Origin of the sequence: Bacillus sp. UMB0893 (assembly GCF_002858905.1) — a bacterium.
In the GTDB taxonomy this organism is placed as follows: domain Bacteria; phylum Bacillota; class Bacilli; order Bacillales; family Bacillaceae; genus Bacillus_P.
Window position 1 is genome coordinate 115344 of record NZ_PKLB01000004.1, and the last position, 230686, is coordinate 346029.

Below are 230686 nucleotides of genomic sequence, written 5' to 3' on the forward strand. Positions count from 1 at the left end.
TTCGTACGTTGTCAAACAAGTATATGAAAAATCCGGAAGATATTAGAGTACAGGATACACAGGTAACGGTGAAAGACATTAAACAGCTTGTCATTGAAACAAACGATCGTGCGAAGCAGGCAGCACTCTTCCGTTTATTAGATGAGCACCGGCCGTTTCTTGCGATTATTTTCTGCCGTACGAAAAGAAGGGCAAGCAGACTGAATGATGCAATGAAATCACGCAAATATTTGGCAGAAGAGCTGCACGGTGATCTTTCTCAGGCCAAAAGAGAAAAAGTGATGAAAATGTTCCGCGAAGCTAAAATCCAATATTTAATTGCAACAGATGTTGCGGCAAGGGGAATTGATGTTGAAGGTGTTACACATGTATATAACTTCGACATTCCGCTTGACGCTGAAAGTTATATCCATCGAATTGGGAGAACCGGAAGAGCAGGCAGTGATGGTCTGGCGATCACGTTTGCTGCGCCAAAGGACTTGGAGTACTTGCACGAAATTGAAAAAGGGATCTCCATGAGACTCCAAAAAGAAAAGATGGAAATTCCATCATCAGAATATACCTCACAGCCAAAGGACAAGGATGACGAATACCGACCGAAAAAACCAAAAACAGGCAGAAGAGGTTCTCAAAATAGAGAAGGTTCTAATGTGAAAAGTGCAAAACCAAAAGCAAAAACGAATGACCGCAGCTCTTCAAGATCAAAATCACCTAGAAGCAGTAGATAAGGGGTATGGACTATGAATACTCCATGGTCAGCAGAACAAGTTGTTACAGAAACTCTCGCTAAGAAACTGATTGAAGAGGAGTTTCCTGAATTAAAACCTGTTGAGGTAAGCTTGCTTGGAAAAGGCTTCGACAATACCGTGTATGAGGTCAATAAACTTTATGTTTTCAGGTTTCCCCGCAGAGAAATTGCTGTCCGTTTATTAGAAATCGAAAAACAAATTCTGCCAAAACTTGCATCAAAAGTTGAAATGGCAATACCTGTTCCTGTTTTCTTTGGAAATCCAAGCAAGGATTATAAATGGATGTTTCTTGGTTATCACAAAGTGGCTGGAGAAACCCCTTCGGAATTAAGTGAAGTTCAAAGGATAAGCATGGCAGCACCCCTTGCTGAATTTTTGAAAACAGTTCATGATTTTCCAGCAGAAATCGCAAGAAAACATGGAGCAGAGGATGATCATTTCGGCCGCCTTGATTTGAAAAAAAGAATCCCGATGCTTCAGGCAAATATAGATAAACTAAAGCAAATTCATAAAGGTGAAATCAGCGATAAAATGCAACACTATCTCGATTCTTTATCCAAGATGGAATCTGTTTCTGCTGAACATCTAGTCCATGGAGACCTTCATATTCGCAATATTCTGATCGATAAGGACGGAGCTTTGTCAGGGATTATCGATTGGGGAGACACACATATCGGAGATCCTGCTGTAGATTTATCTATCGTTTACAGTTTGCTCCCTCCGGAGGCTAGGGAAACCTTCTTCGGAATATATGGAGAAGTAACTGAAGATACGAAAGAATTAGCCAGGTTTAAAGCGATATACACCCACTCTGTCTTAATGGTTTATGGGTATGATCTTCAAGATTTAGCGTTAGTGCAGTCAGCTGAAACATCCATTCATTTAGCTTTATTTTAAAAGGCATGTTCGTTTTTCCAGGATTAGCCTTTTTTATTCGTATTTTGTGTATCTAATCGTTAAATAACGAAAAACATAGGGTGTCTTTATTAGAAAAGAGCACGAAATCCTAATGATAGACGTGAATAAGTCTAATTTCGGAAAACAACAATCTTTTAAAACACAGCAAAATATAAATACATCCCCGCAGATAAATGGACTGCGGGGATGTTCATTTTGCTTTATTCTTATTTTGCTGCCTGCTCTGCCCATTCCTCAACGTTCCAGACTTTTGTAATCCAGTCTTCGTAAAAATCAGGCTCATGGCAAACAAGAATAACGGTGCCTTTATATGCTTTTAGGGCGCGTTTAAGTTCTTCTTTCGCAACAACATCCAAATGATTTGTCGGCTCATCAAATAGAAGCCAGTTGCTTTCGTACTGAAGCAATTTGCATAAACGTACTTTTGCCTGCTCTCCTCCGCTCAGCTGATTTAACGGGCGGGAAATGTGCTCGTTTTTCAAGCCGACGCGGGCAAGCATTGCGCGGACCTGATGCTGATCCATGCTTGGGAACGCATTCCAAACATCATCAATCGGAGTAATATTATCAGCTTTTACTTCCTGTTCGAAATAAGAAGGGAATAGGAAATCGCCTAATTGAATGGAACCGCCCAAAGGTTTTATTTTTCCTAAAATAGTTTTAAGAAGGGTGGACTTCCCAACGCCATTGCAGCCAGCGATCGCGATTTTTTCTCCGCGTTCAATCGTCATTGTAAGCTTTGGCAGAAGAGGGTGCGTATACCCGATCTCAACATCTTTTCCTTCAAATACAAACCGGCTGCTGCCCCGGGATTCTTTAAATTCAAAGGTTGGCTTCATCGCTGTCTCAGGACGGTCAATCCGCTCCATGCGGTCAAGCTGTTTTTGACGGCTTTTCGCACGGCCTGTTGTGGAATAACGAGCTTTATTTTTTGAGATAAAGTCTTCTTGTTTTTTAATAAATTCCTTCTGCTTTTCATAGGCATGAAGATGCTGATTTTTATTCATTTCTGCGAGCTCCAGGAATTTTTCATAAGTAGCAGTATACCGAGTCAGCTTGGAAAATTCCAAATGGAAAATGACATCAACAACGCCATTCATGAATTCCGTATCATGGGAAATCAGCAAAAATGCGCTTGGATATTCTTTTAGATAATGACTTAGCCATTGAATATGCTCGACATCCAAGTAGTTGGTAGGCTCGTCCAGAAGAAGAACTTCAGGCTGTTCAAGCAGAAGCTTTGCCAGAAGAACCTTTGTGCGCTGGCCGCCGCTCAGTGCCGAAACATCGCGATCCAGTCCGATTGCATCAAGACCAAGCCCGCGTGCAGCTTCCTCTACTTTTATATCTAAAGAGTAAAATCCTCCTGCATCAAGATGATCCTGAATTTCTCCCATTCTCTCGAGAAGCTCTTCCAATTCTTCTGGAGTAGCGGTACCCATTAGTGCGATAACTTCATTTAATTCTTCCTCTTTTTTATATAAAGGCAAGAAAGCGTCTCGTAAAACGTCTCTGATTGTTTTTCCTTTTGATAAAACCGTGTGCTGATCCAGGTAGCCATAATGAACTCCCGGTGTCCACTCCACTTTGCCTGTATCATGGATCAGCTCTTTCGTAATAATGTTCATCATGGTGGATTTTCCTACACCGTTTGCACCGACAAGTCCGACATGCTCTCCAGGTAAAAGTCTGAAGGAAACATCTTTAAATAAAGTCCGGTCTCCAAAGCTATGGCTTAATTTATCAATTGTAAGTAAACTCATGTTCTTTTTAACCCTCCGCTGCATTCTAAAATATTCATTCTTCCATCATACTAAACCGTCTGTTTTTAAGCTATAGCTGAAACTCCGGAAGTTTATGGGGATTTTTATAAAAAAGACAGTGTTTTCATCGATTATGATGTTCTTCATTAGGATTGTGTTTTTTCAATAATATCGCTTTGAAACTTTTCCTGAAATAATGATAGGACATACACATAAGGTGGAAAAGCTGTGTTGTTTTTGAAAGGCCGTTTTCGCAGTAATTTTTTTGAATACAAATTTCACCCGTGGATTTCCGCTGCAGGCACTTGCTTTTCGCTGCAATCAACTCAAGGTTTATAAACATTTTTCTAAAAGCAACAAACTTTACGAAAAGAGCTTTATAAAAAAAGAGATAAAAAAACAGCGATTCCGCTGCTACAGCACATGCTTATTCTTCAAATCTTTAAGCATTTTATCAATGCATCTAAGAATGGTTTGTTTGGATGTATGTGAATTTTCTTTTATTATAATACAAGTTTTACCTGTAATTCTGGTTGATAACTCTTCATGATAGGCCGCCACTATGCTCGGATCCATCACGTAGAACATTAGCCCTTTTTGCCGGCTGGCATAGCCGACCAATGGTTCTCCATCCATATAATAAACGGGAAATCCGTATTCAAATCCTTCCTTTGCTTCAGGCAATGCGGTGAGAATTTTATGCCGGAGCATCTGCATATCCTCTAAATGGATTCCTTTTGTTTTTTGAAAATAAAGCTGTACGTCGGAATGCATCAATGTACCTCACTTTCTTTAGTCAAAACACAATTCTAATCAATATGGTAACATAAAAGTACTTGGTTTAGAGGATACGCTGTGATCAGGGAAACTGACTTGGCAGTGTCTTTTGACTGGTTTACACTTAATGAAAAAAATAAATAAATAAATGATTTTAATGCAATCTTAAATAGATTGCCGGGATAGAATGAAAGCTATCTTTATCTCAAAGAAAGCGGTATCCATTTAGGTTATGGCGAGAAAACGATAAGGTTCATCGGCCCAAAAAAAAGACAAACAAAGACCATAATTGGTTTGATATGCATGAACCTGATTGGCCCTTTAATAAGTATAATTTGTGATACCATATAGTATCGAATGCAAGAGAGGAATGTGACTATGGGAAAGATTGCAGTACTGGCTGAAAAGCCTTCGGTAGGAAGAGATTTGGCGAGAGTTTTACAATGCGGAAAAAAAGGAAATGGCTATTTTGAAGGTGACCGTTATGTGGTTACATGGGCGCTTGGACATCTTGTCACACATGCTGATCCTGAAGCTTACAGTGACTCTTATAAGACGTGGAAAATGGAAGACCTTCCAATGCTTCCGAAAGAATTAAAACTCGTTGTTATAAAAAAAACAAGCAAACAATTTCAAGCTGTTAAAGCCATACTAAATCGCAAAGATGTTTCGGACATTGTCATTGCAACAGATGCAGGCCGAGAGGGTGAACTTGTTGCAAGATGGATTATTGAAAAAGCTCATGTGAACAAGCCGATTAAGCGGCTTTGGATTTCATCTGTGACAGATAAAGCCATTAAAGATGGATTTAAAAAGCTGAAAAACGGAAAGGACTATGAAAATCTATTTCATTCTGCAGTTGCCAGAGCAGAAGCAGACTGGATTGTCGGCATGAATGCTACACGTGCTTTGACGACAAAACACAATGCACAGCTTTCATCAGGCAGAGTCCAAACCCCGACACTGGCCATTATTGCTGAACGGGAAAATGAAATAAAGCAATTTAAGCCAAAAGCTTATTTTGGAATAAAAGCATCTGCAAGCAACGGATTGCAGTTAGTCTGGCAGGATATAAAGACAAAAGATATAAAAACTTTTGATAAAGATAAAATGGATTCATTGGTTAAGCAGGCTGCAAACAAAGACGCGACTGTTGTATCGGCTGATAAAACGTATAAAAAAAGCTTTTCACCTGGTCTTTACGATTTAACAGAGCTGCAGAGGGATGCGAATAAAAGATTTGGTTACTCTGCCAAAGAGACACTGTCTATTATGCAAAAGCTGTACGAACAGCATAAGGTGCTTACCTACCCGAGAACAGATTCGAGATACATTAGCTCAGATATTGTCGAAACACTGAGTGAAAGAGTGAAGGCTTGCGGTGTAAAACCATATGCAAAGGCTGCAATGAAAATCCTCCGAAAACCAATAAAAGGAAATCCTTCATTTGTGGATGACAGCAATGTAAGTGATCACCATGCTATTATTCCGACAGAAGAAACAGTGATTGCAAGTGCATTCAGCGATAAAGAAAGAAAAATTTATGATTTGGTGGTAAAGCGATTCCTTGCTGTCTTATCGCCGCCATTTGAATATGAACAAACAACGCTCACTTGCAAAATTGGTCAAGAGACATTTATTGCAAAAGGGAAAGTCATTCTTTCTCAAGGATGGAAAGAAGTATATGAATATGAAACGGAAGAAGATAAAGACGGTCTTGCTGAGCAAAAGCTGCCTCCTATAAATAAAGGAGACGTTTTGAATATCCAATCGATCACTCTGACAAAAGGGGAAACAAAGCCTCCTGCACGTTTTAACGAGGCAACTCTTCTATCTGCTATGGAAAATCCAGCTAAGTATATGTCGTCTGGAAGTGCTGATTTGAAGAAAGTGATTGGTGAAACTGGCGGACTTGGCACCGTTGCTACCCGTGCAGACATCATCGAAAAACTTTTCAACAGCTTTTTAGTTGAGAAGAAAGGAAAAGAGCTGTTTGTAACTTCAAAAGGAAAGCAGCTTTTGGAGCTGGTCCCAGAGGATTTAAGATCGCCGGCACTGACAGCAGAGTGGGAGCAAAAGCTGACACAGATCTCTAAAGGCAAGCTATCAAAACAAGCTTTCATTCAAGAAATGAAGGGGTATGCAAGAGCAGTTGTACAAGAAGTGAAAAACAGCGAAAAGAAATTCAAGCACGATAATATCACTGGGCGGAAATGTCCGGAATGCGGGAAAAATCTCCTTGAAGTGAATGGCAAAAAAGGCAAGATGTTTGTATGCCAAGACAGGGAGTGCGGGTATCGCAAAGGGGTATCACGAACAACAAATGCAAGATGTCCGGTCTGTCACAAAAAGCTTGAACTCCGGGGAGAAGGGGAAGGCCAGATCTTTGTCTGCGGGTGCGGTCATCGTGAAAAACTTTCTGCTTTTACAGAGAGGAAGAAAAAATCCCAAAACAGCAAAGTCTCCAAACAAGAAGTTTCTAAGTATATGAAAAAGCAAAATGATGAACTTTCAAATCCTGCCTTAGCAGATGCTTTGTCTAAATTAAAGTTTGATTAACATAGGAGGGCAGTCTTGGCTATGAGCTGAGGCTGCTTTTTTTTCAAATTCACAAAATTAGGAACATACAGATTTTAAGATTAATAGAAATGAATGGAAGTTTTTCAAGCCGAGTGTTTGAAAGACTTTTTTGTTTTAGCCAGTGCTGATAAGGGTATAGAAAGGTTTGAATAATTGATTGACTAACTTATCCTTAAAAAGAAAAATTTTCATTAAAGCACTTTCAATCCCAATTAATGAAAGGAATTACATAAATATGACTAAAGTATGATGAAAATGTGACATTTATTTGAACGACTGATGAAATTCTCGTGACATTTAAGAAAATGCATCATATCAGGAAGCTGGCTCTGCTAGCATATAGAAGAAAAGAAAACGAAAACATTCGTTTTTCTAGAATAATTCCTTTGTATGCTAGTTTAGCATACATTTTATCATGAATAAGTTATCAATTAGGAAGGAAGGTGAACCTGGTGTTCAAGCTGTTTAAACCACTTTTAGCGTTAGGTCTATTACTCTCTGTTTTTTTACTTGGCGGATGCAGCGAATTAATCGTTCTAGATCCGAAAGGACCTGTTGCAGCTGCACAGAGTGACCTTATTCTGTTGTCTATAGGTTTTATGCTTTTTATTCTTGCTGTTGTTTTTGTTCTGTTTACTCTCATTGTTGTGAAGTATCGTGAGCGCAAAGATAACATGGAGTATGAACCGCCGGAAATGGAAGGAAGCAAATTCCTTGAAATCGTTTGGACGGTTATTCCGATCCTTATCGTTATTGCACTCTCAATCCCTACAGTGCAAACCATTTATGCACTCGAAGAGCCTCCAGAGTCTTCAAAAGACGAAGCACCTTTAGTGATACATGCTACGTCGGTTGATTGGAAATGGATTTTCTCTTATGAAGAAGAGGGGATTGAAACAGTTAACTACTTAAACATTCCTGAAGATCGTGCAGTTGAATTTAAATTATCATCCGCTGATACGATGACAGCTTTCTGGATTCCTCAATTGGGCGGACAGAAATATGCAATGTCAGGAATGCAGACAAAGCTATTCCTTCAGGCAGATGAGCCTGGAACATATGCAGGCCGCAATGCAAACTTTACAGGTAAAGGCTTTGAAAAACACACCTTTAATGTTGAAGCAATGCCTGAAGATAAATATGAAGACTGGGTAGAGAAAACGAAAGACTCTGCACCAAAATTAACTCAGGATCAATATGATCAGCTAATGCTACCGGGTACAACCGGGAAAATGACTTTCTCTAACACTCATCTTGACTGGGTGGATCACTCGAAAGACTCTGAGTATGCAGTAAGAGTCCGCGAGCAATCTGGCTATGAACTTAACAAGCATGATGAAGTGGAGCATTTAGAAAAACTAGATCCAAATAAAGAAATGAATATCGACCATTCGAAAAAATCAGAAAGTCATTCAGGACATGGCTCAGATGAGCATGGAGAGGGACATTCTGAACAAGAATCAGAAAAACAAACTGAAGATCACTCAGAACATGAGTCAGAAAAACAAACAGAAGATCATTCAGAACACGATTCTCACTGAGAAGGGAGGAAACACCAACTATGAAATGGGATGAATTTATTGTTACTGGCGATCCGTTAATTTTAGGTGCGCAAATTTCTATTTTATTAACTTCGATTGCCATATTATTCGTACTCACATATTTTAAAAAGTGGAAATGGCTTTGGACAGAATGGATCACAACTGTCGACCATAAGAAGCTTGGTATTATGTATATCATTGCTGCAATTTTGATGTTGTTCCGCGGAGGAGTTGACGCGCTGTTAATGCGTGTTCAGCTTACGTTGCCTGGTTCAGAGTTTCTAAATTCACAGCATTATAATGAGATTTTCACAACTCACGGAACAATCATGATCATTTTTATGGCGATGCCATTCCTTATCGGATTAATGAACGTTGTTGTTCCTTTGCAAATTGGAGCCCGTGATGTGGCATTCCCTTATATTAACTCACTAAGTTTTTGGACGTTCTTTATCGGAGCGATGTTATTTAACATTTCCTTCGTAATCGGCGGATCTCCTGATGCTGGGTGGACGAGTTATACGCCTCTCGCAGGTGCAGAAGCAAGTCCCGGACCAGGACAAAACTATTACCTCCTTGGACTGCAAGTTGCCGGGATAGGTACGCTTTTAACGGGTATTAACTTTATGGTCACAATCTTAAAGATGCGTGCGCCAGGTATGACGATTATGCGTATGCCAATGTTCACTTGGACATCTTTAATCACGTCATTAATTATCGTATTTGCATTCCCGGTTCTAACAGTTGCGCTTGCGCTTATGTCGTTTGACCGATTATTTGGAACGGCATTTTTCACCCTTGAAAACGGCGGTATGCCAATGCTATGGGCGAACTTGTTCTGGATTTGGGGACATCCTGAAGTTTACATCGTAATCTTGCCGGCATTTGGTATTTTCTCTGAGATTATTTCAACATTCGCGAGAAAAACACTATTTGGCTACAAAGCGATGGTCTTCTCGATTGTTGCGATTTCCGGTCTTAGCTTTGTCGTTTGGGTTCATCACTTCTTCACGATGGGTTCAGGAGCGCTTGTTAACTCGTTCTTCTCGATTACGACAATGGCCATTGCAATTCCGACTGGAGTTAAAATATTTAACTGGCTCTTTACCTTGTATAAAGGAAGAATCAAGTTTACTGTTCCAATGCTTTGGTCATTGGCCTTCATTCCAAACTTCGTTATCGGCGGGGTAACAGGGGTTATGCTTGCGATGGCAGCAGCAGATTACCAGTATCATAATACGTACTTCCTGATTGCTCACTTCCATTACGTATTAATCGCGGGTACTGTTTTTGCATGTTTTGCAGGTTTGATTTTCTGGTATCCGAAAATGTTTGGACATAAATTGAACGAAAGAATCGGGAAAGTCAGCTTCTGGCTATTCACGATCGGCTTTAATATATGTTTCTTCCCAATGTACTTCCTTGGTTTAGCAGGAATGCCTCGACGTATTTCCCAATACGGTGAAGCAGACGGCTGGACTGGACTGAATATCGTTGCATCTATTGGTGCAATTGGCATGGCATTAGGATTTGTTGTTCTTGTTTATAACATTTACTACAGCTACCGTTACTCACCACGTGAGGAAACAGGAGACGCGTGGGATGGCCGTACACTTGAATGGGCTACGACTACCATGATTCCGCCGCATTACAACTTTGCTGTTGTTCCTGAAGTTAAAGGTCTTGATGCATTCTGGGAAATGAAGATGGAAGAAAAAGAAACAGGCAAGAAAAAAGAAGTCGAATACAAGCCGATTCATATGCCGAGTTATTCAGGCAGACCGTTTATTATGTCGGTATTCTTCTTTATCAGTGGTTTCGCATTAGTATTTGAATGGTGGATTCCAGCCATTGCAGGACTAATTGGAATATTTGCATGTATGATCCTTCGTTCATTCGAGGTAGATAACGGATTCTATGTAAGTGTTGAAGAAATTAAAGAAACAGAACAAAAAATATCTGTATAAAGGAGGCGTGAAATATGGAACATGCACATCATCATGAAGAACATGATCCAAGCATGCCTCTAGAGTATCAATCGGAAATTGGCCGAATGAATATTCTGGGCTTTTGGATCTTCTTAGGTGCTGAAATAGCGCTGTTCGCAACGCTCTTTGCCACCTACTTTGTATTAGCACCGATGACAGCAAATGGACCGCTGCCAACTGATCTTTTTAAGATCGAAGGCGTTTTGATAATGACGTTCTTGCTGTTAACAAGCAGTTTTACATGTGGTCTGGCCATTCACGAATTGCGTCGTCATAACCAAAAAGGCGTAATGTTGTGGACAATTATCACATTGGTATTAGGTTTAGGATTTGTCGGCTATGAAGTTTATGAGTTTGTAGAATATGTACACCATGGCGCTACAATGCAGTCTAGTGCAATGTGGTCTGGATTCTTCATATTGGCAGGAACCCATGGACTTCACGTCACTTTGGGGATATTCTGGATCACCTTCATCTTATTGCAAGTAAAGAAACGCGGCTTAACTCCGCAAACATCAGCGAAGCTCTTTATTTCCAGCCTTTATTGGCATTTCCTTGATGTTATCTGGATTTTCATCTTTACAGGAGTATATCTGCTCCTAATGATGGGAGGATTAAGTCCACATGGCCACTAATCAGCAAAAAACAGTACAGGCAGCAGATCACAATCACTTCCCATGGACTCATGTCATTGGGTTTGTTTCCTCTATTGTCTTAACACTAATTGCACTATGGATCGGATTATATACGAACTTTGCTTTATCTGTGAAAATAGCCGTTGTTTTCACTTTGGCTTTCATACAGGCAGGTATTCAGTTATTTATGTTTATGCATATGACAGAATCAAGCAGCGGACGAGTACAAGTAATCAATACAGTTTTTGCAATATTTGTTGCTGTGGTAACAGTACTTGGATCTGTATGGGTTATGAACGATCATTAATGTTTAAAATGCAAAACACCCTGGCATTATATAGCCAGGGTGTTTTTTCGTCTTTTCTTATTTAATAATATTTAGATTGCTTTTAGGATCAGCTTTTCTTTTAATCACTGGTTTTGCATAAATTAAGTAAGCGGCAACATGTGCAAAAACAAGATTGATAACGAATAGTGAAACGCCAAGTACGTGCATCGCCATCGTTAAATCCATTGTTGCATACATGCCGAAGTAAACCCACAGCAATAAAATAAACGGTATATGAAGAAGTGCCAGGTTTTTTCTCTGATCCCATAAGAATAACGGGGTTGCACTTACAATAAGTAAATATACGAAAAATACATCCATTTTAAAACAACTCCCTTTTTATTATCCGTGTGAACGCTTACAGTTTATTAAATGTGACAAACAAGAAAACAATTTGTGAACGTTTTGTTACAATTAGTATATCACATCAGACTTAAAATTCCAGTACTTCTAACTATTTCTTTTTATTATTTTTAGAAAATACTGATAAATTTGCTGCCTATATTTATTTTTTCTTTTATCCAGGTTCACCTATTTATAAAATCTCCACACTCACATTCCAAAATAACCTTTTATCTTATAAAAAATTGATATTTTAACTTCTTGAATTCATTAATTGACAGATAATTGATCGCTATAGTAGGATTACACTAATTTAATCAATCAAGCCTGAGTGGGGGATCTCAAAATGAGTAAAGTTTACATTTTACATGAAAACAAAGAGTGGACTGATCATCTTACGAAAAGATTGGACGAACTTGATGTGCCATATGAAGAATGGCACTTGGATCAAGGTATGGTAAATATTTCGGAAAAACCGCCAGAAGGGGTTTTTTACAATCGAATGAGTGCCTCCTCTCATACGCGAGGCCACCGATTTGCACCTGAGCTAACAGCCTCTGTGCTTTCCTGGCTGGAAAGACATAATCGGAAGGTCTTTAATGGAAGCCGGGCCATTTCGCTTGAGGTAAGCAAGGTTGCTCAATATATGACATTAAATGAACATGGCATTAAAACGCCAAAAACAATTGCTGCTGTTGGCAAAGAAGCCATTTTGAAAGCTGCAGAAGAGTTTGAAGGTCAGCCGTTTATAACCAAGCATAACCGGGCAGGGAAGGGACTTGGGGTGCAGCTATTCCATTCAATAGAGGCCTTGAAGCAATATGTAGAAGGTCCAAGTTTCGAGGAACCGGTTGACGGTATTACATTAATCCAGCAGTATATTCAAGCTCCAGAGCCTTATATTACACGCTGCGAGTTCGTAAATGGCAAGTTTCTTTACGCCGTGCGTGTCGATACGTCTGAAGGCTTTGAACTTTGTCCTGCGGATGCATGCCAAATTGGAGATTTATTCTGTCCGGTTGGAGAAGAATTACCTGAAAAACCAAAGTTTCAAATTGTAGAAGGGTTCAATGAATCAATTATTTCTCAATACGAAAACATGCTCGAAGCAAACAATATTAAGGTGGCCGGAATTGAATTCATTCGAGATGAAAAAGGAACAATTTATACCTATGATATAAACACAAATACAAACTACAACGGGGATGCTGAAGCAGCAGCAGGAAAATATGGAATGCTCGAAATCGCAAAGCTACTTAAAGCAGAGCTTGAGAAAACGACTGTATTGGTTTAGTATTTATTAAAGATTGAATAACTAAAAGCAGCTAAAAAGGAGCGGAATTTCGCTCCTTTTTTCGTTTGGATTGTTAACGATAACTAAAATCTACTCTAAATCTATTCTAATCTCTGGTCCAGTAGGTTCTCCCATTAAATATTCACTTTCCTCTTTAAAAACTAAGGAAAGACCTGAAGGCTTATCCGGCAAAGGCGGTGACACAATAAATGTGTGGGTGTAATGTCCTCATAATGTTCTCCTATCTGCAAATCCCAAAAATGTCGATTGCGAAAATGCCGACTATGGATCATTTCATCGTCAGTTTCTTCCTCCCAATCAATGTGAAAATGGACAACACTCGCATTTTCGTATTGTCGAATAAAGGTCATGGTATAAATATGGTCATCTAATTCTACTGATTTTAATATTGGCAAATGTTTTCGAAATCCATTTGGCTTACATCTCCTAATCATTCAATTCGATAAGCATCCAAAAATTCTCTTTTATAAAACGAAAAAGAAGACCCATTCCTGAGAAAGGGTCTTCTGTCTTTCTTAAAATAAAAGATGCGCAATCCCAACTATGATTGGAAGGGTAATCAATGTGCGTAGCAAGAAGATAATGACTAAGTCTTTAAAGGAAACTGGGATTTTAGATCCAAGCAGCAGTCCGCCGACTTCAGACATATAAATAAGCTGAGTAACAGATACACAAGCTATGATAAATCTGGTCATTTCACTCGTAATTTCACTTGCTAAAACAGTGGGAAGGAACATATCCGCAAATCCGACGACAAGAGTTTTGGATGCTTCCTTTGCTTCAGGTATTTGCATCAATTCCAGCAAGGGAATAAATGGCATTCCGAGCCAGTCAAAAACGGGGGTGAATTCCGCTGCCATTAAGGCCAGTGTCCCTAAAGCCATTACGATTGGAGCAACGCCCATCCACATATCAAGAATATTTTTGGCACCATCTTTGAAGAAAGAAAGTACACTTTTATTCTTGTCGGCCTGCTTCAGAGCCTGTTTGTATCCCCAGCTAAATGGTGTATATCCTTCAGGGACCGTTTCGGCTATTTTTTCATCTTGGCTATTATAGTAAGTATCATGCTTTGTAGATAATGGGGGAATTCTTGGCAGCACTAAAGCTGCAATAATTCCTGCAAAGGTTACCGTTAAATAAAATGGAACAAACATGTGTCCTAGTTTCACCTGTGAAATGACGACTAGACTGAAGGTAATCGATACAACAGAAAAGCTAGTCCCAATGATCGCAGCTTCGCGTTTTGTATAGAATCCTTCTTCATATTGCTTACTTGTAAGCAATACACCAATCGTTCCATCTCCTAGCCAGGAAGCAACACAATCGATGGAAGACCTGCCAGGCAGTCTGAATACAGGTCTCATAAATTTAGCGAGCAGCGATCCGAAAAGTTCAAGCAATCCGAAATTCAGCAATAACGGCAATAATAATCCTGCAAAAAAGAATACAGAAAATAAAATAGGAAGAAGATCGTTTAATAGAAGTCCTCCTGTATTTTCAGACCAGATCCATTCAGGTCCTATCTTGAATAAGGCAAGTACAGCAAAGATAGCTCCAAGCAGTCTCGCAATGACCCAAATCATAGGGACATCAAACAGCGTTGTAAAGAATGGGCTTCTTTTGACAAAATCAGGTTTTGCTGCCTTTGCTAAAAGAGTACCTGCTAAAGTTAGAATGATAATGACTGTCATTATGGCAGGCAGGAAATCTCCAAGCGCTTTCTGCAGGATACCAGAGAGAATAGCAATCGGGATTGTTACATCACCGTTGTATTTTATTGGCACCATAAATAATAAAATCCCTAATAAGGAAGGGATGATGAATTTTACTGTGTTTTTAGTCTGTGCATTCAATAGAAGTTCTCCTAACATATAATACATATTTATGTAACGTGTGTTATTTTAATGCAATTTGACAAAAATGCCAATGCCTTTTTGAAAATTACCTGTTTTTTCTGGTATACAATACCCATATATAGATGTTCATAATCCTATAATCTGCAATTGCATTAAAAGTTAGGTAAGATGGATAAAACGTTAATAAAGGAGTTTTGATGATGAATAAAGTAATTGATACTATTTTATCCCACCGATCGATTCGAAAGTTCGAAAATAAGACACTGAGTGATGAACAGATTAAAGTTATTGTTGAGTGTGCCCAAGCAGCTTCTACATCCAGCTTTATTCAGGCTTATTCCATCATTGGTGTGAAAAACCAGAACACGAAGCAAAGGCTGGCTGAACTGGCAGGAAATCAGCCTTATGTTGCTGAAAATGGCCACTTCTTTATATTTTGCGCTGATTTGCACCGCCATGAGGTAGTTGCCGAAATGGAGGGAGCGAACATAAACGAGACACTTGAAAGTACTGAAAAATTTATGGTCGCTTCCATAGATGCCGCACTTGCAGCCCAAAATGCTGTGATAGCAGCTGAATCTATGGGTCTTGGGGCTGTTTACATAGGAGGACTGCGTAATAACTTAAATGACGTTTGTGACCTTCTGAAAACTCCTAAGAGAGTCATTCCTCTATTTGGAGTTGCTGTCGGCTATCCTGATCAAAACCCTGATCAAAAACCGAGACTTCAGCCAGACCATATCTATCATGAGGACACATATGAATCTGATCATGATACGTACAAGCAGCAATTAGATGCTTATAATCGCCTCATCTCGTCTTATTATCATGAACGGACTAAAGGGAAAAGAACAGATACCTGGTCAAGCCAAATGGCAGCCATGCTATCTAAACCGACAAGAATGTATATGAAAGAATTTGTTGAATCAAAAGGGTTTAATAAAAGATAAGCCGGGAAAACTTACTGCGAATGGAAATATTTAAAGCGAATTAAAAGGAGCGGTGAAAAAATGGCAGAAAAAATACTCGTTGTCGTTACAACAGCAGATAAAATAACAGATGATCATAAAACTGGACTTTGGCTCTCAGAATTTGCAGAACCATATATGGAGTTCACAAATTACGGATATGAAGTCACAACTGCAAGTCCAAAGGGAGGAAACATTCCTCTTGATCCAAACAGCTTAGAAGGCGGGCAGCCTATGGAATGGTCAGAGGCAATCAGCCAGCTGAAAGAAACTGAAGTATTAGATCAAATCGACGGAGAAGAGTATGCAGCTATCTTTCTTCCTGGGGGACATGGCACCATGTTCGATTTTCCGGCTAATCAAAAATTGCAGGAATTAATCGTTCATTTCGCTGAATCAGACAAAGTAATAGGAGCCGTATGCCATGGACCTGCAGGGTTTGCAGGACCAGTTCTATCAAATGGAAAGCCTTTTGTGGAAGGGAGAAAATTGACTGGCTTCACAAATGAGGAGGAAGCAGATACGGGATTAGATCAATTCATGCCTTTTCTATTGGAGACAAAGCTGACAGAGCTTGGGGCTAAGTTTATTACAACTCCAAAATTCACAGATCATGTCGAAGTGGATGGAAAGCTGGTTACCGGACAAAATCCGCAATCCAGTGTAAATACGGCTAAAGAATTTATCCGTGTCTTAACGCAGATTAACGGAAAGTAAGATTCCAGTTTAAGACGACTAAGACTAAGATATTCTGTGAATAATGTGCTGAAAAAGACCTTAATAGGTCTTTTTTTGTTGCATTATGTTCCACGTGGAACTTTTTTTGAGGAACAATGGAAACCTTTAGTACAGAAACAAATATATTTTGACAAACTTTTCAGAAAAAGTCTAATTTGATTTATAATCATGGTATACAATGATTTCACAAAAAATGGGGTGATACGGATTGAAGATTGATGAAATCGATCGAAAGATAATAAAACTGCTAACAGACAATGGCCGCTTATCATATGTAGAAATCGGAAAAGAATTAGAACTGTCCAGAGTTGCTGTGAGGGAGCGGGTTAATCAATTAATGAATGCCGGTGTTATCGAAAGGTTCACGGTTGTGGTTAATTCTGAAAAAGTTGGAAAAGCTGTGTCAGCTTTTTTTGAGGTAGATTGCGAGCCAGCCTTTTTAATAGAAGTTGCTCAAACACTGGCAGACAATCCAAAGGTTGCAAGCTGTTATCAAAAGACAGGACCAAGCACTCTGCATATGCATGTTCTAGTTGAGGATTTCACCGCTCTTGAAAAATTTATTAATCATGAATTATACGCGTTAGAGGGAATAACGAGAGTAGAAAGCCATATCTTGCTGCGAAGGTTTAAAAGCCGGAATGGTTTAAAATTGTAGATTGCTTCATTAGTATCATTTTTTATTTTATGTAAAAAGATTGAATATTTAACTTATTCAGATATAATCGAAACTAACATGATGTTTTTACAAATGTAAATTGATTTTATCAAAATACTTAACAAAAGGATAGATTTTGGTATATATAAATACATTATGAAGGAGAGAGGTTCCATGCACTTTGATTATCTAAATCACCCATACCCATCGCAAAGACAGACCATATTTGCGAAAAATGGAATGGTTGCTACTTCTCAGCCACTTGCTGCGCAGGCAGGTCTTGATATTTTAAAGAAGGGGGGAAATGCAATTGATGCAGCGATTGCCACAGCTGCTGCGCTTACTGTGCTTGAGCCGACATCTAATGGAATTGGAGGAGATGCATTTGCATTAGTATGGACGAACGGAAGCCTTTACGGTTTGAATGCAAGCGGGCCTGCTCCTGCATCTCTATCAATTGAAGCTATGAAAGCGAAAGGGTACTCTCAGATGCCCGCTCATGGCACTGCTCCAATTACAGTTCCTGGTGCACCTTCGGCATGGACAAAACTATCAAAGCGTTTTGGACGGCTTCCATTTAGAGAGGTTCTTGCTCCAGCTATCGCATTCGCAGAAGAAGGTTATCCTTTAACACCTATTCTCGGAAAATATTGGTCTCTTGCTTATGAAAAATATAAAACAGTCCTAACTGGGGACGAATTCGAGGCATGGTTTAAGACATTTGCTCCAGATAACCGGGCTCCTAAGATTGGAGAAGTTTGGCGTTCCCCGGATCATGCCGCAACTCTTAAGGAAATTGCGGAAACAAACGGAGAAAGCTTTTATCGAGGCAGGTTAGCTGAAGAAATGACTGCTTTTATTCAAAAACATGGAGGTTACTTGTCAAAAGAAGATCTTGCAGCTTATGAGGCAGAATGGGTCGATCCTATTTCAGTGCATTACAAAGGGTATGATATTTGGGAAATCCCCCCTAATGGACAGGGAATTGTAGCTTTGCTTGGATTAAATATTATAAAAAGCATTCCTATTAATGAAAAGGAAAGTGCGGATACCTATCACAAGCAAATTGAAGCGATGAAACTCGCTTTTACAGATGGGAAAGCATATGTAACAGATCCAAAAGCAATGGAGATGACAACAGAAGAGTTATTATCTGAAAGTTATGGAGAAAAAAGGCGGCTCGAAATAGGGGATCATGCGATCGAACCGCAGCCCTATAAGCCCGCAAGAGGCGGCACCGTTTATTTAGCCGCCGCTGATGGGGAAGGAAACATGATATCATTCATTCAAAGCAACTACATGGGATTTGGTTCCGGTATCGTAATTCCTGGGACAGGAATCGCAATGCAGAATCGCGGACATGATTTTTCTCTTGATGAAACACATCCAAACGCCTTGAAGCCTGGTAAGAAAACATATCACACAATCATTCCTGGCTTTATGACAAAGAACAATCAGGCGGTAGGTCCGTTTGGAGTAATGGGAGGATACATGCAGCCGCAAGGGCATATGCAGGTTGTTATGAACACGATCGATTTTCGCCTGCATCCGCAGGCGGCTCTTGATGCACCGCGCTGGCAATGGATAGAAGGGAAAAAGATCCTTGTAGAGCCTCAATTTCCCTCTCATCTTGCTCAAGCATTAGCGAGAAAAGGACATCAAGTTCAAATAACAGTTGATACTGGTCAATTTGGACGGGGCCAGATTATTTGGAGAGACGCCGAAACAGGTGTGCTGACAGGCGGAACTGAGCCGAGGGCAGATGGATCTATTGCAGCTTGGTAACTAGAGTAAATGAGGTGATGCAGCTATGTTACAATGGAATATTTTTGTCGCATTTTTCAGATCTGGCATGCTTGGATTTGGAGGAGGTCCATCAACCATTCCGCTTGTACATAAGGAAGTGGTAGGACGGTTCAAATGGATGAATGATGAAGAATTTTCAGATGTTCTGGCTCTGGGAAATACACTTCCCGGCCCAATTGCAACGAAGATGGCTGGTTACATCGGGTATCGGATCGGAGGCTATCTTGGCATGCTGAATGCTATAATTGCAACTGTACTTCCAACCGTTTTCCTGATGATTTTTCTTCTGACAACACTAAATGCATACAAAGATGAGGCTTGGGTAAGCTGGATGTCTAAAGCTGTATTGCCTGTAGTCGCTGTTATGCTCTTGAGCCTTACATGGGACTTTGCCAAAAAATCAACTCAATCTTACGGCTGGTTTAAAAATATCATCATTATGGCAGCTGCACTTATCTGCATGGAAGTTTTCCATCTGCATCCTGGAATATTAATTGGCATCTTATTGTTATGGGCCATTTTTTATAAACCAAAAGTGCATGAGAAAACAAAGGGGACGTAATCATGATTTACTGGCATATTTTTTTGGCTTTTTTCCTGCCGGGCATCCTTGGCTATGGAGGCGGACCAGCTTCCATTCCGCTTATTGAAAAAGAAGTTGTTGATCGCTATGAATGGCAGACCGTCAGCGAATTCAGTGAGACACTTGCACTTGGGAACGCACTTCCCGGTCCAATTGCAACAAAAATGGCGGGTTTGATAGGCTATCAGCAGGGCGGATGGCTCGGGGCAGCTGTCGGATTATTCGCTACGATTGCTCCATCACTCATCCTTATGCTGATCCTCTTGAGAGTCTTAATGAAATACAAGGAATCTCCACAGGTGAAAAGGCTATCAACGATTGTCAGACCTGTAATAGGGGTCATGCTCGGTGTAATGACCTATCAATTTTTGCAAAATGCGTACATCGGCTTTGGAATTTGGCATACCTTGCTGCTCTTTGTTCTGAGCTTTTTATTGCTTGAAAAAATGAAGGTGCATCCAGCATTCGTCATTGCCGGAGCTCTTGTATATGGAGCGGTTTTTTTATCTTAAGTCCCTATCCACGCTTTAGTAAGAATGAAAATAAGAAATGCGGCCTGTACAAACCATTTCAAAAAACCCCTTGCACTGTTTTACGCAAGGGGTTTTAGGCATGCTATTCAATTGTAATGGGTTCTCCGTTATACAGGTAATCTTCTTTGCCGTTTTTAACCGCATAAGCAAAGAGCTGATACTTTCCTGGAGGGAGATTCAGGTTGTTGATTTTGCCATTCCACTTATACGTTTGGAACCCTTTTGCAACATTGTTATAAACAGCTGCATTTCCATAATAGGTTCCTAAATCTTCACTGTATACCCAGAATTGCAGTTCCTCCGCTCCGCCAGGCAGGTGAACTTCAAACTCAAAGTTATTGCCGCCAAGAGCTGTTGTTCCAAATAGCGCGACGCGAGGGTAGTCAGGCTCTTGAACGAAAAGGATGGTTGGAACTTCAGTTTCTGCTTTGCCATCACTGACTGTAAGTGTTCCTTCGTGATATCCTGGTGGAAGCTTGGAAGCATCGACGATTACGCTGAAGTTAATTTGACGTGAACTGTTAGGTTTGACCTTCAGGTTCCTTTGCGGCAAGACAGTAATGCCGCTGTTGCCATTTTTGAATTGAACGTCAAAGCTGTATGTTTTTGTTTTATTTGATTCGTTTTTAATAGTAAAGAACTCGTTTTCGTGCTGCTTGCCTTTTTCCTTAGCAAAGACACCGAAAGAATGGCTGCCGGGTGTAACAAGTGTTTTAGCATTCAAGGCATCCACAACACGAATGCTTCCGGCACCTTGTGTATTGTGCGGATACAAAATTTTATCGGGATTGTACAAATTTTTAGCTGTATTCATAAGGGCACCTTTTACATCTTCAGGATCCCAGTTCTTATGAGCCTGAAGTAAAAGAGCCGCTGTTCCAGCTACATGCGGTGAAGCCATGCTTGTTCCTTGCAGTGGTGCATATCCATATGGATCTTCTGGATTATGGGTTGGAACAGTACTGACAATATTGACTCCAGGAGCCGATACGTCCGGTTTGATCATCCACGTATCAACAACAGGTCCGCGGGATGAGAAGTCAGCAACGGTTTCATCTACTTTTTTAGCAAAAGTAAACGAGAACGTTGTTTTATTATTGCCGCTATTAAGCTGTTCAACAAGCTTAGCCCCGTCAGCAGCTGTTAATTTAACACTCGGTACGGCTAAGCCAGCTACATCCGGAACTTCACCTGCAACATTATTATAAATAACCGCTCCAATGGCACCAGCAGCTTTAGCAGCTGTAGCTTTATCAACGAATGGGATTCCGCCCCCGCGGGAGATAACAGCAACTTTGCCTTTGAAATCTTTGCCTGCAAAGTCAGCAGGCTGGCCAAGACCTGCAAACATAAGCTCAACTTCTTTTCCGCTTAAAGCAAGCAGCGCTTCATCACTAGGGAAGCCCATCACTTTAGCAGATTCATATCCTGCAAAAACGGCATTGTAAACATTGTAAGGAAGCTGGGTAGCACCTACAGAAATGGCTTCTCTTGAAGTACCTGGAGAACCGACTGTCCAATTATCAGGACCGCTGTTTCCGTTAGAAGTTACTGCAACTACACCTTCAGCCATCGCCCAATCAAGCGCAATGCTTGTAGCCCAGTCTGGGTCATTAACTGAATTGCCTAAAGACAAGTTCATCACATTTGCGCCATCTTCTACAGCTTTCTCAATTCCGGCTACAACATCTTCTGTTGAGCCGGAACCACCAGGACCAAGCACTCGATAGCCCAGCAGCTGAGCGTCCGGAGCCACGCCTTTAATTCCGCCGTCAGCAGCAACAGTTCCAGCTACGTGTGTCCCATGAATGGTTTCTTCTCCGCGAAGATCTCCTTTAGGTGTTTCTTGCGGATCATTGTCATCATCTACAAAGTCATAGCCTTTATATTTTTTGAAGCTTCCTTTAAGATCAGGATGTGTGTAATCCACCCCAGTATCAATAACGGCTACTTTAATTCCTTTCCCTGTAAAACCTGTTTCCCATGCTTCATTTGCACCTATGTAAGGAGCGCTATTTAACATTTGCGGACTGTATGCATCCTTATCAACAAGAGGTCCCGCCTTATCAAGCGTTACTTTGTACTCTACGTTTGGATAAACAGCTTTTACTTCTGGGAGCGCCAGTAGTTTTGGAATTTCATTGGCTGGTAACTCTATAGAAAAACCTGAGAAAACATGATCGTATTCCCGATTGATTTTAGCTGATTTTACTTGTTTTGCTGCTTTAGTCTTAACTCCATCACGCACTCTTTTCAGATTTTCTTTTGTTTGTGCTTTTCCGTCTTGTTTGGCTTCAGCCACAGATTTTTCTTTTAGTTCTACAATGACAGTCGTTTTCTTTGAAGATTGGATATTAAGGTCTCCATAAGTTTTTGCCAACTGAGGCTGTGCAGGTGCTTTTGTTTGAGCTGCTGCGCCGAGTCCGAATGTAGACAGTGACAGAAGAATCGCAGATGAAACAGCAATTGATTTGATGAATCCTTTTTTCATTAAAGTAATCCTCTCCCTTTTTAAAGTGCGAAGCGGCAGTACAATAATTTCCTCCTCTTTATTATTTAGAACATTACAAGTATTCAGTTAATTGTAATGATTTTCCTTGAGTATAATGGATTATTTTAGAAAAAAGAGTGTCCGTACTTTTGGCCTGTTTCACTTATCAACAGCCCTGTGCATAATTATAAAAGCGATATATATATAGTGGCGAACAATTGTACCCACACAAAATGTGGATAGAAATTGTGGATATGTTGATAACTTCTGTTGATAACTGTTGTCGGATTGTGGAATAACGTGTGAATATCTAAAAATTTACCGAATTTTTTTAAAACGTTTACACTATCTTTGTGCTGCGTTTACATGAATTTACATAGATCTTTCTAATTTGTACATTGCCTTCATTTTTGGCATGATGAAAAGATAAGACAATATTCCCAGGAGTGGAAAAACATTTGAAAATTTATAAAATCTTAAACAATAATGCAGCAGTCGTACTCGGGTGGGCAGCTCTTGACACCCTTAAGCAATCATATTCATATTGCGCTGACAGGCCATCTATCATTGGCAATTGAGAGAATTCAGCAGAGCTATCAAATTCAAAATAAGCTGCTGAATGAAATAAAAAGTGCTGTATAAAAAGGAATTTGAGATCGGATTACGGGCATCCCAAAAGGTGAAAGAAAAGCTTGGATAAATAATTGGATTCCTGAGTGCAGTAGCAGGCCCTATATCGCACCTCTTCTTCTTAAATGAAAGGAGGAAGAAACAAAGTAAGACTTGCTATTGAATAGAACTATTAAGTAAGCTATAACTAAAAAATCAGGCAATGTGATGCCTGATTATTCTTTTAGTTTGAGAGGAGAGACGTATATGAAAAAAGGAATTATCAGCTTGGGAGAAGCATTGATTGATTTTATTCCAGTTGATTCAGATAACTTAATCTATCAAAAGAGCCCCGGAGGTGCACCGGCTAACGTTGCAGTTGGCTTAGCCAGATTAGGTGCACAATCAGTCTTTCTTGGAAAAGTCGGCAACGATGTGCTAGGAACATTCTTAAAAGATACATTAGAATCATATCAAGTAAATACAGAACACATGCTGTTAACAGATGAAGCAAGAACAGGCGCTGTTTTTGTGACACTGGCTGAAAATGGGGAGCGCAGTTTTGATTTTTATATCGATCCAAGTGCAGATCGTTTTTTAACAAGTGATGAATTGAACGAATCCCTTTTCGCCAGCAGCAAAATTCTTCATTATGGTTCCATTTCGATGATCAGTGAGCCGTCAAGGAGTGCCACAATCAAAGCAGTTAAGCTTGCAAGAAAAAATAAAATGCTAGTTTCGTACGATCCAAATTTGAGAATGAGCTTATGGGAAAATGAGGAAGTTGCACGTGAAACGATTTTATCCATGTTTGATTCAGCAGATCTGATTAAAATTTCTGAAGAAGAACTTGAATTTTTAACTGGAGAAAAAACAATTGAAAAGGGTGTAGAAAAGCTTTCTGTGTATCAAATCCCATTGCTGTTAGTGACGGTGGGAAGCGAAGGAAGCTATGCTTTTACTAGGAATGCGACTGCGAGAATAAAAGCAATGAAAGTGAATGCAGTCGACACGACTGGAGCCGGAGATGCTTTTGTTTCAGGTATTTTATATCAATTAAGCGAATACGAGGGCGAGCTAGGTGATCTTTCGGAAAAAGATTTAACAGAGATTGGAAGATTCGCAAGCGTTTCAGGAGGTCTTGCTGCATCGAATAAAGGGGCAATGACTGCTCTGCCGGCACTTCAAGAAGTACATGATATTTTAATGAAAGCGTAAAGGCAGTGATGCTGACGGTCTGCCTGAATCAAGGCAATGCAGATTAGCTGAATTAAACTAGCTTCAACTATTTGTAGATACATCTTCAATTGAAGTACTCATAGATGATGGAGAGAGGTTTATACCGTGAGAATGTTCCCGGAAATGGAGGAGAAAGATGTAAGTGTTTTCTTCTAAAAGGGAATCGGTATGTGATTTGAAAATATGGGACCTATTATAAAGGGGAATACTGCCGTTTGGATGGCAGTCTTTTTTGTTTGTGTAAATGAGAGTTTTTCGATTCCCATTAGTGAATTGTGTCTAGCGGATAATAAGGGGAGATATGAGGGAGAGTAGGGTATTTTTCTGATCAAACGGGATGAAAATATGTCGAATTAAATCGAATTTTCTTTATGTAGGAATTTTCGGGCATATAATTCTCTTTTGGGGATGAAATAATTAAAATTTTGGGCATATATCGTCCGATTTTTGGAAAATTACCCTAAGGGGTTCCGAGAGGTGCGAATACTTAATGGAAATCTGAAGAATGAAAACATCAAATAGATGAGTGAAATATGTCATTTCTAAACATGCTGAAATGTGCCAATTTAAATCTGCACTTATAAAAGAAAAAAACCGGCCATCAAAGGCCGGTTATCTTTATTCACTTTCATATAAACGAAGGGCAGCATGGTTTGTCGGTCCAACGTACTCATTAAGAGGGAAGGAATGACGAATTGCCGCTGTGATAAACTCTTTAGCTGTATAAATAGCTTCTTTGACAGATGCGCCTTTTGCAAGTTCAGCAGTGATTGCAGCTGAATAAGTACAGCCTGCACCATGTGTGTAAGGAGTATCAATGCGCTCGCCTTCAAGGATTTGAAATTCGGTTCCGTCATAGAGAACATCGATGGCTTTTTCATGCTGCAGTTTGCCGCCGCCTTTGACAAGCACGTATTTTGCTCCAAGATCAAAGATTTTAACGGCTGCTTCTTTCATTTGATCAACGGTTGTAATGGTTCCGATGCCGCTTAGCTGTCCTGCTTCAAACAAGTTCGGAGTCACAACAGTAGCAAGTGGTGTCAGAATTTCGCGCAAGGCATCCGCAAGGTCAGGGTAAAGTACTTCATCTGCTCCTTTGCAAACCATCACAGGATCGACTACGACATTTTCCAGGTTGTTTTTCTTGATCGTTTCAGCCGCAAGTTTAATAATATCAACAGTTGGAAGCATGCCGGTTTTCATTGCATCTACACCAATGCCTTCTACGATGGTTGCCGACTGAGCTCTAATTGTATCTAATTCCACGGGAAATACTTGATGATGCCACTCATTGTCAGGATCCATTGCTACAACGACCGTCAATGCCGTCATTCCATATACGCCGCGCTCCTGAAATGTCTTTAAATCTGCCTGAATACCGGCACCGCCGCTGCTATCTGATCCAGCAAATGTTAAGGCTTTTTTCATTGTCATATGTGTTAGTACCTCCATCCAGGTGATTGAACAAATCTAATCTATTCCCTCATAGCTATTATATCAATTTCGAAAAAGGTTAGCCATTATGTGATATTCCTGCTTGCAAAATGGATAAGATAACCATATACTATTATTGAACAGTGGTTAATTAAGGTGAGGTGATAAACTTGGCAGCAAGAAGAGCAGTCGACCAAGAACTTACACGGGAATCTATTATGGATGCTGCACATGAATTATTTAATGAAAAAGGCTATCAGAATGTTTCCATGAGACAGATTGCGAATGAACTGAATTACAGCCACGGAGCCATCTATTATCATTTTAAAAACAAAGCAGAGCTCTTTTACGCGCTTGTGAAAGCAGATTTCAGGCTGTTGGATGAAAAGCTTGATGAAGTATTAAATCGTGGGGACATAGATAACAAAGAAAAAACAAAAAAAATACTTGAAGGATATATTGAATTTGGATTAAAAAATCAAAGTCAGTATGAACTTATGTTTTTAACGAAGGATGAAGAGGTAATAAGCTACTTGATCCATGAACCGAATATGAGTTATGAGAAATTCGCACAGGCGATTTATACATTATCTGATCGTAAAGTAAATGTGAATTTAATCTGGTCTGTTTTTTTATCCTTGCATGGGTTTGTGACCCATTACTGTAAAACCAAAATGACATTTGAAGAGATTGAACCATTGATGAAGTCACATGTTTTATTTTTGCTGAGGGGAATCACTTAATTTTTTTACCATTAATTGAACAGTGGTTAATAAAAGGAGGACGTATAATGAAAAATGCAGTTGTATTGGGAGCATCTGGCGGAATGGGCTATGCACTGGTCATGGAGCTTGTAAGCAGAGGATTTTCTGTTACAGCATTTGCGAGAAATGAAAAGAGATTAAAAGAGCTTTTTGGCCATATTAAAGAGGTGATGATTCAGCCAGGCGACGCTTCAATTGAAATGGATGTTAAACAAGTATGCAAAGAGAAGGAGTTTATTTTTCATAGCATAAATATTCCTTATCCAGAATGGACAAATGGTCATCCAATCATTATGAAAAACGTGATAGCAGCTGTCAAAGAAGAGGGCGCTAACCTCATTCTGGCTGACAACATCTATGCATATGGAAAACAGTCAGTACCTGTCACAGAGGAAGCCCTAAAAAATCCGCACACGAAAAAGGGGAAAATCAGACTTCAGCTTGAAAAAATGGTGCAGGAAGCAAATATTCCGTATCTTGTCATCCACTTCCCGGATTATTATGGACCAAACGCTGAAAATACGTATATTCACTTTACCTTAAGCCAAATTCTTCAGAATCGGTCCTCTCAATTTGTTGGTGCTCTAAACCTTGCCAGAGAGTATATCTATACTCCAGATGGTGCAAAGGCAGCGGTAGAGCTGGCACTCACACCTCATGCTTACAGGCAGAATTGGAATATTCCTGGTGCCGGCACGATGACTGGTCATGAATTTATTGGCATTGTTCGGGAGGCAACAGGCTACCGCAAGAAAGTGATGTCAGTCAAGAAAGGTATGATATCCTTCCTGGGCATTTTCGACAAAATGATGAGGGAGTCGGTTGAAATGATGTACTTGACTGAAAAACCTGTTCTTTTATCAGGATCAAAATATGAAAGGGAAATTGGCACACTCCCAAGAACACCATATGAAAAAGGGATAAGAGCTGCAATTTCTGCCATGAAAAAAACCAGCAATTAAACCTCGCTGGTTTTAATCGGACAAGAAACATCCATTTTTAGGTGGATCTCTGGAAAATAGATGCGGCCTTGAATTTTGTTTTTTATACATGCCAAAGGGTCCGGTTTTTCTGGCTTAGCTTCTGGAACTGCCGGTTTTGGCTCTTCTTTTGGTGCAGGGGGAGCTTCTTTTTTCGGTTCTTCTTTAGGAGGAGCTGGTGCTTTTGGTTTTTCTTGAACAGGTTTAGTGTCAGCAGGAACTGTGTGTGGATAGTTGTTAGCTGCGGCAATTGCTTCAAAGGATTGGTTTGAGTGCAGTATGATGACAGAGGTGCCTGTTTTTACTTGATCGAATAAATAGCGGATTTCCTCATTATGCATCCGAACACAGCCAGCGCTTGCATATGTTCCGATGGAATTTGGATTGTTATTTCCATGGATGGCATATGTTGTTCCGTTTGTTCCTAGAGCATTAAGGCCGAGCCAGCGATCTCCAAGCGGATTTCGTTTATCGCCGCCTGGAATGTTGTCCTTATAATAGGGACGATTTTTTATTTTATTAACAATCGGAAATGTCCCTTCCGGAGTAAATGAGTTATCTCTCCCTGTTGCGACATGAAATACTTTGACGAGCTTTCCGCTGTTAAAAAAAGCGAGCTTATTTGTGCTTTTATTAATAATGATCAGCTGTGAGGTGCCTGCAGCTTTTACCGGGAGCACAAATGATGCAAGCAGAATAAGCATCGTGAACATCAAAAACCACTTTTTCATTCTATCTATTCCCCTTTTATCTTTATTTCAAAAGAACATTAACAGACAAAGAATGCAGATCATGCTAAATCTTCCTTTCGAGATAGTAAACTTTCTTTCAATCCATTAAACGTAACGAAAAGTAAAATTGTTCCAAATGTTAATAATAAATTCCCACAATACAAAAAAGGCGGGTCTCATGTGAAATGAGACCCGCCTATACATCTATATTAGTAGGGGGAAATATAGATTGTACTTATTATTGGTGTGCTACGATAACGACTTTGCCTTTATCAAGTTCTTCTTCCATATGCGCTGCTTCGTTCTCGGTTAAGCCAAGGGAAACCATTTTTGAACGCAGTTCATCACCGCGTGAACGGAATACATTTTTCATTGAAGAAAACACGCCTTGTTCTGAAATGCCTACACTTTCCGTATCTGTGCCGGAAGTGAGATGCTTTGAACGGCTCGGGTCATGTGCGAATAAATAGATATCGTCTTTCACAAACCCTTCAACTTCAAGGTGATTGATTTTTTCAGTTGCTTGAATCCCATTTTCAACTACAAATGTTTTCATATTAATCTCTCTCCTTTAATTGTGCTGATAGTAAATAAATACCCAAAGAAATGCAATTAAAAACAAACTCTTTAATAAATGAGTCTAAAGTATGAGCCTAGAGAAATTCTTTCCACTTTGTGCTTTAATAGGCAATAGGAATAATAGAAGAAATGAGGAGATTCAAATGCGTGTTTCTGTTGTTATTGCAACCTATAACCGACTTTTCATTTTGGCCGAACTGGTAGAATCACTCGCACGCCAGACACATCAGCCACATGAAATCATTATTGTAAACGATGGCGGAGAGCCGATTGATGTTCTGAAAGAAGCCTATCCGGAGCTGCCGATTCTGATTGTTGCATTAGAAGAAAATGCAGGCCATGTCCACGCCCGCAATATTGGAATTAAACAGGCAGAGGGCAATGTGATTATGCTTTGTGATGATGATGATTTTTTAACACCAGAACATATAGAAAGAATGGTGCGGGAATTATCAGATGCCCACCTTGTTTATTCAGACGTCGAGATTGTCGACTTTGCTCTTGAAAATAACGTTCGTGTTCCAATAAGCCGAAGATTATTTGCGTATACATTTGATCCTGGGGAGATGAGGCGCTTCTCAACCTATGTCCCGTCAGGAAGCTTGTACTTAAAAGAAATTCATGAAGTAATCGGCTATTTTGATCCTGATGTACATAATTACTGGGACTGGGATTTCTTTTTAAGAGTTTTAGAGAAATTCCAAGTGAAACGTGTCCCAGTGGCAAGCGTCATTTATGCTTTCTCCGAAAAAGGCAATAATCAGTCCTCAGATTTAAATGAAAGAAGACAATCATTTCTTGAAAAGCTTAGTGAGAAGCACAAACTGGGTGAACTTCCTCAAAAAAATTTCTTCGTACTTTTAGAAGAGCCTGAATTAAAAGCGAGAGAAGCACTTAGCTTACTAGTTTGGGACGGGGAGCCAATGGCATCAAGATTAATCTAGCTCCTGCTTTGTCAGGGGTTTTTTAAAGAGATAAGTATAAAATTTTGCGCATTGACAGGCGAGCGGAATCGCCCAACTCCTCGGCCAGAACAAATCCTGAGGAAAAGTCAAACCCGGACTTTTATGCCGGATTTTTTCTGTCATGCCTGAGCTAAACGGGCGCTTGGGCTTTTCATATGTTAAAGCGGAAATAATAAAAATTATTCATTGTTGCATCTACTAAAACCTTTGTGATACTATATGTTTAAACATTTAAACAAACGAACTAATAAAGGAGTTTATTATAGATGAAAACCGTTTTAATTACAGGAGCTTCTGATGGAATTGGGAGAGAACTTGCTTATAAGTATGCAAAAGATGGCTTCCGTTTAGTCTTGGTGGCAAGAAACGAAGAAAAATTAATGAAACTTGCCGGGGAGCTTAAAAATACGACAGCAATCGTCAAGTCCAAGGATTTGAGTGATATGAAACAAGTCAATGAATTATTTCAGGAATTGCAGCAGGAGAAGATTTCTGTCGATGTATTGATTAACAATGCTGGCTTTGGATTATATGGTGATTTTAAAAATACGTCTGCAGAAGAAGAACTAAACATGATTGATTTAAACATTAAATCGATTACTTTATTGACTAAACTATTTTTGCCTGACATGATTATAAAAAAATCAGGCCAGATTTTAAACGTTGCTTCGTCAGCAGCCTTTCAGCCTGGACCATTAATGGCTGTCTATTACGCAACAAAAGCTTATGTGTTATCATTTAGTGAAGCAATCGAAAATGAACTGAAAGGGACAGGCGTATCCGTATACGTTTTATGTCCTGGTCCCACTAAAACAAGTTTCAGCGATCGTGCCAATCTCGAACAATCCAAGCTCTTTCAAAGCGGCGTAATGGATGTCAAAACCGTTGCAGATGCGGCATATACAGGAATGAAAAGAGGACAGACACTGATTATCCCAGGTTTTAAAAATAGAATTCTTGCAGCTGCTGTACGATTTATGCCGCGTAAAACGGTAACAGGAATTGTGCGTAAAACGCAGGGAACGCGCGTAAGAAAGGTGTGAAGCAAAATGGGAGAACAAGCCATTGATACGTTTCGTTCATGCATCCCATTATTCCATGCTCTCGGTGACCCCGCGAGACAGGATATTATTCTTTTGTTAGCCGAAACAGAACGCCTGACGGTCAATGAAATTGCTGATCAGTCCAAGCTTTCAAGACCAGCCATTTCCCATCATCTGAAAATATTGAAGGATCAGGGGCTTGTCTCAATAGAACAGCAAGGCACAAGACGTTTTTATTCATTAGCACTTGAGGACTCTGTTACCCTATTAAAAAAGCTAATTACATTAGTAGAAGATACTTGCATCTAAACGATCAGAAAGGGTGAAATCATATGAAACAGCTGCTTCATGATGGCTGGTGGAAATGGCTTAAGCCCGAATTTGAAAAAACGTATTATCAAAGGCTGAGAGATTTTTTGGAGACTGAGTATGAAACACAAACCATTTATCCAGCAGCAAATGACCTGTTTAATGCTCTTCAATTTACATCTTATGAAGATGTAAAAGTCGTGATTTTAGGTCAAGATCCTTACCATGGACCAAATCAGGCTCATGGATTAAGCTTTTCCGTGCAAGTAGGAATCAAACAGCCTCCATCTCTCCGTAATATATTTCTGGAGCTGCAGCAGGATCTCGGTTATGATCCTCCTAACCATGGATCGCTTGAAAAGTGGGCAAAGCAAGGAGTTCTGTTGCTGAATACCGTTTTAACCGTCCGAAATGGACAGGCTGCATCACATAAAGGGCAAGGCTGGGAAAAGTTCACAGATCGTGTTATTGAACTTCTCAGCGAGCGGGAAAAGCCTGTTGTTTTTATTTTATGGGGAAAACATGCTGGAGAAAAGAAAGCACTTATTAATACAGCTAAACATATCGTCATTGAATCACCGCATCCGAGCCCTTTTTCGGCAAGAAAAGGCTTTTTCGGGAGCAAACCCTTTTCAAAAGCTAATAGGGCATTAAAGGAAATGGGACAAGATGAAATCGATTGGAAAATAGAAAATAGATAAAAAGAGGAGGTGCATTTGCACCTCCTCTTGCTGGTTATACCCAGTTCGTTACACGTTCATGGTCTGTGACAATTAACAGTACTTTTCCTTCATCAAGCTTCCCTTCATATAGTTCTGCCTCTGCAGGACTGAAGCCGACTTCTTCTAATTTCGTGCGCAGTTCATCGCCTTTTTTACTGAAAATATTACCTACCGCGCTTCCAAGACCTAATTCGGAGATGCCAATGATATTTGTATCAGCTTTAGAAGCAACACGATTTGTACGTTCATCATCATGTGACAGGACATAAATATCGTTTTTATCCACGCCTTTGTTTTTTAAGTCAAGCACATCACTTTTTAAAGCTTCATCATTTGTGTATTCTCTTACAACTGGTTTCATTTTCAATCACTCTCCCTATAAGTTTCATAGTGTTTATTTATCACGAATTGGACAGACTTAAACCTCTTTTTTTCACGCGATGTTTGGAACAATTGATATAATAGGTTACAAGTTCAAGAAAAAGGCAGGATAAAAAATGACGAATCAGCCCATAAATTGCATAAAATGTGCCCATTATTATGTCACATGGGACAGAAATTTTCCAAATGGCTGCAAGGCTTATGGATTTAAATCGGCTGCCAGACCTTCAGTTACAGTACAAAAGGCATCTGGAGAAGCCTGCATGAAATACAGTGCTAAAAGGTAATGTTGCATTTTTGGACATGATATAGTAAAAAAGAAAGCAACGAGGAGGAATGATGCGTGATGGATATACATATTTCAAAGCTGCTTGCAAAGATGGAAAAGGAAATTCACCAGGCGATGCACAGCTCAAGTGATTCAGAAGTAAGAGAAAGACTGCTTGTAGTAAAATCCCTTTGTGACCTCGTGCTCGATGAGAAGCCGGGAGAAACCTATGATACAAGACAGCCTTCTTCAAATGATTTTGATTCGCTTCAGCTGCAAAAAATGATGGGATCATCTGCCCTTTCTAAGAAAAAAGAAGAAGATGACGTGAATGGAGATTCTATTTTCGATTTTTGATAGGGAGGCTGTTATGTGAATCCAAGTGATTTGGTGAATCTTGCCGTAATCTCATTTCCTATAGTGATTATCATCCTTGTTTTCATAGGATTATATAAGGTTTTTGTGAAAAAACGCAGTGTAACAACTTATTACACTCCATTTGATGAAATAACAGGTCAAGCGCCAGCTGCCTTTCACGAAGAAAAATACGTGAAAGAGGAAGAAGACGGGCAAGGCGATAACAAAAAAAAGAAATAAAAACATTTGAACATCTTTTGACGAATGGTCAATCTGCCTTTGCTTTAAGAGAACGATAAGGTAAGATGAAAAGCAGAGGCTGACTTCAAAACTGAGGAGAAGATGAACGTGAAATTATTTTTAATACTTGCTGCAGCAAATGCCTTTCTAGCCGTTGCATTAGGCGCATTCGGAGCACATGGACTAGAGGGGAAAGTACCTGAAAAGTACTTGAAAATATGGCAAACAGGTGTCACCTATCAAATGTTTCATGCCGGCGGTTTGTTCGTTATCGCCTTTTTAATCGACAAGCTTCCTCAGACAGGACTGCTGACGTGGGCAGGCTGGCTGATGTTTATCGGGATTCTCTTATTTTCCGGAAGCTTATATGTCTTAACCGTTACACAAATCAGTGTGCTGGGCGCGATTACACCACTCGGAGGCCTTTCCTTTTTAATTGCCTGGGTAATGATGATTATTGCAGTTGTAAAATTCTTATAGAAGTGAGATGAGTCCTTTTGGGCTCTTTTTTCTATTCCTGATATCTTCATAGCTCCTGCTGGTTGATAGGATTAGGCTGATAAAATCAAAATTTAAGTAAATTAGTGTCTGGTGAACTAAAACATGGTAAAATAGGGAAAAAGAAGCAAGGTGGGAGAGGACGTGAAAAAGGTGCTGTGGATCATAGCCAGCATTATGTTTATTGCTGGTATTGGCGGAGGATTAAACAATTTATCTCTTATTTTTAAAGCTATGGAAGAGGAAGCAGATCAAATAGGGTTTCAATCAAGTATGATTCTTTGGCAATACACGCCGTCCTTCTCCATTTATGTGACTCTATTAGTGGGAGGCAGTTTTTTATTGGGACTTGCCGCTCTATTGACACAGCACGAAAAGCGCAATTCACTGATGGAGCAATTAGTCGAAGCGGTAAAAACTAACGAGGTTCAAAAAGCAGAGCCTTTGACAGACTCCCCATCAGATATAGAAACACAAACGCTTGCCCTTTTTCAAACCCGGAATGAACGGGAGATAGAAGAGCCGAATGATGAACAAGGGGAAAATGAACGCTATTATTGGAAGGGTTAATGCGGAGCATTTCAGCACAAAAAGAGCATACATCTTTCATGTATGCCCGGTACGTTTATCTAGGAGGATATGAAGTCATATCATACGGATACTGATAAGCAATTTCTTCATCAAACGTAATATAGTCTAAATAAACCATTAAAAGCAGGTATCTTTTTCCTGTTTTTTGATCGCTTAAAATAATATGATCTCTTCCTGCGGCTTCGATGACACCTTTAAAGATTTTAGAGTTCCACTCTTTGCTGGCTTCAAACGTCATATAGACTGTAGCAACTTTCCCGCGATTTAAACGCAGTATATTCTCAATGTACGATTCCTCTATAGGCAGCATACCGCCTTGAGCCTGAGTTGGCGTCTGCTGCTGCTGCTGTCCGCCTTGCTGTGCGGTCCCGCCATTTTGCTGCTGTGCAGGATATCCCATGCCATAAGGCTGCTGAAACTGCTGCTGCCGATAATCATATCCGGCTCCATATGGGTTGAAGCCCGCTCCAAACTGATTGTTTGATTTCATGATGAACCTCCTTAAGTACAAATGATTTAATAAGGCTCTTTTCTAAAACTTGGCTGCATTTATTCGTTTTGAGGAGCATTTTTAATTAATTTTAGCAGAAAAGAGCACGAAACCTTACGAACAAACTTGAATGAGTCATACTGCGGAAACAACTCTCTTTGTGAGCACAGCCTTTAATAAATATCCGGGCAATTTGCACGGGTAGGCGAGTAGAAACAACGCGCTCCTGAACATTCCTGAATTCGGCTGGTTATATCATGGTCCAGGACAGTCGCCAGATGGTCTAAAAAACCATAGAGATTTCATTGTCAATTTGTCTAGCATCCTGATAAAAATAGCCCTTTTGTGTTGCTTCAAATCCGCCTGGCTTTTAAAACCATTTTGGTGAGTGATGTAATATCCCTGAAATCGGGACATGCTGCACATCCAGTTCCCACCAACATTCCCAACCATCAGCATTCCGAGCTTTCCGTCTCCTTTTGCTTCTTCGCGGAGAAGTCTTGCCAGCAGCTGTACTTCTTTTGATGTATGGAATGGCTCCCATATCACCTGCCTTATGAGAAACATCAGTATGGTGATTGGCTGAAAATCAATCATTCTCACTCATTTATACGTATGTTGAAGAAGAAGAGGTTATGACAGTAATGAGGGATAAAAAAAGCTCTTGCCGGCATTGGCAAGAGCTTTTGAGTCATTCATTTAAATGTGAAAATAACTGTATAATTTATCAGCAGGCAGAATGTTTCCTACAAAGAAAGTGCCGAATTCGCCGTATCTTGCACTCACTTCATCAAAACGCATTTCATAAACAAGCTTTTTGAATTGAAGCACATCATCCGAGAATAACGTGACACCCCATTCAAAATCATCAAAACCGACAGAACCAGTAATGATCTGTTTTACTTTTCCTGCGTATTGGCGTCCAATCATGCCATGGCTGCGCATTAAGCTTTTGCGCTCTTCCATCGGAAGCATATACCAGTTATCCTGGCCATTACGGCGTTTATCCATTGGATAGAAGCAGACATGCTTTGCTTCCGGAAGTGAAGGATAAAGACGAGCCAGTACTTGAGGGTTTTGGTATGGATCTTCCCCTCCAGGCAAATAGTTGCTGAGTTCTACAACCGAAACATAAGAGTATGTAGGAAGGGTATAATCAGCTAGCTTTGATTTATTAAACTCTGTTTCAATGACATTTAACTCTTCCATAGTAGGGCGAAGGATCATGAGCATGAAATCAGCTTTTTGGCCGACTATTGAATACAATGCCTGGCTTCCTTGCTTGTTATCTTCAGCTACTCCCCATTTTTCAAGCAAACCCTGAAACTCATAAATTGCTGCTTGACGCTCGTCACTGCTTACCGTTTTCCAAAGCGCCCAGTTCATTGCGCGGAAGTCATGTAAACAATACCAGCCATCTAACGTTTGTGCAGCTTCACTCATTTAAGTTCACTCCGTTTCATCATTCTTAATTACCTATTTACTATACCACAGTTTGTCCATTCCATAATGGAAACAGACTTCATTGTCAATATTATAGAAGAACAATAGCCAGATAAATATTAGTGAATTTAGAAAATAAAGAATTCAATCTGTAAGCGCTCTATCGGTCTGCGGTTGTTTGATTTTGTCTGTAAGTGGAGTATCCTTAATGTAGAGCAATGGCTTTTAACTAAATAGGAGGTTTTTTAATGTCTGATTTATTTACTCTTTTAAAAGAAAAAGTAACTGGAAAAGAGCTTAAGATTGTTTTTCCTGAGGGGATGGACGAGCGCATTCTGACTGCAGCCAACCGATTGGCTGGAGAGGGAATTCTAAAGCCGATTCTTGTTGGGAGCAATGATGCAATCACTAAAAAAGCTGATGAGCTCAATCTTACATTAGATGGCGTCGAAATCTATGACCCTAAAACATATGAGGGCATGAACGAGCTTGTTCAGGCTTTCGTAGAACGCCGCAAAGGGAAAGCGACAGAAGAACAGGCACAAAAAATTCTGCTTGATGAAAACTACTTCGGAACAATGCTTGTATACACTGGACGAGCTCACGGACTAGTTAGCGGTGCTGCTCATTCAACAGCTGACACCGTTCGTCCAGCCCTGCAAATCATTAAAACAAAAGAAGGCGTTAAGAAAACATCAGGTGTGTTCATCATGGTGCGCGGTGATGAGAAATATGTATTTGCTGACTGTGCAATCAATATTTCGCCTGACAGTCAGGACCTGGCTGAAATCGCAATTGAAAGTGCAAAAACAGCGGATATGTTTGATATCGAACCAAGAGTAGCAATGCTTAGCTTCTCAACGAAAGGATCAGCAAAATCACCTGAAACAGAGCGTGTAGCTGAAGCTGTAAAAGTGGCAAAAGAACTAGCTCCTCATCTTGTTTTAGATGGAGAATTCCAATTTGATGCTGCATTCGTTCCTTCAGTTGCCGCATCAAAAGCACCAGACTCAGTTATTAAAGGCGATGCAAACGTATTTGTTTTCCCGAGCTTAGAAGCTGGAAACATCGGATACAAAATTGCTCAGCGTTTAGGAAACTTTGAAGCTGTCGGACCGATTCTACAGGGCTTAAATGCACCTGTTAACGATCTTTCACGCGGATGTAATGCTGAAGATGTATACAAACTTGCATTGATTACAGCTGGACAAGCAATTTAATGACAGAAGGCAGCCTATAGCGGCTGCCTTTTCTTATTGCTGAATCCCCTGATTCACCATACCTATGTTCTGTCTTTTATGGAAATACAGCATAATAATCGTGAACAGGATGACAATGGTTAAAGCGCCTATTGTTGACAGTCGGGCATCATACTCCAGTTGAACGAAGAGTGATGGAATGCTGCCCACTACAGAGTCCTCAGATGTGATAAAGATACATAAAAACATATTATTTGCAGCGTGGCCTCCTATTGAAATTTCAGCACTGTTTGTTTTGACAGCCAAGAAAGATAATAGGATACCAACTCCGATATAGTCTGCCGCTGCCCAAACAGCACCCTGGTTCATTTCGGGATTTGCAAAATGCAATACACCAAAAAAGATGCCTGACGCTAAAGATAAAAAATACGGATTGTGTGAAATTTTAGCAAATCCCTGCAGTAAAAAACCTCTGAAGAAAATCTCTTCTGTCGTTGTTTGAATCGGAACTAAAAGAATAGCAGCAGCCAAAAGCCATGCAAAAGCTGACCAATCTAGGTTATTAAACACATAATTTTCACTATCAACAGCAAAAACAATGAGCTGTACAAAGAAAAAAATTAAAAAATAAATAGAGAAAGCAGTGAAAATCCGCTTCCAGCTGATCTTCTTATATGGAGTAACAAAGGACCGTAATGAGCGCTTATGAATCAATCGGGCACATATCCATATCCCGAGAAGCCATATCCCATAAATAATATGGGATAAATAGAGATCAATTAAAGGATCAGTAATCAGCAGATTTTCCATATCAACAATTTTTGGGTTATAAGAGTTTGCAATAAATAAAGACATTGCATAACCAAGTGTGCCTAAAATAACCATAAATCCAATAAAAATGATAATTCCAGATAGGAGATATCGTTTTCCGCTGTTTTTTCCTTCTGCAGGATGAATAAATAATTTGTTCATGCAGATGGCTCCTTTTCAATTTGATTTGACATCATCATACATTTACAAAAGCTTCCATGTCTTCTGTTTTTCATACATTTAAGGTAATTTTAATGACTGGATAAAGTTCAAAAGTCACTTGAAGGTTTTCTTTTTTTTTCATGCTATAATAAACATGCTTAAAAACCTGAAGGAGTCCATCAACATGTCTTTTGAAACCTTACTGAAACAAGATGAATGGAAGATTGTCGATCAATCAAGTCTCGGCCCTCATTTTGATGCGAGGCAGTCCTTTGCAATGGATGATACCTTATGTGCAGCAGTAGGGAACGGAACATCTCCTGCGACAGCCCGGACATGGGTTCACCACAAAACCATTGTGCTCGGTATTCAAGATACGAAGCTTCCATATTTACAAGACGGAATTGCATTTTTAAAAGAACAGGGGTATCGTGTGATCGTCAGAAATTCAGGCGGACTCGCTGTTGTTTTAGATGAAGGTGTTCTTAATATATCACTGATTTTTCCTGAAACCGAAAAAGGAATCGATATCAATCGCGGCTACGATACAATGTGGGATTTGATTAAGAGGATGCTTAAGGATTATTATGCAAAAATTGAAGCAAGGGAAATAGTCGGTTCTTATTGTCCTGGCAGCTACGACTTAAGCATCGGCGGAAAAAAATTTGCAGGCATTTCACAGCGGAGACTACGCGGAGGCGTCGCTGTTCAAATCTATCTTTGTGCAAATGGAAGCGGAGCTGAAAGAGCGGAAATGATTCGCAAATTTTATGAACTTGCGAAAAAAGGGGAGTCGACAAAACTCGATTATCCTGAGATTGTCCCTGAAACAATGGCTTCCTTGAGCGAGCTATTAAAGGATGAAATAACCGTTCAAACGCTTATGAATTCTTTTCTGCAAACCTTAAAAGATTTAAGCGGCAGGATGTACGCGGCTTCTTTGTCTGTCGATGAACAAGTCCTTTTTGAAAAAAATCTGCTGCGCATGTATGACAGAAATGAAAAAGTGTTTGGGACTTTTCAATAGAAAAACGCATCAGGGTTAGGCTGATGCGTTTTTTTCTATTCAGCTAATTTCTCAAGGTTCCCGTTGCGATCCATTTTAAATTTAGTAGCTGGACGCTCTTCTTCCTCAAATAAAACTAGCTTTCTTGCTCGGTTCATAATTTTCATTAATGTTTCATAATCTTCCTGAACCATGACAGTATCCTGTTCTAGCTGTGAAACTTTTACAGCTAAGTCTTGATTTCGTCTAGTGAGCTCATAGTTTTCGCGTTTTAATCTCTCATTCTCAAGTTTTACAGCATTGATATGCTCATTGTTTACAGTATAGGATTCTAGGAACGCGATTACTTGGTTCATTGTTAAATCAGGAGAAGTCATTGATGGTCTGTGCGCAGTATAAGGCACTTCATATACTTCTTCTTCTTTGTATGCCGGATGTGTAACGGCAGGCAATTCTACGTTATCAGTCTCAAAAGCTTCCTGTTCGTCAATTTGCGGAGCAGAATTTGTTTCAGGCGGCGAGTAGAGCAGCTGTTTTTTGGCAGGCTGACCTTTTCCGGTTGCTCTCATCTTTTGTTTACGCTGTTTTTTCGCCAGCTGAAGGGCTTTTTCATAAGTATGTCTGACAACTGCATTCCACCGGAAACCGCAGGCTGCCGATGTGCGATTGAGTTTGTCGCCAACTTCCTCGAACGCATTGAGCTGTGTGCTTCCTTCGCGAACGTGTCTGAGCACCGTCTCAGCTAATAATAAATCATCTTCCTCTGACCAGGCATCTTGTCTTTGCTTCATGGTCTCAACTCCCTTTTTTGATTTTAAAATAGTATTAAATTTTGAGCTTTAGTGCTAGCTCCATCGCCAACTCCTCGGCCAGAACAAATCCGCAGGAAAAGTGAAACCCGGACTTTTCTGCCGGATTCTTATCTACCATGCCTGAGCTAAACGGGCGATTCCGCATTTCGTTAGATAGATAGTTGTGTATTTTCCTGTTATCATTCTGACCAGAAAAGCTGGGCTTTATACAAAAACTTTGCAAGGATACTAGATTTTCCTTTCATTTTTAAAATCCGTTATTTTAGAAGTTGTTTCCTTCAGCTTGCAATGAGGTTCAATTAACGGTAAAATACCAAATAGTGTTTGAACGTGATTTAACAGAAGGAAAGGGTTGTAGATAAAGTGGCAAATGAATTCAGAATATGCGACGATTGCCAGGCAACCAACATTAAAACGTTGCTTCCCCGCTTAAAGCAAGTTGACCCAGATGCAACAATTGATATCAAGTGTCAGTCGTATTGCGGTCCAGGAAGAAAAAAATCGTTTGCATTCGTAAATAATCGTCCGCTTTCAGCACCAAACGAGGACGAATTAATCGCTAAAATTGAAACGAAAATCAGTAAATAATATCACCATTTGCGTCCCATGCAGTGGTGATTTTTTTATCAGATATATTTTAAGATAGGCAGTTGTTTATGCTGAAAAAAAATCGATATAATAGAAACAAGTCAAGATGGAAGAGGGAAAGCGATGGCGTATCCAAGCGGGAAATTATCTGAGGAAAAAGTATTTAAAGATCCTGTTCACAGATATATTCATGTACGTGACAAGCTGATCTGGGATTTAATCGGAACAAAAGAATTTCAAAGGCTTCGCAGAATCCGTCAATTAGGAACGACCTACTTAGTATTCCACGGAGCGGAGCACAGCCGTTTCAATCATTCACTAGGGGTCTATGAAATTGTACGGCGAATCGTAGATGACGTTTTTAAAGGACGTCCGGAATGGAATGATGATGATCGTCTGCTCTCCCTTTGTGCTGCATTGCTGCATGATCTCGGCCATGGTCCGTTCTCACATTCCTTCGAAAAAGTATTTCATTTAGATCATGAGACATTTACCCGGGACATTCTTCAAGGAGACACAGAAGTGAATGAAGTACTCCGCCGCATGGGAGACGATTTCCCGAAGAAGGTCGCTGAAGTGATTGCAAAAACATATGAAAATAAACAGGTTGTCAGCCTGATTTCGAGTCAGATTGATGCCGATCGCATGGATTATCTTCAGCGGGATGCCTATTTTACAGGCGTAAGCTATGGACATTTTGATATGGAACGAATTCTTCGTGTAATGCGTCCCAGAGAGGATCAGGTTGTGATTAAACAAAGCGGCATGCATGCCGTAGAGGATTACATCATGAGCCGCTATCAAATGTACTGGCAGGTATATTTTCATCCAGTGACAAGAAGCGCAGAAGTCATCCTGACGAAAATCCTTCATCGTGCAAAACAGCTGCATAAAGAATATTACTCTTTTAAACAGGACCCGATCCATTTTTACTCCATTTTTGAAGATGAAGTCACAACTGAAGATTATTTGAAACTGGATGAATCGGTTGTTCTTTATTATTTTCAGCAGTGGCAGGAAGAAGAAGATCCTATATTGCGCGATCTTTGCACGAGATTTATGAACCGCAACCTGTTTCAATATGCGGAGTTTAATCCTGCAGCAACGATGGAAATGAAAAAGCTGATGGAACTTACTGCTCTCTTCAAAAAAGCAGGCATCAATCCTGATTATTACTTAGTTGTTGATTCTTCCTCAGATCTTCCATATGATTTTTATCGACCTGGTGAAGAGGAGGAGCGCTTGCCGATCCATTTGCAGATGCCAAATGGAGACTTGCGTGAGCTTTCCCGTGAATCAGAAATTGTGGACGCGATATCCGGAAAACGCAGAACAGACCACAAGCTGTATTTTCCATTAGATCTCATACAAGATATGTCTTCAAAACGAGCGGCCAAGAAACGAATTTTGGAATTGTTAAACTTACAAAAATAGAGAGATAGTGTGAAAATACAAGGTTAGGAGTGTTGGGGTTTGCTTACAGAACACGCAAAACTGATGAAGGTGTTCTCTTCATCAGGTGAGATTACCGGTCGGAAAAAGCTTCAGAAAATGATTTATATCGCAAAGAAAATTGATTTTCCTTTTTACGAAAAATACGACTTTCACTTTTTCGGACCATATTCAGAAGAGCTCACAATTCGAATTGAAGAACTTTGCAACTTAGGGTTCCTTAATGAAATGCACGAGAAAAAAGGAGGATATTTCCAATACCGCTACTCACTGACAGAAGCAGGAGAGGAATTTTTATCTCATTATGATCTGGACATGCCTCCGCTTAAAGAGTGTATGGAAGACTTAAACAGTCAATCAGCACGATTTCTTGAGCTCGTTTCAACGGTGTTTTTCTTTGACACACTTGAAAAGGACGAAGTCAAGGAGAAGGTTTTTAAACTGAAGAGCAAACAGAAGTATACCGATGAGGAAATAGAGCAGGCTTACGCGTACATAGAGACGATTCGCAGAAAAGCTGTTCAATAAAATTTTTTAAGTCCCGCAGCTATTTTTAGGCTGCGGGACTTTTGGTCATAGCCAGAAAAATTGAAACAGAAAACAGTTAAACTGATAAAATTTGAATTTTGACCGATAAAACCATGATTTCAACTGATAAAATTCGGAAAATAACTGATAAAACCCAGGAATACACTGATAAAACTCTAAATACACTGATAACCTGGAATTTACATGGCCGGTCACCCAGTTATCAAATTAATCTTCGTCACTCAAACGCTTTCCGTTTACTGCGTAATGGTTCTTGCTCATTTCCTCAATGAAAATTGCAATCTTCTCTGCAGGAGCACCTGTTGTTTCAGATACAGCAGCTGTTACTTTTTCGACTAGAGCCTTTTTTTGTTCCTCTGTGCGGCCCTCGAGCATTTTAACTGTTACGTATGGCATCTTGATCTCTCCTTTTTCTATCGTAGATTGATTCTTCTATAGTATACTTGATGAAGAATAGAATGTTTAGCGAAGCCGCTTGTAAAGGAGAATGATTGGTGGATTTTTTGGCGTTTGATTTAGAACTTATCCCGTATGTAGTGATTGTGCTGGCAATTGCGTTTACGGTTCATGAATTTGCCCATGCCTATGTAGCATATAAATTTGGAGATCCGACTGCGAAAAATCAGGGGAGGCTGACACTTTCGCCGCTTGCGCATCTTGATCCGATTGGAACACTGCTTATCTTCATTGCTGGCTTTGGGTGGGCAAAGCCGGTCCCTGTAAACCGATTTTATTTTAAAAATCCTCGCCTTGCAGGTGTGCTTGTTTCTGTCGCTGGTCCACTAAGCAATTTGGTCATAGCTTTTATTGGGATGTCGCTTTGGTATATACTTTTAAGTGCAGGTGCTTTTTCATCCTTTTCGAAGGGGACAGCGGAAAGCATTCAGCAGTTTTTTAACATTTTAGTTTCATTGAACATTACGCTGTTCATATTTAATCTTTTTCCGTTTCCGCCCCTTGATGGATACCGGATCATTGAAGATTTAGCACCTTCGGGAGTTCGGGCAAAAATGACACAGTTTGAGAACTATGGGATCGTTATTTTTTTAGTTCTGGTTTTAACACCTTTGGACAAATATACAATTCAGCCTGCCTTCTCGTATGGTTCGGATTTTATAATCAAACTCTTTGAATCAATACTTATGCCGTTTATATAGGAGGTCATTTCTTTGGAACAAGGTAAAAAGAAAAAAAGCATTGGGTTTAATATAATCAAAAGTGATCCGACGGACGGTCACGGAGGGTATGGCGTCGGCGCGCTGAGCCTTGATAACATTTCACCTGTTTTCGTAGATGTAACAGAAGGTGAAGCATTCGTTGATATCGGTGCGATGCATGCAAGAAGCGCTGTTGAAAAAGGAATCAAGTTCCTTCCGAATAAAGAGGATGTTCCTAACGGAAAACCATTCTGGCTCGTTTGGGTGACGATCGACCGTAAACCAGAAGGACCTTATTATGCCGGAGTTACGGCTTGTGAAATGACAGTAGACCGGGAAATCAGACGAGGCTATAAATCGCTGCCGGAGCACGTAAATAAAATGGATAAATCTCTGAAACGCCATATCATGGTTGAGGATATGGATGATGCTTCAAAAGGCATTCTAATGACCTTTTTGAAAAATCATAATGCTGACATGTGGAAAAATTCCAATCAGGAATTAAAAGCCGGGCTTGGTGAAACGTGACAAATCTGTGACGTTTTCGTGAACAAATTGTCAAATTCTTGAGCTTTAATTCGCGTATTAGTAAACTGAACTTAGCTTATAAAGCTAGGACACGAAAAACCCCGGACCGTATGAGGTCCGGGGTTTTTCATAGAATTCCGTTAATCCCACCATCTCAGAACTTTCTTATACCATGTTTTCTCTTGTTTCTGCTTTTCTTTAGCAGGCAGCTGTTTTCCATGCTCTAAATGCTCCGTACAGTACTCTGTAGGCTCTGTTCCTCTTATGAAATAAGCAAACCGCTTCACAGGGCAGTCGTCTGACGCAAGTTTTCCTGTTTTTGGATTGATATAAACGCCAATGACACCTTTTGGAGGATTGAAGGCTTTAACGGATTCATCCTGCAGCGCTTCTTCCATAAATCCGGCCCAGATATCCTTGGCGTATGCTCTTTCTGCGACAAGATCAATTGTTTTGTCCTTGTCATACCCCGTCCAGATGCCAGCCACAAGCTGTGGAGCGAAGCCGATCATCCAGCTGTCCGCCTTTGTCGTTCCAGATTTTCCTGCATATTCGCGCGATAGCTTCGGAATGATTGCGTGACCTGTAACAGAGGTATAATCATTCAATTGCTCATCAAACATTCCAGTCATTAAATGCGATGTTACGAAAGCAGCTTCTTTGTTCAAAATCTGCTCTTGCTCTTGTTCCTTTTGATAAATAACGTTGCCTTCTGCATCTTCAACTTTCTTAATATAAGAAGGCTCAATGCTCTTGCCGCCATTTGCGAGCATTCCGTAGCCGTTCACCATTTCACTCAGCCGAACTGGTGAAGTGCCAAGTGCGAGTGATGGAACATGAGCTAATTTACTTGTAACACCAAACCTCTTTGACGTTTCAATCAGCTCTTCCATCCCCAGGAAAAGATGAGTCTTAACCGCGTATATATTATCGGAAAGCGCAATCGCCTGTGCTAAGGAAATCGTATCATTTGCATAATAGCCGTTGTAATTGCTCGGTTTATAGCTTGATTTGCCATCTTCAAACTTAAAAGTATATGGTTCACTTCTGAGTAAAGTGGATGGAGTAAAGCCTTTATTGACAGCAGCATAATACAGAAAAGGCTTCATTGTCGATCCTGGCTGTCTTTTTGCCTGTGTCACACGATTAAAGGTGCTTTCAGCATAATCGCGGCCGCCGATAAGAGCTTTCACATATCCGGTTTTAGGATCCATCGCCATAAATCCAACCTGAATATCAGATGATTCTTCGATCACGTCAGCAACCTTCACTTCAGCCATTTTTTGCAAATCAGGATCTAGAGTCGTGAAAATTCTCAAGCCTCTCGTTTCAATCGTCGTCTGATCAAGGTTCAGCTTTTTGGATAGCTCGTTCATAACTGCGTCCTGAAAATAAGGAGCGATGTCTGCTGTTTGCTCATTTTTTACGGAACGATAAGTAAGCTGTGTTTCATATGCCTGGCCAGCTTCCGTATGAGTAATAACCTTTTGATTGGCCATTGTTTTTAAAATAAGTGCTTGTCTGCTTTTCGCGCGCTCTATATTTTCATGGGGGGAATACAGGCCTGGCGCTTTTGGAATGCCTGCAAGCATGGATGCTTCACTAAGCGACAAATCACTGGCAGATTTCCCAAAATAATAATTGGATGCCGCTTCAATACCGTACGCCCCGTGCCCATAATAAATCGTATTTAAATAGCCTTCTAGAATCTCTTCCTTGCTGTAGTTAAGCTCCAGGCGAATTGTATAAAAGGCTTCCGTCAGCTTCCGTTTCCACGTTTTATCATGAACCAAAAACAAGTTCCTTGCGTATTGCTGGCTAATTGTACTTGCGCCTTGAACCTTTGCCATTGCTTTTAAATCTGCAAGGGCAGCCCCTGCAATACGTTTATAGTCAAATCCGCTGTGCTCATAAAAATGGCGATCTTCTATCGCTACTGTTGCTTCTATCAATGAAGGGGAAATCTCATCTAAATTGACCCAATACCGTTTGCCGTCATGATGTGTTTTTCCCAGCTCCGAGCCATCATTTGCGTACATGATGGATGATTGCTGGACAGTCAAAGATGGTGCACCCTGCCATTTCGCTGCCAGCAGAATCGTAACCAGTACGGCTGATGCTAAAAAAAATAGAATAAGTCCAATAAAAATAGCGGCACGAACAGCTTTTATTGTGATTTTCAAGCGCCGCGGCGTAATGATTTCCAAGTTTCCCACCTCTTTTCTGCAGCAGTTCTGTTTCTTTATAATCATTATGAGAATTTTTAAGTGATTTTAAACGTTATCTATTAAAATTCTTCTTGCAATTTTGCTAGATTCATCTATACTTTTCCTGAGGTTTTGAACTCGAATTTTGGCGAATTGTATTTTTTGATTAGGGTATAATCGTAACTAGGGCTTTTAGAAAAAATTGATATAGAAAGGAAGTTTTATAATGGGAGGACATTGGTTTACAGAAAAGCAAACCGAGAATTTCGGCATTACGATCAAAATTAACCGCACTTTACATACAGAGCAGACTGAATTTCAAAAGTTAGATATGGTAGAAACAGAGGAGTTTGGCAACATGCTGCTTTTAGACGGCATGGTCATGACTTCACAAAGAGACGAATTTGTCTATCATGAAATGGTTGCACACGTTCCTTTATTTACACACCCAAACCCTGAAAACGTACTTGTAGTCGGAGGCGGAGACGGCGGTGTAATCCGTGAGATCATGAAGCATCCAAGCGTGAAAAAAGCGACGCTTGTTGATATTGACGGCAAAGTCATCGAGTATTCTAAAAAGTACTTGCCAGAAATTGCAGGAGAGCTTGAAAACGAACGCGTCGAGGTAAAAGTAGGAGACGGGTTTATGCATATTGCAGAAAGCGATAATGAGTATGATGTGATCATGGTTGACTCAACAGAGCCAGTTGGACCTGCTGTTAATCTTTTCTCAAAAGGCTTCTATGCAGGCATTTCAAAAGCATTAAAAGAAGACGGCATCTTTGTTGCACAATCGGACAACCCTTGGTTCACGCCTGAGCTTATTCAAAACGTTCAGCGTGATGTAAGAGAAATTTTCCCGATCACACGTTTATACACTGCTAACATTCCAACATACCCAAGCGGTCTTTGGACGTTTACAATTGGTTCGAAAAAATATGATCCATTAGAAGTAAGCGAAGAGCGTTTCCATGAAATTGAAACAAAGTACTATACAAAAGAGCTTCATAAAGCAGCGTTTGTCCTGCCTAAATTTGTAGCAGACTTAATCAAATAGTTGGGAGGGAACACAAATGCGATTTGATGAAGCCTATTCAGGCAACGTTTTTATTAAAAGCCATCCAACATTTGAAGACAGTGAAGCCGTGCTTTACGGAATGCCAATGGACTGGACAGTCAGCTACCGTCCAGGTTCAAGATTCGGTCCGGCCCGCATCCGCGAGGTTTCAATCGGTCTTGAAGAGTACAGCGCGTATTTAGACCGTGAGCTAGAAGAAGTAAAGTACTTTGATGCAGGAGATATTCCGCTTCCATTCGGAAATCCGCAGCGAAGCCTTGATATTATTGAAGATTTCGTTGAAAAGGTTTTGGCAGAGGAAAAGTTTCCGCTCGGTATGGGCGGGGAGCACCTTGTATCATGGCCGGTCATCAAGGCAATGTACAAAAAATATCCTGATTTAGCGATCATCCATATGGACGCTCATACAGATTTGCGCGAAGAGTATGAAGGAGAGCCTCTTTCTCACTCAACGCCAATTCGTAAAGCGGCTAACCTGATAGGACCGACTAATGTATATTCATTTGGAATTCGATCTGGAATGAAAGAAGAATTTCAATGGGCAAAGGAAGCCGGTATGCACATTTCGAAATTTGAAGTGCTCGAGCCTTTAAAAGAAGTGCTTCCAAAACTTGCAGGACGCCCTGTATACGTAACAATCGATATTGATGTATTAGATCCGGCTCACGCACCTGGCACAGGTACAGTGGACGCTGGCGGCATTACATCTAGAGAATTGCTGGCCTCGATTCATGCAATTGCAAACTCGGATATCAACGTTGTAGGTGCGGACCTTGTTGAGGTTGCGCCAATCTATGATAACTCTGAGCAGACAGCTAACACGGCAAGCAAACTGATTCGTGAAATGATTTTAGGCTGGGTGCAAAAACGCCCTTAAGTTTAACGGAAGCTCCAGGCAGTACTGGAGCTTTTTTCTTATTGTTTAGGAAAATATAAAAGGTAATAGGTTGTGGATAATGAAATAAAGCTATCTGCGTCCAGCTCACTGTGAAAAAGACAATTGCTCAGGAGAAGGCAAAAAGCGCCTTCTCCGGTTAAATGACACATGATTCTCAGGTGCGTCATTTAACCCAGGTCAGTTCCTATTTTCTTCGCGAGCTGACCAAGGCGATTTCGCTTTAGTTCTTAAAGAACGATATTCCGTGTATAAATAATCCAAGATCGTCAACCATGATTATCACTGGCCATCTATTGAACTTTTTCCTTGAAGTCTTTATACTAGATAAGTTAATAGCGGATACTTTAAAAGGATGTGTGAAAAATGACGGATAGTAAGCCAGTTCAAATTATCGTAAAGACGGAAATTAACCAAGGTACTGAGGAAGAAAACCTGGAGCTGTTTACGAGCGGTGAACACTATGTTAAAGATAACGCTTCCTATTTAAGCTATCACGAGGAACACGAATACGGAAAAGTCAAAACCATTGTAAAGTTTAAAGACGATGAGGTTTTCATTATGAGATCTGGATCTATTTCAATGAAGCAGCGCTTTATTCCAGGCACGGAAACGATCACTAATTATCAAACACAATTTGGAACGCTGCAGCTTGAAACCAATACAACATCGATTTCAGTCCGCACAATGGAAGGAAAGTCGAACGGCATCATCAAGGTCGATTATGAATTGCAGATTGGCGAAGAAGATTCGCATTTACATACTTTACATATCATGTTTAGGGAGGAAAAAGGATGAACATCGTTGAGCAGGTAAAAGAACGGCTGAAAGATGAAATTAAAGCGGCAGTACTGAAGGCTGGTTTAGCTGAAGAAAGCCAGATTCCAGATGCAATTCTTGAGCTGCCTAAAGAAAAGGCGCACGGAGACTATTCGACAAATATGGCGATGCAGCTTGCAAGAGTTGCGAAAAAAGCACCCCGTGCAATTGCTGAGAACATTGTCGCTTCATTTGATAAAGGAAAAGCATCCATTGAAAAAATTGAAATTGCAGGTCCGGGATTTATCAATTTTTATATGAACAATTCTTATTTAACAGACCTTATTCCGTCTATTCTTCAAGCTGGGGATTCATATGGAGAAGTGAACATTGGAAATAAAGAAAAGCTTCAGGTCGAGTTTGTATCGGCTAATCCTACAGGAACGCTTCATTTAGGACATGCGCGGGGAGCAGCAGTTGGTGACTCTCTTTGCAACATTCTTGAAAAAGCAGGTTATGATGTTTCGCGTGAATACTATATCAATGATGCAGGAAATCAGATTAATAATCTTGCACTGTCTGTAGAAGCCCGCTATTTACAGGCGCTTGGACAAGATGCATCAATGCCTGAGGATGGCTACCATGGCAAGGATATTATCGAAATCGGCAAGAAGCTTGCAGATGAATTCGGCGATCGCTTTGCAAATGAGAGCAAAGAAGAACGTCTTGGGTTTTTCCGTGAATATGGCTTAAAATTTGAAATGGACAAACTGAAAAAAGATTTGGAAGAATTCCGTGTGCCGTTTGATGTTTGGTATTCAGAGACATCCCTTTACCAAAACGGAAAAATTGATCAGGCTCTTGAAGTTCTCCGTGAAAAAGGTCATATCTTTGAAGAAGAGGGTGCCACTTGGTTCCGTTCAACTGTGTTCGGAGATGACAAAGACCGTGTCCTGATTAAGAACGACGGTTCTTACACATATTTAACGCCGGATATCGCTTATCACAAAGACAAGCTTGACCGCGGATTTACTAAGCTGATTAATATTTGGGGCGCAGATCATCACGGCTACATCCCGCGTATGAAGGCTGCTATTGAGGCACTTGGCTATGAAAAGGATACACTTGAGGTTGAAATTATTCAGCTTGTTCACCTTTATAAGAACGGTGAAAAGATGAAAATGAGCAAACGTACAGGCAAAGCTGTAACGATGCGCGACTTGATGGAAGAAGTAGGTCTTGACGCTGTACGCTATTTCTTCGCAATGAGAAGTGCAGATACACATATGGATTTTGACATGGACTTGGCAGCTTCACAATCAAATGAAAATCCTGTTTTTTATGCCCAATATGCACATGCGCGCATCGAGAGCATGCTCCGTCAAGGCGCAGAACAAGGCGTATCCTATGAAGGTGTTAAAAGTTTTACTGACATTTCATCTGAAAAGGAAATTGAACTCCTGAAAAAGCTCGGTGAATTCCCGCAAGCAGTCGGCGAAGCAGCTACGAAACGCATTCCTCACCGGATTACGAACTATGTCTTTGATTTAGCATCTGCACTGCACAGCTTCTACAATGCAGAAAAAGTGCTTGATCCAGAGAATGAAGAGAAAAGTAAAGCGCGTTTGGCATTAATGAGAGCAACACAAATTACGCTGAAAAACTCGCTGACACTAATTGGTGTTTCTGCACCGGAAAAGATGTAAATTTTATTAGGGAACGGCCAAGGGCCGTTCTTTTTTTGTTTTTAGAGCAAAGGTGGTGCGTAAAATACCATATCGGCTTGTTGAAACACGCAATCGGCGCGTTGGATCTGAGTTTCGGCTCATAGAATCAATAATCCGGTGAGTTGGCGGCGTTGTACCTCAGATGGAGCTCAATTTCACTGCATTTTCCGGTTAATTAAGCAGTGTACAAAGAAAAAATGGTCATATACGGTTAGAAAAAGGCATTTTTCTGTTCAAAAAACAGGGTGGCGGATAAAATGCCAAAATCGGCTCGTTAATAAACGAAATCGGCGAGTTGGATCTGAGTTGCGGCTCATAGAATCTCTATTCCGGCGAGTTGGACACCTGGTACCATGGATTGAGCTCAATTTTTTCCGGGGTTTAGAGTTAGATATTCTTTTTGCAGCCTAGATCCTGGCTAGGGGCCTTTACAAGGTCCATTTCATAAGTGAAAAAAAGAAAATCACAGGGCATATCCCCGTGATTTCAACTACCAATTAATCGACCCGCCGCTCATCCGCTTTACTCCTCGCACAGCAGAAATTTCCTCAATAAGTTTCAAAACAGCCCGGTCTTTTTGCTTGGCTTCAATCATAAAGTCACAATCCATCTCAAGTTCCTTTAATTTTTTCAGCAAAGGCATGATAAAGGAGAAGTCGACATAATCGGCATGACTTCTGAATTCTTTTTCGGATTTTGGTGAAGAAATATGAATTTTAGGTTTGGCGTGTGTTCCTTCCCATGTTTTTGAAAAGCGTATCAATAATTCCTCCAGATCATCGTCATCCGTTTGATTTGCGCAATAGTGATGATAATCAAACATGAGAGGGATGCCCTCGTTCTCACAAATTGTCAGCGTTTCAGCTGTTGTATAGGTTTTATCATCATTTTCGAGAGTCATCCTCTGTTTAATTTCGTCAGGGAGGTACTGGATATTTTTGTAGAACCTTTCAGTCGCTGTCATCTTATTTCCATAAGCTCCACCGACATGGATGTTAATAAATCCTTCTTTTTCAAGGCCCATTCCTTTTAATAAATCATAGTGATAGTGCATATCGATGACTGCATTCTCTGTGATATGAGCCTTATCGCTTGTGAACAAAGTAAATTGATTAGGATGGAAGCTAATCCGCAGCTTATTTTCACGTACAAGCTCCCCAATTTCTTTTAAAATACCCTGAAAAGGGGTCAGGAAATCCCATCTTACCTCAGGATGTGTCGCGAGTGGAACAAGAGATGATGAAAACCGGTATAGTTCAATTTGGTGCGCTATATTGTAATGAATCATTCGCCGTGTATGCTCCAGATTCTGTTTGGTAACGGAATGAAGCGCCTCTTTTTTAGCCTCTCTATCCAACTTGGAATAACGGGCATACGTCAGCGTTTTTGCAGGAGAGCAGTCCCACAGGTTTAATGCACTTGAAACGTATCCAAAGCGAATGAACATGTTTCTCTCCTTTTCCTCTTAAAAAAATCCTACAAAAAATGAGATATCATTGTTGCAACTGCTTCTAAGCCTCTTTGCGGGATTGATCTTTTAGTAAACAGGTCATAAGTCAGCTTGACCGAACTACTCATGTCTTCATTCACGGTTTGTTTCACATTTTTAATAAAAGCTGCATCATATATGAGGCAGTTTAATTCATCGTTTAAATAAAGGCTTCGCTTATCAAAATTAGCAGTTCCGATATCGCATAGGCGTTCATCGACTACAATGACCTTTGCATGGTAAAACCCGTAATAATATTGATAAATCTCACAGCCTGATAGAATTAAGGGACCAAAGTATGGAAAAGCAGCTTCCTTTACAAACGGATGATCCGCTTTCATTGGAACCATGATTTTAATGTCTACTCCCCGTCTCCTTGCTTTTAAAAGCTCATCCTGAATCTGTTTGCCGGGTATAAAATAGGGGGTGCAAATCATGAGCTCTTTTTGTGCAAGCCTAATAAAAGAAAGATAATACGATTCTAGACTTTGTCCGTACGTTGAGACAAAACGCTGCTCAAGCTTGCCTTGCGTATGAGACGGGAAGTAAACTTTTTCTTCGATAAGATTTTCATTTGTTGCCTCATGCCAGTCATGCAAAAACTGAGATTGAAGATCCTGAACACCTTCTCCGTGCAGGCGAAGATGATAATCTCTCCAAAAGCCAAGATGCGGATCTTTACCTAGATACTCTTTTCCGATATTAAAGCCCCCGGTATAGCCGATTTTTCCGTCAATAACAGTGATTTTCCGGTGATTGCGTGCCTGCAGGGTGAAAAAAATATAAGGCAGTGCTGGTTTATGAGAATAGGAAAAAGCAACCCCACGCTTTTTTAAAGCTGTTATTTTTTCTTTCTTAAGCGATTTGCTGCCCACATAATCAAGAAGCAGCCTGACTTTGATTCCCTGTTCTGCCTTTATTCCAAGAAGATTAAGAAACTCTTCACTGTCAGAGTCATTTTTTACAATATAAAATAACACATGAATCGACTGTGTGCTATTTTTAATGTCCTCAAACAATCTTTCATAAAATCGCTCGCCTACAATTAATAGTTCGATATCGCTTTTTCTTGCCGGATACTCAATCTCACTTATTCCCCGAAGATGTTTTTTTCGTCCGAAATAATAATCAAGCCTCAGCCAAACAACAAAAATCAGTATGATCAATCCAATTAGTAAGATGCTGTTCAACGTAAGCCCTCCTTGGCGCTGCAAATCATATTCCTCTTATCTTTTACGTAGCGCAGAAAAATTATCAGCAGAAGAAATAGTGAAAACCATTGACTGAATGCTCATTCATTATTATCATGTAAATATAGGGTAAGATTCAGAAAATTAGATTTGTTGCAATTTTTTTTGAATGATATGGGAAATGGGAGAAATCATCACAGAAACGGGGGAGGCAAACATGGAAGCACTGTTATGGATCAATTTTGCTGCATTCATACTTGTAACCGCTTACGGAGCGAGTTTATTTATATACTTGATCCGTTCAAGAATGGCATACATCAAGCTCGGACGGAAAACGGAGTTTGATCAGAGATTAAATGAAAGACTGAAAAACATTATGGTCAATGTTTTCGGTCAAAAGAAGCTCCTTAAGGATAAAAAGAGCGGCATCATGCATGTGATGTTCTTTTATGGATTTATTCTTGTGCAATTTGGAGCTATTGATTTTATTATAAAAGGCTTGCTGCCAGACAAGCATTTGCCGCTTGGACCGCTATATCCCGGTTTTACATTCTTTCAGGAACTCGTCACATTGATGATCCTGGTTGCGGTTGTATGGGCTTTTTACCGCAGGTACATTGAGAAGCTTGTGCGCTTGAAGAAAAATTTTAAAGCTGGTCTTGTTTTAATTTTTATTGGCGGCTTAATGCTGTCTGTGCTGCTCGGAAATGGAATGAATCTGATTTGGCATAATCATGAATTAACATGGACAGAACCAATTGCTTCGAGCTTGGCCTTTTTGCTGAGTTTTGTAGGCGAGACGGGTGCAACAGTTATTTTTTATATTTCTTGGTGGATACACTTGCTTATTCTTCTTACATTCTTAGTGTACGTGCCGCAATCAAAGCATGCTCACTTGCTGGCAGGGCCGGCAAATGTTTATTTTGGCCGTCTTTCAAACCCTGGAAAGCTTGAGAAGATTGATTTTGAAGATGAAACCCAAGAGTCTTTCGGTGTGGGGAAAATTGAAGATTTCAAGCAAACACAGTTAATTGATTTATATGCTTGTGTAGAATGCGGTCGCTGTACAAATATGTGTCCTGCATCCGGTACAGGCAAAATGCTGTCTCCTATGGATTTAATCTTACGATTGCGTGATCATTTAACAGAAAAAGGTGCAGCGGTAACGTCTATGTCGCCATGGGTTCCAACCTATGCATTCGCAGGCACCAAGGGCAATCAGCTTGCAGCGATGGCAGCAGGGCAGGGTTCTCAGGAAGCAGCTGCTTCACTTGCTTACAATCCAAGTCTGATCGGTGAAATCATCACAGAGGAAGAAATTTGGGCTTGTACGACATGCCGAAATTGCGAAGATCAATGCCCTGTCATGAATGAACACGTAGATAAAATTATCGATATGCGCCGTTATCTAGTGTTAACTGAAGGGAAAATGGATCCGGATGCACAGCGTGCGATGACAAATATTGAACGTCAGGGCAACCCATGGGGTCTGAACCGGAAAGAGCGGGAGGACTGGCGTGAGGCGCGCGACGACGTGCACGTACCGACGGTAAAAGAAATGAGCAAAGCAGGCGAGGAGTTTGAGTACCTGTTCTGGGTTGGCTCTATGGGTTCTTATGACAACCGCAGCCAAAAAATCGCTTTATCTTTTGCGAAGCTCATGAATGAAGCAGGCGTAAAATTTGCAATTCTTGGAAACAAAGAAAAGAACTCGGGAGACACGCCTCGCCGTCTTGGAAATGAATTTTTGTTCCAGGAGCTTGCGACGAAGAATATTGATGAGTTCCAGAAGAATGAAATCAAAAAAATTATCACAATTGATCCGCATGCGTACAATATTTTCAAAAATGAGTATCCTGATTTTGGACTTGAAGCAGAGGTATTCCATCACACAGAGCTTCTTGCAAAGCTTGTGGAAGATGGAAGGCTTGTTCCTAAATTTGAAGTGAACGAGACAATTACTTTCCATGATTCTTGTTATTTAGGAAGATATAACGAAGTGTATGAGCCGCCTCGTGAAATTTTAAAATCCATTCCGGGTGTGAAGCTGGTTGAAATGACCCGAAACCGTGATACAGGAATGTGCTGCGGAGCAGGAGGAGGGCTGATGTGGATGGAAGAGGATGCTGGTTCACGTGTAAACGTAGCAAGAACGAATCAGGCGCTTGAGGTCAATCCAACAGTCATCAGCTCGGGCTGCCCTTACTGCTTAACAATGCTCAGTGATGGCACAAAGGCAAAAGAAGTAGAAGAAACAGTAAGCACATATGATGTTGCCGAACTTCTTGAAAAAGCGGTCATTGGTGAGAAAAAAGAGAGTGTAGCTTAAAAGGAATTTCAGCATAAATGCAGAATGATACAGATAGATATATAGGAAGGTGGAGCGATTTCCGTTTCACCTTCTTCCCTGGCACAAAATTGAGCGAGCGTTCAATCGGAATTTTGTAAACGTTTTCTTTTAAAGTGACTGTTTTCGAAAAGATCATTGTTTTTCGTATAAAGACTTATTTGTATTTAAGAAGGGATTCGGGCTCTCTTCTAACTCTTGACTCTTTATTTTGAATCTCAAACAGCAATGTCTTAGAAACGAGCCTTAAATAAACAATTAGAGGGGATGACAAAAATGAATCGAACGGTCATATTAAGCGGCGTAAGAACACCATTTGGAAAATTTGGAGGAGCATTAAGTTCTCTGACGGCATCAGAGCTTGGAGGATTGGCTATAAAAGAAGCAATAAATCGTGCAGACGTGAACTCTGAGGAAATTGGTGAAGTCATTTTGGGGTCTGTTCTTCAAGGAGGACAGGGTCAAATTCCTTCCCGCCAGGCAGCAAGACACGCAGAACTTCCATGGAACGTAAAAACGGAAACAATCAATAAAGTCTGTGCATCAGGAATGAGAAGTGTAACGCTTGCTGATCAGATTATCCGTGCTGGAGATGAAGAGGTCATAGTGGCAGGCGGAATGGAATCCATGAGCAATGCTCCATATATCATGCCTAAAGCAAGATGGGGTCTGCGTATGGGAGATGCAAAGGTACAGGATTTAATGGTGCATGATGGTCTTACGTGCAGCTTTACAGGTGTTCATATGGGCACGTACGGAAATGATACAGCAGCAGATTTGGAAATTTCAAGAGAGGCTCAGGACGAGTGGGCATTTAGAAGTCATCAGCGCACAGTTGCAGCAATCGAATCCGGCAAGCTAAGCGAAGAAATCGTAAGTGTGGAAATCCCGCAGCGAAAAGGCGATCCAATCAAAGTGGAGCATGATGAAGCGCCAAGAAAAGACACTTCGATTGAAAGATTATCTAAATTAAAGCCAGTTTTTAATCAAGCTGGCACTATTACTGCAGGAAATGCACCTGGAGTCAATGATGGGGCAGGAGCTCTTGTGCTCATGAGTGAAGAGCGTGCAAAAAAAGAAGGAAAGCAGCCGCTTGCGGCCATCATTGGCCATACATCCATCGCACTTGAAGCGAAGGATTTTCCGAAAACGCCTGGATTAGTCATTTTAGAGCTTCTGAAAAAAACAGGTAAGACGGTCGAAGAAATTGATTTATTTGAAATCAATGAGGCATTTTCTGCAGTAGCCTTAGCAAGCAATCAGCTGGCAGGACTTGATCCTGAAAAAGTAAACGTGAACGGCGGGGCAGTTGCTCTAGGCCATCCGATTGGAGCAAGCGGCGCACGAATTATTATCACACTGATTCACGAGCTGAGACGACGGGGCGGAGGAATTGGGATAGCATCAATCTGCAGCGGCGGCGGTCAAGGCGACGCTATTATGATTGAAGTATAAGCGATAACCAAACAAGGGGGATCTACATGGGTATTCAAAACGTAATGGTAATCGGAGCAGGACAAATGGGATCAGGCATTGCTCAAGTTTGTGCAATGGCAGGCTACAAGGTTTACTTGAATGATTTAAAAGAAGAATTCGTTCAAAAAGGCTTTGCAACTATCGATAAAAACCTTCAAAGACAAGTAGATAAAGAAAAAATGACAGCTGAGCAAAAGCAAGAAGTCTTAAGCAGGCTGAAAGCTTCAACGGATCTCCTGGATGCAGCCCAGACGGATATAGTGATTGAGGCAGCTGTTGAAAATATGAAAATCAAAACGGATATTTTTTCGAAGCTTGATCAAATCACTCCAGAGCATACGATTCTTGCGACCAATACTTCTTCCCTGCCAATTACTGAGATTGCAGCAGCAACAAAGCGTCCTGAAAAAGTAATCGGCATGCATTTTATGAACCCGGTGCCTGTAATGAAGCTGGTTGAAATTATCCGCGGTCTCGCAACAAGTGAAGAAGTCTATCAGGCGATTGAAGATATGACGAAAACATTAAAAAAGGTTCCGGTTGAAGTCAATGATTTTCCGGGCTTCGTCTCCAACAGAATTCTCATGCCGATGATCAATGAAGCCATCTACACTCTGTACGAAGGGGTAGCAGAGAAAGAAGCAATTGATGAAGTAATGAAGCTCGGTATGAATCATCCGATGGGACCGCTCTCGCTTGCTGACTTTATCGGTCTTGATACGTGCCTTTATATTATGGAAACGCTTCACGATGGCTTTGGCGATGATAAGTACCGCCCGTGTCCGCTTCTAAGAAAGTATGTGAAAGCAGGCTGGCTTGGCCGCAAAACAGGCAGAGGTTTTTATTCATACGAATCATAGGATCAGACATCATAGGGGGACGGGACATGAATATTCGCTTCACAGAAGAACAGGATATGATGCGGAAGATGGTACGGGATTTTGCTCAATCTGAAATTGAGCCATTTGTTGAAAAAATGGAGCAAGGAGAATTTCCAAAAGAGATTCTTCGAAAAATGGGTTCGCTCGGATTAATGGGAATTCCGATTCCTGAGCAATATGGAGGAGCGGGTATGGATTTTACCTCTTATATTATCGCCATTAACGAGCTTTCAAAGGTAAGCGCCACAATCGGGGTGATTTTAAGCGTTCACACCTCTGTCGGAACAAATCCCATTCTTTATTTTGGGACAGAAGAACAGAAGCAAAAATATATCCCTAAACTTGCAAGCGGCGAATATTTAGGAGCTTTCTGTTTAACAGAACCAGGCTCAGGATCAGATGCCGGAAGCTTAAAAACAAAAGCAGTCAAAAAAGAGGGGAATTACATTCTTAATGGTTCGAAGGTGTTTATTACAAATGGCGGAGAAGCAGATACGTATATCGTTTTTGCTTCAACAAATCCTGAAGCGGGAAGAAAAGGCATATCTGCATTTGTGGTTGAAAAAGATACACCTGGCTTTGTCGTAGGAAAAGACGAACATAAGATGGGGCTCTATGGGTCTAGAACGGTTCAGATTTCATTCGAGGATGCTGTGGTTCCTGCCCAAAATCTTTTAGGGGAAGAAGGAGACGGCTTTAAAATAGCAATGGCCAATTTAGATGTCGGCAGAATCGGGATTGCAGCACAATCACTTGGAATTGCACAGGCTGCATTAGAAAGTTCAATTAAATATGCAAAAGAACGTGTTCAATTCGGAAAACCAATCTCTGTCCAACAAGGAATCGGCTTTAAACTAGCGGATATGGCAACAACTGTTGAAGCTTCTGAACTGCTTACGTACCGGGCAGCCTTTTTAAGACAAAATGGGCTTTCATGCGGGAAAGAAGCATCCATGGCTAAGCTGTTTGCTTCAAAAACAGCGATGGAGGCTGCTACAGAAGCGATTCAGGTGTATGGGGGATATGGATATACGAAAGATTATCCGGTTGAACGCTATTTCAGAGATGCAAAGATATGTGAGATTTACGAAGGCACAAGTGAGATCCAGAGAATTGTCATCAGTAAACATGTCTTAAATTAATATTATATTTAAAAATTCAAATAGAAATTTAGTCTAAACAATCAGGGGGATGGAAACGATGTTTTTTAAACTATCAGATGAGCATGAAATGATTCGAAAAATGGTAAGAGATTTTGCTAAAAATGAAGTAGAGCCGACAGCGGCAGAACGCGATGAAGAAGAACGCTTTGACCGTGAGCTATTCGATAAAATGGCGGAGCTTGGATTAACAGGCATTCCATGGCCGGAAGAATACGGCGGAATCGGCAGCGACTATTTAGCATACGTCATTGCGATTGAAGAGCTTTCAAGGGTATGTGCATCAGTTGGGGTTACATTATCTGCCCATACATCACTAGCAGGGTGGCCGGTTTACAAATTCGGCACAGAAGAGCAAAAGCAAAAATATTTAAAACCGATGGCACAGGGCGAGAAAATTGGCGCATACGGTTTGACTGAGCCTGGTTCAGGATCAGATGCCGGCGGAATGAGAACGACAGCTAAGTTAAATGGAGATCACTATGTGCTGAATGGATCAAAGATTTTCATTACAAACGGCGGAATTGCTGACACTTATATCGTGTTTGCTGTAACTGATCCAGAAAGCAAGCATAAAGGAACAAGTGCATTTATTGTTGAAAAAGACTTCAAAGGATTCTCTGTCGGCAAAAAAGAAAGCAAGCTTGGCATTCGTTCTTCACCAACAACAGAAATCATCTTTGAAGATTGCATCGTGCCGAAAGAAAATCTTCTTGGCCAAGAAGGAGAAGGCTTTAAAATTGCGATGATGACGCTCGACGGCGGCCGAAACGGCATTGCAGCACAGGCTGTAGGAATCGCACAAGGCGCTCTGGATGCTTCTGTTGCTTATGCGAAAGAACGCCAGCAGTTCGGTAAGCCAATCGCCATGCAGCAAGGAATCGGGTTTAAATTGGCTGATATGGCGACTACCGTTGAGGCATCCCGTCTTCTAACCTATCAGGCAGCATGGCTTGAATCAGAAGGACTTCCATACGGAAAAGAATCGGCCATGTCCAAGCTTTTTGCAGGAGATACAGCGATGAAGGTGACAACAGAAGCAGTTCAAGTATTCGGCGGCTATGGCTATACAAAAGATTATCCTGTAGAACGATACATGAGGGATGCAAAAATCACTCAAATCTATGAGGGCACTCAAGAAATTCAAAGACTGGTTATCTCACGAATGATAACAAAATAAGGGATTTATAAAAAAGCTCGCTAAAAAAGAGGGATTTAATAAGTAATTGCCTTATGTCTTTTTCACAGCGGGCTTGTCGCTTGAGCTGTATGAGTGAAAAAATGTTTTGATATTTTAAAAATAGGGAGGCGGTGGAAGATGACGAAACGTGAAGTGCATGCTTCTGTCAAAGACGAGCGGCTTGTTCAAAAGCGTCGCGACCAAATGATTAAAGGTGCGGTGCACCTCTTTAAACAAAAAGGATTCCACCGTACAACCACAAGGGAAATTGCAAAGTCGGCAGGATTCAGCATCGGGACACTATATGAATATATCAGACAGAAAGAAGATGTCCTTTATCTAGTCTGTGATACAATCTATGATCAGGTTCGTGACCGCCTGGAGAAAGACATTGACTTAAAACAAGGAACAATTGAGAGTTTAAAGGTCGCCATTGCCAACTACTTCAGAGTCGTTGATGAGATGCAGGATGAAGTGCTTGTCATGTATCAGGAGGCAAAGTCCCTGTCACGTGATGCCCTCCCATATGTCCTGCAAAAAGAAATTGAAATGGTCGGGATGTTTGAAAAAGTAATTGAAGGCTGTGTGGAAAAAGGAGAAATCTCGCTTTCAGCCAGAGAACGTGAATTGCTGGCGCACAATATTTTCGTTCAAGGTCAAATGTGGGGCTTCAGAAGATGGGCGCTGCAAAGAAACTATACACTCGATGAATATATTGAAGTACAGACGAACTTGATTCTTAAAGGGGTAGGGAAAGTAGGGAATCGTTCGAATTAACGACAATAAAGGGGATGTGGGACTATGCATACACATGTAACATATAAACCGAAACACGCGGTTCGTTTTGTAACAGCTTCAAGCTTGTTTGATGGACATGACGCATCAATTAATATCATGCGAAGAATATTACAGGCGAGCGGAGCCGAGGTCATTCACTTAGGTCATAATCGTTCGGTTGAAGAAATCGTAAATGCCGCAATTCAGGAGGATGCGCAGGGAATCGCGATTTCTTCCTATCAGGGAGGACATGTCGAGTTTTTTAAATACATGTATGACCTTTTGAAAGAAAGAGGGGCAACTCATATTCGCTTATACGGCGGAGGGGGCGGTGTCATCATTCCCCGTGAAATAAAAGAATTGCATGAATACGGAATTGCCCGGATCTTTTCCCCTGAGGATGGCAGAGAGCTTGGTCTTCAAGGGATGATAGACCTCATGATAAAAGAGTGCGATTTTCTAACCGCATCAAAGGTGGAAGATGAAATCGAAAAGCTGAAGACAGGTGACGCAGGTGCCATCGCTAAGCTGATCACTGTAGCCGAGTCACAATTAGGAAGCGGGAACGAAGCGGCAGCAACGGCAGAAAAGATCATCTCTGAAGTAAAACAGCTTTCTTCAGATGCTCCGGTTATTGGTATCACCGGAACGGGCGGAGCAGGAAAAAGCTCCCTGACAGATGAGCTGATCCGCAGATTTTTAAATGAAGTGCCGGACATTAAAATAGCTGTGATATCAATTGACCCAACGAAGCAAAAAACAGGCGGAGCCCTGCTCGGAGACCGCATCCGCATGAATGCCATCTTCTCGCCGCGCGTTTATATGAGAAGCTTGGCGACAAGACAATCAAGATCTGAGTTATCTCTTGCGATTCATGATGCGATTGCAGTTGTCAAAGCTGCAGGATACGACCTGGTGATCGTTGAAACGAGCGGAATCGGGCAAGGGGATGCTGCGATTACAGAGATTTGTGATCTATCTTTATATGTGATGACAAGCGAGTTCGGAGCTCCCACGCAGCTTGAGAAAATTGATATGATTGATTATGCGGATTTAATCGTCATTAATAAATTTGAAAGAAAAGGATCTCAAGATGCCAAGCGACAAGTTCAAAAACAATATCAGCGCAGTCATATGCTGTTTGAAAGTCCGTTTGAAGACTTGCCGGTCTATGGTACGATTGCAAGTCAATTCAATGATCCCGGAACAAACACATTATTCGTTGCCCTTTTAGAACTGATCAATAAAAAGAGCAATAAAACTTGGTCATCCACTCTCCCAATTGTAAAAGATGTTGAAAAACAAAATGTGATCATCCCGACAGATCGCCGTTACTATTTAAGAGAGATCAGTGAGTCTGTTCGTACTTATCATCAAAAAGCCGAATATCAGGCCGATGTTGCCAGAAGATTGTTCCAGCTTCAAGGTGCGCTCGAAAGCGTGAAAGAAAGAGATGGATCTCCTGAAGTAATAGAGTCATTGGAGGCAATAAAAAAGAGTATAGAAGAAGAGCTTTCTCCAGATTCCAAACGAATATTAGATTCATGGGATGAATTGAGGGAGAAATATTCAGCAGATCAATTTATTACAAAAATCAGAGACAAGGAAATAGTGACGGAATTAGTGACAACTTCTTTATCCGGACTCTCTATTCCTAAAATATCTCTTCCAAAATACAAAGATTACGGTGAAATCCTCAAGTGGGTATACAAAGAAAATGTTCCGGGCTCATTTCCTTATACTGCAGGAGTTTTCCCATTTAAACGAGCTGAGGAAGATCCAAAACGCCAATTTGCAGGTGAAGGAACACCGGAAAGAACAAACAAGCGCTTCCATTATCTATCGAAAGACGATACGGCAAAGCGCTTAAGCACAGCATTCGACTCTGTTACGCTATACGGTGAAGACCCAGCTTACCGTCCCGATATTTATGGGAAAATCGGCGAAAGCGGAGTGAGCATCTGTACATTGGATGATATGAAAAAGCTGTATGCTGGATTTGACCTATGTGCACCTTCCACGTCTGTATCGATGACAATCAATGGACCTGCACCGATTATTCTGGCGATGTTCATGAATACAGCGATTGAACAGCAAGTAGAAAAGCAAGAAGCAGAGTTAGGACGCATTCTTACTGTTGAAGAATTCACGCAGGTGAAGGCGAAAACGCTGCAAACCGTCAGAGGAACAGTTCAGGCAGATATTCTAAAAGAAGACCAAGGTCAAAACACGTGTATTTTCTCAACAGAATTCGCTTTGAAAATGATGGGGGATATCCAAGAGTACTTTATCAACGAAAAAGTGCGAAACTATTATTCTGTATCGATCTCTGGCTATCATATTGCAGAAGCTGGTGCTAACCCTATTTCCCAGCTGGCCTTTACATTGGCTAACGGTTTCACGTATGTAGAATACTATTTGAGCCGCGGAATGAAAATCGATGATTTCGCACCGAATCTCTCTTTCTTCTTCAGCAATGGATTAGATCCTGAATATACCGTAATTGGCCGTGTCGCTCGCCGTATCTGGTCAACGGTAATGAGAGAAAAATACGGCGCGAATGAACGCAGCCAAAAGCTTAAATATCATGTCCAGACATCTGGCCGTTCTCTGCACGCTCAGGAAATCGACTTTAATGATATCCGCACAACGCTGCAGGCATTAATGGCCTTGCAGGATAACTGTAATTCCCTTCATACAAATGCCTACGATGAAGCGATTACGACACCGACTGAAGAATCTGTCAGAAGAGCGATGGCCATTCAGCTGATCATTACAAAAGAACACGGATTAACAAAAAACGAAAATCCTCTTCAAGGCTCATTTATCATCGAAGAGCTTACAGATCTAGTTGAAGAAGCTGTTTTGAAAGAGTTTGATTCCATTAACGAGCGCGGCGGTGTGCTTGGAGCGATGGAAACGCAATATCAGCGCGGGAAAATCCAGGATGAATCGATGCATTATGAAATGCAGAAGCATTCGGGCCAGCTGCCGATCATTGGTGTGAACACTTATATTAATCCAAACCCGCCGTCTGAGGAATCGGTCGATAACATGGAAATTGCACGTGCCTCTCAGGATGAAAAAGAAACACAGATTCAAAATTTAAAAGCGTTCCAGGAACGAAATGAAGTCCATTCAGCTGCAGCAATTGACCGTCTGAAACAAGCTGCCATCCATAATCAAAATATTTTTGAGGAATTAATGGAGACTGTTAAATATGCAAGCTTAGGTCAAATTACGCACGCTTTATACGAAGTTGGCGGACAATACCGCCGGAATATGTAATAGCAGAAATCCTCCCCTTAAAAATCCGGGGAGGTTTTTTTTGAGTAAGAAAAAATATTATCCAGCATCAATTCGGCCAATATCCGCCATTTATCGGCCAAACGGCACCTCTCGGCAAATTATACTCCCATCCCGCACCACTCTAAGTAAAATTACCATTTTGTTCATCCCTTCTTTAGTATAAAATAGAAGGACATAGAAAACTTCGGCATTGGCCGAAGAGAGGGGTTTTTCAAATAGATGAGTACATATAAAATTTGGTTTAATCGCTGGTTTTCTGTTGCGTATCATTATATCGATATGATTCGCACAAACGAAGACGGTATACAGTTCGAAGTGTACGGCACACATCCGGATCCTGATCACGTCATGCTTGCCAACTGCGATTATTCTGAGATAGAACCCAAACTGGAAACAGACGATGAGTATGTCCAGTATTGTCTGAATTTTTGTGAAAAACATAGCATCGACTTGTTTGTTCCAAGGTATAAAGCGCTCCCGATCGCGAAAGCACTAAAAAAGTTTGAAGAGATAGGAACGAAGGTATTAGTAAACCGTGATGCCAATCTATTAGAAACGATAGAAAATAAAGATGAGTTTTATGACACATGCAAAGAAAAAGGCATTTTTGAGATTCCCTCTTTTTATACGGCTAGATCTGCTGAAGAATTTAAGGAAACATATGAAAAGCTGATGAACGAAGGACTGCAGGTGTGCTATAAACCTGTCGTAGGAGAAGGAGGCTATGGCTTTAGGATTATTGATAATGAGCTCGATCCTTTAAAAGAAGTGATGGCGCCGAGCTATAGAATTCCTTTTCATAGAGTATATGCTGGACTTGAAGCTGCAGGTGAATTTCCTGAACTGATGGTGATGGAGTTTTTGGAAGGGGAAGAGTACAGTATTGACTGCCTGGCTTTTGATGGTGAATTGCTGGCTGCTGTTCCGCGTAAAAAAGGCGGAGGCAGAATCCGGATTCTGGAGGATAACCAAGAGCTGATCAGGCTGGCCGAACAATTCACGAAGGAATTCAAATTAGATTATATCTTTAATATTCAAGTCAAATTCAATCAAGGCTTGCCTAAATTGCTTGAAATTAATCCAAGAATGTCAGGCGGTCTCTATTTCAGCTGTTTATCAGGAGTCAACTTCCCGTACCTGGCTGTGAAATTGCTGCTTGGGGCAAAGGTAGAAAGACAAGATGTGAAGCTGGATATAAAAGCTACTTTTTTAGAAAAAGATATCATTCTTTCAAATGGAGAATGAAACTTTTTTCTTTGTAATTCGTATGAATGAATGACACCTAGGAAAAGGTTTTTAGTTGAATTTTGTAAAAATATTGGTAGTATTAAACTTGTGGTCACGTTATCGTGATGGTAGACCAAAAGTTTCATTTTTTTCCATTCGGAAGATTCCTTTGGTCATATTTTAAGACTTGCAAGTTTCCACAATACCCAAAAGGGAGAGTGAAGAAATGGCAATTACGTTACAAAAGGGTCAAAAGATTGATCTGACAAAAGGCAATGCAGGCCTGAAATCTTTAATGGTAGGCCTTGGATGGGACCCTGTGCAGCAAAAAAGCGGCGGTCTGCTTGGCGGCTTATTCGGAGGCGGGGGCGGAAGCAATGTCGATTGTGATGCTTCTGTGTTAATGCTTGATGAAAATGACCGTCTCCTGGACAAAAAAAGTGTGATTTATTTCGGAAATCTTACCAGCAAATGCGGTTCTGTCAAACATACAGGCGACAACTTGACAGGACAAGGCGATGGAGACGATGAGCAAGTTTTAATCGACTTGAGCAAGGTGCCATCAAATATTCATAAACTAGTGTTTGTAGTAAACATTTATCAGGCTGTCCAAAGAAAGCAGCATTTTGGCATGATCCAAAACGCATTTATCCGTGTTGTGGATTCAGCAAGCAAGACTGAGCTTGTTCACTATAACCTGTCTGATGACTATTCAGGCTTAACGTCACTTATTCCCGGCGAAATATACCGTCATGGAGCAGAGTGGAAATTCGCAGCGGTTGGGCAAGGAACAAAAGATGCAACCATTACTGAGATCGCAAATCGTCACGCCTAATTTTTTTAAGCAATAAAAAATAAATGATACATAAAAGGAGTCGAAATAAAATGGCAATCAGCTTATCAAAAGGTCAAAAGATTGATTTAACGAAAACGAATCCTGGTTTATCTAAAGTATTAGTAGGTCTTGGATGGGACACAAACAAATACGATGGCGGAAATGATTTTGACTTAGACACATCTATATTCTTATTAGATGCTAACGGAAAAGCTGCAAGCGAAGCAGATTTCATTTTCTACAACAATCTTGTAGGCGGTAATGGTTCTGTTGAACATACTGGCGACAACCGCACGGGTGAAGGCAGCGGAGATGACGAAGTAATCAAGGTAAACCTTTCTCAAGTGCCTGCTTCGATTGATAAAATTGCATTCACAATCACAATTCATGATGCAGAATCACGCAGCCAAAACTTTGGACAAGTTTCAAATGCATATGTTCGCATTTTAAACGAAGACAGCAATCAAGAATTGATTCGCTATGATTTAGGAGAAGATTTCTCTATCGAAACAGCTGTAGTTGTAGGCGAATTATACCGTCACGGCGCTGAATGGAAATTCAACGCAATCGGAAGCGGCTACCAAGGCGGCTTAGGATCTCTTGTTAAAGATTATGGGTTAGATGTTTAATAAATTGCCCTGAAAAGAAGGAATAGAGGTGCGTTGTTTTTTATAAACAACGCACCTTTTCAAAAGTGAAGCTCTTTTCCAAAACATGATTGCTTTTCAATACAGTTCTGAGAAAATCATAATCTTTTGCGAAAACAGCCAAAAGTTAAGGTATTTACCAATTAGTACATGAGTAGAGGGTCTGAATGGAGGAACAAGCTTGAAGCATTTTCAATACTTACCTAAAGAGAAACGAAATGAAATATTCTTATACGAACCAATCCATTTTTCAAAAGAAACTGAACGGGAAACATTAGCCTATACATTAGGTGCCACTCTCTACATGCCTGGTAATCGAACAGCGATCTCAAGCGATGTACTATCTGGTAAATTTCTTAATGGAAAACATGAAGGTCTGACCTCAATGGTCATTTGTCTGGAGGATTCGATTGGCGACACAGAAGTAGAAGCTGCTGAAGACAATACAGTAAAACAAATTGAAACGTTGTCAAACAGTATTTTAAAAGGCCAGTTTGATCAGAGGAACTTGCCGCTTATATTCGTGCGAATCCGAAATGAAGAGCAAATGAAACGGCTCGCTTTAAAGCTTGAGCATCACCTTCAGCTTTTAAGCGGGTTTGTTTTTCCGAAATTCACATCAGAAAATGGAAGAGGTTTTTACACGGTTCTTCAGGAAATCGCAAATCTTTACTCTGTGACATTGTATGGCATGCCGATTTTAGAAACGAAAGAGATTATTTATAAAGAATCACGCATGAATGAACTGCTTGGCATTAAAGCCATTCTTGATGACTATTATGAACTCGTTTTAAATGTGAGACTTGGAGGAACGGATTTATCAGGCCTGTTCGGGATCAGAAGAAGCCGGGATACAACGATTTATGATATTTCCGTCATTCGAGACTGCATCACCGATATTATCAATGTGTTTGGCAGATGTGAAAAAGAATACATCATCTCTGGCCCGGTATGGGAGTATTTTGGCGGAGGACAGCGGATTTTAAAGCCTCAAATCAGACAAACTCCTTTTCAGCAGGCATATGGAAGCGAAGGACTTGAGTTTAGGGCAAACCTTATTGACCGTTATGACGATGGCTTAATTCACGAAATTGTGCTTGATAATACGAATGGTCTTGTCGGCAAAACAATTATTCATCCGCTGCATATTAAAATCGTTAATGCACTAAATGCAGTGACAAAAGAAGAATATTTAGATGCATCAGCGATCCTTGATCAGGCAATATCTTATAATGGTGTGATCCGAAGCGAATATTCAAACAAAATGAACGAAATTAAACCCCATTACAATTGGGCGCGGAAAATCATCTTGAAATCAAAAATATACGGGGTGTTCCATGAGCAGCAATCATTTATTGACCTTATCAACGAAACAGCAAACGAACAAATATACATTTGATTTATTAGGAAAGCTTTCGGTTGGAATTGAACTGACAAGCAACCCTTATCTTCTTCCGTTGGAAAACTTATTTTCAATGGCAGCCAGAATTAATAAAAAAAGAGGTTTTTTGTTCGTCAGCAAAGTTCTTGGAAAACACATTCCTGTTGACCCTGCGGTTGCATTATTGACTGGGAGTGCACTTGCAGCAAGATATATGGAAGTTGTTCACGGTGAAACACATCCAGAAAGAGATCAGATTCTCTCAGGCATAAACGGTGAAGCTGCCCAAAAGAGCGAGTATCGCCACACCTTGCCTGAACAAACGTTATTCATTGGATTTGCAGAAACAGCGACTGCTTTGGGGCATGCCGTATTTGAAAACTTCAAAAACGCATCTTTTTTTCATACAACAAGGGAAATGGTTTCTGGAATGGATTCCATAATTAATTTTGAAGAAGAGCATTCGCATGCGACATCCCATCGCTGTTATGTGAATGAGAGTTTATTTGATCATGACCAGCCGATTGTTTTAGTGGATGATGAAGTAACGACAGGGAAAACAGCCTTGAACATTATTGAATCCATTCAAGGAAAATATCCACGCAGTGAATACACAGTGGTGTCTATTTTAGATTGGCGATCAGAAGAAGATCTTAGACGCTTTAAAGAAACAGAAGATAGACTTGGGGTCAAAATCCATACTGTTGCTTTAATAACTGGATACATTTCCACAACTGGAGAGCCGATTGCAGAGCATCAAATGGAAACAGATGCAGATTCTGTGTTTGATTCTAAGGTAAACGAACTCTATTTAACAGGAGAAGATGTTCAACTGACTTCTTATTCTTCGGAACTCTTATCTGCCCGATATCTTCATCACACTGGCCGTTTTGGTCTTTCAGATTCTGAACAGATCAGCGTACAGGCTTTTTGTGAAATGGCAGCTTCTGAGATTATGCAGAAGCGTAAGGGAAATAAGACATTATGTCTTGGTACGGGAGAATTTATGTATTTGCCGATGAAGATAGCTTCTTATATGGGTGACGGGATTTTCTATCAATCCACAACTAGAAGTCCGATCCATCCAGTTGAACGCAAAGACTACGCTGTAAAAAACAGCTATCCTTTCACTAACCCAGAAGACGGGGAAACAGTGAACTACTTTTATAATACAGAGCGGAATCAATACGACGAAGTATTTGTCTTTTTTGAACGGACTGTTTTAGAAAATCATATGCAATCCATGCTTCTTCAGCTAAAAAAGGTCTTTCCGGTTATTAATCTCGTATTTTTTAGTACACACAAAAAGGATGTGCAATAGATGAATAAGTTGACGCAGCAATTGCCAAAGCCAGCAGCAATGGGCAGTTATTCTGAACAGGATGTCATCTTCCTGCTGAAGGATTTGAGTCAGGTCCAGCTAGAAAAATCAACATTGGAGAGAGAGCAGGCTGTTCAAAGCGGTACCCATTATTCAGAAATGCTTCCGATTGAATATAAACCGTCTGATGAATATTTACAGCTTTTTCATCATTCTTTAGATATGTACAAACAAAAACTGGCAATTGCAGTAGGAACAGTTGCAGAGCGCATTTTGAAAGTGAAAGGGCGCAGCATCGTGCTTGTGTCACTTGCAAGAGCGGGCACGCCAATTGGAATATTAATGAAACGATACTTACTTCAAACCTACAACCTGAACGTCCCTCATTACAGTGTTTCAATTATAAGAGGCCGCGGTATAGATGAAAATGCGATGAGATATATTGCACAGAATCACCCGGAAGATCACGTTCAATTTGTGGATGGCTGGACTGGAAAAGGTGCTATTACAAAAGAGCTGAACGAGGCGATGCTGGACTTTAACAGCAAATATGGAATGCAGATTGACGATTCACTTGCAGTCTTGGCTGATCCTGGATATTGTACGGATATTTACGGAACAAGAGAAGATTTTCTTATTCCGAGTGCCTGCTTAAACTCTACTGTTTCAGGTCTGGTGAGCAGAACGGTATTAAATGATCTTTTAATTGGAATAGATGATTTTCATGGGGCAAAGTATTATTCAGAACTGCTTTCTGAAGATGTTTCCAATCATTTTATTGACGTTGTCGTTTCTGAATTTGAACATGTTTCAGATGAGATTAATAAACAAGTTTTGAAGCTTGAAACAGAAGATACGCGGCCTGCATGGAAGGGTATCCAGGATATTAAACAGATCCAGGAAGATTTCAGCATCGAAAATATTCATCATGTAAAGCCAGGAGTCGGAGAAACAACACGTGTTCTTTTACGAAGAATTCCTTGGAAAATACTTGTGAAAGATTTGAATAACACAGACCTTGAACACATTTTCCTGCTTGCCAAGGAACGGAATGTACCTGTAATCGAATATAAGAACATGTCATATTCATGCTGCGGCATTATCAAGCCCCTAAACTAGGAGGAACTATCTGTGATTTTTGCAAGTGATCTAGATCAAACGCTCATTTATTCAAGAAGATCCTTCCGCGTGCCGGTGATCGAGTCGGATATCCGCTTAATTGAAATCCTTGAGGATAAGGAAATTTCATTTATGACGAATAAAGCAATTTCCATGCTGAAGGAAATTGCATCGCAAATGACTTTTGTGCCAGTGACAACAAGAACACCCTCTCAATTCGAACGCATTTCTGTTTTTCAGGAAGAAATCCTTCCGAGCTATGCAATTACTAGCAATGGGGGACATGTGTTTAAAGATGGGAAGCTGGATTCCGAATGGAAAATCCATTTAGAAACAAAAATGAAAAATGAGTGCACAAGTTTAAAAGAGGTTTCCCTTAAGTTTCAGGATATTGCTGCGGACGAGTGGGTTCTAAAACAGAAAAATGCTGAAAACCTTTTTCTATATAATATTATCGATCGCGACCATATTCCCTTAACACACCTGCAGGAATTTATACTCTGGCTCGATGAACATGGATGGAAGCACTCATTGCAAGGCAGAAAGCTCTACTTTGTTCCAAAGCCGATCAATAAATGGGATGCCGTTGCTTATGTAAAAGATGCGGTGGGAGCTAAAACAGTTATCACTGCAGGAGATTCACTCTTGGATTTATGCATGCTAGAAGGAGCAGATCATGCTTTTTCTCCGCTGCACGGCGAACTTGGTGAATCAAATACACGTTTAGTTGAATCGATTAAAAGAACAATCAAGAACGGAATTTTTGCATCTGAAGAGATTCTTGAGAACGTTGCGGCTCTTTCTAAAAAGAATCTCTTGATCTAGAAATATTTACCTTATGTGATAAAATGGTACAATAAATAAATGGTGTTTCCAAAGGTGAATGGCTATATGAATGATTTTCTTTAGATATTATTGGAGTGAACGTATTGGTTATATTAGAAAAGAACCATACAAATTTACTGGATAAAAATATAATGAGTTCTGCCCAAGCCTGTCAGGAATGGGGAATTGACAATTCAACTCTGCGGAAGCGGATTGATCAATTCCCAAAAGGCACCATTCGTAAATTTGGAAAAACATGGGTTGTAACGAGTGAAGGAATGTACCGTGTATTCGGCGAAAAGAGAAAAGATAACTTAAAATGATCGATGTATGACTTTTGGGGGGAGGGGGATTTGGGATGATTCGAACATATCAGCCAGTAGCGGCAATCGGCGTAGAAACAGAATGGAAAGCGCTTCTTTATCAGTCTTTGTCCGAGCGCTCAGGGTTTATGAAGACTCCCTTTGAAATGAAAATCCCTCAAATAGCCATTAGATTGCTTGGCACACCTTTAGTAGAAGATGAATATTTTCAAATGCTTTATGATCTTGTTCACGATAAAGATCTTGATCTTCATTTTATAAGCGAAAATCTTGATAAAACGATTCCGCAGGAAAAATTTCAGGCTGTGCAAAATTTATTGCTTCAACACGGAAAAGAAAAGCTCTCAGTTAATCGATTTGTGGCGTTTATGGATCGTGACCAGCTGCTTCCAATACTGAAAAATCCAGAATTGAACCGTCATCTTAGAGCATGCATGATCCAAGTCCTCTCTCATTTTTTTGCCCAAGGCAAAGATGATGGAGGGGATTTCAGAAGAGTCATCGTGGATCTTGTGAAATGGACATGGAATCATTTATATAAGGAACTCGAAAAAGCTGCAGAGCAAGAAGAAAAAACGCCAAAGTTTTTCTGGTATGGCGATGCCTCAAAAAGCGAGCAATATTTCCTCATGTTCCTTATCCTTTTCGGCTGCGATGTCATCATCGTGCATCCAGAGGGAAAGGATGTTTTAGATGAAACGGACCCTGAGGAAAAGTGCAGCAAAATCATTCGCCACCCGGGAACCCATGAGCTAGAGCCGTTTCCTAAAACAAGACCGGAACGAACTTCAACCATTGCCTACAAAGCATCGAAAGAAATTGACATGGTTCTTCATTCAGAAGATTCCATGCTGTATAAGCCTTGGCAATTCCGCAGCTATATTCCTAATGCAATTACATTAAAAACAACGTATGACGAACTTTTCATTCTTATAAAGGAAAGAGCTTTTATCAGGCCTAATTTTGAGGTGAGAAACAATACGGTCAATATTCCAACTATTTTTTCGAAGGTATTTGGAATGACGAAAAACCGCCGCACGTACTGGAGTAAAATTCAGGATTTAGCGGATTACGAATATGCAACAGTTGTTAAGCAATTCCCGTTTACTTGGGAGGCGAAAGGCAACCCGCATTTTCATTACCAAAATGCTCTCAATGAAAAACAGGAATTACAAGCTGAAAAAATGATGAACAGCAACTGGTGGAGATATGCGAACCTGCCAAAAGGGCTGCAGAAGGGGATAGCTGAAGCCATTTCAAGATATTGCGCCCACCCAAAACTGAAAAAACTGGATCAGGAAAGCTTGTATGATCTGCAATTATATTTGTTCAGCCAGTCGATGAATATTCCGCATGAAATGATAAAGCTGATGCAGAACTTTGATTACTCGCAATATGTGCCAAGGGTTATTCTTTATAATAATGAAAAAAATGGATATTTAACCCGTTCAGATGCAGCAATTTTACTTTTGCTGAATGAATTTGGTCTGGATATTGTCATATATAACCCGCCGGGGCATAACGATATCGAAAACTTTGTTGATGAAAGATACTATGACAGTCATTGGCTTGATGAAATGAGCTTTGGAGAAGAATTCCAGGAACCTTCACGGCTGAAAAAATTCATCCGCAAGATGTTCTAAATTATAGGGAGGTAAGGATTATGTCTCAAGTACCGGGACTCAGTAAAGTTGATCAAATGGAAGAGGTCTTGCAGCAAGGACCTAATAATATGAAGCTCCAGCTTCAAAAGGAGCCAGAAGTTCAAAAGCTTGCTGAAATGATTGATTACCGCAACCAAGTGGGCATGCTTGAATATGGAAAAGCACCTGCGAATGAAATTTCTTCGTTTTCAGGAAAAATACTAAATACGATGCAGTCGGGCAGCATGGAAGAATCAAGCGCGCTCCTTAAGCATCTGGGCAAAATTATGGACCGATTTGACCCTAAGGATTTTGCAGAAGAAAAAGGCTTCATGAAAAAAATCTTTAACCGCGGTCAAAAGATGGTTGAGAAAATCATGTCGAAGTACCAGACTATGGGCGGGGAAATTGATAAAGTTTACACGGAAATCGTAAAATACGAAGATGAAATGAAACGAACAACAAATACGCTTGAACAGTTATATGAACAAAACTTCCAGTATTACATGGAACTCGAAAAATATATCGTAGCCGGCGACATGAAAGCTGCTGAGCTAAAGCAGCAGCTGCCGGCATTAGAAAGCAAAGCCGCATCTGGTGATCAGCTTGCACAAATGGAGCTTGATACGATGCGCAATGCAGTAGAAGTGCTTGAACAAAGAGTGTATGATTTGGAGCTTGCGAAGCAAGTAGCCTATCAGTCAGCACCGCAAATTCGCCTGCTTCAAAGAGGAAACACGAAGCTGATCGGGAAAATCAATTCTGCCTTTGTCACAACCATTCCAATCTTTAAAACAGGCTTAATCAACGCGATTGCTGCCAAAAGACAAAAACTTGTGGCAGATTCGATGAATGAGCTTGAAAAACGGACAAATGAAATGCTCATCAAAAATGCTCAGAACATTTCAAAACAAAGTGTAGATATTGCAAGACTCTCAGGCAGTCCGAGTATTAAAATCGAAACGATTGAGGAAACATGGAGCATTATTTTAAAAGGGATGCAGGAAACAAAAGCAATTGAAGACGAGAATAAACAGCTTCGCGAACAAGGCCGTGTACGTCTTGAAGAGCTGCAAAATAACTTTAAACTAATCAAAAACAGCCGCTAAAACTCGGATAAACTCCGGGTTTTTCTATGAAAATTGTTTAGACTAATATCTAGCTCATTTTATCATTTTTGCCGATTTATTAGAAAAAGAGCATGAAACCTCACTGCAGCGTAAAATAAACCTTAACGAGAATAGCCTTTTAATAGAAAATTTGAAAAATATACTGATTTATTAGAAGGATAAAGATTAAGGTAGCATAAAGTGTTAGAATTTGTTTATAATGAATGGTATGACTCGAATTACATAAGGTTCGGAAGCTTGCAATTATTATCCGAAATTCTTAATCTAAAATAGATGAACGACTAGAAAGGGAGTGCCTCCAATTGAGTATTGCAGAATATTCTAAGGAACAGCTTAAAGAAATGTCGATGATTGAAGTTGCATACGACATTATGGCAGAAAAAAGAACGCCATATCTTTTTAAAGATTTGGTAAAAGAAATCAGTGATATCATTGGTCTGTCTAAAAGTCAGGTTGAAGATAAAATTTCTCAATTTTACACAGATTTAAATATTGATGGACGTTATATTTGTGTTGGGGAAAATACATGGGGTCTGCGCAGCTGGTACCCATATGAACAAATCGAAGAAGAGGTTGTTCCAGTCGCAAAACCTAAGAAGAAAAAAGCGAAAAAAGCGGTTGATGAGGATCTTGATGTTGACGATTTTGATGAAGTGGATGAAGAGGAATTAGAGTACGATGATGTCGAAGAGTATGAAGATGATGCAGATGATGCAGATGATGATCTTGATGACGACGATGATGATCTGGATGATGATATCGAAGAAGTCATTGAAGATGATGACTTTGAGATTGATGAAGATGATGAAGACTTGGATGAGGATGCACTGGATGAAGATGATGAGGAAGAGGATAAATCACCTTGACTTTCTAGTTTCAACTAGGTAGAATCTTATTTGGGCTCTTTAAAAGCTATACCATTGGTTTATATATACCATGCTCCCTTTCGCAACGCGCAAGGGAGCTTTCTTATTTTATATGCGCAGTTCAGCCGGAGCTTAAGGCGGCTTATGCGCTTTTCCTATTTTCAGGAGATGGAAAGACCCCCTGACAAAACATATAAAAGATATATTGTTCCCATTCGATTGGGAATGTTTTCTTTTGTGCACATTAATCTTATACATCATTTGAAGGGAGAAGAAGAACATATGACAAAGTATATTTTTGTTACAGGAGGCGTTGTGTCCTCACTTGGAAAAGGGATCACAGCAGCTTCTCTTGGACGCTTGCTTAAAAACAGAGGATTAAAGGTGACAATCCAAAAGTTTGATCCATACATCAACGTGGACCCGGGAACGATGAGTCCCTATCAGCACGGTGAGGTTTTCGTAACAGACGACGGCGCTGAAACAGACCTTGACCTTGGACACTATGAGCGTTTCATCGACATTAATTTAAATAAATACAGCAACGTAACAACTGGTAAAATTTATTCTTCTGTCCTTAAGAAAGAACGCCGCGGCGACTACCTTGGGGGAACGGTTCAGGTTATCCCTCACATCACTAATGAAATCAAAGACCGTGTATTCCGTGCAGGAAAAGAAACAAACGCAGACGTCGTCATTACAGAAATCGGCGGAACAGTAGGGGATATTGAATCACTTCCATTCCTCGAAGCAATCCGTCAAATGAAGAGTGACATTGGCCGTGACAATGTTATGTACATTCACTGTACACTTGTTCCTTACATCAAAGCTGCCGGTGAAATGAAAACAAAGCCGACACAGCACAGTGTTAAAGAACTAAGAAGCTTAGGCATTCAGCCAAACGTGATCGTTCTTCGTACAGAAATGCCAATTTCTCAAGACATGAAGGACAAGATTGCATTATTCTGTGATATTGATACAAATGCTGTTATTGAATGCCGTGATGCGGATACTCTTTATTCAATTCCTTTGGCTCTTCAAGAACAGCACCTTGATCAAATCACATGCGATCATTTGAAGCTTGAATCACGCGAACCGGAAATGTCAGAGTGGATCGAGCTTGTTCAAAAAGTTACGAACCTGTCAAAAACAGTTCGCATTGCAATTGTCGGAAAATACGTAGAGCTTCAAGATGCTTATATCTCAGTTGTTGAAGCGCTGCGTCATGCAGGCTATGCATTCGATGCAGACATCAACATCAAATGGATAAATGCAGAAGAAGTAACAGCGTTAAACAAAGATGAGCTTCTTTCTGATGTAGATGGAATCCTTGTACCAGGCGGCTTCGGCGATCGCGGCGTAGAAGGCAAAATCCTTGCAACTCAATATGCGCGTGAAAACAAAGTTCCATTCTTCGGAATCTGTCTTGGCATGCAAGTAGCTTCAATTGAATATGCACGCAATGTTCTTGGACTGCAGGGTGCACATTCATCTGAGCTTGATCTTGCAACACCATACCCGATTATCGACTTGCTTCCAGAGCAAAAAGATATCGAGGACCTTGGCGGCACACTTCGTCTTGGACTTTACCCGGCTAAGCTTGATCCTTCATCACGTGCATTTGAAGCATATCAGGATGAAGTAATCTATGAGCGCCACCGTCATCGCTATGAGTTCAACAATGAATACCGTCAAGCAATGGAAGACGCAGGATTCATCTTCTCAGGTACAAGCCCTGACGGCAGACTTGTAGAAATTATCGAATTAAAAGATCACCCCTGGTTCGTGGCTTCCCAGTTCCATCCGGAATTCACATCAAGACCAACTAGACCGCAGCCATTATTCCGTGAATTTGTGAATGCATCATTAATGGCTTCTGAAAAATAATGAATGGCAAAAAACCTGACAGGAATCTGTCAGGTTTTTTTGTCCCGCTATGGAGAGCTAATACAAATACAAAATGTGAAACATCTATGTCAGAAATCGTTACTAGATTCCTTTAGTCAGTTACTATCCTCACACATGTAAAAACGCTCATTTTTAAGCTTTGGAAGCACCAAGGAATACTAAATTTTCAGGCTTCCTATCCGAGATGTTCCTTTTACTATCCGCTCAGGGCCAGTATATTTTCCCAGAAACCAGGTTTTACTGTCCGAAATAGGAGTGTAATTATCCGAATGGTAATCTGCGCATTTTTACTTACGCATAATTCAACAGTTTACCATTTACTCTTCCTCATATTCACTCAATATTTCCTTTAGCGTAAAGCTCAGCGCATAATAGACAAAAAGGGATGTCATTAAAGCTGGGTAACCGTAGCGGCTTCCATCTTCATCAGGAATCAGCCCTTTTTTAAGCTTTGAATCAATATGTACATCTACGAGCTCATCTAGCCGGTTCTTTTCGTCCTTCAAAAAGCACGATACGCCAACAGTGCCAATCCCTAATTCGCGAAGCTTTTCAGCAAGCTCTATTGCCTCTTGGTCATTTGATCGATGAGTGATCAGTAAGACACGGTCTGCATCTGTCAGCTTGTTTATCGTGCCGTCTTCTGAAAATAATGGCTTTGCAGAGGAAAGCGGTTCAGAGCTAAGAATCGCTTCATCGACAATCCCGTGAAGCTCGCCATAGCCATGTATATAGATTGTGCCGCTTCCGACTGCAGCTTGGGCGAGCAGTCTTGCTCCGTCTTCTATCGCAAGCTCTTCTTGCTCTTGAATCCGGTTAAAGTGGCCATTTAATTGAGTCATAAATATTTTCATCATATCAAAAAAACACTCCTTTACATCCATAATTATAACGAATTGAAAGGAGATCTCCTAACATCTGCGTTCAGAATTTGTCGATAAAGATCTTTCAAAACCAGCAGGAATAAGAATGCGAAGAGCCGAATAACTATCGTATGATTTAGCGAACTGCCTTATACTAGGGTAGGAAGCACTAGACTGTTTCCATCGAAATAGAAGTTAAACGGTAGTTTTGCTATATAATCCTAAAATGAAGAGGTGCAGGAACATGAATGAGAAAATATTAATCGTGGACGATCAGTACGGAATCCGAATATTGTTAAATGAAGTTTTCCAAAAAGCGGGGTATCAGACATTTCAAGCAGCAAATGGCTTTCAGGCGCTTGAGATTGTAGATAAGCAATCTCCAGATTTAGTTCTTCTTGATATGAAAATTCCTGGAATGGATGGGATTGAAATCCTAAAAAGAATGAGAGTAGTTGAGCCTGATATCCGCGTTATCATTATGACTGCCTATGGGGAGCTTGATATGATTCAAGAAGCGAAAGACCTTGGCGCGCTTACACATTTCGCCAAACCATTTGATATAGATGAGATTCGTGATGCTGTTAGAAAGTACCTTCCGATCCGATCAAACTAAATTATATTAGAATATTCAGATTAATGTCGAAAAGTTGCCGTTTTTCTCATAAGTTGGTATGCTAGTGATTGAGAAAAGCTTGTTTATCATTTCATCAGATTACATATAATGCAATCGTTCTGGTCATGCTAGATGTTACGTAAGCTTTTCGGTTTAGCAAATTAGCTGCATAGGGAGGATATTTCGACATGCCTTTAGTATCAATGACAGAAATGTTGAATAAAGCAAAAAGCGAGGGTTACGCTGTAGGTCAATTTAACCTGAACAACCTTGAGTTCACTCAAGCGATTCTTCAAGCTGCTGAAGAAGAAAAGTCACCAGTTATCCTAGGTGTTTCTGAAGGTGCTGCACGTTACATGAGCGGCTTCAAAACTGTGGTTAAAATGGTAGAAGGACTAATGGAAGACTTGAACGTAACTGTACCGGTTGCGATTCATCTTGATCATGGTTCAAGCTTTGACAAATGTAAAGAAGCAATCGATGCTGGTTTTACATCTGTAATGATTGACGCTTCTCACCACCCATTTGAAGAGAACATTGAAACAACTGCTAAAGTTGTGGACTATGCTCATTCAAAAGGTGTTTCTGTTGAAGCTGAGCTTGGAACAGTTGGCGGACAGGAAGACGACGTAATTGCTGAAGGCGTTATTTACGCTGATCCTAAAGAGTGCGAAGAAATGGTAAAACGCACTGGTATTGACTGCATAGCACCTGCATTAGGTTCTGTACACGGTCCTTACAAAGGCGAGCCTAACTTAGGCTTCAAAGAGATGGAAGAAATCGGAAATGCTACTGGCATGCCGTTAGTACTTCATGGCGGAACTGGTATCCCAACACACGATATCAAAAAAGCCATCTCATTTGGTACAGCTAAAATCAACGTTAACACTGAAAACCAAATTGCTTCTGCTAAAGCTGTTCGCGAAACATTAGCAGCTAAGCCTAATGAATATGATCCACGTAAATATTTAGGCCCAGCCCGCGATGCTATTAAAGCAACAGTTGCAGGCAAAATGAAAGAATTCGGTTCTGCAGGCAGAGCTTAATTTTTCAAAAAAATAAAACCGCCTTTGATACAAATATGAAACGACAAGGCGGTTTCTCTTTCAAACGGAAGTAAGCGTAAACAAGTTAAATTTTTCTGATATCTTAGGAGGATGGCAGAATGTTATTTTTCATCGATACTGCAAATGTCGAAGAAATTAAAGAAGCACAATCTCTTGGGATTTTATCCGGTGTAACAACGAACCCAAGTTTAGTTGCGAAAGAAAACGTATCCTTTCATGATCGCTTAAAAGAAATAACGGATATTGTTTCTGGATCAGTCAGTGCAGAGGTTATTTCCTTAAAGGCAGAGGAAATGATTGAAGAAGGCAAGGAATTAGCTGAGATTGCATCAAATATTACAGTTAAAGTGCCAATGACTCCGGATGGTTTAAAGGCTGTTAAAGCATTAACCGACCTTGGAATTAAAACCAATGTTACGTTAATATTTAATGCTAATCAGGCATTGCTTGCAGCTAGAGCAGGCGCAACTTATGTATCACCGTTTGTGGGGCGTCTTGATGATATCGGACAAAATGGCATGGAACTGATCTCGACGATTTCGGAAATGTTTGATATTCATGGAATTGAGTCTCAAATCATTGCAGCATCCATCAGACATCCAATGCACGTGACAGAAGCAGCTCTTCACGGTGCACACATTGCGACCATCCCATTCAATGTCATTAATCAGCTATGCAAGCATCCGCTGACAGATAAAGGAATTGAAAAGTTTTTAGCAGACTGGAACAATCGCAAACAATAGATTGCAATGACTATAGAATAAAAGAATGGCAAGCATAGTGCTTGCCATTTGTCTCTTAAATTAAGAACCTTCCAAGCGCTTATCATTTCCCCTGCAAAAACGGCCTCTTAATATAAAACGGGTAAACAAAAAAAATTCATATGTCTTAATAGACAAAAGAAAAAAAACTTGAACTTGTATTCTTTGTCTCATTAATGGAAAATATTTGTTTGAAAGGGATCTTTTTTTGAATCTCTTTACATTCACAGTTCCAATACGTTATAGCTTTTTTATAGATCCACCATTTTAATCTCATAACACGATGGCTTTTTACAAGAAAAGCGCAAGCGCCCGATTAGCACAGGCGACCCGAGCTGGACATCAATGCGCTAAATGTTATACTTTCATAACTCTTGAAAAAGTCAACTTCCCTGAGAAAGGAGACTATCATGGAAAAATTGAAAATTGCAGGCGGATATCCGTTAAAAGGTACGGTTAATATAAGCGGCGCTAAGAATAGTGCGGTAGCATTAATCCCTGCCACCATTTTGGCTCAAACACCTGTAACCATTGAAGGCTTGCCTGACATTTCAGATGTACATATTCTTAAAGGGCTGCTTGAAGAAATCGGAGGGACAGCTGAATTTAAGAACAACGAAATGTATGTGAATCCTGCTGACATGATTTCTATGCCTCTGCCAAGCGGAAAAGTGAAGAAATTGCGTGCTTCGTATTACTTGATGGGAGCCATGCTCGGCCGGTTTAAAAAAGCAGTCATTGGCTTGCCGGGCGGATGTCACCTTGGGCCGCGCCCAATCGATCAGCATATTAAAGGTTTCGAGGCACTTGGGGCAAAGGTAACAAATGAACAGGGTGCCATTTATTTGCGTGCAGAGGAATTAAGAGGTGCCCGCATATATTTAGACGTTGTAAGCGTCGGGGCAACTATTAACATTATGCTTGCAGCTGTTCTTGCCAAAGGCCAGACAATTATTGAAAATGCGGCAAAAGAGCCGGAAATAATTGATGTTGCTACCCTTCTCTCAAGCATGGGGGCAAAGATCAAAGGTGCCGGAACAGACGTAATCCGTATTGATGGCGTTGAAAATCTGCATGGCTGCAGACATTCTATTATTCCGGACAGGATTGAAGCTGGAACGTATATGATTATTGGTGCTGCCATGGGACAGGAAGTGCTGATTGATAACGTCATTCCACTTCATCTTGAATCTCTCATTGCAAAATTCAGAGAGATGGGTATACATGTTGAAACAAATAATGATCAGATTTGGATAGTAGGCGGCCAGAAGGAACTAAAATCTGTTGATATCAAAACACTTGTTTATCCAGGATTTCCGACAGATCTGCAGCAGCCATTTACATCTCTGCTGACAAAATCTACTGGGACAAGCGTTGTCACAGATACAATCTATTCTGCCCGATTTAAGCATATTGATGAACTGCGCCGTATGGGGGCAAAGATAAAAGTCGAAGGCAGATCAGCCATCATCACAGGTCCGACAAAGCTCCAAGGTGCGAAAGTGAAGGCAAGCGATCTGCGTGCTGGAGCAGCACTGGTTGCAGCGGGACTAATTGCAGAAGGTGTCACAGAAGTAACAGGTCTGGAACATATAGACCGGGGATACAGTCAGCTGGAAGAAAAATTAACCAGCCTTGGCGCTACGATTTGGCGTGAAAAATTAACAGAGCAGGAAATCGAACAATTACAAAATTCATAAAATAAAAATTCACAACTGGGGATCTATGGGGAGGAACTATCATTGGAAAGAAGTTTATCAATGGAGCTAGTTCGTGTAACGGAGGCTGCAGCACTTGCTTCTGCACGCTGGATGGGGAGAGGCAAAAAAGACGAAGCCGACGACGCTGCAACATCAGCGATGAGAGACGTATTTGATACAATTCCTATGAAGGGAACGGTTGTGATAGGCGAAGGCGAAATGGACGAAGCGCCAATGCTTTATATCGGAGAAAAGCTTGGGACAGGCTATGGGCCTCGTGTTGACGTAGCTGTTGACCCGCTCGAGGGTACAAACATCGTTGCTTCAGGAGGCTGGAATGCTTTGGCTGTTATAGCTATTGCCGACCATGGTAATCTTCTTAATGCGCCTGACATGTACATGGACAAGATTGCTGTAGGGCCTGAAGCAGTAGGCTGCATTGATATAGATGCTCCGATCATCGATAACTTAAAAGCAGTTGCGAAAGCAAAAAACAAAAACATTGAAGATGTTGTGGCAACGATCTTAAATCGCGAACGTCACGAGCATATCATTAAGGAGCTTCGTGAGGCAGGAGCACGCATTAAACTAATCAATGACGGTGATGTTGCCGGGGCTATTAATACAGCATTTGACCATACAGGTGTTGATATTCTATTTGGTTCTGGAGGAGCGCCTGAAGGAGTTCTTGCTGCTGTTGCACTTAAGTGTCTTGGAGGAGAAATTCAAGGCAAGCTGCTCCCGCAAAATGATGAAGAACGTGAAAGATGCGAAAAAATGGGTCTTGATGTAAACAAAGTGCTTCGTATGGAAGATCTCGTCAAAGGAGAAGACGCTATTTTTGCAGCAACAGGCGTTACAGACGGAGAACTGCTGAAAGGTGTCCAGTTCAAGGCTTCAATCGGAACAACACAATCACTTGTTATGCGTGCAAAATCAGGCACGGTCCGTTTTATTGACGGAACGCACAGCTTAAGCAAAAAGCCAAATCTTGTAATGAAATGATAGAAGAAAATAAGCCGTTCACACAGCGTGTTTGCTTATTTAGTAATTCAAAGAACCTTGATCTATATTAATTCAGGTCATTTATAGAAAAAAGCAGAGCGGCTTCGGCTGCTCGCTTCTTTTTTAAGTTGATTTTATAGGGGAAATCATATATTTCAAAATCATTTCATTGCATGAAATATATTGATTAAATTCATCAAATAAGGTAAAACTAAAGAGTGCTGCGTAAATGAAAGATTTTCTTTCACACTGCTTTTCCTACTTCAAGCTTATCTTCTTTTTCTTCTCTATATCTGATCCTTTAGCTTGTTTTTTTCACAAATATAGATGGAAGAACAACGTTTTTTATTATGTATAAAGTGTGGTGTTGACATGAGCGAGGTTTCAATTTCCAATCTCGAACATATGAAATTAAAAGAATTATATGAACTTGCGCGTCATTATAAAATTTCATATTACAGTAAACTGACAAAAAAAGAATTGATCTTTGCCATTTTAAAAGCGAACGCTGAACAAGAGGACTTATTGTTCATGGAAGGCGTTCTTGAAATTATTCAATCTGAAGGATTTGGATTCTTAAGACCAATCAATTATTCTCCAAGCTCTGAAGACATTTATATCTCAGCTTCACAAATCCGCCGTTTTGATCTGAGAAATGGGGACAAGGTGTCTGGTAAAGTTCGTCCTCCAAAAGAAAACGAACGCTATTATGGATTGCTGCATGTAGAAGCAGTGAACGGGGATGACCCTGAATCTGCGAAAGAGCGAGTCCATTTCCCAGCCTTAACACCACTGTATCCGAATAGACAAATCATCCTTGAAACAAAACCTAATGATCTTTCAACACGTATCATGGATGTGATTGCACCTGTTGGATTTGGACAGCGCGGATTGATTGTAGCACCGCCTAAAGCTGGTAAAACCATGCTTTTAAAAGAAATCGCCAACAGTGTGACAACGAATCACCCTGAAGCCGAATTAATCGTCCTTCTGATTGACGAGCGTCCAGAGGAAGTAACGGATATTGAACGTTCAGTAGCAGGAGATGTTGTCAGCTCAACATTCGATGAAGTTCCAGAAAATCACATAAAAGTGGCTGAGCTCGTACTTGAACGTGCCATGCGCCTTGTTGAGCATAAGAAAGACGTTATCATCTTGATGGACAGCATTACGCGTCTTGCGCGTGCTTATAACCTAGTTATTCCGCCAAGCGGCCGAACGCTATCAGGAGGGATCGATCCTGCAGCGTTTCACCGTCCGAAACGATTCTTCGGTGCAGCAAGAAACATTGAAGAAGGCGGCAGCTTGACGATTCTTGCAACAGCTTTAGTAGATACAGGTTCACGTATGGACGATGTAATCTACGAAGAATTTAAAGGAACAGGCAACATGGAGCTTCATCTTGACCGTTCTCTTGCTGAAAAACGCATTTTCCCAGCGATTGATATTCGCCGTTCTGGCACACGTAAGGAAGAATTGCTGATTCCTAGAGATCACCTTGAGAAGCTTTGGGCGATTCGCAAGTCGATGTCTGATACACCTGACTTTGCTGAAAAGTTCCTTAAAAAATTACGGAATTCAAAATCCAATGAAGAATTCTTCAGCATTCTTGATGCCGAATGGAAGGCAGCGGGAGTTTCTGGAAAACGATTATAAATTCCTGAACTAGATGTTGCAAAAAAAATGGAAGCTTGTTATAATTTTTTTATGTGCTTTTCCGGAAGTCAATCTTCTGGAATTGATAACTCTGTTTCGACAAACGATTCAGGGCGGAAGGAGATGAAACGGAATGAAAGCAGCTATACATCCTAACTACAAAAAAGTTATGGTTAAATGTGCTTGTGGAAATGAATTTGAAACTGGTTCTGTAAAAGACGAGGTGCGCATCGAGGTTTGTTCTGAGTGCCATCCATTCTACACAGGACGTCAAAAATTCGCTTCTGCTGACGGTCGTGTTGATCGCTTCAACAAAAAATACGGTCTTAAATAATTATAGATTCAAGGAAACAGGCAAGATATCTGTCTTGCCTGTTTTTTTACGCCAATTCGCGCTAAATAATGGAAAATACAGCCATAATAAGAGTGGAACGAACACTTTTACATATGGAATGACACGATACTGCATAAACTAGTACGGTTTATTTTACGACGTCAAAAAGGGCGCTCAACCATAGAAATAATCTAGACATTGAAGGGAGAGGCCGTTTTCATGTATGTAATGAAACAGAGCGGGTGGCTTGAAGTCATCTGCGGAAGCATGTTCTCTGGCAAATCAGAAGAGTTAATCAGACGAGTGCGCCGTGCACAATTTGCTAAACAAGAAGTCAAGGTGTTTAAGCCTGCCATTGATAATCGGTACAGCGATGAAGAGGTTGTTTCACATAATGGAACTGCGATGATCAGTCACGCCGTTGCCTCTTCAAGTGATCTTTTTAAATACATTACACCAGAAACTGACGTCATCGCAGTTGATGAGGTTCAATTTTTTGATGAAGATATAGTGGACGTCATAACAACACTTGCAAATCAAGGCTACCGCGTTATTGCTGCAGGTCTTGATCAAGATTTCAGAGGGGAACCATTCAGCACTGTGCCGGCATTAATGGCTGTTGCTGAGCTAGTGACGAAACTTCAGGCTGTCTGCTCTGTATGCGGATCACCTGCAAGCCGGACACAAAGGCTGATTAATGGCAAACCAGCATCCTATAATGACCCGATCATTCTGGTCGGAGCATCTGAGTCATACGAGCCTAGATGCCGCCATCATCATGAGGTCCCGGAAAAGCCTGCAAAAACAGTACTGAATGAGCAGGAAACACCTAACATATAAGTGATACAAGAGCTGCCGGCAATCTTTCGGACAGCTTTTTTTATATTTCATGCTAAAAAGGGCACCTTATAAGTGGAGGTGTTCATAATGAAAGCAGGATGGATCATCGTTTTTATTCTTCTATTGGGAGGCTGTGCCAACCCAAGCAAGCAGTCTGAAATTCAGCCTGAGTCTCATAAAGGCAGTGAGCTGAAACAAACAGGAGAAGGTGTATCAAATGAACGCGGAACAACGGAGCAGAACCCCAATTTTTTAAATCTGTCAAAAAACCGTGAGCAAAACGAAGATGAAATGGATAAGCTTCAAGAAGCGATCCGGAATGATAAGTCACTTAAAATCGACAACGTCACGATGAATGGAAATACAATTAGGGTGGATGTAGCATCTGATAAAGAACTCACACAGGATGAAAAACAAAAGAAGCAGGCAGAGCTTCAAACAAAAATGCAGAATATCATTCCGCGCTATGATATTAAAGTGAATCTTGATTCAAAATAAAAAACTCGTTTCTGAGTAAACGAGTTTTTGCTTCGGCTAAAAGCTGAAAATGGAGCTGATCAGATTTCTGCGTTTTTGCTTTTTAGGAATGGAGCTATGGTCAAAAACAAGCGCCTGCTCTTTTGGATGCTTTTCTTTTTGCTTCTCTAAACTTTCAATTTTAGATTCTAGTTCAGCAATGCGGCCGTTTAGTTCCTCAATCTCTCTGCGATGCTGCAGAAGCTGGTAAGAAACAACCCCATCCGCTTTGCTGTTCACCTTTTGATCAAGCTCCGCTAGTTTTTGCAGAATCTCTTGAAATGCTGGAATTTTTTCTTGAGCATCCGCTTTAACCAGTCCTTTTCTTGCTGGCTTCTTTTCAGCGACCTTCACTTCCTGAAACAAAATGCCTTGATTTAATTGTTCTTTTATATCTCTGAGGGTGCTGATATCTTCATCCGTAAACAAATAATGGCCGAGTTCATTGCGTTCCATCTGCAAATTCAGCTGCTTCACCCAGCGCTGTACGGTTTTGGGCGAAACACCTAATAACTTTGCGACTTCGCTTGTATTCATCTAAAATCCCCCTTGATACATGAGTAAGCTACCTTTTCGATAAAGGAGATACGGTTCCCTTCTGCATAGACAAAAGAAGAATGAATTCGGCAAAGAAAGTGCGGATTTTACGAATTGTGACCCGTTTTTTCGACGTCATCCTCATATAGCTCAAGCGGCAATCCATCGGGATCCTGAAAAAAAGTAAAGCGTCTGTTTGTAAAGGGATCAATTCGGATTTCTTCTGTTCCGATCCCGTGACTATTTAAGTGTTTGACTGCTTCTGCGATGTCTTCAACTGAAAATGCAAGGTGTCTTAGGCCTGCTGCTTCAGGCCGGGTTGGACGTTCTGGAGGAGATGGAAAAGAAAAAAGCTCGATTTGAATATGATCTCCAACAGCCAAGTCCAGTTTATAAGAATCCCGTTCCGCCCGGTAAAATTCATGGATGACTTCAAAGCCAAGCTTATTTACATAAAAGTCTTTTGAGACAGCATAATCTGTACAAATAATGGCAACATGATGAACATGATTGATTTTCATAATTTCCTGCCTTTCTTTCTGGCTCAATTTGCTTTTGACGCTTAGAGTAACCTATACTATAATTATAACGTTATGGACGAAAATTGAGGTGAATAACGTGTTAGATCGCTTACAATCAGTGGAAGACCGCTATGAAAAATTAAATGGGCTTTTAATGGATCCTGATATTATCAACGATTCTAAAAAGCTTCGTGAATATTCAAAAGAACAATCTGATCTGCAAGAAACAGTTGAAGTATATCGTGAATATAAATCTGTCAAAGAACAGATTAATGATGCTAAAGTGATGCTTGATGACAAGCTTGATGCAGACATGCGCGACATGGTCAAAGAAGAGCTTTCAGAGCTTCAGGCCCAGGAAAAAGCGCTTGCTGAGCGTTTGAAGATCCTTCTAGTTCCAAAAGACCCGAATGACGATAAAAACGTTATTATGGAGATCCGCGGAGCAGCGGGCGGAGATGAAGCAGCATTATTTGCTGGCGACCTGTACCGCATGTACAGCCGATTCGCTGAAGCACAAGGCTGGAAAACGGAAGTGATGGAAGCAAACTCAACAGGTGTCGGCGGCTACAAAGAGATCATTTTCATGATTAACGGAAGAGGCGCATTCTCCAAATTGAAATACGAAAATGGAGCACACCGTGTACAGCGCGTTCCTGAAACAGAATCAGGCGGAAGAATTCATACATCAACAGCAACTGTCGCCTGCTTGCCTGAAGCAGAAGAAGTTGAAATCGAAATTCATGAAAAAGACATCCGTGTCGATACATTTACATCAAGCGGACCAGGCGGACAAAGTGTTAACACGACTATGTCAGCAGTGCGCTTAACGCATCTTCCAACTGGAACAGTCGTATCATGTCAGGATGAAAAATCCCAAATCAAAAACAAAGAAAAAGCAATGAAAGTATTGCGCGCACGCGTTTATGATAAATTTCAGCGAGAAGCACAAGCTGAATATGATCAAACGAGAAAACTTGCTGTCGGTACTGGTGACCGTTCAGAACGGATCCGCACGTATAACTTCCCGCAAAATCGTGTAACAGACCACCGCATTGGCCTTACAATCCAAAAGCTCGATCAGATCTTACAAGGAAAGCTTGATGAGTTCGTTGATGCTCTAATCGTAGAAGATCAATCGAGCAGACTTGATCAGGCAGGACAGTAACCGTGATTATGGTCTATGAAGCCCTGAAGCGGGCTTCTTCTTTTTTGGCAGAGGCAGAACGAGATCACAATGCGGGAGAACTTCTTCTTCGCCACCACTTAAACATGAGCCGAGCTGAGATGCTGGCAAATCTGAGAACAGAACTTCCTGCTGGAACCTGGGAAAGCTTCAAAGCAGATGTAAACCGTCATGCAGACGGAGTTCCTGTTCAGCATATGATCGGAACCGAAGAATTTTACGGCCGTTCGTTTATAGTCAATAAAGAAGTTCTCATTCCGCGTCCCGAAACAGAGGAACTTGTTGAAGGTATTTTGATAAAGGCAAAAAGCTTATTCAGCGGATACACTGAAGTGGAAGCAGCTGATATTGGGACAGGCAGCGGTGCCATCGCGATTTCACTTGCTCTGGAGAATTCCGTTTTTAAGGTGAGTGCGATCGATATTGCACAAGAATCACTAGATGTTGCGGAGTTAAACGCTAAAAATCTTGGAGCGGACATTCAGTTCTTGCATGGAGATTTGCTAATGCCAATTCTAAGCAGCGGCAAAAAGCTGGATGTTGTCGTTTCTAATCCGCCTTACATTCCAAATGCCGATATTTTGGAGCTGTCTCCAGTTGTGAAGGATCATGAACCGCTCCGCGCACTCGCTGGAGGAGAAGACGGACTGGATTTCTACCGCAGACTTGCCGAGGAAATTCCTCTCGTCATCAAAGAACGTGCCCTTATTGCATTTGAAGTTGGAGCCGGACAAGGTGAAGATGTGAAAGCTCTTCTATTGGAAAAACTTCCTCATGCAGATGCAGAAGTAAAATACGATATAAATGGCAAAGATCGCATGGTATTTGCTGTTGTGGATGAAACGTCTCAGTAATGAGGCGTTTTTATTTGTTTGGAGAGGTGAGGTGGTATTTGCGGTGGCGGTAGGAACCGGAGTGGTTAAGGTTTTGCTGCTTAAGAATCCTCGTTGCAATTGAGGGATTTGAGAGATGAAGAAAGCTGCAAACCTCATTGTTTGAGATAGAGGTGGATAGTAAAAGTGCATAATCAACTAAAGCTTGGTTGTGGGCATCTTTACTGATTTTTTTGCATTCAGGGCATTCCCAGCATCCATGAATTCTTATCATTGGCAGATTAGAACATTTTGGACAGGCTACACCTGTCAGTAAGTTAGATGAATGAATTCCAAATTGGGAAAGAACATCTTTATCTTGAGGGGCGTTCTGCTTTAATAAAACGCGTGAAAGTTTATTAAGTTCTTTTGATGAAATGCTTTCATGTTTGAGCCGATTAATAGATTCTATTTTTTCAGGAAGCAATGCTGCATGAATGACTTTCTTTATAACAGTATCTGAATAGCTAGGAATAGATTTTATATAGGCAGAGGGGTTGCTGATGACAACAAAAGAATATATTGGGATTTTTGAAAAGTGATTTGAGGCAAGCCATTGCTGAAGACACGTTTGCTGTCGATTGACTTGCTGAATAGGATCAGGAAAGGCTTCATCCTTTGACCCAATTGTTCGGATAAGCTGATGATACGTTTGGTCAAAACACAATGTTCCACTCATGTTTTTTACTTCTAGAATGATAAGATAACGGCTCGTCAAAAGGAGAATATCCAATTGGAAATAATAAGATTCATCTTGTGGCAGCCTCAAATTATAAAAAAAGAGAAATTCTTTATCTGGAAAATGATTTATATAATATTCAATCGACCTTTCACCTCGATATCCAGCTTTCTTTTTAGCGAGCTCCTCTTCAATTTTGGTTCTGCCAGGATAGGTTACAGGTAAGCGCCGTAATAATGCTTCTAATTTTCTGATTGTAATAGGAATTTCAAACGGTTTTTTTATCAATGAACGGCTCCTTTCGTTTTTTCGTTTCTAGATTCTCTGTAAAAATTGAAAATCCTTTGAAATAGCTCAAATTAAAATTATTAAATAAAATGAAAAAGTTAAATTTCCTTGCACATGCTAGCAGAAAATTCAATTTTCAAGCACAACCACAAATTAGCGTTGGAACTTGGTCCAATCCAAAAATCAGTTTTTCATTATCGGAAATGCCCTTTTATTAGCGAAACCCTTGATTCAATTATCAAAAAGTGCTCTTTCATTATCAAATCGCAAAGTCAGCACTTACTAATTTATCCATTTCGTCTTTACCGTATTGGAACAGACGCGCTGATTTTCACGTTCAGACCATAGGCCAACGTTCAAACTTGGTCCAATTATCAAAAATTAGTCTTTCATTATCAGAAATCCCTTTTTATTAGCGAAACCCCTAATTCAATTATTGAAAAGCATACTTTCATTATCAAATCACAAAATCAGGGTGAAATCACGTGACAAAAGCGCAAAGTCCGCACTTACTAGAAAGAACTTATCCATTTCGTCTTTACAGCACTGGAACAGACACGCTGATTTTCACGTTCAGACCATAGGCCAACGTTCAAATTCGGTCCAATTATCAAATACCAGTCTTTCATTATCGGAAATGCCCTTTTGATTAGCGAAATCCCCAATTCAATTATCAAAAAGTGTCCTTTTATTATCAAATCGCAAAATCAGCGTGAAATCACGTGACAAAAGCGCAAAGTCCGCACTTATTAGAAAGAATTTATCCATTCCGTCTTTACCGTATTGATTTTCACGCACAGATCATAATTCAACGTTCAAACTCGGTCCAATTATCAAATACCAGTCTTTCATTATCAGAAATCCCTTTTTATTAGCGAAACCCCTAATTCAATTATCGAAAAGCATACTTTCATTATCAAATCGCAATAATCCAAAACTAGATTAATAGTTTTTTATATAAGAAACTAGTTTAAGAAACAAAATCCCTGTCCATACTGATTCCTAGAAGGGGATGGTGAGGGATATGAAGAAACAGCAAATGGCATTTATATATATTTTATTACTATTACTTGGAGCATTATTGAACGTATATAAAGAACCGCTTATGACGAGTGCGCAGCAGAATACAGAGCCGGTTGTGATTCCTGAAGAGGCGATTCGGCTTCGAATTCTTGCAAACAGTGATTCAGAACAGGATCAGGCTTTGAAACGCAAGATCCGTGATGAAGTAAATAAGGAAATTACAGTGTGGGTTGAAAAACTTACTTCAATAGAAGCAGCACGGGAATTAATTCAGTCAAGACTTCCGGAGATTGAAAAGATCGTCCAGTCCGTTTTAGTGAAAGAGAACCAGGAGCAGAAGTTCGGCGTTGATTTTGATAATGTCAGTTTTCCGACAAAGATGTATGGCAGTTATATTTATCCTGCAGGTGAGTATGAGGCAATCTTGATTACTCTTGGTGAGGGTAAAGGCGCCAACTGGTGGTGTGTGCTGTTCCCGCCTCTATGTTTCCTTGACTTTTCTAACGGACAGGCTGTTCAGGCAGCAGAGTTAGAAGAAGAGGACAAAAGCACTTCTCCCCAAAAAACGTCTGAAGAGCTAAGTGCCCTCATTGTGGATGAAGAGGAAGACAAAGAAGAAGTGGAAGTGAAATTCTTTCTGGTTGAATGGTTTACGAATTTGTTTTCATGAAAAAGTCTTAACTTCCTAGTAATTCGGAATAAATCTCATTTCACCTCATAGATTTGAAGTAGAAAAGAAAAACGGGGTGAAATGATGTTTTATCAATTACGAATTGCAGAGGAAAAAGATGTACAAGCTCTAAAATCATTTATCGAAAAAGCGGGATTAAGCTCTGATGGAATCGAGAGCATTGTTGAATATTTTGTCGTCATGGAAAGTGATGTAGATGCAATGGTCGCAAGTCTTGGAATTGAACCTGTTAATGGCGATGGTTTGCTGCGCTCACTTGTCGTCTCTGAAAATATTAATCAGGCTCATCTCCTTTCCTTGTTTGAAAGTGTACATGCATTAGGCAAGGAAAAAGGATTAATAGGCAGTTATTTAGTGACAAATAAAAAAAATTCCATCGAATTCTTGCAGCTGATCGGCTTTCAATCAATCGATCATGAAGAGATTCCAGAACATTTATTAACATCAGCACATTTTAAAGAGTCATTGGAGAAGGAGCAAGCAGTTGTAATGGTAAAAACATCCTGATGCGCTTATATCCACACAGTTATCCACCGAATCTCAAGCTTTATCCACAATTTGTGGATAAAGCTTGTTTTATTTGGGGTCATCTTTTATACTTTCATGAGGAATGAAAGAAAAGGTCGGGAAAAACAAAGTTATTCACATGTTAGACAGGAGAGTTATGAATATGGAAACAAAAGTTTGGATTGTGGATAATTCAAACGACTTATCCTTAAGTTATCCACAAATTGCACAGGCAGCAGCTTTATTAATGAAGAATGAAGTTGTCGCATTTCCAACAGAGACTGTTTATGGCCTTGGTGCAAATGCAAGGTCTGATGAGGCTGTGGGTAAAATTTATAAAGCTAAGGGAAGACCGAGTGACAATCCACTGATTGTCCACATTGCAACGAAAGAACAGCTGTATGAAATTGCTTCAGATGTTCCTGAATATGTGGAAAAGTTAATAGATGTGTTATGGCCAGGACCGATTACGTTTGTTTTGCCTAAAAGAACGGGTTTATCCGATCGGGTGACAGCTGGATTGAATACAGTTGCCGTGCGAATGCCCGATCATCCATTAGCACTTGCCTTAATTAAAGAGGCAGATTTGCCGATTGCTGCACCAAGCGCGAATCTCTCCGGCAAACCGAGTCCCACACGCGCCGCGCATGTGTTTGATGATTTAGATGGAAGGATTGCTGGAATTTTAGATGGCGGTGCGACTGGCGTAGGTGTGGAATCTACTGTCTTGGATTGCACACAGCGATTTCCGGTCATATTGCGGCCAGGCGGAGTCACCAAAGAGCAGCTTGAAGAGCTGGTCGGCAAAGTGGAAGTCGATCAGGCTTTAATAGATGAAGGACATACTCCAAAATCACCTGGAATGAAATATACACATTATGCCCCGAAAGCTTCATTAACCATCATTGAAGGGTCTTTGTCATTTTTTCAAGAAGTAATTGATTCCGCTAAGAGTGAAGGGAAAAAAGTAGGAGTGCTTGCAACGGCAGAACAGGCTGAAAGCTATCAGGCAGATGTCGTTTTCATTTGCGGAAGCAGGAGGGATATGCAGTCAGTCGCTGCCGGATTATATGAGGTGCTGCGCAAATTTGATGAAGCAGATGTGGATTGTATTTACAGCGAAAGTTTTACAAGTGAAGGTGTTGGACAAGCGGTCATGAATCGGCTATTGAAGGCGGCCGGACATCGGATTGTGAAGGAATAAGATAAGCTTTCAAAATGTTCTAAGCAAACTCGGACGTGCATAAGTTTGAATGAGGCGTGTCCGAGGAGGCTTGGCAATGAATATAGAGGCATTGATTGGGGAACTGATTACATTATTTATGATGGCATTTGCACTTGGAATGGATGCTTTTTCAGTTGGACTTGGAATGGGACTGATTAAACTTCGGTTAAGGCAAATTTTCTATATCGGACTAACCATCGGATTATTTCATATATGGATGCCGCTTGCCGGCATGTGGATAGGAAAAGTTCTATCAAGTACATTCGGTAATATTGCTACAATCGCAGGCGGTGCCCTGTTAATGGTACTTGGCGTACAAATGATTTTTGCTTCATTTAAAAAAGAGAATGAACCGATGATTACGCCTGTAGGCTTTGGATTGCTTTTTTTTGCACTAAGCGTAAGTCTGGACAGTTTTTCAGTAGGACTAAGCTTAGGAATTTACGGAGCAAGAACGTTCCTGACAATTGCGTTGTTTGGAATCGTAAGCATGGTCTTGACCTGGATTGGTCTGCTGATCGGAAGAAGGGCACAAAACTGGCTTGGTACATACGGTGAAGCCCTTGGGGGAAGCATCCTTCTCGGTTTTGGACTGAAACTGATTTTTCCAATATAATAGAGGATAACAGGTCCGAGTCATGGCCTGTTTTTTATTTTCCCGGAAAAATTCTGTGGGAAATCTGCCTGAGCGCTGTTTCAATCACTATTTTCCGGACAGCATTTGGATTATAATGAAACAAAGGAGGAAGATTGATGATAAATGTTCTTTTTGTTTGTACTGGAAATACATGCAGAAGCCCGATGGCTGAAGCATTGTTAAATCATATGAAAGAAAATGATCATCTTTCTGTCCGGTCTGCAGGCGTATTTGCAAGCGATGGCAGTGATGCTTCACTTCATGCAAAGCAAGCCTTGGATGAAAAAGGAATCGTTTGCAATCACAGATCGTCTCTTTTGAATGAAGAGCAAATCCGCTGGGCAACTTACATTTTAACAATGACGGAAAGCCATAAAGAGCTTATTTTTCAACGGTATCCTCAAGCTATCGAAAAAACCTTCACCTTGTCTGAATTTGTGTCTGAAGATGAATATGAACGGGTCGATGTGATGGACCCTTATGGCGGTTCACTTGAGACTTACAGAATGACGCGTGAAGAATTAGAAAAAATGATTACGCTTCTTATAAAAAAACTGAAAAACTAAGGATACCTGGAGGGTTTGAAAATGAAAATTGCAATCGCTTCTGACCACGGCGGCCTGAATCTCCGCAAAGAAATCAAGCAGCTTATGGAAGAAATGAATATAGCATATGAGGATTTTGGATGTGAATGCGAAACGTCCGTTGATTACCCTGACTATGCTTTACCGGTGGCAGAAAAAGTAGCAAGCGGGGATTTTGACCGTGGCATTCTTATTTGCGGAACCGGAATTGGCATGAGCATCGCTGCCAACAAAGTGAAAGGTATTCGATGTGCACTTGTGCACGATACGTTCAGTGCAAAAGCAACAAGAGAGCATAATAACAGTAACATGCTTGCAATGGGAGAGCGCGTTATTGGCCCAGGTCTGGCTCGGGAAATTGCTAAGATATGGCTTACTGCCGAGTTTGAAGGCGGCAGACATGAAACCCGTGTCAACAAAATTTCGGAAATTGAACAAAAACACCAATAAGGGTGAGGGAAATGACAACCATTCATGATTGGAAGAACCAGCTGCGTACTATGCTAACAGATTTAGAAGAGCAATCTTCTTTTCAGGCAGGCCATGTGTTTGTAATTGGGTGCAGTACGAGTGAAGTGATTGGAGAAAAAATCGGAACTGCCGGTACGGTTGAAGCAGCAGAGATGATTTTTTCAGAATTGAAAGCTTTTCAGGATAGAACGAATGCTGACCTTGCGTTTCAATGCTGCGAACATTTAAACAGGGCACTTGTTGTAGAGCGGGAAACAGCAGTGCGAAATCGTCTGGAAGCGGTCACTGTGACGCCGGTCCGAACAGCGGGCGGGGCAATGGCGACATATGCCTTTTCAAATTTCAAAGACCCGGTTGTGGTTGAGTTTATTAAGGCAGACGGGGGCATTGATATCGGGGATACCTTTATTGGCATGCATTTAAAGCATGTAGCGGTTCCAGTCAGAAGCTCGGTTAATCAGGTTGGACATGCCCGCGTGACAATGGCTAAGACGCGTCCTAAACTGATTGGCGGGGAACGCGCGGTTTATGCAAGTATGGAAGAAAATAAAAAATGCACATAATAAAAACGAACATTAAAAATCGAGTGTGATATTTCATTCGGTTTTTTAGTGCTATTTTCCTGAAAGCAGAGATTTTTGATGAAAAAAATACACAAATCTATTACAATCTTGAGTATGAACGTGTACAATGAAAGTGAAATGAATGTGAAAATTGTCTGCAAAATCGGATGAAATCGATAGGGGGATTCTTTAGCATGAAACATTTAAGCAAGCAGGATACAAGTGTATTTGAAGCCATTCAAGATGAATTACTGCGTCAGCGCACAAAGATTGAATTAATTGCTTCTGAAAACTTTGTTACAGAAGCGGTAATGGAAGCACAAGGTTCAGTCCTAACGAACAAATATGCAGAAGGCTATCCTGGCCGCCGTTATTACGGAGGCTGTGAGCATGTGGATGTTGTAGAAAATATTGCAAGAGACCGTGCAAAAGAAATTTTCGGTGCAGAGCATGTTAACGTGCAGCCTCACTCAGGTGCACAGGCAAATATGGCTGTCTACTTTACAATCCTTGAACAGGGCGATACAGTTCTTGGAATGAATTTATCCCATGGCGGACACTTAACACACGGAAGTCCTGTTAACTTCAGCGGCGTTCAGTACAATTTCGTTGAATACGGCGTCGATCAGGAAACACATCGCATTAACTACGAAGATGTATTAGAAAAAGCCCGCTTACATAAGCCAAAGCTGATTGTTGCAGGTGCTAGTGCATATCCGCGCGCAATTGATTTCAAGAAATTCCGTGAAATCGCTGATGAAGTCGGTGCTTATTTTATGGTAGACATGGCTCATATCGCAGGACTAGTTGCAACAGGCTTGCATCAAAATCCTGTCCCATATGCTGATTTTGTAACAACAACGACACATAAAACATTGCGCGGACCACGCGGAGGCATGATTCTTTGCAAAGAAGAATTCGCGAAAAAAATCGACAAATCGATTTTCCCTGGTATTCAAGGCGGACCGCTTATGCATGTCATCGCTGCGAAAGCTGTATCCTTTGGAGAGGTTTTGCAAGATGACTTCAAAACATATGCAGCAAACATTATTGCTAATGCAAACCGTCTTGCTGAAGGCTTGAAAAAACAAGGATTAACGCTCGTATCAGACGGAACAGACAATCATTTAATCTTAATTGATGTGCGTTCTCTGAATCTGACTGGTAAAGTAGCTGAAAAAGTGCTGGATGATATCGGAATTACAGTGAACAAAAACACAATCCCATTTGATCCTGAAAGTCCATTCGTCACAAGCGGAGTCCGAATCGGTACTGCTGCTGTAACAAGCAGAGGCTTCGGTCTTGAAGATATGGATGAAATCGCTGCGATCATGGGTCTTGCACTCAGCAACCCTGAAGATGAAGCGAAATTAGAAGAAGCAAAGAGCAGAGTAGAAACTTTAACTTCTAAGTTTTCTTTGTATGTGTAAGAGATTGGGCTGACTCGTTCAGCCCTTTTTTTGACCGAAAAAAGAGCAAATCCAGATGAAGCGGATTTGCTCTTTTCTCTTATAGAAAGACAAAATAAATTACTGCTGCTAAAATAATGCGGTAAATGGCAAACGGCACTAATTTAATTTTGTTGATAAGGGACAGGAAGAATCGAATAGAAATTAAAGCGACAACGAATGCACTGATAAAACCTGCAATAAAGAATGGAAGTGCGTCAAGCGTAAAGTGCTCCCAATTCTTAAGAAGCGACAGTCCGCTTGCACCTGCCATAATTGGAACGGCCATGATGAAGGTGAAGTCAGAAGCAGTTCTATGATTCATGCCAAGCATAACGCCTCCGGAAATCGTCGATCCAGAACGCGAAAATCCCGGCCATAATGATAAACATTGGATCAGCCCTACAAGCAGAGCCTGTTTGTATGTGATTTTATCCACGGTTTCTGTTGTAATGGTTCTTTTGCGCTGAACGAAATCAGCAGCCAGCATTAAGAACGCGCCAATTACTAAGCCAATTAAAACTGTATGGATAGAAAATAAATGTTCATCGATATAATCTTCAAATAGAAGACCAAGAACAGCAGCAGGCAGCAAACCTACGATGACTTGTGTTAATTTTAACTTTGTTCGTTTTTCTTCAGCTGATTCTTTTTTCAGACCGAGCAAGCTGATAAAACGCTCTCTGAAAATAATGACGACCGCAAGAATGGATCCCAGCTGAATCACAATTTTAAACGTATTTGCAACAGGTGCGCCAAAAAGATCTTTAGATTGAAACAGCAAATCATCAAATATAATCATATGTCCAGTAGAGGATACTGGAGCAAATTCCGTTAAACCTTCCACAATTCCTAAAACAACAGCAACAAAAATCTCCCATAAATTCAAGTTTAAATCCACCTCTTCAACAATTTCGATTTACAATTCACTCTTTGATGATTTTAAACGTTTCATTAAAAGATGTCTATGAATTTTATGTAAATTGGTAAAGTGTGTAAACGGTTTTTATGTGTTTTTCGATAAACTGATAAAAACAGGAATTACACGGATAGAACAAGAAAGCAGAAAGATAGGCCGATACTAGTGCAGGCGACTTGGCAAATCTTTTTCTTTGATCCGAGTATAAATTTACTTGCATAATTTCCCTGTTTCTAGCGAAATGCCAGCAGATCACGGACATCATTTTTAACCTGTTACCCGCCCAACCTCAATTTTAAAAATAAATCTCCCATCCTCCTTGAAACAGTGCTTCTTTTTATGTAAAATCTATTGAAGTGTCATAGAAAAGGAGATGAGCCGATGGGCAAAGTATACGTTTTTGATCATCCACTTATTCAGCATAAGCTAACATATATTCGTGACGTAAAAACGGGTACAAAAGAATTTCGCGAGCTTGTTGATGAAGTTGCAAGCTTAATGATGTTTGAAATTACAAGAGACATGCCGCTTGAAGAAGTGCAAGTTGAAACACCGGTGCAAGTAGCGACATCTAAGGTATTGGCTGGCAAAAAGCTAGCGATTGTTCCTATTCTCCGTGCTGGACTTGGAATGGTTGACGGCATTTTAAAGCTGATTCCGGCTGCAAAAGTTGGACATGTAGGATTATATCGTGATCCAAAGACGCTAAAGCCGATCGAGTATTACGTAAAACTCCCTTCTGACGTGGAAGAACGTGAATTTATCGTGGTGGATCCAATGCTTGCAACAGGCGGATCCGCAGTTGAGGCGATAAATAGTGTAAAAAAACGCGGTGCAAAAAATATCAAATTTATGTGTTTAATCGCAGCTCCAGAAGGAGTGGAAATCGTGAAGGAAGCACATCCAGATGTTGATATATACATTGCAGCACTTGATGAAAAGTTAAATGATCATGGATATATTGTCCCTGGCCTAGGTGATGCCGGTGACCGCATGTTCGGAACAAAATAACAATGATATCCTCCTTTAAAGTAAAGGGGGATTTTTTTCTTTTAATAGAAAAGAATAAGATAGAGGTGATGAACATGGTCCGAAATTTCTCTATCTTTTTGATCGTTCTTCTGAGTTTTCCTTTTCTAGTGCATGCAGAAAAATATCCAAATGTACCTGCTATTCCAGAAGAATCTCCGTCAAAGTCAGCAACGATTATAATTATTGTTGAAAAAGAGCATGCAGAGCAATTTTCTGATATCCTCCAGGAAAAATATCCAAACGTACATATTAGGCGCACTTTTAAAAAAGTATTCACCGGCATTACAGTGGAAGGAACACATGAAGACCTGGAAAATCTGCAAAAAGAACCTCACGTTGCACACGCAAGTCCAGTCGCAGCTTATCGGATCGATCTTGAAGAAAGTGTCCCATTTATCGGTGCGGAGGAAGTGAGAGGGAAGTTCGACCTTCATCATCACCGATTGACAGGTAAAGGTGTAAAAGTCGGCATTATCGATACTGGAATTGATTATACACATCCGGACTTGACGAGAAGCTATCGCGGAGGAACAGACCTAATTGACGGAGACAGTGATCCGATGGAAACAAAAGCAACAGATGGATCAGAAACATTTCATGGGACCCATGTTGCTGGAATAATTGCGGCAAATGGAAAGCTTAGAGGTGTTGCACCTGAAGCTGAAATTGTCGCTTATCGTGCATTGGGTCCTGGAGGACTTGGAACATCAGAACAAGTCATTGCTGCGATAGAAAAAGCAATTGAAGATAAAGTTGATGTTTTGAATTTATCGCTTGGAAATGCAGTTAATGGACCTGATTGGCCAACAAGTTTGGCGCTTGATCGTGCGGTTGAGAATGGGATAGTTGCTGTGACATCGAGCGGAAATTCCGGACCAGGCATATGGACAGTTGGTTCTCCCGGCACTTCAAGCAAATCCATATCAGTCGGCGCTTCGACACCTCCGCAAAAAATTCCTTATTTAAAAATGAGCGGAATGAAAAAGATGATGCCGATCTCTGCACTTGCCGGTTCAAAAGAATGGAAGCTAGAACAAGGTGATGAGATTGTTTTTGCGGGTATTGGCGAAGAAAATCAGTTCAATATGAAAATGAAAGGTAAAATTGTCCTTGTCGAGAGAGGTAAAATTACGTTCACCGAGAAAGCTCTTAACGCAGAGAAAAAAGGTGCAAAAGCTATAATTATCTACAATAATATGAAAGGCAATTTTGCAGGGAATCTTGAATTGGAAGTAGGCATTCCGGTTGTTTCTATTTCTAAGGAAGACGGTGAATGGCTGAAAAAACAATTGAAAAATCAGGCAATGGTCCGAACAATTTATAAAAATGAATCAGATCGATTGGCTGATTTTAGCTCGAGAGGACCTGTTACGTATTCTTGGGCTATAAAACCAGATGTTGTAGCACCGGGCGTTGCAATTGACAGTACAGTTCCAAAAGGATATATGAGTTTGCAGGGAACAAGCATGGCAGCGCCGCATGTAGCAGGAGCCAGCGCTTTATTAATTCAGGCTCATCCGGATTGGAAGCCAGAGCAAATAAAAGCGGCTTTAATGAATTCAGCTGAACGTTTAGCGGAAAAGAAAGATGTATATTATGAACCGATTGAACAGGGAACCGGAAGAATTGATTTGCCGCGTGCACTTGAAACAGAAGCTCTGATATATCCTGGTTCTTTATCATTTGGACAAGTTCCTTTACATGCAAACCGCATCCAAAAGAAAGTGAAACTGACACTTGATAATCAATCAAACAGCAAAAAAGAATATAGCTTTAAGTATCCTAAGTATAATAAGGGTCTTCAATGGAAAATTCCTTCTGAAATTGAAGTTGGTCCAAAACAGCAGAAGGATGTATACATATCTTTGGATATTTATTCACCGGGGATGACACCGGGTCTTCATTTTGGATGGCTGGATGTTTTAGCTGACAGCCGGGCCGTAAAACTTCCTTATCTATATGTAGTAGACGAGCCGGACTATCCTCGTGTGATGGGGTTTGAATTTGGAGCAGGTGACGCAGCAGACACGTATAAGTATGAGTTTTATCTCCCAGGAGGAGCTGATGAAATGGGAATTGCTCTTTATGATCCCGATTCGTTAACATTTGCGGGATTCCTTGACTGGGGCAGGGATATGGAGCGGGGAGTCGTTCAGAAGACATTTCAAAAAGAAGAAATACAGTTTCCAAATGGGTTATATAAAGCGATTATTTTTGCTAAAAAAGGAAACAAAGAAGATGCAATTGAAACAGAGATTTTGCTTGAAGATCAGAAGTGAAAAAAAGATTCGAACAGAAATTGTGAACTTTTTGTGATAGGTTTTTTAATTGCCAAGTTTTTGGTTTTAAAGCAATTGACTTTGATTAGTGCCTATTGTATGCTAGACGAGGGTAAATGATAAGGTTTTCAAACTGTTAATTTACCGTCTTTTATCCCCAGAAAAATCCTTAATAAATCTATTAGCGAGGACATGAGAATGCGTAAAAAAGAGCGTCATCCGATGCAGGCCATGGCACTAATGACAGGCATTCTATCTCAGCTAGTCGGTTCAACACTAATTGGCATCTTTTCAGGAAGATGGCTCGACCGATATTTCCATACTGAACCGCTTTTTATGATCATAGGACTGTTCATTGGACTCGCAATCGGTATTTCCGCGATGATCAAGTTAGTCCACCACTTTTTTTCAGGAGACTGAATCATTCATGTTTGATTTGCACCAGATGTACCGCAGATATCGTAAGTATATGTTTTATCTTTTATCCTTGTATGCCATAGGCTGGGGATTTACCGAGTATCAGTCTGTCTTTTTAGGACTAGCACTTGGAACAGGCCTCAGTTTGTTCAACTTATGGTCAATGGTGCGCAAACAAATTCAGTTTGGCGAAGCTGTTCAGAAGAATAGGAAGGTCAGGTCCCTGGGCACTGCATCACGTTTAGCGTCAGCTGGTTTAGCTGCGATACTCGCGATCAAGTTTCCCGAATATCTGAATATGGTTAGTGTCATTATTGGATTAATGACAGTTTATCTTGTCATTATGATAGATTATGTTTTTCAACATTCACGCGCTTAGCCGGAAGAGAGGTGAATCTATTGCATCACGAAGCTCCTATAGTCGAGTTTTTAGGTCTTACTTTTAACTTATCCAACGTTTTAATGATCACTGTAGCAAGTGTTATCGTTTTCTTAATAGCGGTATTATCCACTCGCAAAATGGCGATGAAGCCTACAGGGATGCAGAATTTCTTCGAATGGGTTGTGGATTTCGTCAAAGGAATCATCAACAGTTCGATGGACTGGCACTCAGGCGGTAAATTTTTAACCCTTGGAGTTACGCTCCTGATGTATATCTTTGTTTCGAATATGCTCGGGCTTCCATTTTCAATCGCTGTAAACCATGAACTATGGTGGAAATCACCAACCGCGGACCCAACAATTACGCTTACTCTTGCGGTCATGGTCGTTGCTTTAACACACTATTATGGTGTGAAAATGAAAGGCGCATCTGAATATGGAAAGGATTTCTTCAAACCAATGGCGTTTCTTTTCCCGATTAAGATCATTGAGGAATTCGCCAACACATTAACACTTGGCTTGCGTCTTTACGGTAACATCTATGCAGGGGAGATCCTTTTAGGACTTCTTGCCGGACTTGCAGTAACGGGTCCAGTCGGCGCTTTATCAGCCGCATTGCCGATGATGGTATGGCAGGCATTCAGTATTTTCGTAGGTTCTATCCAGGCATTTATTTTTGTCATGTTAACAATGGTTTATATGTCTCACAAAGTGAGCAGCGACCATTAATTAATATGTTTCACCTGAATTACAAAACATTTCAATATTTTGAGAGGGGTCTTATATAATGAATTTAATCGCAGCTGCAATTGCAATCGGCTTAGCGGCACTTGGTGCTGGTATTGGTAACGGACTTATTGTTTCACGTACTGTTGAGGGAGTTGCTCGTCAACCAGAATTACAAGGTAAGCTTCAAACAATCATGTTCATCGGTATCGCACTAGTTGAGGCACTTCCTATCATCGGAGTAGTTATCGCGTTTATCGTATTAGGAAGTTAATAAAGAGACAGGTTCTCTACATAAATGGCGAAGATCGTAGCTTATCCTTCTTCGCCATTGCTTTATGTTCCTATTTAAAATATGCGGCCGAGAATCAATCAGAACAATCTCGAGCTTTTTTTCATAGTAACCCATCATGGAACTCTTGAAGGGAGTGAAACCGGGCAATGGTAACGTCTAATCTGGTAGTAGGTGCAGGTTTAAGTTTAAACACTGGAGATATCGTATTCCAGCTGGTTATTTTCTTAATATTATTGGCATTGCTGAGAAAATATGCTCTAGGTCCAGTCATGAACATCATGAAACAGCGCGAAGAGCATATTTCATCTGAAATTAATGCATCTGAAGCAAAGCACGCAGAAGCGAAAAAGCTTGCTGAAGAGCAGCGTGAACTCTTAAAACAGGCAAGACAAGAATCACAAAATCTTGTTGAAAGCGCGAAAAAGCTTGGTGAAAAGCAAAAGGAAGATATCATTCAAGTGGCACGTGCAGAAGCAGAGCGTCTAAAACAATCTGCTATTAAAGAAATCGCTCAAGAAAAAGAGCTTGCTGTTGCAGCCCTTCGTGAGCAAGTTGCTTCATTATCTATCCTGATTGCTACTAAAGTAATTGAGAAGGAATTAAATGAGCAAGAGCAAGAGAAGCTTATCCATGATTATATCAAAGAGGTAGGCGAAGGCCGATGAGTAAAGAAATCGTTGCAGACCGCTATGCATTGGCTCTTTTTCAAATCGCAAAGGAAAATAACACGATTGATCAATTGGAACAGGAATTGCTTGTCATTCAAAAGGTGACTCTTGAAAATCCTGAATTGCTAAATGTGTTAACACATCCGAAAGTGCTGCTGGAAAAGAAGAAATCCATGATAGGTGAAGCGTTCGCTTCTTTATCTCAGCCGGTTTTAAATACATTGTTTATTTTGATTGAGCGCCAGCGCATCAGCGTGATTCCGCAGCTTGCGGAACATTTCGTGAAGCTTGCAAACGATGAGCGCGGCACAGAAGACGCGACTGTGTATTCTGTCCGACTGCTCAGTCAAGATGAACTAAAAGCGCTGTCTGATACGTTTGCCAAAAAAATCGGCAAATCTTCTCTACGTTTAAGAAATGTTATTGATCAGAATCTGATCGGCGGAGTGAAGCTTCGTATCGGCAATCGCATTTATGATGGAAGTATAAGCGGAAAGCTTGAACGTATAGAGCGACAACTTGTTTCAAAAAGATCGTAGATAGGGGTGAAACTCATGAGCATCAAAGCAGAAGAAATTAGTGCACTGATTAAAAAGCAAATCGAAAGCTATCAGTCTGATATCAAAGTTAGTGATGTAGGTACAGTTATCCAGATAGGTGACGGTATCGCCCGTGCTCATGGCCTCGACAATGTCATGGCTGGAGAGCTTGTTGAATTTTCAAACGGCGTAATGGGTATGGCTCAAAACCTTGAGTCAAACAACGTTGGTATCATTATCCTTGGACCATACAGTGATATCCGTGAAGGTGACGAAGTTCGCCGTACGGGACGCATCATGGAGGTTCCGGTTGGTGAAGCGTTAATCGGACGCGTCGTTAACTCTCTAGGACAGCCTGTTGATGGCCTTGGTCCAATCGAAACAACACACACACGCCCAATTGAGAGCCCGGCTCCAGGCGTTATGGATCGTAAATCCGTTCATGAACCATTACAAACAGGAATTAAAGCGATTGACTCGTTAATTCCAATCGGACGCGGACAGCGTGAGTTAATCATCGGTGACCGCCAAACAGGTAAAACATCTGTTGCCATCGATACAATCTTAAACCAAAAGAACGAAGATATGATCTGTATCTACGTTGCAATCGGACAAAAAGAATCTACTGTCCGCGGCGTAGTTGAAACTCTTCGCAAAAATGGCGCATTAGACTACACCATCGTTGTAACGGCATCTGCTTCACAGCCTGCACCGCTATTATTCTTAGCTCCTTATGCAGGTGTTACAATGGGTGAGCATTTCATGTACAACGGCAAGCACGTATTGGTTGTTTATGATGATTTAACAAAACAAGCATCTGCTTACCGTGAACTTTCATTATTATTACGCCGTCCTCCAGGCCGCGAAGCATATCCTGGTGACGTATTCTACTTGCATTCACGCCTTCTTGAGCGCGCTGCAAAACTTAGTGATGCAAAAGGCGCTGGTTCTTTAACAGCTCTTCCATTCATTGAGACACAAGCTGGAGATGTATCAGCATACATTCCAACAAACGTAATTTCCATCACTGATGGACAAATCTTCTTGCAGTCTGACTTATTCTTCTCAGGGGTACGTCCAGCGGTAAACGCCGGTCTATCTGTATCACGTGTTGGAGGATCTGCACAGATCAAAGCAATGAAAAAAGTATCAGGTACTCTTCGTCTTGACCTTGCTTCTTACCGTGAGCTTGAAGCATTCGCTCAATTCGGATCTGACCTTGATAAAGCAACTCAAGCGAAATTAAACCGCGGAGCACGTACAGTTGAAGTCTTGAAACAAGGCTTGAACAAACCTCTTGGTGTTGAGAAGCAAGTTGCGATTCTTTACGCTTTAACTCACGGATTCTTAGATGATATCCCGGTTGAAGATATTAAACGCTTTGAAGAAGAGTACTATGTATTCTTAGAACAAAACCATAAAGCATTGCTTGATCATATTCGCACAACTGGCGGACTTCCAGAAGACAATGACTTCCAGGCTGCTATTGCTGCATTCAAAAAAACATTCGCGATTACTGAATAATGAGGTGAAGTATGAAGGCCGGCCTTCATACTTTATCTTAAGATAATGAATCAGGTTGATTTTTATAAAAAGGTGGTGAGAACCTTTGGCATCATTACGCGACATTAAATCAAGAATCACCTCAACGAAGAAAACAAGCCAGATTACTAAGGCAATGGAGATGGTTTCAGCCGCAAAGCTGAACCGCGCCGAAAACAACGCAAAAGCGTTTGTGCCTTATATGGATAAGATACAAGAGGTGGTTGCAAACATAGCTTTAGGCAGTACGGGCGTGTCCCATCCAATGCTTGTCAGCCGTCCCGTTAAGAAAACAGCGTATCTTGTGATCACTTCTGACCGCGGATTAGCTGGCGCTCTTAACAGTAACGTTTTGCGTGCCGTATACCAGTCTATGCAAAAGCGCCACACGTCGAAAGATGAGTACGCTGTAATAGCAATCGGTAAGATCGGACGTGAATTCTTCAAGAAGCGCGGTGTTCAAATCGCTCTTGAAGTGACAGGTATTGCAGATGATACATCATTTGCTGAGATTAAAGATATTGCAACAAACACAGTTAATATGTTCAATGACGGAACATTTGACGAAATCTACGTGTATTACAATCATTTCGTAAGTGTGATCCAGCAGGACGTGACAGAAACGAAGCTTCTTCCTCTTTCTGATCTAGCAGTCTCTACTAAGAAAACATCTTACGAATTTGAGCCTTCTGAGGAAGAGATTTTAGAAGTGTTATTACCACAATATGCTGAAAGTCTCATCTACGGGGCACTTTTAGACAGTAAAGCTTCTGAGCATGCTGCGCGTATGTCAGCGATGAAAAATGCGACAGACAATGCGAAAGAACTTATCAACAGTCTTACTCTTTCATATAACCGTGCACGTCAGGCTGCGATTACACAGGAAATTACGGAAATCGTCGGCGGAGCTGCGGCACTCGAATAGACATACAGGCCCAATACATGGGTTCCATAGACAGAAATGTTCTGCACTAGCAAGTTAGGAGGGAAAACGATGAATAAAGGACGCGTTACTCAAGTTATGGGTCCGGTTGTTGACGTAAAGTTCCAAAGCGGTCAGCTTCCTGAAATCTATAACGCCCTTAAAGTTACATTCAAAGGACGCAGCGAAAACGAAGCAGCGTCAGAATTAACATTAGAAGTTGCCCTTCACCTAGGTGACGACACAGTTCGTACCGTTGCGATGGCATCAACAGATGGCCTTGTTCGCGGAAGTGAAGTATTAGATACAGGTGCTCCAATCTCTGTACCAGTTGGGGATGTTACACTTGGACGTGTATTTAACGTATTAGGTGATAATATCGATTTGGATGCAGCTATTCCTGCTGAATCCCGTCGTGACCCAATCCACAGACAAGCACCAAAATTCGATCAGCTTTCTACTGAGGTAGAAATTCTTGAAACGGGAATCAAAGTAGTAGACCTTCTTGCACCTTACATCAAAGGCGGAAAAATCGGTCTTTTCGGAGGTGCGGGAGTTGGTAAAACCGTACTTATCCAAGAACTTATCAACAACATCGCTCAAGAGCATGGCGGTATCTCTGTATTCGCCGGCGTTGGAGAGCGTACTCGTGAAGGAAATGACCTTTACCATGAGATGACTGATTCTGGTGTTATCAAAAAAACAGCGATGGTTTTCGGACAAATGAATGAGCCGCCTGGAGCACGTATGCGTGTAGCTCTTACAGGTCTTACAATGGCTGAATTCTTCCGTGATGACCAAGGACAGGACGTTCTTTTCTTCATGGATAACATTTTCCGTTTCACTCAAGCAGGGTCAGAGGTATCTGCCCTTCTCGGCCGTATGCCATCTGCCGTTGGTTACCAGCCGACCCTTGCTACTGAAATGGGTCAATTGCAAGAGCGCATCACGTCTACAAACGTTGGTTCTGTAACGTCGATTCAAGCAATCTACGTTCCTGCCGATGACTATACGGATCCGGCTCCTGCAACAACTTTCGCTCACTTGGATGCAACAACAAACCTTGAGCGTAAACTTTCTGAAATGGGTATTTACCCAGCGGTGGATCCGCTTGCTTCAACATCTCGTGCATTATCTCCTGAAATCGTTGGAGAAGAGCACTATTCTGTTGCACGTCAAGTACAGCAAACACTTCAGCGTTACAAAGAATTACAAGATATCATTGCGATCCTTGGTATGGATGAGCTTAATGACGAAGATAAATTAGTCGTGTCCCGTGCACGTCGTATTCAATTCTTCTTATCCCAAAACTTCCACGTAGCTGAGCAGTTTACTGGTCAAGCAGGTTCTTACGTTCCTGTTAAAGAAACAGTTCGCGGCTTCAAGGAAATCCTTGAAGGCAAATACGATCATCTTCCAGAAGATGCATTCCGTCTTGTTGGACGCATTGAAGATGTTATCGAAAGTGCGAAGAACATGGGTGTAGAAGTATAATTTTGGGACGCAGGAGGGTATAGAGTATGAAGACAGTACAAGTCAATGTCGTTACTCCCGATGGCCCAGTTTACGATGCAGACGTCGAAATGGTAAGCGTAAAGGCTCAAAGCGGTGAGCTCGGAATCTTGCCAGGTCATATTCCGTTGGTGGCTCCTTTGCAAATCGGAGCAGTTCGGTTGAAAACAGGAAAATCCACGGAACTCGTGGCTGTTAGCGGCGGCTTTTTAGAAGTACGGCCTGACAAAGTCACAATCTTGGCACAAGCTGCTGAGACTGTAGAAGATATTGATTTAGCTCGTGCACAATCTGCAAAAGAACGCGCTGAACAGCGTCTTAACAAAAATACAGACGATATCGATTTCAAGCGTGCTGAATTGGCCTTGCGCCGAGCAATGAATCGAATTAATGTATCACAGCGAAATATGTAAGTCGGAGAACCCCGGGACCAGGTCCCAGGGGTTTTTTGACTTTTCTAGGATGTATTCTTTGCACAATAACGATGTAATTAAAACTGGTGCAGGAGGATATTAAAGTAACCAACAAATTTGTAATAATCACGGATTTTGAAGTGAACGAAGAACGTGCTGCAGATCCGGGGAATAGTCAAATTGGTATTTAAATCTCAACTTAGCAGATTTTTCATGAACTGCACGTTTTGCAGGAAGGAGGTAGCCAGAACAAAAACGCTTGGATGTTGTCCAAGCGTTTTTATGTGCTAATTTACTTGTAAATTAGTGATTTAAAGAACAGCTTTCCTATTTTTCTCTCTATTACCTGAACAGAATTACTTTAGACTCTCAGCTGATAAATAAGGGGAAAAAACCATTTAAATATCTATAAATTTCATTCTTTCCTTAACACGAATTTTAAAGAACGACTGATTAAAGGGTGAAGAATTTGTGATGCTTCAGCACTGTATTGCCGTTTAAAAATAGAAACAATGGCATGTTTACCAATACATAAAGTGAATGCTACCATTATAGTGAATTTCAGCAAAATTCGAACTATTCTTGTCGATTTATAGGTAAATGTCACAATTTGAAAAGAAAGATATTGTAATCGTTTCAATAAGTGACTGCCGGCACGACACATAGGAGGGTTTAAAACCGATACTTCAAGAGGAGGATTAACAGTGAATCAATCTATTGACTACACAAATAAGCGCCGCGTCACCGGAAACATCTTCAAAGGTTCGGTTGGAAATTTGATTGAATGGTACGACTGGTATGTTTATTCTGCTTTCGCCGTGTATTTCTCGGAAGCGTTTTTCCCAAAGGGAGATCCTACTATCCAACTGCTCAACACGGCTGCAATTTTCGCCGTCGGCTTCCTGATGCGTCCGTTAGGGAGCCTGCTAATGGGCCGTTACGCTGATCGTCATGGCCGTCGTGCAGCACTGACACTTTCCATCACCGTTATGGCAGGAGGTTCTCTAATCATTGCCTTAACTCCAAGTTATGCCGCTATTGGAGTGATGGCACCTGCTATTCTTGTTCTTGCACGCCTGCTCCAAGGACTGTCGCTTGGCGGAGAGTATGGAACTTCTGCAACGTACTTGTCCGAGATGGCCAGCAGCGGTCGGCGCGGGTTCTATTCGAGCTTTCAGTATGTCACACTTGTTGCCGGACAGCTGTTGGCACTGGGTGTTCAAATTATCCTCCAGCAAACACTCAGTGAATCCGATATGATGTCTTGGGGCTGGCGTATTCCATTTGTTATCGGAGCAATGGGGGCATTGGCTGTATTGTGGCTGCGCCGTACGATGGACGAATCAGAGCAGTTCTCAAACATGGAAACAAAAAGCAGAGAGAGTGCAGGAACTGTTCGGGCTCTGATGAAACATCCAAGGGCTGTGCTGACAGTAGTTGGACTCACACTCGGCGGAACCGTCGCTTTCTATACATATACAACGTATTTACAGAAGTACATGGTGAATACTGTGGGTCTGGATAAGGAAATTGTCAGCTGGATAAATTTTATTGCCTTACTTGTTTTCGTCGTGCTTCAACCGCTCGCCGGCATGCTGTCTGATAAAATCGGAAGGCGCCCTTTATTGATAAGTTTCGGTTTTTGCGGAACGTTGCTGACCGTCCCGCTGTTCTTAATCATGGAACAGACGAAGAGTCCTATTGTTGCTTTCTTGCTTATGATGGCAGGTCTCATCATTATCACTGGTTACACCTCCATTAATGCGATTGTAAAAGCCGAGCTCTTCCCGACTGAAATCCGTGCTCTTGGTGTTGGATTCCCATACGCGCTCACTGTTGCAATTTTTGGTGGAACAGCAGAGTTTATCGCGTTATGGCTAAAGAGCTCTGGAGTAGAGACTCTCTTCTACTTCTACGTAGCAGCCTGTATTGCGGTTAGTTTAATCTCCTACTTGCGAATGGGTGAGTCTTCGAAAGCATCCCATATCGAAGCTGAGCTCGATGCCAGGAAAATACACTAGCTGTATGTGAATTCTGCTCCAGACAGTATCATGTGCATTCAAAAATGTTAGACTATCCAGGATTAGGACCATTTCTTAATGAAATGGTTCTTTATTTTTCCATTACTGTTTAATTGAACTTTCGAACCTGGAATATGAAAGACGATAAATCAGAAGGCTGATGCAGCCACATAAAAACTTCTGCAGAAAAAACAGCACCTGCAAAATAAAGCGTTTACAATCTCCCCCGAACCCTTATAATTAATTAAAAAGTCCTATGAAACGGTGATTCTATGAAAACACGTTATAAGCTCATGATCCTTATTTTCCTAATCACTTCGGTTTATCCTCTTTATCATCTCTTCCAAATCTATCAATCGAGTCAATCATTCTCATCACAGGCGGATGCAAACGAATATCGCTATCGTCTTGTTTTAATCTCGCCATATTTAGGTGATTCCTATTGGAACAAAACGATTGAAGGGGTGGAGAAGGCTGCCGCAAACTTCCATTTAAGTCTTGATATCAAGGGGACCAACCTGCCTGATAATGAAGAATTAATAAAAGCGATGAATATGGCGATTTCCTCTAAGGTTGATGGGATTTTACTGCTGGGAATCGATGACGATGCTTTTTTGGAGACGATTCAAAAGGCCACGATGAAAGGGATACCAGTCGTTACTATCATGGCGGATCTGCCTGAAAGTTTTCGAAAGGCATTTATTGGCTCTAATCATTATGAAACAGGGCTAGAGCTTGGAAACCTATTAAAAAAGCAGCTGAATGACGGTGAAACAATTGGTGTTGTAAAGGGGAACAAGGTTACATCGATCGAAGAATTGAGATTAAATGGATTGAAGGATAGTACACGGTATTCTGCCATCAAGCTTGTGGAAACTACCTTGCATCATGCAGAAGAGCAAACAAATGAATTGCTGAATCTCTATCCAAATATGAAGGTCATCATCGGAACCGGCATCGATGATGGCGATTTAATTGTCAGAGCCATTGAGTCGCGTTCAACTCTTGACAGCTATCAGATCTATACGTTTGATGATACGCAGGAGACGATGGAACTTTTGCGAAGCGGAAAAATAGACGGAACGGTCCGGCATGGACATCAAGAAATGGGGAAAAAAAGTGTTGAAACGATTGTAAATTGGCTTGAGAAGAAGGACCTGCCTCTTCCGGTAAATACATATGTGGAGACAAAAGTTATCACCCAATGAGAAGGAGAACGGCTCGTGACACAGATTCAGAGAAAGATTTTGATGATGTCCCTCATTATTATTTTGATTATGGGCGCCTTTTGGACAGCCATCAGCTACATTAATCAAAAATCAATTTATGAATATAACAATATTTTAGAGCGGTACCTCCTTTTGAATAATGTTTCATCAACAAGCCAGGATTCCCTGGCAAAATTAAGCCAATATATCAGTACACCTTCATCCTCTCATCAACAAAGTTATGAAAATATGAAAAATCAGCTGATTGAATCGAAAGAAAAACTGAATCTCCTTGAGAACCAATCAAACGGCATCGCTTTGACAGACTATATCTTTATGCTCGACAGTCAAATAGAGGCGATGGATTTAACCATTATGCTTTATGATTTGGACAAACGGCAAAATGCATCGGATGCTTATGATGAAGCTCTTCAAACCTCCAAATTTATCGATGAGACAACGCTTTTGCTTTTTAAAAAAGAATTAACGAATCAAAAGCAATTTTATGAATCAATGATAGATGTGACAAACCATCTCCGTTCACTTGGATTATGGATTCTCGGAATTGTCTTTGTGATCTCCATTGCGTTTTCGTATTGGTTTTCAAAAGGAATTACCCGGTCGATTTATCTTCTTATCCAGGGAGTGAAAGAGGTAGCTGCCGGAAATTTTGATCACCCAATCAAAGTTACCAGCAATGATGAGATATCGTTTCTGGCAAAAACCTTCGATAAGATGAGAGAAAACATAAAAGAGCTTGTGGCTGAAATAAAGGAAAAAGCAAAGCTTGAAAAAGAAATTAAAGAGTATCAGCTGCTGTTGAAAGAAAGCGAATTAAAGAGGCTGCATAATCAGATCAATCCGCATTTCCTCTTCAATACATTAAATACACTGTCGAAAAAAGCTTATTTAGAAGATGCCTTCGAGACAAGTGATTTAATTTCAACGGTAGCGAATTTACTCAGATATAACTTGAAAAGTGTAGATGAAAACGTGACACTGCGTGATGAGCTCGATTTAGTAAAAGAATATCTCACTATTTTAAAAGCACGTTTTTCTACCCGCATTTCTTATCACTTTGATATCCAAGATGAGTGTTTGGATATTCAAGTGCCTGCTTTTTTTCTTCAGCCAATTGTAGAAAATGCTTTTAAATACGGTGTTGAGCCTTATGAAGAAGGAGGCATGATCTTTATTCGTGTTTTTAAACGCGAACAGGAAATCCATGTCAGTGTTGAGGATAAGGGAGCTGGAATGTCAGATGAGGTAATCGCGCAGGTTTTAACGGACAAGCCCAAGGATTCTATTGAGAGCAAATCCACAGGAATTGGTCTTCGCAATGTTGTCCAGCGCTTAAGGCTGTTCACCAATCAGCATGATGTGATGGAAATTCAGCCTGCCGGTGAAAAGGGAACTGTGATCTCGATAAAATTTCCTGCATGAAAGGAGAATTGCACATGAAACTGCTCATAACGGAAGATGAAGAGATTGAAAGATTGGCTTTGAAAAAAATGATTGAAACAGAATTTAAAGACATTTCAATTGCGGGTCTTGCGGAAAATGGAAGAATGGCAATCGAGCTTGCTGCTCTGCATCAGCCTGATATCATTTTAATGGATATTAAAATGCCCGGGATAAATGGTCTTGAGGCAATAAAAGAAATTCAGAAAATTGTTCCTAAGTCAAAAATACTGATTGTTTCTTCGTACGATACGTTTGAGTATGCACAGCAGGCGCTGAGACTTGGTGTAAAGGATTATCTATTAAAGCCAAGCAAGCGGGAAGTCATTCTTTCAACCATTCAAAAAGTGATTAATGATATCCAGATGGATTTGCTTGAATCAGAAAAAAAGCAGAAAACAGAAGAACGCATTCTGAAAATGATTCCGATTGTAGAAGCAGACCTTGTCACACAGCTCCTTTTTGACCATGTTCATGATGTTCATCTTCATGAGTGCATGCATCTGCTAGATGTCCATCAAACGCAGCAATCCTTTGTCATTTTGGTTCATTTTTCTCAGGATGCACGAACAGGTCCAATCGAGCAAATGTATGGTGAGCTTAAGAAAACCATTCAGAAGCATTCAAAAGGGTGGGTCGGGCCGATGTCCTGCTTACAGGTACCTATTATCGTTTTCTTAGAGGGAGAACTTCACCATTATCGCAAGAATGCCATTGCGCTTGTTCAAAAAATATCACAAAACATCAATCATTTATTCTCAGCATCTGCTTCAATCGGAATCGGCACAGCTTACCCTTCTCTCGAACAAATCAGGCAATCCTACTATGAAGCACTGCGGGCATCTATTACGGTTGGTTCAGGCGCAAGGTATAGCTTTTACAGTGACAGGATCTCGAATGAAGAAGTGAAAGACACAGAGATGCACAGGATTGAAAATTTGATTCTTGAGGAATTGCGTATTGGAAAATGGGAAGGCCTGGGAAGTCATTTCAAATCAATGATTGGTTACTTTGAAAAATATCAGCATCCGCTTGCTGAAGCCGAGCAAAAAGTATACGACACGATGACTCTAATGATCCGCTATCTGGATGAAATGGGATTTGTCATTCGCAAACCGGTCTTTTCCTTTAGTGCAAAATCCTATTTGCACATGAAAACAGAAGTGAATTTTATCCTGGATAATATCATCAGCCAATACAAGCTGGCGACTGAAAATCTGCAGGAAGACATTCCAAATCGGATGAAACAGCACATTAAAAAAAATTGCCACACCGATCTCTCGCTGGAGGCCATGGCAAAGGAATTTAACTTGTCTCCTCAGTATGTGAGCAAGATTTTTAAAGAGGAAATTGGAGTCAGCTATATCGACTTCTTAACAGCATGCAGAATTGAAAAAGCAAAACAAATGATGGAAAAAGGCTCGTTCAGCTTAAAGGAAATTGCCTATGAAGTCGGCTATAACGATCCGAATTATTTCAGCCGTGTTTTTAAAAAGGTTTGCAAGATGTCTCCAAGTCAATATAAGGACGCTTTAGTAGCGAATAGGATAGGACAAAGCTAGGTTTTTCAGCCTGGCTCTTTTTAATAATGATGATAATAAAATTTCCGAATCTTTGACTTGCCCATGTTTCGCTTTTCTAGTTGTCCAGCTTTACCGCCCATCCCCTCTGTCAAAACTAAACGGGCGGTTCCGCTTTTCTTTGTCCAGCTCCACCCCCAACTCCTCGGTCAGAACGGCTCCGCCATAAAAGTCAAACCCGGACTTTTCTGTCGGATCCTTATCTGCCTGTCGGAGTTAAACGGGCGGTTCCGCTTTTCTTTGTCCAGCTCCACCGCCCAACTCCTCGGTCAGAACGGCTCCGCCATAAAAGTCAAACCCGGACTTTTCTGTCGGATCCTTATCTGCCTGTCGGAGTTAAACGGGCGGTTCCGCTTTTCTAATAAAGTGCTATACATCTTAAAAAAGTGAAGGAATCATCTTAAATAAAACGCTTACATTGGTGATAAAGTTAGTCTTGTAAGATGGAAAGTTCAGGAGGGGGATGGGGAAATGAAAAAGATTTTCATGCTGTTTATGCTGATGGTGTTTGTATTTGGGCTTGCAGCCTGCAATAGCTCTGGATCTGAGCCGACTAAAGGGGATGGCGGCGGATCTAAGGATGACGATGAATTAGTCATTGGATTTTCAATGGATACCCTTGAAGAAGAGCGCTGGCAGCGCGACCGTGATTTATTTGTTGAAAAAGCAGAATCATTGGGTGCAAAAGTAAATGTTCAGGCAGCAAATGGCGATGATGCGAAACAGATTGCACAGGCTGAGAACTTAATCAGTCAGGGCGTTGATATTTTAGTAGTCGTGCCTCATAACGCAGAGGTGGCGGCATCGATTGTAGAAATGGCTCATCAAGAGGACGTAAAGGTCATTTCATACGATCGCTTAATCAAAAATTCAGATGTGGATCTATATGTTTCTTTTGATAATGAGCGTGTCGGGGAAATGCAGGCAACTGCGATCACTGAGCTTGTACCAAAAGGAAATTATGTATTGATTGAAGGCGCAGATACTGATAACAATGCACATCTTTTCAAAAAGGGACAGATGAACGTTCTTCAGCCGTTAATTGACAGCGGGGATATCAAAGTCGTATATGATCAGTGGACAGAGGAATGGGATCCGGCAAATGCGCTTGCTAATATGGAAAATGCATTAACTGCAAATAACAATAAAGTTGATGCAGTAGTGGCAGCGAACGATGGAACAGCTGGCGGTGTGATTCAGGCGCTTGCTGCACAAGGATTAGACGGGAAGGTTCCAGTATCAGGCCAGGATGCAGAACTTGCAGCTGCACAGCGCATTGTAGAAGGTACGCAAACAATGACGGTTTACAAGCCAATCACACTTATTGCTGAAACAGTAGCAGACTTAGCCGTTAAAATGGCGAACGGAGAAGAGGTTGAAACGAACGGAAAAGTAAACAATGGCAAAATTGATGTGCCGTCCCTTCTGCTCGATCCAGTTGCTGTTACTAAAGACAACATGGACGACACCATTATTAAAGACGGCTTCCATAAAAAAGAGGATGTTTATAAATAAGAGATTTCAAAAAATGTGGAATGCATCGTATTCCACATTTTTTTCTAGAAAGAGAATCCGGTTGATAAATATCAAAGATAGGTTGATAAAAATCAGAGCACAAAAATCTTTAAAGGAGGACCTGCAGTGGCATCTGTATTGGAAATGAATGAAATTACGAAAGAATTTCCCGGCGTAAAGGCGCTGGATAAGGTTACGTTTAATGTGAAAAAAGGTGAAATCCATGCGTTATGCGGTGAGAATGGAGCGGGTAAATCTACTCTTATGAAGGTACTTAGCGGACTTTACCCTTCTGGAAATTACACGGGAACCATTTCTGTTGAAGGGAAAGAGCAGGCTTTTAAAACGATTAAAGATGCAGAAAAAGCCGGAATCTCGATAATTTATCAGGAGCTGGCGCTGGTCAGGCAAATGACTGTAGCTGAAAACTTAATTCTCGGAAATGAGCCGGCAACGTTTGGAATCATCGATCAAAATAAAATGATTCAGGAATGTGAGAAGTGGCTTGCAGAAGTTGGATTAAAAGGTGTCAGTCCGGACACTGTTACAGGAACACTCGGTATCGGCCAGCAGCAGCTTGTTGAAATCGCAAAAGCACTCTCGAAAAATGCAAAAATCCTTATTTTAGATGAACCGACGGCTGCATTGACTGAGCAAGAGGTTAAAATTCTGCTCTCCATTTTAAAAGAATTTAAAGAACGAGGCGTTACCTGCATCTACATCTCTCACAAACTGGGAGAGGTGTTTGAAATAGCAGATACCATTACTGTTCTTCGTGATGGAAAAACGGTTACCTCTCAGAGAGCTTCTGATCTGACAGAAGATAAAGTGATAGCTTACATGGTTGGAAGGGAGATTAAAGACCGCTATCCCCGCATGAAAGCAAATCCAAAGGAGACGATGCTAAAGGTTGATGATTATACCGTTTATCATCCAGAATTGCCGGACAAAAAGGTCATCGATTCCGTATCTTTCCAAGTCAGAAAAGGAGAAATCCTCGGGATTGCGGGACTAATGGGATCAGGGAGAACAGAGCTTGTCATGAGTTTGTTCGGAGCTTATGCTGGTTTCTCTCAAGGGGCGATCGAGCTTGACGGCAAGGCTGTAAAAAATAAATCAGTCAAGCATGCGATTGAAAATGGGCTGGCGCTAGTCTCAGAGGACCGTAAAAAATTCGGCCTTGTTTTAAACATGGATATCCAGAATAATGTGACACTGCCAAGCTTGAGGCGCATCTCATCCTACGGCATGATTAACCAAAATGAAGAGATTCACAGCGGCAATCACTATTTAAAGCAACTAAGAATCAAGGCACCTTCTGTTGAGACTGTTGTAGGTACTCTGAGCGGAGGAAATCAGCAAAAGGTAGTCATCGGAAAATGGCTGATGACAAAGCCAAAAGTTCTTATTCTGGACGAACCGACAAGAGGAATTGATGTAGGAGCAAAACTGGAAATCTATAACATTATGAACGAACTCGTAAATGAGGGTGTAGCCATCATCATGATCTCCTCCGAACTGCCTGAGGTACTTGGAATGAGCCACCGGATTTTAGTCATGTCTGAAGGTAGATTTACTGGTGAATTTCTCGCAGAAGAGGCAACACAGGAGAAAATCATGAGAGCAGCGACAGGAGGACTCGCAGGATGAATACGAATCTGACTCCAGAACAGCCAGTACAAATTAAAGAAAAAAAGATCAGTCTTTTCACGATAGATATCCGGGCATATTCGATGATCGGCGCTTTAATCGTGATCTGGATCTTATTTTCCGTACTAAACGATACGTTTTTAACACCAAGGAACTTATCTAATCTATTTTTGCAAATGTCAGTAACATCTATTTTGGCGATTGGCATGGTCTTGATTATCGTCTCAGGCCAAATTGACCTCTCAGTCGGTTCACTTGTCGGATTAACAGGGGGAGTCGCTGCGATATTAAATGTATGGCTTGGCTGGGATACGATTCCTGTAATTATTGCAACGGTTCTTTTAGGATCATTAATTGGTTTATGGCAGGGATGGTGGATCGCCTACAGGGCTGTACCTGCTTTTATCGTGACCCTTGGAGGGATGCTTATTTTCAGGGGGATTTTAACAGGAATTACCGGCAGTATGACGGTCGCCCCGCTTTCTCCTGAGCTGAAATTTATTGGGCAGGGCTATGTTGCGCCAGCGATTGGTCTTGTAATGGGCGCGATTGCTTTTATCCTTGCGATTTTCTTTTTAATCAGACAGCGCAACGCGAGAATTAAGTACGGTTTTGAAGTCCTTTCCATGAATTGGACACTCATTACATCTGTTGGTTTTGGATTGCTCATCTTTACCTTTGTTTATTTAATGAATCAATATCAAGGAATTCCAATTCCATTTATAACGGTTATTTTGCTCGCAGTCATGTTTCACTTTATTGCAAAGAAGACTGTATTTGGAAGACAGGTCTATGCTATTGGAGGAAATCCTGAAGCAGCCATTTTGTCAGGAATCAATATGAAGAGAAGAATTCTGCTCGTATTTGTGCTTGGGAATACACTGGCTGCGATTGCCGGACTTGTGTTAACGGCCCGTGTAAACGCGGCGACCGTCGGAGCAGGAAACATGTATGAGCTTGACGCGATTGCAGCCTGTGTCATCGGGGGAACCAGCTTAATGGGAGGAATCGGCACTATCCCTGGAGCGATTATCGGAGCACTGGTTATGGCAAGTCTTGATAACGGAATGAGCATTATGAATATTGATGCTTACTGGCAGCTGATCGTAAAAGGCAGCATTCTGATTCTGGCTGTCTGGTTTGATATTTACAGCCGCAATAAAAAGAAAAGATAACCCTCTGAACGCTCGCATCTGCCTGGATGCAGCGTTTATTTTTTTGAATATATAAATAATATGAAAGCGCTGTCGATATAAAAAATAAAAGTACATTTATTCAGGGGAGAACGAGTATGACAGCTGTCGAAAAAGTAAAATACGAAGATCTTAAGAGCAAAAACAAGTTAATGCTATTTACGTTTGGAACTTCCGCTTTATTTGCTTTTATTTACGTCTTGGTGACAAAGCAGTTTGAACAGAGTCCGATCTATTTATCAGAACTTATTTTACTTTTTTTATTTTATGTACTTTTCCATTTCATTTTAAAAAGAGAAATTCTATTTCCGTATTTTAGCGTGGTGATGATTTATTGCGCGACCATTTTGTCTATTATTATTACCGGAGCAAATTTATCATTAGTAGCCATCCTTCTTTTTCTGGCGATTTTTTCAGCTGTCCAATATAATCCGATTGTATTTGCCATCGGTTATATCTCCGGATTCATTGCTCTTGTTGTGAATGCTGTTATCCCTTCAGCGGAACAGGCAATCATCCTTGAAAACATTGGCGCGATCATGCTTACGTATGTTTTGGCAGGTGTTCTGCTCGGTGTTTTGATCCGCTTGAACAACAAGCAATTTAGAAATCTTCAGCAATTTATTTCTGGTGCTGAAGCCGAGGCGAAAATAAAAGAAGAGCAAAAGCAGAAGCTTGAGAGGGAAGTTTGCATCATTGCTGCCCATATTTCAAAAGTGAATGATCGTGTTCAGCAAAATGCAATCGCACAAGAAGAGATGAATTTTGCTATTAATGAGGTATCATCAGGCAGTCAGATTCAGAGTGAACAGATAAGTGAAATAGCTGAAAGTGCTCATCATAACATGCTTTCTATAAAAGAACTGAATGACATATCTGCTGTGCTGAATCGAGATTCCAATCATGCAAATGAGATTGCAGAGAAGGGCGGAAAAAAGGTCATTTTGCTGTCAAATCAAATGGATCACCTGCAAGAGGTAGTCACAGCTTTAAATGAAACCTTCAAGCTTCTAAATTTGAAAATAGAAGAAACAAACCAGCTTACAAATAATATTCATCAAATCACAGAACAAACAAACCTGCTTGCCTTAAACGCATCCATTGAAGCAGCCAGAGCGGGTGAGGCAGGGAAAGGCTTTTCTGTCGTTGCTCAGGAAATCCGCAAGCTCGCAGAAATTACAAACGATACGACGAAGAAAATCACTGCGAATTTAAATGAAGTGAACCAAACAAGTGCAGAGGCTCAAAATAAAATGATCATCAGCAGTACAAACTTAAACAGCAGCGTGCGGTCTACAAAAGAAGTAAGTGAAAGCTTCAATGAATTAAAAGAAAACCTAAAGAATATCATCGATAGCTTTAAAGGATTTGATCGTATTTCGCAAAATGTAGCTGCCAACACAGGAAATGTCGAAAAATCCACAAACGAACTGGCAGCCATTATAGAGGAAGCAACAGCAAGCCTGCAGGAAATGAGTGCAACCATCGAAACCTTGAACGAAGATAATAAACAGATTGCACGATTCATGAATGAAACCGCACAGAGCGCGGAAAAGATTCAGCATCATACCATTTAATGTTTAGCGTATTGATTGAACGGGTATTTTAATTAGAAGCAACAAATATCTAATTGAAAGGAGCAACTTGTATGAGACAGAAAGCATTAATTTCAGGTATAGCGATATCAACGGTCGGAGTCGGAGTTACATCCTATTTCCTAAAGGACAAAGCAAATCGTCAGAAGGTTACTGGATTTGTTCAAAGCGCTAAAAACAAAATTCCTTACTTTGCGCGCAAAAACACAGATGCATTCCCAGTTGAAAAAGCGGGTCATCCAGATCCCCGGGATATTGATGATAACAAGATGGTCTCAGAAGGCTCCATGTATCCCGTGCAATACTACGATGAAAAGAAGAAATAAATCGAACTAGCACTGCCTGATGGCAGTGCTAATTTTTTTGTTTTGTAGTATAAAGTGATTCCGGCCAAACTTGATCCCGCCTGCCCTGCCTTATGATCGAAAACACTGCTCTTATGATCCACCAGAGTGGGCTTATCAGCCAGAAATCAGGATTTACGATCCGAAATCAGCATTTTATGATCCGGCCCGCTACAGAAACCGTCTTTTCACCCGCAAATCAAACTACCGATCCAACCGCACAATCTCAGCATCCGGATGAGAATTATAAAGAATCAAATCCTTCAATATTTCTGCCCCGATCATTGAATAGACTGTCCCATTTCCGCCGAATCCAAGGCAATAATAAACGTTTTCTTTATCGGGATGCTGTCCAATGAACGGCAGCCCATCGTCTGATTCGCCAAAGCTTGCTCCCCAGATGGAATCGACTTCCATCTCGTAACCGGGATAATGCTCTTTAATTTTATCTAAAAGGCGCTGGCCGCGTTCGCGAATGATCTCCTCATTGCTTGGAGCTTCCATTTTTTCTTCATCAAGACCGCCTGCTACAATTCTTCCATCAACAGTTGTACGCATATAGAAGTAGGGACGTTTTGTTTCCCAGATTAAGCTTCTGTCTTCCCAATGCTCAAGAGCTCGCAGAGGAGTCGTAACAATAGCGTACGTTCGGTTAACTTCAGCACCTAGTTTTTTTGCAAAAGGAATGGTTTCATATCCAGTTGAATAGATGACCTTTTTAGCTGCAATTTTCCCATGTGAGGATTGAAAATAAACATACTCATCATCTGTGCCTGTTTCTTCAATCTCCGTATTCTCAAAGATTCGAACACCATTGTGATGAGCATCCTCTATTAGGGTTTGGATAAATTTATAGGGGTTAACCTCTGCATCTCCATCTGTTAAAAGACCAGCAGGCTTTTCAAATCCAAATCTCTTTTTGATTTCATCTCCATCTAAATATTCTACAGGGAAACCATGCTTAGATAGAGCTTTATACTCTTTCTTAAGTTTGGAAACATCGCCTGAAGTGCTGGCATAATACAGGCTTTTTCTTCGGAGGAAATCGACTGGTTTTGATAAGCTTTTAGCTGTCACTTCAAGGTCATCCACTGCCTTTAAGCACATTTTATAAAAGCGGACAGCTTGTTCCTCCCCAAGATTTTTGATGAATGTGTGGAGCATCGTATCATTGGAAAACTGCAGCAATCCAGTATTTGCAGAGGAACTGCCGCTGCCTGCGGTCCTTTTTTCAACAACGATCGTTTTCAAATTGTATTTAGACAGCGTGTGAGCGCACAATGCTCCAGACATGCCCCCTCCAACGATGAGAACATCGCACTCCATTGTATCCGTCAGTTTAGGGTATGTCTGAACGGTATCGACTGTTTTAGGCCAGTAGAGAGAACCATTATGCAGCTTCATACTTTTTCCTCCTTAAGATGATAACCAGTCTATTCCCTCTTTTCTCCATGAAAAAAACCTCTATTATTAAAAAAAAATTTTCCAAGATTTGAAAAGGAATTCAGCGTTTGAAAAGGAAGTTACTATAAGAGTGAAAACATCGGGGAGGGAACCAAATGATTTCTGTAGCAATGATAAGTAAATGGCACGTTCATGCCGTTGATTATGCCAGGGATATACATAATAGCACGCAGTTAAAGATTACATGTGTTTGGGACGAGGACAGAGAACGTGGACAGCAGTGGGCAATTGAACTGGATGTTCCATTTGAGCCAAAGCTTGAGAAGGTGCTTAGCAATCCTGATATCCAGGGTATTGTAGTCGACACACCTACAAATATGCACAAAGAAGTCATCATAAAAGCAGCTCAGAATGGAAAGCACATTTTTACAGAGAAAGTCCTTGCTTTAACAGCAGCAGATTGTAAGGAGATTTTCGAAGCAGTCGAGCAAGCGGGAGTATCCCTTGTTGTATCGATGCCAAGACTTAGCTCAAATTATTACCTTTATGCTGAAAAAGCAGTGAAAGAAGGCTTGATTGGGGAACTAAAAATGGCAAGGTGCCGTGTGGCTCACAACGGATCCGTCCCAACAGCAGAAAATCCGGATGGCTGGCTGCCTGCGCATTTTTACAATGCAGAACAATGCGGCGGGGGTGCACTCATTGACTTAGGCGCACATCCCATCTACCTGCTTAATAGACTGGCAGGGAAACCAGTAGAACTCTCTGCCCATTTTGATCATGTGTATGGAAAAGAAGTTGAAGATCAGGCTTCTGTTTTAGTGTCCTATGAAAATGGTGTAACTGGTGTGATTGAAACATCATTCGTCTCACATGGAAGTCCGTTTTACCTCGAATTGTACGGGACAGAAGGGTGCCTGCTTATTCAGGACGGGAACGTAGAATTAAGAAATTCAGATGGTGTACAGAAGATCGAACAGCTTCCAGATGAACTTCCGATCCCTATCGAACAATGGGCAGACGCCATTCAATCAGGAAAGACGCCATTTATTTCGACTGAAGATGCCTTGCTGTTAACGGCAGTCAACGAGGTGGCGATTCAGTCGAATCGGGAAAAACGAAGAATATCAATCAGCTTATAAAGCATGAAGGGCTCTTGTTTAAGGGTCCTTTTTTCCTGCTTATTATGAATTTTGACATCTATTTGACTTTCAAATCAGAGGAATCTTGCAAACGTCGATCAGGAATATCGTCTATTGATCATTTTACTTGTGGGACTAGGTCTTCTCCTAATAAATTCAAAAATATAAAAAAAACAATTATCCTAAATAGATTAAATATTCATAATCGTTTAAAATAAAGATAGACCAAACTAGCAAATAGCTAGTTTGGCCCCATTTTCTTCCCTTTTTTCTCATAACGCTTGTACAATTGATAGATTTTCTGTTCAGATGCATCTCTTACAGTCATGTAATGTTCTTCAAAAAAATTGGAGAAATAAGTTGTTGTACGTCCGCACTGCAGTCCCATAACATAGGCACCTTCAGTAAATGAATATTCTTTTACGAGCCATTTCGCATCTTCAAGGTGGATGGTGATAACTTCTCCAAAATAAATACTCATGCATTCTTCTAACTCTTTTACAGTTATTTGAAAGTCGCGAAACTTATTTTGCTGAAAAAATGAAAAGTACACTTCTTCAAGCTCGATTAAACTTTTTCGGGAATAGTTTAATGTTAAGCCTAATTCTGCATATATATCTTCTAAGAGAGACAAGTTCTCTTTCCGTTTTTCATAGTAATACACTTTGGCCAATGCTTCATTTTCAGGAGACAGGCAAATTCCTGCCATAATCTGTTTCTGTTTGATGATTATAAGATTCTAGCATTCTGTCACCTCAACTTTTTGTTCCAGAGCAAGTATATCATCCATATTATTCAAAATGAGCCATTTACATTAAAGCTACAGAGGAGGTTGATTTTGGAAAGGGAGTATCTTTGTTAAAAATATCCTTTATTGACCTTGTATAATAATGATATAATGTTAGCGATTACATTTTAAATATTATGAAAGTTTTAATATTTTTAACATAACGGGGGAAATGGATGGAATCATTAAACGTATACTTAAATAATTACTTAATCGTTGTTGTTTTCCTGCTCCTTGGCATTTTGCTTCCTGTTGTCGCTTTAGGTATTGGCCGGATTTTGAGGCCGCATGCACCGAGCGAAGCAAAAGCAACTACTTACGAAAGCGGAATTGATCCCTACCATGATTCACGCGTTCAGTTTAATGTTCGCTACTATATGTTTGGACTCATGTTTGTCATTTTTGATGTAGAAACCGTGTTTTTATATCCGTGGGCAGTCGCATATGAAAAATTAGGCGTTTTTGCCCTCATTGAGATGCTTATTTTTGTCTTCATGCTCGTCATCGGGCTAGTCTACGCATGGAAGAAGAAGGTGCTGAAATGGACTTAAATGTAACGAACATTCCTCAGGACGAAATGGAAGAATTGAAACGCAGCGTTTTTTTAACGACGCTTGAAGAATTGAAAGGCTGGGCCAGAAGCAACTCCCTTTGGCCGCTGACATTCGGTCTTGCCTGCTGTGCAATCGAAATGATGGGTGTCGGGTCATCGCACTATGATTTAGACCGTTTCGGATCCTTTTTCCGGACATCACCACGGCAATCAGATGTCATGATTGTCTCAGGCACAGTGACGAAAAAAATGGCCCCGGTTTTAAAACGGCTCTACGATCAAATGCCTGAACCAAAATGGGTGATAGCCATGGGTTCCTGTGCAACAGCAGGAGGACCATACATCAAATCCTATGCTGTCGTAAAAGGTGTCGATCAAATCGTGCCTGTCGATGTATACATTCCCGGATGTCCTCCAAATCCTGCCGCTCTCATCTATGGAATCAATAAACTGAGAGAGAAAATCCGTTACGAGGCGAAAACAGGGAGTGAAATAATCCATGAGCGATGAGAAAGACATCCAGCAGCTGAAGAAAGAAGCCGCTCAGAAAGCAAAGGAAGCCGCTCTTAAAAAATTGGCTGAAAAGAACGCTGCTAAAGAAAGTTCAGATAGAGAAAACATAGACCTGGCGAAACAAAAGGCAGCAGCAGCTGCAAAGGCAAAAGCGGCTGCATTGGCGAAGCAAAGAGCACAGGAAGCTAAGGTGAATGAGACGATCGATGACGCGAGCCTCGCGAAGCAAAAAGCGGCAGCTGCGGCAAAAGCAAAAGCCGCTGCGCTTGCAAAACAAAAGGCAAAAGAAGCAGACTCCGCGGACAATTCGGATGAGACAGCTCTTGCGAAGCAAAAAGCGGCTGCAGCCGCAAAAGCAAAAGCGGCCGCACTGGCAAAACAGAAAGCAAAAGAAGCAGTCGCACAAAAATCTCAAGATGACGATTCCTTAGCGAAACAAAAAGCAGCCGCAGCTGCAAAAGCAAAAGCGGCTGCATTAGCCAAGCAACAAGCAAACCCAATAGGTGCAAGCGGGGATTCAGCTGATGACCTGGCACTTGCGAAACAGAAAGCAGTCGCAGCAGCCAAGGCAAAAGCAGCAGCACTCGCAAAACAAAAAGCAAAAGCTGAAGGTGCCCCAGACGAGGAGTTAGCAAAGCAAAAAGCAGCCGCTGCCGCAAAGGCAAAAGCCGCTGCAGCAGCGAAAGCAAAAGCTGGACGTGAAAATCTTTCAGATGATGATCTTGCAAAAGAAAAAGCAAAAGCCATTGCAGCCGCAAAAGCAAAAGCCGCAGCAGCAGCAAAAGCGAAGAAACTTACTTCAGAAGAACCACCTCAACAAGAAGAACCTTCACCTAATGAACCCATATTGCAGAAGTACGTTAAAGTTATTGAACAGCAACTCGGCAAAGATGTTTTGGAAGAATCCTATATTAATCGATTATCGAAAGATGTACCGACGCTTGTTGCAAATAGAGATTCCTATTTTAAGATTGCTGAGCTGCTGAAAAACAATGATAAATTAGCATTTGATTATGTATCTGAACTGCACGGAACTGATTTTCAAACTCATATGGAACTTTATGTGTATCTGTTTTCCTATACACATCGCCATACCGTTGTCCTTAAGGTAAAACTGGATCGCGAACAGTCTGAAATTGATTCCCTCGAACCGCTGTGGAAAGGTGCAGACTGGCCTGAACGTGAAGCATTTGATTTACTTGGGATCCGTTTTACGGGTCACCCAAATTTAACCCGGATTATGATGCCGGATGATTGGGTTGGCCATCCGCTTCGTAAAGATTATGAACCATATGATGTGGAGGTGTAGCTTTTGATAAGAACAGAAGAAATGCTCCTGAATGTCGGACCGCAGCATCCGAGCACACATGGCGTGTTCAGGCTGGTGATCAAGATTGACGGAGAAATCATAAAAGAAGCTACACCTGTTATCGGCTATTTACATAGAGGCACCGAAAAGCTTGCAGAAAACCTTCAATACACACAAATTATTCCCTACACAGACCGGATGGATTATCTTTCAGCTATGACGAACAATTATGTCATTTGTCATGCTGTGGAAACGATGACAGGGATTCAGGTTCCTGAGCGGGGCGAATATTTGCGAATTATCGCGATGGAGCTTGGCAGAGTCGCAAGCCATCTTGTTTGGTGGGGCACCTACTTACTCGATATTGGGGCGGTCAGCCCATTTCTGTATGCATTCCGCGAGCGGGAAATGATCATTAACTTGCTGACTGAACTCTCAGGAGCAAGGCTAACTTTCAATTACATGCGGGTTGGCGGCGTGAAGTGGGATGCGCCTGACGGCTGGATTGAAAAAGTAGCAGAATTTATCCCTTATATGAGGGAACAGCTGAAGGGCTACCATGATCTCGTTTCAGGAAACGAAATCTTCCTGAATCGTGTAAAAGGCGTCGGAATTTATACGAAGGAAGAGGCGCTTGCTTATTCCTTAAGCGGCGCAAACCTGCGCTGTACTGGCGTAAAATGGGACCTTCGCAAAGATGAACCCTACTCGATTTACGACCGATTTGATTTTGACGTGCCTGTTCGGACAAAAGGTGACGCATTTGCAAGATATGAATGCCGTATGGAAGAGATCGAGGAATCATTGAAGATTTTAGAGCAGGCTGTAGAGCAATTCCCGGCTGATGGTCCGATTATCGCTAAAGTGCCAAAAATCATCAAAGCACCAAAAGGAGAGGCGTATGTAAGAATTGAATCTCCGCGCGGTGAAATCGGCTGCTATATTGCCAGTGAAGGAAAAAAAGAACCGTACCGATTGAAATTCAGGCGTCCGTCTTTTTATAATCTGCAAATCCTGCCAAAGCTTTTGGAGGGAGAAAACATGGCGAATCTGATCACCATTCTCGGTGCCATTGACATTGTTCTTGGGGAGGTGGACGGATAATGGTGGAAGGCCTGCTTCAATCATCGCCCGGTGTCGGAAACTTTGCGATTTTCTTTGGACTGGCAACGGCCTTTCTGTTCGTGGTCCTCGGCTTTGTCACATATGGCATTTTGGCAGAGCGCAAGGTTATGGGATTTATGCAGGGGCGCATTGGTCCAAACCAGGTAGGCGGCAGATGGGGTTTGCTGCAAACAGTGGCTGATGTTTTAAAGCTTCTTATAAAAGAAGACACGATCCCGAAGCTTGCGGATAAACCGCTGTTTATTTTAGCACCTGTGATTGCTTTCGCGCCCGCATTTATTGTCCTCTCGACAATCCCATTTACGGATGCGTTTCAATTTGCAGATCTCGGTGTCGGCCTGCTGTTCTACATTGCCATATCCGGTTTGACAACGATCGGCATCGTAACGGGAGGCTGGGCATCGAATAATAAATACTCCCTGCTTGGGGGAATGCGTGCGGCGGCTCAAATGATTTCATATGAAATTCCGCTTGTCATGTCGGTCATCGGAGTTGTTTTACTCTCAGGGAGTCTGAATTTGAACACAATTGTAGATGCACAGGAGGATGTCTGGTTTATTTTCCTGCAGCCGATTGGATTTCTTATCTTCCTGATTGCCTCTGTTGCTGAGCTAAACAGGACTCCGTTTGACCTGCCAGAAGCGGAATCAGAGCTTGTCGCCGGCTACCATGTTGAATACTCCGGATTCCGCTGGGCGTTCTTCATGTTATCCGAATACGTTTACTTCTTCGCAATGGCGTCCCTAACTACTGTTTTATTTTTAGGAGGCTGGCATCCGATCGCATTTCTTGATTTCATTCCAGGAGCAATCTGGTTTGGCCTTAAATTCAGCGTCGTCATCTTCACGCTCATTTGGTTCCGCGTCACATTCCCGCGTATCCGCGCTGATCAGCTAATGGAGTTTGGATGGAAGGTGCTTCTTCCGGTCGCACTTGCGAATATTTTTCTAACGGCGATCGTGAAGGAGATTTTCTTTAAATAAGGAATAAATTGGTAAAGTTGAAATAGAATCGTGATTCTTGCAAATAAACCAAAGATTTTTGCAAATAAAAGGAGCATTACTGAAAGTTAAATGTCGGAATTTGAAAGTTAGTTCGATATTGTGAAAAAAGAACAACTTAAAAAACCTGATTACCCAAAATCTGTCGAGGATAATAGCGGTTTTATTAGGTTCCAGCACTTAGTATTAGGGGGCAAATGAAAAAAAGAAAGTAAATGCTCCATTTTGGAAAGTAATTCAAAGGTTTCCGCTAGTAAATGAGGCAATTTGGAAAGTATTCTGACTGAATTGGATAGTAAACGGCAATCTGCATAGATTCACTACACAAAATCAAGGGGGGGAGAGCATGCGAGGCTTAGCAAAAGGTTTAACGTATACCCTGAACAACTTGACGAAGAAAAAAGTGACATATGATTACCCGAATGAGGCATTGCAGCTGCCAGACCGCTTCCGGGGCATTCAGAAGTTTTATCCGGAAAAGTGCATTGTCTGCAATCAGTGTGCGAATATATGCCCGACAGATTGCATTGAGCTGACAGGCAAGAAGCATCCTGATCCAACGAAAAAAGGGAAAATCATTGATACGTATGATATTAATTTTGAAATTTGCATTTTGTGTGATCTTTGCACAGAGGTTTGCCCGACAGAGGCGATCGTGATGACGAATAATTTTGAGCTTGCAGAATACAGCCGCGATCAGCTGTTCAAGAATCTCGAGTGGCTTGATGAAAATGATGAGAATGTCAGGGAGGAGAATAAGGTGTGAGTATAACCGGAGAATATTTAGCCTTTGTCGGACTCGCAATAGTGGCAATCGGAGGCGGAATTCTCATGCTGAACGTGACAAAAGTGGTGCATATGGTGGTCTCGCTTGTGTTCACGTTTGTGAGTATTGCCGGTTTATATGTTCTTCTCTCAGCAGAGTTTGTCGCAGCGGTCCAAATCTTAATCTACTCGGGTGCGATTACCATCATCATGCTCTTTGGCATCATGCTGACACGTCATGAAGACGAGGATCAAGCGCATGCCGGCACAGTAAGAAAACTCCTCACATTTTTTGGAATTGCTGCCTTTGCGATCGTTATGTATCTCGGAATCTATGATTTGCAGCTCGGTGAACCGACGGCTAATCTGCATGTGAAAAATACGGAGCAAATCGGAATTTCCCTTTATTCGCATTTTGTCATTCCATTTGAGCTGACATCTGTTCTTTTACTAGTCGCGTTAGTAGGAGCGATTATACTTGCAAAAAAAGACGAGAATGAGGAGGACAAAAAATGAGCTCGATTCCTTTATCAGCCTACCTTGTTCTTGCGCTTATCCTTTTTTGCATCGGGCTTTACGGGGCTCTTACGAAACGAAATACGGTCATTGTGCTCATTTCCATTGAGCTCATGCTGAATGCCGCCAATATTAATCTTGTAGCCTTCAGTAAGTATGGCATGGTTCCTTCGATTACAGGACAAGTTTTTTCTCTCTTTACGATTACGATTGCAGCAGCTGAAGCGGCAGTAGGGCTTGCCATTCTTTTTGCTTTGTATCGTAACAGGAGATCGGTCAATATTGATGACTATAATTCTATGAAGCATTAAAACCTCTAAACAAGAAGGGGATTGAATTACAATGATGCCATATGCCTGGATGATACCGCTGTTCCCGCTTGTCTCATTCCTTGCGCTGCTGATAGCCGGCAAACGCATAAAGGAGAGCAGTGCTTTAGTAGGAAGCGGGCTTTTGTTCCTTTCTTTTGCGGGCTCGCTCGCCGTATTGTTCGAACGGTTTACACAGCCAACCTATCAAGCTGAAGCAGTATGGCTGACGGTCGGAGAACTTGAGCTGACAGCGGGCTTTGAAATTAATCAATTAAATGCATTAATGCTTGTTGTCGTTTCGCTTGTAAGTTTGGTTGTACATATTTATTCAAAAGGATATATGCATGGAGACGAGCGCTTTCCGGTTTTTTATGCGTACCTGGGTTTATTCACCTTCAGTATGCTGGGTCTAGTGATGACCACAAATCTGCTCCAGCTCTATATTTTTTGGGAATTAGTTGGAGTTGGCTCTTTCTTGCTGATTGGCTTTTATTTTTATAAAGAAGAAGCAAAAGCGGCTGCGAGAAAAGCATTTATTATGACCCGGATCGGTGATGTCGGCCTCTTCATCGGGATGCTCCTCCTCTTTTGGCAGGTCGGAAGCTTTGAATATGACCAGATTTTTGCAAGTGTCGCAGATGGCATGATTCCACTTGATATGATTACGCTCATCAGCCTTCTCCTATTCATAGGCGCGATTGGAAAATCAGGACAGTTTCCGCTTCACTCCTGGCTTCCGGATGCAATGGAAGGGCCAACCCCCGTTTCAGCTCTGATTCATGCTGCGACAATGGTTGCAGCAGGCGTTTATTTGGTAGCCCTTATGTATCCTCTGTTTGCAGCAAGTGAAACGGCATTGCTTGTTGTTGCGACCATCGGAGCATTCACTGCCATTTTTGCTGCAAGCATCGGCCTTGTGCAAAAAGACATTAAACGTGTACTAGCTTACTCAACGGTGAGCCAGCTGGGGTACATGATGCTTGCCCTCGGTTCTGCAGGATATGTGGCAGGAGTCTTTCATTTAATGACACATGCTTTTTTTAAAGCCTTGCTGTTTCTCGCAGCGGGAAGTGTCATCCATGCTGTTCACACACAGAACATTGACGAGATGGGCGGATTGTGGAAAAAACTGAAAGCAACAGGTCCGCTGTTTCTAATCGGAACAGTCGCAATAAGCGGAGTGCCGCTTTTCTCAGGGTTTTTCAGTAAAGATGAAATCTTAATCGCTGCATGGACACATGGAAATTCAGCTCTTTTCTGGCTGGCGGTTGCAGCGGCCTTTTTTACAGCGTTTTACATGTTCCGGCTTTTCTTTCTTGTGTTCACTGGACCAGCAAAATCAGACCTTTCCAAGGTAAAAGAATCACCGGCGACGATGCTGATCCCAATGAGCATTCTTGCGGTACTCGCGATTTTCTCGGGGTACAGCAACACTCCATGGTTTGGCACCTTTCTTGGAGATTGGCTGACAGACGGTTCACCGCAGCTTGGCCATGGTCATATTGAAGGGCCGGCATGGATTATGTTCGTTGCCACTGGCGTATCCCTGCTTGGCATCGTCCTCGCTTACTTTATGTACAGCAAGCGCTCCATTTCGTCCGAAAAAGCAAGACAGCGCGCGCCGATGATTTACTTAGTCCTAAAAAATAAGTATTACATCGATGAACTATATGGAATCACCGTTATTTGGCTGACTAAAACCATTAGTTTCTTCTGCAAATACCTTGAAAAGTTCTTAGTTGAAGGAGCTGTGAAGGGGATAGCGGGGATTGTCAAAACAGCTGGAGGATTTGGTGCGAGGATGCAGAATGGACAGGTGCAAATGTACGGAACAGTGGCTTTCATCGGACTCGCCCTTATCCTTGTCCTATTTGCCTTCACAGGGGGAAATCTATAATGACATCCATTCTTCTAACAGCTCTCGTATTCTCTCCAGTCATCGGAATCATTGTCCTGGCTTTTATGAATAACGATCAGGAAAAATCACTCAAACTTGTCGGCTTTTTAGCTACATTGCCTGCCGTTCTTTTATCAGGCATTATTTTTGCACAATATCAGCTTGGAAATGATCTGGCACGATTTACTGAAAAACATGAATGGATTTCATTTGGGCAATATCATGAGATGCAGCCTGGTGTGTTTACAGTTGATTATGAGCTTGGACTTGATGGCTTTTCGCTGATTATGGTGCTGCTGACATCTATTCTTGCAGCTTTATCTGCAGCAGCATCCGTTTCAATCAAAAAGAACTGGAAAAGTTATTTTATGCTGTTTTTGCTTCTCGAAATCGGCATGCTTGGCGTATTCATGGCCCAAAATCTGATACTCTTTTTCATCTTTTTTGAGATTACGTTGATTCCAATGTTTTTCTTAATTGGAAAATGGGGCTACATGGCCCGTGAAAAAGCTGCGTATCAATTTTTGCTTTATAACGGATTTGGCTCGGCTATTCTCCTTCTCGTCATTATCCTGCTTTTTTCAAAAACAGGGACGACGAATATTGTGCTTCTGAGTCAATTATTAAATACACCGGACGTTCAGCTGATCGGTCCGATTTCAGAAGACTTTAAGCTGGGACTGCTAATTGCCTTAATCGCTGCCTTTGGGGTAAAGCTCCCGATTTTCCCAATGCACACTTGGATGCTGCGCGTACATGTGCAGGCACCGCCGCCTATAGTCATGCTGCATTCAGGCATTCTTTTGAAAATTGGTGCCTTCGGTTTAATCAAATTTGGACTTGGCTTATTCCCGAACGAGTTTACACAGCTAAGTACGATTTTAATCGTTCTCGGTCTCGTGAATTTACTGTACGGCGCGTTTTTAGCCCTCATCCAAACTGAATTTAAGATGGTGCTGGCGTACTCCAGTATTTCTCATATGGGCATTGTGCTTATTGGGCTTGGAGCTTTAAATGAAGCGGGGATACAGGGAGCGATTTTTCAGGTCGTATCCCACGGGTTGATTTCAGCACTGCTGTTTTTCTTAGTGGGAGTGATAACGGAAAGAACAGAAACAACGCAGCTCGACAAGCTTTCAGGCTTGGCTAAGGCAATGCCGCTTACAGCAGGATTTTTGCTGGCTGGAGCCATGGCTTCGCTTGGATTACCGGGAATGTCAGGATTTATTAGTGAATTGACCGCGTTCATGGGGGTTTTTGGTGAGCATCCTGAGCTTGGAACGATTGGAGCGATTGGGATTATCCTGACCGCTGCCTATCTTCTAAGGGCAGTCCTCGCGATTACATTTGGAGCTGAAAAAAAGGAAGAACACGCGCTATATGATATGAGGTGGTATGAGATTGTCCCAGTAACTGTCATGCTGTTTTTTATCGTATTAATCGGTGTTTATCCAAATGGACTTTCCGTTCCGTTGCAGCTTACGATCGAAACCATCATGAAAGGGATTGGGGGGTGATGAACGATGGATATGGAGACCTTGCTTAGCTTTAAATGGAATGTCATGATGCCGGAGTTCATCATTCTCGGAACGGCACTGCTGCTTTCAATCATAGATCTTTTCATAAAAGAGGACAAGAGCCGAAAATGGCTAGGGTGGATCGGACTGGCGGGAATTGCAGGCGCTATTCTGAGTCTTGCTTTGATGATTGGAACAGAAGACACCGTCATTCTTTATGACACTTTTGTACTGGATGCTTTTGCAAAAGCATTTAAGTTTATTTTATTGCTCGGCGCTGCGATCATTTTTTTACTTGCAATTGATTATGAACCGCGCGAAGGATTAAAAGAACGGGGAGAATTTTATTATTTGCTCACAGCAGCTCTTTTAGGTGCCATGATGATGGCTTCAAGCCGTGATTTAATTACACTGTTTGCCGGTCTTGAATTGCTGTCCATTTCTTCATATATTTTAGCTGGCTTGCGCAGAAAAAATCTCAAATCAAACGAAGCCGCACTTAAATATGTCATCAACGGCGGCATTTCAACAGCGATTACTCTTTTCGGAATGAGCTATATATACGGTTTGACAGGAACAACTAGCCTCACGGAAATGATTCCGCAGCTGAATTCATTGACTGAGTCTGGATATACCTTCATTGCAGGCGTTTCCTTCCTGCTTATCTTTGTTGGATTATCCTTCAAAATAGCAACCGTTCCTTTTCACATGTGGGCACCGGATGTATACGAAGGAGCTCCAACACCAATAACAGCCTTTTTAAGTGTCGTTTCAAAAACGGCAGGATTTATTATCATTTTAAGAATATCTTTATCGGTTTTCGGAGCGATTCCATCTGAAGACGGCATGCAGTCCATGTTAATGGTATTCCAAGGGTTTATTGCGATTCTCGCGGCAATCACAATGATTGTCGGTAACACCATCGCACTGAAACAAAAAAACGTAAAGCGCATGCTTGCATATTCCTCCATTGCACATGCAGGATACGTGCTGGTCGGCTTCGTCTCCTTTGGAGGCTACTTTTACTTTGATGCCATATGGTTTTACTTGCTGTCCTATGTGATAATGAATCTCGGCGCTTTCGCAATTTTACAGGCTGTCTCCAAAACAGCAGGCACAGAAGATCTATCAGCATTTGCAGGTCTTTATCACAGATCACCGCTTGCTGGCATTGCAGTCACAATTTTTTTACTATCACTTGCTGGACTTCCAGGAACCGCGGGTTTTATCGGAAAAATAACCATTTTCATGAATGCATTTACGAACAGCACACCTCAGATTGTGCTTGCTTCCATCATGATCGCAACAACCGTAGTCTCTTACTTTTATTACTTCGGCATCCTCACACAAGTGTTTTTCAGAAAGAAAGAAACCGAGGAGCCATTTAAATGGAGCGCACCCCTTCTGATCGTTACAGTTATTTGTATGATTGCGACGATTTTGTTTGGAATTTTCCCGACAGTGGCGTTTGATTTTTTTAAGTTGAATATTTCTTAGAAACATATGGAAAAAATGTGCAATTTCACTTAATATTAAGGGAGATTGTACATTTTTTTTGGGGGAGTATGCTATAATTTGTAAAACAACTTATAGTGACATTAGACATGACTAAAATACTATTTCATACAAATGAGAATGCCATATACTGTTCCAGGGATTTATGAACTGAGAATAGAGTTCAATCAATCTTCAGTCAGAATGTTTTATTTTCCTGTTAAAGATTCTTTAAATGCACAATTTTATGTTTTTACTGAGGCGTATGAATTTACTGCAGAACAGATGCAAAAAGGATTAAAAAACAAAATAACGGAACAAGCTAGACAAAGAGCATACAATATAGCAATTAAGTATAAAGTGAATCCAGACTCCTATATCCGTAAATCAGGAGGTTATAAATAATGACTAAAAGTTTTAATGATATTTTATCTAATGCTAAGTTAAATCCTCATATAAATGAGCTTTTAACTAGTGAGAAAGCTTCCAAGGGGATGGAAATATTCAAGAAAAGAGTGAATATGAGACTAACCCAAAAAGATCTTGCCCTTGAATCAGGGGTGGAATCGAGGGTAATATCTAAGGTTGAAGCTGGTTTTGACGAAGTTCCTCTTAAAATTATCAGTGAGATTGAAAATGCACTTGAAAGAGTAGAAAAAAGAAACCATGCAACGATCGACTAAAAGTCAATTTATATTTCATAAATCTGACAAGAATCTTTACAAAAATAACATCATTCCTTGTGCAAAATTTTATATAATAGAAGAGGTGTAAAAGCCTCTTTTTTTTATGTTTTTGTTAAAAGTGCTATGATTACGTTTAGAATAGCTGACTATAGGAGTTGAACCTATGCTTGAATTTAATCAGCAAGCATTGCTTGGCCTTTTGTCCCATCTCGTTTTCATTCCAATCACATGGTGGGCGCTGCAGGCCTTACATATTGAGAAAGCCATGAAAAAAGGGAAAGTGATGCAAGCGCGTGCACTGCTTATCCTGCTGACCATTGCCATCTCAGGCGCTGTAAGCAATTTTTTTCTCGATTATTTAATATGGTCCCGTCAGCTGCCTTTTTTATTTTAACAAGATTTTAGCAAAACAAGAGGCATCCGCTTTTGTTACGTTTAACTAATTAACAACAGGGGAATATGACCTACAGATTACAGCAAAACAGCTTAAGGATTGTCTAACAATGACGACTTTTTCCACGTATACCAGCCTCTCAAACGGTAACAATGTTACTAAGGAGAGGAAGTGGCGGCGATGAAAAAAACAAGTCTGGCAATTATTATCTTTTTATTCTTTCTTACAGGTTCGGTTGTTGCACAAGCTATTGGATTTGAAAAAGATGAAGCTGAAATTAAAACAATTGTAGAAGGCATGGAAGCACAGGAAATTGATGTTAAGAAATGGTCCTTATACTCTAAAGAAATGATTTCAAATAATGATCGTTCTTTTGAGGAAATAACGAAACTTTTACAAACTCAATTTCGTCATTATAAGTGGTCCGATGAACGTGCAGACGGCAAGCTACATAAAGCAACGGGAATCTTTTTTAACAAAAAGATCAAAGCTGTTGAAAAGCTTCAGATTCTTTCAACCGACACAAACGGTCAAAAACAATCGTATATCTTGTATGAGCTCAGTGGGGAAGGTTCAGGAAAAAATTGGACGAAAATTTATGAGTATGCGCAAGCTCAGAGTTTCGACATTTTCCATGAAAATCCTACAATTTTCACTTGTGTAAATGGACAGCTTGATGATAAGATGAGTAGTGTTTTGCATTTGAAGGTAAATGATTTGCTTAAACAATTTAACGCGGTGCCAGTTGAACAGCTTAAAGAAAAACAATTTGTATCGGTATCCGCACGAACGTCAGATTGGAATCACGAAATTCCAACAGATAAAGGCAGCATGAATATTCAAATTGCGCTCAGAGGCGCAGGATTGGGCGATAATACTAGCGTTACAGTAGGAACACCAATCATTACGTCTGAATATTAATATATAGAAATTGGGACGCGGAGGGGAAGACCTTGGAAAAAATCATCGTCCGCGGCGGTCGTAAGTTAAACGGTACAGTTAAAGTAGAAGGTGCTAAAAATGCCGTTTTACCAGTAATCGCTGCATCTTTATTAGCCAGTGAACAAAAAAGCATAATTTGTGATGTACCTACGCTCTCCGATGTGTATACAATCAATGAAGTGCTGCGCCATATAGGGGCAGAAGTCCACTTTGAAAATAACCAAGTGTTTGTAGATGCATCTAAAGAGCTAAATATGGAAGCTCCTTTCGAATATGTACGCAAAATGCGTGCTTCTGTTTTAGTTATGGGTCCATTACTAGCCAGAAATGGCCGTGCACGCGTGGCATTGCCAGGCGGATGTGCGATAGGATCACGTCCAATTGATCAACATTTAAAAGGCTTTGAAGCAATGGGAGCTTCAATTAAAGTTGGGAACGGATTTATCGACGCTGAAGTAAAAGGAAGACTTCGCGGTGCTAAAATCTATTTAGATTTCCCAAGCGTTGGAGCAACAGAAAACATCATTATGGCTGCGGCTCTTGCAGAGGGGACAACAGTCCTTGAGAACGTAGCAAAAGAACCGGAAATCGTTGACCTTGCCAATTACATTAATGCAATGGGCGGCAAAGTGCGCGGTGCCGGAACAGGTACAATTCGCATTGAAGGCGTAGAAACACTTAAAGGTGTTAAACATCACATCATTCCTGACCGCATCGAAGCTGGAACATTTATGGTTGCAGCTGCAATTACAGGCGGAAATGTATTGGTTCGCGGCGCTGTGCCCGAACACTTAACATCTCTGATCGCAAAAATGGAAGAAATGGGCGTACAGATTCTTGAAGAAGAAGATGGAGTTCGTGTCATTGGACCAGAAAAACTAAAATCCATTGACATTAAAACAATGCCGCATCCTGGCTTCCCAACTGACATGCAATCACAAATGATGGCATTGCTTTTGAAAGCCGAAGGAACTTCTATGATCACGGAAACTGTTTTCGAAAACCGTTTCATGCACGTGGAAGAATTCCGCCGCATGAATGGGGATATCAAAATTGAGGGCCGTTCTGTTATCATTAATGGTCCAGTTAATATGCAAGGTGCTGAAGTTGCAGCAACAGACTTACGTGCTGGTGCAGCGCTTGTTCTTGCAGGATTAGTTGCTGAAGGCTACACTCGTGTAACAGAGCTTAAGCATGTTGACCGCGGATATGTTAACTTCCACGGCAAACTTGCAGCAATTGGTGCCGATATCGAACGCATCTCAGAAGGAAGCACTGTGAAAACCGAGCAGGCTGTAAGCGACATGAACGCTTAATCATACGTACATTCTAAGAAGTTGGAGTCTCCGGATTCCAGCTTCTTTTTTATTTTTTGAAAAATACTTTATTAGTGTTGGTATTTTGCTTATCATTTATACATTGCAGTTCATGATTTTTTTGCATAATTTAGAGTGATCACGGATAGTTAAGTATGGGCTTTTACAATTCGAAAGGCTCCTTTCGTAAAATTTGTTGCTATTAGAAAAAATGTAATGGATTGTAGCGGAAAGCAAGTGTCTGCAGCCGAAATCCACGGGTGGAATCTACAGCCTAAAACAACTTTAAAAAAGCTTTTGCATAAAATAATCAGCAATGGACGACGATGAATGCGAAGGAGGGTTTTATGAAATTTATTACAGCTTTATTTTTAATTGTCGCATTTTCATTGTTCACATTTACGAGTGATTTGCTGTCGCTGCTGACAGGAGATTATATTGGACTGACATTTCGGCCAAATCCTGATTTTTCAGATTTGCTTTTATACAATGATATAAACTTGGATAGCAAGTTTTACGTCGTGACAAAAATAGGCCATGCTTTTTACTTTTTTATTTTTACAATCATAATGACTTTTATGTACAGAATGCGAACAGCCATTTGGTGGGGAGCGGCTCTCACCGTTTCTTCAGAAATCCTTCAGCTGTATTTTATGCGGAGCGGCAGAATTGTTGATATGATGTATGATTTTTCAGGAGTAATCGCAGGAATTATTTTTTTAAGTGTCATTTCAGGTCCTTCAAAGCAGAAGCAATTTGTCGAAGGAAATCGGCGGAAAATGTAGAAATATACAAAGAGAGGTTATGAAGCAATCTTCAGATTTAAGAGTTTTTCAGTCATAAATGGTTGTCCACCTCCATACTATTGAGTAGAGACGGTAAACGACAATGCGATATGGAGGCTCTTAGATGAAATCAATGAAACCAATACTTTTAATTTTCGCTGGATTATTTCTCATTATACTAATGATCCCGACATTGTTAGTTGCGCCATTTATGAGCGGTACACAAGGTGAACTAACCGAAGACCTTCAAACCAAAAAGGAAAAGGAAGAACAAGTCATGCTGGGAAAATCAATTGTTGATGTACCGGTCTATCGCAGCAGCCTGGGCAAAACGGAAAACATTCCTCTTGAAGAATACATCATTGGCGTTGTCTCTTCAGAGATGCCTGCCACTTTTGAGGATGAAGCTTTAAAAGCTCAGGCCCTTGCAGCAAGAACGTATATAGTAAGACAGCTGCTTAATGAAGAGCCAATTGGTGTTCCAGAAGATGCAGTTGTATCCGATACGACAACACATCAGGTTTTCAAAAGTGATGCTGAGCTGAAAAAGCAGTGGGGCAAAGATTATGATTGGAAAATGAAGAAAATTTACAATGCCGTCGCCAGCACACAAGGACAGATCTTAACTTATGAAAACAAACCGATTGATGCATCCTTTTTCTCCACAAGCAACGGTTATACGGAAAACTCAGAAGAGTACTGGACGACACCGTATCCGTATTTAAAGAGTGTGGAAAGCCCATGGGATGAAAAATCGCCTGAATATTATGATCGAATCGCCATCAAAGTGAGTGACTTTGAGAAAAAACTCAATGTAAAGCTAGGTTCAGGCGGAGAAGTTGGGAAAATCATTGAACGCACATCAGGCAAAAGGATTGCTCAAGTCGATATTAACGGCACAAAGCTAAACGGCAGAGAAATTCGCGAAAAACTTGGACTCCGCTCCAGTGACTTTACATGGGAGCTAAAAGGCGATCAAGTCGTCATCACCACGAAAGGCTTCGGCCACGGTGTCGGCATGAGTCAATACGGTGCAAACTTCATGGCCCAGGACGGCAAAAAATATCAAGACATCGTCAGCTACTATTATCAAGGCACCCAAGTAGCGAATGCTGAGCCATTTGTGACACAATTTACGGCTCGTAATTAAGGGAGAGTGCGGGGGATAAGATCCTCGCGCTTTTTTTGTTTGGGGATTGGGGTGCAGCGGATCGGATAATAAGAAGGTGATTTCGGATAATAAACCTTGGATTCTGGCAAATAAACAGGCTCTAGCGGATCATAAGAACAGTGTTGTCGATAATAAGGCAGAGAAGCTGGTATCCGTTTTGGCTAGACTTACATATGTAATCGCATTCACGTAAAATCTCAAACATGAATACCCAAGTGCAGCTAAAAAAGGCTATTTAGGGGTTTGAATGTAGGGTTTCAGGTCAATAATTTGATGTTTTTGTATTGGAATGGACAGGGTGCAGCGGGTCGATAGTAAACCTTTGCTTCCGGTTAATAAAGCGGCACTTGCCGCTAGTAAGAGCAGATTTTTTCAATAATAAGCTGATAACAAACAAAAATCCGATTCCCCAGAATCGGATTTCCTTCATTATTCCACCACACGTTTCCCAACAATCACTAAATCGCGTTCAATTCCATCCAGTTCGGCAACTCGCGGCATTTTTGCCCATTGTTCAAAGCCGAAGCGCGCGAAGAGCCGCAGGCTTGCTTCATTGTGTCCGAACACAAAGCCAAGCAATGTTTTGATGCCGAGTTCTGGACATGAATCAATGGCTTTTTGCAGGAATGTGGTGCCAATTCCTTTTCCGCGCACGTTTTGATCAATATAGATGCTGACTTCAGCGGTATATTGATAAGCTTGTCTGCCATAGAAAGATTCAAAGCTTAACCAGGCGACAATTTTTCCTTCATCCTCCATCACCCACAGCGGACGTTGGTCTGAGTGCTGATGGAACCAGCCCTCGCGATCAGCTACTGTAACAGGGCTCAGGTCTGCCGTAACCATTCTGCTGGCAATTGTAGAGTTATAAATGTCAACAATGACAGCCAAATCTTGTAAGACAGCTTTTCGAATAGGGAAACTCATAGAAGATCACTCCGCATCATTTAACTTTTGAAAGATAGTCGTAATAAATGAAGGACGCTTTGCAAAATACATAACCTTCATTAAATAGAAGGAAACAAGAACCCCGATTGCGTCCTTTATTAAATCAATCACTGTAGCAGATCGATAGGGAACAAAGTATTGATGAATTTCATCTGTTGCTCCGTATAAAATAGATATTATTGCAGCAGTTACACTTACTTTAGCAGTCCAGCTTTGATGAGCGGCAAACGCCAAAGCAATCAGCCAATAGAGAATTCCAAATTCTATTAGATGAAGAGACTCTTTCATTAAATGGTCAAATGAAAAAGGCGTCTTAATAATAGCATCCGCTGGCAAACTTGATAGAATCCAGATCAGGATCATATAGAAAATAGGTGCTAGGGTCAGCAACCATTTCAGTAAAGTATTTTTCATCTCCGTACTCCTTCAGATTGCTGATGGAACATAGTATACCATGTCTCAAATAATTATTTTTAAGATTGATACATATTTTTAAAAAAGACTGCAAAAAATAATATCTGAAATTTTTTAAATAGCGGTGTATATATTTTCAGAATTTTGTTCAGAATGATTGCTGAGGTGATGATAGAATGAGAGAGGAAGAAACTAAACGTACTTCTCAAAACTCGAAAATGCAAAAATTTTTCAGAAAGCGTTGGGTATTCCCAGCAATCTATTTAGTCAGTGCAGCATTGATTTTGACAGTCGTATTATGGTATCAGGCTTTAGGCAATGGCAATTCTGCAAATGAGGATATGATCGATCAAGGAACATCGTATCAAGATGAACCAACAGCAGAGGTTAACTCAGCAGTAGAAAATTTCAGTATGCCTGCAGTAGACTCTGACGCAGTATCGGTCATCCGTAACTTCTATGAAAAAGATGCATCAGCAGAAGAGCAAGAAGCAGCACTCGTTTCCTATAATAATACGTATGAGCCTAGCAAAGGAATTGACTTGGCTAAAGAAGATGGCAAGGAATTCGAAGTTGCAGCTTCATTAAGCGGTACTGTTACAAAAGCCGAAAAAGATCCTTTACTTGGACAAGTTGTTGAAATCGAGCATGAAAATGGTGTCACAACTGTTTACCAATCACTAGCAAGTATTACAGTTGCTGTTGATGACGAAGTAGAACAAAACGAAGTCATTGGACAAGCTGGAAAAAGCTTGATGAAAGAAGAAGATGGCGTACATGTTCACTTTGAAATCCGCAAAGACGGCACGGCTGTCAATCCATTAGATTACATGGATAAACCGCTTACTTCTTTAAACTCAGTAAATGCTGAAAAAGAAAAACCAGTTAAAGAAGAAGAAGAGCCTGCTAAAGAAGAGGACGCTAAAGAAGAAAAAGGTGCTGAAGAAGAAAAAGGCGCTGAAGAAGAAAAAGATGCAGAAAAAGGCACTGAAGAAAAAGGTGCTGAAGAAGATAAAGAAAAAGAAGATGCTGGTAAAGAAGGCAAAGAAAAAGGGAATCAAGAAGACCAATCTGAGGTTTCTGTCAGCACAAAAAACGCTTAATCTTAATAAGCAACAATATATAGATGTCTATCCAATAGGGGTAGACTATTTTTTTGTTCCAAGTTTTTTAATAACTCGACAAATTTCTCGGGAAATATCTAGTTGAGGAAATGGAATATGAGGGTTAACTGATGCGCTTTTGAAATTTGTTTAATACTGTTTCGAAGCTCATTTGTTAAATTACCAATGCTTTCTTGCAGCAATTCATATTGAATAGATGTTTCGCCACAATGCTTAATTATATTTGAAACCATTTTTTCCACCGATCCTACACCAATTTCTGCACCATCCAAACGTGATTCAAGCTTAACCAAGCTGAGTTCTAAGGTATCCATACGATTTTCGAACTTGACCAAGCTCGTATCCAGCTTATCTGATCTTTCATCGACCTAATCAAACTGGCTGTTCATTTGATTCATCATTTTCATAATAAGTGCTTCCACTTTTGTTTTCACCTCCTAAAATTTAGTGTATTACAGCATGTCTTCGAGCGGTTATTCTGCAATATTATAAAAAAATTCGCATAAATCCCTTGTCCCTCTTGACTTTTTAGCATATATCTTCACCCAAGCTAATAAAATGTTACAAACCTAACAAAGAGAGTGTATGAGGTGAGGGATCGTGAATATTTTTCGTAAACGCAGCAATGGTGGCATTATACATTCAGCTAAGCGGAAAATGGCTGCTGTAATTAGGTATGCGAGTCTCATTTCACACTTCTCACATCCATTTTAGGGAGGTCGAGTGGTGTGCACGATTACATCAAAGAACGTACTATCAAGATTGGAAAGTATATCGTGGAGACGAGGAAAACTGTTCGCGTGATTGCGAAGGAATTTGGCGTTTCTAAAAGTACTGTCCATAAAGATTTGACAGAAAGACTGCCTGAGATCAATCCTGAGTTAGCAAATGAAGTGAAAGAGATCCTTGATTATCATAAATCGATACGCCATTTAAGAGGCGGGGAAGCGACAAAGCTTAAGTATCGGAAGGAGGATATCCTTCAAGAAGAACCAGTAAAATAATAGAATGGCGTGTCTTATTTTGCAAAGAACGTGTCTTTCTTGCAATTTCGACAAATCCCAACAAATATAAACATGAAATTTTACAAATTCATACTTTTTTTAGTAATATATGATACAATATGAAATTAGGGCACAAAGTAGGAAATACTGGGATTAGATTGCAAGGAGGATATGGAAAGAATGTTTGCAAGGGATATTGGAATTGACCTTGGTACTGCAAATGTACTAATTCACGTAAAAGGAAAAGGCATCGTATTAAACGAGCCATCTGTAGTTGCGCTAGACAAGAATACTGGCAAGGTTCTTGCTGTTGGAGAAGAAGCAAGAAGAATGGTAGGACGTACTCCTGGGAATATTGTTGCGATTCGTCCATTAAAAGACGGGGTTATCGCAGATTTTGAAGTAACAGAAGCTATGCTCAAGCATTTTATTAACAAGCTGAATGTGAAGGGCCTATTCACGAAACCGCGGATGCTGATCTGCTGTCCGACGAATATTACTTCTGTTGAACAAAAGGCCATCAAAGAAGCTGCTGAAAAAAGCGGCGGAAAACACGTATTTCTTGAAGAAGAACCAAAGGTTGCTGCAATTGGTGCAGGCATGGATATTTTCCAGCCAAGCGGAAATATGGTAGTAGACATTGGCGGTGGGACGACAGATGTCGCAGTCCTTTCAATGGGCGATATTGTCACCGCCTCTTCTATTAAGATGGCTGGGGACAAGTTTGATATGGAAATTTTGAATTATATTAAAAAAGAGTACAAGCTGTTGATTGGAGAACGTACGGCTGAGGATATCAAAACACAAGTAGCAACAGTATTCCCAGGCGCACGCAACGAAGAAATCGCCATTCGCGGCAGAGACATGGTATCTGGCTTGCCTCGAACCATTACAGTTAATTCTGAAGAAGTTGAAGGCGCATTACGTGAATCTGTGTCTTTAATTATTCAAACAGCAAAAAGCGTATTGGAGCGCACCCCGCCGGAACTTTCAGCGGACATCATCGACCGAGGCGTGATCTTGACTGGAGGCGGAGCCCTTCTCAACGGACTGGATCAGTTGATGGCAGAAGAATTAAAGGTACCCGTTTTAATAGCTGAAAATCCAATGGATTGTGTCGCAATCGGAACAGGCATCATGCTTGACAACGTCGATCGTCTGCCAAGACGCAAGCTTGGATAATACTTAATTGGAAAAGGATCAGTTCTTGGACTGGTGCTTTTTTATTTTTTCAATCTTCCTATAAACCTTTCGACATTCCAGCCGATTTTAAGAGTGTACCTTTAAATTATTATTAAGATTTATAAAATCATACTGTGATATTTCCAATTGTCAGATATAATAAAAATAGAAAATACTGTCGAAAAAAGAGAGAAAGGCTCTCTATGAGGTGAATAGATGCTAAGAGGTTTTTATACGGCGACTGCAGGCATGCTTGCACAGCAGCGCAGAACAGAAATGCTGTCCAATAATTTAGCCAATGCGAATACACCCGGATATAAATCAGATCAGGCTGCAATGAAGGCATTTCCAGAAATGCTGCTGAAAAGAGTGGAGGCTGACAAGGTACCCGTCCAAAACGGACAAAACTTCGGTACAGCTAGTACGGTAGGATCTTTAAATACTGGGGTGTACCTTCAAGAAATGATTCCTCAATTTACTCAAGGAGATCTTCGTGAAACGGGATTATCCAGTGATCTTGCATTAGTTGAGGAAATAATTCCGGTTAACGGGGAAACGAATACAAAAGGAATGCTGCTTTTCACTGTGCAAACTCCAAATGATGGACTGCGTTATACTCGCAACGGACAGTTTACCCGTAATGAAAACGGACAGCTTACACTTGCAGGCAATCCTGTTCTCGGAACAAATGGGCAGCCCATTACAGTTGCATCCGATCAATTCGAAGTGACTCCAGATGGAACGGTGAGAGTAGACGGTATTGCTCAGGCTCAGATTGAAATTGTGTTTGCAAATGATACGAGAACATTAATCAAAGAGGGAAATGGACTTTTCCGTGCGGAAGATGGCTTGCCGAGTGCGGTGGATAATCCTGAGATATCGTATCAGCTTAAGCAAGGCTTTGTGGAAGGCTCAAACGTTGATGTTTCAAAAACGTATACAGAAATGATGACAGCATACCGCGCCTTTGAAGCGAATCAAAAGGTGCTGCAGGCTTATGATAGAAGTATGGACAAAGCCGTGAATGAAATCGGCCGCTTAAGATAATAGGGGGATAAACATGCTACGTTCGATGATCACGGCAACAAACACATTAGGTCAGCTCCAAAAACAGCTTGATCTGATTGGAAATAATATGGCAAACATTGATACACAAGGATATAAACGGACACAAACCGGATTTTCAGAGCTTCTGCAACAGCAAGTAGATAATGCAGGACTTGAAGATAATCCTGCCGGAAGATCAACGGCTCTAGGCATTCGTTCTGGAGTTGGAGCCATGGTATCGGGGCAAACTGTTTTTACTCAAGGCGGCATTAAAGTGACAAACCGCGAACTTGATTTTGCACTGACAAAACCAGGACAATTTTTGCAGGTTGAAGCAGACGGCAAACTTCAATATACGCGTGATGGCGGACTTTATTTAAACCCTGCGGAAAATGGGCAGCTGCAGCTTGTATCCTCAGAAGGGCACGCTGTGCTTGATGAAAATCAAAATCCGATCTTTTTTGCTGACAATTTTAAAAATGTAACTTTATCAGCAGATGGCAGATTATCAACTGTACCCCAAAATGCAGCGGACTTTCCTCAATCCGTACAATTAGGCGTTGTGAGTGTTAATCAGCAATCTATGCTTGAAAAACAAGGCGGAAATCGGTACGCTTTAAATGAGAATGCACCAAACGGAACCATCTCATTCCTGAACCCGAACCAAATTGGGCTTGAGCAAGGTGCTCTTGAACTATCAAATGTGGATTTATCAAAAGAAATGACTGAATTGATGGTATCCCAGCGATCTTATCAGTTAAACTCGAAATCAATTACAATGGGCGATCAAATGCTCGGCTTGATAAACAGCGTCAGATAACAAAGGGGTTTTTACAATGAGTACAAACGAACAATCTCGCGAACAAGTAAAACAAGCAAAAAAAACGGAAGAACGTAAGCGCAGAATCAGGATTCGTCTTATCCCGATCTGGCTGCGTATTGTTTTAGTGCTTTTCTTTATGGCCGTCGGAGCTGTAAGCGGCGCGATGATTGGATACGGTGTGCTCGGTGACGGAAAACCAACAGATGCTCTAAAAAAAGAAACGTGGCAGCACGTCTTTGACCTAGTCGAAAAAGAATCCGAAAAATAAGGAGGGTTAATCCCTCCTTTTGTTGTATAATAGAACTAATAGGTTGTACTAGGAGGAGGTACTAAAATGTTAGACATCACACAAATCAAAGAAATCATCCCGCACCGCTACCCGTTCTTGCTCATCGATCAAATCCTCGAGGTAGACGAAGGCAAGCGTGCGATCGGACTGAAAAATGTAACAGCAAATGAAGAGTTTTTCAATGGCCATTTCCCAGACTATCCTGTCATGCCAGGTGTCCTGATCGTAGAAGCATTAGCCCAAGTCGGAGCAGTGGCCATGCTCATCAAAGAAGACAATCGCGGCCGCCTGGCCTTCTTCGCCGGCATTGACAACTGCCGCTTCAAAAAGCAAGTAAAACCAGGTGACCAGCTCCGCCTCGAAGTCGAAATCAGCCGTTTACGCGGTCCAATCGGCAAAGGCAAAGGCATTGCCACAGTAAACGGTGAAGTCGTCTGCGAAACCGAATTGACATTTGCTCTTGGGGATAAGAAGGAATAGTTTGAGTAAAGGCGATCCTGTTTTGGGGTCGTTTTTTTGTCGTTTTGAATTAGGGGGTAGATGGAAAAATGAAAATAAAACGCTCAAATCTGAAAATAAAACAATAGTTTTCGCAAATAAAAGAGGCATATTCGAAAGTTAGAATCCTATTTTTGAAAATTAGGCTCGATCCAGCGTGAAACAAAGTAGCAAAACAAGCTGATTCACGACTAATTGAAAAGAAAAAGCTTAAATAGCCAAGTGCATCTAGGAAAAAGCATTTATTTGAACGTAATAACAAGGCTCGAGGAAAAGTGATATTCTGTTCTGCAATAATCCTGTAAATAGAGTATATATGGAAAAATGAAAATAGAACACTCAAATCTGAAAATAGAACCAGGCTTTTCGCAAATAAAAGAGGCATATTCGAAAGTTAGAATCCTATTTTTGAAAATTAGGCTCGATCCAGCGTGAAACAAAGTAGCAAAACAAGCTGATTCACGACTAATTGAAAAGAAAAAGCTCCAAGTGCAACTAGCAAAAGCATTCAGCAGAAATTTTTCCTTTAATAGAGGTATTTATAGATTAATACCGAAATTAACAAAGTCAATAAAGAGAAGGAGTGATCATTTGATTAAAAAAGAACAAAAGTTACCTATAAAAATACGAAAGTTGCAAGCTTTACTTAGACGGTTGCCTTCCCATCATAAAGAAAGAAGCAGAATTGAAGGCGAATATGCAAAAAGTTTGGCTGGATACCGTGGTGAGAATTCAATTGACTACCACCTGACGCCATACTTAAGCAAAGAGTTCCTTGTTTTGCATGACATTCGCCTATTAAAAGATGAAAAGAACTATTTTCAATTAGATATTCTGCTGCTTACAAGAAGCTATCTTTTAATTCTTGAAGTAAAAAACATGAGCGGTACACTTTGTTTTGATCAAAAATTTCAGCAGTTAATCCGAACTTTGAATGGAAAGGAAGAAGCATTTCCAGATCCCATTCTACAAATTAAGAAGCAGCAGAAAAATCTTCGAAAATGGCTTTTGGAACAACATTTTCCTGATATCCCAATCTATTCATACATCGTCATCAGTAACCCCTCAACTATTCTTAAAACGATTCCAACATACTCAGAGAATGTACTAAAAAAAGTGATTCATGCAGGTGCACTGGAAGATAAAATTCAATTCCTCTCTTCCCGTTTCATCGAAAATATAATGACAATTAAAGAATTAAACAAGTTATCCAGACTGCTGATAAAACGCAATACCCCCATTAATCCCAATCTTCTTCAACAATTTCAAATTCCTTTTTCAGAAATTATTACCGGTGTCCATTGTGTAAAGTGCTTTTCAATCCCAATGAAGAAAATCAGCGGCAGCTGGATTTGTATGAGATGTCAGCACACAAGTAAAGATGCACATATCGCATCTCTTCAGGATTACGCCTTATTATTTGGGCAAACAATAACAAATAAAGATATGAGGGAATTTCTTCATCTTTCCTCGCCATCCTCTGCATCAAGGATATTAATGACCATGAACCTCGAATACACAGGCAGCTACAAATACCGTAAATACCAACTCCCATTATAAAAAATACGTTTAAAAATCCCCAACCGTGGTAAATAAAAACTATAACGGCCGTTTTTGACAAATTTCAGCACGTATAATCTCAAGTATTCTGGACATCCTAACCACGAACTAAGAATGAAAAAAATCTGGTCTAATTAAGGAAGGAGCATGACCATGAATAAAAAATGGATACTTAAAATTTCAGGTTCACTACTTGCAGCTATGTTGATTGCAGGCTGTGCGGACGATCAGGATCCAGCACCGCCGGAAGATAACATGGAAGAAGAAGCTCCAGAAGAAGAAACACCTCCTGCTGAAGAAGAAACAGAACAAGATATGGAGCAGGATATGGAAGAAGATATGAAGGAAGATGAGCACCAAATGGAAGAAGATATGGACATGGAAGACGAAGAGAAAAATCAATAATAAAACAAAAAGTCCCTTCACACTTGAGGGGACTTTTTCACGGATAATTCTCTTTGTTCATTGAGTTTTTGTTTGAAAGCCTGTACCAGGTCTTCGCCGTTCAACCCTTTATCAATCAGATCACCGAGCAATTTTTCAGGTTCATGCTTTGATTTTCGTGCAAGCATGCGCCCCTCGAATAAAACAGAAATATGTTTTTCCAGCACCATGATGGATTTAATCATCGCCTTAATCTCTGCGGGTTTGTTGGTTTTTTTTGAAATGGTTACATATAGAGGCAATTCATTTTTTTGCTGTGAAAGCAATTCAAATGATTCAAGCTGTTCTTTTTCTAACAGGGCCTCAATCATCCAATGATTTTCCCCATCTTCTTTGTTGATAATCAGGCCGTCTGTCAGGGCGACATCTTCTAAACGGCTGCCTTCGTCCCCATGCATTTCAATGGTCAGCCCCACGAGTCTAAACGTTTTCATAAATATCCTCCTTGGTCCAGTGTATCGTTCCTATTTGGTTATTGTTACATTATACCATACAGGAATGATGTAGCACCAAAGGTAAGGGATGAGCCGAATTATTCAATTATCTTAAAAATGTGTTCGATATTCGAAATGAGTAATTCTTCAACATGTTTGCGGGTTTTTGATTTCAAGAGTGTCACTCGTTCAATTTGTTCGAGTAAATGAGGTGTTTTTACTAAATAATCACTGCAAGATTGGATTCTGTTTCATAGCGGGCGTAAACCTCGTGAAGAATGGGATTTTTTCTTTTTAAATGCATTGCTTAAGGAAATAAGGTAGGAAAGTTCGGGAGCTTGTTCACCTGTTTCCAGACGGGTAATAACAAGGCCGGGACACATTCATCCGCTCAGCTAATTGCTCCCTGAGACCAGCCGAATTGATTTCGATAAAATTTGATGTTCATCTTAAGTGTTTCCAGTTCATTCATTTGGATTGCACCTTCATTTCCGTTGTGCTAACACTTTACTCATATCGTAAAGGAGCTATAGTTCTAATAGAGAACAGATAAATAATTGTTCAAATAATGAACAAAAACAGAAATATGAACGAAAGAAGAGCATTTTTGAACTATTAATAGGAAAAAAGAGGTAATGTGCATTAAATTACAATTTATTACAAAATATGAGCAAATATGCCTGATTCTCCATATTTTCAAAGAACTGATAATTTGTTATGTTCAAATAGTAAAATTCAAGAAATGAGGCTGATGCATGGAAACGTTCAAATTAAGAACAATAACGGTAAAAGACTTACAAGTGACAGGTGAAGTTGTATTGGAAAGGCTTGAAGATACACCGCTCTTATTGAAAGTAGGGGAATTGATTGCAGGGAAAACGAAGTATTACCACTTTCACGTTTATAGGGAATCAACCGTTGAAATATTATATGAAACAAAAGACAAGCTTCAAATCGTAAGAATACAATTCAATCTGCAAGAAAATCGATTGTCGATCAAATCTTTTGAATGGGTGGAGCAGGTAAATCGTTATGAAGAAACCGCCATTCAAAAAGAACTCATCGAATCTCCATCATTTCAATCCATTCTCCAAAGCATCAGCTTTTCAGGAAAAGAACAGCAATCCTATTTATTTCACACTTTTAGAAAATAGCAAGATGCACGATAAATTGTTTTAATTTCACTTCTAAAAAAAGTAATCCCGCTATGAAAAAATGAATTTTCACATTGTAAAACTTGATTTTCAATATTTTCCCTATTTTCAACAAACCGTTACAATAGTCCTGTAAGCTAAACGGAAGGAGGAATTAGGTGATTAACTCAGTCACACTAGTCGGCAGATTAACAAAAGATCCAGAAATGCGGTACACGGCAGAAGGGGCCCCTGTAGCCAATATTACCCTTGCAGTCAGCCGATCGTTCAAAAATTCATCAGGTGACATGGACACAGACTTCGTCAATTGCACCCTATGGAGACGCACCGCAGAAAACACAGCGAACTACTGCCGTAAAGGTTCGATCGTCGGAGTATCCGGACGAATTCAAACCCGTAACTACGAAAACTCAGAAGGCCGGCGCGTCTATGTCACAGAAGTCGTCGCAGACTCGGTGCGCTTCATGGGCGGCAAAACCCGTGAACTTGCAGTAACCGAACAATAATAACCCCACGATTTTCCTCTCAGAGACAGAATCAATGAAATCCCCACTTCCCCACTTAACTAGCCAGATCTCACTGGCTAGTTCTTTCTTAAGATTAGGAAAGTAGGCTATAATAAAATAAAGAAAGCGAGGTATCATTGCATGAATGAAGAGCTGCTAAACCGAATTCTCACTGGTATCGACGGAATTACAACGGAAGTAGCAGAGCTGAGAACAGAATTGAAAGCAGAAATATCAGAGCTAAGAACTGAATTCAGATCAGATATGTCAGAGCTGAGAACTGAGATCAAATCAGATATGTCAGAGCTGAGAACAGAATTAAAAGCGGATATGTCGGAGCTGAGAACTGAGTTCAAATCAGATATGTCAGAGCTGAAAACTGAGCTGACAACAGAATTTAAAACAGAAATGTCAGGGCTTAGAACAGAATTGACAGGAGAATTCAAAACAGAAATGTCAGGGCTTAGAAAAGAATTGACAGGAGAATTCAAAACAGAAATGTCTGGATTAAGAACGGAAATGACAAAAGAAATCAAAACAGAAATGTCTGGATTAAGAACGGAAATGACAAAAGAATTCAAAACAGAAACTTCTGGATTAAGAACAGAAATGACAAAAGAATTCAAAACAGAAACTTCTGGATTAAGAACAGAATTACTGCAAGAAATGGTAATCCTCGAAGGTAAGCTTGATGATAATGAAGTGAACAGTAAGAACAGAGATAAGATGATTCTAAAGGCAATTACAGAACTAGAAGACAAGGTGAATGAAAATGAGAAAAAGAGCGAGGCAAGAGACACCATGCTTCTAAAAGAATTTTCACATCAACGGCTGGAGATCGAGTATCTAAAGAAAAAATCAGCGGAGCATGACCTGGAAATATTTAAATTGCATGAGTTGAATCAGCCTTAAGTGAGAGGGTGATTTTTTTTGAGACCTTCTAATTAAGCGGTATATGGAAAAAAGAAAGTATAATCAGCAAAATGGAAAGTATGCACTGGATTTCCGCAAGTAAAAAGGGCATTCCGGCAAGTAACAACCCCATTTTCGCAAGTAAGACCTGGTTCAGACTGAAAACAGACATCATGCACAAGCCATTTCATACTCCATTCGATCCTTCCAAAACCCCTTATCCCACCATACAAAAAAACCAGCCCGCAACCCGGACTGGCTTCTAATCCTATTTCCCAACCTTCTTCAAAATCAACTCATACAACTTCTTCCACTCGTCACTCTTTGTTTCTTTCTTTAATTCTTCCTTTTTCTTGCTCAATGTCGCGCGCCTCCTAGCTCATGGAGAGGGTGAAAAGCTCTTCCAGTTCGTCTGTAGACAGCTCTGTAATCCAGCTTTCGCTTTGGATGATTTCATCGTTCAGGGATTGCTTTTTGTCCAGCATGCCGTCGATTTTTTCTTCGATGGTTCCCGTTGTGATCAGCTTGTGCACGTGAACAAAGCGGCTTTGACCGATGCGGTAGGCGCGGTCTGTCGCCTGGTTTTCAACGGCCGGGTTCCACCAGCGATCGTAGTGAACGACGTGGTTGGCAGCTGTCAAATTCAGTCCGGTTCCGCCGGCTTTCAGAGACAAAATCAAAATTGAAAACTCTTTATTCTGGAACTGTTCCACCATCTTGTCGCGCGCCGCTTTAGGGACACTGCCGTTTAAGAACAAGACTTTTTCTCCAAATTCATGTTCAAGCAGGGACTTAATCATTTCGCCCATGCCGATATATTGCGTGAAAATCAGACAGCTTTCTTCTTGCTCGCGAATGGCAGTCACAAGCTCAAGAAGTTTCTCAATCTTATGTGATCGCGTCGTCACAGATGTAGCCCGTTCCTCTTTCAAATACAGCGCAGGATGATTGCAAATTTGCTTCAGCTTCCCAAGCATCTTCAAAATCAATGCCTTCCGCTGCATGCCTGCAAGCTGTGTCACTTGGTCAAAGGTATCTTTGACTAGCTGTTCATAAAGGGAGGCCTGTTCAACCGTAAGCGGGATATATTCCTTTTGCTCCTGCTTCTCAGGCAGATTAAGCGCAACCTGTTCATCCCTCTTTGTCCGCCGCAGCAGGAATGGCTTAATCATCTGCTGCAGATTCCCGATAATCGCTGGATCGCGATCCTTCTCAATCGGCAGCACAAATCGTTTATGAAAATGATGCAAGCTTCCAAGAAAGCCAGTATTGATAAAATCAAAAATTGACCATAATTCCGTTAAACGATTCTCCATCGGCGTTCCTGTCAGGGCGATATGATGCTGGCCCTTCAACTTCCGTATCGCTCTGGACTGCTTCGTGTGCGCATTTTTAATGTTCTGCGCTTCATCCAAACAAATCGTGCTCCACGTAACAGAAGCAATCTCTTCATGATCCGCGTGAGACAGGCCGTATGATGTCAAAACAATATCCGTATCGGCCAGCGATACACGAAAATCTTCACCCTTTGCCCGATTTGGACCGTAATGAAGATGAACCTTCAAACTAGGAGCAAACTTCTCAATTTCCTTCTGCCAGTTACCGAGAACCGACGTTGGAGCAATAATTAGGAACGGCGTCTCACGCTTTTCATGCTCCATTACATATGTGAAATAAGCAATCATCTGTATCGTTTTGCCGAGCCCCATATCGTCCGCTAAACAAGCGCCAAAATGGAACTTCCGCAGAAACAGCAGCCAGTCAACCCCTTGCTGCTGATAAGGACGCAGGTCACCGTGAAAAGATGCTGGAACATTGTGCGTAGGAATATCCGTTATCTCCGTCAGCTGACGAAGCATCGACTTCATTTGACGGCTTAGTTCAATATGAATATTAGCAAAAGCCCTTGAATCAAGAACTTCATCATCAATATCACGCGTCTCAGCAAGTTCCTGCTGCAGAATATCTGAAAAGTGCAATCCTTCTTTTTCAGCTTTTTTCAAAATCGATTGCACATGCTTAATAAAAGCAGGATCAAGCTTGATCCACTGTCCTTTAAAGTTCACAAGACGGCGGTTATCATTTACCATTCCCATGAACTCTTCTTCGCTCATTTCAACACCATTCGTCGCAAAACGCCAGTTGAAATCAATGAGCGAGTTCATGCCAACAAAGGATTGTCCGCGCGGGGCCGACGACATCTTCGCCTTCAGCATCACTTTTGAATCACGGACAACTTGCCACCATGATGGCAAAAGGATTTCCACACCGGTATTGACGAACGTTTCACTCGCACTTGTTAAAAAGAGCCACGCCTCATCCTCAGTAATATGAGTATTGCCGTTTTGAAAAGAAAGCCAAGGCACAATTTCCTCAAAGCGCTGCTGCTCACGTTCAATCCGGTCCATATAACCTCTCCAAGGTGTCGGCAAATCCTTTAACCCTTGAAAAAGATGAAACGAATCGGGATTTTTCCGATCACGTAAAAACAGTTCAAGCTTCCAATCATCGCCATCGTAATCAGGCTCATTTAAACGAAGTCCAATCGTAAACGGTGCATCATCAATCAAGAAGCCAATTTTCTCAAGCCAGTCACGTTCATCAAGAAAATGTCCTTCGAATTTCTCGGTCGCAGCATAAGCATTCACAATGTCACTCCATGCACGTCCAAGGTCTGGATTTTGATCAATTAAATCATTCACTGCTGCTGACAGCCAATCTGCCGTAAACCCCTCAAGCTCACCCTTAATGTCTCTCCACCCAAATGCACCATTTTTCCAGCGCTCAAAATCAGGCATAAATTCGCCATTCACAATACAGTCGTAAATCGCTTCAGCCGCATCAATCAGCGGGACGGCATCGCCGCTGTACTCAATATCAGCAAGCGAATTCGTCGTATCTTTTCCGATCAGCTCCACCATCATCCATGGAGAAAGCAAAAACGAAGGGACACCGATATAACTCACATCTTCTAGCAAGGATCCAAAGAAAGAGGATTCATGCCAGGTGAACAAGTAGCGCCGCATATGATTTGTTCCGAGCGTTTTCTCATCCTTTGTCGTGCACCATACGTAAAAGTGAAAATTCTCGATTTGTTCCGTATGGACAGAAATCTTCAAATCATTCAGCATGAATCAACTTTCCTCTCTTCAGCTCCTCTTGAAAAGCACGCAAGCGCCGATGCTCATGTGATAGCTTTTCAAGATAGATTTCAAATTGTGCCTCATTCTTTGCTTTCTTATATAACGTGCGCGCTTTCTTCAAATAACGCACCGCAAGTTTATAGTTGCTTCTCGTCCGCATCGAAATCTCCTGGCGAATGGCATGATGATAAATCGTCAGCAGTGATTCAGGACTTTCCTTCTCTACAACCTTTAACAAATCCCGGTCAATCTCATACAATTCATACCCAAGCAGCAAATGAAGCTCTGCCCATGTCCTGAACTGCTTTCGATTCACGAGAAAATGATGATACTCCGCATAGCTGAATGGCAGCGTATTGCGGCAGGCATTTTCATAGATGCGCTCATCCTTCGTTTGAAGGGAATACTCAGCAAGCATATCAAGGAAAAATCGAGTCGAACGACGCTTTTCTTCATATGGAATATCAGAGTTTAGAAAATCATCCGACTTTCCAAGCAAATACGTGAACCACTTCGCTGCGCGCTTCCAATTCTTCCGTGAAACAAGATCCGCAACCCAATCAAATAATATTGGAAAAGCACCAGTGTTAAACGTCTTCATCTTTTCAAATAGCGCATCATCATCACCCTGCAGAAAATCCATATGAATGAGAGCAAGATGATATTCAGGAAACGATTGTTCACTTAGATTTCCATGAAGCCAGCTAATTTCCTTCTCAATCCATTTCTTACGATTGAGCAGGCTGAGCCAAAGCATGCGATAAAGACTGATCCTCTCAAATTGCAAATATTGACTGCCTTCAATCAGATGATGAAAAACCTGTATGCTTTCCTCCAAAAGAGGATCAAGAGAGAAAGGCAAAGCAAATTTCCGCATCTCTCTAAGTTCATTTGTAATGGCATCAATACACTCTTCAAAATAAGAATGATACAAATTGTGTAACAAATTTTCATTTGGTTTCGTCTCATTAAGTATCTGAAACATGTAGAACAATGTCGTCAGGTTTGCGTGTATAAGATAAAACCGTCTCAGGTCCGGATTTTTAGGAGCCTTCCGCTTCAAAATCGGATAATAATGATTGTACAAGCTTTGAATTTGCTGTACATTCCGAGGACGATTCTGGGACCAGCGCTTATATTCAAACTCGAAAAAAGAAAGCCAGCTTTGCAGGGAATCATCTTTCCAGCTCACAGAAGGAATCATCTGGCTCGCGGGCTTAAGCTGTGCTAAAATCGCCTGCTGTGTCATGGCATTCCAAGCGTCCATAAATGTACCGACCCGTTCAACGCTTGCATATAAATAGAGAAAGGCTGCCATGACATGACGGCATGGAAAAGCAGCGGGACAAGAACACGAGCTCATCGTAAAAAAATCAAGCTCAATCACAACTTTAACAGGGGTCACATCCTGAACATTGGCACTCACTGTATGTCCATCAATTTTTATATTGTACACGCTGCCCTGCCGATACAGCATCAGCCCTTTTTTCACAAGATTTCGATCGTCTTCTAACTTAGGCGAAAGCTGATCCTGCAGCTGCTCACCCGCATGCACGATCAACTCTTTATCCAGTTCATGCTGATGCATGGCACACCGCTCCTTTTTTAAGTAATAAGAAAGTATAAAATTTTTCGCTTTTATGTCAAGTTCCATCGCCTAACTCCTCGGACAGAATAAAATCCCCAAAAGTCAAAATCGGACTTTTTGTGTGATTTTTTATCTGTCTGTCGGAGCTGACCAGGCGATTCCGCTTTTCTTAGTCAATTCTTTTATTATAACTGATAATGGATGAAGGATGAAAGGGAAGAGGGAATTTCGGCACGAAGGTTTAGAGTAAAGAATATTCGGGGACATAAAAGATAGTTCGACACGAATGGTATAAATACCAGTTGTAAAATGTCAAAAAACGCAGTATAATCTGCTTGTTGTATAAAAATGTAAACTTACAAGAAAGGAAAATTTGTAGAATGAAAGAAAATAGCCTTAAACAAGAAGAACTTCTGCAAATTTTAATGCACGCCTATCAAAAAGGCGAGCATTCAAATGAAATCACGACAAAAGAAATGCTGGATGAGCTGATTCTTCAATTTCGAAAAGTATATGCATCTTAATAGATTTTGACCGAAAAAAGTCCGCAAATTCAGATTTGCGGACTTTTTTCGTCACTATATGACAAAAGTTCTATTAAACTAGTAGGTATAACCCCCGATATATTAAAAGTAGACAAAAAAGTTTTAGACATATATCGACAGTTTTCGAGGGGGCCCTACTACATGAGTCATTGGATCACACCAGAAGAAATGGAACGAAAAAAAGAGATGAAAAAGCGTATGATGACTGTCTCTATCCCGCTTTTCACAATTTTGGTTACAATACTTATTACCGTAATAATTAATGGATTATAAACAAAAAGGAGATTTGCTAAATGCAAATCTCCTTTTTTAATGGAAAAATTTTAATATACAATTTACAATTCCTTGTTATAATAATCATTGTTTCAAAAAAAGATAATAAATGACAAAAGGTAAGAGTTTTATCACATTTAATGTAAAATTATGTAGATTTAGACTAGGTCTTTTATTATAATAAGCTTTGCGTTTTTTATTATTACATAAAATAATCGGAGGTCAACATGGAAGAAACCATCAGCTTGAAAGAGCTGTTTCAAACACTAAAGAAACGTCTTTCACTCATCATCATTATCACGGCAATCGCTGCAGCCACGAGCGGAATCATTAGTTATTTTATTCTCACTCCTATCTATCAATCTTCTACTCAAATTCTCGTGAATCAAGCAAAGAATGAACAACAGGTATTTAATCCTGGAGAAGTGCAAACGAATCTCCAATTAATCAACACATATAACGTCATTATCAAGAGTCCGGCTATTTTGGATAAAGTTATTCAAGAACTAAAATTAGACATGTCCAGCGGTCAATTAAACAGTAATGTAACGGTAGCAAGTGAGCAAAACTCACAGGTTGTAACCATTTCAGTTCAAGATGAAGATCCTAAGCAAGCTGCTGAACTAGCAAATACAATTGCCACAGTTTTTCAGAAAGAAATTGCAACAATTATGAATGTAGATAATGTAAGTGTCTTATCAAAAGCTGAACTAGGTACTGACCCATCGCCGATTAAACCTAAGCCGGTGTTGAATATTGCTATTGCTTTAGTTGTGGGTCTAATGACAGGTATTGGCTTTGCGTTCTTACTTGAATACTTAGACAATACGATTAAAAATGAACAAGATATAGAAAAACATTTAGGACTTCCAGTACTAGGTGCAATTACAAGAATTGATATGGAACAAGAAATGAAGGATCAAAAAGCAGTACTAAATTCGAACACAAGAACAAGAGGTGAGTCACTTGGCTCGTAAAGATCGCAAACAATTATTTCAAATGCAAAATAGAAGCTTAATCTCAATGACAACTCCAAAATCTCCAATTGCAGAGCAATATCGGACAATTCGTACAAACATTCAATTCTCAACGGTTGATGAAGAAATCAGTTCAATGATTGTTACATCAGCAGGTCCTGGTGAAGGTAAATCAACGACTGCTGCTAATCTAGCTGTTGTTTTTGCTCAGCAAGGTAAAAAGGTTTTATTAGTTGACGCTGATCTTCGTAAGCCAACAGCTCACTATACCTTTAAAGTTGATAATCATGTAGGGTTAACAAATATATTAACTAGGCAATCGACATTAAGTGAAGCGGTAAAAGTTACAAGTCAAGACTTTCTTTCTTTATTAACAAGCGGACCGATTCCTCCCAATCCTGCTGAGCTAATGGCTTCTAAAACAATGAGACAATTCATAGCAGATGCTAAAAGAGATTACGATATTGTCCTATTTGATACGCCGCCAGTTCTTGCAGTGGCAGATGCTCAGATTCTATCTAATAGTGTAGATGGAGTAGTGCTGGTTGTAAGCAGTGGAAGAACAGAACTAGAGTCAGCAAAAAAAGCAAAAGAACTACTTGAACAGGCTCAGGCTAAAATTCTTGGAACTGTACTGAATAACAAAAAGGTTCAGGATAGTCATTATTACTATTATTATGGTGCGAAGTAATTTTTTTGAATAAAAAACACATCTTAAGACCTATAAGAGAATGAGTTTTTTCTTTGATTATATTTAAAGATAGGTATTTTAACTCTTTTGAATACCTATCTAAAAATCCTTGGGGGTGAACCTATTGATTGATATACACTCACACATCCTGCCTAAACTGGATGATGGTGCTGGAAGCTTAGAAGAAGCAGTACAGATTGCTAAAGTAGCAGTTGAAGAAGGAATTACCAAAATCGTTGCAACGCCTCATCATCAAAATGGAAAATACTTAAATTATAAACAATCTATCATTGATAAAGTAGATGAATTAAACCTGCTATTAACCAAAGAAAACATTCCTCTAGTCATTTTGCCAGGACAGGAAACAAGAATACACGGAGATCTGATTACTGAACTCGAAAATGATCTTATCCTGTCTCTCAACCACACAACCTACGTATTTATTGAACTGCCTTCTGGACATGTACCAAGATATACAGAACAAATGCTGTTTGACATTCAATTGAAGGGTCTCACGCCAATCATCGTCCATCCTGAACGAAATTCAGAAATCATTGAGAATCCGGATCTATTGTATAACCTTGTGAATAAAGGAGCTTTGACACAAATTACTGCATCTAGCTTAACGGGGCATTTTGGGAAGAATATTAAGAAGTTCACATTTCAGCTGATTGAATCGCAGCTTACTCATTTTCTAGCGTCTGACGTTCACAGTTTGAAAAATCGTCCGTTTCGACTTGTCAATGGATATGATGTTCTTAATGAAGAATTTGGATCGGATGCTGTATACCTTTTTAAAGAAAACGCAGAATTGTTGGTTAAGAATTTAAATGTTTATAAAATGGATCCAAGCAAAATTAAGAAAAAGAAATTTTTAGGTATTTTTTAAAATGGATGATTCCTCTTATTCACTTATAAGCATGCTTATAACTGACATTGTTTCTGAATGAATTATAGACGTATGTGGATTAAGGCAACTTTAGCATAAAGAAAAATAATTTATATTTAATAAATTAAATAATAAAGAGGGTCTGTGACATTGAAAAAAGTAAAAAAAGCGATTATCCCGGCGGCAGGACTTGGAACCAGGTTCTTGCCAGCAACAAAGGCAATGCCTAAAGAAATGTTACCAATCGTAGATAAACCAACTATCCAATACATAATTGAAGAAGCGATAGAATCAGGAATTGAGGATATTATAATCGTAACTGGTAAGGGGAAAAGAGCAATTGAGGATCATTTTGATCATAACTTTGAACTTGAACAAAACTTAATTGAAAAAGAAAAGTTTGAATTGCTTGATAAGGTTAGAAAATCATCTGGAATCAATTTGCATTACATCAGACAAAAAGAACCCAAAGGTTTAGGCCATGCAGTATGGTGTGCACGTAAATTTATTGGAAATGAACCTTTCGCTGTATTATTAGGTGACGACATTGTTCAAGCTGATAAACCTTGTCTTGGACAATTAATTGATCAGTTTGATATAACGCAATCTTCTGTAATAGGAGTTCAGACTGTACCGGTTGAGCATACTCACCGTTATGGAATCGTTGATCCTGTTTCTAGTGAAGGAAGAAGATACCAGGTAAGTAACTTTGTGGAAAAACCTGCTAAAGGTCATGCTCCTTCAAATTTAGCCATTATGGGGCGTTATATCTTTACTCCAGAAATATTTACACATTTAGATAAGCAAGAAACTGGTGCAGGTGGGGAAATACAGTTAACGGATGCTATTCAAAGATTGAACAAAGAGCAGCATGTATACGCTTATGATTTTATAGGTAAAAGATATGATGTTGGTGAACAGTTAGGTTTTATTTTAACATCAGTGGAAATGGCTTTAAAAAGAGATGACCTAAAAAGGGATCTACTCGCGGAATTACAGAAGCTTTTACAATTAGAATTAGTTGGAGTAAATGAAAATGTCTAATATACACTTTGAAAATTCAAGAGGGATTAAAGGCTATTCTATAACAAATAAAGTTAAAAATAATTCTTCAATTTATTTAATCACTAAAAGGTTTGTTGATATATTTTCTGCACTATTAGGACTTATTTTTTGCTTTCCTATTATTTTTGTTATTTCTGCGATATTTTTATTTGAAAGAAAAAAAGGTTCAGTTTTTTTCAAACAGATTCGAGTTGGGAAAGATGGGAAAAAATTTTTTATTTATAAATTTAGATCAATGGCAATTGATTCTGAGGAAAGATTGAGATCTGATAAAGCACTCTATGAGAAATATGTAGCAAATAACTATAAGTTAGAACAACACGAAGATCCTAGGATAACTAAATTAGGTGCTTTCTTAAGAAAAACGAGTTTAGATGAAATTCCTCAATTTTTTAATGTTCTAAAGGGTGATATGAGTTTAATTGGACCGCGGCCCGTTGTTGAAAAAGAGTTAGAAGAATACGGTGATAGAGTTAATGATTTCCTTTCTGTGAAACCTGGATTAACTGGTTTTTGGCAAGTCAGTGGAAGAAGTGACGTAAAGTATCCAGAACGAGTAGATTTAGAACTTTACTATGTATATAATCAATCCTCATGGTTTGATTTGAAAATTCTATTTCTTACGATTTGGATTGTGCTCTTGAGAAGGGGAGCCTATTAAATAATATGTATATAAATAAGGAGAATAATAAAATGTACGATTATCTTATAGTGGGAGCGGGTCTGTATGGCTCAATATTTGCATACGAGGCTTCTAAAAGAGGAAAAAAGTGTTTAGTTATTGATAAACGTAACCACATAGGTGGAAATATTCACACCGAAAATATTGACGGGATAAACGTTCATAAATATGGTGCTCATATTTTTCATACCAATAACAAAGAAATATGGGAGTATGTTAATCAGTTTGTAGAATTTAACAGATATACAAATACCCCTATTGCAAACTATAATGGCGAAATCTATAATCTTCCATTTAATATGAATACTTTTAATAAGTTATGGGGAGTTAAAACTCCAAAAGAAGCTAAACAAAAAATAGAAGAACAAAAAAAAATTGCAGGTATTGATGAGCCTAAAAATTTAGAAGAGCAAGCGATTTCGCTGGTTGGTACAGATATATATGAAAAATTAATAAAAGGATATACAGAAAAACAATGGGGGAGAGCAGCCACTGATCTACCTGAGTTTATTATAAAAAGACTTCCTGTCAGATTTACTTATGACAATAATTATTTTAACGATAAATATCAAGGAATTCCTGTTGGTGGTTATAATTCAATAGTTGAAAAAATGCTAGAAAATAGTGATGTTAAACTTAATATTGATTTCTTTGAGGAAAAAGATGAGCTGATAAAACTAGCAAATAAAATAGTATTTACAGGTATGATTGATCAATATTATGAATATAAGTTTGGAGTTTTGGAGTATCGCAGTTTAGAATTCGAGACAGAGCTACTATCCGAAACGGATAATTATCAAGGGAACGCTGTTGTCAATTACACTGATAGAGATACTCCATATACTAGAATAATTGAACATAAGCATTTTGAATTTGGTACTCAAGATAAAACAGTTATTACAAAAGAATATCCAGCTGAATGGAAAGAAGGAGATGAGCCATACTATCCAATCAATGATAAAAAAAATACTGAAATATATAGAAAATACAAAGAGTTAGCAGATAAAGAAGATAAGGTAATATTCGGTGGTAGACTCGCTAACTATAAATATTATGATATGCATCAAGTTATTGGTGCTGCTTTAAAAATTGTTAAAGAGGAATTTGGACAATGAAAAATATAAAAATACTAGTTGCAACACATAAGAAATACCAAATGCCAAAGAGTGATATGTATTTACCCTTGCATGTAGGTAGAGAAGGAAAAGCAGATCTAGGGTATCAGGGGGATAATACAGGAGATAATATATCTTTGAAAAACCCAAGTTACTGCGAACTTACAGGGATTTATTGGGCGTGGAAAAATCTAACTGTAAATAATATTGGTTTATGTCATTATAGGAGATATTTTACTATCCAAAAGAAAACATTTAATGCATTTAATAGAACAGAGATGATTGAAAGAGCATTAAAAGAATCTGATATAAATAAAGTACTAGAAACGTCTGATATTATACTTCCTAAAAAAAGAAACTACTATATAGAATCAGTTTGGTCTCATTATCAAAATGCTCATAATATAAAAGATTTAGAAGAAACTAAAAAAATAATTGAAGAAATCTCACCTGAATATCTAAAGAGTTTTGAGAATATTATGAGTGGATCAACACTATACCTCTTTAATATGTTTGTAATGAAAAAAGAAGTATTTGATAATTATTGTGAATGGTTATTTGATATATTGTTTGAACTCGAAAAGAGAATTGATATCTCGAATTATGATAATTATCAAAAAAGAGTTTTTGGGTTTATAAGTGAAAGGTTGTTCAATGTTTGGTTAGATTACAATGAATTTTCTGTTAAAAATTTGGATTTATTACCTTTAGAGAAGACTAATCAACTTGCAAAATATGTTAATTTCTTAAAAAGGAAATTTCAAAAATGACTCTTTATCACTTAATATTTTTAATAACGGTATTTTTTCCATACTTACAGTTTTTTGGTGTGGGTACAAATACTGATGTTCAACTATATGCATTATTAGTGTCATTTATTATATTTATAATAATGTGGTTGAGAGGTTTCAATATTAAGTTAATTCATTACGTTGTCTATTTAATATTATGTATTATTACTATTATAATATGTTATTTATTTGGTACAAATAAAGATATAGTTGGATTATTTAGAGGTCTATTTGGTTATATATCATTATTTATTATTCCATTAGCTACAAACTATTTGATGAAATATATCAATCAAAAAAAATTAGAAATAATTTTAAAAATTTTCTACTTTATTTGGGCGATTATTGGACTAATCCAACTATTTAATAAAGAATTACTTACGGGTTGGAGAGTTAGAGGAGTCTTTAATGATGGCAGAGGTGTTATTTCACTAGCAAATGAGCCTGCATATTTCTCTATTGCATTAATATTAATTTCTTTAATTTTATATATTCAAAATGAAAATAAGAAATATTTATTTTTTACATTATTGATTTCAATCTTGTTAGCTCAGAGTGCTGTTGGTTTATTTTATTCTTTAGGAATACTATTTATATTAGTTTATTCAAAAACAAACATTAATCAAAATATTAGAAATATAGGGTATTTATGTATATTGCTATTATTATTTCTTATATCATATAAAATGATTGAAAATTCTAGGATGATAATGTTAGTTAAGTTTATTTCTGAAAATCCATTAAGTATTTTTATAACAGATCCCAGCTTAAATATCAGGTTTGCTCATATATTTTTGTCATTTAAAGGCTTTGCTAATAACTTTTTCCTACCTCATGGGGTTATGGATTGGTCAGAATATTATAAGATGGAAGTTTTAAAAAATCCTAATTTATTCATAGAACCAATTTATAGATTAGAAAACTCAAACGGAAGAATTGTGAGTTTGCATGGAAGGTTGTTTTATGAATTGGGAATTATTGCATTACCATTATATTTATTTTTATATAATGTTATCAAAAAAATAAAAAATGGTAAAAGAATCTTCATAATATTTATCTTAATGGGACTTAACGGCTTGAGTTTATCAGATCCCATGTTTAACTTTGTGTTGGGATTTATACTTTTTAAAGGAGAAATAGTAAAAAATGAAGAAAAAACAAATTTTTCTATGTAGATCTTATTATCATTTTTATATTTCTCTAATTAATTCAATTAACTACCACGGACTAACTAAGATTTTAATGATTGAAAGTAACTTTGATTTAGATAAGTTAATTACTATAAAAAGTAATACAGAGAAATTATTTGAAAATGTAGAGATCCATATAATAAATGATAGAGAAAGTTATAAAGATTTACTGAAATTAAAATATGATAATATTATTTTTTTCCATTGGACTGTTTATAAAAACCCAGAATATTCATTTTTTAAACTTTGTACTAATAATCAGTTAGTACTTATTGAGGATGGAGTTACTCATTATGGAGTTTATCATAAAGATATCAAGACCAAGAAAATATTAATAAAATATTTATTAAATCTGATTCTCTGTGGTAGAAAGGATTTATTGCTTAATAATAAAGTGAAAAAAGGATTAGTTACCTTGCCTGATAAATACCCAGAGTTCTTGAAAAGTAAACTATTTGAGTTGAAACTTCCTTCGGAAATTAATGGAGAATTAGGATCCAAGATTTTGGATGTTTTTGAGCTTAATAAAAAATTAATAGTAGATTCAAATAAGAAATTGGCTATAATTTTCACCCAACCACTGTCAGAAGATGGATATATGTTGGAGGATGAAAAGATTAATAAGTATGAAAATATTATTAATAAGACGAGAAATGAAGGTTACAGTATTATCTTAAAGCAACATCCTAGAGAACAAACTAAGTATAACTTTAAAGACGATATATATATGATTGAGAAAGATTTTCCAGGAGAGTTACTTAATTTAATAGGCATTGAGTTTTCCCTTGCAATATCTATATGTAGTGGTGTAGTGCATAATGTAAATGCAAAAAAGAAAATTCAAACAGAACCTGATTTTTTTAGCGTTTAGAAATTAAATTTTGGGAGTGAAAATAATGATTAAGCCTTTTATTGAGATTGGTAACAGAAAAATTGGTGAAGATTATAGACCATTTGTAATTGCAGAAATCGGTATTAACCATGAAGGAAGTCTTGTGGTAGCCAAAGAAATGGTTGATGCGGCTGCTAGTGCAGGCGCAGAAGTAATTAAACATCAAACTCATGTAGTGGAAGATGAAATGAGTAAAGAAGCTAAAAAAGTTATTCCTGGTAATACTGATGTCTCTATATATGAAGTTATGGAAAGATGTGCTCTAAATGAAGAAGATGAGATAGCTTTAAAAGACTATGTAGAATCCAAAGGGATGATTTATTTAAGCACTCCATTCTCAAGAGCTGCTGCATATCGTTTAGAAAGAATGGGAGTTTTAGCTTATAAAATTGGATCAGGTGAATGTAATAACTATCCTTTGATTGAACTTGTTGCTTCATTTGGAAAACCAATGATCGTGTCTACAGGAATGAATGATATAGAGAGTGTCAAGAAAACTGTTAAGATATTAGAAGAATATAATGTTCCATATTCTTTGTTACATTGCACTAACCTATACCCAACACCTCCACGTCTAGTTAGATTAGGTGGCATGCAGGAATTACAACAAGTATTCCCTAATGCAGTCATTGGATTATCTGACCATACGGCAAACAATAATGCAGCATTAGCAGCTACTGGACTTGGAGCTTCTGTTTTAGAGAGACATTTTACCGATTCTAAAGATCGTCAAGGTCCTGATATTCTATGTTCTATGGATCCTAAAGAATTAAAGGATCTAATAGAAGGTAGCGCTGAAATTGCAGAAATGAGAGGCGGAAAGAAAGAAGCTGCTGCAGAAGAGCAAGTGACTATAGATTTTGCATTTGCGACAGTTGTAACAACTGCTGATCTTAAGGCTGGAGATATTTTAACTAAGGAGAATATCTGGGTAAAAAGACCTGGTGTTGGTGAAATCAAAGCTGAAGATTATAATAAATTGCTTGGAAAGAAATTAGTAAAAGATATATCAAATGACGAACACTTAAACTGGGACGATGTTGAACAGTAATTTCGGGGAGAATTATAATGAAAAAAGTTTTATTCTTAACTGGTACAAGGGCTGATTACGGAAAAATAAAATCTCTTATGAAACAGGTAGAGAAAAGCGTAAAGTTAGAATTGAATATCTTTGTTACAGGAATGCATATGCTATCGAAATACGGATTAACATGGAAAGAACTTAAGGTAGATGGATTCCAAAATCTGTATCAATTTATCAATCAACAAACAAATTCCCAAATGGATATTGCTTTAAGTAATACGATATTGGGTTTAAGTAACTATGTCCACGAAATGAAACCAGATTTGATTGTTGTTCATGGAGATAGGTTAGAAGCTTTAGCAGGAGCAATAGTTGGTGCTTTTAATAATATTAAAGTTGCCCATATAGAGGGCGGAGAAGTTTCTGGTACAATTGATGAATCAATAAGACATTCTATAACTAAAATGTCTCATATACATTTAGTTAGTAACGAAGAGGCTAAAAAAAGAGTCATACAACTTGGAGAAGAGGAAGGGAATATTTTTATAATCGGTTCTCCTGATATTGATATAATGATGTCCGACGAGTTACCCTCCCTTCAAAATTCCAAAGCACGTTATGATATAGAATTTGAAAATTTCAGTATAGTTATGTACCACCCTGTCACAACTGAGGTTGATAAATTAAAGATTAATGTTAAATCCCTAGTTAATTCACTTATTAATTCAAATAAGAAGTACGTGGTAATTTATCCAAACAATGATGAAGGCTCCGAGATTATCTTAGAAGAATACAAAAGATTAGAGGGTAATTCTAACTTTAAGATTTTTCCGTCAATTAGATTTGAGCACTTCTTAACACTTTTGAAAAATTGTGAATTTATGATAGGGAATTCTAGTGCAGGTGTAAGAGAGACAGGAGTTTATGGTATACCTTCTATTGACATTGGAAACAGGCAAAAAAACCGATACGATATGGACCATTCAAATAATATTATTCACGTTCATGAATATGAAGCTGAAATATTAAGTGCTATTGCCAAAGTACAACAATTAGATATACAACCCACAGCAATTTTTGGTGATGGAAAAAGCGACGAAAAGTTTATTGGAATTTTGGAAAATGATTCAATTTGGGAGCTAAAAATCCAAAAAAACTTTATAGATGTTAAATACTAGGGTGATTAAAAATGTATAAGGGTAAATCTTTTATTGGTGTTATACCTGCTAGAGGCGGAAGCAAAGGTATTCCACATAAGAATATTCGAGAGGTTAACGGAAAGCCCCTCATCCAATATTCTATTGAAGAAGCAAATAAATCAAACTACTTAGACAGAATTATTGTATCCACAGATGATTTAGAAATAGAACGTGTGGCAAAAAAAGTTGGTGCAGATGTTCCCTTTTTAAGACCAAAGGAATATGCAACAGATACTGCTAAAACTATAGATGCTTTAATTTTTACAGTTAATGAGCTAGCTATTCGCGGATTTCAATATGATTACCTAGTCTTGTTACAGCCAACTCAACCCTTAAGAAAGGGTTGGCATATAGACGAAGCCATAAAAGAAATTGTAGATAGGGATAGGAATAGTTTAGTAAGTGTATCAGAAGTCCAAGATCATCCAATCTTAATGAGAACAATAAATGATCATGGAGAATTAGAGAATATTCTAAAAATTAGTAGTACAATTAGAAGGCAGGACTTTCCAACTTATTATAAAGTAAACGGAGCTATATATATTAATAAACTAAATGAAAATTTTACCCTAAATACTAGTTTAAATGATAATAGCCTATCTTATATTATGGACAAGAGATATGACATCGATATTGACGAACCTATAGATCTAGATATATTTAAATTACTTCTTGCTGAAGGAGAAGTAACAGGTGATTAAAAAAAAAATATCATCTAATTCTTTATTTAGTTCTGCAAGTATATACGTAATCACCCAAATAATAAATGCTTCGATTCCTTTCTTGCTTCTACCAATAATAACAAGGTACCTAAGTCCTGAAGAGTTTGGTATCTATTCGATGTTTAAAGTTATAGCTGGTCTAGCATTTTCATTCATAGGAATTGGGATCAACGGAGCAATAACAAAGATATATTATGAAAAGAAAAAAGATGAATTAGCGACCTATATAGCTAATTCCTTCTTTCTTGTTACCATAAATTCTATTTTTATGTTTATCATCTTTGGAGCTTTTCCTGGATTTATTAGTTCTGCTTCACAAATTCCACAAAGCTGGCTTTGGTCGGTGATTTTGGTTTCATACGGTAAAGTATTATTCCAAGTGACTTTAGTTATTTGGCAAGTTCAAAATAATCCTTTTAAATATGCTGTTTTTCAAATAGTACAAACAATAGTTAATTTCGCTTTAAACTTATGGTTTGTAATGGCGTTGTATTTAAATTGGCAGGGAGCGATTCTTGCTGAAACATTGGCTTTTATGATTTTTGGAATAATTGGTTTAGGGACTTTGTATAAAAACGGATGGGTTAACTTTAAATTAAATTTAGAAGATCTAAGGCATTTGTTGAAATTTGGCGCTCCATTAATCCCACATGCAATTGGAATGTATATTATTACTGCGAGTGATAGAATTCTTATTACTAATATGGTAGGTGTAGCAGAAACAGGATTGTATTCTGTAGGATATCAAATAGGTATGATTATTATGATATTACAAGATTCATTTAATAAGGCTTGGGTACCATGGCTATTTTCTAACTTGAAAAATAATAAACAAGATGTAGAAGTGAAAATTGTTAAATTTACCTATTTCTATTTTGTGGTTATCATAGCTGCGGCTTTATTATTAGCATTGATTGCACCTTGGTTAATAAGTGTTATGGCTGGGCCAGAATATCAATCATCATATCAATTTGTCATTTGGTTAGCGATTGGTTATGCATTTAATGGTATGTATAAGATGGTAACTAACTATATTTTTTATGTTGGAAAAACTCATTACTTAGCCACTGTTACCTTTTTAACTGCAATAATAAACTTAGTATTAAGTTATTTTTTCATTAAAATATGGGGAGCAGTAGGTGCAGCGCAAGCTACTGCTATTAGCTACTTAATATCGTTTATATTGACATGGTATATTGCTAATAAAGTATATAAGATGCCTTGGTTACTGTCTAAAAATAAATTTAGAGAAAATATATAATCCTATTTAGACAGTTGTAATTATTTTAGTTGAAATTTCTAAACTATTATCACTTTACAGAATGTGGATTTTTAGAAAATTTATTAATTTTAACATTAAAAGTTAAGGGTGATATCTATGATCTTGGTAATTGGCGGAGCAGGCTACATTGGCAGCCACGTAGTAAAAGAACTCCTCAAAACAAAAGAAGTCGTGGTCCTAGATAACCTATCAACCGGTCATCGATGGGCGGTTGATGAAAGGGCAGTGTTTGTTGAAGGAGATTTAGGTAATACAGAAGACCTGGAATCTCTTTTCTCCACTTATTCTATCGACGCAGTCATGCACTTTGCTGCCAGCAGTTTAGTAGGAGAATCTGTCATAAATCCAATGAAATATTATATGAATAATGTTTCTTCAACGCTTACTTTACTTAATACAATGCTAGAGTTTAACATAAACAAATTCATCTTTTCTTCCACTGCTGCTACTTATGGTATTCCAGATGTGGATATCATTACAGAAGACACTTTGACAAATCCTATCAATCCTTATGGTCAATCCAAATTGATGGTTGAACAAATTCTTGCTGATTTAGCGAAAGCAGTTGGGCTGAATTATGTAGTCCTCCGTTATTTCAATGCTGCTGGTGCGTTCGAAACGGGTGAAATTGGAGAAGAGCATGATCCTGAGACACATCTTATTCCGATTATTCTTCAGCATCTTTTAGGACAGCGTGAACAGATTGCAATCTTTGGTTCTGATTATAACACAGAAGATGGGACATGTATTCGTGACTACATTCATGTTACTGATTTAGCCAATGCTCATATTCTTGCACTAGAAGCACTGCTTGGTGGGACAAAAAATACGGCTACTTACAACCTAGGTAATGGTCTTGGCTACTCAGTAAAAGAAGTGGTTGAGATGTGTGAGAAAGTAACGGGTAAGAAAGCGTACGTTGTGATGAGTGAGCGAAGAGCAGGAGATCCTGCTAGACTTGTTGCTTCATCAGATAAAATATACAATGAGCAAGGCTGGAAAGCGGAATACTCGTTAGAAAAGATTATTTCTACAGCTTGGAACTGGCATCAAACGAGAGTAAAGTAATATTAGGGTTGCATCTTTAAGGTGCAGCCTTATTTTAGTATGCTTATGAATATCGTTACATAGAAAGAAGGAGAACACTTGACACAGTCACCCTATTTTTAACCCCTCACTGTTCAAGTGCATCTAAATGATGAATACGCAAATGATAACGAAAATGGTGAACTAGGAAAAACGGAATGCTGGTACATCATTGACTGTAAAGAAGGAGCAGACATGATTTACGGTCATAATGCTTCTTCTAAAGAAGAACTAATCCAGATGGTGAACAACGGGGAATGGAATTTTCTATTACGCCGCGTTAAAATTAAGCCTGGTGATTTCTTTTATGTGCCAAGCGGTACGCTTCACGCATTGTGTGAAGATACACTTGTACTTGAAACACATCAAAGCTCTGATACCACATATCATGTCTATGATTACGATCTGGAGGATTACAAAGGCAATAAACGTGAATTGCATTTAGAAAAAGCGATTGATGTCAGTACTGTGCCTTATGTTGATGATCAAAATCGTCCTTCAGTTGCCGTGATGAAAAACGATTACAACATATGTAGAAGAGCTTTATTTTACGGTATGCAAATGGGAGGTAAACGGTCGTGCATCATTCACGCAGGATCAGCCCTTCTTTCTCTGCAGCGTGATTGAAGGAGAAGGTGATCTTATTCACGAAGGTCAAACCTACCCTCTTCCAAAGGGGACTCATTTTATTTTGCCTGCTGAGACAGGAAGCTTTTCAATTAACGGGACTTGTGAATTGATCGTTTCACATATTTAAATGAACAGAGAGAATTCCTTTAAAAGAGTTCTCTCTTATTTTTTCTCCATTCCACCCAAAAACAAAGAATAAATCATATAAACTGAATTAACCACACTCAGCATGCTCAATTCCTCAATAATAGGAGATTTATAAGTGGTAACTTTCCGATTGCTGACCCGAATGATATCATCTGCATTTTTTGATAGAAAAGATTCTTCATTTCCTGTAATGGCAACAATGGGTATGTCTTTCTCCTTAAGTGTTTTTACTAATCTCACAATAAATCTAGTTTGGCCTGAGAACGATATGACCACCGCAACGTCTGATGAAGTTAAGGATTCAGCATCGGCAATCTGGTTTTCATGATTGCTGTAGGCAGTCGAGTATTTACCGAGTCTCATAAATTTAAACTGGGCGTTTCGTGCGATGACATGTGAAAAGGTAACACCAAAGAATGAAACCTTTTTCGAGCGGTGGATACGTTTGACAATCTCCAGGATTTCTTTTGAATTCATAAGCTCGCTTGTTTCCTGCAGAGATTTTTGCACGTCGTGGAAATACGTTTGGAGCTGGTCTTCGTTTAATCTTTCCTCTATTTCTGTGTAGTCTACCTCTGAATCATTGAATTCAATATAGGTTCTTGCATATTCTTTTAGTTCTTTAAAGGAAATATTTTCAAACTTTTTGCAGAAACGAGTAATGGTGGCTGGCGACGTATGGCAAGCTTCAGCAAGCTGATAGATCGACATGCCAGGAATTTTATCAACATTTCGTAATATGTATTCGGCGATGACAATCTCTGAATTAGTATGATCCGTTGAAGATTCAATAAAGTTAAGTAATTTGGCTATAAAGTTGTACATCAATGAGCCCCCGTTACATTTTCCTATTGTTCATATAGGCCTTTCTTGATGAAAAGTTTCATAAAATGAAACTTTTCTATTATTTCTGAGTCTCCTTGGTATGATGTTCATGTAACTGATAACAAACTCTCTAGGAGATGATTTTTATATGAAACAGTATAACGTATTGATCGTTGGTGGAGGTAGTACTTGGACACCAGGATTGCTGAAAAGCATTTGCGTCAGAAAAAAAACGCTTCCGATCAAACGCCTTGTGATGCTTGATGTGAACGAAGAACGTCAAAAAGTGATTGGTGAATTTGCTAAAATTTTATTCAGGGAAGAGTTTCCTGAACTTGACTTTCATTATACAACGAACAAAGAAGAAGCGATTACGGAAGACCAGGATTTTGTTTTTGTTCAGATGAGAACAGGCGGATATGCGATGCGCGAGAAGGATGAAAAAATTCCGCTTAGTTTAGGCGTCATTGGGCAGGAAACATGCGGACCAGGCGGGTTTGCTTATGGTATGAGATCCATTCGGGATATGACAGAACTTATAAATGATGTTCGGAGCAAGACTAAGGATGCTTGGATTTTAAACTATACCAATCCCGCAGCCATCGTGGCAGATGCTATGCAGCGTATTTTTCCGGAAGACAAGAAAATATTAAACATTTGCGATCAGCCGGAAAACCTTCTTCGCTCATATGGAAGATTGCTGGATCGTAATCCAAGAGACTTTGACCCTGTCTACTTTGGTTTGAATCATTTCGGGTGGTTTACACATTTATACGATCAAGAAGGAAATGATTTGCTTCCTGAATTAAGGGAGGTAATTTTAGAAGGCGGATTCAGACCTGTTGATTATGAGCAGCGTGACAAGTCGTGGCTTGAAACATATGCAATGGTGGAACAGATGGTCCGGGATTTCCCTGATTTCCTGCCGAACACATACTTGCAATATTATCTGTATCCAGATAAGGTGCTGAATAAACTAAACCCAGAATTTACGCGTGCAAATGAAGTCATGAATGGCCGTGAAAAAAGAGTATTTGAAGAATGTCAGCGCATCATTGCACAGGATAGTGCAAAGGATTCTCATGTCGTTCACAACGATGCTCATGGGGAGTTCATCCTAATTGTGGCAGAATCTATTGCTTATAATAAAGGAGATAATTTCGTAGTTATCTTGAAGAATGACGGCATCATTGATAATCTGCCTAAGGATGCTATGGTAGAGGTTGCAGCAAGCATAACTTCAAACGGTCCCAGACCTTATGCAGTAGGCGAAATACCAACTTTCTATAAAGGGTTAATTGAAGGGCAGTTTGCATATGAAAAGCTGACGGTTGAAGCGTATCTTGAAGGTTCCTATCAAAAAGCATTACAGGCTTTAACTTTAAATCGCACTGTTGTATCTGCAGGAAAAGCACGGGAAGTCCTGGATGCATTGATTGAGCAAAACAAAGATTTTTGGCCAGAATTAAACTAATGGTTTTTCGGAAGAGAGTTGTTCAATAGGGCTTCTCTCTCCTTTTTCCAGCAACAAATGTAATGGCTTTCATTTATATTTTATATTGGTTCTATAAAGGGGGAGTTCTGGATGAAAAAATTCTTTAATTTTGATTTCTTTCAGCGGATTGGAAAGTCATTTATGGTCGTTATTTCCCTTTTGCCAGCAGCGGGATTGCTTTTAGGGATAGGTACAACGCTGCAATCACCATACTTGATTGACTATCTGCCATTTTTGGATAATGGCTTTTGGCAAACTTTTGCTTCTTTAATGAAAGGAGCAGGCAGCATTATCTTTAAAAACCTCGGTGTGCTGTTTGCCATTGGGATTGCAGGTAGCTGGACAGGCGGAAAAGCAGGGGCGAGTATCGCGGCTTTTGTAGGATACATCGTTATGCACACTGTTATAGGAATTGTCTTGGGCATCACCCCAGAGACAGCAGCTGAGCCTGGAAAAACGCTTGAACTTGGCATACCTACCTTGCAGGTTGGTGTATTTGGCGGGATTATCATGGGCTTTGTGGCAGCAGCCTTGTATCAGAAGTATCATGATTTCAAAATGCCGGAAATGCTTTCGTTTTTCGGGGGAGCACGATTTGTTCCGATTATTACAGCGGGTGTGTCTATTATCATGGCACTTGTCCTTGCATTTGTATGGCCGCACGTTCAAGGATTTATTTTCTTCCTTGGAAACCAGCTGGCTGGTGAAAATACACCGCCATTTTATATGTTTATTTACGGTTTAGTAGAGCGTGCACTTATTCCATTTGGTCTGCATCATATTTTCTATATCCCGATCCGTTTTTCTGAAGTCGGCGGAACGTATACGACGATTGCCGGATCTGTTGTCTCAGGTGATACAGCGATGTACATGGCGCAGCTTGCAGATAAACAGGTTAATTCTGCAATTGAGATAACTGCAGGCCGTTTTATGACAGGGAAATTTCCATTCATCTTATTCGGAATTCCGGCTGCCGCCCTTGCCATGTATCATATGTCGAAGCCTCAGCACAAAAAAGCAGTTGGCGGTCTATTGTTAACAGCTGCCGGTACGGCATTTTTGACAGGAATTACAGAACCGCTTGAATTTACATTCTTATTCGTTGCACCATTGCTGTATGTTTTTCACTGCTTAATGGCTGGGCTTTCCTTTATGCTGATGTATATGCTGGATGTTAATATTGGCTATGCAGGCGGAGCAGGAATCATTGATTTCACCTTATTTGGAATCCTTCCTGGTGTTGGCGAGCCATGGTGGCTTGTCCTTGCAGTCGGCTTAGCCATGTCTGTTGTGTATTACTTTGTCTTCCGTTTCGCCATCAGCAAATGGAATCTGCTTACACCAGGACGCGGAGAAGAGGATTCCAACCGCTTGTACAGCAAGCAGGACTATAAGGATAAAACGAAAAACAAACAGGCGCTCCATGTTCTTGCAGCACTTGGAGGCGAACAGAATATCAACAATATTGATGCTTGCATTACTCGTTTAAGAGTAGGCGTAAAAGATAAGTCTCAGGTAGATCATGTTGAATTAAAGAAGCTTGGAGCTAAAGGGGTATTAGAAGTAGGGAACGGGATTCAAGCGATTTTTGGACCTACTGCTGAGATTTTGAAGAATCAAATTACGGAAATAATGGATAATGATCGAACAGCATAATAAACGGTTATTCTGGGACCGATTGGTTTGTGAAAAATAGTTTTCTATAGAGACCTTGGTAAGCATTGATGCTTATTGAGGTTTTTTTGTTTAACGAGTGCACTCTCATTTTTTTTAGTTAAACAAGAGAATTAGAGATAATATGATGAAAAGTATACAATACTTACAATTTAGATGATTGAGAAGAGGGAAAATGAACATCGGGGTAGATTTGGGAGGTACAAACATTCGTGTGCTGCGATTGATGAACAAGGGATCATTAAGGAAGAGTTTGGAAGTCTTACAGATGTAAGCAATGGTCCGCAAGCAGCAATTGAGAAGATGATTACCATGATTCAGTTACTGCAGGAAAAATCTCCTATACAGTCTATTGGGATTGGTGCACCAGGACCACTTGATGCAAAAAGGGGAATCATCATAGAACCTCCTAATTTGCCTGGCTGGCAGAATATCCAATTAACAAAGATGATAGAATCGGCCATTCAACTGCCTGTTTATCTCGAAAACGATGCCAACGCAGCGGCGCTTGCTGAGGCATTAACTGGAGCTGGAAAAAAAGCAGAAAGTGTCTTCTATATAACAGTTTCTACGGGAATTGGCGGGGGATACGTATATAACGGCAAGCTCATATCAGGTGCTCAAGGAAACAGCGGAGAAATTGGCAATATGATTGTAGACCCTAACGCAATAGGGGCTCCTGGTCTCAATAAAGGAGCTTTAGAGGCTCTTGCAAGCGGTACGGCAATTGGGAAAAAAGGCGCTTCAATATTCGGTCCTGGGCATGGAGCGAAAGAAGTGTTTTTACTTGCACAAGAGGGCAATCAAAAGGCTGTTGCAATTATTGATGAAGCATTGAACTATCTAGCCATTGGTATATCAAATATTGTTCATACCTTAAATCCGGAGGTCATTGTTCTTGGAGGAGGCGTCATGAAATCAAAAGATATGATGTTTGATCCTTTAAAGGAGAAAGTGCTGCCGTTGTTATATCCTAGTCTCAGGCCGCATTTGAAATTAAACCTTGCTTCTTTGGATCAGAAAGCTGGAGTCGTTGGAGCTGCAATGGTGCCGAGGCAGTATTTGTAATTACAACATAGGTCAAAAAAAATGAGTGGAATCAAAAACCACTCATCTATATTGGGTTATTCCCTTAATATTATCAAATCGAATTTTTTGTATTATCCCCCACCCAGCCTCATACACTTATCCTAGACAAGCACAAAGGTGTGATTCGATGCGAAAGCGCAAAAAAATCCCTCTTATCCCTATCTTGCTGATCATATCTGCCATTCTCCTGTTAATTGGTTTATTCAATTTATTCACTCCTTCCTCGCCGAAAAAAGCGGTCGAGTTATTTTATACCTCGGAACAGGCTGGGAACTTTGGCGGTGCCTGGGAACTGTTTCATCCTTTGATGAAGGAGCGTTTTGAAAAGAATGCCTATGTGACAGAGCGGTCGCATATTTATATGAGTCATTATGGGGTGACGACGTTTTCTTTTGAAATTTTGAAAGAGAAAAAGGTTCGCAGATGGAGGATGGCAAAAGGGGCACCGGTATTTAATGAGGCGCGTCTCATTAAGGTGAGGCAGACGTTTAAGAGCAAGTTTGGGACATTTGATGTTATGCAGGATGTGTATGTTGTGAAGGAAAAGGGAGATTGGAAGATTGTTTGGGAGTATGAGTAGGGCCTCTGGATAGGAGGTCTTTTTTCTATTTTCAAACTAGTGTAAATGTAATGTATTTTTATAGTAAATTTTACCTATAAATCTATTTTTTGTAAATGTAATTTTGTACTATTATAGATGTGGAAAATATTTCATTTAAATATCGGGAAAGGAGTTTGTTCGGATCAATAAAACAGAAGATTGAGGTGGGGAGAGAATGCTGGTTAAAGAGGACTATTTAGTATGGAGAGAAACGATTATTTTAAAGCCGATGTACACAGAAAGAGGAGAGCTGTGGACGATTGTACACGAGCTTTACCGGAAGCTGATTGTGCAGCAGTCACCATTCAAAATAATCAATGATAGCTGTGAAAGTGCAGGGGCTTCGTATCAAGGGATGGTTGATGCTGCTAAGCTCATTTTGCCAGGACGAAAAATGCTTCCAGTGTGTTTATCTGCTGGGTATCGAATCTGTATGCTGCCAACGCTTTCTCCTGTGCATGAAGACTGTATGTGGATTTCTTACTTTTATGTGAAGAGGACCTTTGAGAAGGGCACGAAAACGTTTATTGAATGCCGCAACAGAGAAGTGATTGAAATCAATGGCAGTGTCGAAAGCTTTTTAACGAAGTCTGGACATGCCCAGCAGCTCGTGCTCTCTTATTTGGACCGGCAAGAGGAAATGTGGGAGCTTTCCACGTATGTCGCCGAATCATATGAAGGGTACGATGCCTATTAGGTTAGGTAAGCAGCCAAGTTCCTTTGGGGATTTGGCTGCTTTTTATACTAATGTGAGCGTTTCTTTAGTAAAATAGAACAAATAGACAAAAGGGGTAGACCATGGGTGAACTATTAGTTATCTTGATTGGCGTTGGATTGTTCTATTATTTGCTGTTTATTTTCCCCACACAATGGCTGAAGGTCGAGCATGTTAGGGTTCCGCTTGGAATAGATAAAAAAATCCTGCAGATTTCAGACCTGCATGTGGAAAGGAACCGGATTCATCCGGATAAAATTAGAGAACTTCTGCACCGTGAGAAACCGGACTATGTTTTTATAACAGGAGATTTTACTGCAAGAGAAAAATACATACCTCTTATCAAGCCTTATATAGAGATTTTTCAGGAGTACGGAATCGAAGTCTTTGCTGTTTTTGGAAATCATGATTACCGGACTTATGAGTTGAGTTTGCAATTACGGCCTTGGCTTAATAAACATGGTGTTAAGGTTTTAGTGAATGAATCGATTGAGTTTAGTGACTTTACATTAATAGGGTTGGATTTTTATAGAAAAGATCCTCATGGTGTTTCAAAAGCGTTTGCTGGCGTTACCTCTATGAAGCCGAAAGTGGTTCTGTGTCATGATCCAAACGATCTCACTGAGGTTTCCGAGCCGTTTGATTTTATGCTTTCAGGACATCTGCATGGTAAGCAGTTTAATGTTCCGTTCTTTTTCAAATTTGTCTCAAAGGGTCAGCTTGCAAGCCGGGGGATATATAAGGGACTGCATCTGGTCGGAGGATCTTATCTCTACATTTCGAAAGGAATTGGGCAGGCACATTGGAACATGCGATTTGGGGTTAGAAGTGAAGTGTCGATTCTTACGCTGACTTCCGCACGTTGAAATCAAACCAAAACACTGTCACAATAGAGGGGATAAAGCAATAAAAGGAGTTTATGAATGGATATAGGACGTAATGACCCGTGCCATTGCGGCAGCGGGAAAAAATATAAGAAGTGCTGTATGAAGAAAGTGACTTCGCTTGATGCGATCCGAGAAGAGGAATTGCGGAGAATGCAAGCAGAGTTATTCCAGTTTGCTGATTTTCACATGTCTCCTGTGCTTGAAGCTATCATCGACGAATATGTAGGTGACGGTGTAAAAGATGAAGAAAATCTGTTGGCTGCTCTCCTTAGAATATGGGGGATTTTTTCGTATCAGACAGATCAGGGCAGAACGATGATGGAATCGTTTATTGAGCAAAAACGTAAAGAGTCTGTGCGGCCTTCTGTTATTTCTCAACTTGAAAAATGGGTAAATGCTGCACCATCGATTTCTTTCATTAGGAATAAGGAAGAAGGCGGATGGTATACGGTTGAAGATCTTTTTACAAAAGAAGATAAGCGTGTGAAGTTGGATGAAGAGAGTGAAGTAGATTTTGAAGATGGTGATCTTTTAATTGGTTACTTAGTGCCATTCGGTCAGTACTACTCCTATTTCATAAATGCGCTGGATATTCCTGAAGTGGAAGGGATTCGATTTGCTGAAACGGCAAAGTCTGTTTTTGCTGAGAGTGATTTCTCAGATGCAGAGCAGTTTATGATCTCTCATTATCCTGCCATGATGAAATCATTGATTGTGGGTCATGATGTTGATTTGGACATTTCTGAGATGGTGTGGGCGAATCCGCTCCATATGCTTGCAGCTTCTGTTTTAGAGGATACCTTAAAGCAAAGCGGAATAACAGGGACAGACAGGGATCTTGGGATAAGGGTCTGGAACAGATACAGCAACAGAATTCAGCCAGTAATGAAAAAGCCTCAAATTTATTCCGCTGCGATGCACTATTATCTTGAGAAACATCTTATGGAAGTGCCATCTTCAACTCAAAAAGGAGTGGCTGAACAATATGGCATTAGCCCGGCCTCTCTTTCAAAAGCCTACCGTCAGATGGAAGAGGAAATTGAAGAAGACGTGGAATACATTTTGCAGCATGTAAATGATGAAATATCGAATCTCGGGCTGGATGAGCCCGGTCAATATGAAGAGTTTGATTCTGATTGGAAGCCTGAGTCTGACAAAGAAGAAGCACAAGAATTGATTTTTGAAGCGATGCAAAGTGATCCGAAAAAGAGATTGAAGCTTGCAAAAGAAGCTTTAGAGCTCTATCCATATCATCCTGACGCTTACAGTATGCTTGCTGAAGCAGAACAGGACCCGGATAAGCAGCTGCAGCTCTTTAAAAAAGGAATGCAGGTTGGCGAAACAGATCTTGGCGAACACTTCTTCAAACAGAATAAAGGCATGTTCTGGGGGTTAAGTGAAACAAGACCTTATATGAGGGCGAAATTTAACTACGCGATGATGGAAGCAGCTGTCGGTCAATTAGAAACGGCTGTTAAGCAATGTGAGGAACTGCTTGAGCTCAATGAAATGGACAACCAAGGTGTCCGTTATATGCTATTTGTCATGTATTTCGATTTAGGAATGTACAAGCAGGCGAAAAAGCTGCTGGATCGGTTTGATGAAAGTCATACTGCAGCAGGGGCATATAATCAAGTATTGATAGAGTACGCATTAAATGGAATAACATCTTCTTTAAAGAAACTTATGAAAAAGGCGAAAGAGATTAATCCATTCGTATTTGATTATCTCGTTGGCAAGAAAAAGCTTCCTAAAAATCCTAATTACGATCAGGAAGAAGCTGCTGTATATGTTCAAGAAAATCACTATATTTGGTCGAAGAATCCTGAACTGATTAAATGGGTTGCAGAGAACGGAAAGTAATAAGTGGAAGGCAGGGATCTTAGGGTCTTTGCCTTTTTTGAATGGAATCGGAACAATTTTTGTGTGATTCTGTGCTCGGATTATAAGATACGGGTTTTGGCGAATAAAACCAGGTTTTACGCTAATAAGGCGGGCCTTGCGGATAATAAAAGTGGCTTTTTCGATAATAAGGCAGGATACTAGGAATTGAAAATGCTATGAAAAAAGCAGTGAATCCCAAAACAGGGATCCACTGCACTTCTTAATTCGAAGCTGTACTAGGCTCAAGCTCCAAATGTTCTTTTAATTGATTTGATAATCCTAACCGCTCTTCTTCAGGGACGATGTAATAGTATACCCCGCCGATTTTATCGCCAGTGCCTTTTACTTGAAATTGCTCTAGTGAATTGCGTGCATCTTTATAATTTTCCTGAATGCTCCACATTTCGTCCATATCTAAATTTGTTTTCACATTATTTTCAACTACTTTAAACATCTCGCCAAATTTAGTGAGAGAAGATATATTGGCCCCTTTTTGAATAACTGCTTCAATGACTTGACGCTGACGATCCTGACGGCCGAAGTCACCGCGTGGATCTTCGTAGCGCATTCTTGTATAACTGAGCGCACTCTCCCCGTTTAATGCAACCGTTCCTTTATTAAATGTTTTACCTTCATAGGTGAAGTTTAAAGTATTGTTTACTTCTACTCCTCCAACAGCATCAACTATATCCTTAAAGCTTTCCATATTAACTTTCACAAAATAATCAACCGGCACATCCAAAAAGTTTTCAACGGTATTGATCGCCATTTCTGTTCCGCCAAATGCATATGCATGATTGATTTTATCCTCTTTGCCTTTGCCGATAATTTCTGTTCTTGTATCACGAGGAATACTGACCATATTCATAGACTTCTTATTCGGATTAACAGTTAAAAGTATTAATGAATCAGAACGGCCTTTATCGCCCTCTCTTTCATCTACTCCCATTAATAAAACTGAAATCGGATCTTTCTCTTTAAAAGCAACTGGATCAGGTCGTTTTTCTGATTTATCTCTTCCAATATCCTCTTGAATCTTTGCTACTGTATCACTTGCTGTTTTATACAAATAGAACGCGTATCCCCCTGTACCCAGCACGAGTAAACCGATGATGCTAAGCGTAATCCAGAGCCATTTGCGTTTTTTATGTTTGTTCTGTCTCATCAAACCATCCTTTAAAAGATTTAATAGCCTAAAGCCATTATATTTTTACAATATCATGGAAACAATACTTTTTTTGTAAAAGTTCAAGATATCTTTTAATAAGACGTAATACTCATGATAAAAGTTTCATATTTATGTAGAATTTTGTCTTATGATAGTGATAGCTAAGAAATTTTTTCCAATCTATAATAATCTTATACGTTTTAACAAATTAGGGGGATCAATGGACAATATGAGAAAAAGACTATCGCTTTTTATTATCTTTACTCTCTTGCTATCACTGACTGTTCCATTTTCAGCACAAGCGATAGAAGCAACTTCCTTAGCCTATCATTCTATTAAGAATACGGCGGAAGGAACAGAGTTTTATTGGTCAACTGTTTCAGATGGTTCAGAATCTGAAGCATTTATTATGCAAAAAAATGACGAAGAAAAAGAGATTGAAGCAGAATTGGAAGGAACACTTCCATTAAGAGGAAAACCTTTGGTCGAACGCACTTATAAGTGGATCGATACGGAAGTAACTGAAGATGAAACGAACACTTATACAGTCAAACTTTCAGCAAATAAAGAAATCAAGACAGCTGCTGTTCCTGTTACATATAAGAATGCCGGAGGAGAAGTTGATCTTCCAGGTGAAGCAAAACCGCTCCCTGCGGATCCAACATTCGTACTGAACGCTCGTGTTGAAGGAACGAATATCATTGTATCCTGGCCAGTCTATAAATCTGAAAAGCCGGTTGAATACGTGTTATATCAAGATGGTCAAGAAATGAACAAGTATACGGACGCCGGCGAGCATGTGTTTGAAGGGCTTGAACCCGGTACAGACTATCACTTTTCCATGAATGTCGTGGTAGAAGGTGAACTAATAGATATGAAGAGTATATCAATAAAAACAGAGGAAATAGCTAAACCTGATTTCACGGTGTTTTTATACCCCGAGAGCGAATCAGCTTTTAATGCAACGTGGATTTATGAAGCCGCTGACACATACAATGTGTATTTAAACGGTGAACTAAAATTAGAGAAAACAAAAGAAATTGATTATCGTTTTGAAGATTTAGAGGCAAACACCAGCTATGAAGTAAAGGTAGAGGCACTTGATCAGGAAGGAAAGCTTTTAAAAGAAAGCTTGGCATCTGTAAAAACGAATGCTTCACCTGAGGGAGAAATCGTTGAAATTAAAGATGAATATTTAAAAATGTCAATTAAAGAGCAGCTTGGACTTAGACGCGATATTACTGAAAGTGACATGAAAAAACTGACAAGCTTAACCGCATATGCTGTTGAAGATCTGTCTGGTCTTGAAAAAGCAGAAAATTTAACCCGGTTAGAATTGGTATTCAGTAATATTAAAGATCTTACCGTTTTAACAGAACTAAAACAGTTAGAGTATCTTGATTTAACATTAACAGATGCAAATAACTACAGTCAGCTTTCAGCAGTGACAAGTTTAAAAACGCTGATCCTGGCGGGTACTGGTGTAAAAGATCTTTCAAGCTTTACAGAATTAACAAACCTTGAACTGCTGAATCTAATGTATACAGAAGTTGAGAATCTAGATTCATTATCTTCTCTTCAAAGGCTGGAAGAACTGGATATCAGCTACTCGAGCGTAAAAAGCATCAAAGTTCTGGAAACACTTAAATCACTTAAAAAGGTCATTTTATATGGTCCCGGATATTTTGACGTGATGGATGAAATTGAAAGCTTCAAAAATGAAAAGGTTGAATTTTTCACGGATGAAAACCTGGATATATATCTTGAAGCGATTAAACCAATCGATAATGGTGTTTCATTATCTTGGGAGTATGCGGGTTCCGGGAAGCTGGATCACTATGAGCTTACAGTAAACAATGAAAAGCAAGTCATTCAGAGCAAGAAAAAGCGTATGCAGTATAAGGTTGAGGGACTTGAACCTGAAAAAACATATAAATTTACGTTAGAAGCCTTCAACAGTGAGAAAAAATTAATTGGAACAACAACTTGGTTTTTCACAACTTTAAAAGCGCCTTCTGGTGAAAATGTTGCTTTTAAGGATGCTAATTTAGAGAAGGCGCTTAAAAATCACTTTGGATTTGATCGCGCGATTGACAAAAATGATATGGAACATTTAACAGAGCTTGATTTATCAGGACAGGATATTTCGAATCTTTCAGGCTTAGAAAGCGCTAAAAACCTGAATACTCTCATTCTGTCCAGCAATCAGATCGTAAACATCGAGCCTTTAAGCGAGCTTACTAGCCTCCATACCTTAGCCTTGGATGGAAACGAGATAGCTGATTTCTCTCCATTGATAAGTCTTGCGAAATTAACATATTTAGATCTTTCTTATACTGGAATTAAGGATCTTTCCGTTCTTTCAGGTCAAGCAGATGTCAATCAACTGCTGCTTTCCGGTAATGGACTTAGAGACTTATCAGATTTACCAAAAATGGAAAGACTGCAATCTCTTATTTTGTCCGAAAACGAATTTACAGACTTTGAAGCCGTTAAGGAATATAGAGATTTGGCTCATTTGATTGTGGACAGTAATCCAATTAAAAGCCTGGATGGAATTGAGCAGTTTAAAAATATTAGTTATTTGGATCTTGGTATGACTGAAATCAGCACTATTGATTTATTGAAAGACTTAGAGAAGCTGCAATACGTCAATTTAATGGAAATCCCAACATTAGATCTTTCTTTCGAATCAGAAGCGCGCGAAATCGTGCGTGAATTGGAAGCTAGAGGTGTATATGTAGAGTATGAAATCAATCTTAACCTCTATACAACCATTGTCAGTGAATCAACCATTGGCGTTGATTGGGAATATATGAGCGATAAAGAAGCAGCAGCTTTTCAGCTTTTAACAAATGGAGAAGTAGCTGAAGGAGCAGAATCCATTGATCCGATGGAAACGAACTTTATCATAGAAGGACTGACAGAAGAAACAATTTATGAAATAGAGCTCCGTGCATTAGATGCTAAAGGGAAAATTATCGATAATGCGATTACTTATGAAAAGACTTTGCCTATACCAACAACACCCAAGATAACATTTAAAGATAAAGCATTGGAATCCATCATTAAAGAGCAGCTTGGCTTAACAAGACAGCTTCATGAAGAAGATATGCTCCGTGTATATTGGTTAGATCTCATGTTTACAGACGTTAAAGATTTATCAGATCTAAAATTTGCAAAAGAATTAGAATGGCTCAGTATTACTGAAAATGAGTCAGCGCTTGACCTTGAACCTCTGAAAGAACTTGAGAAACTATTCGGGATTTCAATCAGCCACTCTAAGATTGAAGACTACGGAAAGCTGAAAGAGCTCAAGCATTTAACGAATCTTGAAATTTTCGGGAATGATTTAACGGATCTTTCTTTTATAAAAGAACTAAGAAATATAGAATTTCTTTCCCTTTCAGACAATAAAATCACCGATCTGTCTGTATTTAATGATGCCAGTTTGAATCAATTATTCAGCTTGATTCTATCAAACAATCATATTAGTAATCTAGATGGAATACAGGGCTTAAAAGATCAGTTAATGATGCTGGATGTTTCACGCAATCCTGTAGAAAGCATTGCAGATTTGGCTGATTTCACTGAACTCACCGAATTGAATCTTGAGAAAACCAGTGTTGAAGATTTAGAACCATTATTAACCCTTTCATCATTGGAATTCGTCTACCTTTATGGGATCAAAGGTATGGATTTTTCAGAAGGATCGGAAGCCTATCAAATCATTCAACGGCTGATTGAAAATGGCGTAATTGTTGAATACGAAGTTACTATGATGCCTGAAATCTATACGAATGATGTGACTCAAAGTACAATCGACATCTCATGGGATCAGATGCTGCCAGGTCAAAAGGGAACATATATTGTGACTCTTGATGGTGAACCAGTGACTGAACTGGATGGCAATGAGACATCTTATCTTATTGAAGATCTTGAACCTGAAACAACGTATTTCATTGATATCACCGCGATATACGAAGAAGAAATGTACAACATGGCATACACAGAAATCACGACATTGCCTGAAGATGAAGAAGAGCGAGTTGTTAAAGAAGCGGAACTTTTCCTGGTTGATGAAGAATGGAATGCCGTTAAAAATGCTGAATTTGAACTGATGAGCACAGATGATGACAACCAGGATTTCTATTCTTTTGGTGCAAGTGATGAGAATGGGCAGCTTTCAGACTTAACAGGTGATGAACCAAAAGGTACGTTTGAACTTCTTGTTGGTTATTACGAACTCTATGTGGTTACTGAAAATGATAAAAAATATATTTATGAATTTGAGATTAAAGAAGATGGAGATTATCTGAAAGAACCTCTTGTTTTCTTAGTCGAAAAAGATGATAAGCAAACATCACCGGTTGATCCGGAAGAACCAGATACTGATGGAAAAACAGATGAAACTAAGGAAGAGCCGATCAAACCTATTGATCTATCTGATAAAGGATCGAAAAATCCATTGCCAAGTACAGCAACGGATTCCTATAATCTTGTGCTTTTAGGTATCATCTTGCTTGCAGCTGGAACAGCCACTTACTTTATTAGAAGAAGAGCATGATATTTCGTGATCCCTTTCCCCAGCTGGAAAGGGATTTTTATTTTCTAATGATAGTAAATTTCTTTTGATTATCGAAAAACCAACTTTTTTCTGCATTTTATGATAATATTATCCATTTTATAGTATAATTCTTGTGACAAAAGACTAACTAAGTGAGGGGCTCTCTGTGAAAAAAGTTTGGGTCATATTAACTTGTATGATATGTGTGATTATTATAATGGCTGGAAATCTGCACTGGCAGATTAAAACTGGATCAGAAGGTGCCCAGCAAGTATTAAAACTAGTAGATTCATCTAAAGAACAAACTGAGAGCGAAGATGCTCCTATTAAAGAGGAACCGAATGCTTCTAAAAACCTTCCAAAAGAGCTTGCTGCGAAAATCAAAGCTGCTCAAGAAGGTGGAGAACCGGTAAAGTTTGTGATGTATGGATCTGAAACAACCTCATCTGAGCCAAATGCCTGGCCAATCCTGCTTCAAAATAAACTGAATGAGGCTTATGGAGAACAAGTTTTTGAAATTGTGATTCTTTCAGAAATAGACAAGACTTCAAGAGAAGTAATTAATGACGGACTGTATAAAAAAATCATTGAACAAGACCCAGATCTTGTTTTATTGGAGCCTTTTCTTTTAAAAGACAATGGGGAAATTGGAATCTTAAACACACTAATTAATGTAGAGACCATTGTTGCGGACATAAGAAAACAAAATCAAGAAGCTACGATTATGCTTCAACCGCCTCATCCTCTATTCGGAGCAAAATTCTATCCAAAGGAAGTTGCTGAGTTTAAGAAGTTTGCAGAGGAAAAAGAGTATTTGTATCTTGATCATTGGTCCAACTGGCCTAATGGTAATGATGAGAAGTTGAACGGGTATTTGACTGCGGATAAAAAGCCTAATGATCAGGGGAATGAGGCTTGGGCGGAGTATTTGATTGGTTATTTTGTGGCTGAAAAGTAAAGGCAAGTGCTATAAAACGGGGGTACCTTATGAAGAAATACATTTTTGCATTATTCGTCACTTCAGTTTTTCTTATATCTGGTTGTTCTATTGAAGATGAAAAGAATGAGAAAGCACAATCCACACAGCTAATAGAAATGGAAGCTCAAGTGAAACAGCTGAAATTAGAAAACAGTAAGCTGAAGGCAGAGAATGCTAAGCTGCAAAAGGAAATAAGACTAGATCAAAAACAGAATACTAATAAATAGAGGCTTTCAGAAGTCTCTTTTTTCATTTACTAAAGATTTATGAAAAGTTAAAGGTAAAGATTTCAATTGTGTTGTAATATAAATGTAGATACAAGTGACAAAAATAGGGGGAATAAAGATGCATGTAAAAAAAGCAATTATCCCGGCTGCTGGTCTAGGAACGAGATTTTTACCTGCTACTAAAGCACAGCCTAAAGAAATGCTGCCTATTGTTGATAAACCTACCATTCAATACATAATTGAAGAAGCTGTAGCTTCTGGCATAGAAGATATCTTAATCGTGTCGGGCAGAGGGAAACGGGCGATTGAAGACCATTTTGATAAATCTTATGAACTTGAAGAAACATTGATTAAAAAGGAAAAATGGGACTTGCTGAGCAAAGTTCAGGGAATTTCAGAGTTAGCCAATATTCATTATATTCGCCAAAAAGAACCATTGGGACTTGGGCACGCCATTTATTGTGCCAGAAGATTCATAGGGAATGAACCTTTCGCTGTTATGCTTGGAGACGACATTGTTCAATCAGATGTTCCTTGCTTGAAACAGTTAATTGATATATATGACCAATTCAACAGCACAGTGATTGGCGTTCAAAATGTTAAACCTGAAGATGTATCAAAATATGGAATCGTCAGTTATGACCAAAATGGAAAAAAAGCTGACAATGTTTATAGAGTAAATGATTTAGTTGAAAAACCAAAAAGAGAAGATGCTCCCTCAAATACAGCCATTTTAGGCCGATATATATTACGTCCTGAGATTTTTGATATCTTAGGTAATCTTAAACCTGGATCAGGCGGAGAAATCCAATTGACCGATGCACTAAAAGAGCTTGCTTATAAAGAAGAAATGATTGCCTATCATTTTAGCGGGAAGAGATATGATGTTGGCGATAAGCTGGGCTTTATACAGGCTACCATTGATTTTGCGATGGAAAACGAAGAGCTTAGGGAAGATGTTCTTCAGTATATTAAATTTAAAATTAAGAATGCATAATCATGACTTAGAAAGGTCAGGGGATTTTTCTGTGAGAATATCAGTTGCTGGAACTGGATATGTAGGGTTGGTGACAGGTGTATGCTTGGCTGAAATCGGCCACCAAGTCACCTGTGTTGACATTGATGATGGGAAAGTGGCTTTGCTTAATAAAGGGATTTCTCCTATATATGAGCCTGGTTTAGAAGAATTGATGAAAAAAAACGTTGAATCAGACCGACTCAGATTCACGTCTGATTCTGAAATGGCTTATCAGCATAGTGACATTATCTACATCGCTGTCGGAACACCTGAAAATGAAGACGGTTCTGCGAATTTGAAGTACGTCGAAGCAGCTGCTATACAAATTGCTGAACAAATTCGAAACGATGTCATTGTTGTTATAAAAAGTACAGTTCCAGTTGGCACGAATGAGTATATCCTTGAGATTATTAAGAAACACAAATCTATATTTCTTGATGCAGAAGTCGTTTCCAATCCTGAATTTCTTAGAGAAGGGTCTGCAATCCAAGATACATTCCATGGAGATCGGATTGTCATTGGTTCAAGCTCAAAGGCAGCTGGTGATCAGCTTGAAGAAGTATACAAACCTCTTGGCATTCCTGTTGTCCGTACAGATATCAGAAGTGCTGAAATGATAAAATATGCAGCCAATGCTTTTTTAGCAACAAAAATTAGCTTTATCAATGAAATTGCGAACATTTGTGAAAAGGTAGGTGCAGACATTGAAGATGTGGCTGAGGGAATCGGCAAGGATGCACGAATTGGCTCGCAATTTTTAAAAGCCGGCATCGGATATGGCGGATCCTGCTTTCCAAAAGATACAAAAGCACTTGTACAATTGGCAGGAAACGTCCAGCATAAGTTTGACCTCTTAGATTCAGTCATAACCGTAAACAATCGACAGCCATTAAAATTAGTCGAATCGGCAAAAAAGCACTTAGGCACTCTTTCAGGAAAGAAAATAGCGCTGTTAGGGTTAGCGTTTAAACCGAACACAGATGATGTCAGAGAAGCTGCTTCAATTGTTATTGCCAATGAATTAATTAAAGAAGGTGCAACTGTTGTTGGTTACGATCCAATCGCTATAGAGGCAGCCAGAAACGTTCTAATGGACTCCATTGCATATTGTGATGACATTGAAGAAGCGATTACTGATGCAGATGCCGTATTTATCGTAACAGAGTGGAATGAGATACGAGAGTTTCCTATGGAATTATTTAAAGTAAAAATGAAGGAACCAAATGTGTTTGATGGAAGAAATATTTATCCGTTAAAAACCATTCCTGAATGGATGACTTATGTTTCGGTTGGGCGGAGAGCATTATTTTAAGATAAAAGAAAGGTACAAATGTTAATCGGGAAAGTATGGACAGTAGGGAAATCGTTGAGAGGATAAGAGATAAGAAAAAATATATAACGGTTAATATTAGTTTAATTAAATTACAAAGAGCCAGAGAAAAAATATCTCGGCTCTTATTTTCCATTAATAGGTGATTGGCTAATTACCTTATTCCTCTAAACCTATTTCATTAAAAGAATCTATACTTATTTGGGGTTTAGTATAATTAAGTGACTTGGTACTGCGTGTAATCATCTCACCTTTTTTATTCTTAATGAAAATGCGAACACGATATCTTCCATTTATGACCGGTTGATAGATGGATTCGTTATTTATTGAATATGCCTCTTTTTTAATGATCTCATCATTTAAGTACCAGTAAAATGCATATGTTAGCTCATCACCAATAGCTGAGGCGTTAGCAACTAATGTATCATTATCTTCCATTAAAGTATTACCAGTCAGGTATATTTCAGGTATTTTCCCAAGATCATATTTTAAAGAAATGAACCTCTTCAAATATTCAGGAGCGAAAAACTTCAGCTCTGAATGATTTACGCCTTTAATAATATCAAGCGTATAGATAATATCGGCTTTTTCTAGATGTTTTGTAAAAGGTTCAATATGCATTTCTTTTCTTGAATCTTTTGTTCCGACCATAATATGAATCTTTGGAAGTGATTCTCGATTTTCCTTTACGAGCGAATAAATAAGTTCATTCAAATAGTGGTAGCTTCCCTCATCATCCTCACCAGTAATGTATTGAGTGATATTAGGATACCTCCCTTTAAGGAAATCTCCTAAAAATAGAGAAGGAGCTAGAGTTAATACTTCACCAAAAGAGTACTTTAATGCGTAATATAATGCAGAATACCCGCCTTTAGAAGATCCAAACGATAGTACATTGCTTAACGTTGTATTCAATTTTGAAATATAATGAAGAATAAGAGACACAACTGAAGTTTCAATAGCATGGTCACGGTGATGACCTAAATAGTATGAACCTTGAGATCCATAGTCATCTAATATATAAAGCTGATTCATTGGAAAGGATTCCATTGTTTTTATATAATTGAAATTATAAGTAAATTCTGGTGACATGGCAGAGAACACAATAACAAGTTCTTTTGCATGTTTAGGATCTTTAGCTTCAACGAAATGATAACGGATGTCCCGATGACTTTTATATACACTTTCCACTTGAAATGGCAATTGTTCTCTTTTATTTAAAAAGTTTTTAGAACGAGTCTGTATTAGAGATTCTATATGTTTGCCTGAGAACCTTATCCGCAGTGTAGACTCTTTAAAATCAGCTAAGACAAAATGATTGCTCTCAACTTTAAGTTCCATGACTTTCTTTTCTTCATCGAATATCTCTATTAATTCACCTCTGATATGTGCTTGACATTCTGAGTTAATTTCATAAAAAATATCTAATTCACAAGGAGTTTCAAACGAAATTTCTTCAATAAAAACATCTTCTTCATAATAATTATTATAATGTAAATTCCCGATTTCCCTAGAAGACTGAGTATAATTCCTTTCCCCATTTATTTGAATTATGTTTCCTAGTTTAACAATCGATTGCACAACCAAACTTACCACTCCTATAGACATTTAACTGATATTTCATTTTAACATAAATAAAATAAAGAAAAAAATACGGTAGGATTTGAACGGCTTAAGAACATTTAGGAATACATAAAAAGTAAAACCTGTATGTAATCTTATAAAATTGATATAATAGGATCTGGAAAACAATGATGAAAGGTGATTATATATGATTTTAGTTATAGGCGGAGCAGGATATATCGGCAGTCACGTCGTAAAGGAATTATTAAAATCTAAGGAAGTAGTTGTGCTTGATAATCTTTCCACTGGCCATCGGTGGGCTGTTGATGAAAGAGCTGCATTTATAGAAGGAGATTTGGGAAATCCTGCAGATTTAAAAAATATCTTCACAAACTATCCAGTCAAAGCAGTCATGCATTTTGCTGCAAGTAGCTTAGTGGGAGAATCCGTCATCAATCCAATGAAATATTACATGAATAATGTATCAGCTACTCTAACTTTGTTGAATACAATGCGTGAATATAAAATTAATAAGTTTATTTTTTCTTCAACAGCAGCGACATATGGAATTCCAGACATTGACATGATTACGGAGGAAACTCTTACTAACCCAATTAACCCTTATGGACAATCTAAATTAATGGTGGAAAACATCTTAAGAGATCTATCCAAAGCAGAAGATTTTTACTATGTAGTTTTACGATATTTTAATGCGGCAGGGGCTCATGAAACGGCTGAGATTGGAGAGGAACATAACCCTGAAACTCATCTTATTCCAATTATTCTGCAGCATTTGATGGGGGAAAGGGATAAAATTTCCATTTTTGGAGATAATTACGATACTGAGGATGGGACTTGCATTAGAGATTATATACATGTAACAGACTTAGCAAATGCACATATATTAGCTCTTGATTCTCTTTTAAAAGGCACCAACAAAACAAATACCTATAACTTAGGTAATGGCAAAGGATATTCGGTTAAAGAAGTAGTTGATATGTGTGAAAAAGTGACTGGTAAGAAAGCAAAAATTATGATCGCCGATCGCAGAGATGGTGATCCAGCAATGCTTGTCGCATCCTCAGCAAAAATTAGCACAGAGCTTGGCTGGACACCGAAGTATTCTCTAGAAAGTATAGTAGAGACAGCTTGGAAATGGCATAATGGTAATCAGTTTTCAAAAATGGTTAATTAGGTGAATTAAAAAAATTAATAATGATAACCTAATTTGAATACCAAATCCTAATGGGTTTGGTATTTTTGTTGATAAAAACAAAAATCACGATCGCAAAATTGATAAAAAAAAGCAGTCATTTAGACTGCTTTTTTTAAATCACTGTGAATCGATTTTCGTTTTTTCTTGATAAACATCGCTAAAACATATACCCCATAGCTTTGAATAATGAAAAAAGCAGGCATCATATCATATCTGTACCTTGTTTGAACTTCAATTAGTACATGAATGGCTGCATATCCTAAAATAAGAAGTATAAAGAGAATATGTTTCTTATTTATATTCTTTCGTAATAATAATCCTGCACTAGCAGCCATGCCAAAAATAGCCATACTCATATATAATATCTTTTCAAATTTATATAATTGATTTCTAAAATCATCTGTTTTGTCAGTGCGCAATAAACTCCAATGAATGGATAAATCTTTACCGCCCCACATGTAAGCAACTTTATGCTTTATGAGCAGTGCAACTTTCTTTTTATCAGAAAGTCTTTCTTTAATTAATTCCTTAGATTTTTCGTTTCTTTCATCCCCAAGGGCAAATTGATCTAAGTAGTCTTTATCTTTTGCTGAGTAGCTGCCTTTGGTTTCATAGTTAAAACCAGTGACAAATTTCCAAAGAGAATCTTCGTTATTTAGTGGTTTATCTGCAATTCCAATATTAATTAACGAAAAGAATATGATTTGCTGTACGATGAAAAATACAGCAATAATACCAATAAATTTCGCAATGTAACTTAAAAATATTTTTAAACTTCCAGAAAAAATGCCTTTTAAAATTATATATATACCAATAGCTAGTAGGATAAAGCTTCCCAGAGGCCGGATAATATTACCAAGTGCGAATAATATACCTATAAAAACCCAGGATTTTTTGCTCTTGAGCCCAAATTGGATCAATAAAGCAAAACCTAAAAAGTATAAAAATGTCGACAAATGCTGATTAGTTAGGACTGATGTCATAACTATGCTAGGAATGTATATAGCATAAAGAAATCCAGCAATTCTTCCAGTAAACTCATTAAACACGTTTGAGGCAATTTTATAAATAAGTACAGTAATTCCAAGACTAAAAGCTACGTTGAATAATTTTAATGGCAGGGTATGGGGGCCAAAAATATTTACAATAATAGCTTCGTAGACAGAGAAACCAAGTTGATATGACCATTTTTGAAAATAAAAGTCATTTAAATAATTGTGATTTCCATTTACAATCTGAACAGCAGTGTTATATAAGACTGTAAAATCAGAAGCAAGAGGTGTTTGTATTGTAAACACCCAAGCTAATCTCAGCAACAGACTGATGAAAAGTAAAAAGATAAGATAAGTTGTTTTAGAAAAGTAATTGAGTAAAAATGCAATGGATAAAATAGATAATACAGAAAGCAATACCCAAAAAGAAATTTCTATAGTCGATAGATTATTTACTTCCATCCTCACATATGATAATAAAAGCATAGAAGTGAAAAAGATGAAAACAAATATATTTAGAATGTTTAAGGTTAATTTACTTAGCTTACTGCTTATTTCCATTTAGATTCTCCCATTAATTGAATTTCGTTTTATTATTATATTATCTAAAAGTCCACAGTTTGTTTCCTGCAAAATTCAATAATAATACAATAAACGTAACTGCTATTTGTGAATAGTATATTTGCAGTCCCATCACAGTAACAAAGAAATAGAGAATTCCAGTTTGAAGAGATAGAGTAATAAGATTCACGATTGAAAATTTGATAAAGTACCCCTTATTTTCTCCTTGTTTATTAAATACAAACTTTTTATTCAATATAAAACTGTTCAGCATTCCTATTAAGTAACTAATAATGTTGGCAATAAGATAGGGAACATTTATGAAAACCAAGCATGAATATGCTACGAAACTAATGATCGTATTCATAACTCCCACTAATGCAAACAGCATAAATTCTTTAGATAGAACCATGCCCATACTTTTCATCAGCCCTTCAAAGATAATAATAAACAAACGATATATCTATTCAATATGCTCTTCAATAAAATATCTAGGTCTTTGTTTTGTTTCTTTGTAAATTTTACCTATATATTCTCCGATAAGCCCCAAACTAATTAACTGTATACCGCCTAAAAACCATATTGATAAAACTAAAGATGACCAGCCAGATACAGAATTTCCGGTGATTTTTATTATGATTGCATATATAGCAGCAATTATGCTTAAAAATGAAAGGATAAATCCAGTAGTAGTAACCATTCTTATAGGTGTAATACTAAAAGACGTAATACCATCTAATGAGAAAGCCAGCATTTTTTTTAAAGGATATTTTGATTCTCCTGCCATTCTTTCATTTCTGTGATAATAAACCTCAGTAGATTTAAAACCAACCAAAGGCACTAATCCTCGTAGAAATAGATTTACTTCTTTAAAATCTATTAAGTTATTTAAAGCTCTTTGACTCATTAATCGAAAATCTGCATGGTCATTGACGATATCTACACCCATTTTAATCATTAATTTATAAAATGCTTGGGCGGTTTGGCGTTTAAAAAAAGTATCTTTCGTTCTGCTTTTTCTAACACCATATACTACATCGTATCCTTGAGAGAATTTAATAATAAAGTCTCTTATTACATTTGGATCGTCTTGTAAATCTGCGTCAATTGAAACTGTGCAATCAGAATGATCTTTTGCTGTCATTAGACCCGCTAACAATGCGTTTTGATGGCCTGCATTTTTGGCAAGCTTTAAACCAGTTACCAATCTGTTTAACTTAGATTGAGAGCTTATTATTTCCCATGTTTTGTCTTTACTGCCATCATCGACTAGGAGCATATTGCTATCTTCAGCTATTAAATCTTCCTCTATTAAGCTTTGTAAAACTTTAGTTAATTCATTGATTGTAGTAATTAAAACTTCTTCTTCGTTATAGCATGGAACGACAATTGACATCTTTGGCAAAGTATTATTGTTGCTTAAAGCCATGTTATACTTCCTTTCATCGTTAAAAATATTAAATTTTGGAAACGCTCACAAAGAAAAAACCTTCCTTGGCAAAGTGATAATTTTTATTAAGCCGAAGAAGGTTTTTAAATACCTATTTATGTTAATTCAGAAGAACTATTCACCTAGCCCTTAAGCTTTCTTTTTAGACCCCAGTACTTAATTGTTAATTTGCCTAACCTAGAGTTAACTAGAGCATTGTATTTCTTCTCTAATTTTTTATACTCATTTTTTTGTAAATTAAGTTCGGAATATAAATCTGTGTTATTGGAGTTTCCGGAATTTACCGCTCCTGGCTGATAAGAAATCAATTCTTCCTCAGGTAAAGAAATAGTTCTTTGGTTTGAGCTATTTTTTCCATTCTGTATATTTCTAATATAAGTTTGATGTGAAATATTATCAAGTAGTTCTTCAAATTTTCCATTATTAATATTATATAGGAAATTTTCGGATATCGGACCGATATTCTTTGAAATGATATTTATTGAAATATTATCAAGGATTAACGAGTCGACTATTTTTCCTAATTCACTTATTTTTGTGAATAGGGATTTAACATCTTCAATTGCTGAAACAGGTTTGAGGATGCATACTGAATCAGGCGATAATTGTCCGCTTTTTGTAGATACTAAGTTAATTTTTAATAATTCGTTTATAGTTCCTTGGAAGAAATTATCTTCTAGAACACTCGGACAAATGAATCCATTCTTAGTAAAGAAAGTTTTCAAGTAACGCTTATCTTTATTTAAAAACGGCAGTAATTTATTTAATGTTTGAGAATAAGTGAAGTTTTGACTGACGTCAAACATTCTTTTTGCAGCGATCTCATAAATTAATGGATCTTTTTGAATATTGTCAATTACCTCGATAAAATCATCTATGGATTCTGCATAAAGGGGATAATCTTCTCCAAATAAACGTTTATGCATAGCGGTAGGATTTAAAATTGCGGGTTTACCCAAGCTTCCATATTCAAGCAGTTTCGTCGATAACTCCAAACTGGCATCCATACTTTTATCCCGCCAAGTTATCCCGATATCACTATTAATAATCAGGTTTCTTGCCTGATTTCTTGATAGAGCACCGTACCATGTTAAGTTTTCAGTATTACTTAATAAATATTTAAGGTCATTGACAAAATAGCGATCGTCTTTTCGGAAATTAAATTTGTCGCCAGCTATCTCAAGTGTTAAAGAAGGATGATCTTCTCTAAGCTCTCTAAATGCAATCACTATAGGAATTGAGTTCCAACCAACATCAAATTTACCTGTATAGCATAAACGAGTGTAGGCTTCCCTTTTTTCAAAAACATCTTCAAAATTAGGGGTTGTATCAGGAATCATTGGATTAAGAGTGATGACCTTTTCTATCTGGACCTTCGTAAATTTTCTAATCAGGAATTGCTTCATTTCATCTGTTTGACATAGCAAGTAAGCACTTATATCAAACAATTTCTCTAGATTTTCATATTTTTCTTTAGACAATACCTGGTTCTCATGTGTAATTCCTGTTACATAGAGGAGGGTTGATTTTAAAATGGAAGATTCAAGCTTCAGAAGTTCTTCTGCTACCTCTAAACCTCTTATGAAGAACCAATCATAGTCAGCTTTCTCCCAATAGTATTGCACAACTTTGCTGGCTTCGTTATATGTCATTTGGTTTTTTTCTAGCCATGCAGGAGCAGAGCTAATTAAATCTGGTTCTTCATATGGTGAAATGACATTAACATTTGGTAAGTCAATTAATGGTCGAACTAGCAAGTCACGTCTGACACCATTTGCAAGTACGATATCGATTTCAAGATTTGGACTCATTGAAAGCATTGTTGTTATTCCTGAGAGGAAAACAGCTGAGCCGTCCATAACGTTCAAGTTAATAAAGCCAAATAACAAAATTCTTGTTTTTTTCTTTTGATTTAATTCAGTCATAATTTCACATCCGAATCTCTGGTTTGCTTCATGTGCTGGTGATAGTTCTTATACATTGAGCTTTTATCGTTTCAAGGTGTTTTTTAATGTTTTTTTGAAAGCTATATATAATAATGCGATTTTTCCAATCCATGTCACTTTGATGCGATGCTCAAATTGTTTATATCGTTTCAATTCTTTTTCTTGTTTTTTAAAATTCTTTTGAAGCTGGCCCAAATCATCTGAAATCGGGCCTGAACCTGATTCAGACAAATCGAGTGACATAATCATCATTTGCTTCATCTGTTCTTCGAGTTCTTCGTACATTGTTTTCCAATAAGTGCTGTCTTGGTATACATCTATTGAACTTGTGTAATGATTTATTTGTTTTTTCTCAGTAGTGTTCAACTCAAAATCAACTCCAGTTCATTACTTATTACTACTTCCTGACTACATTTTTTTCTGATCTCTGCTGCAGTGTTTCTTGAAAGTTTGCTGAATAAATTTTCGTTGAAGAATAAAGTTTCAATTAAATCAGCGATGTGAACAGGATCTTCTGGATTAGCGAGCAGCCCTGTTTGTCTATGTTCGACAAATTCAGGAATGGCTGTGATATTAGTTGATATTGGAATGAGTCCGCTTGACATCGCTTCACACATTGATACACCTTGTGAGTCTAATCTTGTTGGACATAGAAATATACCATATTCTTTATGGAGTTCTGCTATTTCCGACTGTTGCAGAAAACCTTTATGAACAGTGACATTATCGAAATTTCTTAAAGGACTTAATGTTTTCTCAAATAGTTTTCCGTCTCCGTAAAATGCAAAAGAGAGTCTGTCGAAAAACGGCCTTTTTGATAGCTCTAATACAGCTTTAACTGACAAATCATTCGCGTATTTTCTTGATGCGTATGGACGAATAGACAATATTTTAAAACGGTCTTCTTTTGGTTTCTCTATATAATTATAAAGTTTGCTATCGATTAAATTGGGGATAATACTTGCATTTTGTGTTACGGCTCTTGCATCACATTCAGCAATGTGCTCTTTAAACCATTTTGAAATATGCACAAACTTGAGATTCAGTTCTTTAGTTTGGTATAGCCAATTCATTAGAGATAGCTGTTTTTTATAGTAATCGTCAGACATTTCCAATATTCTTCTTAAGTCCTGCTTACTATCCAAGAAATTAAACCATCTTCTATGCCAGGCCTCAGCCTCATAACCGTGTATCCAAATGATTAATGGGATGGAAGGCTTTACCTCTTTAATAACGTCAATCATATCAATTGAAACAAAATGAATTAAAATTTTTATATAATCTCGTTCGGATAAAAATTGATAAAAATCAGATTTAGCGCCTCTATATACAGATACACCATCAAATTGATAATTTTCGGGTGCTTTGTATCCGGCGTTCAACACGAATATTTCTACCTCGACACCTTCTTCCTGATAGGCCTTGACTCTTCTATGAATAAAACCATTTCTGTATAGTTGATCTTGATGCGGGTAGGCATTGGTTAATATAAGGAATTTTCGTGCTTGCTTATTTAATGTTTCATTATTACTAGCGTTGTTCAGATCCATGTTAAGTATAACCCCCGACTTGTTTTTAAAGCTTTATAAAAATTTATATATTTCGGTTAATCATTTTATCACTTGACTTACTATCCGACAAATTAGGAAAAAGAAAGAATGTATATTGTGTAATGGAAACCATTCGATGTCTAACGCTATTTTAAAACAAGAATTTTAATAAATCGACATTTTTTATAAAATTAATACTTGTAAAGAAATTTATAAACATATCCTATTTTATAATTCCTCCTATTTTTAGTATAAAATTTTCTTTCTCTTTCATGCATAAATAGCATCTTGAGAAATTAAGTAATATATGTAAACTAACATTTTGGATTAAGTGGGTCACTCATAACAAGCTTTCTTAAAAGAAAACATAATTTTACAAAAGATAGGAAAAATGTTGTAGTCGTTTTGAGAATTAGTTATTATTAGGAAGAAAATCATTACAATGAGAATATACGGAGGGAAAGTATGAAAGTTAGAAAAGCTATTATCCCTGCTGCGGGTTTAGGGACACGATTTCTACCTGCAACAAAAGCTCAACCTAAAGAAATGCTGCCAATAGTGGATAAACCAACTATTCAATATATAGTAGAAGAAGCCGTAAAATCTGGAATTGAAGATATTATTATTATTAGCGGACGTGGAAAAAGAGCAATCGAAGACCATTTCGATAAATCATATGAATTAGAAGAAACACTTTATCAGAAAGAAAAATATAGTATTTTAGAGGAAATACAAGCGATTACCAATTTAGCGAATATTCATTATATCCGCCAGAAGGAGCCTAAGGGTTTGGGTCATGCGGTACAGTGTGCAAGCCGTTTTATTGGGAACGAACCTTTTGCAGTTCTATTAGGCGATGATATTATGCACTCAGGGGATCAGGATCAACCTGCATTAAAACAGCTAATGGATATATATGATCGCTCTATGCTCCCTGTAATAGGCGTGCAAAGCGTTCCTCAAGAGGATGTTTCAAAGTATGGAATTATAGATCCTAAATCCGCATCTTCTGAATTAGATGAAGCAATAGAAGTAAATGGCCTTGTTGAAAAACCGAAAGCTGAAGAAGCACCATCAAATTTAGCGATAATGGGCAGGTATATTCTAACACCAAACATCTTTACAATATTAGAAAACCAAAAAGCCGGTTCAGGCGGTGAAATTCAGCTAACTGACGCGATAAATGAGCTGAATCACCACCAGCAAGTATTGGCGTATGAACTAAAAGGAAGTAGATACGACGTAGGAGATAAGCTTGGATTTATTAAAGCGCAAATAGATTTTGCATTAGAACGCACCGATCTACACGACGATTTATATGAATATTTAATAGAAGTGCTAAAAAGAAACCAAAAAGCTGAAAAAGTCACTTAACAGTGGCTTTTTTTTGTGCTTATTAAATTAATTATTTGGATCTTAATTCCAAAATATATTGAACAATTTATGAAAAACTTGAAAGGCATAATTTAAATATGTATTATTAATTGATGGTGAAAGACTTCATAAAATACTGAAAGACTTTATTGTACTGTAAGGAAAAGTAAAGTTAGGGGAACATATCAATGTTAAGACAAGTGATTAGCGATCTAAGAAAGCACAAAGATTTAATGATTCATTTAACTATGTCTGATTTTAAGACTAATACTTCTAGAACATACTTAGGATTTTTCTGGTGGTTAATAGATCCAATCCTATATATGGGGATTTTTTATCTGCTGGTCCAAGTAATTTTACAAAGAGGTGGACCTGACTATTCCATCTATTTGTTTACAGGCCTAATTCCATTAAAATGGGCGACAGCATGTTTTGTTGATTCTACAAATGCAATTGCTACAAATGCAAGGATCATACAACAAGTATATGTGCCCAAAATTGTTTTTATTGTGGTCAGGTTGTTAATAAATACTATTAAGTTTTTAGTAAGTTCGGTCATGCTGTTTTTATTTTTATGGCTATTTGGAGTTTCGTTAAACATCCAAATGCTGAACTTTATCCCGGTAGTATTGGTAAATGGAGTATTTTTACTTTCAGTGATGATTATATTGGCACACATTGGAGTTTTCATTCGTGATGTTAAAAATATGATGCAATATGTTTCAAGAACATTATTATATCTATCACCAGTTCTATTTAAAATAGAAGCAGTTCCAGCAAATTTAGTTCCAATTCTGTATTTAAATCCTTTTACAACTATACTTAATTCATATCGCAACGTCTTGCTATATGGAAAAGGGCCAGAGTGGATTCATCTGGGAATTCTTTTATTAATTTCATTTGTGGTCTTTGCTTTAGGAATAAGAGTTATTATGAAAAACGAAAAAGAATATGCCAAGGTGATATAAATGAGTGAATCGATAATTAAATTAAATGACATTTGGGTTTCATATCCAGAAGAAACCAATCAGCCAATAAAGAAACTGTTTCATAAGAATAGACCGAGATTTTGGGCGTTAAAAGGTATTGATTTTGAAATAAAAAAAGGTGAAGTTCTTGGGATTGTTGGACGTAATGGATCCGGTAAGAGTACTCTATTAAAACTTTTAAGCGGATTAATTTCACCTGATAAAGGATCATTCTCTATGAAGGAAAAAGAGCGTCCGGTCTTATTATCACTTGGAGCCGGTTTTCAGCCGGAACTATCTGGCCTTGAAAACATTTATCTTAATGGTCTACTGCTGGGACATACCAAAAAAACAGTAGATGAAAAGCTTGAAGAGATCATTGAGTTCTCAGAGCTTGGTGACTTTGTTAATAAGCCTGTCAGAACTTATTCTTCAGGGATGAGATCAAGGTTGGCTTTCTCTACAGCAATATCACTAGATCCTGAAATTCTATTAATTGATGAAGTTTTAGGTGTTGGAGATGCAGCATTTCAAAGAAAATGCAGAGAAGCTATCACACAAAAAATTAAAGAAGATCGTACGGTAATATTAGTAACTCATTCCTCTGGACTTGTAAGAAGTATATGTGACCGTGTAGTATGGATCCATTTAGGAGAGCAGAAAGCGGTTGGAGATACGAAAGAAATTGTAGATCAATATGATTCCTTTATGAGGGGAAATTAGATAGGATGAACATCCTTATGCTGCTTTATAAGGATATTCATTATGATGCCAGAGTACAAAGAGAAGCACTGGCATTAGCAAATGATGGCCATAGAGTTTATATTGCTTGTGTTCGTGAATATGCTGATAACCCGCCTTTTTCACACAAGAATATAACATTGATTAGAATTTCAATTAGTGTGAAGTCGGCAAAAAGTGCTTTATCAAGCGGGAGTTCTGGCAAAAATAGAAAAAAAAGTTCTTCATTGGAACTCTTAACTAAATTGGTTAGAAATCCATATATCAAAGTGATCAAAGATTTTGCTGCTTACTTTGAGTTTTATAAAAAGGTTTTATCAGCTATTAAAGAGATTGATGTTGACGCTATTCACTCTCATGATTTAAATACTTTATGGCAGGGTTATTTGTTAAGGAAAGTAAAAAAAATTCCTCTAATATATGATTCCCATGAATTGTTTAATGAAATGGCTGGCAGAAATTCAATTGATCGGAAAATTGGTTATTACATGGAAGAGAGGCTATATAAAAAAGTAGACTTTCTTATTACTGTTAATGATGCCATGCTTTCACAATTTTATAAAAGATATGGAAAAAAAGAATTCGTCATTGTTCAAAATGTTCCTATATACTGTGAAAAACTTCTCGCTGACAAAGATAAACGGAATTATTTTAGAGACACATTCAGTTTGAAAAATAACGATGTTATTCTAATTTACCAAGGTGGATTAAGTCCGCATAGAGGTATTGAATTGTGTATTTCTGCTATATCAAAACTGCCTGATGAATTCAAATTAGTAATAGTAGGACAAGGGATTAGTGAATCGTCACTTAAGTCGTTAACATCAGAAATGAAATTAAATGATCGTATTTTTTTCCATCCGCAAGTTCCTGCTAGTGATATCCTGTGGTATACCAGTCAGGGAGATATAGGACTGGTTATGTATCAAAACACATCATTAAATAATTATTATTCTACACCTAACAAAATATTCGAATATATGCAGGCTGGAATTCCATGTGTAGCATCCGATCATCCAGGTAAAAGGTATATAGTGGATAATTATAAAACGGGGATTTCTACAGTGGAAACTGTGGAGGCAATTGCTCAGTCAGTGTTGAAAATACATTCCGATTATCCTTACTATAGGGACAATTGCATAATGGCCAGGGAGATATTCACTTGGGAAAACGAGAAAACAGGTCTGTTGGATCTTTATACTAGTATCAATGCTGACAGATAGAATCTAATAGGAGCGTTCTGTCTATGATAGATTGGATAAAAAGAGTTATTATCCGGCAAGATAATTTGTTAAAACATAGAGCAATAGTAAATAATAAAGTGTGTATGGTAGTATGGAATACATTTGAAACAGATGCCAGGGTAACTAAAGAGGCAACAACGCTTATTCGAAGCGGAAAAGAAGTTAGTGTTGTGGCTGTACATCAGCAGGGAAGAACAGAAAGAAAGGAAATATTGCATGATATTAAGGTTATCAGAGTGGATCGAACGGTCAAAAAACAGAGTGCGAAAACTAAATCTGTTAAAGCATCAAATCAAACGATCCAAAGTCCAGCCGTCAAACCTTCATTAAAAAGCAGAATGAGAAGGAAGTTTCAATTTGTTCCGAAGCTTATTATTAATATTCGGTTCTTTTTAGAAGCGTATAAGCAAGATGCGGGGGTTTATCACGCACATGACTTAAATACTTTGATACCTGTATACTTTGCATCAAGACTTAGAGGATCGCTGTTAGTATATGATGCACATGAAGTCTCAACTGATCGTGCTGGCTGGTCTAATAAACCTTTATGGGAAAAAATTGAAGGTTTCCTGATAAGAAAAGCTGAAAAAGTCATTACCACAAACTTAACAAGAGCTGAATACTTTCAAGAAGCTTATAGAATACCACTGCCTAATATCATAAAAAACGTCCCCCCTTTCGAAAAAGTTATTCCAACGAACAAGCTTAGGGAGACCTTTATGATACCTAGTGATGAACCGATAATTCTATATCAAGGTGGTATACAACGAGATCGCGGGTTAGAGAATATGATTAGAATGGTTCCGTTATTAAATAGAGGAAAATTAGTTTTTTTAGGAAATGGCCGTTTGAAACCCGACTTAATTCGATTAGTAGATGACATGAAACTAAATGAACAAGTATTTTTTATGGACGCTGTGCCTAATGAGGATTTGCTTAGTTTTACTTCTTCGGCAACAATAGGCTTACAGCTTTTGATTAATTCTTGCTTTAACCATTATTCAGCTTGCTCTAATAAGCTTAATGAGTATATGATGGCTGGAATTCCAGTAGTAGCGAGTGATCTTCCTGAGATAAAAAGAACAATCGATGAGTTTAAAACAGGAATTCTGGTTGATCCTGAAAATTTAGAGCAAATTGCAGATGCAGTAAATACTCTATTGACGGATACAAGTCTTTATCGATCATTTAAGGCTAATACATCAAGGGCAGCATCTCAAAATAAATGGGAAAATGAAGAATCGGTCTTATTAAATATATATAATATTTAGAACCAATTAAAGGAGATACTTAATTATGAGACTTACGGTTATGGGATTAGGTTATATTGGATTACCAACAGCAGTAATGTTTGCAAAGCACGGAGTTCAAGTGCATGGTGTAGATGTAAATAAACAAGTAGTTGAAATGCTAAATCGCAAGGAACTGCATATTGAAGAGCCGGGCTTGGCTGAAATGCTTGCAGAGGTAATTGACCAAGGCAGTTTAACAATTTCAACTGAACCTGTAGAGGCTGATTCATTTATAATCTCAGTACCTACACCTATTTATTCCGATAAAACAGCCAATTTAGACTATGTTCGCAGCGCTACAGAAATGATTTTGCCATATGTAAAGAAAGGCAACTTGGTTATTCTGGAATCTACAGTTCCTCCAAAAACGATTGAAAATGTAATGATGCCGGTACTTGAAAAATCAGGCCTTGTATTTGGTGAAGAGCTTTATATTTCTCATTCACCCGAACGAGTACTCCCTGGAAAATTATTTGAAGAGCTAGTATCAAATGATCGTATTGTTGGCGGAATCAATGAAAAATCTAGCCAGCTAACAGTTGATCTATATAAGCATTTCGTTAAAGGAACAATACATGTAACTGATTCTACAACAGCTGAAATGGTAAAATTAATGGAAAATACGTATCGCGATATCAATATTGCATATGCAAATGAACTTGCAAGAATAGCTGAAAAGCTTGACTTTAATGTTTGGGAAGCTATTGATTTAGCGAACTTCCATCCTAGAGTAAATATCCATAAACCAGGTCCTGGTGTTGGAGGTCATTGTATAGCAGTAGATCCTTACTTTATTATTGAACAAGCTCCAGAGCAATCAAGACTCATTACACTTGCTCGTGAGATCAATCAAACCACTCCTGAGTCAGTTGTAAGATTAGCTGGTGAAGCTGTTTCGGATATTAAAAATCCATCAATTTCAGTACTGGGATTAGCATTTAAAGGTAACATAGATGATATGCGTGAAAGTCCTTCTTTAGAAATTATTGAAAGCCTGATTGAAAAAGGCTATCATGTAAAAGTTTTTGATCCTTATGTTAAATCAAATTATTCTAACAAAGCAGAATCAATAGAAGAAGCATTTAAAGACAGCGATCTTGTATTCATTCTGACTGATCATACAGTATTTAAAGAAATTGATTTTGATGGTTTGAAAGAAACGATGAGAACACCAAGAATTCTTGATACAAGAAATCTTCTTGAATCCTTGAACTTATCAGATAAAGGTTATGACTATATGCAATTGGGATCTTCAATGCAAAGAGGTGTAACTTGTGAAAGAAAATAACTCTCAAAAATACATGAACTCAGATGCAAAAGAATTGATATGGCATTCAAGATATAGATGGCTAACAAAAAACACTGATGGCAAGTCAGTTCTATATATTGGCAGCGGTCAAATGAATGTACCTTTTCAACTTGCTAAAGAAGGATTTTATGTAACTGGAGTTATTGGGTCAGAATCTGAATTAAATGAATTAAAATCAGAATTAAAATTACAAAATGAAGACGTTCAGAAGCGTCTTCATTTTGTGCATAAAAATCCAATTGCAATAACTGGCGAATCAGCAAAATATGATACGGTGATCATATCGGATATTTTTCATACCATGATGAATCGAAAATCATTCCTTGAAATGCTTTATCATGCTCATAGCATGAATGGAGACCTCATTATTTCATTCCCAATAGGAATTGATGGTTCAAATGTGGTATCGGCATATAATATTACAAGCATTTTTAAGGATCTGCAGCCATTTGTCATACCTGAAAAATTTACTATCATCGATCGTGACATTTACATTTGTTCAAAGAAGAGAACGGAAGTTGATCATACACTCAATGGGTTAACAGATTGGATCGATATGCTGGAATCTATTTTTTATGAAATTGAAAAACAGAATGGTTATGTTTCAGAAATACAGCATGATTACATAAAAGCGAAACAAAATTTAGATTTGGTTCTAAAGCAGTTAAACGATCTGGCAGCATCCAGTAAAGTCGATCAAGAAGAAATTGAAAAATGGAGAGAACGAGAGGACTTGCTGAGAGCCCAATTTATAGTATATGAAAAGGCACTTCTTGAAGCATTAGAGAATCGTGAAAAAAATCTTTACTTTCTTCGTGAAAAATTATCAAAGATAGAGAAATCATCTAAAGTGCTAATCGGATCATTTATTCACAGTTCTATTAGAAATCCGTTAAAAATCCCTAGAGAATCATACAATTTTGCACGTGCAATAGGCGGCAAAGTAAAAAGAAAAATGAAAGGTCAAAAAACAAAATTTAAGCTCATTGATCTTCCTGTTGAAAATGTTGATATTCCAGCTTCACCTTTCGGCTTAAATCCAGTGTCTGCAAAATTGGCTAAACAAAAAGATCAATTAAATGATTTGTTTTTAATTGGGAGGTACGATTCTCCAAAAGATATAAAAGATCTAAGAGTAGCCTGTATTTTAGATGACTTTTCCTATCATTCATTTAAAGATGACTGTGAAATGATAAAATTCAGACCTGATAATTGGTTGGAGATTTTTACTAAAGAGCTTCCTCAAATCTTGTTTGTAGAGTCTGCATGGAGAGGGAATGGAGGATCTTGGCAATATAAAATAGGAAGTTACAATACAGAGCAAGGGAATGAGTTAGAGAGTCTCCTTAAATACTGTAAAGAGAACCGTATTCCAACAGTTTTCTGGAATAAAGAAGATCCTATTCATTTCAATAAGTTCATAGATACGGCAGCTTTATTTGATTTTATATACACTACAGATGAAAACTGTATAGAAATGTATAAGAAAAAGGCTAAACACAACCGTGTATATGCATTGCCGTTTGCCGCTCAGCCCATTATCCATAACCCAATTAAAGTACCTGGTTTTAAAACAAAGAATATCTGCTTCGCGGGTTCCTATTATGGCAACCGTCATGAGGATAGAAGAAAAGATCAGGAAGAAATACTCGATATATCCAGACCATTTGGACTGGAAATTTTTGATCGTAACTTTAATAAAGAACAAACAGATGAGCTTCAATTTCCTTCTAGATTCAAAAGTCATATTATTGGCTCTCTTCCTTATGAAAAATTGGTTAGAGTCTATAAACAATATAAAATTTTCATCAATGTAAATTCTGTACAGGATTCTAGTACCATGTTTTCAAGAAGAGTCTTTGAATTACTTGGTAGTGGAACAACTGTTGTAAGCACGTATGCTAAAGGAATTAAAGAAATGTTTGGCTCTACAGTGCTAATGGCAAGCGAGTCAACATCCTTAGAGAGTCTTATTGAAAAAGGGATGAATGATGTTTCTTGGAGAGAAATAAATGAACTCAAGGGACAACGCTTGATTTTTAATAATCATACCTACGCTCATCGTTTGCACATTATAGCTCAAAATGCCGGATTTGAAATAGAAAAGCCATACCAGCAAAATGTACATGTATTTGCTTTCCTTCGTAACAATGAAGGGATTGAACATTGTATTGAAATGTTCTGCTCACAATCATATGAGCGAAAGAGGCTCACGATATTGACCTATGGTGATCATAATCTTGAAAATCAGAATAAAGATTTAGAAATAGAAGTAATAAAATTAAAGGAATCAGATGATCTTGGACATGTAATAAGAGATAACGCTCAAGATTCAGAATTACTCTCCTTCTTTTCTGAAGAGAATTTTTACGGAAATTACTTTATAGAAGATTCAGTTCATGGATTCATTTATACTAATGCAGATATAGTTGGGAAGTCTGCTCACTATAGGATAGATCAAAATGAACGTAACTTGATAAATCCTAGTAATGAGTATATCTATACAAATAATATTGCAGATATGTCCTTTTTAATTAAAATGGATGCTGTAAATCGTTATGGAGTTAGTTTATCTGATTTAGTATTAAATAAATTTAATCCAAATGAATACTCAGAGTATGGAATTAGAATTTTCTCAACAAATAAATTTAATTATATTCGAGATATTGGTAAAAGAACATTAGAAGAACATAGAAAATTTGTCGGCAACGTCAGTAAATAATAGGAGGGCTCAGCTGTGTCGAATCATATATTAAAGCCACTTATCTATGCGGATATAGATTTGAACATTATAGATGGATCAGCAATATGGGTTACCTCTATTTTAGAAACAATGGCGCAAGATCCTCAAATTAAACCAACAATATTGTTGAAAAGACCTATCATTAGAGATGTTTTAGTACGTAGCTTTCAGAACTACCAAAATATTACGATAATAAACCCGTGGTCTTCAGAATTCAAAAAATTAGGATTGAAATTTGAGGATGATACGTGGAAGAAATCAAAGCGGCTTACTACTGCACAAGCTGCTGATATAATGGATAAATTAGACCAAAAAACAAGATATTCCTTATTTCTTGTGCGGGGTTATAATCTAGCAAAAGAAATAGCGTTTAATTACTTATTTTCTAAACGAACCTGGTATTACCTTACAGACTTTCCACAGGATCGAAAAAGAGTATCAGATGAAGATTTGTTCAATATAAGAACAATCTACGAGAATGGGGCAAGGCTAGCATTACAAACACCTCATCTAATCCACTATTTTAAAGAATTATTGGAAATTGAAGATGATGGAAAATTTGTATACTTACCTCCGATGGTTCCGAATTCAGAGGCGAAAGAAATATCATTTGGTAATCGGAATAACCAGATGATTTATTCAGGGAAGTTTGCTCCTTTTTGGAAAGCTCCAGAGATGTTTGAAACATTTGCCAGACTAGAAAATAGCGCTATAACATTTCTGGTTATTGGTGATAAGTTTCATAATTATCCATATACAGATAATTATCAGCAACGTGTGACAGATGTCTTGGAAAATACCAAAAATCTTATTTGGAAAAAGGGATTAAGCAGAACAGAAGTACAAGAATTTATTAAAAAGAGCGATTTAGGAATTTCATGGAGACATGAAGTACTTGATAGCAGTAAAGAGCTATCAACTAAAGTGCTTGAATTTGGGCTTTATGGAAAGCCGGTTATTATCAATAAGAATCCGCTTCATATTGAACTTTTTGGTGAAGACTACCCACTTTATGCAAATTCAGAAGCGGAGTTTAATGAGAAAGTCTATTTAGCATTTTCCAATCCTTCCATCTACGAAATAGCGGCGAAAAAAGTATTCTCAGTAAGTGAAAAGCACATGTTTAAAAATGTTATTAAATATTTAAAGCCATTCTTGATGGAAATGCAAGAGATACCTCAAGAAATTGAAGATTCAGGAATTAGAAAGTTCGATAAGAAAAAGATTCTTTTTGCGGGACATGATTTGAAGTTTGCCAAGATGCTTATTGATTATTTTAAATTATCTACTGAGTTTCAAGTGAAAGAAGATCAATGGAAAGGTCATAATTCACATAATGAAAAGCAAAGCAAGGAATTACTTGAATGGGCAGATATCATTATCGCTGAATGGGGTCTTGGGAACGCTGTATGGTACTCGAAAAATAAGAAAAATCATCAAGTTTTGATTGTTAGAATGCATCTTCAAGAAAAAGAAACACAGTATCCCCAGAAAATAGTATGGGACAATGTGGACCAGCTAATCTTTATCGCCCCTGGCCTCAAGATGGAAATGGAAGAAACGTTTGACTTTCTGCCAAAGGATAAAATAAAAATTCTTTATAACCTAGTAGATGCTAAATCACTCGATAAGGAAAAGTTAGATGACAGTGAATTTAATATTGGACTAATGGGCATTTCACCGTCAAGAAAGAGAATTGATCTGGCTTTAGACATATTTGAAGAAATGTGGACAAATGATAGCCGGTATACACTATTCATAAAAGGGCATCTTCCGAACAAATATGCTTGGCTGTGGAATCGAAAAGAAGAAAGAGAATATTTTGAGAAGGTTTTCAGGCGGATTAATAGCAGTGTTTGGAGAGACTCAGTAGTATTTGAAGGCTGGGGTGAGGTTTCAGAGTGGTATCGTAAGCTTCGATTTATTTTATCACCTAGTGACTTTGAAAGCTTCCATTTAGCTGTTGCTGAAGGTATGGCAAGCGGATGTTTTCCTTTAATTCGCAACTGGCATGGAGCAAAAGAACTATATCCGAATGATTATATTTTCAGTGATGTAAGCGAAGCTACTGACATCATTAAAAAAATTCAGCTTGAATCACGTAAAAATATTAATGAAAAACAACAAGCACTAAAAAGCATTATTCTCACAAAATATGATAAAGATGTAATATGTGAGAAGTGGAAAGAAATGCTTATTTCTCATTATCAAAAGAAAAATATGGATAAATCATGATAGGAATTGACAAAAATCTGCTTTCTAAATTAGAAGGCAGATTTTTTTGTAAATTTATTGTCCTATAATATACAAAAATGTAATAAAATCGTTATATTTGTAGTCTTTTGTAAAAAAATGAAACATTGTATAATAGAATTTGATTTTATATTTTAGGAGGAGAAAAAAATTATTAAAATGAAAAAGTTTTGTATTTCACTAGTCGCAGCATTGTTTTTGATAGCGTCTTTACCACTAAGTAATATTTCTGCTCAGTCTAATGAAGAATATCAGTTGTTTAGTTTAAGAGAAAAAACGAACTTAGAAACAGCATCTGGTGAGACAATATCCTTAGAACAAGGTGCTATATTTTATTCTCTTAATAATGATCAGGGAAAAAAGACTATCTCTTTTCAGGGAGAAACACTGCTGGTTGATTCTGATTTCCTGGAAATTGCTGTTGATGAACAGAATGGAATTGAATTTGTTAAAGAAGATCAGACCAGTATCATCAAAGAAATTTCATTAGAACAAGATACAACTATTTACGATAATGGAGAAAATCTAAAACCTATTGCGGTTTTTCCAAAAGGTCTAAAAGTACAGATTTACGATGAAGATGAAACGTCTTATAAGTTTCTTTTAGGGAACAGGGGTGTTCATCTTTTAAAGAAAGATTTGAATGAAACAATAGACAACAAAAATGAAGTGATTTCTTCTGAAGATCCTGAAATTGACACAGAGAAGCCTCAACAGCCAATCGGATCTGAAATTATTGAAGAAGAAGCTGAATCTATTGAAGAAGCAACAAAGCAGAGTGAACAAAATGAAACTAACTTAGAATCTGCCAATCAATCAATAAATAAAGTACAAGGTCAGATGGAAGAGTCTATCATTTCGAAAGAACCTTTAAATCAAGTTCCTTCTTCAAGTGCAGTCATGAGTGCATTGACTGCGGAGAAATCGATTCGTGATTTTACTTCTGCCGACAACTTTTTTAAAGTTGATAATAACCTCCCAATCTATGATAATCGTTCAGGTGCTCTAGTTAAAATTGGGAATCTTACAAAAGGGCAGATTTATAAAAGAATTGGTGAAATATCAAATTGGCATAAAATTTCGGTAGGTAATTTTACTGGCTATATACATAAATCTGGAACGGAACCAGCTGTAAATAATCTTACAAATATTAATAATTCTAAAAACTCGAGTATTATTATTAAAGTAAAAACGATAACCCCTATTTATGATAATTCTAATGGTATGGTGAAATTCGCTAATTTTGTACCTGGAGTTAGTATACCTATTATAGGTGAACACGGTAATTGGTATAGTGTGGATGTCGGAGGAAGAGTAGGTTATATTTATAAAACGAATGTAACTAGAGATTTTACACCTGGGGACCAGTTCTTTAGGGCGGATAGTAATCTTCCAATCTATGATAACCGTTCAGGTGCTCTAGTTAAAATTGGAAATTTAACTGATGGTCAGGTTTATAAAAGAACAGGTGAATTATCTAACTGGCATAAAATTACAGTCGGTAATTTCACGGGATACATTAATAAGTCAGGAACAGAACCTGCAGTAAATGACTTAACGAATATAAATACTGGGAAAAATACAAACATAATAGTTAAGGTTAAAAGTGTTACTCCTGTTTATGATAACTCAAAAGGTATGACGAAATTTGCAAACTTGGTTCCTGGTGTTGAACTTCCGATATTGGGTGAACATGGGAATTGGTATAGTGTAGATGTTGGAGGAAGAGTAGGTTATATTTATAAACCAAGTGTTACTAGAGAATTCACTTCCCAAGACCAATTTTTTAAAGCAAATGACAATCTTCCAATCTATGATAACCGTACAGGTGCTCTTATAAAAGTGGGGAACTTAACAGAAGGCCAGGTCTATAAAAGAGTAGGAGAATTATCAAATTGGCACAAGATCGTATTTGGTGAAATTACTGCTTTTATTCATAAAGGCGGAACAGAACCGGCTTCCAATACATTGACTAACTTAAATCCGGGCAAAGAGAATACGGATGTAATAGTCAGAGTAAAATCTATTACACCAGTGTATGATAATTCAACTGGCATGACGAAGTTTGCTAATATTGAACCTGGAGTTAGTCTTCCTGTTATTGGAGAATTAAACAACTGGTACAGTATTGATATTGGCAGCAGAATTGGGTATGTTCACAAAGGCAACGTTGAAACAGGGAAAGTCATCCATCAAAACACAACTATATATGATTATTCTCTATCATATATGTTAGATAAACAAATGAGTGTAAAACCTCAAACAGATTTATATAAGGGGAGAATAGCCTACATTTCTGCTGATGATGAATATGTTGATACTAATACTAATATAGGCTTCCCTAGAGAAGGTATAATATCAGCATCTGCTCTAAATATAAGAGATGGTAAAACTATAACATCACATATCTATGGACAGCTTAAAGCTGGAGCAAAAGTGAATTTGCTTGGGCTTGAAAATGGATGGTACAAAATTGCGCTGCCTTATGATTGGTATAATGCTAAGAGGGAAGATGTAGAGAAGTATGTTAACCCAGCGAATTTTGATTTAAATAGTACTCAAGCGCTTCAATTTTTACTGTTGTCAAAAAGTTCGAATGTCTATGAAAATGAGTTGAATCTCATTTTAAAAGGTAAAGGAATTTTGGATAATAAAGGAAGTTCATTCGCGCAAGCAAGCAGCAAATATCAAATAAATGAAATATACCTTATCTCACACGCACTTTTAGAAACTGGAAACGGCAGTTCTGAACTTGCAAATGGTATAATTGTAGATACTGTAAATGGTCAAAAGGTAACTCCTAAGAAAGTGTATAATATGTATGGAGTAAGTGCTTTTGATGATTGCGCAGTGAGATGCGGATCTGAATATGCTTATCAGCAAGGATGGGATACTCCTGAAAAAGCCATAATTGGCGGAGCAGCGTTTGTGGCAGAAGAGTATATTCATAATAACAAAGACACATTGTACAAAATGAGATGGAACCCTGCAAATCCAGGAACTTCTCAATATGCTACAGATATTGGCTGGGCATACAAACAAGTAAATAATATGAGTAAATTGTATGGAATGATTAATAACTATACTTTGTATTATGATGTTCCTGTATTTAAGTAAAAGAGGATGATGGCAGCTGCCATCATCTTTTTTTAGGTATTGCAAAAGTAGATTATTTAGTAATTTCATCAAAATTTGGGAATGAATAGAATGAGGTTCATCTATAAAAAAATACGCAATTATAATCTAAGTTAAGCTGATCATCAAAAGAATAAAAAGTTTTGTTGACAACTGTTAATTATGATAATCTTAGAAAGTATCCAATTATCAAAAAGGAGATTAACAATGGACCGCAAAATTAAAGTTATGACAATCTTTGGAACAAGACCCGAAGCGATTAAAATGGCTCCTCTTGTCTTGGAATTAGAAAAATATCCAGATGAAATAGAATCAATTGTAACTGTTACAGCTCAGCATAGGCAAATGCTTGATCAGGTTTTGGAGTTATTTGAAATTACTCCTGACCATGATCTTAATATTATGAAAGACCGCCAAACGTTAACAGGTGTAACGACAAGAGCGCTTGAGGGTTTGGATGGAGTAATGAAAGAGGTAAAACCTGACTTAGTTTTAGTACATGGGGATACTACAACAACTTTTGTAGCAAGTCTAGCTGCTTTATATAACCAAATTGCAGTAGGACATGTAGAGGCTGGCCTAAGAACGTGGAACAAGTATTCTCCGTTCCCAGAAGAAATAAACAGACAAATTACAGGTGTTATTGCAGATTTGCATTTTGCACCGACCAGCAAATCGCAGCAAAACCTGCTGCAGGAAAATAAAAAAGAAGATACCATTTACGTTACTGGAAACACTGCTATTGATGCATTAAAGACAACCGTCAAAGATACATATGAACATGAAGTATTAGATAAATTAGGATCTGACAGAATGATTCTTCTGACTGCTCATCGCCGTGAAAACCTTGGTGAACCTATGAGAAATATGTTCCGTGCCATTAAAAGACTAATAAATGAGCACGATGATGTGCAGGTTGTATACCCAGTACATTTAAATCCAGCTGTTCGTGAAGTAGCCGATGAGATATTAGGCGACGACAAAAGAATTCATTTAATAGAGCCTCTAGGCGTATATGATTTCCACAACTTCGCATCAAGAGCGCATATCATTTTAACTGACTCAGGCGGAGTACAAGAAGAAGCTCCTTCCTTAGGCGTGCCGGTATTGGTTTTGAGAGATACAACAGAGCGCCCAGAAGGAATTGAAGCGGGTACTTTAAAACTTGCTGGTACTGATGAAGATACAATCTATAAACTTGCATATGACCTTTTAAATGACTCTCAAGCCTATGAAAAGATGTCAAAAGCATCGAATCCTTATGGAGATGGAAACGCATCTACCCGAATTGTACATGCGATCTTGCATCATTTTGAAAAAAGAAATGAAAAACCCGAAACATTTCAATAAGCAAAAAACGGCTATTTTATAATAGCCGTTTTTGTTATTTTTTTACTAATTTAGTCAGTTCGAGTTCGAGTTCGGCTGCCTGCTTTTCTCTATTGTAAAAGGTCAACAGCTTATTTTTTAATGTTTTCCTCATACGGATTAGATCATCAGGATGCTGCTGAGCATATTTCAAGGCTGTCACTAAAGAATCCGCACTATCTGGTTCGTAGAAGTATCCCGCTTCATTCTTTTCGATTATATTTCTCGCTTCTCCATCTACACCTATTAAAACAGGGGTGGACATAGCCATGTAATCGAATATTTTTGAAGGGATTGTAATTTCAAAAAGAGGATGTTTTTTTAAACTCACAAGTCCAATATCAGCTGCTTGATAATAAGAATCGAGCTCTTTTTTGTTTCTGCTATCTAAAAAAATAATATTTGATAGGTTTAAGGATTTTGAAAGCTCCATTAACTCATTTTTTTCAGCGCCTTCTCCTATGAACATAAAAACAATTGAATGATCATTTTTGAGGATTTCAGCTGCATTGATAACCGTTTTAAGACCTTGAGCAATTCCGAGATTTCCTGCATATAAAACTAAAAATTTGTCTTGTATGTTATACTGCTCTTTTATCAGCTGGATTTCCCTAGGGCCATTTAGTGAATTAGGATTCACACCGTTTGGAATGACTATTACTTTATGTTCAGATATTCCCATCTGTAAAAGTCTTTCTTTATATCCATAAGTAACAACAACAATCATATCAGCTTTCTTATATAAAAACCTTTCGAGTTTTCGAGCAAGGCTAAGCAATTTTTTATTGTTAAACTGCCCTAAAATTTCAGCAAAATCAACCCAAAGATCCCGAATTTCAAAGACGAATTTTGCTCTGTGAAACCGACTTAAAAGGTAACCCGTAACCCCTTGAAATAGTTGTGGAGATGTTGCGTAAATCACATCAGGTTTTTTGATTCTCAAGCCTGTGAAAAAACTTGAGAGCATAAACGATAAATAATTAGATAAACGATTTAAGGAACTTTTTTTAGTATCTTTCGTTCGGAATGAACGATATACTGTCAAATCTGAGACTTTTTCTATTGTTAAAAATTTGTTTGTGTCTATATGGTTAGGGAAGGTCGTAAGCACATGCAACTCATGGCCTAATTTAGCAAGGTTATTACTCATATCAAATGCCCGGCCTTGTGCAGCACCGATTTCCGGTGGGAAATGTTGTGTGATATAGATGATTTTCATAAAGGTCCCTTCCTGTTAAAAATAGAAATAATCAATTTAATAGTGTAAAGTAAAAATGGGAAAGTTACAACATCGAGTTAAAAAGGAAATGATAAGAATGAAAAAAATATGTGTCATTACAACAGTTCATCAAGCCTATGATGGACGTATCTATTATAAACAAAGCATGTCACTTGCTAAAGCAGGGTATGATGTTTCACTGATTGCACCTAAACCGGATAGGGAAGTAAATGATCAGGGTTTAGTTAAGCTGCTTCCTATTGAAAAGCCGAAAAAAGAATGGAAACGGCTGCTTCGTTCTTTTTCTGTTATTAAAACAGCAAAAGAAACGAAAGCAGATCTCTATCATTTCCACGATCCTGAATTGCTCATAGCAGGTTTAATCTTAAGGATACTTACACGGAAACCTGTAATTTTTGATGCTCACGAACATTATCCAAACGCGATTATGAGCAAAAAATATCTTAAGAAATGGTTGAAAACACCAATTCGCGTCATGTATGAGCTTATTGAACGAATGATTCTTCCGTTTCTTTCGGGAGTCATTTATACAACGGATGAGGTTGGAGAAAGATATCAAAAGTATACGCATTGCAAAATTGAAAACTATCCGCTTTATGAAATGTTTGAACAGGTTTCAACAAATAATAAAAATGGGAATACAATTCTATACCTAGGGGGAATTACCCCAATTAGAGGGATTGAGCAATTAATTGATGCATTTTCTGAAGTTACAAAGCATCATAAAAGTGCACAGCTTATTTTTGTTGGCAGTTTTGAATCAAAATCCTTTGAATATAAGATCAACAATAAGATAAATTCTCGAGGATTAACTGATAAAATAGAATTTATTGGTAAAGTCCCTTATACGGAAATTGAAAGATACTTATCAAAAGCTTCAATTGGTATCATTCCGTATTTACCTGTTCCTAATCATTTAGTATGTCTGCCAAATAAATTATTTGAGTATATGGCAGCGGGTGTTACTACAATTGCATCCGATTTTCCTCATTACCGAAAAGTGGTGGAAGGTGCAGGTAGCGGATTACTGGTTAATCCTGAAAAACCGCAATCTATTGCTGACGCTATTGTTTCATTGTTAAAAGATCCAAAAAAATGCAATGAAATTGGTGTAAATGGCAGAAAAAGTTTTGAGAAAATTTACAATTGGAATACCGAAGAAAAAAAATTGCTAGTATTTTATCGTACTTTTTTAATTAATGACTAGTAATAATTGTTTATATTCTTGAATAGTGGATAAACGCCATACAATGTTAACAAAATAATAATTGCAAGTTTATATATTTTTGCTATGATGGAGGAAGTGTAAATATCTCACACAAGTTGGTGTAACCATGTTAGATTATCTTAATTATATTATAGCATTCATAATATCGTTTACTGTTGCTGTATCTGTTACGCCTTTGATAAAGAAATTAGCAGTGAAAATAGGTGCAGTTGACAAGCCTAATAGCAGGAAAATTCATGTACAATTAATGCCGCGGCTAGGCGGATTAGGTATTTTTATCGGTGTTATTGCCGGATACCTTTATTTGAGGCCCACTGCTGTCTATATGACTGAAGTTATTATTGGAGCATTCATTATAGTACTTGTTGGAATTTTAGATGATCTATTTACTTTACAGGCAAGATACAAATTTTTAGGACAGTTGGTTGCAGCTATCACTGTAGCTTCATCAGGTCTTTTAATCAGTAAAATCACACTTCCGTTTTTTGGATTGATTTACTTGGACTATTGGAGTTATCCAGTTACAGTACTTTGGATAGTGGGAGTTACAAATGCGATCAACCTTATTGATGGATTAGATGGATTGGCTGCCGGGGTATCCTCCATCGCAATGACAAGTATACTAATTATGGCTTTTAGTGATTATCAATTTATCGTGGTCTCGTTATGTGTCATCTTAATCGGGAGTAGTTTGGGCTTTTTAATACACAATTTTTACCCGGCAAGTATATTCATGGGTGATACAGGAGCCCTGTTTTTAGGGTATTCGATCTCAATAATCTCTATGATGGGATTGTTTAAAAACATTACTTTATTCAGTTTTATTATCCCGATTATCGTATTGGCTATTCCAATTTTTGATACACTTTTCGCTATAGTGAGAAGGCTTCTAAACAGACGGAGTATTGCTGCTCCGGATAAAATGCACCTTCATTATTGTTTGGTTGATCTTGGATTTAGTCATAGGAAATCCGTATTGTTAATATATTTCTTTAGCGCTTGCTTTGGAATATCAGCAATCATATTCTCTAATGCTACCTTGTGGATTTCTTTAGTCATCATGATGATCTTGCTTCTTTTCATCCAGATAGCAGCAGAATTAGTAGGCTTAATTGGAGACGGTCATAAACCGCTCATAAATATTTTTAGAAAATTAACAGCTAAACCTCAAAAAGACAATTAGAAAACCGCATGGACTTTATCCATGCGGTTTTTGTTACCTTATAAACCACTATTACTATTTACAGCTTTTTCTTCTTCTGATTTTCCATATTCTAAATGCTCTTGTAGTTCATCTCTTACTTCCTCAATACTTGTTTCGTCAGGTATCCAATAAGCTGCATTTCCAATGTATTCTCCAACACCTTCAAGCTTAACGGTTTCAATCTTATTTGTACTGAAATCAGAGTATTTTTGATAAAAACCTAGTAGTTCAGACATTCTCATATTTGTTTCAACATTTTTTCCGACTTCATTGGTTAGTTCGTCAACTTTAAGCAATGTACCAGCAGAAATAATTTTATTAATTACAGCCTTTACAACTTGCTGCTGTCTTTCATTTCTGCCGATATCATTATTCGGATCTTGGAGACGCATTCTAGCATACGCTAAAGCATATCTTCCATCCATCTTCATTGGACCTTCAGTAAATTCAAGTTTTTCAGCTTTTCGATCATCACTGTTTTGAGTGAAATCAAATGGTACATCTACTGTTATTCCATCGACGATGTCAATGATGTTTTTAAATCCTTCAAAATTAACAGTTGCATAGTAATCAATAGGAATTTCTAAAAAATCTTCAACTGTTTCTATTGATAATTCCTTACCGCCAGTTGAGTAAGCAGAGTTGATTTTGCGTTTGGTTTCTTTTCCAGGAATTTTCACTCGAGTATCACGAGGAATACTTAATAATTTCATCGTTTGATCCTTAGGATTAAATGTAGCGACCATCAATGTATCAGCACGGCCACCCGATCCACCACTTGAGTAATTTTCAACACCCATTAATAAAACAGAAACGGGATCATTTGAAATATTTACTGCCTCATCCCTGAGTTTTGATTTATCTCTTCCTAAATCATCAAATGAATTGTTTGCGGCTTGAAAAGTTTGAAAAAAAACATACCCTGCATAACCGCCTACGAAGAGAAAAAGAATGAAAAATAAAAGTAGAATTCGTCTAAATATGGATCGCTTCTTTTTTTTCTTTATCTTTTTTACTTGCTGCCTATTCATAAATTACTCCTTGTGTATTAAATTTTGGGTATTTCTAAATATATAATAGCACCCTCAAAAATCTCACTCTGACCATTCGTCAGTTCAGTCATCCAATCGGTAAACTGTTCCTTCTGCTCTTCATCCACATACGTTTCAACCTCTACGGAATCAAGGTAGTGAATTTCTTTAAGCTGGAAGTTTGAATTCCTGAGTTCGTTTTCAACTTTTCCAAGCCATGTATAGTCAATTTTAGTATGCATTACACGCGTTAACTTCCGCTCAACAATGCCAATTGCATTCAGTGCTTCGGAAGTGGAGCTGCCGTAAGCTCGAATCAGTCCTCCGGCGCCAAGTTTAATACCGCCGAAATAACGGGTAACGACTGCTACAGTGTCTTTTAGTTTTCTTTTTTTCAGAACTTCAAGGATGGGGACGCCTGCGGTTCCGCTTGGTTCACCATCGTCATTTGCTTTTTGGATCAAATCTTGTTCGCCAATTAAATAGGCCGAGCAGTTATGTGTCGCATCCCAATGCTTCTTTTTTATCTGCTGAATGAAGGCCTGGGCCTCTTCTTCGGTTGTTGCGCGGTTTATATAACAAATAAAACGTGATTTCTGTATCGATAGTTCATGCTCTCCGTATCCTTTTACGGTATAATAGTGTGAAAGCATGCTTTTACACCTCCTTGAAAGCTTATAGAAGGCAAATGGAATTTTAAATGCACATTCTTATATTATAAAGCGACAAAATTTTCACTTCAATCATTATATTATGTGAACTTTATTTTACCCCATTAGTGGAGGAGATATAGTTGGACTCCAAGAAGCTTGACTGCAAAGTGCTGGATCAAATATTGGATAAAATGGTAGCGACGGTTGATGGCAGCAAGGGCGAGATCTTTAAGATCGGCGAACAGTCCCGTCATCAATATGAAGAGCTCGTTGAGGAATTGAAACAAATTAAAATACAGGTAAATGATGTGATCGAGCAGGGAGACAAGCTTGAGGTTCATGCCAGGTTTGCCAGAAAGCGCCTTTCAGAGGTCAGTAAGCATTTCAAGCAATTCAGCGAGGAAGAGATTAGAGAAGCGTATGAGAAGGCTCATAAGCTTCAGGTTGAGCTTACAATGCTTCAGCAAAAGGAAAAGCAGCTGAGAGACCGCAGAGATGATCTGGAGCGAAGATTGCTTGGTCTTCAGGAAACGATTGAGCGGGCAGAAGTGCTTGTCAGCCAGATATCGGTTGTCTTGACTTATTTGAACCAGGATCTCCGTCAAGTTGGGCTGCTGATTGAAGATGCACAGCAGAAGCAGGATTTTGGTCTTAGGATTATTGAAGCGCAGGAAGAGGAGCGCAAGCGGGTTTCACGGGAAATTCACGATGGGCCGGCGCAAATGCTTGCGAACGTGATGATGCGTTCTGAGCTGATTGAACGTATTTTCCGCGAACGCGGGACTGAAGAGGGATTTAAAGAAATCCGCAGTCTTCGCCAAAATGTCCGCAATGCGCTGTATGAAGTGCGAAGAATTATTTACGATCTGAGGCCAATGGCACTGGATGACCTTGGACTCATACCAACCCTCAGAAAGTACCTTTATACGATCGAAGAGTATAATGGGAAGGCACGTATTTTATTCACAAGCCTTGGTGATTTTGAAGAGAATCGTCTTCCTCCCAGGTTTGAAGTAGCCCTTTTCAGGCTCGCACAGGAAGCTGTTACCAATGCCTTGAAACACGCTGAAGCCCGCGAGATACAGGTGAAAGTTGAGGTTAATCAGAATAATATTATTCTGATGATTAAAGATAATGGTAAAGGTTTTGATACGAGAGAAATGAAGCAAAACCAGAATAAGTCTTTTGGACTTTTAGGCATGAGGGAACGGGTGGAGCTCTTAAATGGCCGAATGACGATTGACTCTAAAATAGGACTAGGGACATTCATTATGATACAGGTACCGCTGAACGTATAAAAGAATAGACCAAAGGCATATTGACGGCATAGCCGTGTAATAGTCTAGAATAAAAAAATGGGAGGCGTATGCATGAAGACTAGAATTGCGATTATTGATGATCACCAATTATTCCGAGAAGGTGTTAAACGAATCTTGGATTTCGAACCAAGCTTTGAAGTTGTATCAGAAGGCGATGACGGTGAAGACGCATTAGCCATCGTTGAAGATAGCAAGCCAGATGTTGTCATCATGGACATTAATATGCCGAAAGTTAACGGTGTAGAAGCAACAAAACAGCTAGTGGAAGCAAATCCTGAAACAAAAGTTATCATTTTATCCATTCATGACGATGAGAATTATGTAACTCACGCTTTAAAAACAGGCGCTCGCGGCTATTTGCTGAAAGAAATGGATGCAGATACACTCATTGAAGCTGTAAAGGTCGTTTCTGATGGAGGATCTTACTTGCACCCTAAAGTAACCCATAATCTTGTGAATGAGTTCAGACGTCTTGCTACAAGCGGATCAGGCGGAGGCACAACTGCCATTGCAACAGAAATCCGACGCCCATTACATATTTTAACTCGCCGTGAATGTGAAGTACTGCAAATGCTTGCGGACGGAAAAAGCAACCGCGGCATCGGTGAAGCTCTTTTCATCAGTGAGAAAACAGTTAAAAACCACGTAAGTAACATTCTTCAAAAAATGAACGTTAATGACCGTACTCAAGCTGTAGTCGTTGCTATTAAAAACGGCTGGGTGGAAGTTCGATAAAACCTGCTTCGGCAGGTTTTTTAAAATTGCATTTCTATATAAAGCAAATCCCTGTTATAGTAGATAGCAGGGATTTTTTATTATTGGCGGAAAATAGGTCTTTCTGACTTGCTAATAAGAATTCGGATGTAAAACTGAATTTCCGGATAATAAAATTGAAATAATGGCCTTCACCATTTTTTTACAAATAAAAGTAATGATATTAAAGGCATTTTCCTATAAAATAGGACTAAGAGAAGTCGATACAAGGATGGTACATATATGAAAACGGCAATAGTAACGGATAGTACAGCTTATATTCCAAAAGAGATACGCGATCGGTTGAATATACATATGATTCCCCTGAGTGTTATTTTTGGACAGGAAATGTACCAGGAGGAAGTTGAAATTTCAGCTGCTGATTTTTATGAAGAAGTAAAAAACAGGGGAGAATTGCCGACAACTTCACAGCCTTCAGTCGGCAAGTTTGTGGAATTGTTCGAAACACTGTCGAAAGAGTATGATGCTGTCATCAGTGTTCATTTATCAAGCGGAATCAGCGGTACTTACAACGGGGCTGTATCTGCTGGACAAATGGTTGAAACAATTGATGTTTATGCGTTTGACTCGGAAGTCAGCTGTATGGTTCAGGGGTTTTATGCCATTGAGGCTGCGGAGCTTGCTGCAGATGGGAAATCACCGGAAGAAATTATGACCCGTCTGAACGAAGTGAAAAGGTCGATCCAAGCGTATTTCATGGTCGATGATTTATCTCATCTTCAGCGTGGAGGCCGTTTGAGCGGAGCGCAGGCACTGATTGGAAGCTTATTGCAGGTAAAACCAATTTTGCATTTTGTCGATAAATTGATCGTTCCTTTTGAAAAAATCCGCACACGGAAAAAAGCACTCAATCGCATTTATGAGCTTTTTGATGAGGTCGCAAGCACTGGCGCTCCGATGCGGGCGGTCATAATTCATGCAAATCGTCCAGAAGATGCACAGCATATGAAAAAAGATTTAGAAGCAAAGTACCCACATGTAGAGTTTTCCATCAGCTATTTTGGTCCAGTGATTGGGACACATTTAGGTGAAGGCGCAATGGGGCTTGGCTGGTATAAAAGATAGGCAGGAGACCACAGTTTGAGAACTGTGGTTTTTACTTTAGTCCAAAAGGGTATTTATGTAAAAACGGAAATAATACGCAAAAACTTGAAAGTAAAACCCTTATTTTTGCAAGTGAAAAAGGAATTTTTGATAGTTAGCGACCAGTTTTTGGGAGTAAGCTCTGATGCATCCATCCTGAAATTATGTACATAACAAACAAGCTGATTCCAGACCAAATGGAAACCAAAATCCGCCAAATGCATTATGGCAAATAAGCATCCTCATCATGATTCTTTCGGTCTCCGAAACGAAAATGACAATTTCAACGAAAAAATAACGAAATTCATACCGAAAATCTAGTTTTCCACTATATGTTATTAGTTGATATCACTAGACAATTCCTGCAAAATTTTAGATACTTAAGATAGCACTTTACTTAATTAGAGGAGAGATGACATTGCAGGAAATTGATTTAAATAAAAGGGCATATCGTCACTGGACGACATTAGAAGACAGAAAGCTAATGGACCTTAGAAACCAGGGCGTCAGATTCAGGGAAATTGCCAAACAATTGAATCGCACACCAATCAGTGTAGAAAAACGATTCAGAAAAATCGAAAAAACAAAATTCGATCAAGAGTAGAATGAGATTTATAATACATAAGGGATTGTTGAAACCTACAGAAAGTCTCGATGAAGGACTTCCTATTTCAAAGCAACCCATCTGTGTTAGCCAAACCAATCCATCGTTTGCTTATTCTAAAGACCTCCAAACCCACCTTCAGGGAAGAAAGCTGCTTTTTGATGAGACCCCATTTCAGTTCGAAATCATTCACCAGCATTATGAAAATGGATATGTGATGTATGAGTATGGCATGGAGAAAACGAGTAAATTACTTAGATGCAATCGTTGCAGCAATGATGATATTAGCTTGATCGGATCCTTTCAATGTGCAAGATGCGGTGAAAATTGTACCTATTGCCGTTCTTGCATCTTGATGGGGAGAGTCAGTGAATGCACACCTCTTATCAGCTGGATCGGTCCGGAAGTGGCTGATCAAAGTGAATTTAAATCCATGAAGTGGGATGGGCAGTTATCACGAAATCAGGAAAAAGGATCAGACCAAATGCTAGGCGCACTTGAAACGAAAAGCGATTTGCTCATTTGGGCTGTCTGTGGAGCAGGAAAAACAGAAATGCTTTTCAAGGGCATCGAAAGAGCTCTAAATGACAATATGCGGGTTTGCATCGCAACACCTCGTACGGATGTTGTTCTCGAACTTGCACCAAGGCTGGAGTCAGTTTTTTCTCAAGCAGAAATCGCTGCCTTATACGGCGGCAGCGAAGATCGTTTTAAGCGAGCGAACCTCACCATTTCCACGACGCATCAGCTGCTTCGATTTGAGAAAGCATTTGATGTGATGATCATAGATGAAGTGGACGCCTTTCCTTTTTCAGCTGATCAAAGTCTGCAGTTTGCCGTTAACCGCGCCAGGAAAGAGCACAGCTCCCTAATATATTTAACCGCCACACCTTCTGAGATTTTGAAAAAATCAATTAAAAACCAAGTGAAAATTCCTCAAAGATTCCACGGTCATCATCTGCCTGTTCCTTCTTTCTCATGGTGCGGAAATTATAAACGCTCTCTTCAAAAAGGAAAACTTCCTCAAAGTGTCCAAGATTGGATCACCTCTCACTTAGATCAAGAAAAACAAGCCTTCCTATTCGTTCCATCTATCCCTGTTTTGGAAGAAACAGTCGCTATCTTAAAAAAATCATATCCTGCAATAGTAGGTGTCCATGCAGAAGATCCAAATCGGAAGGAAAAGGTTCAGGGCTTCCGAAATAGAGACATTCCAATCATCATAACCACTACTATTTTAGAAAGAGGAGTGACCATCCCAAACTCAGATGTCGCAGTTTTAGGATCAGAGGACAGTGTTTTCACTGAGAGTGCGCTCGTACAAATTTCCGGCCGTGTAGGCAGAAGTGCACAGCATCCTAATGGTGATGTCCGCTTTTTTCATTACGGCAAAACAGAAGCAATGATTCGTGCCAAAAAGCACATCCAAATGATGAATGAAGAGGCAAAAGAGTGACTATGTAACTGTTTAAGGTATTATTTCTATCAAACATATTCCTTCTGTGGCATAATCATCTACAAAGATGGTATAGATGGAGGTAAAACCTTGGTAGTAAACGCGATGGAACGAATTATGATTGACTTACTGGATGAATATAAGTCCGCTTTGCAAATGAATTGTACATGCGACGAATGCCTGAATGATGTCCTTGCTCTTGTCTTAAACCGAATTCAGCCAAGATACGTCACCAATCCTGATAAAGTGGCTTATGTCAAAGCAGAATTTGTCGACAAGCAGCAAATGACGACATTGATCGTTAAATTGGCTGAATGCGCAAAAATCGTGTCAGATGTGCCGCGCTGTGAAAATTATGTCAGGGGGGAATCATGAAGAGATGTCTCATTTGCCACACTGAGCTTGAAAAAAGTGTTTCCTGGAGAAGTGTTTTTTTCATAGATGAACAAACCCGGAACTGCTGTGGGGATTGTTCATCTAAGTTTAGTCTTATAGATGGGACCGTATGTCCGATGTGCAATAGGTCTCAAACGGAAGAGAAAACCTGTTATGACTGTGAGCGCTGGCTTGATGATCCAGTGTTTGGAACAGTGCTCACCAGCAATCGCTCCGTTTTTCACTACAACGAATTTATGAAAGATCTGATCGCCCGCTATAAATACCGGGGTGATGCCATATTAGCAAACCTTTTTCAACAATCCCTTCACACGATCTTCACGAAAAACTTCGGAAACGACTATCTTCTTGTACCCATTCCTTTAAGTAAAGAAAGGCTCTACGAACGGGGCTTTAATCAAGCACGTTTACTGGCTGAACAACTTAACGCTCCTATCATTGAACCTCTCATGCGTGTTCACTTTGAAAAACAATCGAAAAAAACAAGAAATGAGCGGCTCCAGACTGAGAATGTCTTTTTCATAAATGATTCCTCTGAAATATTTAATAAAAAACTCCTTCTTATTGATGACATCTATACAACCGGAACAACGATCAGGCACGCAGCAAAGCTTTTGATTGAAAAAGGCGCGGGAAGTGTTTCCTCCCTTACCTTG

At 39.2% G+C, this 230686-nt stretch carries 217 protein-coding genes and 3 pseudogenes (2 of these 220 only partly in view); 177 read left to right on the forward strand and 43 right to left on the reverse strand.

Annotated features, from left to right (window positions below):
- Positions 1-728, forward strand: the 3' portion of a protein-coding gene (locus tag CYJ36_RS10610; protein WP_101567246.1) for a DEAD/DEAH box helicase. 565 nt of this gene lie to the left of the window's left edge; only the last 728 of its 1293 coding nucleotides appear in the window; its start codon lies beyond the left edge, outside the window; the stop codon is at positions 726-728.
- Positions 729-740: 12 nt separating this feature from the next.
- Positions 741-1646: a phosphotransferase gene (locus CYJ36_RS10615; protein ID WP_101567247.1), complete on the forward strand. Its 906-nt coding sequence runs from the start codon at positions 741-743 to the stop codon at positions 1644-1646.
- 227 nt (positions 1647-1873) lie between these two features.
- Here the strand turns inward: CYJ36_RS10615 and CYJ36_RS10620 are convergent, their stop codons facing one another.
- Both CYJ36_RS10620 and CYJ36_RS10625 read right to left on the reverse strand, forming a co-directional pair.
- Entirely contained in the window at positions 1874-3430 is a 1557-nt protein-coding gene (locus CYJ36_RS10620) for an ABC-F family ATP-binding cassette domain-containing protein (RefSeq protein ID WP_101567248.1), read from the reverse strand.
- A 414-nt stretch (positions 3431-3844) separates the two neighbouring features.
- The gene (locus CYJ36_RS10625; protein WP_101567249.1) at positions 3845-4204 is read right to left on the reverse strand and encodes a DUF1801 domain-containing protein; all 360 of its coding nucleotides are present in this window, start codon (positions 4202-4204) and stop codon (positions 3845-3847) included.
- Positions 4205-4585: 381 nt separating this feature from the next.
- On the opposite strand from CYJ36_RS10625, the gene CYJ36_RS10630 reads away from it, so the two are divergent.
- The 5 genes from CYJ36_RS10630 to qoxD all read left to right on the forward strand — a co-directional run bounded on the left by CYJ36_RS10630 (position 4586) and on the right by qoxD (position 11258).
- Complete coding sequence (locus CYJ36_RS10630; RefSeq protein ID WP_101567250.1) at positions 4586-6766, forward strand: DNA topoisomerase III; 2181 nt, start codon at positions 4586-4588, stop codon at positions 6764-6766.
- A 473-nt stretch (positions 6767-7239) separates the two neighbouring features.
- Complete coding sequence (qoxA, locus tag CYJ36_RS10635) at positions 7240-8328, forward strand: cytochrome aa3 quinol oxidase subunit II (RefSeq protein WP_257962453.1); 1089 nt, start codon at positions 7240-7242, stop codon at positions 8326-8328.
- 20 nt (positions 8329-8348) lie between these two features.
- On the forward strand, positions 8349-10295 hold the full coding sequence (qoxB, locus tag CYJ36_RS10640) for a cytochrome aa3 quinol oxidase subunit I (protein ID WP_101567252.1): 1947 nt from the start codon (positions 8349-8351) through the stop codon (positions 10293-10295).
- A gap of 14 nt (positions 10296-10309) precedes the next feature.
- Positions 10310-10951, forward strand: a complete 642-nt coding sequence (gene qoxC / locus CYJ36_RS10645) for a cytochrome aa3 quinol oxidase subunit III (protein WP_101567253.1) — start codon at positions 10310-10312, stop codon at positions 10949-10951.
- Positions 10941-11258: a cytochrome aa3 quinol oxidase subunit IV gene (gene qoxD / locus CYJ36_RS10650; RefSeq protein ID WP_101567254.1), complete on the forward strand. Its 318-nt coding sequence runs from the start codon at positions 10941-10943 to the stop codon at positions 11256-11258. The genes qoxC and qoxD overlap by 11 nt, the downstream gene beginning before the upstream one ends.
- Positions 11259-11315: 57 nt before the next feature.
- On the opposite strand, the gene CYJ36_RS10655 is transcribed toward qoxD, so the two are convergent.
- Positions 11316-11600: a spore morphogenesis/germination protein YwcE gene (locus tag CYJ36_RS10655; protein ID WP_101567255.1), complete on the reverse strand. Its 285-nt coding sequence runs from the start codon at positions 11598-11600 to the stop codon at positions 11316-11318.
- A gap of 367 nt (positions 11601-11967) precedes the next feature.
- Here CYJ36_RS10655 and CYJ36_RS10660 point away from each other — a divergent pair, with 367 nt between their 5' ends.
- Both CYJ36_RS10660 and CYJ36_RS24385 read left to right on the forward strand, forming a co-directional pair.
- The gene (locus CYJ36_RS10660) at positions 11968-12915 is read left to right on the forward strand and encodes an ATP-grasp domain-containing protein (RefSeq protein ID WP_101567256.1); all 948 of its coding nucleotides are present in this window, start codon (positions 11968-11970) and stop codon (positions 12913-12915) included.
- Positions 12916-13175: 260 nt separating this feature from the next.
- Positions 13176-13307, forward strand: coding sequence for a hypothetical protein (locus tag CYJ36_RS24385; protein WP_257962454.1), 132 nt, complete (start codon positions 13176-13178; stop codon positions 13305-13307).
- Between the two features lie 144 nt (positions 13308-13451).
- On the opposite strand, the gene CYJ36_RS10665 is transcribed toward CYJ36_RS24385, so the two are convergent.
- On the reverse strand, positions 13452-14726 hold the full coding sequence (locus CYJ36_RS10665) for a YjiH family protein (RefSeq protein WP_257962462.1): 1275 nt from the start codon (positions 14724-14726) through the stop codon (positions 13452-13454).
- A 269-nt stretch (positions 14727-14995) separates the two neighbouring features.
- Here CYJ36_RS10665 and nfsA point away from each other — a divergent pair, with 269 nt between their 5' ends.
- From nfsA to CYJ36_RS10695, 6 genes are all read left to right on the forward strand, one after another.
- A complete protein-coding gene (gene nfsA, locus CYJ36_RS10670) occupies positions 14996-15745 on the forward strand; it encodes an oxygen-insensitive NADPH nitroreductase (protein WP_101567258.1) in 750 nt (249 codons plus the stop codon).
- Positions 15746-15805: 60 nt separating this feature from the next.
- Complete coding sequence (locus CYJ36_RS10675; RefSeq protein ID WP_101567259.1) at positions 15806-16480, forward strand: type 1 glutamine amidotransferase domain-containing protein; 675 nt, start codon at positions 15806-15808, stop codon at positions 16478-16480.
- A 229-nt stretch (positions 16481-16709) separates the two neighbouring features.
- A complete protein-coding gene (locus CYJ36_RS10680) occupies positions 16710-17159 on the forward strand; it encodes an Lrp/AsnC family transcriptional regulator (protein WP_101567260.1) in 450 nt (149 codons plus the stop codon).
- A gap of 174 nt (positions 17160-17333) precedes the next feature.
- Positions 17334-18944 carry a gamma-glutamyltransferase family protein gene (locus tag CYJ36_RS10685; protein WP_101567261.1) on the forward strand — a complete coding sequence of 537 codons (1611 nt, stop codon included), beginning with the start codon at positions 17334-17336 and terminating at the stop codon, positions 18942-18944.
- Between the two features lie 25 nt (positions 18945-18969).
- Positions 18970-19527 carry a chromate transporter gene (locus tag CYJ36_RS10690; RefSeq protein WP_101567262.1) on the forward strand — a complete coding sequence of 186 codons (558 nt, stop codon included), beginning with the start codon at positions 18970-18972 and terminating at the stop codon, positions 19525-19527.
- Between the two features lie 2 nt (positions 19528-19529).
- On the forward strand, positions 19530-20060 hold the full coding sequence (locus CYJ36_RS10695; protein ID WP_101567263.1) for a chromate transporter: 531 nt from the start codon (positions 19530-19532) through the stop codon (positions 20058-20060).
- Between the two features lie 103 nt (positions 20061-20163).
- On the opposite strand, the gene CYJ36_RS10700 is transcribed toward CYJ36_RS10695, so the two are convergent.
- A complete protein-coding gene (locus CYJ36_RS10700) occupies positions 20164-22572 on the reverse strand; it encodes a S8 family serine peptidase (protein WP_101567264.1) in 2409 nt (802 codons plus the stop codon).
- A 495-nt stretch (positions 22573-23067) separates the two neighbouring features.
- Between CYJ36_RS10700 and CYJ36_RS10705 the strand changes: the two are divergent.
- Positions 23068-23269, forward strand: a pseudogene (locus CYJ36_RS10705) (PRD domain-containing protein); the annotation flags it as partial.
- Between the two features lie 179 nt (positions 23270-23448).
- Complete coding sequence (locus tag CYJ36_RS10710) at positions 23449-24399, forward strand: aminoimidazole riboside kinase (protein WP_101567265.1); 951 nt, start codon at positions 23449-23451, stop codon at positions 24397-24399.
- A 639-nt stretch (positions 24400-25038) separates the two neighbouring features.
- Here CYJ36_RS10710 and CYJ36_RS10715 read toward each other — a convergent pair.
- A complete protein-coding gene (locus CYJ36_RS10715; protein WP_101567266.1) occupies positions 25039-25854 on the reverse strand; it encodes a bifunctional hydroxymethylpyrimidine kinase/phosphomethylpyrimidine kinase in 816 nt (271 codons plus the stop codon).
- A gap of 170 nt (positions 25855-26024) precedes the next feature.
- On the opposite strand from CYJ36_RS10715, the gene CYJ36_RS10720 reads away from it, so the two are divergent.
- Complete coding sequence (locus CYJ36_RS10720) at positions 26025-26597, forward strand: TetR/AcrR family transcriptional regulator (RefSeq protein WP_101567267.1); 573 nt, start codon at positions 26025-26027, stop codon at positions 26595-26597.
- Positions 26598-26644: 47 nt separating this feature from the next.
- Positions 26645-27580 carry an SDR family NAD(P)-dependent oxidoreductase gene (locus CYJ36_RS10725; protein WP_101567268.1) on the forward strand — a complete coding sequence of 312 codons (936 nt, stop codon included), beginning with the start codon at positions 26645-26647 and terminating at the stop codon, positions 27578-27580.
- On the opposite strand, the gene CYJ36_RS24065 is transcribed toward CYJ36_RS10725, so the two are convergent.
- Positions 27577-28329, reverse strand: coding sequence for a L,D-transpeptidase (locus tag CYJ36_RS24065; RefSeq protein ID WP_219621085.1), 753 nt, complete (start codon positions 28327-28329; stop codon positions 27577-27579). The genes CYJ36_RS10725 and CYJ36_RS24065 overlap by 4 nt on opposite strands.
- A gap of 238 nt (positions 28330-28567) precedes the next feature.
- Positions 28568-28885: a general stress protein gene (locus tag CYJ36_RS10735; protein WP_101567269.1), complete on the reverse strand. Its 318-nt coding sequence runs from the start codon at positions 28883-28885 to the stop codon at positions 28568-28570.
- Between the two features lie 166 nt (positions 28886-29051).
- On the opposite strand from CYJ36_RS10735, the gene CYJ36_RS10740 reads away from it, so the two are divergent.
- The 4 genes from CYJ36_RS10740 to CYJ36_RS10755 all read left to right on the forward strand — a co-directional run bounded on the left by CYJ36_RS10740 (position 29052) and on the right by CYJ36_RS10755 (position 31926).
- Positions 29052-29852 (forward strand): glycosyltransferase family 2 protein, encoded by an 801-nt coding sequence (locus tag CYJ36_RS10740; RefSeq protein ID WP_101567270.1) that lies wholly within the window; start codon positions 29052-29054, stop codon positions 29850-29852.
- Positions 29853-30139: 287 nt separating this feature from the next.
- Positions 30140-30916, forward strand: a complete 777-nt coding sequence (locus CYJ36_RS10745; protein ID WP_101567271.1) for an SDR family NAD(P)-dependent oxidoreductase — start codon at positions 30140-30142, stop codon at positions 30914-30916.
- 6 nt (positions 30917-30922) lie between these two features.
- Positions 30923-31225: an ArsR/SmtB family transcription factor gene (locus tag CYJ36_RS10750; RefSeq protein WP_101567272.1), complete on the forward strand. Its 303-nt coding sequence runs from the start codon at positions 30923-30925 to the stop codon at positions 31223-31225.
- 23 nt (positions 31226-31248) lie between these two features.
- Complete coding sequence (locus CYJ36_RS10755; protein WP_101567273.1) at positions 31249-31926, forward strand: uracil-DNA glycosylase; 678 nt, start codon at positions 31249-31251, stop codon at positions 31924-31926.
- A 34-nt stretch (positions 31927-31960) separates the two neighbouring features.
- Here CYJ36_RS10755 and CYJ36_RS10760 read toward each other — a convergent pair whose 3' ends face one another.
- Complete coding sequence (locus CYJ36_RS10760; RefSeq protein ID WP_101567274.1) at positions 31961-32308, reverse strand: general stress protein; 348 nt, start codon at positions 32306-32308, stop codon at positions 31961-31963.
- A gap of 366 nt (positions 32309-32674) precedes the next feature.
- Between CYJ36_RS10760 and CYJ36_RS10770 the strand changes: the two genes are divergently transcribed.
- The 4 genes from CYJ36_RS10770 to CYJ36_RS10785 all read left to right on the forward strand — a co-directional run bounded on the left by CYJ36_RS10770 (position 32675) and on the right by CYJ36_RS10785 (position 34261).
- On the forward strand, positions 32675-32953 hold the full coding sequence (locus tag CYJ36_RS10770) for a YwdI family protein (protein ID WP_219621086.1): 279 nt from the start codon (positions 32675-32677) through the stop codon (positions 32951-32953).
- Between the two features lie 15 nt (positions 32954-32968).
- Positions 32969-33193: a DUF3951 domain-containing protein gene (locus tag CYJ36_RS10775; RefSeq protein WP_101567277.1), complete on the forward strand. Its 225-nt coding sequence runs from the start codon at positions 32969-32971 to the stop codon at positions 33191-33193.
- Positions 33194-33301: 108 nt separating this feature from the next.
- The gene (locus CYJ36_RS10780; RefSeq protein ID WP_101567278.1) at positions 33302-33673 is read left to right on the forward strand and encodes a DUF423 domain-containing protein; all 372 of its coding nucleotides are present in this window, start codon (positions 33302-33304) and stop codon (positions 33671-33673) included.
- A 162-nt stretch (positions 33674-33835) separates the two neighbouring features.
- Positions 33836-34261 carry a hypothetical protein gene (locus tag CYJ36_RS10785; protein ID WP_101567279.1) on the forward strand — a complete coding sequence of 142 codons (426 nt, stop codon included), beginning with the start codon at positions 33836-33838 and terminating at the stop codon, positions 34259-34261.
- 55 nt (positions 34262-34316) lie between these two features.
- Here CYJ36_RS10785 and gerQ read toward each other — a convergent pair whose 3' ends face one another.
- The 3 genes and pseudogenes from gerQ to hemQ form a co-directional block, all read right to left on the reverse strand.
- Positions 34317-34772, reverse strand: a complete 456-nt coding sequence (gerQ, locus tag CYJ36_RS10790) for a spore coat protein GerQ (protein ID WP_101567280.1) — start codon at positions 34770-34772, stop codon at positions 34317-34319.
- Positions 34773-34945: 173 nt separating this feature from the next.
- A pseudogene (locus CYJ36_RS10795) lies at positions 34946-35339 on the reverse strand (cell wall hydrolase).
- 132 nt (positions 35340-35471) lie between these two features.
- On the reverse strand, positions 35472-36215 hold the full coding sequence (gene hemQ, locus CYJ36_RS10800; RefSeq protein ID WP_101567281.1) for a hydrogen peroxide-dependent heme synthase: 744 nt from the start codon (positions 36213-36215) through the stop codon (positions 35472-35474).
- Between the two features lie 248 nt (positions 36216-36463).
- On the opposite strand from hemQ, the gene pta reads away from it, so the two are divergent.
- Positions 36464-37435, forward strand: coding sequence for a phosphate acetyltransferase (gene pta, locus CYJ36_RS10805; RefSeq protein WP_101567282.1), 972 nt, complete (start codon positions 36464-36466; stop codon positions 37433-37435).
- Positions 37436-37468: 33 nt separating this feature from the next.
- On the opposite strand, the gene CYJ36_RS10810 is transcribed toward pta, so the two are convergent.
- Positions 37469-38386, reverse strand: a complete 918-nt coding sequence (locus CYJ36_RS10810; protein ID WP_101567283.1) for a CPBP family intramembrane glutamic endopeptidase — start codon at positions 38384-38386, stop codon at positions 37469-37471.
- Between the two features lie 184 nt (positions 38387-38570).
- On the opposite strand from CYJ36_RS10810, the gene CYJ36_RS10815 reads away from it, so the two are divergent.
- Positions 38571-39413, forward strand: a complete 843-nt coding sequence (locus tag CYJ36_RS10815) for a lipoate--protein ligase family protein (protein WP_101567284.1) — start codon at positions 38571-38573, stop codon at positions 39411-39413.
- A 35-nt stretch (positions 39414-39448) separates the two neighbouring features.
- Here the strand turns inward: CYJ36_RS10815 and CYJ36_RS10820 are convergent, their stop codons facing one another.
- The gene (locus CYJ36_RS10820; RefSeq protein ID WP_101567285.1) at positions 39449-40183 is read right to left on the reverse strand and encodes an RsfA family transcriptional regulator; all 735 of its coding nucleotides are present in this window, start codon (positions 40181-40183) and stop codon (positions 39449-39451) included.
- 384 nt (positions 40184-40567) lie between these two features.
- On the opposite strand from CYJ36_RS10820, the gene CYJ36_RS10825 reads away from it, so the two are divergent.
- From CYJ36_RS10825 to CYJ36_RS10835, 3 genes are all read left to right on the forward strand, one after another.
- Positions 40568-40792: a DUF1450 domain-containing protein gene (locus CYJ36_RS10825; RefSeq protein ID WP_101567286.1), complete on the forward strand. Its 225-nt coding sequence runs from the start codon at positions 40568-40570 to the stop codon at positions 40790-40792.
- 123 nt (positions 40793-40915) lie between these two features.
- A complete protein-coding gene (locus CYJ36_RS10830) occupies positions 40916-42226 on the forward strand; it encodes an HD domain-containing protein (protein ID WP_101567287.1) in 1311 nt (436 codons plus the stop codon).
- Positions 42227-42265: 39 nt separating this feature from the next.
- Complete coding sequence (locus tag CYJ36_RS10835) at positions 42266-42772, forward strand: YwgA family protein (RefSeq protein WP_101567288.1); 507 nt, start codon at positions 42266-42268, stop codon at positions 42770-42772.
- A gap of 228 nt (positions 42773-43000) precedes the next feature.
- On the opposite strand, the gene CYJ36_RS10840 is transcribed toward CYJ36_RS10835, so the two are convergent.
- The gene (locus tag CYJ36_RS10840; protein WP_101567289.1) at positions 43001-43189 is read right to left on the reverse strand and encodes a 2-hydroxymuconate tautomerase; all 189 of its coding nucleotides are present in this window, start codon (positions 43187-43189) and stop codon (positions 43001-43003) included.
- A 95-nt stretch (positions 43190-43284) separates the two neighbouring features.
- Between CYJ36_RS10840 and CYJ36_RS10845 the strand changes: the two genes are divergently transcribed.
- Entirely contained in the window at positions 43285-43950 is a 666-nt protein-coding gene (locus CYJ36_RS10845; RefSeq protein ID WP_101567290.1) for a site-2 protease family protein, read from the forward strand.
- A gap of 12 nt (positions 43951-43962) precedes the next feature.
- On the forward strand, positions 43963-44478 hold the full coding sequence (locus CYJ36_RS10850; protein WP_101567291.1) for a YwhD family protein: 516 nt from the start codon (positions 43963-43965) through the stop codon (positions 44476-44478).
- 140 nt (positions 44479-44618) lie between these two features.
- Here the strand turns inward: CYJ36_RS10850 and CYJ36_RS10855 are convergent, their stop codons facing one another.
- Positions 44619-46685 carry a transglycosylase domain-containing protein gene (locus CYJ36_RS10855; protein ID WP_257962455.1) on the reverse strand — a complete coding sequence of 689 codons (2067 nt, stop codon included), beginning with the start codon at positions 46683-46685 and terminating at the stop codon, positions 44619-44621.
- A 226-nt stretch (positions 46686-46911) separates the two neighbouring features.
- Here CYJ36_RS10855 and speE point away from each other — a divergent pair, with 226 nt between their 5' ends.
- From speE to argS, 4 genes are all read left to right on the forward strand, one after another.
- Positions 46912-47742 (forward strand): spermidine synthase, encoded by an 831-nt coding sequence (gene speE / locus CYJ36_RS10860; RefSeq protein ID WP_101567293.1) that lies wholly within the window; start codon positions 46912-46914, stop codon positions 47740-47742.
- A gap of 16 nt (positions 47743-47758) precedes the next feature.
- Positions 47759-48640 carry an agmatinase gene (gene speB / locus CYJ36_RS10865; RefSeq protein WP_101567294.1) on the forward strand — a complete coding sequence of 294 codons (882 nt, stop codon included), beginning with the start codon at positions 47759-47761 and terminating at the stop codon, positions 48638-48640.
- Positions 48641-49024: 384 nt separating this feature from the next.
- Positions 49025-49456 (forward strand): DUF1934 domain-containing protein, encoded by a 432-nt coding sequence (locus CYJ36_RS10870; protein WP_101567295.1) that lies wholly within the window; start codon positions 49025-49027, stop codon positions 49454-49456.
- A complete protein-coding gene (gene argS / locus CYJ36_RS10875) occupies positions 49453-51123 on the forward strand; it encodes an arginine--tRNA ligase (RefSeq protein ID WP_101567296.1) in 1671 nt (556 codons plus the stop codon). Before CYJ36_RS10870 ends, argS begins: the two co-directional genes overlap by 4 nt.
- A gap of 511 nt (positions 51124-51634) precedes the next feature.
- Here argS and uvsE read toward each other — a convergent pair.
- Both uvsE and cls read right to left on the reverse strand, forming a co-directional pair.
- Positions 51635-52591: a UV DNA damage repair endonuclease UvsE gene (uvsE, locus tag CYJ36_RS10880; protein ID WP_101567297.1), complete on the reverse strand. Its 957-nt coding sequence runs from the start codon at positions 52589-52591 to the stop codon at positions 51635-51637.
- A gap of 29 nt (positions 52592-52620) precedes the next feature.
- On the reverse strand, positions 52621-53814 hold the full coding sequence (cls, locus tag CYJ36_RS10885; RefSeq protein WP_101567483.1) for a cardiolipin synthase: 1194 nt from the start codon (positions 53812-53814) through the stop codon (positions 52621-52623).
- 226 nt (positions 53815-54040) lie between these two features.
- On the opposite strand from cls, the gene CYJ36_RS10890 reads away from it, so the two are divergent.
- The 19 genes from CYJ36_RS10890 (at position 54041) to CYJ36_RS10980 (ending at position 78157) form a co-directional block, all read left to right on the forward strand.
- Positions 54041-56152 carry a (Fe-S)-binding protein gene (locus tag CYJ36_RS10890; RefSeq protein WP_101567298.1) on the forward strand — a complete coding sequence of 704 codons (2112 nt, stop codon included), beginning with the start codon at positions 54041-54043 and terminating at the stop codon, positions 56150-56152.
- Between the two features lie 294 nt (positions 56153-56446).
- Positions 56447-57625: an acetyl-CoA C-acetyltransferase gene (locus CYJ36_RS10895; protein WP_101567299.1), complete on the forward strand. Its 1179-nt coding sequence runs from the start codon at positions 56447-56449 to the stop codon at positions 57623-57625.
- A gap of 26 nt (positions 57626-57651) precedes the next feature.
- Positions 57652-58506 (forward strand): 3-hydroxybutyryl-CoA dehydrogenase, encoded by an 855-nt coding sequence (locus tag CYJ36_RS10900; RefSeq protein WP_101567300.1) that lies wholly within the window; start codon positions 57652-57654, stop codon positions 58504-58506.
- Positions 58507-58532: 26 nt separating this feature from the next.
- Entirely contained in the window at positions 58533-59669 is a 1137-nt protein-coding gene (locus tag CYJ36_RS10905; RefSeq protein ID WP_101567301.1) for an acyl-CoA dehydrogenase, read from the forward strand.
- Between the two features lie 58 nt (positions 59670-59727).
- Positions 59728-60867, forward strand: a complete 1140-nt coding sequence (locus tag CYJ36_RS10910) for an acyl-CoA dehydrogenase (RefSeq protein ID WP_101567302.1) — start codon at positions 59728-59730, stop codon at positions 60865-60867.
- A gap of 138 nt (positions 60868-61005) precedes the next feature.
- On the forward strand, positions 61006-61644 hold the full coding sequence (locus CYJ36_RS10915) for a TetR/AcrR family transcriptional regulator (protein WP_101567303.1): 639 nt from the start codon (positions 61006-61008) through the stop codon (positions 61642-61644).
- Between the two features lie 24 nt (positions 61645-61668).
- The gene (icmF, locus tag CYJ36_RS10920) at positions 61669-64932 is read left to right on the forward strand and encodes a fused isobutyryl-CoA mutase/GTPase IcmF (protein WP_101567304.1); all 3264 of its coding nucleotides are present in this window, start codon (positions 61669-61671) and stop codon (positions 64930-64932) included.
- A gap of 240 nt (positions 64933-65172) precedes the next feature.
- Positions 65173-66198, forward strand: coding sequence for an ATP-grasp domain-containing protein (locus CYJ36_RS10925; protein WP_101567305.1), 1026 nt, complete (start codon positions 65173-65175; stop codon positions 66196-66198).
- A gap of 208 nt (positions 66199-66406) precedes the next feature.
- Complete coding sequence (locus CYJ36_RS10930; RefSeq protein WP_101567306.1) at positions 66407-67015, forward strand: TerD family protein; 609 nt, start codon at positions 66407-66409, stop codon at positions 67013-67015.
- Between the two features lie 50 nt (positions 67016-67065).
- Positions 67066-67644 (forward strand): TerD family protein, encoded by a 579-nt coding sequence (locus CYJ36_RS10935; RefSeq protein WP_101567307.1) that lies wholly within the window; start codon positions 67066-67068, stop codon positions 67642-67644.
- A gap of 199 nt (positions 67645-67843) precedes the next feature.
- Positions 67844-69061 carry an HpcH/HpaI aldolase/citrate lyase family protein gene (locus CYJ36_RS10940; RefSeq protein WP_101567308.1) on the forward strand — a complete coding sequence of 406 codons (1218 nt, stop codon included), beginning with the start codon at positions 67844-67846 and terminating at the stop codon, positions 69059-69061.
- Entirely contained in the window at positions 69000-70364 is a 1365-nt protein-coding gene (locus CYJ36_RS10945) for a phosphoribosyltransferase family protein (RefSeq protein ID WP_101567309.1), read from the forward strand. Before CYJ36_RS10940 ends, CYJ36_RS10945 begins: the two co-directional genes overlap by 62 nt.
- Positions 70365-71483, forward strand: coding sequence for a cysteine protease StiP family protein (locus CYJ36_RS10950; RefSeq protein ID WP_101567310.1), 1119 nt, complete (start codon positions 70365-70367; stop codon positions 71481-71483). It abuts the gene before it with no gap.
- 12 nt (positions 71484-71495) lie between these two features.
- Positions 71496-72308 (forward strand): HAD family hydrolase, encoded by an 813-nt coding sequence (locus CYJ36_RS10955; protein ID WP_101567311.1) that lies wholly within the window; start codon positions 71496-71498, stop codon positions 72306-72308.
- A 152-nt stretch (positions 72309-72460) separates the two neighbouring features.
- On the forward strand, positions 72461-72631 hold the full coding sequence (locus tag CYJ36_RS23620) for a helix-turn-helix domain-containing protein (RefSeq protein ID WP_180850237.1): 171 nt from the start codon (positions 72461-72463) through the stop codon (positions 72629-72631).
- A 35-nt stretch (positions 72632-72666) separates the two neighbouring features.
- Entirely contained in the window at positions 72667-74274 is a 1608-nt protein-coding gene (locus CYJ36_RS10965; RefSeq protein WP_101567313.1) for a YceG family protein, read from the forward strand.
- A gap of 20 nt (positions 74275-74294) precedes the next feature.
- Entirely contained in the window at positions 74295-75383 is a 1089-nt protein-coding gene (locus tag CYJ36_RS10970) for a toxic anion resistance protein (RefSeq protein WP_101567314.1), read from the forward strand.
- A gap of 323 nt (positions 75384-75706) precedes the next feature.
- Positions 75707-76270 carry a DNA-directed RNA polymerase subunit delta gene (rpoE, locus tag CYJ36_RS10975; protein WP_101567315.1) on the forward strand — a complete coding sequence of 188 codons (564 nt, stop codon included), beginning with the start codon at positions 75707-75709 and terminating at the stop codon, positions 76268-76270.
- A 282-nt stretch (positions 76271-76552) separates the two neighbouring features.
- Positions 76553-78157 (forward strand): CTP synthase, encoded by a 1605-nt coding sequence (locus CYJ36_RS10980; protein ID WP_101567484.1) that lies wholly within the window; start codon positions 76553-76555, stop codon positions 78155-78157.
- A 338-nt stretch (positions 78158-78495) separates the two neighbouring features.
- Here the strand turns inward: CYJ36_RS10980 and CYJ36_RS10985 are convergent, their stop codons facing one another.
- Complete coding sequence (locus CYJ36_RS10985; RefSeq protein ID WP_101567485.1) at positions 78496-79035, reverse strand: DUF2529 domain-containing protein; 540 nt, start codon at positions 79033-79035, stop codon at positions 78496-78498.
- Positions 79036-79285: 250 nt separating this feature from the next.
- Between CYJ36_RS10985 and CYJ36_RS10990 the strand changes: the two genes are divergently transcribed.
- The 9 genes from CYJ36_RS10990 (at position 79286) to CYJ36_RS11030 (ending at position 87518) form a co-directional block, all read left to right on the forward strand.
- Entirely contained in the window at positions 79286-79657 is a 372-nt protein-coding gene (locus CYJ36_RS10990) for a response regulator (protein ID WP_101567316.1), read from the forward strand.
- 188 nt (positions 79658-79845) lie between these two features.
- Positions 79846-80703 carry a class II fructose-bisphosphate aldolase gene (locus CYJ36_RS10995; RefSeq protein ID WP_101567317.1) on the forward strand — a complete coding sequence of 286 codons (858 nt, stop codon included), beginning with the start codon at positions 79846-79848 and terminating at the stop codon, positions 80701-80703.
- Between the two features lie 119 nt (positions 80704-80822).
- The gene (fsa, locus tag CYJ36_RS11000) at positions 80823-81467 is read left to right on the forward strand and encodes a fructose-6-phosphate aldolase (protein ID WP_101567318.1); all 645 of its coding nucleotides are present in this window, start codon (positions 80823-80825) and stop codon (positions 81465-81467) included.
- Positions 81468-81895: 428 nt separating this feature from the next.
- Positions 81896-83185, forward strand: coding sequence for a UDP-N-acetylglucosamine 1-carboxyvinyltransferase (locus CYJ36_RS11005; protein WP_101567319.1), 1290 nt, complete (start codon positions 81896-81898; stop codon positions 83183-83185).
- A 42-nt stretch (positions 83186-83227) separates the two neighbouring features.
- Positions 83228-84190, forward strand: a complete 963-nt coding sequence (glpX, locus tag CYJ36_RS11010; protein WP_101567320.1) for a class II fructose-bisphosphatase — start codon at positions 83228-83230, stop codon at positions 84188-84190.
- A gap of 372 nt (positions 84191-84562) precedes the next feature.
- The gene (rho, locus tag CYJ36_RS11015) at positions 84563-85846 is read left to right on the forward strand and encodes a transcription termination factor Rho (protein WP_101567321.1); all 1284 of its coding nucleotides are present in this window, start codon (positions 84563-84565) and stop codon (positions 85844-85846) included.
- 133 nt (positions 85847-85979) lie between these two features.
- Positions 85980-86180, forward strand: coding sequence for a 50S ribosomal protein L31 (gene rpmE, locus CYJ36_RS11020; RefSeq protein ID WP_029283312.1), 201 nt, complete (start codon positions 85980-85982; stop codon positions 86178-86180).
- 219 nt (positions 86181-86399) lie between these two features.
- Positions 86400-87020 carry a thymidine kinase gene (locus tag CYJ36_RS11025; protein ID WP_101567322.1) on the forward strand — a complete coding sequence of 207 codons (621 nt, stop codon included), beginning with the start codon at positions 86400-86402 and terminating at the stop codon, positions 87018-87020.
- Positions 87021-87107: 87 nt separating this feature from the next.
- On the forward strand, positions 87108-87518 hold the full coding sequence (locus CYJ36_RS11030; RefSeq protein WP_101567323.1) for a hypothetical protein: 411 nt from the start codon (positions 87108-87110) through the stop codon (positions 87516-87518).
- Between the two features lie 36 nt (positions 87519-87554).
- Here CYJ36_RS11030 and CYJ36_RS11035 read toward each other — a convergent pair whose 3' ends face one another.
- Both CYJ36_RS11035 and gloA2 read right to left on the reverse strand, forming a co-directional pair.
- Entirely contained in the window at positions 87555-88073 is a 519-nt protein-coding gene (locus CYJ36_RS11035; protein ID WP_101567324.1) for a MerR family transcriptional regulator, read from the reverse strand.
- Between the two features lie 107 nt (positions 88074-88180).
- Positions 88181-88594: an SMU1112c/YaeR family gloxylase I-like metalloprotein gene (gene gloA2 / locus CYJ36_RS11040; protein ID WP_101567325.1), complete on the reverse strand. Its 414-nt coding sequence runs from the start codon at positions 88592-88594 to the stop codon at positions 88181-88183.
- A 97-nt stretch (positions 88595-88691) separates the two neighbouring features.
- On the opposite strand from gloA2, the gene prfA reads away from it, so the two are divergent.
- Complete coding sequence (gene prfA, locus CYJ36_RS11045) at positions 88692-89762, forward strand: peptide chain release factor 1 (protein ID WP_142382702.1); 1071 nt, start codon at positions 88692-88694, stop codon at positions 89760-89762.
- Between the two features lie 5 nt (positions 89763-89767).
- Positions 89768-90634 carry a peptide chain release factor N(5)-glutamine methyltransferase gene (gene prmC / locus CYJ36_RS11050; protein ID WP_101567487.1) on the forward strand — a complete coding sequence of 289 codons (867 nt, stop codon included), beginning with the start codon at positions 89768-89770 and terminating at the stop codon, positions 90632-90634.
- A gap of 10 nt (positions 90635-90644) precedes the next feature.
- Here the strand turns inward: prmC and CYJ36_RS11055 are convergent, their stop codons facing one another.
- The gene (locus tag CYJ36_RS11055; RefSeq protein WP_101567326.1) at positions 90645-91619 is read right to left on the reverse strand and encodes a nuclease-related domain-containing protein; all 975 of its coding nucleotides are present in this window, start codon (positions 91617-91619) and stop codon (positions 90645-90647) included.
- A gap of 1024 nt (positions 91620-92643) precedes the next feature.
- Between CYJ36_RS11055 and spoIIR the strand changes: the two genes are divergently transcribed.
- The 8 genes from spoIIR (at position 92644) to glyA (ending at position 98750) form a co-directional block, all read left to right on the forward strand.
- Complete coding sequence (gene spoIIR / locus CYJ36_RS11060) at positions 92644-93312, forward strand: stage II sporulation protein R (RefSeq protein WP_101567327.1); 669 nt, start codon at positions 92644-92646, stop codon at positions 93310-93312.
- Positions 93313-93396: 84 nt separating this feature from the next.
- The gene (locus CYJ36_RS11065; protein ID WP_101567328.1) at positions 93397-93840 is read left to right on the forward strand and encodes a hypothetical protein; all 444 of its coding nucleotides are present in this window, start codon (positions 93397-93399) and stop codon (positions 93838-93840) included.
- Positions 93841-94003: 163 nt separating this feature from the next.
- Entirely contained in the window at positions 94004-95044 is a 1041-nt protein-coding gene (locus tag CYJ36_RS11070) for an L-threonylcarbamoyladenylate synthase (RefSeq protein ID WP_101567329.1), read from the forward strand.
- Between the two features lie 76 nt (positions 95045-95120).
- Positions 95121-95681: a manganese efflux pump MntP gene (locus CYJ36_RS11075; RefSeq protein ID WP_101567330.1), complete on the forward strand. Its 561-nt coding sequence runs from the start codon at positions 95121-95123 to the stop codon at positions 95679-95681.
- 137 nt (positions 95682-95818) lie between these two features.
- Positions 95819-96268 carry a low molecular weight protein arginine phosphatase gene (locus CYJ36_RS11080; RefSeq protein WP_101567331.1) on the forward strand — a complete coding sequence of 150 codons (450 nt, stop codon included), beginning with the start codon at positions 95819-95821 and terminating at the stop codon, positions 96266-96268.
- Between the two features lie 21 nt (positions 96269-96289).
- Positions 96290-96736: a ribose 5-phosphate isomerase B gene (gene rpiB, locus CYJ36_RS11085; protein WP_101567332.1), complete on the forward strand. Its 447-nt coding sequence runs from the start codon at positions 96290-96292 to the stop codon at positions 96734-96736.
- Between the two features lie 11 nt (positions 96737-96747).
- Complete coding sequence (locus CYJ36_RS11090) at positions 96748-97320, forward strand: TIGR01440 family protein (RefSeq protein ID WP_101567333.1); 573 nt, start codon at positions 96748-96750, stop codon at positions 97318-97320.
- A 194-nt stretch (positions 97321-97514) separates the two neighbouring features.
- Positions 97515-98750 (forward strand): serine hydroxymethyltransferase, encoded by a 1236-nt coding sequence (gene glyA / locus CYJ36_RS11095; RefSeq protein WP_101567334.1) that lies wholly within the window; start codon positions 97515-97517, stop codon positions 98748-98750.
- Positions 98751-98829: 79 nt separating this feature from the next.
- Here glyA and CYJ36_RS11100 read toward each other — a convergent pair whose 3' ends face one another.
- On the reverse strand, positions 98830-99657 hold the full coding sequence (locus CYJ36_RS11100; RefSeq protein ID WP_101567335.1) for an undecaprenyl-diphosphate phosphatase: 828 nt from the start codon (positions 99655-99657) through the stop codon (positions 98830-98832).
- A gap of 411 nt (positions 99658-100068) precedes the next feature.
- On the opposite strand from CYJ36_RS11100, the gene upp reads away from it, so the two are divergent.
- The 21 genes from upp to CYJ36_RS11205 all read left to right on the forward strand — a co-directional run bounded on the left by upp (position 100069) and on the right by CYJ36_RS11205 (position 122962).
- Entirely contained in the window at positions 100069-100698 is a 630-nt protein-coding gene (gene upp, locus CYJ36_RS11105) for a uracil phosphoribosyltransferase (RefSeq protein WP_101567336.1), read from the forward strand.
- A gap of 74 nt (positions 100699-100772) precedes the next feature.
- A complete protein-coding gene (locus CYJ36_RS11110) occupies positions 100773-102998 on the forward strand; it encodes a S8 family serine peptidase (RefSeq protein WP_101567488.1) in 2226 nt (741 codons plus the stop codon).
- Between the two features lie 198 nt (positions 102999-103196).
- Positions 103197-103418, forward strand: a complete 222-nt coding sequence (locus CYJ36_RS11115) for an AtpZ/AtpI family protein (RefSeq protein WP_101567337.1) — start codon at positions 103197-103199, stop codon at positions 103416-103418.
- Between the two features lie 7 nt (positions 103419-103425).
- Positions 103426-103794 carry an ATP synthase subunit I gene (locus CYJ36_RS11120; RefSeq protein ID WP_101567338.1) on the forward strand — a complete coding sequence of 123 codons (369 nt, stop codon included), beginning with the start codon at positions 103426-103428 and terminating at the stop codon, positions 103792-103794.
- Between the two features lie 20 nt (positions 103795-103814).
- A complete protein-coding gene (atpB, locus tag CYJ36_RS11125; protein WP_101567339.1) occupies positions 103815-104525 on the forward strand; it encodes a F0F1 ATP synthase subunit A in 711 nt (236 codons plus the stop codon).
- A gap of 58 nt (positions 104526-104583) precedes the next feature.
- Complete coding sequence (gene atpE, locus CYJ36_RS11130; RefSeq protein WP_029283354.1) at positions 104584-104796, forward strand: F0F1 ATP synthase subunit C; 213 nt, start codon at positions 104584-104586, stop codon at positions 104794-104796.
- A gap of 167 nt (positions 104797-104963) precedes the next feature.
- A complete protein-coding gene (gene atpF / locus CYJ36_RS11135) occupies positions 104964-105482 on the forward strand; it encodes a F0F1 ATP synthase subunit B (protein WP_101567340.1) in 519 nt (172 codons plus the stop codon).
- On the forward strand, positions 105479-106024 hold the full coding sequence (locus CYJ36_RS11140; protein WP_101567341.1) for a F0F1 ATP synthase subunit delta: 546 nt from the start codon (positions 105479-105481) through the stop codon (positions 106022-106024). The genes atpF and CYJ36_RS11140 overlap by 4 nt, the downstream gene beginning before the upstream one ends.
- 15 nt (positions 106025-106039) lie before the next feature.
- Entirely contained in the window at positions 106040-107548 is a 1509-nt protein-coding gene (gene atpA / locus CYJ36_RS11145; protein WP_101567342.1) for a F0F1 ATP synthase subunit alpha, read from the forward strand.
- 85 nt (positions 107549-107633) lie between these two features.
- Positions 107634-108491 (forward strand): ATP synthase F1 subunit gamma, encoded by an 858-nt coding sequence (gene atpG, locus CYJ36_RS11150; RefSeq protein WP_101567343.1) that lies wholly within the window; start codon positions 107634-107636, stop codon positions 108489-108491.
- A gap of 69 nt (positions 108492-108560) precedes the next feature.
- Positions 108561-109982, forward strand: coding sequence for a F0F1 ATP synthase subunit beta (gene atpD / locus CYJ36_RS11155; protein ID WP_101567344.1), 1422 nt, complete (start codon positions 108561-108563; stop codon positions 109980-109982).
- A gap of 26 nt (positions 109983-110008) precedes the next feature.
- Positions 110009-110413: a F0F1 ATP synthase subunit epsilon gene (locus CYJ36_RS11160; RefSeq protein ID WP_101567345.1), complete on the forward strand. Its 405-nt coding sequence runs from the start codon at positions 110009-110011 to the stop codon at positions 110411-110413.
- Positions 110414-111129: 716 nt separating this feature from the next.
- On the forward strand, positions 111130-112434 hold the full coding sequence (locus tag CYJ36_RS11165) for an MFS transporter (protein WP_374702797.1): 1305 nt from the start codon (positions 111130-111132) through the stop codon (positions 112432-112434).
- Positions 112435-112706: 272 nt separating this feature from the next.
- Entirely contained in the window at positions 112707-113642 is a 936-nt protein-coding gene (locus CYJ36_RS11170; protein ID WP_101567347.1) for a sugar ABC transporter substrate-binding protein, read from the forward strand.
- 15 nt (positions 113643-113657) lie between these two features.
- Positions 113658-115085: a sensor histidine kinase gene (locus tag CYJ36_RS11175; protein WP_101567348.1), complete on the forward strand. Its 1428-nt coding sequence runs from the start codon at positions 113658-113660 to the stop codon at positions 115083-115085.
- A 14-nt stretch (positions 115086-115099) separates the two neighbouring features.
- Complete coding sequence (locus CYJ36_RS11180) at positions 115100-116665, forward strand: response regulator (RefSeq protein WP_180850239.1); 1566 nt, start codon at positions 115100-115102, stop codon at positions 116663-116665.
- Positions 116666-117154: 489 nt separating this feature from the next.
- Complete coding sequence (gene xylF / locus CYJ36_RS11185; RefSeq protein ID WP_101567350.1) at positions 117155-118198, forward strand: D-xylose ABC transporter substrate-binding protein; 1044 nt, start codon at positions 117155-117157, stop codon at positions 118196-118198.
- Positions 118199-118342: 144 nt separating this feature from the next.
- Positions 118343-119848, forward strand: coding sequence for a xylose ABC transporter ATP-binding protein (locus tag CYJ36_RS11190; protein ID WP_101567489.1), 1506 nt, complete (start codon positions 118343-118345; stop codon positions 119846-119848).
- Complete coding sequence (locus tag CYJ36_RS11195; RefSeq protein ID WP_101567351.1) at positions 119845-121023, forward strand: sugar ABC transporter permease; 1179 nt, start codon at positions 119845-119847, stop codon at positions 121021-121023. Before CYJ36_RS11190 ends, CYJ36_RS11195 begins: the two co-directional genes overlap by 4 nt.
- A gap of 863 nt (positions 121024-121886) precedes the next feature.
- Entirely contained in the window at positions 121887-122618 is a 732-nt protein-coding gene (locus tag CYJ36_RS24800; protein ID WP_374702798.1) for a methyl-accepting chemotaxis protein, read from the forward strand.
- 71 nt (positions 122619-122689) lie between these two features.
- Positions 122690-122962, forward strand: coding sequence for a hypothetical protein (locus CYJ36_RS11205; protein WP_101567353.1), 273 nt, complete (start codon positions 122690-122692; stop codon positions 122960-122962).
- A 222-nt stretch (positions 122963-123184) separates the two neighbouring features.
- Here CYJ36_RS11205 and CYJ36_RS11210 read toward each other — a convergent pair whose 3' ends face one another.
- Positions 123185-124384, reverse strand: coding sequence for an NAD(P)/FAD-dependent oxidoreductase (locus tag CYJ36_RS11210; protein WP_101567354.1), 1200 nt, complete (start codon positions 124382-124384; stop codon positions 123185-123187).
- A 155-nt stretch (positions 124385-124539) separates the two neighbouring features.
- On the opposite strand from CYJ36_RS11210, the gene CYJ36_RS11215 reads away from it, so the two are divergent.
- Complete coding sequence (locus CYJ36_RS11215; RefSeq protein ID WP_101567355.1) at positions 124540-125526, forward strand: Gfo/Idh/MocA family protein; 987 nt, start codon at positions 124540-124542, stop codon at positions 125524-125526.
- A 241-nt stretch (positions 125527-125767) separates the two neighbouring features.
- On the opposite strand, the gene CYJ36_RS11220 is transcribed toward CYJ36_RS11215, so the two are convergent.
- Positions 125768-126235 carry a hypothetical protein gene (locus CYJ36_RS11220; protein WP_101567356.1) on the reverse strand — a complete coding sequence of 156 codons (468 nt, stop codon included), beginning with the start codon at positions 126233-126235 and terminating at the stop codon, positions 125768-125770.
- Positions 126236-126489: 254 nt separating this feature from the next.
- Here CYJ36_RS11220 and CYJ36_RS11225 point away from each other — a divergent pair, with 254 nt between their 5' ends.
- The 18 genes from CYJ36_RS11225 (at position 126490) to spoIID (ending at position 142587) form a co-directional block, all read left to right on the forward strand.
- Positions 126490-126864, forward strand: coding sequence for an NADH-quinone oxidoreductase subunit A (locus CYJ36_RS11225; protein WP_101567357.1), 375 nt, complete (start codon positions 126490-126492; stop codon positions 126862-126864).
- The gene (locus CYJ36_RS11230; protein WP_142382703.1) at positions 126855-127376 is read left to right on the forward strand and encodes a NuoB/complex I 20 kDa subunit family protein; all 522 of its coding nucleotides are present in this window, start codon (positions 126855-126857) and stop codon (positions 127374-127376) included. The genes CYJ36_RS11225 and CYJ36_RS11230 overlap by 10 nt, the downstream gene beginning before the upstream one ends.
- Entirely contained in the window at positions 127366-128688 is a 1323-nt protein-coding gene (locus tag CYJ36_RS11235; RefSeq protein ID WP_101567359.1) for an NADH-quinone oxidoreductase subunit C, read from the forward strand. The genes CYJ36_RS11230 and CYJ36_RS11235 overlap by 11 nt, the downstream gene beginning before the upstream one ends.
- A gap of 3 nt (positions 128689-128691) precedes the next feature.
- Positions 128692-129792: an NADH-quinone oxidoreductase subunit D gene (locus CYJ36_RS11240; RefSeq protein WP_101567360.1), complete on the forward strand. Its 1101-nt coding sequence runs from the start codon at positions 128692-128694 to the stop codon at positions 129790-129792.
- Positions 129792-130796, forward strand: a complete 1005-nt coding sequence (nuoH, locus tag CYJ36_RS11245) for an NADH-quinone oxidoreductase subunit NuoH (protein ID WP_101567361.1) — start codon at positions 129792-129794, stop codon at positions 130794-130796. Before CYJ36_RS11240 ends, nuoH begins: the two co-directional genes overlap by 1 nt.
- A 364-nt stretch (positions 130797-131160) precedes the next feature.
- Positions 131161-131580, forward strand: a complete 420-nt coding sequence (nuoI, locus tag CYJ36_RS11250) for an NADH-quinone oxidoreductase subunit NuoI (RefSeq protein ID WP_101567362.1) — start codon at positions 131161-131163, stop codon at positions 131578-131580.
- A complete protein-coding gene (locus CYJ36_RS11255) occupies positions 131577-132095 on the forward strand; it encodes an NADH-quinone oxidoreductase subunit J (protein WP_101567363.1) in 519 nt (172 codons plus the stop codon). The genes nuoI and CYJ36_RS11255 overlap by 4 nt, the downstream gene beginning before the upstream one ends.
- On the forward strand, positions 132092-132406 hold the full coding sequence (gene nuoK / locus CYJ36_RS11260; protein WP_101567364.1) for an NADH-quinone oxidoreductase subunit NuoK: 315 nt from the start codon (positions 132092-132094) through the stop codon (positions 132404-132406). The genes CYJ36_RS11255 and nuoK overlap by 4 nt, the downstream gene beginning before the upstream one ends.
- Before the next feature lie 31 nt (positions 132407-132437).
- Positions 132438-134303: an NADH-quinone oxidoreductase subunit L gene (gene nuoL / locus CYJ36_RS11265; RefSeq protein ID WP_101567365.1), complete on the forward strand. Its 1866-nt coding sequence runs from the start codon at positions 132438-132440 to the stop codon at positions 134301-134303.
- Positions 134303-135820, forward strand: a complete 1518-nt coding sequence (locus CYJ36_RS11270; protein WP_101567366.1) for an NADH-quinone oxidoreductase subunit M — start codon at positions 134303-134305, stop codon at positions 135818-135820. Before nuoL ends, CYJ36_RS11270 begins: the two co-directional genes overlap by 1 nt.
- Before the next feature lie 6 nt (positions 135821-135826).
- Positions 135827-137317, forward strand: coding sequence for an NADH-quinone oxidoreductase subunit NuoN (nuoN, locus tag CYJ36_RS11275; protein WP_101567367.1), 1491 nt, complete (start codon positions 135827-135829; stop codon positions 137315-137317).
- Between the two features lie 132 nt (positions 137318-137449).
- Positions 137450-137719 (forward strand): hypothetical protein, encoded by a 270-nt coding sequence (locus CYJ36_RS11280; protein WP_219621087.1) that lies wholly within the window; start codon positions 137450-137452, stop codon positions 137717-137719.
- Complete coding sequence (locus tag CYJ36_RS11285) at positions 137719-137997, forward strand: helix-turn-helix domain-containing protein (RefSeq protein ID WP_101567369.1); 279 nt, start codon at positions 137719-137721, stop codon at positions 137995-137997. Before CYJ36_RS11280 ends, CYJ36_RS11285 begins: the two co-directional genes overlap by 1 nt.
- Positions 137998-138163: 166 nt before the next feature.
- On the forward strand, positions 138164-138394 hold the full coding sequence (locus CYJ36_RS11290) for a DUF1146 family protein (protein WP_101567370.1): 231 nt from the start codon (positions 138164-138166) through the stop codon (positions 138392-138394).
- A 180-nt stretch (positions 138395-138574) separates the two neighbouring features.
- Positions 138575-139315 (forward strand): YwmB family TATA-box binding protein, encoded by a 741-nt coding sequence (locus CYJ36_RS11295; RefSeq protein ID WP_101567371.1) that lies wholly within the window; start codon positions 138575-138577, stop codon positions 139313-139315.
- A gap of 32 nt (positions 139316-139347) precedes the next feature.
- Positions 139348-140652 carry a UDP-N-acetylglucosamine 1-carboxyvinyltransferase gene (gene murA, locus CYJ36_RS11300; RefSeq protein ID WP_101567372.1) on the forward strand — a complete coding sequence of 435 codons (1305 nt, stop codon included), beginning with the start codon at positions 139348-139350 and terminating at the stop codon, positions 140650-140652.
- A 347-nt stretch (positions 140653-140999) separates the two neighbouring features.
- Positions 141000-141437 (forward strand): VanZ family protein, encoded by a 438-nt coding sequence (locus CYJ36_RS11305; RefSeq protein ID WP_101567373.1) that lies wholly within the window; start codon positions 141000-141002, stop codon positions 141435-141437.
- A 124-nt stretch (positions 141438-141561) separates the two neighbouring features.
- Complete coding sequence (spoIID, locus tag CYJ36_RS11310; protein WP_101567374.1) at positions 141562-142587, forward strand: stage II sporulation protein D; 1026 nt, start codon at positions 141562-141564, stop codon at positions 142585-142587.
- A gap of 450 nt (positions 142588-143037) precedes the next feature.
- Here the strand turns inward: spoIID and CYJ36_RS11315 are convergent, their stop codons facing one another.
- Entirely contained in the window at positions 143038-143535 is a 498-nt protein-coding gene (locus tag CYJ36_RS11315; protein ID WP_101567375.1) for a GNAT family N-acetyltransferase, read from the reverse strand.
- A 6-nt stretch (positions 143536-143541) separates the two neighbouring features.
- Entirely contained in the window at positions 143542-143970 is a 429-nt protein-coding gene (locus tag CYJ36_RS11320) for a VanZ family protein (protein WP_101567376.1), read from the reverse strand.
- A 176-nt stretch (positions 143971-144146) separates the two neighbouring features.
- Here CYJ36_RS11320 and CYJ36_RS11325 point away from each other — a divergent pair, with 176 nt between their 5' ends.
- Positions 144147-145073 (forward strand): M23 family metallopeptidase, encoded by a 927-nt coding sequence (locus CYJ36_RS11325; RefSeq protein WP_101567377.1) that lies wholly within the window; start codon positions 144147-144149, stop codon positions 145071-145073.
- 98 nt (positions 145074-145171) lie between these two features.
- Here the strand turns inward: CYJ36_RS11325 and CYJ36_RS11330 are convergent, their stop codons facing one another.
- Positions 145172-145408 carry a hypothetical protein gene (locus tag CYJ36_RS11330; protein ID WP_219621088.1) on the reverse strand — a complete coding sequence of 79 codons (237 nt, stop codon included), beginning with the start codon at positions 145406-145408 and terminating at the stop codon, positions 145172-145174.
- 414 nt (positions 145409-145822) lie between these two features.
- On the opposite strand from CYJ36_RS11330, the gene spoIIID reads away from it, so the two are divergent.
- The 8 genes from spoIIID (at position 145823) to CYJ36_RS11370 (ending at position 151902) form a co-directional block, all read left to right on the forward strand.
- On the forward strand, positions 145823-146098 hold the full coding sequence (gene spoIIID, locus CYJ36_RS11335; protein ID WP_070875369.1) for a sporulation transcriptional regulator SpoIIID: 276 nt from the start codon (positions 145823-145825) through the stop codon (positions 146096-146098).
- Positions 146099-146278: 180 nt separating this feature from the next.
- The gene (locus CYJ36_RS11340) at positions 146279-147280 is read left to right on the forward strand and encodes a rod shape-determining protein (protein WP_101567379.1); all 1002 of its coding nucleotides are present in this window, start codon (positions 146279-146281) and stop codon (positions 147278-147280) included.
- A 216-nt stretch (positions 147281-147496) separates the two neighbouring features.
- Entirely contained in the window at positions 147497-148327 is an 831-nt protein-coding gene (locus CYJ36_RS11345) for a flagellar hook-basal body protein (RefSeq protein WP_101567380.1), read from the forward strand.
- Between the two features lie 13 nt (positions 148328-148340).
- A complete protein-coding gene (locus CYJ36_RS11350) occupies positions 148341-149147 on the forward strand; it encodes a flagellar hook-basal body protein (RefSeq protein WP_101567381.1) in 807 nt (268 codons plus the stop codon).
- Between the two features lie 16 nt (positions 149148-149163).
- Positions 149164-149418 (forward strand): DNA-directed RNA polymerase subunit beta, encoded by a 255-nt coding sequence (locus CYJ36_RS11355; protein WP_101567382.1) that lies wholly within the window; start codon positions 149164-149166, stop codon positions 149416-149418.
- A 66-nt stretch (positions 149419-149484) separates the two neighbouring features.
- Positions 149485-149919 (forward strand): 3-hydroxyacyl-ACP dehydratase FabZ, encoded by a 435-nt coding sequence (gene fabZ / locus CYJ36_RS11360; RefSeq protein WP_101567383.1) that lies wholly within the window; start codon positions 149485-149487, stop codon positions 149917-149919.
- 651 nt (positions 149920-150570) lie between these two features.
- Positions 150571-151497: a nuclease-related domain-containing protein gene (locus CYJ36_RS11365; RefSeq protein ID WP_219621089.1), complete on the forward strand. Its 927-nt coding sequence runs from the start codon at positions 150571-150573 to the stop codon at positions 151495-151497.
- Positions 151498-151650: 153 nt separating this feature from the next.
- A complete protein-coding gene (locus CYJ36_RS11370) occupies positions 151651-151902 on the forward strand; it encodes a hypothetical protein (RefSeq protein WP_101567385.1) in 252 nt (83 codons plus the stop codon).
- A 17-nt stretch (positions 151903-151919) separates the two neighbouring features.
- Here the strand turns inward: CYJ36_RS11370 and CYJ36_RS11375 are convergent, their stop codons facing one another.
- Positions 151920-152375 carry a YwpF family protein gene (locus CYJ36_RS11375; protein ID WP_101567386.1) on the reverse strand — a complete coding sequence of 152 codons (456 nt, stop codon included), beginning with the start codon at positions 152373-152375 and terminating at the stop codon, positions 151920-151922.
- Positions 152376-153130: 755 nt separating this feature from the next.
- Between CYJ36_RS11375 and CYJ36_RS11380 the strand changes: the two genes are divergently transcribed.
- The 3 genes from CYJ36_RS11380 to CYJ36_RS11390 all read left to right on the forward strand — a co-directional run bounded on the left by CYJ36_RS11380 (position 153131) and on the right by CYJ36_RS11390 (position 154947).
- On the forward strand, positions 153131-153529 hold the full coding sequence (locus CYJ36_RS11380; protein ID WP_101567387.1) for a hypothetical protein: 399 nt from the start codon (positions 153131-153133) through the stop codon (positions 153527-153529).
- 158 nt (positions 153530-153687) lie between these two features.
- Positions 153688-154035: a single-stranded DNA-binding protein gene (ssb, locus tag CYJ36_RS11385; RefSeq protein ID WP_101567388.1), complete on the forward strand. Its 348-nt coding sequence runs from the start codon at positions 153688-153690 to the stop codon at positions 154033-154035.
- A gap of 141 nt (positions 154036-154176) precedes the next feature.
- Positions 154177-154947, forward strand: coding sequence for a hypothetical protein (locus CYJ36_RS11390; RefSeq protein WP_101567389.1), 771 nt, complete (start codon positions 154177-154179; stop codon positions 154945-154947).
- Positions 154948-155321: 374 nt separating this feature from the next.
- Here CYJ36_RS11390 and CYJ36_RS11395 read toward each other — a convergent pair whose 3' ends face one another.
- Both CYJ36_RS11395 and CYJ36_RS11400 read right to left on the reverse strand, forming a co-directional pair.
- Positions 155322-158078 (reverse strand): DEAD/DEAH box helicase, encoded by a 2757-nt coding sequence (locus tag CYJ36_RS11395; RefSeq protein ID WP_101567390.1) that lies wholly within the window; start codon positions 158076-158078, stop codon positions 155322-155324.
- Positions 158068-159744: an SWIM zinc finger family protein gene (locus CYJ36_RS11400; protein WP_101567391.1), complete on the reverse strand. Its 1677-nt coding sequence runs from the start codon at positions 159742-159744 to the stop codon at positions 158068-158070. Before CYJ36_RS11400 ends, CYJ36_RS11395 begins: the two co-directional genes overlap by 11 nt.
- Before the next feature lie 314 nt (positions 159745-160058).
- On the opposite strand from CYJ36_RS11400, the gene CYJ36_RS23625 reads away from it, so the two are divergent.
- The 17 genes and pseudogenes from CYJ36_RS23625 to manA all read left to right on the forward strand — a co-directional run.
- Entirely contained in the window at positions 160059-160202 is a 144-nt protein-coding gene (locus CYJ36_RS23625; protein ID WP_180850243.1) for a hypothetical protein, read from the forward strand.
- A 162-nt stretch (positions 160203-160364) separates the two neighbouring features.
- Positions 160365-160496, forward strand: coding sequence for a hypothetical protein (locus CYJ36_RS24395; protein WP_257962456.1), 132 nt, complete (start codon positions 160365-160367; stop codon positions 160494-160496).
- A 227-nt stretch (positions 160497-160723) separates the two neighbouring features.
- A complete protein-coding gene (locus tag CYJ36_RS11405) occupies positions 160724-161473 on the forward strand; it encodes a YveK family protein (RefSeq protein ID WP_101567392.1) in 750 nt (249 codons plus the stop codon).
- Positions 161463-162164, forward strand: a complete 702-nt coding sequence (locus CYJ36_RS11410) for a CpsD/CapB family tyrosine-protein kinase (protein ID WP_374702796.1) — start codon at positions 161463-161465, stop codon at positions 162162-162164. The genes CYJ36_RS11405 and CYJ36_RS11410 overlap by 11 nt, the downstream gene beginning before the upstream one ends.
- Before the next feature lie 124 nt (positions 162165-162288).
- On the forward strand, positions 162289-163053 hold the full coding sequence (locus CYJ36_RS11415; protein ID WP_101567393.1) for a tyrosine-protein phosphatase: 765 nt from the start codon (positions 162289-162291) through the stop codon (positions 163051-163053).
- 150 nt (positions 163054-163203) lie between these two features.
- A complete protein-coding gene (gene galU / locus CYJ36_RS11420; protein WP_101567394.1) occupies positions 163204-164097 on the forward strand; it encodes a UTP--glucose-1-phosphate uridylyltransferase GalU in 894 nt (297 codons plus the stop codon).
- Positions 164090-164779 (forward strand): sugar transferase, encoded by a 690-nt coding sequence (locus CYJ36_RS11425; protein WP_180850245.1) that lies wholly within the window; start codon positions 164090-164092, stop codon positions 164777-164779. The genes galU (CYJ36_RS11420) and CYJ36_RS11425 overlap by 8 nt, the downstream gene beginning before the upstream one ends.
- Before the next feature lie 32 nt (positions 164780-164811).
- Positions 164812-165915, forward strand: a complete 1104-nt coding sequence (gene glf, locus CYJ36_RS11430; RefSeq protein ID WP_101567396.1) for a UDP-galactopyranose mutase — start codon at positions 164812-164814, stop codon at positions 165913-165915.
- Positions 165912-166685 carry a DUF4422 domain-containing protein gene (locus CYJ36_RS11435; protein ID WP_101567397.1) on the forward strand — a complete coding sequence of 258 codons (774 nt, stop codon included), beginning with the start codon at positions 165912-165914 and terminating at the stop codon, positions 166683-166685. Before glf ends, CYJ36_RS11435 begins: the two co-directional genes overlap by 4 nt.
- Positions 166682-167881, forward strand: a complete 1200-nt coding sequence (locus tag CYJ36_RS11440) for a hypothetical protein (protein WP_101567398.1) — start codon at positions 166682-166684, stop codon at positions 167879-167881. Before CYJ36_RS11435 ends, CYJ36_RS11440 begins: the two co-directional genes overlap by 4 nt.
- Positions 167853-168767: a polysialyltransferase family glycosyltransferase gene (locus CYJ36_RS11445; RefSeq protein ID WP_101567399.1), complete on the forward strand. Its 915-nt coding sequence runs from the start codon at positions 167853-167855 to the stop codon at positions 168765-168767. The genes CYJ36_RS11440 and CYJ36_RS11445 overlap by 29 nt, the downstream gene beginning before the upstream one ends.
- Positions 168768-168792: 25 nt before the next feature.
- Positions 168793-169839, forward strand: coding sequence for an N-acetylneuraminate synthase family protein (locus tag CYJ36_RS11450; RefSeq protein ID WP_101567400.1), 1047 nt, complete (start codon positions 168793-168795; stop codon positions 169837-169839).
- Positions 169840-169856: 17 nt separating this feature from the next.
- The gene (gene neuC / locus CYJ36_RS11455) at positions 169857-170990 is read left to right on the forward strand and encodes a UDP-N-acetylglucosamine 2-epimerase (RefSeq protein WP_180850247.1); all 1134 of its coding nucleotides are present in this window, start codon (positions 169857-169859) and stop codon (positions 170988-170990) included.
- Between the two features lie 11 nt (positions 170991-171001).
- The gene (locus CYJ36_RS11460) at positions 171002-171712 is read left to right on the forward strand and encodes an acylneuraminate cytidylyltransferase family protein (RefSeq protein WP_101567402.1); all 711 of its coding nucleotides are present in this window, start codon (positions 171002-171004) and stop codon (positions 171710-171712) included.
- Positions 171705-172994 (forward strand): lipopolysaccharide biosynthesis protein, encoded by a 1290-nt coding sequence (locus CYJ36_RS11465; RefSeq protein ID WP_101567403.1) that lies wholly within the window; start codon positions 171705-171707, stop codon positions 172992-172994. Before CYJ36_RS11460 ends, CYJ36_RS11465 begins: the two co-directional genes overlap by 8 nt.
- A gap of 117 nt (positions 172995-173111) precedes the next feature.
- On the forward strand, positions 173112-174083 hold the full coding sequence (gene galE / locus CYJ36_RS11470; protein ID WP_101567404.1) for a UDP-glucose 4-epimerase GalE: 972 nt from the start codon (positions 173112-173114) through the stop codon (positions 174081-174083).
- A 105-nt stretch (positions 174084-174188) separates the two neighbouring features.
- Positions 174189-174858, forward strand: a pseudogene (gene manA / locus CYJ36_RS11475) (mannose-6-phosphate isomerase, class I); the annotation flags it as partial.
- Positions 174859-174893: 35 nt separating this feature from the next.
- Here the strand turns inward: manA and CYJ36_RS11480 are convergent.
- The gene (locus CYJ36_RS11480) at positions 174894-175703 is read right to left on the reverse strand and encodes a MurR/RpiR family transcriptional regulator (protein ID WP_101567405.1); all 810 of its coding nucleotides are present in this window, start codon (positions 175701-175703) and stop codon (positions 174894-174896) included.
- A gap of 148 nt (positions 175704-175851) precedes the next feature.
- Here CYJ36_RS11480 and CYJ36_RS11485 point away from each other — a divergent pair, with 148 nt between their 5' ends.
- From CYJ36_RS11485 to CYJ36_RS11515, 7 genes are all read left to right on the forward strand, one after another.
- On the forward strand, positions 175852-177177 hold the full coding sequence (locus tag CYJ36_RS11485) for a 6-phospho-alpha-glucosidase (protein WP_101567406.1): 1326 nt from the start codon (positions 175852-175854) through the stop codon (positions 177175-177177).
- 111 nt (positions 177178-177288) lie between these two features.
- Complete coding sequence (gene ptsG / locus CYJ36_RS11490) at positions 177289-178854, forward strand: glucose-specific PTS transporter subunit IIBC (protein WP_101567407.1); 1566 nt, start codon at positions 177289-177291, stop codon at positions 178852-178854.
- A gap of 174 nt (positions 178855-179028) precedes the next feature.
- On the forward strand, positions 179029-179940 hold the full coding sequence (locus CYJ36_RS11495; protein WP_257962457.1) for an ROK family protein: 912 nt from the start codon (positions 179029-179031) through the stop codon (positions 179938-179940).
- Between the two features lie 148 nt (positions 179941-180088).
- Positions 180089-180541: a hypothetical protein gene (locus CYJ36_RS11500; protein ID WP_101567408.1), complete on the forward strand. Its 453-nt coding sequence runs from the start codon at positions 180089-180091 to the stop codon at positions 180539-180541.
- 196 nt (positions 180542-180737) lie between these two features.
- Positions 180738-181259, forward strand: a complete 522-nt coding sequence (locus CYJ36_RS11505; protein ID WP_101567409.1) for a competence protein ComK — start codon at positions 180738-180740, stop codon at positions 181257-181259.
- Between the two features lie 101 nt (positions 181260-181360).
- On the forward strand, positions 181361-182143 hold the full coding sequence (locus tag CYJ36_RS11510; protein WP_101567410.1) for a metallophosphoesterase: 783 nt from the start codon (positions 181361-181363) through the stop codon (positions 182141-182143).
- A gap of 57 nt (positions 182144-182200) precedes the next feature.
- Complete coding sequence (locus CYJ36_RS11515; RefSeq protein WP_101567411.1) at positions 182201-184027, forward strand: SEC-C metal-binding domain-containing protein; 1827 nt, start codon at positions 182201-182203, stop codon at positions 184025-184027.
- A gap of 241 nt (positions 184028-184268) precedes the next feature.
- Here the strand turns inward: CYJ36_RS11515 and tagU are convergent, their stop codons facing one another.
- Positions 184269-185213: a polyisoprenyl-teichoic acid--peptidoglycan teichoic acid transferase TagU gene (tagU, locus tag CYJ36_RS11520; protein ID WP_101567412.1), complete on the reverse strand. Its 945-nt coding sequence runs from the start codon at positions 185211-185213 to the stop codon at positions 184269-184271.
- 232 nt (positions 185214-185445) lie between these two features.
- Here tagU and CYJ36_RS11525 point away from each other — a divergent pair, with 232 nt between their 5' ends.
- The 5 genes from CYJ36_RS11525 to CYJ36_RS11545 all read left to right on the forward strand — a co-directional run bounded on the left by CYJ36_RS11525 (position 185446) and on the right by CYJ36_RS11545 (position 193319).
- On the forward strand, positions 185446-189783 hold the full coding sequence (locus CYJ36_RS11525; protein ID WP_180850249.1) for a fibronectin type III domain-containing protein: 4338 nt from the start codon (positions 185446-185448) through the stop codon (positions 189781-189783).
- 166 nt (positions 189784-189949) lie between these two features.
- A complete protein-coding gene (locus tag CYJ36_RS11530) occupies positions 189950-190741 on the forward strand; it encodes an SGNH/GDSL hydrolase family protein (protein WP_101567414.1) in 792 nt (263 codons plus the stop codon).
- 29 nt (positions 190742-190770) lie between these two features.
- Positions 190771-190989, forward strand: a complete 219-nt coding sequence (locus tag CYJ36_RS11535) for a hypothetical protein (protein WP_101567415.1) — start codon at positions 190771-190773, stop codon at positions 190987-190989.
- A 118-nt stretch (positions 190990-191107) separates the two neighbouring features.
- Positions 191108-191986 (forward strand): UTP--glucose-1-phosphate uridylyltransferase GalU, encoded by an 879-nt coding sequence (galU, locus tag CYJ36_RS11540; RefSeq protein ID WP_101567416.1) that lies wholly within the window; start codon positions 191108-191110, stop codon positions 191984-191986.
- Between the two features lie 31 nt (positions 191987-192017).
- Positions 192018-193319 (forward strand): UDP-glucose dehydrogenase family protein, encoded by a 1302-nt coding sequence (locus CYJ36_RS11545; RefSeq protein ID WP_101567491.1) that lies wholly within the window; start codon positions 192018-192020, stop codon positions 193317-193319.
- Positions 193320-193496: 177 nt separating this feature from the next.
- Here CYJ36_RS11545 and CYJ36_RS11550 read toward each other — a convergent pair whose 3' ends face one another.
- Positions 193497-194924, reverse strand: coding sequence for a hypothetical protein (locus CYJ36_RS11550; protein ID WP_101567417.1), 1428 nt, complete (start codon positions 194922-194924; stop codon positions 193497-193499).
- 184 nt (positions 194925-195108) lie between these two features.
- Between CYJ36_RS11550 and galE (CYJ36_RS11555) the strand changes: the two genes are divergently transcribed.
- On the forward strand, positions 195109-196095 hold the full coding sequence (gene galE / locus CYJ36_RS11555; RefSeq protein ID WP_101567418.1) for a UDP-glucose 4-epimerase GalE: 987 nt from the start codon (positions 195109-195111) through the stop codon (positions 196093-196095).
- Between the two features lie 119 nt (positions 196096-196214).
- Here galE (CYJ36_RS11555) and CYJ36_RS11560 read toward each other — a convergent pair whose 3' ends face one another.
- The 6 genes from CYJ36_RS11560 to CYJ36_RS11585 all read right to left on the reverse strand — a co-directional run bounded on the left by CYJ36_RS11560 (position 196215) and on the right by CYJ36_RS11585 (position 202615).
- On the reverse strand, positions 196215-197669 hold the full coding sequence (locus tag CYJ36_RS11560; protein WP_101567419.1) for an ArnT family glycosyltransferase: 1455 nt from the start codon (positions 197667-197669) through the stop codon (positions 196215-196217).
- Positions 197670-197709: 40 nt separating this feature from the next.
- Positions 197710-198123: a GtrA family protein gene (locus CYJ36_RS11565; protein ID WP_219621090.1), complete on the reverse strand. Its 414-nt coding sequence runs from the start codon at positions 198121-198123 to the stop codon at positions 197710-197712.
- 9 nt (positions 198124-198132) lie between these two features.
- Positions 198133-199098 carry a glycosyltransferase family 2 protein gene (locus CYJ36_RS11570; protein WP_101567420.1) on the reverse strand — a complete coding sequence of 322 codons (966 nt, stop codon included), beginning with the start codon at positions 199096-199098 and terminating at the stop codon, positions 198133-198135.
- Between the two features lie 143 nt (positions 199099-199241).
- On the reverse strand, positions 199242-201044 hold the full coding sequence (locus CYJ36_RS11575) for a glycosyltransferase family protein (RefSeq protein ID WP_101567421.1): 1803 nt from the start codon (positions 201042-201044) through the stop codon (positions 199242-199244).
- A gap of 63 nt (positions 201045-201107) precedes the next feature.
- Positions 201108-201431: a hypothetical protein gene (locus tag CYJ36_RS11580; protein WP_101567422.1), complete on the reverse strand. Its 324-nt coding sequence runs from the start codon at positions 201429-201431 to the stop codon at positions 201108-201110.
- On the reverse strand, positions 201428-202615 hold the full coding sequence (locus CYJ36_RS11585) for a glycosyltransferase family 4 protein (protein ID WP_101567423.1): 1188 nt from the start codon (positions 202613-202615) through the stop codon (positions 201428-201430). Before CYJ36_RS11585 ends, CYJ36_RS11580 begins: the two co-directional genes overlap by 4 nt.
- 465 nt (positions 202616-203080) lie before the next feature.
- On the opposite strand from CYJ36_RS11585, the gene galU (CYJ36_RS11590) reads away from it, so the two are divergent.
- The 10 genes from galU (CYJ36_RS11590) (at position 203081) to wecB (ending at position 219024) form a co-directional block, all read left to right on the forward strand.
- A complete protein-coding gene (gene galU / locus CYJ36_RS11590) occupies positions 203081-203989 on the forward strand; it encodes a UTP--glucose-1-phosphate uridylyltransferase GalU (RefSeq protein WP_101567424.1) in 909 nt (302 codons plus the stop codon).
- Between the two features lie 188 nt (positions 203990-204177).
- Positions 204178-204957 carry an ABC transporter permease gene (locus tag CYJ36_RS11595; RefSeq protein ID WP_101567425.1) on the forward strand — a complete coding sequence of 260 codons (780 nt, stop codon included), beginning with the start codon at positions 204178-204180 and terminating at the stop codon, positions 204955-204957.
- The gene (locus tag CYJ36_RS11600; RefSeq protein ID WP_101567426.1) at positions 204958-205680 is read left to right on the forward strand and encodes an ABC transporter ATP-binding protein; all 723 of its coding nucleotides are present in this window, start codon (positions 204958-204960) and stop codon (positions 205678-205680) included. It begins immediately after the preceding gene.
- A 17-nt stretch (positions 205681-205697) separates the two neighbouring features.
- The gene (locus tag CYJ36_RS11605; protein WP_180850251.1) at positions 205698-206921 is read left to right on the forward strand and encodes a glycosyltransferase; all 1224 of its coding nucleotides are present in this window, start codon (positions 205698-205700) and stop codon (positions 206919-206921) included.
- Positions 206922-206944: 23 nt separating this feature from the next.
- Complete coding sequence (locus CYJ36_RS11610) at positions 206945-208213, forward strand: glycosyltransferase (protein WP_101567428.1); 1269 nt, start codon at positions 206945-206947, stop codon at positions 208211-208213.
- Between the two features lie 25 nt (positions 208214-208238).
- Positions 208239-209522, forward strand: a complete 1284-nt coding sequence (locus CYJ36_RS11615; RefSeq protein WP_101567429.1) for a nucleotide sugar dehydrogenase — start codon at positions 208239-208241, stop codon at positions 209520-209522.
- Positions 209509-212265, forward strand: a complete 2757-nt coding sequence (locus CYJ36_RS11620; RefSeq protein ID WP_101567430.1) for a glycosyltransferase family protein — start codon at positions 209509-209511, stop codon at positions 212263-212265. Before CYJ36_RS11615 ends, CYJ36_RS11620 begins: the two co-directional genes overlap by 14 nt.
- A 15-nt stretch (positions 212266-212280) precedes the next feature.
- Positions 212281-214521 (forward strand): glycosyltransferase, encoded by a 2241-nt coding sequence (locus CYJ36_RS11625; RefSeq protein WP_101567431.1) that lies wholly within the window; start codon positions 212281-212283, stop codon positions 214519-214521.
- A gap of 177 nt (positions 214522-214698) precedes the next feature.
- The gene (locus CYJ36_RS11630) at positions 214699-217656 is read left to right on the forward strand and encodes an SH3 domain-containing protein (protein WP_101567432.1); all 2958 of its coding nucleotides are present in this window, start codon (positions 214699-214701) and stop codon (positions 217654-217656) included.
- A gap of 225 nt (positions 217657-217881) precedes the next feature.
- Entirely contained in the window at positions 217882-219024 is a 1143-nt protein-coding gene (gene wecB / locus CYJ36_RS11635) for a non-hydrolyzing UDP-N-acetylglucosamine 2-epimerase (RefSeq protein WP_101567433.1), read from the forward strand.
- A gap of 34 nt (positions 219025-219058) precedes the next feature.
- On the opposite strand, the gene CYJ36_RS11640 is transcribed toward wecB, so the two are convergent.
- Positions 219059-220261 carry a glycosyltransferase family 4 protein gene (locus CYJ36_RS11640; RefSeq protein WP_101567434.1) on the reverse strand — a complete coding sequence of 401 codons (1203 nt, stop codon included), beginning with the start codon at positions 220259-220261 and terminating at the stop codon, positions 219059-219061.
- Positions 220262-220358: 97 nt separating this feature from the next.
- Here CYJ36_RS11640 and CYJ36_RS11645 point away from each other — a divergent pair, with 97 nt between their 5' ends.
- Positions 220359-221489, forward strand: a complete 1131-nt coding sequence (locus CYJ36_RS11645) for a glycosyltransferase family 4 protein (RefSeq protein ID WP_180850253.1) — start codon at positions 220359-220361, stop codon at positions 221487-221489.
- 127 nt (positions 221490-221616) lie between these two features.
- The gene (locus CYJ36_RS11650; protein WP_101567436.1) at positions 221617-222693 is read left to right on the forward strand and encodes a glycosyltransferase family 4 protein; all 1077 of its coding nucleotides are present in this window, start codon (positions 221617-221619) and stop codon (positions 222691-222693) included.
- 38 nt (positions 222694-222731) lie between these two features.
- Here CYJ36_RS11650 and CYJ36_RS11655 read toward each other — a convergent pair whose 3' ends face one another.
- Positions 222732-223745 (reverse strand): LCP family protein, encoded by a 1014-nt coding sequence (locus CYJ36_RS11655; protein WP_101567437.1) that lies wholly within the window; start codon positions 223743-223745, stop codon positions 222732-222734.
- A gap of 17 nt (positions 223746-223762) precedes the next feature.
- Complete coding sequence (locus CYJ36_RS11660; protein WP_101567438.1) at positions 223763-224398, reverse strand: YigZ family protein; 636 nt, start codon at positions 224396-224398, stop codon at positions 223763-223765.
- Positions 224399-224538: 140 nt separating this feature from the next.
- On the opposite strand from CYJ36_RS11660, the gene CYJ36_RS11665 reads away from it, so the two are divergent.
- From CYJ36_RS11665 to CYJ36_RS11695, 7 genes are all read left to right on the forward strand, one after another.
- A complete protein-coding gene (locus CYJ36_RS11665; protein WP_101567439.1) occupies positions 224539-225696 on the forward strand; it encodes a sensor histidine kinase in 1158 nt (385 codons plus the stop codon).
- A 72-nt stretch (positions 225697-225768) separates the two neighbouring features.
- Positions 225769-226452, forward strand: a complete 684-nt coding sequence (locus CYJ36_RS11670; protein ID WP_101567440.1) for a response regulator — start codon at positions 225769-225771, stop codon at positions 226450-226452.
- Positions 226453-226713: 261 nt separating this feature from the next.
- Positions 226714-227556 carry a DegV family protein gene (locus tag CYJ36_RS11675; protein ID WP_101567441.1) on the forward strand — a complete coding sequence of 281 codons (843 nt, stop codon included), beginning with the start codon at positions 226714-226716 and terminating at the stop codon, positions 227554-227556.
- A 436-nt stretch (positions 227557-227992) separates the two neighbouring features.
- On the forward strand, positions 227993-228178 hold the full coding sequence (locus tag CYJ36_RS11680) for a Myb-like DNA-binding domain-containing protein (protein ID WP_101567442.1): 186 nt from the start codon (positions 227993-227995) through the stop codon (positions 228176-228178).
- 1 nt (position 228179) lies between these two features.
- The gene (locus tag CYJ36_RS11685) at positions 228180-229634 is read left to right on the forward strand and encodes a DEAD/DEAH box helicase (RefSeq protein WP_101567443.1); all 1455 of its coding nucleotides are present in this window, start codon (positions 228180-228182) and stop codon (positions 229632-229634) included.
- A gap of 90 nt (positions 229635-229724) precedes the next feature.
- Entirely contained in the window at positions 229725-230009 is a 285-nt protein-coding gene (locus tag CYJ36_RS11690) for a late competence development ComFB family protein (protein ID WP_101567444.1), read from the forward strand.
- Positions 230006-230686, forward strand: the 5' portion of a protein-coding gene (locus CYJ36_RS11695) for a ComF family protein (RefSeq protein ID WP_101567445.1). It continues 12 nt past the right edge of the window; 681 of the gene's 693 nt are visible here — the first part of the coding sequence; it begins with the start codon at positions 230006-230008; its stop codon lies beyond the right edge, outside the window. Before CYJ36_RS11690 ends, CYJ36_RS11695 begins: the two co-directional genes overlap by 4 nt.

Bases quoted from the DNA above. Each gene is read 5' to 3' on its own strand.
- CYJ36_RS11640 (WP_101567434.1), bottom strand. From the start codon at position 220,261: ATGAAAATCATCTATATCACACAACATTTCCCACCGGAAATCGGTGCT.
- CYJ36_RS10810 (WP_101567283.1), bottom strand. From the start codon at position 38,386: ATGAACAAATTATTTATTCATCCTGCAGAAGGAAAAAACAGCGGAAAA.
- fsa (WP_101567318.1), top strand. From the start codon at position 80,823: ATGTTATTTTTCATCGATACTGCAAATGTCGAAGAAATTAAAGAAGCA.
- CYJ36_RS10915 (WP_101567303.1), top strand. From the start codon at position 61,006: ATGACGAAACGTGAAGTGCATGCTTCTGTCAAAGACGAGCGGCTTGTT.
- pta (WP_101567282.1), top strand. From the start codon at position 36,464: ATGTCTGATTTATTTACTCTTTTAAAAGAAAAAGTAACTGGAAAAGAG.
- CYJ36_RS11630 (WP_101567432.1), top strand. From the start codon at position 214,699: ATGAAAAAGTTTTGTATTTCACTAGTCGCAGCATTGTTTTTGATAGCG.
- CYJ36_RS11280 (WP_219621087.1), top strand. From the start codon at position 137,450: ATGAGAATGCCATATACTGTTCCAGGGATTTATGAACTGAGAATAGAG.
- argS (WP_101567296.1), top strand. From the start codon at position 49,453: ATGAACATCGTTGAGCAGGTAAAAGAACGGCTGAAAGATGAAATTAAA.
- CYJ36_RS11205 (WP_101567353.1), top strand. From the start codon at position 122,690: ATGAGACAGAAAGCATTAATTTCAGGTATAGCGATATCAACGGTCGGA.
- CYJ36_RS11405 (WP_101567392.1), top strand. From the start codon at position 160,724: ATGGAAGAAACCATCAGCTTGAAAGAGCTGTTTCAAACACTAAAGAAA.
- CYJ36_RS24065 (WP_219621085.1), bottom strand. From the start codon at position 28,329: ATGAAAAAGTGGTTTTTGATGTTCACGATGCTTATTCTGCTTGCATCA.
- CYJ36_RS11035 (WP_101567324.1), bottom strand. From the start codon at position 88,073: ATGAATACAAGCGAAGTCGCAAAGTTATTAGGTGTTTCGCCCAAAACC.
- CYJ36_RS11450 (WP_101567400.1), top strand. From the start codon at position 168,793: ATGATTAAGCCTTTTATTGAGATTGGTAACAGAAAAATTGGTGAAGAT.
- CYJ36_RS11525 (WP_180850249.1), top strand. From the start codon at position 185,446: ATGAGAAAAAGACTATCGCTTTTTATTATCTTTACTCTCTTGCTATCA.
- CYJ36_RS11570 (WP_101567420.1), bottom strand. From the start codon at position 199,098: ATGGCTTTAAGCAACAATAATACTTTGCCAAAGATGTCAATTGTCGTT.
- qoxB (WP_101567252.1), top strand. From the start codon at position 8,349: ATGAAATGGGATGAATTTATTGTTACTGGCGATCCGTTAATTTTAGGT.
- CYJ36_RS11670 (WP_101567440.1), top strand. From the start codon at position 225,769: ATGAAGACTAGAATTGCGATTATTGATGATCACCAATTATTCCGAGAA.
- CYJ36_RS10755 (WP_101567273.1), top strand. From the start codon at position 31,249: ATGAAACAGCTGCTTCATGATGGCTGGTGGAAATGGCTTAAGCCCGAA.
- nfsA (WP_101567258.1), top strand. From the start codon at position 14,996: ATGAATAAAGTAATTGATACTATTTTATCCCACCGATCGATTCGAAAG.
- CYJ36_RS11325 (WP_101567377.1), top strand. From the start codon at position 144,147: ATGAGAGAGGAAGAAACTAAACGTACTTCTCAAAACTCGAAAATGCAA.
- CYJ36_RS10950 (WP_101567310.1), top strand. From the start codon at position 70,365: ATGAATAAGTTGACGCAGCAATTGCCAAAGCCAGCAGCAATGGGCAGT.
- speB (WP_101567294.1), top strand. From the start codon at position 47,759: ATGCGATTTGATGAAGCCTATTCAGGCAACGTTTTTATTAAAAGCCAT.
- CYJ36_RS10750 (WP_101567272.1), top strand. From the start codon at position 30,923: ATGGGAGAACAAGCCATTGATACGTTTCGTTCATGCATCCCATTATTC.
- galE (WP_101567404.1), top strand. From the start codon at position 173,112: ATGATCTTGGTAATTGGCGGAGCAGGCTACATTGGCAGCCACGTAGTA.
- CYJ36_RS11140 (WP_101567341.1), top strand. From the start codon at position 105,479: ATGAGTAAAGAAATCGTTGCAGACCGCTATGCATTGGCTCTTTTTCAA.
- CYJ36_RS11320 (WP_101567376.1), bottom strand. From the start codon at position 143,970: ATGAAAAATACTTTACTGAAATGGTTGCTGACCCTAGCACCTATTTTC.
- CYJ36_RS11425 (WP_180850245.1), top strand. From the start codon at position 164,090: ATGTCTAATATACACTTTGAAAATTCAAGAGGGATTAAAGGCTATTCT.
- CYJ36_RS10905 (WP_101567301.1), top strand. From the start codon at position 58,533: ATGAATATTCGCTTCACAGAAGAACAGGATATGATGCGGAAGATGGTA.
- CYJ36_RS10615 (WP_101567247.1), top strand. From the start codon at position 741: ATGAATACTCCATGGTCAGCAGAACAAGTTGTTACAGAAACTCTCGCT.
- CYJ36_RS11435 (WP_101567397.1), top strand. From the start codon at position 165,912: ATGAAAAATATAAAAATACTAGTTGCAACACATAAGAAATACCAAATG.
- CYJ36_RS11560 (WP_101567419.1), bottom strand. From the start codon at position 197,669: ATGGAAATAAGCAGTAAGCTAAGTAAATTAACCTTAAACATTCTAAAT.
- CYJ36_RS10625 (WP_101567249.1), bottom strand. From the start codon at position 4,204: ATGCATTCCGACGTACAGCTTTATTTTCAAAAAACAAAAGGAATCCAT.
- CYJ36_RS10715 (WP_101567266.1), bottom strand. From the start codon at position 25,854: ATGACAATGAAAAAAGCCTTAACATTTGCTGGATCAGATAGCAGCGGC.
- CYJ36_RS11675 (WP_101567441.1), top strand. From the start codon at position 226,714: ATGAAAACGGCAATAGTAACGGATAGTACAGCTTATATTCCAAAAGAG.
- speE (WP_101567293.1), top strand. From the start codon at position 46,912: ATGGGAGGACATTGGTTTACAGAAAAGCAAACCGAGAATTTCGGCATT.
- CYJ36_RS11295 (WP_101567371.1), top strand. From the start codon at position 138,575: ATGAAAAAAACAAGTCTGGCAATTATTATCTTTTTATTCTTTCTTACA.
- CYJ36_RS11375 (WP_101567386.1), bottom strand. From the start codon at position 152,375: ATGAAAACGTTTAGACTCGTGGGGCTGACCATTGAAATGCATGGGGAC.
- CYJ36_RS10745 (WP_101567271.1), top strand. From the start codon at position 30,140: ATGAAAACCGTTTTAATTACAGGAGCTTCTGATGGAATTGGGAGAGAA.
- CYJ36_RS10665 (WP_257962462.1), bottom strand. From the start codon at position 14,726: ATGGTGCCAATAAAATACAACGGTGATGTAACAATCCCGATTGCTATT.
- CYJ36_RS11600 (WP_101567426.1), top strand. From the start codon at position 204,958: ATGAGTGAATCGATAATTAAATTAAATGACATTTGGGTTTCATATCCA.
- CYJ36_RS10620 (WP_101567248.1), bottom strand. From the start codon at position 3,430: ATGAGTTTACTTACAATTGATAAATTAAGCCATAGCTTTGGAGACCGG.
- CYJ36_RS23620 (WP_180850237.1), top strand. From the start codon at position 72,461: ATGAGTTCTGCCCAAGCCTGTCAGGAATGGGGAATTGACAATTCAACT.
- CYJ36_RS11330 (WP_219621088.1), bottom strand. From the start codon at position 145,408: ATGGATACCTTAGAACTCAGCTTGGTTAAGCTTGAATCACGTTTGGAT.
- CYJ36_RS10770 (WP_219621086.1), top strand. From the start codon at position 32,675: ATGGATATACATATTTCAAAGCTGCTTGCAAAGATGGAAAAGGAAATT.
- rpiB (WP_101567332.1), top strand. From the start codon at position 96,290: ATGAAAATTGCAATCGCTTCTGACCACGGCGGCCTGAATCTCCGCAAA.
- CYJ36_RS11650 (WP_101567436.1), top strand. From the start codon at position 221,617: ATGTTAGATTATCTTAATTATATTATAGCATTCATAATATCGTTTACT.
- tagU (WP_101567412.1), bottom strand. From the start codon at position 185,213: ATGAGACAGAACAAACATAAAAAACGCAAATGGCTCTGGATTACGCTT.
- CYJ36_RS11395 (WP_101567390.1), bottom strand. From the start codon at position 158,078: ATGCTGAATGATTTGAAGATTTCTGTCCATACGGAACAAATCGAGAAT.
- spoIIR (WP_101567327.1), top strand. From the start codon at position 92,644: ATGAAGAAACAGCAAATGGCATTTATATATATTTTATTACTATTACTT.
- CYJ36_RS10935 (WP_101567307.1), top strand. From the start codon at position 67,066: ATGGCAATCAGCTTATCAAAAGGTCAAAAGATTGATTTAACGAAAACG.
- CYJ36_RS11315 (WP_101567375.1), bottom strand. From the start codon at position 143,535: ATGAGTTTCCCTATTCGAAAAGCTGTCTTACAAGATTTGGCTGTCATT.
- CYJ36_RS10945 (WP_101567309.1), top strand. From the start codon at position 69,000: ATGAGCAGCAATCATTTATTGACCTTATCAACGAAACAGCAAACGAAC.
- nuoN (WP_101567367.1), top strand. From the start codon at position 135,827: ATGGATATGGAGACCTTGCTTAGCTTTAAATGGAATGTCATGATGCCG.
- CYJ36_RS11170 (WP_101567347.1), top strand. From the start codon at position 112,707: ATGAAAACACGTTATAAGCTCATGATCCTTATTTTCCTAATCACTTCG.
- CYJ36_RS10630 (WP_101567250.1), top strand. From the start codon at position 4,586: ATGGGAAAGATTGCAGTACTGGCTGAAAAGCCTTCGGTAGGAAGAGAT.
- CYJ36_RS10740 (WP_101567270.1), top strand. From the start codon at position 29,052: ATGCGTGTTTCTGTTGTTATTGCAACCTATAACCGACTTTTCATTTTG.
- CYJ36_RS11615 (WP_101567429.1), top strand. From the start codon at position 208,239: ATGAGACTTACGGTTATGGGATTAGGTTATATTGGATTACCAACAGCA.
- CYJ36_RS10895 (WP_101567299.1), top strand. From the start codon at position 56,447: ATGAATCGAACGGTCATATTAAGCGGCGTAAGAACACCATTTGGAAAA.
- CYJ36_RS24395 (WP_257962456.1), top strand. From the start codon at position 160,365: ATGAGTCATTGGATCACACCAGAAGAAATGGAACGAAAAAAAGAGATG.
- glf (WP_101567396.1), top strand. From the start codon at position 164,812: ATGTACGATTATCTTATAGTGGGAGCGGGTCTGTATGGCTCAATATTT.
- CYJ36_RS11655 (WP_101567437.1), bottom strand. From the start codon at position 223,745: ATGAATAGGCAGCAAGTAAAAAAGATAAAGAAAAAAAAGAAGCGATCC.
- CYJ36_RS11445 (WP_101567399.1), top strand. From the start codon at position 167,853: ATGAAGAAAAAACAAATTTTTCTATGTAGATCTTATTATCATTTTTAT.
- CYJ36_RS11505 (WP_101567409.1), top strand. From the start codon at position 180,738: ATGCTGGTTAAAGAGGACTATTTAGTATGGAGAGAAACGATTATTTTA.
- CYJ36_RS10655 (WP_101567255.1), bottom strand. From the start codon at position 11,600: ATGGATGTATTTTTCGTATATTTACTTATTGTAAGTGCAACCCCGTTA.
- CYJ36_RS10830 (WP_101567287.1), top strand. From the start codon at position 40,916: ATGGCGTATCCAAGCGGGAAATTATCTGAGGAAAAAGTATTTAAAGAT.
- CYJ36_RS11595 (WP_101567425.1), top strand. From the start codon at position 204,178: ATGTTAAGACAAGTGATTAGCGATCTAAGAAAGCACAAAGATTTAATG.
- qoxC (WP_101567253.1), top strand. From the start codon at position 10,310: ATGGAACATGCACATCATCATGAAGAACATGATCCAAGCATGCCTCTA.
- CYJ36_RS11440 (WP_101567398.1), top strand. From the start codon at position 166,682: ATGACTCTTTATCACTTAATATTTTTAATAACGGTATTTTTTCCATAC.
- uvsE (WP_101567297.1), bottom strand. From the start codon at position 52,591: ATGTTCATTCGCTTTGGATACGTTTCAAGTGCATTAAACCTGTGGGAC.
- xylF (WP_101567350.1), top strand. From the start codon at position 117,155: ATGAAAAAGATTTTCATGCTGTTTATGCTGATGGTGTTTGTATTTGGG.
- CYJ36_RS11460 (WP_101567402.1), top strand. From the start codon at position 171,002: ATGTATAAGGGTAAATCTTTTATTGGTGTTATACCTGCTAGAGGCGGA.
- gerQ (WP_101567280.1), bottom strand. From the start codon at position 34,772: ATGAAATCAAACAATCAGTTTGGAGCGGGCTTCAACCCATATGGAGCC.
- CYJ36_RS11225 (WP_101567357.1), top strand. From the start codon at position 126,490: ATGGAATCATTAAACGTATACTTAAATAATTACTTAATCGTTGTTGTT.
- CYJ36_RS10840 (WP_101567289.1), bottom strand. From the start codon at position 43,189: ATGCCATACGTAACAGTTAAAATGCTCGAGGGCCGCACAGAGGAACAA.
- CYJ36_RS11495 (WP_257962457.1), top strand. From the start codon at position 179,029: ATGATTGAGAAGAGGGAAAATGAACATCGGGGTAGATTTGGGAGGTAC.
- rho (WP_101567321.1), top strand. From the start codon at position 84,563: ATGAGCGAGGTTTCAATTTCCAATCTCGAACATATGAAATTAAAAGAA.
- CYJ36_RS10910 (WP_101567302.1), top strand. From the start codon at position 59,728: ATGTTTTTTAAACTATCAGATGAGCATGAAATGATTCGAAAAATGGTA.
- nuoL (WP_101567365.1), top strand. From the start codon at position 132,438: ATGATGCCATATGCCTGGATGATACCGCTGTTCCCGCTTGTCTCATTC.
- CYJ36_RS11160 (WP_101567345.1), top strand. From the start codon at position 110,009: ATGAAGACAGTACAAGTCAATGTCGTTACTCCCGATGGCCCAGTTTAC.
- wecB (WP_101567433.1), top strand. From the start codon at position 217,882: ATGGACCGCAAAATTAAAGTTATGACAATCTTTGGAACAAGACCCGAA.
- CYJ36_RS11025 (WP_101567322.1), top strand. From the start codon at position 86,400: ATGTATGTAATGAAACAGAGCGGGTGGCTTGAAGTCATCTGCGGAAGC.
- CYJ36_RS11285 (WP_101567369.1), top strand. From the start codon at position 137,719: ATGACTAAAAGTTTTAATGATATTTTATCTAATGCTAAGTTAAATCCT.
- CYJ36_RS10925 (WP_101567305.1), top strand. From the start codon at position 65,173: ATGAGTACATATAAAATTTGGTTTAATCGCTGGTTTTCTGTTGCGTAT.
- CYJ36_RS11070 (WP_101567329.1), top strand. From the start codon at position 94,004: ATGGAAACAAAAGTTTGGATTGTGGATAATTCAAACGACTTATCCTTA.
- CYJ36_RS11350 (WP_101567381.1), top strand. From the start codon at position 148,341: ATGCTACGTTCGATGATCACGGCAACAAACACATTAGGTCAGCTCCAA.
- CYJ36_RS10970 (WP_101567314.1), top strand. From the start codon at position 74,295: ATGTCTCAAGTACCGGGACTCAGTAAAGTTGATCAAATGGAAGAGGTC.
- CYJ36_RS11390 (WP_101567389.1), top strand. From the start codon at position 154,177: ATGAATGAAGAGCTGCTAAACCGAATTCTCACTGGTATCGACGGAATT.
- CYJ36_RS11485 (WP_101567406.1), top strand. From the start codon at position 175,852: ATGAAACAGTATAACGTATTGATCGTTGGTGGAGGTAGTACTTGGACA.
- CYJ36_RS11030 (WP_101567323.1), top strand. From the start codon at position 87,108: ATGAAAGCAGGATGGATCATCGTTTTTATTCTTCTATTGGGAGGCTGT.
- gloA2 (WP_101567325.1), bottom strand. From the start codon at position 88,594: ATGAAAATCAATCATGTTCATCATGTTGCCATTATTTGTACAGATTAT.
- CYJ36_RS11345 (WP_101567380.1), top strand. From the start codon at position 147,497: ATGCTAAGAGGTTTTTATACGGCGACTGCAGGCATGCTTGCACAGCAG.
- CYJ36_RS11180 (WP_180850239.1), top strand. From the start codon at position 115,100: ATGAAACTGCTCATAACGGAAGATGAAGAGATTGAAAGATTGGCTTTG.
- CYJ36_RS10965 (WP_101567313.1), top strand. From the start codon at position 72,667: ATGATTCGAACATATCAGCCAGTAGCGGCAATCGGCGTAGAAACAGAA.
- CYJ36_RS23625 (WP_180850243.1), top strand. From the start codon at position 160,059: ATGAAAGAAAATAGCCTTAAACAAGAAGAACTTCTGCAAATTTTAATG.
- CYJ36_RS10820 (WP_101567285.1), bottom strand. From the start codon at position 40,183: ATGAAGCAAAGACAAGATGCCTGGTCAGAGGAAGATGATTTATTATTA.
- CYJ36_RS11685 (WP_101567443.1), top strand. From the start codon at position 228,180: ATGAGATTTATAATACATAAGGGATTGTTGAAACCTACAGAAAGTCTC.
- nuoI (WP_101567362.1), top strand. From the start codon at position 131,161: ATGCGAGGCTTAGCAAAAGGTTTAACGTATACCCTGAACAACTTGACG.
- CYJ36_RS10760 (WP_101567274.1), bottom strand. From the start codon at position 32,308: ATGAAACCAGTTGTAAGAGAATACACAAATGATGAAGCTTTAAAAAGT.
- CYJ36_RS10985 (WP_101567485.1), bottom strand. From the start codon at position 79,035: ATGATGAAAATATTTATGACTCAATTAAATGGCCACTTTAACCGGATT.
- CYJ36_RS10685 (WP_101567261.1), top strand. From the start codon at position 17,334: ATGCACTTTGATTATCTAAATCACCCATACCCATCGCAAAGACAGACC.
- CYJ36_RS11585 (WP_101567423.1), bottom strand. From the start codon at position 202,615: ATGGATCTGAACAACGCTAGTAATAATGAAACATTAAATAAGCAAGCA.
- fabZ (WP_101567383.1), top strand. From the start codon at position 149,485: ATGTTAGACATCACACAAATCAAAGAAATCATCCCGCACCGCTACCCG.
- CYJ36_RS11005 (WP_101567319.1), top strand. From the start codon at position 81,896: ATGGAAAAATTGAAAATTGCAGGCGGATATCCGTTAAAAGGTACGGTT.
- atpA (WP_101567342.1), top strand. From the start codon at position 106,040: ATGAGCATCAAAGCAGAAGAAATTAGTGCACTGATTAAAAAGCAAATC.
- neuC (WP_180850247.1), top strand. From the start codon at position 169,857: ATGAAAAAAGTTTTATTCTTAACTGGTACAAGGGCTGATTACGGAAAA.
- glyA (WP_101567334.1), top strand. From the start codon at position 97,515: ATGAAACATTTAAGCAAGCAGGATACAAGTGTATTTGAAGCCATTCAA.
- CYJ36_RS11305 (WP_101567373.1), top strand. From the start codon at position 141,000: ATGAAATTTATTACAGCTTTATTTTTAATTGTCGCATTTTCATTGTTC.
- CYJ36_RS10930 (WP_101567306.1), top strand. From the start codon at position 66,407: ATGGCAATTACGTTACAAAAGGGTCAAAAGATTGATCTGACAAAAGGC.
- CYJ36_RS10660 (WP_101567256.1), top strand. From the start codon at position 11,968: ATGAGTAAAGTTTACATTTTACATGAAAACAAAGAGTGGACTGATCAT.
- CYJ36_RS11220 (WP_101567356.1), bottom strand. From the start codon at position 126,235: ATGGCAGGAATTTGCCTGTCTCCTGAAAATGAAGCATTGGCCAAAGTG.
- CYJ36_RS10815 (WP_101567284.1), top strand. From the start codon at position 38,571: ATGTCTTTTGAAACCTTACTGAAACAAGATGAATGGAAGATTGTCGAT.
- CYJ36_RS11065 (WP_101567328.1), top strand. From the start codon at position 93,397: ATGTTTTATCAATTACGAATTGCAGAGGAAAAAGATGTACAAGCTCTA.
- CYJ36_RS11215 (WP_101567355.1), top strand. From the start codon at position 124,540: ATGATTTCTGTAGCAATGATAAGTAAATGGCACGTTCATGCCGTTGAT.
- CYJ36_RS11340 (WP_101567379.1), top strand. From the start codon at position 146,279: ATGTTTGCAAGGGATATTGGAATTGACCTTGGTACTGCAAATGTACTA.
- nuoK (WP_101567364.1), top strand. From the start codon at position 132,092: ATGAGCTCGATTCCTTTATCAGCCTACCTTGTTCTTGCGCTTATCCTT.
- CYJ36_RS10690 (WP_101567262.1), top strand. From the start codon at position 18,970: ATGTTACAATGGAATATTTTTGTCGCATTTTTCAGATCTGGCATGCTT.
- spoIID (WP_101567374.1), top strand. From the start codon at position 141,562: ATGAAATCAATGAAACCAATACTTTTAATTTTCGCTGGATTATTTCTC.
- CYJ36_RS11370 (WP_101567385.1), top strand. From the start codon at position 151,651: ATGAATAAAAAATGGATACTTAAAATTTCAGGTTCACTACTTGCAGCT.
- CYJ36_RS11195 (WP_101567351.1), top strand. From the start codon at position 119,845: ATGAATACGAATCTGACTCCAGAACAGCCAGTACAAATTAAAGAAAAA.
- CYJ36_RS10890 (WP_101567298.1), top strand. From the start codon at position 54,041: ATGGAAGCACTGTTATGGATCAATTTTGCTGCATTCATACTTGTAACC.
- ptsG (WP_101567407.1), top strand. From the start codon at position 177,289: ATGAAAAAATTCTTTAATTTTGATTTCTTTCAGCGGATTGGAAAGTCA.
- CYJ36_RS10725 (WP_101567268.1), top strand. From the start codon at position 26,645: ATGAAAAATGCAGTTGTATTGGGAGCATCTGGCGGAATGGGCTATGCA.
- CYJ36_RS11110 (WP_101567488.1), top strand. From the start codon at position 100,773: ATGGTCCGAAATTTCTCTATCTTTTTGATCGTTCTTCTGAGTTTTCCT.
- CYJ36_RS24800 (WP_374702798.1), top strand. From the start codon at position 121,887: ATGCTTTCTATAAAAGAACTGAATGACATATCTGCTGTGCTGAATCGA.
- CYJ36_RS11235 (WP_101567359.1), top strand. From the start codon at position 127,366: ATGAGCGATGAGAAAGACATCCAGCAGCTGAAGAAAGAAGCCGCTCAG.
- CYJ36_RS10675 (WP_101567259.1), top strand. From the start codon at position 15,806: ATGGCAGAAAAAATACTCGTTGTCGTTACAACAGCAGATAAAATAACA.
- CYJ36_RS11190 (WP_101567489.1), top strand. From the start codon at position 118,343: ATGAATGAAATTACGAAAGAATTTCCCGGCGTAAAGGCGCTGGATAAG.
- CYJ36_RS11480 (WP_101567405.1), bottom strand. From the start codon at position 175,703: ATGTACAACTTTATAGCCAAATTACTTAACTTTATTGAATCTTCAACG.
- CYJ36_RS11115 (WP_101567337.1), top strand. From the start codon at position 103,197: ATGCGTAAAAAAGAGCGTCATCCGATGCAGGCCATGGCACTAATGACA.
- CYJ36_RS10700 (WP_101567264.1), bottom strand. From the start codon at position 22,572: ATGAAAAAAGGATTCATCAAATCAATTGCTGTTTCATCTGCGATTCTT.
- CYJ36_RS11210 (WP_101567354.1), bottom strand. From the start codon at position 124,384: ATGAAGCTGCATAATGGTTCTCTCTACTGGCCTAAAACAGTCGATACC.
- galU (WP_101567424.1), top strand. From the start codon at position 203,081: ATGAAAGTTAGAAAAGCTATTATCCCTGCTGCGGGTTTAGGGACACGA.
- galE (WP_101567418.1), top strand. From the start codon at position 195,109: ATGATTTTAGTTATAGGCGGAGCAGGATATATCGGCAGTCACGTCGTA.
- CYJ36_RS11515 (WP_101567411.1), top strand. From the start codon at position 182,201: ATGGATATAGGACGTAATGACCCGTGCCATTGCGGCAGCGGGAAAAAA.
- CYJ36_RS11230 (WP_142382703.1), top strand. From the start codon at position 126,855: ATGGACTTAAATGTAACGAACATTCCTCAGGACGAAATGGAAGAATTG.
- CYJ36_RS11510 (WP_101567410.1), top strand. From the start codon at position 181,361: ATGGGTGAACTATTAGTTATCTTGATTGGCGTTGGATTGTTCTATTAT.
- CYJ36_RS11120 (WP_101567338.1), top strand. From the start codon at position 103,426: ATGTTTGATTTGCACCAGATGTACCGCAGATATCGTAAGTATATGTTT.
- CYJ36_RS11270 (WP_101567366.1), top strand. From the start codon at position 134,303: ATGACATCCATTCTTCTAACAGCTCTCGTATTCTCTCCAGTCATCGGA.
- hemQ (WP_101567281.1), bottom strand. From the start codon at position 36,215: ATGAGTGAAGCTGCACAAACGTTAGATGGCTGGTATTGTTTACATGAC.
- CYJ36_RS10735 (WP_101567269.1), bottom strand. From the start codon at position 28,885: ATGAAAACATTTGTAGTTGAAAATGGGATTCAAGCAACTGAAAAAATC.
- galU (WP_101567416.1), top strand. From the start codon at position 191,108: ATGCATGTAAAAAAAGCAATTATCCCGGCTGCTGGTCTAGGAACGAGA.
- CYJ36_RS10995 (WP_101567317.1), top strand. From the start codon at position 79,846: ATGCCTTTAGTATCAATGACAGAAATGTTGAATAAAGCAAAAAGCGAG.
- CYJ36_RS10990 (WP_101567316.1), top strand. From the start codon at position 79,286: ATGAATGAGAAAATATTAATCGTGGACGATCAGTACGGAATCCGAATA.
- nuoH (WP_101567361.1), top strand. From the start codon at position 129,792: ATGGTGGAAGGCCTGCTTCAATCATCGCCCGGTGTCGGAAACTTTGCG.
- CYJ36_RS11380 (WP_101567387.1), top strand. From the start codon at position 153,131: ATGGAAACGTTCAAATTAAGAACAATAACGGTAAAAGACTTACAAGTG.
- CYJ36_RS10870 (WP_101567295.1), top strand. From the start codon at position 49,025: ATGACGGATAGTAAGCCAGTTCAAATTATCGTAAAGACGGAAATTAAC.
- atpF (WP_101567340.1), top strand. From the start codon at position 104,964: ATGGTAACGTCTAATCTGGTAGTAGGTGCAGGTTTAAGTTTAAACACT.
- CYJ36_RS11575 (WP_101567421.1), bottom strand. From the start codon at position 201,044: ATGACTGAATTAAATCAAAAGAAAAAAACAAGAATTTTGTTATTTGGC.
- CYJ36_RS10695 (WP_101567263.1), top strand. From the start codon at position 19,530: ATGATTTACTGGCATATTTTTTTGGCTTTTTTCCTGCCGGGCATCCTT.
- rpmE (WP_029283312.1), top strand. From the start codon at position 85,980: ATGAAAGCAGCTATACATCCTAACTACAAAAAAGTTATGGTTAAATGT.
- upp (WP_101567336.1), top strand. From the start codon at position 100,069: ATGGGCAAAGTATACGTTTTTGATCATCCACTTATTCAGCATAAGCTA.
- CYJ36_RS11355 (WP_101567382.1), top strand. From the start codon at position 149,164: ATGAGTACAAACGAACAATCTCGCGAACAAGTAAAACAAGCAAAAAAA.
- CYJ36_RS24385 (WP_257962454.1), top strand. From the start codon at position 13,176: ATGTCGATTGCGAAAATGCCGACTATGGATCATTTCATCGTCAGTTTC.
- atpD (WP_101567344.1), top strand. From the start codon at position 108,561: ATGAATAAAGGACGCGTTACTCAAGTTATGGGTCCGGTTGTTGACGTA.
- CYJ36_RS10980 (WP_101567484.1), top strand. From the start codon at position 76,553: ATGACAAAGTATATTTTTGTTACAGGAGGCGTTGTGTCCTCACTTGGA.
- CYJ36_RS11500 (WP_101567408.1), top strand. From the start codon at position 180,089: ATGCGAAAGCGCAAAAAAATCCCTCTTATCCCTATCTTGCTGATCATA.
- icmF (WP_101567304.1), top strand. From the start codon at position 61,669: ATGCATACACATGTAACATATAAACCGAAACACGCGGTTCGTTTTGTA.
- CYJ36_RS11400 (WP_101567391.1), bottom strand. From the start codon at position 159,744: ATGGAACTTGACATAAAAGCGAAAAATTTTATACTTTCTTATTACTTA.
- CYJ36_RS11290 (WP_101567370.1), top strand. From the start codon at position 138,164: ATGCTTGAATTTAATCAGCAAGCATTGCTTGGCCTTTTGTCCCATCTC.
- CYJ36_RS10900 (WP_101567300.1), top strand. From the start codon at position 57,652: ATGGGTATTCAAAACGTAATGGTAATCGGAGCAGGACAAATGGGATCA.
- CYJ36_RS11660 (WP_101567438.1), bottom strand. From the start codon at position 224,398: ATGCTTTCACACTATTATACCGTAAAAGGATACGGAGAGCATGAACTA.
- atpE (WP_029283354.1), top strand. From the start codon at position 104,584: ATGAATTTAATCGCAGCTGCAATTGCAATCGGCTTAGCGGCACTTGGT.
- CYJ36_RS10710 (WP_101567265.1), top strand. From the start codon at position 23,449: ATGAAAAAAGGAATTATCAGCTTGGGAGAAGCATTGATTGATTTTATT.
- CYJ36_RS11080 (WP_101567331.1), top strand. From the start codon at position 95,819: ATGATAAATGTTCTTTTTGTTTGTACTGGAAATACATGCAGAAGCCCG.
- CYJ36_RS11610 (WP_101567428.1), top strand. From the start codon at position 206,945: ATGATAGATTGGATAAAAAGAGTTATTATCCGGCAAGATAATTTGTTA.
- CYJ36_RS11605 (WP_180850251.1), top strand. From the start codon at position 205,698: ATGCTGCTTTATAAGGATATTCATTATGATGCCAGAGTACAAAGAGAA.
- qoxD (WP_101567254.1), top strand. From the start codon at position 10,941: ATGGCCACTAATCAGCAAAAAACAGTACAGGCAGCAGATCACAATCAC.
- CYJ36_RS11535 (WP_101567415.1), top strand. From the start codon at position 190,771: ATGAAGAAATACATTTTTGCATTATTCGTCACTTCAGTTTTTCTTATA.
- CYJ36_RS11090 (WP_101567333.1), top strand. From the start codon at position 96,748: ATGACAACCATTCATGATTGGAAGAACCAGCTGCGTACTATGCTAACA.
- CYJ36_RS11075 (WP_101567330.1), top strand. From the start codon at position 95,121: ATGAATATAGAGGCATTGATTGGGGAACTGATTACATTATTTATGATG.
- CYJ36_RS11645 (WP_180850253.1), top strand. From the start codon at position 220,359: ATGAAAAAAATATGTGTCATTACAACAGTTCATCAAGCCTATGATGGA.